This is a genomic window from Rhodopseudomonas sp. G2_2311 (assembly GCF_047501505.1).
Lineage (GTDB): Bacteria > Pseudomonadota > Alphaproteobacteria > Rhizobiales > Xanthobacteraceae > Rhodopseudomonas > Rhodopseudomonas palustris_H.
In genome coordinates this window covers 221,980-447,463 of the sequence record NZ_JAZDRK010000004.1, presented here as the reverse complement: position 1 = coordinate 447,463, position 225,484 = coordinate 221,980, and the positions used below count along the sequence as shown (strand labels likewise).

212 protein-coding genes, 2 tRNA genes and 4 pseudogenes (2 of these 218 running past the window's edge) are annotated in these 225,484 nt (G+C 64.4%); 110 read left to right on the top strand and 108 right to left on the bottom strand.

Going from position 1 to position 225,484, the window contains the following annotated elements:
* From serA to VRZ08_RS09805, 4 genes are all read left to right on the top strand, one after another.
* Positions 1 to 19, top strand: partial view of a phosphoglycerate dehydrogenase gene (gene serA, locus VRZ08_RS09820; protein ID WP_107345891.1) — the end only. 1,571 nt of this gene lie to the left of the window's left edge; the window shows 19 of its 1,590 coding nt (coding positions 1,572–1,590); its start codon lies beyond the left edge, outside the window; its stop codon occupies positions 17 to 19.
* Between the two features lie 244 nt (positions 20 to 263).
* Positions 264 to 1,949: a methyl-accepting chemotaxis protein gene (locus tag VRZ08_RS09815; protein WP_264053363.1), complete on the top strand. Its 1,686-nt coding sequence runs from the start codon at positions 264 to 266 to the stop codon at positions 1,947 to 1,949.
* A gap of 204 nt (positions 1,950 to 2,153) precedes the next feature.
* Complete coding sequence (locus tag VRZ08_RS09810) at positions 2,154 to 3,839, top strand: methyl-accepting chemotaxis protein (protein WP_414532419.1); 1,686 nt, start codon at positions 2,154 to 2,156, stop codon at positions 3,837 to 3,839.
* Between the two features lie 13 nt (positions 3,840 to 3,852).
* Positions 3,853 to 4,260: a hypothetical protein gene (locus tag VRZ08_RS09805; protein WP_408019404.1), complete on the top strand. Its 408-nt coding sequence runs from the start codon at positions 3,853 to 3,855 to the stop codon at positions 4,258 to 4,260.
* A gap of 195 nt (positions 4,261 to 4,455) precedes the next feature.
* Here the strand turns inward: VRZ08_RS09805 and VRZ08_RS09800 are convergent, their stop codons facing one another.
* On the bottom strand, positions 4,456 to 5,811 hold the full coding sequence (locus tag VRZ08_RS09800; RefSeq protein WP_264053361.1) for an esterase-like activity of phytase family protein: 1,356 nt from the start codon (positions 5,809 to 5,811) through the stop codon (positions 4,456 to 4,458).
* A gap of 180 nt (positions 5,812 to 5,991) precedes the next feature.
* Here VRZ08_RS09800 and mbfA point away from each other — a divergent pair, with 180 nt between their 5' ends.
* The 3 genes from mbfA to VRZ08_RS09785 all read left to right on the top strand — a co-directional run bounded on the left by mbfA (position 5,992) and on the right by VRZ08_RS09785 (position 11,701).
* On the top strand, positions 5,992 to 6,963 hold the full coding sequence (mbfA, locus tag VRZ08_RS09795) for an iron exporter MbfA (protein ID WP_119019054.1): 972 nt from the start codon (positions 5,992 to 5,994) through the stop codon (positions 6,961 to 6,963).
* A 131-nt stretch (positions 6,964 to 7,094) separates the two neighbouring features.
* Positions 7,095 to 9,287, top strand: coding sequence for a methyl-accepting chemotaxis protein (locus VRZ08_RS09790; protein WP_263989606.1), 2,193 nt, complete (start codon positions 7,095 to 7,097; stop codon positions 9,285 to 9,287).
* Positions 9,288 to 9,604: 317 nt separating this feature from the next.
* Entirely contained in the window at positions 9,605 to 11,701 is a 2,097-nt protein-coding gene (locus VRZ08_RS09785) for a methyl-accepting chemotaxis protein (protein ID WP_414532418.1), read from the top strand.
* A 15-nt stretch (positions 11,702 to 11,716) separates the two neighbouring features.
* Here the strand turns inward: VRZ08_RS09785 and VRZ08_RS09780 are convergent, their stop codons facing one another.
* On the bottom strand, positions 11,717 to 12,622 hold the full coding sequence (locus VRZ08_RS09780) for a DMT family transporter (RefSeq protein WP_414532417.1): 906 nt from the start codon (positions 12,620 to 12,622) through the stop codon (positions 11,717 to 11,719).
* Between the two features lie 228 nt (positions 12,623 to 12,850).
* Here VRZ08_RS09780 and VRZ08_RS09775 point away from each other — a divergent pair, with 228 nt between their 5' ends.
* Positions 12,851 to 13,264, top strand: coding sequence for a DUF1330 domain-containing protein (locus VRZ08_RS09775; RefSeq protein WP_119018990.1), 414 nt, complete (start codon positions 12,851 to 12,853; stop codon positions 13,262 to 13,264).
* A gap of 12 nt (positions 13,265 to 13,276) precedes the next feature.
* Here the strand turns inward: VRZ08_RS09775 and VRZ08_RS09770 are convergent, their stop codons facing one another.
* The 3 genes from VRZ08_RS09770 to VRZ08_RS09760 all read right to left on the bottom strand — a co-directional run bounded on the left by VRZ08_RS09770 (position 13,277) and on the right by VRZ08_RS09760 (position 16,114).
* Complete coding sequence (locus VRZ08_RS09770) at positions 13,277 to 14,206, bottom strand: DMT family transporter (protein WP_107345883.1); 930 nt, start codon at positions 14,204 to 14,206, stop codon at positions 13,277 to 13,279.
* Between the two features lie 160 nt (positions 14,207 to 14,366).
* Complete coding sequence (gene ybaK / locus VRZ08_RS09765) at positions 14,367 to 14,843, bottom strand: Cys-tRNA(Pro) deacylase (protein WP_107345882.1); 477 nt, start codon at positions 14,841 to 14,843, stop codon at positions 14,367 to 14,369.
* Between the two features lie 446 nt (positions 14,844 to 15,289).
* Positions 15,290 to 16,114 carry an aldo/keto reductase gene (locus VRZ08_RS09760; protein WP_414532416.1) on the bottom strand — a complete coding sequence of 275 codons (825 nt, stop codon included), beginning with the start codon at positions 16,112 to 16,114 and terminating at the stop codon, positions 15,290 to 15,292.
* Positions 16,115 to 16,505: 391 nt separating this feature from the next.
* On the opposite strand from VRZ08_RS09760, the gene VRZ08_RS09755 reads away from it, so the two are divergent.
* From VRZ08_RS09755 to VRZ08_RS09745, 3 genes are all read left to right on the top strand, one after another.
* Positions 16,506 to 16,817: a PilZ domain-containing protein gene (locus tag VRZ08_RS09755; RefSeq protein ID WP_107345880.1), complete on the top strand. Its 312-nt coding sequence runs from the start codon at positions 16,506 to 16,508 to the stop codon at positions 16,815 to 16,817.
* A 295-nt stretch (positions 16,818 to 17,112) separates the two neighbouring features.
* The gene (locus VRZ08_RS09750; RefSeq protein WP_107345879.1) at positions 17,113 to 18,405 is read left to right on the top strand and encodes an adenylosuccinate synthase; all 1,293 of its coding nucleotides are present in this window, start codon (positions 17,113 to 17,115) and stop codon (positions 18,403 to 18,405) included.
* Between the two features lie 37 nt (positions 18,406 to 18,442).
* Positions 18,443 to 20,050, top strand: coding sequence for a hypothetical protein (locus tag VRZ08_RS09745; protein WP_263989601.1), 1,608 nt, complete (start codon positions 18,443 to 18,445; stop codon positions 20,048 to 20,050).
* A gap of 338 nt (positions 20,051 to 20,388) precedes the next feature.
* Here VRZ08_RS09745 and VRZ08_RS09740 read toward each other — a convergent pair whose 3' ends face one another.
* The 6 genes from VRZ08_RS09740 to VRZ08_RS09715 all read right to left on the bottom strand — a co-directional run bounded on the left by VRZ08_RS09740 (position 20,389) and on the right by VRZ08_RS09715 (position 23,707).
* On the bottom strand, positions 20,389 to 20,607 hold the full coding sequence (locus tag VRZ08_RS09740) for a hypothetical protein (protein ID WP_107345877.1): 219 nt from the start codon (positions 20,605 to 20,607) through the stop codon (positions 20,389 to 20,391).
* A gap of 474 nt (positions 20,608 to 21,081) precedes the next feature.
* The gene (locus VRZ08_RS09735; protein ID WP_414532414.1) at positions 21,082 to 21,282 is read right to left on the bottom strand and encodes a light-harvesting protein; all 201 of its coding nucleotides are present in this window, start codon (positions 21,280 to 21,282) and stop codon (positions 21,082 to 21,084) included.
* 12 nt (positions 21,283 to 21,294) lie between these two features.
* A complete protein-coding gene (pufB, locus tag VRZ08_RS09730) occupies positions 21,295 to 21,450 on the bottom strand; it encodes a light-harvesting antenna LH1, beta subunit (RefSeq protein ID WP_011157052.1) in 156 nt (51 codons plus the stop codon).
* 323 nt (positions 21,451 to 21,773) lie between these two features.
* Positions 21,774 to 22,247: a phosphate-starvation-inducible protein PsiE gene (locus VRZ08_RS09725; protein ID WP_414532413.1), complete on the bottom strand. Its 474-nt coding sequence runs from the start codon at positions 22,245 to 22,247 to the stop codon at positions 21,774 to 21,776.
* A gap of 129 nt (positions 22,248 to 22,376) precedes the next feature.
* Positions 22,377 to 22,934, bottom strand: coding sequence for a cyclin-dependent kinase inhibitor 3 family protein (locus VRZ08_RS09720; RefSeq protein WP_263989597.1), 558 nt, complete (start codon positions 22,932 to 22,934; stop codon positions 22,377 to 22,379).
* Complete coding sequence (locus tag VRZ08_RS09715; RefSeq protein ID WP_414532412.1) at positions 22,934 to 23,707, bottom strand: type III effector HopAG1; 774 nt, start codon at positions 23,705 to 23,707, stop codon at positions 22,934 to 22,936. The genes VRZ08_RS09720 and VRZ08_RS09715 overlap by 1 nt, the downstream gene beginning before the upstream one ends.
* Before the next feature lie 136 nt (positions 23,708 to 23,843).
* On the opposite strand from VRZ08_RS09715, the gene VRZ08_RS09710 reads away from it, so the two are divergent.
* A complete protein-coding gene (locus VRZ08_RS09710) occupies positions 23,844 to 24,479 on the top strand; it encodes a class I SAM-dependent methyltransferase (RefSeq protein WP_414532411.1) in 636 nt (211 codons plus the stop codon).
* Positions 24,480 to 24,865: 386 nt separating this feature from the next.
* On the opposite strand, the gene VRZ08_RS09705 is transcribed toward VRZ08_RS09710, so the two are convergent.
* From VRZ08_RS09705 to VRZ08_RS09695, 3 genes are all read right to left on the bottom strand, one after another.
* Positions 24,866 to 25,669, bottom strand: a complete 804-nt coding sequence (locus tag VRZ08_RS09705; protein WP_414532410.1) for a DODA-type extradiol aromatic ring-opening family dioxygenase — start codon at positions 25,667 to 25,669, stop codon at positions 24,866 to 24,868.
* 42 nt (positions 25,670 to 25,711) lie between these two features.
* Positions 25,712 to 26,302, bottom strand: a complete 591-nt coding sequence (locus VRZ08_RS09700; protein ID WP_107356845.1) for a malonic semialdehyde reductase — start codon at positions 26,300 to 26,302, stop codon at positions 25,712 to 25,714.
* 73 nt (positions 26,303 to 26,375) lie between these two features.
* Positions 26,376 to 27,017 carry a YceI family protein gene (locus VRZ08_RS09695; RefSeq protein WP_414532409.1) on the bottom strand — a complete coding sequence of 214 codons (642 nt, stop codon included), beginning with the start codon at positions 27,015 to 27,017 and terminating at the stop codon, positions 26,376 to 26,378.
* A gap of 96 nt (positions 27,018 to 27,113) precedes the next feature.
* Between VRZ08_RS09695 and VRZ08_RS09690 the strand changes: the two genes are divergently transcribed.
* Positions 27,114 to 28,016 carry a LysR family transcriptional regulator gene (locus VRZ08_RS09690; protein ID WP_414532408.1) on the top strand — a complete coding sequence of 301 codons (903 nt, stop codon included), beginning with the start codon at positions 27,114 to 27,116 and terminating at the stop codon, positions 28,014 to 28,016.
* Between the two features lie 12 nt (positions 28,017 to 28,028).
* Here VRZ08_RS09690 and VRZ08_RS09685 read toward each other — a convergent pair whose 3' ends face one another.
* The 3 genes from VRZ08_RS09685 to VRZ08_RS09675 form a co-directional block, all read right to left on the bottom strand.
* Entirely contained in the window at positions 28,029 to 28,502 is a 474-nt protein-coding gene (locus VRZ08_RS09685) for a BLUF domain-containing protein (RefSeq protein ID WP_414532407.1), read from the bottom strand.
* 396 nt (positions 28,503 to 28,898) lie between these two features.
* Positions 28,899 to 29,159 (bottom strand): hypothetical protein, encoded by a 261-nt coding sequence (locus VRZ08_RS09680; RefSeq protein WP_414532406.1) that lies wholly within the window; start codon positions 29,157 to 29,159, stop codon positions 28,899 to 28,901.
* Between the two features lie 572 nt (positions 29,160 to 29,731).
* The gene (locus VRZ08_RS09675) at positions 29,732 to 30,361 is read right to left on the bottom strand and encodes a DNA alkylation repair protein (protein ID WP_414532405.1); all 630 of its coding nucleotides are present in this window, start codon (positions 30,359 to 30,361) and stop codon (positions 29,732 to 29,734) included.
* A gap of 503 nt (positions 30,362 to 30,864) precedes the next feature.
* On the opposite strand from VRZ08_RS09675, the gene VRZ08_RS09670 reads away from it, so the two are divergent.
* On the top strand, positions 30,865 to 31,431 hold the full coding sequence (locus VRZ08_RS09670; RefSeq protein ID WP_414532404.1) for a VOC family protein: 567 nt from the start codon (positions 30,865 to 30,867) through the stop codon (positions 31,429 to 31,431).
* A 906-nt stretch (positions 31,432 to 32,337) separates the two neighbouring features.
* Here VRZ08_RS09670 and VRZ08_RS09665 read toward each other — a convergent pair.
* The gene (locus VRZ08_RS09665) at positions 32,338 to 34,035 is read right to left on the bottom strand and encodes an AIPR family protein (RefSeq protein WP_414532403.1); all 1,698 of its coding nucleotides are present in this window, start codon (positions 34,033 to 34,035) and stop codon (positions 32,338 to 32,340) included.
* Positions 34,036 to 34,682: 647 nt separating this feature from the next.
* Between VRZ08_RS09665 and VRZ08_RS09660 the strand changes: the two genes are divergently transcribed.
* A complete protein-coding gene (locus VRZ08_RS09660) occupies positions 34,683 to 35,072 on the top strand; it encodes a hypothetical protein (protein ID WP_414532402.1) in 390 nt (129 codons plus the stop codon).
* Between the two features lie 73 nt (positions 35,073 to 35,145).
* Here VRZ08_RS09660 and VRZ08_RS09655 read toward each other — a convergent pair whose 3' ends face one another.
* Both VRZ08_RS09655 and VRZ08_RS09650 read right to left on the bottom strand, forming a co-directional pair.
* The gene (locus tag VRZ08_RS09655) at positions 35,146 to 35,610 is read right to left on the bottom strand and encodes a hypothetical protein (RefSeq protein ID WP_414532401.1); all 465 of its coding nucleotides are present in this window, start codon (positions 35,608 to 35,610) and stop codon (positions 35,146 to 35,148) included.
* Positions 35,607 to 36,401, bottom strand: a complete 795-nt coding sequence (locus VRZ08_RS09650) for a hypothetical protein (RefSeq protein ID WP_414532400.1) — start codon at positions 36,399 to 36,401, stop codon at positions 35,607 to 35,609. Before VRZ08_RS09650 ends, VRZ08_RS09655 begins: the two co-directional genes overlap by 4 nt.
* 724 nt (positions 36,402 to 37,125) lie before the next feature.
* Between VRZ08_RS09650 and VRZ08_RS09645 the strand changes: the two genes are divergently transcribed.
* On the top strand, positions 37,126 to 37,503 hold the full coding sequence (locus VRZ08_RS09645) for a hypothetical protein (RefSeq protein ID WP_414532399.1): 378 nt from the start codon (positions 37,126 to 37,128) through the stop codon (positions 37,501 to 37,503).
* Positions 37,504 to 37,697: 194 nt separating this feature from the next.
* On the opposite strand, the gene VRZ08_RS09640 is transcribed toward VRZ08_RS09645, so the two are convergent.
* Positions 37,698 to 38,414: a DUF1013 domain-containing protein gene (locus tag VRZ08_RS09640; RefSeq protein ID WP_107345862.1), complete on the bottom strand. Its 717-nt coding sequence runs from the start codon at positions 38,412 to 38,414 to the stop codon at positions 37,698 to 37,700.
* A 259-nt stretch (positions 38,415 to 38,673) separates the two neighbouring features.
* Between VRZ08_RS09640 and ispH the strand changes: the two genes are divergently transcribed.
* From ispH to rnhA, 3 genes are all read left to right on the top strand, one after another.
* Complete coding sequence (gene ispH, locus VRZ08_RS09635) at positions 38,674 to 39,636, top strand: 4-hydroxy-3-methylbut-2-enyl diphosphate reductase (RefSeq protein WP_263989582.1); 963 nt, start codon at positions 38,674 to 38,676, stop codon at positions 39,634 to 39,636.
* Between the two features lie 99 nt (positions 39,637 to 39,735).
* A complete protein-coding gene (locus VRZ08_RS09630) occupies positions 39,736 to 40,719 on the top strand; it encodes a homoserine kinase (protein ID WP_414532398.1) in 984 nt (327 codons plus the stop codon).
* Positions 40,716 to 41,183: a ribonuclease HI gene (gene rnhA / locus VRZ08_RS09625; RefSeq protein ID WP_011159804.1), complete on the top strand. Its 468-nt coding sequence runs from the start codon at positions 40,716 to 40,718 to the stop codon at positions 41,181 to 41,183. The genes VRZ08_RS09630 and rnhA overlap by 4 nt, the downstream gene beginning before the upstream one ends.
* A gap of 150 nt (positions 41,184 to 41,333) precedes the next feature.
* Here the strand turns inward: rnhA and VRZ08_RS09620 are convergent, their stop codons facing one another.
* The 4 genes from VRZ08_RS09620 to VRZ08_RS09605 all read right to left on the bottom strand — a co-directional run bounded on the left by VRZ08_RS09620 (position 41,334) and on the right by VRZ08_RS09605 (position 47,449).
* Positions 41,334 to 41,819 (bottom strand): peroxiredoxin, encoded by a 486-nt coding sequence (locus VRZ08_RS09620; protein WP_107345858.1) that lies wholly within the window; start codon positions 41,817 to 41,819, stop codon positions 41,334 to 41,336.
* Between the two features lie 246 nt (positions 41,820 to 42,065).
* Complete coding sequence (locus tag VRZ08_RS09615) at positions 42,066 to 43,757, bottom strand: long-chain fatty acid--CoA ligase (protein ID WP_414532397.1); 1,692 nt, start codon at positions 43,755 to 43,757, stop codon at positions 42,066 to 42,068.
* A gap of 274 nt (positions 43,758 to 44,031) precedes the next feature.
* Positions 44,032 to 45,480: a D-alanyl-D-alanine carboxypeptidase family protein gene (locus VRZ08_RS09610; RefSeq protein ID WP_107356832.1), complete on the bottom strand. Its 1,449-nt coding sequence runs from the start codon at positions 45,478 to 45,480 to the stop codon at positions 44,032 to 44,034.
* 169 nt (positions 45,481 to 45,649) lie between these two features.
* Positions 45,650 to 47,449 carry a glucan ABC transporter ATP-binding protein/ permease gene (locus VRZ08_RS09605; RefSeq protein WP_414532396.1) on the bottom strand — a complete coding sequence of 600 codons (1,800 nt, stop codon included), beginning with the start codon at positions 47,447 to 47,449 and terminating at the stop codon, positions 45,650 to 45,652.
* A 454-nt stretch (positions 47,450 to 47,903) separates the two neighbouring features.
* On the opposite strand from VRZ08_RS09605, the gene VRZ08_RS09600 reads away from it, so the two are divergent.
* The 13 genes from VRZ08_RS09600 to VRZ08_RS09540 are packed head-to-tail and all read left to right on the top strand — an operon-like array spanning position 47,904 to position 62,218.
* On the top strand, positions 47,904 to 48,293 hold the full coding sequence (locus VRZ08_RS09600) for an NADH-quinone oxidoreductase subunit A (protein WP_011159799.1): 390 nt from the start codon (positions 47,904 to 47,906) through the stop codon (positions 48,291 to 48,293).
* Positions 48,290 to 48,916, top strand: a complete 627-nt coding sequence (locus VRZ08_RS09595) for a NuoB/complex I 20 kDa subunit family protein (RefSeq protein WP_013504135.1) — start codon at positions 48,290 to 48,292, stop codon at positions 48,914 to 48,916. The genes VRZ08_RS09600 and VRZ08_RS09595 overlap by 4 nt, the downstream gene beginning before the upstream one ends.
* Positions 48,913 to 50,658, top strand: a complete 1,746-nt coding sequence (gene nuoC / locus VRZ08_RS09590; RefSeq protein ID WP_414532395.1) for an NADH-quinone oxidoreductase subunit C/D — start codon at positions 48,913 to 48,915, stop codon at positions 50,656 to 50,658. The genes VRZ08_RS09595 and nuoC overlap by 4 nt, the downstream gene beginning before the upstream one ends.
* Entirely contained in the window at positions 50,655 to 51,143 is a 489-nt protein-coding gene (gene nuoE, locus VRZ08_RS09585; protein ID WP_107345853.1) for an NADH-quinone oxidoreductase subunit NuoE, read from the top strand. The genes nuoC and nuoE overlap by 4 nt, the downstream gene beginning before the upstream one ends.
* Positions 51,140 to 52,426, top strand: coding sequence for a complex I 51 kDa subunit family protein (locus tag VRZ08_RS09580; RefSeq protein ID WP_414532394.1), 1,287 nt, complete (start codon positions 51,140 to 51,142; stop codon positions 52,424 to 52,426). The genes nuoE and VRZ08_RS09580 overlap by 4 nt, the downstream gene beginning before the upstream one ends.
* Positions 52,423 to 55,056 carry an NADH-quinone oxidoreductase subunit NuoG gene (nuoG, locus tag VRZ08_RS09575; RefSeq protein WP_414532393.1) on the top strand — a complete coding sequence of 878 codons (2,634 nt, stop codon included), beginning with the start codon at positions 52,423 to 52,425 and terminating at the stop codon, positions 55,054 to 55,056. Before VRZ08_RS09580 ends, nuoG begins: the two co-directional genes overlap by 4 nt.
* The gene (nuoH, locus tag VRZ08_RS09570; RefSeq protein WP_414532392.1) at positions 55,053 to 56,012 is read left to right on the top strand and encodes an NADH-quinone oxidoreductase subunit NuoH; all 960 of its coding nucleotides are present in this window, start codon (positions 55,053 to 55,055) and stop codon (positions 56,010 to 56,012) included. The genes nuoG and nuoH overlap by 4 nt, the downstream gene beginning before the upstream one ends.
* Complete coding sequence (gene nuoI / locus VRZ08_RS09565; protein WP_107356825.1) at positions 56,009 to 56,530, top strand: NADH-quinone oxidoreductase subunit NuoI; 522 nt, start codon at positions 56,009 to 56,011, stop codon at positions 56,528 to 56,530. Before nuoH ends, nuoI begins: the two co-directional genes overlap by 4 nt.
* Entirely contained in the window at positions 56,527 to 57,033 is a 507-nt protein-coding gene (locus VRZ08_RS09560; protein WP_414532391.1) for an NADH-quinone oxidoreductase subunit J, read from the top strand. Before nuoI ends, VRZ08_RS09560 begins: the two co-directional genes overlap by 4 nt.
* Complete coding sequence (gene nuoK, locus VRZ08_RS09555; protein ID WP_107356823.1) at positions 57,030 to 57,338, top strand: NADH-quinone oxidoreductase subunit NuoK; 309 nt, start codon at positions 57,030 to 57,032, stop codon at positions 57,336 to 57,338. Before VRZ08_RS09560 ends, nuoK begins: the two co-directional genes overlap by 4 nt.
* Before the next feature lie 2 nt (positions 57,339 to 57,340).
* Positions 57,341 to 59,410, top strand: a complete 2,070-nt coding sequence (locus VRZ08_RS09550; protein ID WP_414532390.1) for an NADH-quinone oxidoreductase subunit L — start codon at positions 57,341 to 57,343, stop codon at positions 59,408 to 59,410.
* Entirely contained in the window at positions 59,401 to 60,843 is a 1,443-nt protein-coding gene (locus tag VRZ08_RS09545) for a complex I subunit 4 family protein (protein ID WP_264074531.1), read from the top strand. The genes VRZ08_RS09550 and VRZ08_RS09545 overlap by 10 nt, the downstream gene beginning before the upstream one ends.
* Positions 60,844 to 60,853: 10 nt before the next feature.
* On the top strand, positions 60,854 to 62,218 hold the full coding sequence (locus VRZ08_RS09540; protein ID WP_414532389.1) for an NADH-quinone oxidoreductase subunit N: 1,365 nt from the start codon (positions 60,854 to 60,856) through the stop codon (positions 62,216 to 62,218).
* Positions 62,219 to 62,318: 100 nt separating this feature from the next.
* Here VRZ08_RS09540 and VRZ08_RS09535 read toward each other — a convergent pair whose 3' ends face one another.
* From VRZ08_RS09535 to VRZ08_RS09505, 7 genes are all read right to left on the bottom strand, one after another.
* Positions 62,319 to 63,626 carry an O-acetylhomoserine aminocarboxypropyltransferase/cysteine synthase family protein gene (locus VRZ08_RS09535; protein WP_264074529.1) on the bottom strand — a complete coding sequence of 436 codons (1,308 nt, stop codon included), beginning with the start codon at positions 63,624 to 63,626 and terminating at the stop codon, positions 62,319 to 62,321.
* A 328-nt stretch (positions 63,627 to 63,954) separates the two neighbouring features.
* Complete coding sequence (locus VRZ08_RS09530) at positions 63,955 to 64,647, bottom strand: helix-turn-helix domain-containing protein (protein WP_107356818.1); 693 nt, start codon at positions 64,645 to 64,647, stop codon at positions 63,955 to 63,957.
* Positions 64,648 to 64,845: 198 nt separating this feature from the next.
* Positions 64,846 to 65,238, bottom strand: coding sequence for a response regulator (locus tag VRZ08_RS09525; protein WP_414532388.1), 393 nt, complete (start codon positions 65,236 to 65,238; stop codon positions 64,846 to 64,848).
* An 85-nt stretch (positions 65,239 to 65,323) separates the two neighbouring features.
* The gene (gene fixJ, locus VRZ08_RS09520) at positions 65,324 to 65,935 is read right to left on the bottom strand and encodes a response regulator FixJ (RefSeq protein ID WP_107345841.1); all 612 of its coding nucleotides are present in this window, start codon (positions 65,933 to 65,935) and stop codon (positions 65,324 to 65,326) included.
* Entirely contained in the window at positions 65,928 to 67,454 is a 1,527-nt protein-coding gene (fixL, locus tag VRZ08_RS09515; RefSeq protein ID WP_164638858.1) for a sensor protein FixL, read from the bottom strand. Before fixL ends, fixJ begins: the two co-directional genes overlap by 8 nt.
* 145 nt (positions 67,455 to 67,599) lie before the next feature.
* The gene (locus VRZ08_RS09510) at positions 67,600 to 68,331 is read right to left on the bottom strand and encodes a CBS domain-containing protein (RefSeq protein WP_107345839.1); all 732 of its coding nucleotides are present in this window, start codon (positions 68,329 to 68,331) and stop codon (positions 67,600 to 67,602) included.
* Positions 68,332 to 68,417: 86 nt separating this feature from the next.
* Entirely contained in the window at positions 68,418 to 69,251 is an 834-nt protein-coding gene (locus VRZ08_RS09505; RefSeq protein WP_107345838.1) for a universal stress protein, read from the bottom strand.
* A 189-nt stretch (positions 69,252 to 69,440) separates the two neighbouring features.
* On the opposite strand from VRZ08_RS09505, the gene VRZ08_RS09500 reads away from it, so the two are divergent.
* Complete coding sequence (locus tag VRZ08_RS09500; RefSeq protein WP_107345837.1) at positions 69,441 to 70,277, top strand: universal stress protein; 837 nt, start codon at positions 69,441 to 69,443, stop codon at positions 70,275 to 70,277.
* A gap of 56 nt (positions 70,278 to 70,333) precedes the next feature.
* On the opposite strand, the gene mgtA is transcribed toward VRZ08_RS09500, so the two are convergent.
* Positions 70,334 to 72,898, bottom strand: a complete 2,565-nt coding sequence (gene mgtA, locus VRZ08_RS09495) for a magnesium-translocating P-type ATPase (protein WP_414532387.1) — start codon at positions 72,896 to 72,898, stop codon at positions 70,334 to 70,336.
* Between the two features lie 231 nt (positions 72,899 to 73,129).
* Between mgtA and VRZ08_RS09490 the strand changes: the two genes are divergently transcribed.
* Positions 73,130 to 74,896, top strand: a complete 1,767-nt coding sequence (locus tag VRZ08_RS09490; RefSeq protein ID WP_414532451.1) for a PHA/PHB synthase family protein — start codon at positions 73,130 to 73,132, stop codon at positions 74,894 to 74,896.
* On the opposite strand, the gene VRZ08_RS09485 is transcribed toward VRZ08_RS09490, so the two are convergent.
* Positions 74,878 to 76,437: an AAA family ATPase gene (locus VRZ08_RS09485; RefSeq protein WP_414532386.1), complete on the bottom strand. Its 1,560-nt coding sequence runs from the start codon at positions 76,435 to 76,437 to the stop codon at positions 74,878 to 74,880. The two genes, VRZ08_RS09490 and VRZ08_RS09485, sit on opposite strands and share 19 nt — an antisense overlap.
* A gap of 254 nt (positions 76,438 to 76,691) precedes the next feature.
* On the opposite strand from VRZ08_RS09485, the gene VRZ08_RS09480 reads away from it, so the two are divergent.
* Together VRZ08_RS09480 and VRZ08_RS09475 are read left to right on the top strand one after the other, a co-directional pair.
* Positions 76,692 to 77,120 (top strand): HPP family protein, encoded by a 429-nt coding sequence (locus tag VRZ08_RS09480; RefSeq protein WP_199851765.1) that lies wholly within the window; start codon positions 76,692 to 76,694, stop codon positions 77,118 to 77,120.
* 139 nt (positions 77,121 to 77,259) lie between these two features.
* On the top strand, positions 77,260 to 79,983 hold the full coding sequence (locus VRZ08_RS09475; RefSeq protein ID WP_414532385.1) for a bifunctional acetate--CoA ligase family protein/GNAT family N-acetyltransferase: 2,724 nt from the start codon (positions 77,260 to 77,262) through the stop codon (positions 79,981 to 79,983).
* Positions 79,984 to 80,034: 51 nt separating this feature from the next.
* On the opposite strand, the gene VRZ08_RS09470 is transcribed toward VRZ08_RS09475, so the two are convergent.
* Complete coding sequence (locus VRZ08_RS09470; protein WP_414532384.1) at positions 80,035 to 80,445, bottom strand: hypothetical protein; 411 nt, start codon at positions 80,443 to 80,445, stop codon at positions 80,035 to 80,037.
* A gap of 150 nt (positions 80,446 to 80,595) precedes the next feature.
* On the opposite strand from VRZ08_RS09470, the gene VRZ08_RS09465 reads away from it, so the two are divergent.
* The 3 genes from VRZ08_RS09465 to VRZ08_RS09455 are packed head-to-tail and all read left to right on the top strand — an operon-like array spanning position 80,596 to position 83,737.
* On the top strand, positions 80,596 to 81,744 hold the full coding sequence (locus VRZ08_RS09465; protein ID WP_414532383.1) for an MlaE family lipid ABC transporter permease subunit: 1,149 nt from the start codon (positions 80,596 to 80,598) through the stop codon (positions 81,742 to 81,744).
* A 2-nt stretch (positions 81,745 to 81,746) separates the two neighbouring features.
* On the top strand, positions 81,747 to 82,526 hold the full coding sequence (locus VRZ08_RS09460; protein WP_107345830.1) for an ABC transporter ATP-binding protein: 780 nt from the start codon (positions 81,747 to 81,749) through the stop codon (positions 82,524 to 82,526).
* A gap of 11 nt (positions 82,527 to 82,537) precedes the next feature.
* Positions 82,538 to 83,737, top strand: coding sequence for an ABC-type transport auxiliary lipoprotein family protein (locus tag VRZ08_RS09455; RefSeq protein ID WP_414532382.1), 1,200 nt, complete (start codon positions 82,538 to 82,540; stop codon positions 83,735 to 83,737).
* On the opposite strand, the gene VRZ08_RS09450 is transcribed toward VRZ08_RS09455, so the two are convergent.
* Entirely contained in the window at positions 83,697 to 84,017 is a 321-nt protein-coding gene (locus tag VRZ08_RS09450) for a c-type cytochrome (protein ID WP_107346722.1), read from the bottom strand. The genes VRZ08_RS09455 and VRZ08_RS09450 overlap by 41 nt on opposite strands.
* A 195-nt stretch (positions 84,018 to 84,212) precedes the next feature.
* Here VRZ08_RS09450 and aadR point away from each other — a divergent pair, with 195 nt between their 5' ends.
* Both aadR and VRZ08_RS09440 read left to right on the top strand, forming a co-directional pair.
* Positions 84,213 to 84,932, top strand: coding sequence for a transcriptional activatory protein AadR (gene aadR / locus VRZ08_RS09445; protein ID WP_011159769.1), 720 nt, complete (start codon positions 84,213 to 84,215; stop codon positions 84,930 to 84,932).
* A 52-nt stretch (positions 84,933 to 84,984) separates the two neighbouring features.
* Positions 84,985 to 86,223, top strand: a complete 1,239-nt coding sequence (locus VRZ08_RS09440) for a cyclic nucleotide-gated ion channel (protein WP_107356810.1) — start codon at positions 84,985 to 84,987, stop codon at positions 86,221 to 86,223.
* A gap of 14 nt (positions 86,224 to 86,237) precedes the next feature.
* On the opposite strand, the gene VRZ08_RS09435 is transcribed toward VRZ08_RS09440, so the two are convergent.
* Positions 86,238 to 86,564: a hypothetical protein gene (locus tag VRZ08_RS09435; protein ID WP_263989556.1), complete on the bottom strand. Its 327-nt coding sequence runs from the start codon at positions 86,562 to 86,564 to the stop codon at positions 86,238 to 86,240.
* A gap of 131 nt (positions 86,565 to 86,695) precedes the next feature.
* On the opposite strand from VRZ08_RS09435, the gene VRZ08_RS09430 reads away from it, so the two are divergent.
* Complete coding sequence (locus VRZ08_RS09430) at positions 86,696 to 88,807, top strand: molybdopterin-containing oxidoreductase family protein (RefSeq protein ID WP_414532381.1); 2,112 nt, start codon at positions 86,696 to 86,698, stop codon at positions 88,805 to 88,807.
* A gap of 68 nt (positions 88,808 to 88,875) precedes the next feature.
* Here VRZ08_RS09430 and VRZ08_RS09425 read toward each other — a convergent pair whose 3' ends face one another.
* Positions 88,876 to 89,160, bottom strand: coding sequence for a hypothetical protein (locus VRZ08_RS09425; protein WP_011159765.1), 285 nt, complete (start codon positions 89,158 to 89,160; stop codon positions 88,876 to 88,878).
* A gap of 474 nt (positions 89,161 to 89,634) precedes the next feature.
* Entirely contained in the window at positions 89,635 to 89,976 is a 342-nt protein-coding gene (locus VRZ08_RS09420; RefSeq protein ID WP_414532380.1) for a hypothetical protein, read from the bottom strand.
* 570 nt (positions 89,977 to 90,546) lie between these two features.
* Here VRZ08_RS09420 and ureG point away from each other — a divergent pair.
* Both ureG and VRZ08_RS09410 read left to right on the top strand, forming a co-directional pair.
* A complete protein-coding gene (gene ureG / locus VRZ08_RS09415) occupies positions 90,547 to 91,176 on the top strand; it encodes an urease accessory protein UreG (RefSeq protein WP_107345824.1) in 630 nt (209 codons plus the stop codon).
* 237 nt (positions 91,177 to 91,413) lie between these two features.
* Positions 91,414 to 93,087: an HWE histidine kinase domain-containing protein gene (locus tag VRZ08_RS09410; RefSeq protein WP_414532379.1), complete on the top strand. Its 1,674-nt coding sequence runs from the start codon at positions 91,414 to 91,416 to the stop codon at positions 93,085 to 93,087.
* A gap of 163 nt (positions 93,088 to 93,250) precedes the next feature.
* On the opposite strand, the gene VRZ08_RS09405 is transcribed toward VRZ08_RS09410, so the two are convergent.
* Together VRZ08_RS09405 and VRZ08_RS09400 are read right to left on the bottom strand one after the other, a co-directional pair.
* Positions 93,251 to 93,796, bottom strand: a complete 546-nt coding sequence (locus tag VRZ08_RS09405) for a sigma-70 family RNA polymerase sigma factor (RefSeq protein WP_011159760.1) — start codon at positions 93,794 to 93,796, stop codon at positions 93,251 to 93,253.
* Positions 93,796 to 94,029, bottom strand: coding sequence for a NepR family anti-sigma factor (locus VRZ08_RS09400; RefSeq protein ID WP_199851764.1), 234 nt, complete (start codon positions 94,027 to 94,029; stop codon positions 93,796 to 93,798). The genes VRZ08_RS09405 and VRZ08_RS09400 overlap by 1 nt, the downstream gene beginning before the upstream one ends.
* A 201-nt stretch (positions 94,030 to 94,230) precedes the next feature.
* Here VRZ08_RS09400 and VRZ08_RS09395 point away from each other — a divergent pair, with 201 nt between their 5' ends.
* A complete protein-coding gene (locus VRZ08_RS09395) occupies positions 94,231 to 95,037 on the top strand; it encodes a response regulator (protein WP_107345822.1) in 807 nt (268 codons plus the stop codon).
* A gap of 363 nt (positions 95,038 to 95,400) precedes the next feature.
* Positions 95,401 to 95,799: a hypothetical protein gene (locus tag VRZ08_RS09390; RefSeq protein WP_414532378.1), complete on the top strand. Its 399-nt coding sequence runs from the start codon at positions 95,401 to 95,403 to the stop codon at positions 95,797 to 95,799.
* Positions 95,800 to 95,899: 100 nt separating this feature from the next.
* Here the strand turns inward: VRZ08_RS09390 and VRZ08_RS09385 are convergent, their stop codons facing one another.
* The gene (locus VRZ08_RS09385; RefSeq protein ID WP_234822268.1) at positions 95,900 to 96,994 is read right to left on the bottom strand and encodes an AI-2E family transporter; all 1,095 of its coding nucleotides are present in this window, start codon (positions 96,992 to 96,994) and stop codon (positions 95,900 to 95,902) included.
* Positions 96,995 to 97,233: 239 nt separating this feature from the next.
* Between VRZ08_RS09385 and VRZ08_RS09380 the strand changes: the two genes are divergently transcribed.
* From VRZ08_RS09380 to VRZ08_RS09370, 3 genes are all read left to right on the top strand, one after another.
* A complete protein-coding gene (locus tag VRZ08_RS09380; protein ID WP_414532377.1) occupies positions 97,234 to 98,010 on the top strand; it encodes a L,D-transpeptidase in 777 nt (258 codons plus the stop codon).
* A 21-nt stretch (positions 98,011 to 98,031) separates the two neighbouring features.
* On the top strand, positions 98,032 to 98,697 hold the full coding sequence (locus VRZ08_RS09375) for a DUF2865 domain-containing protein (RefSeq protein WP_414532376.1): 666 nt from the start codon (positions 98,032 to 98,034) through the stop codon (positions 98,695 to 98,697).
* A gap of 143 nt (positions 98,698 to 98,840) precedes the next feature.
* Positions 98,841 to 99,002: a Thivi_2564 family membrane protein gene (locus VRZ08_RS09370; protein WP_199851763.1), complete on the top strand. Its 162-nt coding sequence runs from the start codon at positions 98,841 to 98,843 to the stop codon at positions 99,000 to 99,002.
* Between the two features lie 137 nt (positions 99,003 to 99,139).
* Here VRZ08_RS09370 and VRZ08_RS09365 read toward each other — a convergent pair whose 3' ends face one another.
* Together VRZ08_RS09365 and VRZ08_RS09360 are read right to left on the bottom strand one after the other, a co-directional pair.
* A complete protein-coding gene (locus tag VRZ08_RS09365; RefSeq protein WP_107345818.1) occupies positions 99,140 to 99,340 on the bottom strand; it encodes a CsbD family protein in 201 nt (66 codons plus the stop codon).
* Between the two features lie 193 nt (positions 99,341 to 99,533).
* Positions 99,534 to 101,708 (bottom strand): malate synthase G, encoded by a 2,175-nt coding sequence (locus VRZ08_RS09360; protein WP_414532375.1) that lies wholly within the window; start codon positions 101,706 to 101,708, stop codon positions 99,534 to 99,536.
* A 400-nt stretch (positions 101,709 to 102,108) separates the two neighbouring features.
* Between VRZ08_RS09360 and cysG the strand changes: the two genes are divergently transcribed.
* The 5 genes from cysG (at position 102,109) to VRZ08_RS09335 (ending at position 107,099) form a co-directional block, all read left to right on the top strand.
* Entirely contained in the window at positions 102,109 to 103,545 is a 1,437-nt protein-coding gene (gene cysG / locus VRZ08_RS09355) for a siroheme synthase CysG (RefSeq protein ID WP_414532374.1), read from the top strand.
* Positions 103,542 to 103,856 carry a DUF2849 domain-containing protein gene (locus VRZ08_RS09350; protein WP_164604552.1) on the top strand — a complete coding sequence of 105 codons (315 nt, stop codon included), beginning with the start codon at positions 103,542 to 103,544 and terminating at the stop codon, positions 103,854 to 103,856. Before cysG ends, VRZ08_RS09350 begins: the two co-directional genes overlap by 4 nt.
* 10 nt (positions 103,857 to 103,866) lie before the next feature.
* Positions 103,867 to 105,522, top strand: coding sequence for a nitrite/sulfite reductase (locus VRZ08_RS09345; RefSeq protein WP_414532373.1), 1,656 nt, complete (start codon positions 103,867 to 103,869; stop codon positions 105,520 to 105,522).
* The gene (locus VRZ08_RS09340) at positions 105,509 to 106,018 is read left to right on the top strand and encodes a DUF934 domain-containing protein (RefSeq protein WP_414532372.1); all 510 of its coding nucleotides are present in this window, start codon (positions 105,509 to 105,511) and stop codon (positions 106,016 to 106,018) included. The genes VRZ08_RS09345 and VRZ08_RS09340 overlap by 14 nt, the downstream gene beginning before the upstream one ends.
* 145 nt (positions 106,019 to 106,163) lie before the next feature.
* On the top strand, positions 106,164 to 107,099 hold the full coding sequence (locus VRZ08_RS09335) for a glutaminase (protein ID WP_414532371.1): 936 nt from the start codon (positions 106,164 to 106,166) through the stop codon (positions 107,097 to 107,099).
* Between the two features lie 105 nt (positions 107,100 to 107,204).
* On the opposite strand, the gene VRZ08_RS09330 is transcribed toward VRZ08_RS09335, so the two are convergent.
* Together VRZ08_RS09330 and VRZ08_RS09325 are read right to left on the bottom strand one after the other, a co-directional pair.
* Positions 107,205 to 107,387 carry a DUF2735 domain-containing protein gene (locus tag VRZ08_RS09330; protein WP_012497457.1) on the bottom strand — a complete coding sequence of 61 codons (183 nt, stop codon included), beginning with the start codon at positions 107,385 to 107,387 and terminating at the stop codon, positions 107,205 to 107,207.
* Positions 107,384 to 107,599, bottom strand: coding sequence for a hypothetical protein (locus tag VRZ08_RS09325; protein ID WP_164571509.1), 216 nt, complete (start codon positions 107,597 to 107,599; stop codon positions 107,384 to 107,386). The genes VRZ08_RS09330 and VRZ08_RS09325 overlap by 4 nt, the downstream gene beginning before the upstream one ends.
* 283 nt (positions 107,600 to 107,882) lie before the next feature.
* On the opposite strand from VRZ08_RS09325, the gene VRZ08_RS09320 reads away from it, so the two are divergent.
* The 4 genes from VRZ08_RS09320 (at position 107,883) to VRZ08_RS09305 (ending at position 111,754) form a co-directional block, all read left to right on the top strand.
* Positions 107,883 to 108,920 carry a glutamine synthetase beta-grasp domain-containing protein gene (locus tag VRZ08_RS09320; protein WP_107345811.1) on the top strand — a complete coding sequence of 346 codons (1,038 nt, stop codon included), beginning with the start codon at positions 107,883 to 107,885 and terminating at the stop codon, positions 108,918 to 108,920.
* 246 nt (positions 108,921 to 109,166) lie between these two features.
* A complete protein-coding gene (locus VRZ08_RS09315) occupies positions 109,167 to 109,682 on the top strand; it encodes a CAP domain-containing protein (RefSeq protein WP_012497455.1) in 516 nt (171 codons plus the stop codon).
* A gap of 95 nt (positions 109,683 to 109,777) precedes the next feature.
* Positions 109,778 to 110,917, top strand: a complete 1,140-nt coding sequence (locus VRZ08_RS09310) for a DUF3734 domain-containing protein (RefSeq protein ID WP_414532370.1) — start codon at positions 109,778 to 109,780, stop codon at positions 110,915 to 110,917.
* A 48-nt stretch (positions 110,918 to 110,965) separates the two neighbouring features.
* A complete protein-coding gene (locus VRZ08_RS09305) occupies positions 110,966 to 111,754 on the top strand; it encodes a 3-hydroxybutyrate dehydrogenase (RefSeq protein WP_107346717.1) in 789 nt (262 codons plus the stop codon).
* Positions 111,755 to 111,917: 163 nt separating this feature from the next.
* On the opposite strand, the gene VRZ08_RS09300 is transcribed toward VRZ08_RS09305, so the two are convergent.
* From VRZ08_RS09300 to VRZ08_RS09280, 5 genes are all read right to left on the bottom strand, one after another.
* On the bottom strand, positions 111,918 to 112,211 hold the full coding sequence (locus tag VRZ08_RS09300; protein WP_414532369.1) for a type II toxin-antitoxin system RelE/ParE family toxin: 294 nt from the start codon (positions 112,209 to 112,211) through the stop codon (positions 111,918 to 111,920).
* Complete coding sequence (locus VRZ08_RS09295) at positions 112,208 to 112,441, bottom strand: hypothetical protein (RefSeq protein WP_346295555.1); 234 nt, start codon at positions 112,439 to 112,441, stop codon at positions 112,208 to 112,210. The genes VRZ08_RS09300 and VRZ08_RS09295 overlap by 4 nt, the downstream gene beginning before the upstream one ends.
* Before the next feature lie 158 nt (positions 112,442 to 112,599).
* Positions 112,600 to 112,860, bottom strand: coding sequence for a BrnA antitoxin family protein (locus VRZ08_RS09290; RefSeq protein WP_107345809.1), 261 nt, complete (start codon positions 112,858 to 112,860; stop codon positions 112,600 to 112,602).
* Entirely contained in the window at positions 112,829 to 113,134 is a 306-nt protein-coding gene (locus tag VRZ08_RS09285; RefSeq protein WP_107345808.1) for a BrnT family toxin, read from the bottom strand. Before VRZ08_RS09285 ends, VRZ08_RS09290 begins: the two co-directional genes overlap by 32 nt.
* Positions 113,135 to 113,223: 89 nt before the next feature.
* Positions 113,224 to 114,585, bottom strand: coding sequence for a lipopolysaccharide biosynthesis protein (locus VRZ08_RS09280; protein ID WP_414532368.1), 1,362 nt, complete (start codon positions 114,583 to 114,585; stop codon positions 113,224 to 113,226).
* 552 nt (positions 114,586 to 115,137) lie between these two features.
* Between VRZ08_RS09280 and VRZ08_RS09275 the strand changes: the two genes are divergently transcribed.
* The 3 genes from VRZ08_RS09275 (at position 115,138) to VRZ08_RS09265 (ending at position 117,423) form a co-directional block, all read left to right on the top strand.
* Entirely contained in the window at positions 115,138 to 115,659 is a 522-nt protein-coding gene (locus VRZ08_RS09275; RefSeq protein WP_107356792.1) for a PAS domain-containing protein, read from the top strand.
* On the top strand, positions 115,634 to 116,959 hold the full coding sequence (locus VRZ08_RS09270) for a methyl-accepting chemotaxis protein (protein WP_414532367.1): 1,326 nt from the start codon (positions 115,634 to 115,636) through the stop codon (positions 116,957 to 116,959). The genes VRZ08_RS09275 and VRZ08_RS09270 overlap by 26 nt, the downstream gene beginning before the upstream one ends.
* A gap of 173 nt (positions 116,960 to 117,132) precedes the next feature.
* Positions 117,133 to 117,423 carry a hypothetical protein gene (locus VRZ08_RS09265; RefSeq protein WP_107356790.1) on the top strand — a complete coding sequence of 97 codons (291 nt, stop codon included), beginning with the start codon at positions 117,133 to 117,135 and terminating at the stop codon, positions 117,421 to 117,423.
* Between the two features lie 72 nt (positions 117,424 to 117,495).
* Here the strand turns inward: VRZ08_RS09265 and VRZ08_RS09260 are convergent, their stop codons facing one another.
* The 3 genes from VRZ08_RS09260 to VRZ08_RS09250 all read right to left on the bottom strand — a co-directional run bounded on the left by VRZ08_RS09260 (position 117,496) and on the right by VRZ08_RS09250 (position 119,806).
* A complete protein-coding gene (locus VRZ08_RS09260; RefSeq protein WP_264074501.1) occupies positions 117,496 to 117,978 on the bottom strand; it encodes a YbaK/EbsC family protein in 483 nt (160 codons plus the stop codon).
* Between the two features lie 75 nt (positions 117,979 to 118,053).
* Positions 118,054 to 118,794: a haloacid dehalogenase type II gene (locus VRZ08_RS09255; protein ID WP_414532366.1), complete on the bottom strand. Its 741-nt coding sequence runs from the start codon at positions 118,792 to 118,794 to the stop codon at positions 118,054 to 118,056.
* Between the two features lie 142 nt (positions 118,795 to 118,936).
* The gene (locus VRZ08_RS09250; RefSeq protein ID WP_414532365.1) at positions 118,937 to 119,806 is read right to left on the bottom strand and encodes an amidohydrolase family protein; all 870 of its coding nucleotides are present in this window, start codon (positions 119,804 to 119,806) and stop codon (positions 118,937 to 118,939) included.
* Positions 119,807 to 120,116: 310 nt separating this feature from the next.
* On the opposite strand from VRZ08_RS09250, the gene ykgO reads away from it, so the two are divergent.
* The 3 genes from ykgO to VRZ08_RS09235 all read left to right on the top strand — a co-directional run bounded on the left by ykgO (position 120,117) and on the right by VRZ08_RS09235 (position 121,553).
* On the top strand, positions 120,117 to 120,242 hold the full coding sequence (gene ykgO, locus VRZ08_RS09245) for a type B 50S ribosomal protein L36 (RefSeq protein ID WP_011159732.1): 126 nt from the start codon (positions 120,117 to 120,119) through the stop codon (positions 120,240 to 120,242).
* Positions 120,243 to 120,337: 95 nt separating this feature from the next.
* A complete protein-coding gene (locus tag VRZ08_RS09240) occupies positions 120,338 to 121,000 on the top strand; it encodes a tetratricopeptide repeat protein (protein ID WP_414532364.1) in 663 nt (220 codons plus the stop codon).
* Between the two features lie 124 nt (positions 121,001 to 121,124).
* Entirely contained in the window at positions 121,125 to 121,553 is a 429-nt protein-coding gene (locus tag VRZ08_RS09235) for an OsmC family protein (protein ID WP_164574186.1), read from the top strand.
* Between the two features lie 155 nt (positions 121,554 to 121,708).
* Here the strand turns inward: VRZ08_RS09235 and pyk are convergent, their stop codons facing one another.
* On the bottom strand, positions 121,709 to 123,142 hold the full coding sequence (gene pyk / locus VRZ08_RS09230) for a pyruvate kinase (protein WP_164634118.1): 1,434 nt from the start codon (positions 123,140 to 123,142) through the stop codon (positions 121,709 to 121,711).
* The gene (locus VRZ08_RS09225; RefSeq protein WP_107356783.1) at positions 123,139 to 123,723 is read right to left on the bottom strand and encodes a DUF1036 domain-containing protein; all 585 of its coding nucleotides are present in this window, start codon (positions 123,721 to 123,723) and stop codon (positions 123,139 to 123,141) included. Before VRZ08_RS09225 ends, pyk begins: the two co-directional genes overlap by 4 nt.
* Positions 123,724 to 123,914: 191 nt before the next feature.
* On the opposite strand from VRZ08_RS09225, the gene VRZ08_RS09220 reads away from it, so the two are divergent.
* Both VRZ08_RS09220 and VRZ08_RS09215 read left to right on the top strand, forming a co-directional pair.
* Entirely contained in the window at positions 123,915 to 124,214 is a 300-nt protein-coding gene (locus tag VRZ08_RS09220; RefSeq protein WP_107356782.1) for a DUF1244 domain-containing protein, read from the top strand.
* 186 nt (positions 124,215 to 124,400) lie between these two features.
* Positions 124,401 to 124,673, top strand: a complete 273-nt coding sequence (locus tag VRZ08_RS09215) for a DUF2312 domain-containing protein (RefSeq protein ID WP_012497443.1) — start codon at positions 124,401 to 124,403, stop codon at positions 124,671 to 124,673.
* Positions 124,674 to 124,799: 126 nt separating this feature from the next.
* On the opposite strand, the gene VRZ08_RS09210 is transcribed toward VRZ08_RS09215, so the two are convergent.
* From VRZ08_RS09210 to VRZ08_RS09195, 4 genes are all read right to left on the bottom strand, one after another.
* Positions 124,800 to 126,452: a DUF882 domain-containing protein gene (locus VRZ08_RS09210; RefSeq protein ID WP_414532363.1), complete on the bottom strand. Its 1,653-nt coding sequence runs from the start codon at positions 126,450 to 126,452 to the stop codon at positions 124,800 to 124,802.
* Between the two features lie 319 nt (positions 126,453 to 126,771).
* Positions 126,772 to 128,967 (bottom strand): L,D-transpeptidase family protein, encoded by a 2,196-nt coding sequence (locus VRZ08_RS09205; protein ID WP_414532362.1) that lies wholly within the window; start codon positions 128,965 to 128,967, stop codon positions 126,772 to 126,774.
* A 347-nt stretch (positions 128,968 to 129,314) separates the two neighbouring features.
* Positions 129,315 to 130,802, bottom strand: coding sequence for a sigma-54-dependent transcriptional regulator (locus VRZ08_RS09200; RefSeq protein ID WP_414532361.1), 1,488 nt, complete (start codon positions 130,800 to 130,802; stop codon positions 129,315 to 129,317).
* Between the two features lie 95 nt (positions 130,803 to 130,897).
* Positions 130,898 to 131,533 carry a TerC family protein gene (locus VRZ08_RS09195; protein WP_107346716.1) on the bottom strand — a complete coding sequence of 212 codons (636 nt, stop codon included), beginning with the start codon at positions 131,531 to 131,533 and terminating at the stop codon, positions 130,898 to 130,900.
* 366 nt (positions 131,534 to 131,899) lie between these two features.
* Here VRZ08_RS09195 and VRZ08_RS09190 point away from each other — a divergent pair, with 366 nt between their 5' ends.
* The 7 genes from VRZ08_RS09190 (at position 131,900) to VRZ08_RS09160 (ending at position 138,071) form a co-directional block, all read left to right on the top strand.
* Positions 131,900 to 133,816, top strand: a complete 1,917-nt coding sequence (locus VRZ08_RS09190) for a M3 family oligoendopeptidase (protein ID WP_414532360.1) — start codon at positions 131,900 to 131,902, stop codon at positions 133,814 to 133,816.
* Positions 133,817 to 133,894: 78 nt separating this feature from the next.
* Positions 133,895 to 134,164: an AbrB family transcriptional regulator gene (locus tag VRZ08_RS09185; RefSeq protein WP_414532359.1), complete on the top strand. Its 270-nt coding sequence runs from the start codon at positions 133,895 to 133,897 to the stop codon at positions 134,162 to 134,164.
* Positions 134,161 to 134,544 (top strand): type II toxin-antitoxin system death-on-curing family toxin, encoded by a 384-nt coding sequence (locus tag VRZ08_RS09180; protein ID WP_408018137.1) that lies wholly within the window; start codon positions 134,161 to 134,163, stop codon positions 134,542 to 134,544. Before VRZ08_RS09185 ends, VRZ08_RS09180 begins: the two co-directional genes overlap by 4 nt.
* A gap of 285 nt (positions 134,545 to 134,829) precedes the next feature.
* Positions 134,830 to 134,982, top strand: a complete 153-nt coding sequence (locus VRZ08_RS09175; protein ID WP_011159718.1) for an aa3-type cytochrome c oxidase subunit IV — start codon at positions 134,830 to 134,832, stop codon at positions 134,980 to 134,982.
* 195 nt (positions 134,983 to 135,177) lie between these two features.
* Positions 135,178 to 136,305 carry a Re/Si-specific NAD(P)(+) transhydrogenase subunit alpha gene (locus VRZ08_RS09170; protein ID WP_107356777.1) on the top strand — a complete coding sequence of 376 codons (1,128 nt, stop codon included), beginning with the start codon at positions 135,178 to 135,180 and terminating at the stop codon, positions 136,303 to 136,305.
* A 25-nt stretch (positions 136,306 to 136,330) separates the two neighbouring features.
* Positions 136,331 to 136,654 (top strand): proton-translocating transhydrogenase family protein, encoded by a 324-nt coding sequence (locus tag VRZ08_RS09165; protein ID WP_022722381.1) that lies wholly within the window; start codon positions 136,331 to 136,333, stop codon positions 136,652 to 136,654.
* Between the two features lie 13 nt (positions 136,655 to 136,667).
* Positions 136,668 to 138,071, top strand: a complete 1,404-nt coding sequence (locus tag VRZ08_RS09160) for an NAD(P)(+) transhydrogenase (Re/Si-specific) subunit beta (RefSeq protein ID WP_107356776.1) — start codon at positions 136,668 to 136,670, stop codon at positions 138,069 to 138,071.
* Positions 138,072 to 138,256: 185 nt separating this feature from the next.
* Here the strand turns inward: VRZ08_RS09160 and VRZ08_RS09155 are convergent, their stop codons facing one another.
* On the bottom strand, positions 138,257 to 138,631 hold the full coding sequence (locus VRZ08_RS09155; protein WP_107356775.1) for a VOC family protein: 375 nt from the start codon (positions 138,629 to 138,631) through the stop codon (positions 138,257 to 138,259).
* Between the two features lie 203 nt (positions 138,632 to 138,834).
* Between VRZ08_RS09155 and VRZ08_RS09150 the strand changes: the two genes are divergently transcribed.
* The gene (locus VRZ08_RS09150; RefSeq protein WP_011159713.1) at positions 138,835 to 139,122 is read left to right on the top strand and encodes a cupin domain-containing protein; all 288 of its coding nucleotides are present in this window, start codon (positions 138,835 to 138,837) and stop codon (positions 139,120 to 139,122) included.
* Between the two features lie 149 nt (positions 139,123 to 139,271).
* Complete coding sequence (locus VRZ08_RS09145) at positions 139,272 to 140,150, top strand: hypothetical protein (protein WP_414532358.1); 879 nt, start codon at positions 139,272 to 139,274, stop codon at positions 140,148 to 140,150.
* A 174-nt stretch (positions 140,151 to 140,324) separates the two neighbouring features.
* On the opposite strand, the gene rpsU is transcribed toward VRZ08_RS09145, so the two are convergent.
* The 3 genes from rpsU to purE all read right to left on the bottom strand — a co-directional run bounded on the left by rpsU (position 140,325) and on the right by purE (position 142,330).
* Complete coding sequence (gene rpsU, locus VRZ08_RS09140) at positions 140,325 to 140,588, bottom strand: 30S ribosomal protein S21 (protein ID WP_013504042.1); 264 nt, start codon at positions 140,586 to 140,588, stop codon at positions 140,325 to 140,327.
* Between the two features lie 156 nt (positions 140,589 to 140,744).
* The gene (locus VRZ08_RS09135; protein ID WP_414532357.1) at positions 140,745 to 141,845 is read right to left on the bottom strand and encodes a 5-(carboxyamino)imidazole ribonucleotide synthase; all 1,101 of its coding nucleotides are present in this window, start codon (positions 141,843 to 141,845) and stop codon (positions 140,745 to 140,747) included.
* Complete coding sequence (purE, locus tag VRZ08_RS09130; RefSeq protein WP_107345785.1) at positions 141,842 to 142,330, bottom strand: 5-(carboxyamino)imidazole ribonucleotide mutase; 489 nt, start codon at positions 142,328 to 142,330, stop codon at positions 141,842 to 141,844. The genes VRZ08_RS09135 and purE overlap by 4 nt, the downstream gene beginning before the upstream one ends.
* A 152-nt stretch (positions 142,331 to 142,482) precedes the next feature.
* On the opposite strand from purE, the gene VRZ08_RS09125 reads away from it, so the two are divergent.
* Positions 142,483 to 143,211: a GGDEF domain-containing protein gene (locus VRZ08_RS09125; RefSeq protein ID WP_414532356.1), complete on the top strand. Its 729-nt coding sequence runs from the start codon at positions 142,483 to 142,485 to the stop codon at positions 143,209 to 143,211.
* Here the strand turns inward: VRZ08_RS09125 and VRZ08_RS09120 are convergent.
* A complete protein-coding gene (locus tag VRZ08_RS09120) occupies positions 143,201 to 143,407 on the bottom strand; it encodes a YdcH family protein (RefSeq protein ID WP_012497433.1) in 207 nt (68 codons plus the stop codon). The two genes, VRZ08_RS09125 and VRZ08_RS09120, sit on opposite strands and share 11 nt — an antisense overlap.
* Positions 143,408 to 143,764: 357 nt before the next feature.
* Between VRZ08_RS09120 and VRZ08_RS09115 the strand changes: the two genes are divergently transcribed.
* Positions 143,765 to 143,947: a YdcH family protein gene (locus VRZ08_RS09115; RefSeq protein ID WP_414532355.1), complete on the top strand. Its 183-nt coding sequence runs from the start codon at positions 143,765 to 143,767 to the stop codon at positions 143,945 to 143,947.
* A 424-nt stretch (positions 143,948 to 144,371) separates the two neighbouring features.
* Here VRZ08_RS09115 and VRZ08_RS09110 read toward each other — a convergent pair whose 3' ends face one another.
* The 3 genes from VRZ08_RS09110 to VRZ08_RS09100 all read right to left on the bottom strand — a co-directional run bounded on the left by VRZ08_RS09110 (position 144,372) and on the right by VRZ08_RS09100 (position 147,772).
* Positions 144,372 to 145,574: an ABC transporter substrate-binding protein gene (locus VRZ08_RS09110; protein WP_414532354.1), complete on the bottom strand. Its 1,203-nt coding sequence runs from the start codon at positions 145,572 to 145,574 to the stop codon at positions 144,372 to 144,374.
* 276 nt (positions 145,575 to 145,850) lie between these two features.
* Complete coding sequence (locus VRZ08_RS09105) at positions 145,851 to 146,582, bottom strand: GntR family transcriptional regulator (protein WP_414532353.1); 732 nt, start codon at positions 146,580 to 146,582, stop codon at positions 145,851 to 145,853.
* A gap of 89 nt (positions 146,583 to 146,671) precedes the next feature.
* Positions 146,672 to 147,772, bottom strand: coding sequence for an NAD(P)/FAD-dependent oxidoreductase (locus tag VRZ08_RS09100; RefSeq protein WP_414532352.1), 1,101 nt, complete (start codon positions 147,770 to 147,772; stop codon positions 146,672 to 146,674).
* 169 nt (positions 147,773 to 147,941) lie between these two features.
* Between VRZ08_RS09100 and VRZ08_RS09095 the strand changes: the two genes are divergently transcribed.
* Positions 147,942 to 150,620 carry an EAL domain-containing protein gene (locus VRZ08_RS09095; protein ID WP_414532351.1) on the top strand — a complete coding sequence of 893 codons (2,679 nt, stop codon included), beginning with the start codon at positions 147,942 to 147,944 and terminating at the stop codon, positions 150,618 to 150,620.
* A gap of 39 nt (positions 150,621 to 150,659) precedes the next feature.
* Here the strand turns inward: VRZ08_RS09095 and VRZ08_RS09090 are convergent, their stop codons facing one another.
* From VRZ08_RS09090 to VRZ08_RS09070, 5 genes are all read right to left on the bottom strand, one after another.
* A complete protein-coding gene (locus VRZ08_RS09090; protein ID WP_263989516.1) occupies positions 150,660 to 151,607 on the bottom strand; it encodes a carbon-nitrogen hydrolase family protein in 948 nt (315 codons plus the stop codon).
* 11 nt (positions 151,608 to 151,618) lie between these two features.
* Positions 151,619 to 152,242 carry a flavin reductase family protein gene (locus tag VRZ08_RS09085; RefSeq protein ID WP_414532450.1) on the bottom strand — a complete coding sequence of 208 codons (624 nt, stop codon included), beginning with the start codon at positions 152,240 to 152,242 and terminating at the stop codon, positions 151,619 to 151,621.
* Between the two features lie 221 nt (positions 152,243 to 152,463).
* Positions 152,464 to 153,519, bottom strand: coding sequence for an ABC transporter substrate-binding protein (locus VRZ08_RS09080; protein ID WP_414532350.1), 1,056 nt, complete (start codon positions 153,517 to 153,519; stop codon positions 152,464 to 152,466).
* A 3-nt stretch (positions 153,520 to 153,522) separates the two neighbouring features.
* Complete coding sequence (locus VRZ08_RS09075) at positions 153,523 to 154,368, bottom strand: ABC transporter ATP-binding protein (RefSeq protein WP_414532349.1); 846 nt, start codon at positions 154,366 to 154,368, stop codon at positions 153,523 to 153,525.
* An 11-nt stretch (positions 154,369 to 154,379) separates the two neighbouring features.
* Positions 154,380 to 155,213, bottom strand: a complete 834-nt coding sequence (locus tag VRZ08_RS09070; RefSeq protein WP_107345777.1) for an ABC transporter permease — start codon at positions 155,211 to 155,213, stop codon at positions 154,380 to 154,382.
* 258 nt (positions 155,214 to 155,471) lie between these two features.
* Between VRZ08_RS09070 and VRZ08_RS09065 the strand changes: the two genes are divergently transcribed.
* From VRZ08_RS09065 to VRZ08_RS09050, 4 genes are all read left to right on the top strand, one after another.
* On the top strand, positions 155,472 to 156,251 hold the full coding sequence (locus tag VRZ08_RS09065) for a TrmB family transcriptional regulator (protein WP_264074483.1): 780 nt from the start codon (positions 155,472 to 155,474) through the stop codon (positions 156,249 to 156,251).
* Between the two features lie 100 nt (positions 156,252 to 156,351).
* Positions 156,352 to 157,497, top strand: coding sequence for an ABC transporter ATP-binding protein (locus tag VRZ08_RS09060; RefSeq protein WP_414532348.1), 1,146 nt, complete (start codon positions 156,352 to 156,354; stop codon positions 157,495 to 157,497).
* Positions 157,494 to 158,408 (top strand): ABC transporter permease, encoded by a 915-nt coding sequence (locus VRZ08_RS09055; RefSeq protein WP_107356763.1) that lies wholly within the window; start codon positions 157,494 to 157,496, stop codon positions 158,406 to 158,408. Before VRZ08_RS09060 ends, VRZ08_RS09055 begins: the two co-directional genes overlap by 4 nt.
* Positions 158,409 to 158,511: 103 nt before the next feature.
* On the top strand, positions 158,512 to 159,312 hold the full coding sequence (locus tag VRZ08_RS09050) for an ABC transporter permease (protein ID WP_414532347.1): 801 nt from the start codon (positions 158,512 to 158,514) through the stop codon (positions 159,310 to 159,312).
* 150 nt (positions 159,313 to 159,462) lie between these two features.
* Here the strand turns inward: VRZ08_RS09050 and VRZ08_RS09045 are convergent, their stop codons facing one another.
* A complete protein-coding gene (locus VRZ08_RS09045; RefSeq protein WP_414532346.1) occupies positions 159,463 to 161,409 on the bottom strand; it encodes an AsmA family protein in 1,947 nt (648 codons plus the stop codon).
* A gap of 206 nt (positions 161,410 to 161,615) precedes the next feature.
* Between VRZ08_RS09045 and VRZ08_RS09040 the strand changes: the two genes are divergently transcribed.
* The 3 genes from VRZ08_RS09040 (at position 161,616) to ftsH (ending at position 165,193) form a co-directional block, all read left to right on the top strand.
* Positions 161,616 to 162,332 (top strand): CoA transferase subunit A, encoded by a 717-nt coding sequence (locus tag VRZ08_RS09040; RefSeq protein WP_011159691.1) that lies wholly within the window; start codon positions 161,616 to 161,618, stop codon positions 162,330 to 162,332.
* A gap of 11 nt (positions 162,333 to 162,343) precedes the next feature.
* On the top strand, positions 162,344 to 162,994 hold the full coding sequence (locus tag VRZ08_RS09035) for a 3-oxoacid CoA-transferase subunit B (RefSeq protein WP_011159690.1): 651 nt from the start codon (positions 162,344 to 162,346) through the stop codon (positions 162,992 to 162,994).
* 348 nt (positions 162,995 to 163,342) lie between these two features.
* The gene (ftsH, locus tag VRZ08_RS09030; RefSeq protein ID WP_414532345.1) at positions 163,343 to 165,193 is read left to right on the top strand and encodes an ATP-dependent zinc metalloprotease FtsH; all 1,851 of its coding nucleotides are present in this window, start codon (positions 163,343 to 163,345) and stop codon (positions 165,191 to 165,193) included.
* A 21-nt stretch (positions 165,194 to 165,214) separates the two neighbouring features.
* On the opposite strand, the gene VRZ08_RS09025 is transcribed toward ftsH, so the two are convergent.
* The 4 genes from VRZ08_RS09025 to VRZ08_RS09010 form a co-directional block, all read right to left on the bottom strand.
* Positions 165,215 to 165,853, bottom strand: coding sequence for a hypothetical protein (locus tag VRZ08_RS09025; RefSeq protein ID WP_414532344.1), 639 nt, complete (start codon positions 165,851 to 165,853; stop codon positions 165,215 to 165,217).
* A gap of 115 nt (positions 165,854 to 165,968) precedes the next feature.
* A complete protein-coding gene (locus tag VRZ08_RS09020; protein WP_414532343.1) occupies positions 165,969 to 167,615 on the bottom strand; it encodes an ABC transporter permease in 1,647 nt (548 codons plus the stop codon).
* A 143-nt stretch (positions 167,616 to 167,758) separates the two neighbouring features.
* Positions 167,759 to 168,769 carry a Fe(3+) ABC transporter substrate-binding protein gene (locus VRZ08_RS09015; protein ID WP_414532342.1) on the bottom strand — a complete coding sequence of 337 codons (1,011 nt, stop codon included), beginning with the start codon at positions 168,767 to 168,769 and terminating at the stop codon, positions 167,759 to 167,761.
* A gap of 118 nt (positions 168,770 to 168,887) precedes the next feature.
* Positions 168,888 to 169,757, bottom strand: a complete 870-nt coding sequence (locus VRZ08_RS09010; RefSeq protein WP_414532341.1) for a LysR family transcriptional regulator — start codon at positions 169,755 to 169,757, stop codon at positions 168,888 to 168,890.
* Positions 169,758 to 169,823: 66 nt separating this feature from the next.
* Here VRZ08_RS09010 and VRZ08_RS09005 point away from each other — a divergent pair, with 66 nt between their 5' ends.
* Positions 169,824 to 170,261 carry a tautomerase family protein gene (locus VRZ08_RS09005; RefSeq protein WP_414532340.1) on the top strand — a complete coding sequence of 146 codons (438 nt, stop codon included), beginning with the start codon at positions 169,824 to 169,826 and terminating at the stop codon, positions 170,259 to 170,261.
* 23 nt (positions 170,262 to 170,284) lie between these two features.
* Here VRZ08_RS09005 and VRZ08_RS09000 read toward each other — a convergent pair whose 3' ends face one another.
* The 6 genes from VRZ08_RS09000 to nirK all read right to left on the bottom strand — a co-directional run bounded on the left by VRZ08_RS09000 (position 170,285) and on the right by nirK (position 177,048).
* Positions 170,285 to 170,500 carry a hypothetical protein gene (locus VRZ08_RS09000; RefSeq protein ID WP_107345766.1) on the bottom strand — a complete coding sequence of 72 codons (216 nt, stop codon included), beginning with the start codon at positions 170,498 to 170,500 and terminating at the stop codon, positions 170,285 to 170,287.
* A 173-nt stretch (positions 170,501 to 170,673) separates the two neighbouring features.
* A complete protein-coding gene (locus VRZ08_RS08995; RefSeq protein ID WP_414532339.1) occupies positions 170,674 to 172,302 on the bottom strand; it encodes an MBL fold metallo-hydrolase in 1,629 nt (542 codons plus the stop codon).
* Positions 172,299 to 173,210, bottom strand: a complete 912-nt coding sequence (locus tag VRZ08_RS08990) for a ribose-phosphate pyrophosphokinase (protein WP_414532338.1) — start codon at positions 173,208 to 173,210, stop codon at positions 172,299 to 172,301. The genes VRZ08_RS08995 and VRZ08_RS08990 overlap by 4 nt, the downstream gene beginning before the upstream one ends.
* Positions 173,207 to 174,751, bottom strand: coding sequence for a thymidine phosphorylase family protein (locus VRZ08_RS08985; protein WP_414532337.1), 1,545 nt, complete (start codon positions 174,749 to 174,751; stop codon positions 173,207 to 173,209). Before VRZ08_RS08985 ends, VRZ08_RS08990 begins: the two co-directional genes overlap by 4 nt.
* Before the next feature lie 149 nt (positions 174,752 to 174,900).
* Positions 174,901 to 175,782 carry an SUMF1/EgtB/PvdO family nonheme iron enzyme gene (locus VRZ08_RS08980; RefSeq protein ID WP_414532336.1) on the bottom strand — a complete coding sequence of 294 codons (882 nt, stop codon included), beginning with the start codon at positions 175,780 to 175,782 and terminating at the stop codon, positions 174,901 to 174,903.
* A gap of 153 nt (positions 175,783 to 175,935) precedes the next feature.
* Positions 175,936 to 177,048 (bottom strand): copper-containing nitrite reductase, encoded by a 1,113-nt coding sequence (gene nirK / locus VRZ08_RS08975; RefSeq protein WP_107345761.1) that lies wholly within the window; start codon positions 177,046 to 177,048, stop codon positions 175,936 to 175,938.
* A gap of 237 nt (positions 177,049 to 177,285) precedes the next feature.
* Here nirK and VRZ08_RS08970 point away from each other — a divergent pair, with 237 nt between their 5' ends.
* Positions 177,286 to 177,510: a DUF1858 domain-containing protein gene (locus VRZ08_RS08970; RefSeq protein WP_164573251.1), complete on the top strand. Its 225-nt coding sequence runs from the start codon at positions 177,286 to 177,288 to the stop codon at positions 177,508 to 177,510.
* Here the strand turns inward: VRZ08_RS08970 and VRZ08_RS08965 are convergent.
* The 4 genes from VRZ08_RS08965 to VRZ08_RS08950 all read right to left on the bottom strand — a co-directional run bounded on the left by VRZ08_RS08965 (position 177,483) and on the right by VRZ08_RS08950 (position 182,553).
* Positions 177,483 to 178,193 carry a Crp/Fnr family transcriptional regulator gene (locus VRZ08_RS08965; protein ID WP_107356749.1) on the bottom strand — a complete coding sequence of 237 codons (711 nt, stop codon included), beginning with the start codon at positions 178,191 to 178,193 and terminating at the stop codon, positions 177,483 to 177,485. The genes VRZ08_RS08970 and VRZ08_RS08965 overlap by 28 nt on opposite strands.
* A 115-nt stretch (positions 178,194 to 178,308) precedes the next feature.
* The gene (locus VRZ08_RS08960; protein WP_414532335.1) at positions 178,309 to 178,590 is read right to left on the bottom strand and encodes a type II toxin-antitoxin system RelE/ParE family toxin; all 282 of its coding nucleotides are present in this window, start codon (positions 178,588 to 178,590) and stop codon (positions 178,309 to 178,311) included.
* Positions 178,587 to 178,814, bottom strand: a complete 228-nt coding sequence (locus VRZ08_RS08955) for a hypothetical protein (RefSeq protein WP_107356747.1) — start codon at positions 178,812 to 178,814, stop codon at positions 178,587 to 178,589. The genes VRZ08_RS08960 and VRZ08_RS08955 overlap by 4 nt, the downstream gene beginning before the upstream one ends.
* Before the next feature lie 157 nt (positions 178,815 to 178,971).
* On the bottom strand, positions 178,972 to 182,553 hold the full coding sequence (locus tag VRZ08_RS08950) for a PAS domain-containing protein (protein WP_414532334.1): 3,582 nt from the start codon (positions 182,551 to 182,553) through the stop codon (positions 178,972 to 178,974).
* A gap of 324 nt (positions 182,554 to 182,877) precedes the next feature.
* Between VRZ08_RS08950 and VRZ08_RS08945 the strand changes: the two genes are divergently transcribed.
* From VRZ08_RS08945 to VRZ08_RS08910, 8 genes are all read left to right on the top strand, one after another.
* Positions 182,878 to 183,261 (top strand): phasin, encoded by a 384-nt coding sequence (locus VRZ08_RS08945; protein WP_107345756.1) that lies wholly within the window; start codon positions 182,878 to 182,880, stop codon positions 183,259 to 183,261.
* Between the two features lie 224 nt (positions 183,262 to 183,485).
* The gene (locus tag VRZ08_RS08940) at positions 183,486 to 183,917 is read left to right on the top strand and encodes a phasin (RefSeq protein WP_011159672.1); all 432 of its coding nucleotides are present in this window, start codon (positions 183,486 to 183,488) and stop codon (positions 183,915 to 183,917) included.
* Positions 183,918 to 184,092: 175 nt separating this feature from the next.
* Positions 184,093 to 184,169: transfer RNA gene (locus VRZ08_RS08935), tRNA-His, on the top strand.
* Positions 184,170 to 184,395: 226 nt separating this feature from the next.
* Positions 184,396 to 185,208: a Flp pilus assembly protein CpaB gene (gene cpaB, locus VRZ08_RS08930; protein WP_346295521.1), complete on the top strand. Its 813-nt coding sequence runs from the start codon at positions 184,396 to 184,398 to the stop codon at positions 185,206 to 185,208.
* 222 nt (positions 185,209 to 185,430) lie between these two features.
* Positions 185,431 to 185,661, top strand: coding sequence for a hypothetical protein (locus VRZ08_RS08925; protein ID WP_107356741.1), 231 nt, complete (start codon positions 185,431 to 185,433; stop codon positions 185,659 to 185,661).
* Between the two features lie 139 nt (positions 185,662 to 185,800).
* Positions 185,801 to 186,136 (top strand): hypothetical protein, encoded by a 336-nt coding sequence (locus tag VRZ08_RS08920; RefSeq protein ID WP_414532333.1) that lies wholly within the window; start codon positions 185,801 to 185,803, stop codon positions 186,134 to 186,136.
* 93 nt (positions 186,137 to 186,229) lie between these two features.
* A complete protein-coding gene (locus VRZ08_RS08915; protein ID WP_414532332.1) occupies positions 186,230 to 186,607 on the top strand; it encodes a hypothetical protein in 378 nt (125 codons plus the stop codon).
* 210 nt (positions 186,608 to 186,817) lie between these two features.
* Positions 186,818 to 187,492, top strand: a complete 675-nt coding sequence (locus tag VRZ08_RS08910) for a ParA family protein (RefSeq protein ID WP_107356738.1) — start codon at positions 186,818 to 186,820, stop codon at positions 187,490 to 187,492.
* 316 nt (positions 187,493 to 187,808) lie between these two features.
* On the opposite strand, the gene VRZ08_RS08905 is transcribed toward VRZ08_RS08910, so the two are convergent.
* A complete protein-coding gene (locus VRZ08_RS08905) occupies positions 187,809 to 188,732 on the bottom strand; it encodes a LysR family transcriptional regulator (protein WP_012497402.1) in 924 nt (307 codons plus the stop codon).
* Between the two features lie 8 nt (positions 188,733 to 188,740).
* Entirely contained in the window at positions 188,741 to 189,706 is a 966-nt protein-coding gene (gene trxB / locus VRZ08_RS08900) for a thioredoxin-disulfide reductase (protein ID WP_263989492.1), read from the bottom strand.
* 256 nt (positions 189,707 to 189,962) lie between these two features.
* Here trxB and VRZ08_RS08895 point away from each other — a divergent pair, with 256 nt between their 5' ends.
* A complete protein-coding gene (locus tag VRZ08_RS08895; protein ID WP_263989491.1) occupies positions 189,963 to 190,445 on the top strand; it encodes an Lrp/AsnC family transcriptional regulator in 483 nt (160 codons plus the stop codon).
* A 36-nt stretch (positions 190,446 to 190,481) separates the two neighbouring features.
* On the opposite strand, the gene VRZ08_RS08890 is transcribed toward VRZ08_RS08895, so the two are convergent.
* Positions 190,482 to 190,892, bottom strand: coding sequence for a DoxX family protein (locus tag VRZ08_RS08890; protein ID WP_107345748.1), 411 nt, complete (start codon positions 190,890 to 190,892; stop codon positions 190,482 to 190,484).
* Between VRZ08_RS08890 and VRZ08_RS08885 the strand changes: the two genes are divergently transcribed.
* The gene (locus tag VRZ08_RS08885) at positions 190,891 to 191,103 is read left to right on the top strand and encodes a hypothetical protein (protein ID WP_414532331.1); all 213 of its coding nucleotides are present in this window, start codon (positions 190,891 to 190,893) and stop codon (positions 191,101 to 191,103) included. The two genes, VRZ08_RS08890 and VRZ08_RS08885, sit on opposite strands and share 2 nt — an antisense overlap.
* Here VRZ08_RS08885 and greA read toward each other — a convergent pair.
* The 3 genes from greA to VRZ08_RS08870 form a co-directional block, all read right to left on the bottom strand.
* A complete protein-coding gene (gene greA, locus VRZ08_RS08880) occupies positions 191,073 to 191,549 on the bottom strand; it encodes a transcription elongation factor GreA (protein ID WP_011159607.1) in 477 nt (158 codons plus the stop codon). The two genes, VRZ08_RS08885 and greA, sit on opposite strands and share 31 nt — an antisense overlap.
* Before the next feature lie 223 nt (positions 191,550 to 191,772).
* Positions 191,773 to 195,102: a carbamoyl-phosphate synthase large subunit gene (gene carB, locus VRZ08_RS08875; RefSeq protein ID WP_346295517.1), complete on the bottom strand. Its 3,330-nt coding sequence runs from the start codon at positions 195,100 to 195,102 to the stop codon at positions 191,773 to 191,775.
* A gap of 175 nt (positions 195,103 to 195,277) precedes the next feature.
* Positions 195,278 to 195,352, bottom strand: a tRNA-OTHER gene (locus tag VRZ08_RS08870).
* A 306-nt stretch (positions 195,353 to 195,658) separates the two neighbouring features.
* Here VRZ08_RS08870 and msrA point away from each other — a divergent pair.
* The 3 genes and pseudogenes from msrA to VRZ08_RS08855 all read left to right on the top strand — a co-directional run bounded on the left by msrA (position 195,659) and on the right by VRZ08_RS08855 (position 197,293).
* Positions 195,659 to 196,369 carry a peptide-methionine (S)-S-oxide reductase MsrA gene (gene msrA / locus VRZ08_RS08865; RefSeq protein WP_414532330.1) on the top strand — a complete coding sequence of 237 codons (711 nt, stop codon included), beginning with the start codon at positions 195,659 to 195,661 and terminating at the stop codon, positions 196,367 to 196,369.
* Positions 196,370 to 196,398: 29 nt separating this feature from the next.
* Positions 196,399 to 196,815 (top strand): annotated as a pseudogene (gene msrB / locus VRZ08_RS08860) (peptide-methionine (R)-S-oxide reductase MsrB).
* 232 nt (positions 196,816 to 197,047) lie between these two features.
* Complete coding sequence (locus VRZ08_RS08855) at positions 197,048 to 197,293, top strand: hypothetical protein (protein WP_408018168.1); 246 nt, start codon at positions 197,048 to 197,050, stop codon at positions 197,291 to 197,293.
* Between the two features lie 33 nt (positions 197,294 to 197,326).
* Here the strand turns inward: VRZ08_RS08855 and VRZ08_RS08850 are convergent, their stop codons facing one another.
* Positions 197,327 to 197,665, bottom strand: coding sequence for a hypothetical protein (locus VRZ08_RS08850; protein ID WP_414532329.1), 339 nt, complete (start codon positions 197,663 to 197,665; stop codon positions 197,327 to 197,329).
* 390 nt (positions 197,666 to 198,055) lie between these two features.
* Positions 198,056 to 198,797 (bottom strand): annotated as a pseudogene (locus VRZ08_RS08845) (leucine zipper domain-containing protein); the annotation flags it as partial.
* A gap of 281 nt (positions 198,798 to 199,078) precedes the next feature.
* Here VRZ08_RS08845 and VRZ08_RS08840 point away from each other — a divergent pair.
* The 10 genes from VRZ08_RS08840 (at position 199,079) to VRZ08_RS08795 (ending at position 210,765) form a co-directional block, all read left to right on the top strand.
* Positions 199,079 to 200,290, top strand: coding sequence for a glycosyltransferase family 4 protein (locus VRZ08_RS08840; RefSeq protein WP_414532328.1), 1,212 nt, complete (start codon positions 199,079 to 199,081; stop codon positions 200,288 to 200,290).
* A 28-nt stretch (positions 200,291 to 200,318) separates the two neighbouring features.
* Complete coding sequence (locus VRZ08_RS08835) at positions 200,319 to 201,182, top strand: dTDP-4-dehydrorhamnose reductase family protein (RefSeq protein ID WP_414532327.1); 864 nt, start codon at positions 200,319 to 200,321, stop codon at positions 201,180 to 201,182.
* 13 nt (positions 201,183 to 201,195) lie between these two features.
* The gene (locus VRZ08_RS08830; protein WP_414532326.1) at positions 201,196 to 202,200 is read left to right on the top strand and encodes a polysaccharide biosynthesis protein; all 1,005 of its coding nucleotides are present in this window, start codon (positions 201,196 to 201,198) and stop codon (positions 202,198 to 202,200) included.
* Positions 202,190 to 203,329 (top strand): non-hydrolyzing UDP-N-acetylglucosamine 2-epimerase, encoded by a 1,140-nt coding sequence (wecB, locus tag VRZ08_RS08825; RefSeq protein ID WP_414532325.1) that lies wholly within the window; start codon positions 202,190 to 202,192, stop codon positions 203,327 to 203,329. The genes VRZ08_RS08830 and wecB overlap by 11 nt, the downstream gene beginning before the upstream one ends.
* Positions 203,326 to 204,300 carry a UDP-glucose 4-epimerase family protein gene (locus VRZ08_RS08820; RefSeq protein WP_414532324.1) on the top strand — a complete coding sequence of 325 codons (975 nt, stop codon included), beginning with the start codon at positions 203,326 to 203,328 and terminating at the stop codon, positions 204,298 to 204,300. Before wecB ends, VRZ08_RS08820 begins: the two co-directional genes overlap by 4 nt.
* A 485-nt stretch (positions 204,301 to 204,785) precedes the next feature.
* Complete coding sequence (locus VRZ08_RS08815; protein WP_414532323.1) at positions 204,786 to 206,192, top strand: oligosaccharide flippase family protein; 1,407 nt, start codon at positions 204,786 to 204,788, stop codon at positions 206,190 to 206,192.
* A gap of 305 nt (positions 206,193 to 206,497) precedes the next feature.
* Positions 206,498 to 207,142, top strand: coding sequence for a class I SAM-dependent methyltransferase (locus VRZ08_RS08810; RefSeq protein ID WP_414532322.1), 645 nt, complete (start codon positions 206,498 to 206,500; stop codon positions 207,140 to 207,142).
* Positions 207,143 to 207,146: 4 nt separating this feature from the next.
* Positions 207,147 to 208,364: a glycosyltransferase family 2 protein gene (locus VRZ08_RS08805; RefSeq protein WP_414532321.1), complete on the top strand. Its 1,218-nt coding sequence runs from the start codon at positions 207,147 to 207,149 to the stop codon at positions 208,362 to 208,364.
* A 98-nt stretch (positions 208,365 to 208,462) separates the two neighbouring features.
* Entirely contained in the window at positions 208,463 to 209,722 is a 1,260-nt protein-coding gene (locus tag VRZ08_RS08800; protein ID WP_414532320.1) for a hypothetical protein, read from the top strand.
* Between the two features lie 17 nt (positions 209,723 to 209,739).
* Entirely contained in the window at positions 209,740 to 210,765 is a 1,026-nt protein-coding gene (locus tag VRZ08_RS08795) for a glycosyltransferase (RefSeq protein WP_414532319.1), read from the top strand.
* Between the two features lie 275 nt (positions 210,766 to 211,040).
* On the opposite strand, the pseudogene VRZ08_RS08790 reads toward VRZ08_RS08795, so the two are convergent.
* The 12 genes and pseudogenes from VRZ08_RS08790 to VRZ08_RS08735 form a co-directional block, all read right to left on the bottom strand.
* A pseudogene (locus VRZ08_RS08790) lies at positions 211,041 to 211,996 on the bottom strand (IS481 family transposase).
* 93 nt (positions 211,997 to 212,089) lie between these two features.
* Positions 212,090 to 213,028: pseudogene (locus VRZ08_RS08785) on the bottom strand (IS630 family transposase).
* A 434-nt stretch (positions 213,029 to 213,462) separates the two neighbouring features.
* Positions 213,463 to 214,305, bottom strand: a complete 843-nt coding sequence (locus tag VRZ08_RS08780; RefSeq protein WP_414532318.1) for an ABC transporter ATP-binding protein — start codon at positions 214,303 to 214,305, stop codon at positions 213,463 to 213,465.
* Between the two features lie 261 nt (positions 214,306 to 214,566).
* Positions 214,567 to 215,847 carry an ABC transporter substrate-binding protein gene (locus VRZ08_RS08775; RefSeq protein ID WP_414532317.1) on the bottom strand — a complete coding sequence of 427 codons (1,281 nt, stop codon included), beginning with the start codon at positions 215,845 to 215,847 and terminating at the stop codon, positions 214,567 to 214,569.
* Between the two features lie 57 nt (positions 215,848 to 215,904).
* The gene (locus VRZ08_RS08770; protein WP_414532316.1) at positions 215,905 to 216,978 is read right to left on the bottom strand and encodes a branched-chain amino acid ABC transporter permease; all 1,074 of its coding nucleotides are present in this window, start codon (positions 216,976 to 216,978) and stop codon (positions 215,905 to 215,907) included.
* A gap of 163 nt (positions 216,979 to 217,141) precedes the next feature.
* A complete protein-coding gene (locus VRZ08_RS08765; RefSeq protein WP_107346705.1) occupies positions 217,142 to 218,035 on the bottom strand; it encodes a branched-chain amino acid ABC transporter permease in 894 nt (297 codons plus the stop codon).
* A 244-nt stretch (positions 218,036 to 218,279) separates the two neighbouring features.
* Positions 218,280 to 220,211 (bottom strand): long-chain fatty acid--CoA ligase, encoded by a 1,932-nt coding sequence (locus tag VRZ08_RS08760; RefSeq protein WP_414532315.1) that lies wholly within the window; start codon positions 220,209 to 220,211, stop codon positions 218,280 to 218,282.
* Positions 220,208 to 221,035, bottom strand: a complete 828-nt coding sequence (locus VRZ08_RS08755) for an ABC transporter ATP-binding protein (RefSeq protein WP_414532314.1) — start codon at positions 221,033 to 221,035, stop codon at positions 220,208 to 220,210. The genes VRZ08_RS08760 and VRZ08_RS08755 overlap by 4 nt, the downstream gene beginning before the upstream one ends.
* Before the next feature lie 279 nt (positions 221,036 to 221,314).
* Complete coding sequence (locus VRZ08_RS08750) at positions 221,315 to 223,267, bottom strand: glycosyltransferase family 39 protein (protein ID WP_414532313.1); 1,953 nt, start codon at positions 223,265 to 223,267, stop codon at positions 221,315 to 221,317.
* Positions 223,268 to 223,387: 120 nt separating this feature from the next.
* A complete protein-coding gene (locus VRZ08_RS08745) occupies positions 223,388 to 223,966 on the bottom strand; it encodes a hypothetical protein (RefSeq protein ID WP_414532312.1) in 579 nt (192 codons plus the stop codon).
* Between the two features lie 172 nt (positions 223,967 to 224,138).
* Entirely contained in the window at positions 224,139 to 224,834 is a 696-nt protein-coding gene (locus VRZ08_RS08740) for an ABC transporter ATP-binding protein (protein ID WP_107345718.1), read from the bottom strand.
* Positions 224,834 to 225,484: the 3' portion of an ABC transporter ATP-binding protein gene (locus VRZ08_RS08735; protein WP_107345717.1), read on the bottom strand. It continues 99 nt past the right edge of the window; 651 of the gene's 750 nt are visible here — the last part of the coding sequence; the start codon falls outside the window, past its right edge — the gene reads right to left on this strand; its stop codon occupies positions 224,834 to 224,836. The genes VRZ08_RS08740 and VRZ08_RS08735 overlap by 1 nt, the downstream gene beginning before the upstream one ends.

The window sequence follows — 225,484 nt, the reverse complement described above, 5'->3', positions numbered from 1 at the left end:
CAAGGCCCTGACGTTCTGATCGAAAGGCCGGATCGCACCGCTGCGGAGCAGCTCAGCCCCGTAGCTTGATCCCCAGCACGACGACATCAAGCCCTCTCCCCGGTACCGGGGGGAGGGCTTTCGTTTGCACGCTCCGCGCGAAATGGACGGAAGGTTCGCAAAATGGACGATTGAGTGCGCTGCAGTAACTGTCCGGGAAGATTTCCCGCGTAGTTGTACGAGGCGCAAAATTCTCGCGCCGCGTTGCACCTCGGGAGAAGTCCGTGAAGTTCAGTAATCTTCGAATTACTCCGAAGCTGGGCCTGCTGGTCGCAGGTACCCTGATCGGCTTGTGCGTGGCCGGCATTCTCGCCGGTGTAATGATGCAGCGTGAGATGCTCAACGCGCGGTTTGAACAGGCCAAGGCCATCACCGAGATGGGGCGCAATCTCGCGATCGGCCTGCAGAAGAAGGTCGAGGCTGGAGAGCTCACCAAGGAGCAGGCGATCGCGCAATTTGCCCGCGATGCGGCGCTGCTGACCTACGACAACGGCCAGGGCTATCTGTTCGCCTACACCATGGACGGCGTCACCATCGCCACCCCCGACAAGAAGGCGGTCGGCACCAACCGGATGAACACGCCGACCGGCGATCGCTATCTGGTGCGCGAGCTGCGTGACGGCGTCGCCGCCAAGGGCGACGTCACCCTGTATTATGATTTCCGCCGGCCCGGGACCGAGGAGAACATCCGCAAGATGTCCTACGGTCTGGCGATTCCCGGCTGGGACATGTTCGTCGGCACCGGCGCTTATCTCGACGATCTCGACGCCAAGCTGAAGCCGATCTTCTGGACGCTGGGCGGCGCCATCTTCGCAATTGCAATCGCTGCCGGCCTGTTCGCGGTGCTGATCGCCCGCGGCATCACCCGGCCGCTCGCCAAGCTCGGTGCCCGGATGGATTCGCTGGCGCATGGCGAGCTGGAGCAGCCGATCCCCGGCATCGAGCGCGGCGACGAAGTCGGCGAGATGGCCAAGACCGTGCAGGTGTTCAAGGACAATGCGCTTCGCATCCGCGATCTGGAGCGTGCCGAAGAAGCCGCCAAGGAGCACGCCGAAGCCGAGCGCCGTGCCGCCATGGAGCGGCTTGCCGACGAGTTCGAGCACAGCGTCAACGGCGTGGTGCAGTCGGTCGCCACCGCGACCTCCGGCATGCAGCAGACCGCGCAGTCGATGACCGCGACCGCGACCGACGCCAGCGCCCGCGCCGCGACGGTGTCGTCGGCCTCGGCCAGCGCCTCCAACAACGTCAGCACGGTGGCGTCGGCCGCCGAGGAGCTGTCGGCCTCGGTCACCGAGATCTCGCGCCAGGTCGAGCAGTCGCGGGAGATCGCCGGTAAGGCGGTCGACGATGCCGCGCTGACCAACCAGACCGTCAAGCTGCTGGCGACCGGCGCCGAGAAGATCGGCGAGGTGGTTCAGCTGATCCACTCGATCGCCTCGCAGACCAATCTGCTCGCGCTCAACGCCACCATCGAGGCCGCCCGCGCCGGCGAATCCGGCCGCGGCTTTGCGGTGGTCGCCAGCGAAGTGAAGGCGCTCGCCAGCCAGACCGCCAAGGCGACCGAGGAAATCTCTGCGCAGGTCGCGGCGATGCAGTCCTCGACCAACGACGCGGTGCAGTCGATCGGCGGCATCACCGCGACGATCGCGCAGATGAGCGAGATCACCATGGCGATCTCGACTGCGGTCGAACAGCAGGGTGCGGCGACCCGCGAGATCGCACGCAACATTCAGTCGGTTGCGGCGGGATCGACCGAGATCAGCATGCATATCGGCGGCGTTACCGAAGCGGCCAGCGCCACCGGCTCGGCCGCCGGCCAGGTGCTCGCCAATGCCCGCGAGCTCGACGCCCAGTCCGGCGAACTCCGCCGCGCGGTCGACGACTTCCTCGGCAAGGTCCGCGCCGCCTGACTTCCGGGAGCTTCGGCTCCCGCGATCACTCTTTCAGCCCCTGGCAGATCCGACGGTCTGCCAGGGGCTTCGTCTTTTCAGGGTGTTAGCAAGGTCCGGGGCGCAACCCTCGGGTTCCTACGAGGGAACTATTAAACCGATTGGACACCCTGAGCTCGTAACGCTCCTCGCAGCTAGTCTCGAAATGCGTAGGAGCTGATCGCTGTGAAGTTCACCAATCTGCGGATCTCGCCGAAGCTGGGCATCCTGGTCGCTGTGGCGATGCTCGGCCTGGTGGTGTCCGGCCTATTTGCGGCGTCGATGCTGCAACGGGAGATGAGCAACGAGCGATTCGAGCAGACCAAGGCGCTGGTCGAAAGCGCGCTGAACATGGCGGTGGGGCTGCAAAAGCAGGTCGCGGCCGGCAAGCTCACCAAGGAGCAGGCGATCGCCGAATTCCAGCAGCGCGCCCAGAGCATGACCTACGACGGCACTAACGGTTACTTCTTCGCCTATAAAATGGACGGGTCGGTGGTCGTAATGTCCGATCCGAAAATGATCGGCACCAACCGGCTCGACGTCGAGACCGGCGGCCGCAAGATTGTGCGCGAGCTGCGCGACGGCGTCGCTGCCAAGGGCGATGTGACCCTGTTCTACGAATTCATGAAGCCCGGCAGTACCGAGCTGCTACGTAAAGTGTCCTATGCCGCGGCGATTCCCGGCTGGGATATGTTCGTCGGCACCGGCGTGTACTTGCAGGACATCAACGCCAAGCTGAAGCCGCTTCTGACCTGGCTCGGCGTGGTCATCGTCGGCATCGGCGTGGTGTGTGCCCTGGTCGCGTGGCTGATCAGCCGCAGCATCACCCAGCCGCTCGGCGCGCTCGGCACGCGCATGACTGCGCTGGCCGAAGGTCAGCTCGACGCGCCAATCCCCGGCGTCGACCGCGGCGACGAAATCGGCGCGATGGCCAAGACCGTGCAGGTGTTCAAGGACAACGCGATCCGGATCCGCGGGCTCGAGCAGCAGGAGCAGGAGGCACAGCGCCGCGCCGCGGCCGAGCGCAGCGCGCTGATGCAGAGCATCGCCGACGATTTCGAACGCAGCGTCAATGGCGTGGTGCGGAGCGTGGCCGATGCCACGCGCTACATGCAGAGCACCGCGCAGTCGATGACCTCCACCGCGGCCGACGCGTCCTCGCGCGCCGCAGCAGTCGGTGCGGCCTCGGATTCGGCATCCGGCATGGTCGGCACCGTGGCGTCGGCCTCCGAGCAGCTCTCGAGTTCGGTGCAGGAAATCTCGCGACAGGTCGACCAGTCGCGCTCGGTGGCGAGCAAGGCGGTGAGCGACGCCGAGCAGACCAACGGGACGGTGATGCAACTCTCGGTCAGCGCCGAGAAGATCGGCGAGGTCGTGCAGCTGATTCACTCGATCGCATCGCAAACCAATTTGCTGGCGCTCAACGCCACGATCGAAGCGGCGCGCGCCGGCGAGTCGGGGCGCGGCTTTGCGGTGGTGGCGAGTGAAGTGAAGGCACTGGCGAGCCAGACCGCGAAGGCGACCGAAGAAATCTCCGCGCAGGTCGCGGCGATGCAGTCCTCGACCGCCAGTGCGGTGCAGTCGATCGGCGGCATCACCGCGACAATCGGCGAGATCAACAAGATCACCGTGGCGATTGCGACGGCTGTCGAACAACAGGGGGCTGCGACGCAGGAAATCGCCCGCAACATTCAGTCGGTTGCGGCCGGTTCCAGCGAGATCAGCGATCACATCGGCGGCGTGAGTTCCGCCGCCCAAGCTACCGGCGACGCGGCTTCGCAGGTGCTGTCGCATGCGCAGGCGCTCGACAGCCAATCTGGTGCACTGCAATCGGCGGTCGACGACTTCCTCCGCAAGATTCGCGCCGCTTGATCGTGCGCTAGGCTTGAACCTTTTGGCCTCCAGTGGTGACAATTCTCTGCTGGGGGGATGCGTGAAGGACGAGAGACAACGCATGCCCATGATGTTGCAAGGCACCGTCGCTTTCGAACCTGAATTCGTCGGCAATCTGGCGTGGCTCACCCGCGCGTTGATTGCCCGCGACATCGATCCGGATGGTGTGACCATCGCCAAGGATCTGGCCGGCGTCGGTGCGCCGCCGCGCGCGGCCGGCTTACGCTACGTCTACACGGTCTCGACCGGCGATTCGGATTTCGTCGTGATCGAAACCAGCGACGCGCGGTTTCTCGAACAGTTTCTAGGCCGCCTCGAATCCGCCGACGACACGCCGTCGGCTCTGCCGCCCAAAGGCATGTTCGCGCGCCTGACCCGCTGGATGTCACCGCCGGCGTGATCGGCGACGGGCGACACCCAGGCGTACTGCAGCGGTGCTCGCTTTCACGACGTCATTCCGGGGCGCGCCGACAGGCGCGAACCCGGAATCTCGAGATGTTGAAGTAACGCCGCAGGACCGCACCGCGAGGTTCCGGGTTCACGCGCTGATGCGCGTGCCCCGGAACGACGGCAGTGCTTACGTCGGCTGTGGCGCTTACTTCGCCTTCAGGAAGTCAGCGACTTCGAGCAGCACGAATTCGTTGTCGTCGGCCTTGTTGGGATCGCGGCTCGACGAGAACGGCAGGTTGTTGTCGTTGCCGACGATGATGTGGCGGTCGTCGACCTTGTCGACGTTCTCGATGGTGAAGAACGGGAACGCCAGCACGCCGTCGGTCAGCGGCTTCTTCGCCTTCTTGTCCGGATCGCGGATCTTCATCAGGTCGATGAAGCCGATCTTGTTCACCGGCTTGCCGGCGTTCGCATCGGTCAGCTCGATCTTGTAGACGCGCTTGAACTTGGCGAGATCGTTGAAGCAATCGGTGCCGGTCTTGCCTTCGGGGCAGGCCTTGTCCTTGGTGCCTTCGCCGTTGTCACGCTCGATCACCAGGCCGTGGGTGGCGTCGATCATGTTGAAGTCGCCGATCGCGTTGCCGTTCTGCTCGAACACGTAATGCCAGGAACGGCCGGTGAACTTCTTCTGCGCGACGTCGAATTCGAGGATGCGCGAGGCTTCCTTGCCGTCGACCTTTTCCCAGTCCTTCTTGTCGGCGTCCCACAGCGGGCCTTCGAGCAGGCCGTACAGGAACTTGCCGTCCTTGGAGGCGGCGAAGCCTTCGTAGCCCTTGGAGCGCTTCAGGTTGACGCCGGTGTAGGTCGCGCCCGGCGCGCCAGGCGACTGAACCGACCAATGATCCGGCGACTTGATCGGCTTGCCGTCGGCCATGCTCTCATAGACGCCGATGATCTTGCCGGTCAGGTCGGCTTCGATGATGTAGGGGCCGAACTCGTCGCCGATCCAGAACCGGTCGCCGATGATCTGGAAGCCTTCGGTGTCGAAGTCGGCGCCGGTCAGATAGCGCTTGTCGGTGTCTTCGTGGACGATGCGGAACGGCACCTTCTTGTCCGGATCGTGCAGGAACACGGTCTGCTTGCGATCGACCGTGCCGGTCGCCCAGTCGATCTTGTAGTTGTCCAGATACAGCATCGAGTCGGCCGAGTTGTAGCGCGAGCCGAAGCCGTTGTCGGTCAGCACCCAGAAGGTGCCGTCCGGCATCGCCTTGATGCCGGAATGGCCCTGCAGCGGCTGGCCCTTGAACGGCACCGACACGCCGGTCGGACGGCCGTTGGACTTGCCCATCACGCTGCCCTGCGCTTCGACGCGCTGGCCGGTGGTGTACTTGCCCGAGGTCTTCAGATCGGCCGGTGCATCGGCCGGCGCGTCGACGAACGAGGCCGCCGGCAGCACCGCATGGCCGGCGAGAGTGGCGGGAAATTCGCCTTCGGTTTGCGCCAGCGCGGCGGACGTCGCCAGCGCAAAGACCGCGACCGAACCGAGCAGTAGTTTTCGCATGAACAGCCTCCTGGAATGGAAAGCCGGTCTTGTGGCGGCGCTCGGTCACAGAGGCCTGACGGATCGATGAAGCGACGATGACGGCCCCTGCGACCAATTGGCCACCCGCCGCCGAGCTCGGCTTTGACTCCCCTGGCCGGCGACCCTATTTAGAAGCGTTCTAAACTTGCGGGTGCTGAAATGAAGGCGTTTTCCGACCTCACCGAGCGTGAAATCCTGGCCGTCGCCATCTCGGGCGAGGAGGAAGACAGCCGGATCTATCTGGCGTTCGCCGAGGATCTGGCCGAGCGTTACCCCGATTCCGCGCGCGTGTTCACCGAGATGGCGCAGCAGGAAAAGGGCCATCGCCACATGCTGCTGCGGATGTACGAGCAGCGATTCGGGCCCGACTTGCCGCCGATCCGCCGCGAGGACGTCAAAGGCTTCATCCGCCGCCGCCCGATCTGGCTGACCCGCAATCTGCCGCTCGACCGCATCCGCAAAGAAGCCGAGACGATGGAGTTCGAGGCGCAGCGCTTCTACGAGCGTGCCGCCGAACGCGCCACCGACGTCCACATCCGCAAGCTGCTGTCCGACCTCGCCGAGTTCGAGAAGCGTCACGAGCAGCGCGCCACCCAGCTCACCGACAAGATCCTCACCCCCGATGCGCGCAGCGCCGAGGATCACGCCGCGCGGCGGATGTTCGTGCTGCAATACGTCCAGCCGGGACTCGCCGGCCTGATGGACGGCTCGGTGTCGACGCTGGCGCCGCTGTTCGCTGCCGCCTTCGCGACCCATCAGAACTGGCAGACCTTCCTGGTCGGTCTCGCCGCCTCGATCGGCGCCGGCATTTCGATGGGCTTTGCCGAAGCGCTGTCCGACGACGGCTCGATGACCGGGCGCGGCTCGCCGTGGCTGCGCGGCGGCATCTGCGGACTGATGACCACGCTCGGAGGCCTCGGTCACACGCTGCCGTATCTCGTGCCTGATAGTTGGGCCAACGCGTTCTGGATCGCGACCGGGATCGCCGCGCTGGTGGTGTTCGTCGAACTGTGGGTGATCGCTTACGTCCGCGCCAGATACATGGACACGCCGTTCCTGCACGCGGTGTTCCAGATCGTGCTGGGCGGCGTCATCGTGCTCGGCGTCGGCATCCTGATCGGCGGCGCTTAGTCCCGCTGTTACATGCGGGATTCAACCTAAGTCGTAGTCTGAACCCGGCTTTCCTCGTAGACGCACGAGGCGTTTGCTTAAGCAATTCCAAACAGCCGGCGATCAGCATGGGGCTCTCCTAGGAGTGCCCCATGTCGTTCTCGTTCAAATCCATCCGCAAAATTCAGGTCAAGATCGCGCTGGTCGCCGGCCTCTGCCTGACCGGCGCCAGCCTGATCCTGATCGGCTACAGCGTCCTGTCGGCGCAGAGCACGCATCACTACGTCACCTCCGAGGTGATGAAGCTGGTCGATCAGCAGACCAAGGAAAGCCTGCTCAACCGCGCCACCTCCGAAGCCTCGGTGATCAAGGCCGAGCTTGACCTCGGGCTCGACTCCGCGCGCAACATGGCGCACGCCTTCGAGGTCCTGGCCGATCCGAACAACGCGGGCACCACCGACGGCAACCGCCGCCTGCAGCTCAATGCGGTGCTCAAGAACACGCTGGAGCAGAACCCGGCCTTCAACGGCACCTACTCGGCCTGGGAGCCGAACGCGCTCGACGGCAACGACGTTGCGTTCAAGGGCCGCCAGACGATGGGGTCGGACAACACCGGCCGTTTCCTGCCGTATTGGACTCGCAGCGCCAGCGGTTCGATCGCGGTGCAGCCGCTGGTCGAATACGATAGCCAGGAGCGGCATCCAAACGGCCTGGTGAAGGGCGCGTGGTTCATCAATCCGAAGGCGACCGGCAAGGAGAACATCCTCGGGCCGCTGCCCTACATCGTGCAGGGCAAGGCAGTATTCCTCGCCACCATGTCGGTGCCGATCAAGATCGACGGCAAGTTCGTCGGCGTCGCCGGTGCGGACTACAATCTCGACTTTGTGCAGAAGCTCGCCACCCAGGCCAACCGCTCGCTGTTCGGCGGCAAGGGCAAGGTCGCGATCCTCAACGACACCGGCCTGATCGTCGCCAACAGCGCCAATCCGGAATCGATCGGCAAGGCGGCGTCGAGCGCCGATCCGCGCTGGTCGGAGAGCCTGGCGATCGTCAAGGAAGGCAAGGGCACGGTGCTCGACGATCCGAAGTGGGATAACGTCGAGGTCTACTCGCCGATCTCGGTGGGGCGGACCGGCACGCCGTGGTCGGTGCTGATCTCGGTGCCGCGCAAAGTGGTGCTGGCCTCGGCCCATGAGCTCGACACCGCGCTGAACGAGCGCGCCAATTCGGCGATGTTCTGGCAGCTCGGCGCCGGCATCCTGGTTGTGGTGCTCGCCATCACGGTGATCGCGTTCGCAGCCCGCAGCATCGCCCGTCCGATCGGCGATTGCGCCACCTTTGCGGACGGCATCGCCAAGGGCGAGCTCGACCAGAAGCTGGCGATCGAACAGGCGGACGAAGTCGGCGTGCTCGCCGCCTCGCTGCGCACCATGCAGGGCGAGCTCAAACGCAGCATCGCGCAGCGTGCGGAGGATCAGGCCAGCGCCGATCTGGCGCGCCGTCGCGACATGAACGACATGGCCGACAAGTTCGAATCCGCGGTCGGCAAGATCGTCGAAACGGTGTCGTCGGCCTCGACCGAACTCGAAGTCTCGGCCGGCCGGCTGACCACGACGGCGGAGCGTTCGCAGCAACTGACCTCGATGGTCGCCTCGGCGTCCGAAGAAGCCTCGTCGAACGTGCAGTCGGTTGCCACGGCGACCGAGGAGATGTCGGCCTCGGTCGACGAGATCAGCCGGCAGGTGCAGGAGTCCTCGCGGATCGCCAACGAGGCGGTCAACCAGGCTCAGAAGACCAACGACCGCGTCGGCGAGCTCGCCAAGGCCGCGACTCGCATCGGCGACGTCGTCGAGCTGATCAACACCATCGCCGGCCAGACCAACCTCTTGGCGCTCAACGCCACCATCGAGGCGGCGCGCGCCGGCGAGGCCGGCCGCGGCTTCGCCGTGGTGGCCGCTGAGGTCAAGCAGCTCGCCGAGCAGACCGCCAAGGCGACCGGCGAGATCAGCGCGCAGATCAGCGGCATCCAGTCGGCCACCGGCGAGTCGGTGACGGCCATCAAGGAGATCACCGACACCATCGGCCACATCTCCGAGATCGCCGGGTCGATCGCGTCCGCAGTCGAGCAGCAGGGCGCCGCGACCCGCGAGATTTCGCGCAACATCCAACAGGCGTCGCGCGGCACCAGCCAGGTGACCGGCAATATCAGCGACGTGCAACGCGGTGCCAGCGAGACCGGCAGTGCGTCGTCGCAGGTGCTGGCGGCGGCACAGTCGCTCGCCGGCGATAGCAATCTGCTCCGGCGTGAAGTCGCGCGCTTCCTCGACACCATCCGCGCCGCCTGACCTGGCTGTCGTCAGTTGCGGTTACGCGCTCGGCGCCGCCGTCTCGCACGGCGGCGCCGCAGTATTTTCAGAGTGTAAGTAACAAGTGACAGGTGTCTTCGTCTTTCGTCGCTCAGGACTCATACGTAGCCCGCGATTAACGAAGATTGATACGCGCGTAGGTAGTGTCGATCTGCCGCGATTGGCGTGATGCCCGGCGTTCAACGGCGAACCCCACCATCGAAATCGGACCCTTAGATTTCCTGCGGCCTGTTCCATGTTCGGAACGGGCGCGCGTCGCCGTCGCTCGTTTGAAATACGCCAATCAGGAGCCGGCGATGTCTCTCAAGATCCGTGTATTGCTGCCGTTGATCGTTCTCGCGCTCGCGGCCACCGCCATGACGCTCGCCGGGTTCGAGGCGCGCGACGCGGTGATCCGCCGCCGCCAGTCCGAAGCCTTCGTCGAGGTCAATCGCATCTCGCAGCTGCTATTGAAGAGCGCCGGCCGGTGGGCGCTGGAGCGCGGCCTGAGCAACGCGGCGCTGAATGCCCCGGAGCCGACCGATCCCGAGCGCCGCGCCGACATCCTCAAGGCGCGCAATTCCGGCGACACCGCATTCGCCGAGGCGCTGCGGCTGATCGACGATGTGCCGCAGATGAAGGCAGGCGCCGCCGCGATCACCGAGGCGCAGCGCGCCCAGCAGGACCATCGCACTCTGCGTCCGCGCGTGGACGAAGCGATCGCCAAGCCGGCGTCCGCACGCGATCCGGAGGTGGTGCGCGGCACCTTCGGCATCATCACCCGCAGCATCGATGTCGCCGGCAATTCGCTGCGCAGCACGCTGGAGACGCTGACCGATCCGCCGTCGGTGGCGCTGGCGCAGATGATCCGGCTCCGGCATCTGGCGGCGGTGATGGCCGAAAATGCGGGGCGGGAGCGCGCTTATCTCGGCGCCAAGGTCAGCGCGCGGTCGAAGTTCACGGCCGCGGAGATCGGTGAGATCTCGGCGTTCCGCGGCCAGATCGATCTGGCGTGGCCGATGATCGCCGCATTGAAGCAGCGCACCGATACGCCGGCCGCGGTGATCGACGCGATCCGCAGCGTCGAAACTGATTACTTCGGAACCTATGTGCAGGTTCGCGGCAGCGTGCTCGCCGCCAGCGACACCGGCGCCTATCCGCTCGGCGGCAGCGACTACATCGCCCGCGCCACCGATGGCGTCGAGACCATCCTCAAGCTTGCCGGCGCGATCGGCCAGGCGGCCGACGCCGAAGCGGCCGCGGATTCCGCCCGCAGCAGTTCGCGCCTGATCCAGGCGCTGGCCGCGCTCGGCGCCGCGGGCGCGCTGGTGATGATCAGCCTGTGGATCACTTTCCGCCGCGTGCTGCGTCCGCTCGCCGAGCTCGGCGGCGCGCTGCACAAGCTGGCGCAGGGACAGCTCGACCTGACGCTGCCGGGGCTCGATCGCAAGGACGAGATCGGCGACATGGCGAACGCGATCGAGGACCTCAAGGTGCATGCCGCCGCCAAGGCGCGCGAAGAGGCCGAAGCCCGGATCCGCCAGGATGCGATCGCCGCCGCGCAGCGCCGCGCCGACATGCACAAGCTTGCCGACGATTTCGAAAGCGCGATCGGCGAGATCATCGAGACGGTGTCGTCGGCCGCGACCGAACTGGAAGCCTCCGCCGGCACCCTGAACGTCAATGCCGAGCGCGCCCAGCATCTCACCGTCACGGTCGCCGGCGCCTCGGAAGAAGCCTCCACCAACGTGCAGTCGGTGGCGTCGGCGTCCGAGGAGATGACCGCGTCGGTCGAGGAGATCAGCCGCCAGGTGCAGGCCTCGGCCAAGATCGCGTCGGATGCAGTGGAGCAGGCGGCCCACACCAATCACCGCGTCGAGGAGCTGTCGCAGGCTGCGGCGCGGATCGGCGACGTCGTCGAACTGATCAACACCATCGCGCAGCAGACCAACCTGCTAGCGCTCAATGCCACCATCGAGGCGGCGCGTGCCGGCGAGGCCGGCCGCGGCTTCGCGGTGGTGGCCGCCGAAGTAAAGGCGCTGGCCGAGCAGACCTCGAAGGCGACCGGCGAGATCGGTCAGCAGATCGCCAGCATCCAGTCGGCGACGCACGAGTCGGTCGATGCCATCAAGGGCATCGGCGGCACCATCGAGAAGATGTCGGAGATCGCCTCGACCATCGCCTCGGCGGTGGAGGAGCAGGGCGCCGCGACGCGGGAGATCTCGCGCAACATCCAGCAGGCGGCCGAAGGCACCCGCGCGGTGTCGTCGAACATCGTCGAGGTCGAGCACGGCGCCAGCGGCACGGGGGCCGCGGCCGGCGAAGTGTTGCACGCCGCGCAGTCGCTCGCCGGCGAGAGTAACCGGCTCAAGCTGGAAGTCGGCAAGTTCATGCACACGGTGCGCGCGGCCTGACGGCTGCGCGTTCCGTCACCGCCGGGCGGCGATGAACACACCGGCGACCACCATGGCGTAGCCGGCGAGGTGAAACAGCTCGGGCTTTTCGCCGAGCAGTACGATCGCCATCACCGAGCCGAACACCGGCATCAGATGCAGGAACGGCGCCGAGCGGTTCGGCCCGATCAGCGCCACCCCGCGGTTGAAGCAGAGATACGCCAGCATCGACGGGAAGATCACCACATAGGCGAGCGTCGCGACGCTGAGCCAGTCGGCGCTCGGCCGCACGCCGCTGGCGTATTCCCAGGCGCTGAACGGCAGCAACAGCAGCGCGCCGCAGCCGGTCGTCACCACGATCAGCGACAGCGGATGCGTCGCGGGCCGCTTCGGCATCAAGGCCGAATACAGCCCGAATGCGCACAGCGCGCCGGCCACCATCAGGTCGCCGCGGTTGAGTTCGATCCCTGCCAGCGCCGCGAAGTCGCCGCGCAGGATGATGGTGAGCACGCCGAGCAGCGACAGAGCGATGCCGGCCGCCTGCATCCAGGTCAGCCGCACGCCGAACAGCAGCAGCGACCACAGCGCCACGAACAGCGGTCCCGACGATTGCATCAGCAGCGCGTTGAGCGCCTGGGTGTATTGCAGCCCCCAATACGACAGCGCGTTGTTGATCGTGAAGCCGGTCGCCGACAGCACGATCATCAGCTTCCAGTGGTGCAGCAGCTTGCGCCAGTCGTGGCGCAGATGCGGCCAGGCGAACGGCAACAGCAGCAGCATCGCGCCGACCCAGCGCGCGCAGCTCAGCGTCACCGGCGGCACATGGCCGGCCACCGCGCGGCCGAGCACGATGTTGCCGGCCCAGAACAGCGAGGTCAGGCTGAGCAGCAGATAAGGCTGGTGGGCGAGCCAGCCGAAAGCGGAGCGGGACCAGGCGATCAAATCGAGGGCCGGGGCAAGGGAACCATTTTGGCCTTCGTGCCTGAATTCACGTCGGCGCAAAAGAGGTGCGCGGCGGATTGCTGGCATGCGTCGCGAGTCTTTGCGCGGTGAGTTCCATGCGCGGCACGGGTGGAAGCGTTGCTGCGGCGCGGTTGGCCGCGGCAAAGAATCGGCTACCACGTCGCCGGCGATCTGCGCATGCTGGCGCACGGATCGAGTGGGGCGAAGATGAGTATCGACGAGTTGAACATCGAAGGGCTGACGGCGCTCGACCGGGACGATCCGGGCCCGGTGGTGATGGTGAACCTGCTGCGGTTCAACGAGCAGTCCGGAGACGGCGACGGCACCGGCTGGGATGCTTACTTGCGCTACAGCGCGCAGAAGGTGGCGCTGATCAAGGAGCATGGCGGCATGCTGCTGTGGAACGGCAACGCCAAGGGCATCGCGCTCGGGCGTTCCGACCCCGCCCCCTGGGACTATGTCTCGTTGGTGTATTACCCGACGGTGGCGGCGTTCATGGCGATGATGCGGTCGCCGGCATATCTCAGCCAGTGCGAGCCGCATCGGCGCAACGCCTGCGCCGATCACCTGATCATCTGCACCCGCGAGGCGTTCAGCAAGTTTCACATCCCGGTGAAGTGAGCGCCGGGGCGCTCACGCGGTCTTCGGCTTGCGCGCCGCAATCACCACGCCGGTCAGCACCAGCGCGTAGCCGACGGCGTGGTAGAGGTGCGGCTGCTCGCCGAGAAACAGGATCGCCATCGCCGAGCCGAACACCGGCACCAGATGGAAGAACGGCGCGGAGCGGTTGGCGCCGATCAGCCGGACGCCGCGGTTGTAGCAGAGATAGGCCAGGATCGACGGGAACACCGCCACATAGGCGAGCGCGCCGAGATTGCGCCAGTCGACTGCCGGCAGCGGCTTGGTGCTCAGCTCCCAGATTTCGAGCGGGATCAGGAACAGCGCGCCGCAGCCGAAGGTGAAGCCGAGAAACGACAGCGCGTGCATCGGCGGCCGCTTCTGGGTCAGCGTGGTGTACAGCCCGAAGCTCGCCAGCGCGCAGACGAACAGCACGTCGCCGCGGTTGAGATCGATCGCGGCGAGTTCGGCGATGTTGCCGTGCAGGATGATCACCACCACGCCGATCATCGACGAGCCGATGCCGATCGCCTGGGTCAGCGTCAGCCGCATCCGCAGCACGATCAGCGCCCACAGCGCCACGAACAGCGGCGCGGTGGATTGCAGCAGCAGCACGTTGAGCGCCGAAGTGTACTGCAGCGCGGTGTATTGCAGCGTGTTGAAGGTCGAGATGCCGATCACCGACACCGACACCATCAGCGGCAGATGCCGGCGGATCACCTTCCAGTCCGCGATCAGGTGACGCCAGGCGAACGGCGCGACGATCAGGAACGCGCAGGTCCAACGCAGGAACGACAGCGTCACCGGCGGGAAGTGGCCGGCGATGGCGCGGCCGACAATGGCGTTGCCGGCCCAGAACAGCGACGTCAGGCTGAGCAGCAGATAGGCTTGGTCGGAGATCCAGCCGAAGCGAGGCGCTTCAGCGGGCGGCGTCGTGGTGGTCATAGCAGGCCCGGTGCTCGGAAGCGGCGCGCACGCCCGGCCATGCCCGCATCAGCAGAACGCCGCCTCCCTTGGTGATTTGGCCCCAGCAATACGGGTTTTTGCACAGATCACAAGCAGCCTGCACGCATCGCGAGCATGCGTGGCGGCGAACGGGGGCGTGTCAGTCGGCTGCGATTGGGCGCGCCACGGCGCCGAGGGCGGTGACGGCGGCGTTGGGATCGAGCTCGATCTGCAGGCCGCGCTGGCCGCCGTTGAGATACACGGTGGTTTCGGCGAGCGCGGCGTCGTCGATCGCCACCGGCACGCGTTTCTTCTGTCCGAACGGCGAGATGCCGCCGACGTGGTAGCCGGTCAGCCGCTCGGCATCGGCCGGCTTCATCATCTTGGCGCTCTTGCCGCCGAGCGCGGCCGCCAGCTTCTTCATGCTGACTTCCTTATCGGACGCGATCACCGCGCACACCGGCTTGCCGTCGAGCTCGGCCATCAGCGTCTTCAGCATCCGCTTCGGCTCCACTCCTACAGCCGCTGCCGCCGCAAGCCCGATCGCCTCGGCGTTCGGATCGTACTCATAGCTGTGCAGCTTGAAGGCGACGCCGAGCTTCTCCAGCATCTGGGTGGCGCGGGTGGATTTCGACATGGTGGGGACTCGAGGCAGGTCGCAGGACGGCGCACCAATATGCGCCGGTGCGCACATTGTCACTGCGCGTAAGCCGACACAATGCAACGCCATCATGTCCCCCGCACCGTCATTCCGGGGCGCTCGCGCCAGCGAGCGAACCCGGACTCTCGCGGCCATGGGGCACGGCGGGTCGGCCAGCACCTCGGGATTCCGGGTTCGCGCTTGCGCGCGCCCCGGAATGACGAGGGTGGAGCGACGACACCCGCGGCGGTGTTACTTCATGCCCGGTCGCACCGTCATTCCGGGGCACGCGCGTCAGCGCGTGAGCCCGGAATCTGGAGGTGTGGGGCAGGGCTGAGGGACTTGCATTTCGGGATTCCGGGTTCGCTCGCTGGCGCGAGCGCCCCGGAATGACGAGGGTGGGGCTAAATATGTGCCGGCCCCTCGTAGCGATCAGCCTGCTGCTACTCGGCATCCCACTTCGGCGAGAACGCCGGGATGACGAAGCGCTGGTTCTTCGGCAGCTTGGCGATCACGGCGAGGTCGTCGAAGTCGAGCTTGATGGTCAGCGCGCCGAGATTGCTGCGCTGGCTGGCTTCGCTGCGGGCTTTCGGAATCGCCATCACGCCGTCCTGCTCCAGCAGCCAGGCCAGCGCGACTTGCGCCGCGGTGGCGCCGTGCTTGTCGGCAATCGCCTGCAGCTCCGGATAGGAGGCGAGCCGGCCCTGAGCCAGCGGCGCGTAGGCGGTGAGCGGAATGCCCTTGCTCTGCAGATAGGGCAGCAGCTTGGCCTGTCCGAGCAGCACGTGGTACTCGACCTGATTGCAGGCGATCGGCGCGCCGATCTCCTCCACCGCCTGCTTCATCAGCGCCTCCGGGAAGTTGCAGACGCCGATCGCGCGGGCGCCGCCGTCGTCCTTGATCTTCAGCAGCGTCTCCAGCGCCGCGCCGAGATTCATGTCCGGCGCCGGCCAGTGGATCAGATAGAAGTCGACATAGCCGGTCTTCAGCTTGCGCAGGCTCTGGTCGAACGCCTTGCGGATCGCGTCGGGCGCCAGATTGGTCCACCACACTTTGGTGGTGAGATGGATCTGATCCCGCGGCACGTCGGTGTCTTCCAGCGCGTCGCCGACGAAGTCCTCGTTGGCGTACATCTCGGCGGTGTCGATGTGGCGATAGCCGAGGCCGAGCGCGGTCAGCACCGCCTCGTGGCAGTCCTTGCCCTGCAGCTTGAAAGTGCCGAGCCCGAGCTTGGGCACGCGAAGTCCCTGGGTCTTGATGCTGTCCATGCGGTCTCCTGGTGCGTCTTGGCGCGAACTGGACACCAGCCCGCTTCGACAAACGCGTCAAACCCAAATCAGGCTCATCGGATCTCATTTGATCAGGGCGGCGCGCGCAGGGCGTCGCTGCGCTTTAGGAAAGCTTGCCACGCCGCGGAAATGGTCAACGCATTGTGAATGCGAATGCCTGACATCTGCATTGGATTTTACGAATCGGAAGTGGTTGTGGATTACGATTCGCCACAACTGACGGGGGTAATAGTTCCAAGGGATTGGCTTCGCGCGCGGAGCCCAAGGCCCGCGGGCGGCTGCCGTCGGCGCGTCGATCCGAGAATTTCAAGAACAAGTCGATTGGCCGCGACAACGTCGTTGCGGCGCCAAGAATTGCACGGAGCCGAGCGTGACCTATGGCGACCGCAAAGATCCGCGGGTCCGGTTCGAAACCGCGATGGATTCGGTGATGATTGCCGTCGACGGCACCTGGCGGCGCGATTGCGCGATCGCCGACATCTCGCAGACCGGCGCCAAGCTGATCCTGAAAACCTCGATGGCCGGGCTGAACCTGCGGGAGTTCTTCCTGGTGCTGACGCCGAACGGCACCGCCTATCGGCGCTGCGAGCTGGTGCGGGTCGAGGGCGACACCATCGGGGTGCGCTTCGTCGTCGTCCGCAAGGGAGCCAAGCGGCTGCCGAACCAGCGGGCCAGTGTCTGACACCAAAACGGTATTGCGTCCGGGGTGATCGCCGGTCACCGCGGGGCGGCGCGTCGGCATCGCCGGAATGCCTCCAAACAGTGACGGATTTCAGAGGGGATACAATGCGTTGCAGCGCCGTGGGACGGGCGTTTCGCTTGCGTCGCAAGCCTGCATCCGTTATCCGGTGCCGTGCCTCGTATGCGAGCGGCCACGGCCGCGTTTGCCTGGGCGCGCGAGCCCGATCCGTCATCGTCGCCACCGGCGCGCCGCGATCGTGCTTCATCCGATAAAGTGGCAGGGGAACCTTCTCGAAATGGCCAATGTCGTCGTGGTCGGCGCCCAGTGGGGCGACGAAGGCAAGGGAAAGATCGTCGATTGGCTCTCCGAGCAGGCCGACATCGTGGTGCGATTCCAGGGCGGTCACAATGCCGGCCACACCCTGGTGATCAACGGCGCGACCTACAAGCTGGCGCTGCTGCCCTCGGGCGTGCTGCGGCCGTCGAAGCTGGCGGTGATCGGCAATGGCGTGGTGTTCGATCCGCAGGCCTTCCTCGATGAAGTGAAGAAGCTGCAGGGTCAGGGCGTCGCGATCTCGCCGGACAATCTGCGCATCGCCGAGAACGTCACGCTGATTCTGCCGCTGCACCGCGAGCTCGACGCCACCCGCGAGAACGCCGCCAAGGCCGGCGCGATCGGCACCACCCAGCGCGGTATCGGCCCGGCCTATGAAGACAAGGTCGGCCGCCGCGCCATCCGGCTGATGGACCTCGCCGACCTCGACACTCTGCCGACCAAGATCGAACGGCTGCTTGCGCATCACAATGCGCTGCGCCGCGGCCTCGGTCAGCCGGAGATCGACGCCGGCCAGATCCTGGCGGAGCTGTCGGCGATGGCGCCGCAGTTGCTGCCTTATGCCGAGTCGGTGTGGCGCCTGCTCGACATCAAGCGCCGCGAAGGCAAGCGCATCCTGTTCGAAGGCGCGCAGGGCGCGCTGCTCGACGTCGACCACGGCACCTACCCGTATGTCACCTCATCCAATACCGTCGCGGCGCAAGCGGCGACCGGCACCGGCATGGGCCCGGGCGCGGTCGGCTATGTGCTCGGCATCTGCAAGGCCTACACCACGCGCGTCGGCGCCGGTCCGTTCCCGACCGAGCTGACCAACGAGATCGGCGAAGAGATCGGTCGTCGCGGCAAGGAGTTCGGCGTCAACACCGGGCGCAAGCGGCGCTGCGGCTGGTTCGATGCGGTGCTGGTGCGGCAGACGGTGCGGACCTGCGGCATCGCCGGTCTGGCGCTCACCAAGCTCGACATTCTCGACGGCTTCGACAGCGTCGAAGTCTGCGTCGGCTACAAGCTCGACGGCAAGGAGATCGACTACCTGCCGGCCGGCGAAGGCGCCCAGGCGCGGGTCGAACCGATCTACGAGACCATCGAAGGCTGGAAGGAGCCGACCGCGAATGCCCGCTCGTGGGCGGAGCTGCCGGCGCAGGCGATCAAATATGTTCGCCGCATCGAGGAACTGGTCGGCTGTCCGGTGGCATTGTTGTCCACCAGCCCGGAGCGCGAGGATACAATCCTGGTGCAGAACCCGTTCGAGGCTTAATAAGATGTTACCGAAAGACATCGTAAATTGAGTCGAGATGGCTGATTACTATCCGCTGATCGCACGCGCTATTGCGAGCCTGGATCCGAGTGCTCCGGGCGAGCAACGTCGCGCGATCTATGAGCGGGCGCGCGCGGCTCTGATCGCGCAGCTGCGCGGCGTGCAGCCGCCGCTGACCGAATCCGAAATCACCCGCGAGCGCCTGGCGCTCGAAGAGGCCGTGCGCAAGGTCGAGTCCGAGGCCGCGCAGCGCGCCCGCGATGCCTCGCGCGCCGAGCTGAAGGGCCGCAGCCGTCCGGGCGACCCGCCGCGTCCTGGCGATGCGCTGCGTGCATCGAGCCGTCCGCTCGGTCGTCCCGGCGATCCGCCGCCGCAGGTCAATCGCGGTGCGCCGCCGAGTTCGATGCCGGAGCCGGAGCTGCCGTCGTCGGTGCGTCCGCGCAATCCCGACGATCCGGTTGCTGCCGAAGACACCGGCGAGCCGAGGCCGTCGCGCACGCTGCGGGTCGATCCGCCGCCGATTCCGCCGGAGCCGCCGCTGCCCGGTCGCGGTCCTGCCGCGCCCCCGCCGCGTCGTGGCCCGCTGCCGAACCAGCCGCCGCCGCCCGCCAATTCGCCGGGGCTGCGCGGCTTCCGCGATGTCACCGCCGATCTCGACGATCTCGGCCGCGCCGCCGCGCAGGCCAATCGCTCGGCGCGCAAGACCTACGCCAATGTCGCGCCGTCGCCGGAATTCGACCGGCTCGAGCCGACCATGGAGAACCGCTCCGATCCGGACGCGCCGTACTCCTATGACGAATCGCCCGACGAGGCGGCGCGCTACACGCCGCCGCCGGCCGCTTCACGTGTCCCGGCCGAGCCGAAGCTGAAGGGCAGCCGCAAGCCGTCGAAATTCCCGCTGCGCACTGCGCTGGTGATCGGCGTGGCGGCGATGCTGATCGGCGCCGGCCTGGTGTGGGGACCGGGCGTGGTGTCGAGCCTGATGTCGATGATGCGCTCGCCCTCGACCCAGACCGCCGCGCCCGCGACTCCGGCGCCGTCGACCGAGCGGCCGAAGATCACCGACCGGGTCGGCCAGCCGTCGACCGAGCAGGCTGCGCCGGTGGCGCAACGCGTCGTGCTGTATGACGAGGATCCGAACGATCCGAAGGGCAAGCAGTACGTCGGCACGGTGGTGTGGAAGACCGAGCAGGTGAAGGGCGCCAGCGCCAAGGGTGGCGCCGACATCGCGGTGCGTGCCGACATCGAGGTGCCCGAGCGGGCGTTCAAGATGACGATGTCGTTCCGCCGCAACACCGACACCTCGCTGCCGGCGAGCCACACCGCGGAATTGACCTTCATCCTGCCGGCGGATTTCCCCGGCGGCGGCGTTTCCAACGTGCCGGGCATCCTGATGAAGTCGAACGAGCAGTCGCGCGGCACGCCGCTCGCAGGGCTCGCCGTCAAGGTCACCGACGGCTTCTTCCTGGTCGGCCTCAGCAACGTCGAAGCCGACCGCGCCCGCAACCTGCAGCTCCTCAAGGAGCGCTCCTGGTTCGACGTGCCGATCGTCTACAGCAACGGCCGCCGCGCCATCATCGCCATCGAAAAAGGCGGCCCCGGCGAACGCGCCTTCAACGACGCCTTCAAGGCCTGGGGCGAGTAGTTAGGACGTTAGGGCACCCGCGCCTTTGTGGCGCGGGGCCTGCGCGCTTCGGTCCTTTCGAGCAGCCATTCCCGACTTACTGAAGTCATTCCGGGGCGCTCGCGTCAGCGAGCGAACCCGGAATCTCGACGTCGCATTGCGCGGCGCTGGCCGCGCCCCCGCTGCATCTTGCTTCGCTACAATCTCCAGATTCCGGGTCTGCGTGCTTTCGCACGCATCCCGGAATGACCGTGGGTGGTGAGGCGCGTGCGCGGTGTTTTTCGCGCCGTCACTATCCCCCGAATCAAAACGCGCCGCGGAGGCCGCGGCGCGTGGGTGGGTGAGGTGTGACGATTGGATTATGGCGCGCCGATCGAGCCGGCGCGGACAGCGTCATCGACCAGTTCGTGGGCGTCGGTGATGCCGCGGGCGGCGTTCTGCACGATGATTTGCGCCATCATCGCTTTAGTGGCCGGAGTGCGGTGCTCCGCTGCGATCTGCTCGACCGCGATATCGAGCACTTCGCGCAGCGTCGCGACGTATTCGGGATCGAACTTCGGCGGTTCGTTGGCAGTCATCGTCGTCTCCTTCAGTTACGGCGCGCACCTTGTCGGCCCAATGCGGCCCAAGTGCGGAGCGGCGATGAAGTTGCAGTGACGGAGACGATTTTTCCGCGACCTTACGGAGCCGTCATGAATCGAAAAACCGTTGCGGCACAATCACAAACGCGATTCCGCCACAGCCTCGACACGTTCCAATTTCGAGCAAATCCAGACCGGCACGGAGGCCTTGTCGCGGGGTGTTGACGCGGCCGCGATCTGCGGTGCCGTTCGCGTGTGAATTCAACCGTCGCGAGTCACTGACTACCCGTTATCCGCGCAAATGGCGGAGGGGACTCGGGGACGATCAGGTCACATGGTGACATGCGGTGGTCATCACTGTGTCGTCGCGGCATGCCGCGGTCTTCAGGCCGTCCAAAACAAAACACCCGCCGGGACCTCCGCACGAGGGGCCACGACGGGTGTCTTGTCAGCTTCGAAGAAGTAAGAAGCTTACTTCTTGGCGGCCGGAGCAGCCGGCGCCGGCGCAGCGGCCGGGGCGGCGACGGTGGCGCCGTTCCAGTACTTCGGGAACCAGGTGGTGTTGCCGAGAACAGCGAAGTGCACCAGGATCGCGATGACGGTGACGCTGCCGAGCAGCAGCGGCAGGCCGACGCCCGGGTTCACGACGGTCCAAATACGACCTTGATTCATTGCATCTACTCCTTAGTGCAGCCAGGGCGAATAAACATACGCCAGGAAGTGAGCGACGATGGCGATCGCGCCGAAAATGCGCGTGCCGTCGATCACATGCTTGTGGAGCTCTTCCGATTCCGCGATCGTCAGACCGGTCGGCCAGACCTTGTTCGGATCGTCTGCCATTGTAAAACCTCCTGAGAGACTTCGATCAATTGCGTGCTGTTCGCACGCGTAAAGTGCCGCTAGCAGCGACCGGGTCGTCTGGTCCGTCTGACCAATCCGCGAGGCCCCCCTCAGGACTGTCGCGTATCATCCGGACCATTCGCTTCCGGTTGAGACCTCCGCTTTCGGTGCCGCTCCGATCCCGGAGGGGCGTTGCCGATCACGGCGTTCTCTCGCGCAGTCACATTATCGTGACAGCACCCCTTGTCAACTTGACATGACACTGACCTGTGTCCGGTTCATGCCGGACAGTGCCTCTCGTACGGAACGGACAAATCCACCGATCATTTTGGCTGCGGGGCGGGCTGGTCCGAGCCTTGATGCCGGGGGCTCGGCTGAGCGTGGCCATGGCCGTGCTCGTGGTGGCTGTGTCGCGGCGGGCGGTAAGAAATCACCGCGCAGGCCAGCGCCAGGATCAGGATCGCGCCGCTCTCGTACAACAGGTTCTCAGCCGGCTGGTCCTTGCCCTGCAGGATCAACAGCCGCGAGATCGCCGTGATGGCGATGAACATCGGCAGCGTGATCGGGATCTTCTTGCTCTCATAGTACACCGCGACCATCGCGATCACTTCGACGTAGATGAACATCAGCAGCAGCTCTTTCAGCGTGACGCGGACGTTCAGCACGGTCTCGTAGACTTCCTGCGTCATCGCCACCACGGCGAAGGTGCCGATCAGCAGCAGGAAGGCGTTCTCGATCAGTTGGAAGCCTTTGCGGATCAGCGGCATCGGCGGGTTGGGCGGCGGCAGGTCGTTCATTGAAAGAATCCGGTTGCGGCGCGGCGTGCGCCTTGAAGCGGCGCATCTAGCGGATCGGGCGTGAAGCGTCTTTGACACCGTCACGCGCTGCGGAAAAACGCCGCTGCGGCGGATGCGCGCCGTCCGCGATCAAGCGATCGGCAGCGCCCGTTCGACCACGGCCTGCTGCGCGCTGGTCTCGATCGCGCCGCGACCGCGCGCGGCGCGCACCTGCGCGATTGCGGTGGTCGGCGGCACGCCGAGTTCGACCAGCAGCCGCGCCGCGATCATGCCGGCGCGACCGAGCCCGCCTTTACAATGCACCAGGACGTCGTCGCCGGCGCGCAGCCGCTGCCGGATCAGGCGGCCCTCGGTTTCCCAGCGCCGCTCGAATTCCGCGGTCGGCGGGTGATAGTCCGGGATCGGCAGATGCAGCCACTGCATCGCACGGCGCTCCACCTCGGCGCCGAGCTCCGGCACCTTCAGCAGCTCCAGTTCGCGCCGCTCGACCAGCGTGAGCACCAGCTGCGCGCCCCATGCCTGGATCGCGTCGAGATCGGCGGCGAGATCGCGGGCCCAGCCGCCGGTCAGCGCCGAATGATCGTGCTTGCCGGGGCAGAAGGTGATGCCGATGCGGCCGTGGTTCGGCCCGGCTCGCACTTCGGCGATCTGCAGCGGATGGGTCTGGCTGGTGCGCAGCGGCGCCATCATTCCTCCAGGGTGTCGAACGCGCCGACGCGATTGATCGCGGGCGCCGCGCTGCTGGCGGCGACGCGGCGGATCAGATCGTCGCGCCGGCCGAGCAGCAACGCAGTCAGGGCGCCCGCGTCGTCGGTGTCGCCGAGCACATCACGCACTACCGCAGAGATCGCCGGCTCGGTCAGCCGCGCCACCTTGGCGACGGACGCCGCGAGCGCGTGCCGGGTCATCGCGCCGAACACGCTGGCGGCCACCGCATTGGCGCGGGCATCGCGCAGGGTGTCGAACTCGATCACCTCGGCGCCGAAGTCGGTCTTGCGCGCGCCGCGGGCCCGATAGGCCAGCGCGCCGCCCTGGTCGATCCGCACCACGCCGCCGTCGCGCGTCACCAGCACGTTGTCGAGGTCGACACCGAGCACGTCGCGATTGGCGAGCCAGGCATCGACCGCAAAATCGCGGCACACTTCGGCGGCGACGCCGTTCTCCGGATAGGCCAGCGCTTCGCCGAGCGAGGCGCCGCGCAGCATCGCGCTCGCGACGGCGAGGCTGTCGCCGCGTATCACCAGCTCGACCTCGGCGACGCCGGTGCCGGCGAGCCGATACAGCCGATTGGCCAGCACCTCGTTGCGGGCGTGATCGTCGCTCGGCGGGGTTTTGACGTACCAGGCGCGGCCATCGGTGTCGGCGTAAAGGCCGCCGGCGTTGGAGCCGGCCTGGCCGCCGATCGCGGTCCAGCCGTTGGCGTCGCGCAAGGTCCGCGCGCTGTCGCTTGGCTCCGGCATAGACTCCCCGAGGTTGATCGCGCGCGTCCCGCGATTTGCGCGAAATCAAGCGACATCCCGCCGCCCGCCGATTAGCGTAGCGCCGCCGCTGGCCTACGCAACATCGACCAAACGCTGACGAGCCGGGAGCGAGGCGATGTCATTCTCGAGATTCTGGGAGGTGCTCACCGGGCGTGACACGGCGCGCGCGGGCCGGATCGATTGGGACGCCAAATACGGCACCGACACCCGTTCCATGGTCGAACTGCACGGACTGACCATCGGCCACGACAGCCGCCGGTTCGGCGAGCGCTATCAGGCCAGCGATCCGTCGGTGCTCGGCGACGCGGTGGCGTTCGTCGGGCTCGATCCGCGCGCCTATCGCTTCGTTGATCTCGGCTGCGGCAAGGGCCGGATGCTGATCGTCGCCGCCGAGCTCGGCTTCAAATCCTGCGTTGGCGTCGAATTCGCCGCCGAGCTGGCGCAGACCGCGAAGGCCAATGTCGCAGCAGCCGGATTCACGACGATCTCGATCGTGCACGGCGACGCCGGCGCCTACGCGTTCCCCGACGATCCGTTCGTGCTGTATCTGTTCAACCCGTTCTCGCACCAGATCATGGCGCGGGTCCGCGACAATCTCGCGACGCTGCGCCGCGCCGAGTACTACGTGATCTACAAGAATCCGCGCGAGCGCCGGATCTTCGACGAGATGCCGACGCTGCGCTATCTCGGCACCCCGCCCGCGCACAAGGGCGTGTGGGGCGTGCATGTCTGGGCGCCGCGGCGCGCGTAAAGAAAGCGCTCGTAGGATGGGTTGAGCCGCAGGCGAAACCCATCGCTCCGTTTGCATCGTGACGATGGGTTTCGCTGCGCTCAACCCATCCTACCACCTCTTTGGGGCTCGAGATTCCGGGTTCACGCGCTGGCGCGCGCGCCCCGGAATGACGTGGTGAGCCATGTGCGCGCCTCTCCACCCGCCGTCATTCCGGGATGCGTGCGACAGCACGCAGACCCGGAATCTCGCAGTTGTTACGAAGGAAGATGCCGCGAAGCGCGCGGCGGTCGCGTGCACGAGCCCGTCGAGTAGCCCGTAGCATGGGTTGAGCGCAGCGAAACCCATCGCTCCGTTTGTGTCGTGATGATGGGTTTCGCTGCGCTCAACCCATCCTACGGTGTCAATCACCCGAACGCGTAGCCCGAGATGCGCTTGTTGCCGATGGCGTCGTGGAACACGCGGCGGCCTTGGTCGGGGCCGGCGGCGCCGGCGGTGACCATCAGCGGGATCAGATGTTCTTCGCGCGGATGGCAGGCGCGGGCGCCGGGGGCGCTGGCCCACTGCGCCAGAAGGTCGTTGCGGACCGCGGCGTCGGGCGCGGTCGCAGCTTCCGTGAGCCAGCGATCGAACGCCGCCGACTCGGCCTCCTGGCCGTCGAAGAAGGTCGAGAGGTTGTGGAAGCTGTTGCCGCTGCCGATGATCAGCACGTTGTCGTCGCGCAGCGGCGCCAGCGCGGCGCCGATCGCCAGATGCTGCACCGGATCGAGGTCCTGCTGCAGCGACAGCATCACCACCGGGATCTGCGCCTCCGGATCGACGATCAGCATCGGCACGAACACGCCGTGGTCGAAGCCGCGCGCTGCATCGGTGGCGGTGGCGATGCCGGCATTGCCGAGCAGCGCCTGCACCTGTTTGGCCAGCGCCGGATCGCCCGGCGCCGGATAGCTCAGCCGGTAGGTGTGTTCGGGAAAGCCGTAGTAATCGAACAGCATCGATGGGGCGGCCGAGGTGCTGACGGTCGGCAGCGCCGCTTCCCAATGGCCGGACACCATCAGGATCGCGCGCGGCCGCGCCGGCAGCGAGGCCAGCACGCCGGACAGATAGGCGCGCAGGCCGTCATAGGCGTGCGGCCCGAACCGCCGCGGCGGCTCCATCCAGAAGCAGGGGCCGCCGCCGTGCGACAGGAAGATGGTGGGTTGACGGGGCATCGTCGCAATCTCCCTGATTGGAAGGCGTGTTGAGCGGCCGCGTTACAGCACGCGGCAGGCGTCCTCGAAGGCGAGCCGCGGGTTGCGCGGAAACAGCTTCTCGGCGTCGCCGTAGCCGATGTTGCACAGGAAGTTCGACTTCCAGCGGCCGTCGGGGAAGAACTCGGCGTCGAGCGCGGCGTGATCGAAGCCGGACATCGGCCCGGCATCGAGCCCGAGCGCGCGGGCGGCGAGGATCATGTAGGCGCCCTGCAGCGCCGAGTTGCGCTTGGCTGTCTCGGTGATCAGCTCCGGCTTGCCGACGAAGCCGCTGCGCATGTCGCGCGCGGGAAACAGCTGCGGCAGCAGGTCGTGGAATTCGGTGTCGTAAGCCACGATCACGCAACACGGCGCCGCCTTGACCTTGTCGACATTGCCCGGCGCGACGCTGTTGAGCAGCCGCGCCTTGGCCTCGGCGCTGCGCACGAACACGAAGCGGCCTGGATTGCTGTTGGCGGCGGTCGGCGCCCATTTCAGAAGATCGTACAGCGCGTGGATGGTGTCGTCGGTCACCGGCTTGTTGGTCCAGGCATTGTGGGTGCGGGCCTGAACGAACAACTGGTCGAGGTGAGGGGCGTGCAGCGTCGAGCTCATGGGGCGTTTCTTCTGTCGGACGAAGGGAGGTGCGCCCGCCGCCGGATGCGACGGGCGCGGAACGTCGAAGCGATCAGTTCTGCTTTTCGAACGCGGCGCTGATTTCGAGGCCGACCTCGTCGCTGATCAGCGGCACATACTTCCTCACGCCGAACTCGCTGCGCTTGATCGTGCCGGTGAGATCGAAGCCGACCGTCACCTTCTTGTTCAGCGGGTTGACGCCGGCGCCGTGCAGCCGGGCATCGAGCGTCACGGTCTTGGTGACGCCGTGCAGCGTCAGTTCGCCGGTCACCTTGGCCTGGCGCGGACCGGTGACGGCGACCTTCTGCGATTTGAACAGGATCTCCGGATGCGCCTTGGCGTCGAGCCAGTCGGCGGCCGTCAGCTCCGTGGTCAGCTTGTCGACCGGGGTGTTCACCGAGGCGGTCGGCAGCTTGATGTCGAAGCTGCTCTTGGCCGGGTTGGCGCCGTCGAGCTGCAGCGTGCCGGAGACGTCGCCGAACCGGCCGCGGAAGTCCGAGAAGCCCATATGCGACACCACGAAGCCGACCTGGGTGTGGTCGGGGTCGATCGCGTAGGCGCCGCTCTCGACCTTCACCGGCTCGGTCTTCACCGCCTGGGCCTTGGCGGCCTTCGGCGCGGTCTCGGCGAACACGGCGGGCGCGGCCACCAGGGCGGCGGCCAGGATCGGAAACAGCAGGCGTCGTTGGATCATGGGTATCCTCCAGTTTGGCTGTCCCCCTGACTTAAGAGCGGCTGCCGGCCGAAGAAAGAGATGAAGTTTTGTGGCTCTTCATCTAAAATTTAGATGATGAATGACGGCCTCACCCTCGACCACATCCAGCTTCTGCTCACCGTGGCGGACGAAGGCAGCTTCTCCGGCGCCGCCCGCAAGCTGCGGCGGGCGCAGTCGGCCGTCACCTACGGGGTGCAGAAGCTGGAGCAGCAGATCGGCGTCGCGCTGTTCGACCGCTCCGGCTACCGGCCGGTGCTGACCGAGGCGGGGCGCGCGCTGCTGGCGCGGGCGCGGCGGATCGCCGAGGAGGCGGCGGCGTTTCGCGATCAGGCGCGCAGCCTCGCCGGGGGCCTGGAGCCCGAATTGACCCTGGTGCTGGACTCGATGTTTCCGATGCCGCGGATGGTCGATGCGCTGCGCGCCTTCACCGACGCCTTCCCCACCGTGCCGCCGCGGATCTTCGTGCAGTCGCTCGGCGCCTCGGCCGAGCTGGTGCTGAACGGCACCTGCGTGATCGGCCTGGTGCCGGAGCCGTTCAGCGATCAGCCCGAGCTGAAGCGCTATCCGCTGTCCACCGTGCAGCTGTTGCCGGTGGTGGCGCAGGATCATCCGCTCGCCGCGATCGAGAGTGCGATCCCGACCGACGTGCTGCGCCGCTACGTGCAGCTCGTGCTCACCGACCGCTCGGCGCTGACCGAAGGTCGCGACTACGGCGTGCTGTCGACGCAGACCTGGCGGCTGGCCGATCTCGGCACCAAGCACGCGATGCTGCTGGCCGGGCTCGGCTGGGGCAGCATGCCGACCCATCTGGTGGCGGACGATGTCGAGGACGGCCGGCTGAAGCTGATCCAGCCGCTCGAATTCGAAGACCACACCGCGCGGCTGGTGATGACCGCCGCGCATCTCGCCGGCCGCCCGCTCGGCCCCGCCGCGCAGTGGATGCTGAACTACCTCCGCGCCCAGAGCCCGCGCGAGTGAGGCGCCGCGCCCTCAGCTCTTGCCCGGCGCCGCGAACGTCCGGTCCGGCGATAGCTCGGCGTCGTAGGCCATTTCCATCACGATTTGGAACAGCCGGTCGCAGCGCTCGTCGGGGGCGAAGTGGGTGTCGTCCCTGATCCAGCCGAGCGCCTTCTCCCAGCTCGGCGAACGGCCGATATAGGCCATCGTCCAGTTCGGGAATTCGCGGTCCTCGACCTCGGCGGCCGACATCACCTGGATCTTGCTGTGGCGGGGATCGTGCCGGATCACCTCGAAGATCCGCTCCACGGTCTCGCGCGGGCCTTCCAGCACCTGGGCGAAGAAGCCGCAGTTGAAGATCAGCGCGCCGGTCAGGCCGAGCGCGTTGTTGTTACGGCGGGAGGTGGCGAGGATGCCCTCGATCTCACGGGCGACATGCGCGACATCGCCCTCGATCCGATTCTCGCTGACATACAGCAATCGATACAAATGCGCGGATTCAGTCATCACCGCGCTGGTTTAGACGGAGTAAAGCCATCAGCCAATCCTCCCCAACGCCATTGAGGAGTGCTGCGCCTTCGGCTTCCTTGCGCGGCGTCAAATCACCTCGCGCTTCTTCTCCCCCTCTGTCATGCCGCAGCGCTCGCGACGCGAGCGAGTCCTGAATTCCCGCAGCCGTGAATCGAAAGCGCGGCCGCGAACGGGCGCGGTGATGACTCGCTAAAATTGTCGGGATGCTCCGTATCGCGCCAATGCACGTCCGAGTCATTCCGGGGCGCTCGCGAAAGCGAGCGAACCCGGAATCTCGATCCCGGATCAACGGACGGCCTGGCATGATTCCGCGAGCGGAGAACGCTGGATGGATCGAGCGCGTCGAACTCCATCAGCGGCAGTGAAAGCCGCTCAGCTCAGCATCGGCCACAGCCGATACGCCACCGCGACGGCGAGCACGATCGCGGCCCAGACCAAAGCGTGGTTCAGCCATTGGCTGGTGGTGGTCCCGCGCAGCATGCCGCGGCCGACGAACAGCGTCAGCGCCGACAGCATCGCGACGCCGACCACCGTCGAGGAGTCGAACAGTTCGCCGCTATAGGCGGTGTCGTTGACGATCGCCGCCACCCCGCCGGTGACCACGATCGCGATCAGAAGCCAGAAGTAAGCCATGGCCGAAGTCTCCGCCGCACCGCGCAGCCCTGTCAATGCGGGGCAGCGCCGCGGGGGCGCTCCTTAAGTATGGAGTCCGGGCTCGCGCTCCGCGAGCCCCGGAATGACGTGGAGAGAGGATGACTTGTCAGAAAGCAGGTCATTCCGGGTCGATCGCGCAAGCGAGCGAACCCGGAATCTCGACGTTGTGACAGGAATCGCCGCGACGTGATCAGAGCGTAGGCGAGTTAACCGAAGGCATCAGCCGCCAATGCGCGCTGTATGCGTCTCCTCATATCGCAGCGCGCTCCCTCTCCCGCTTGCGGGAGAGGGCTAGGGTGAGGGCGACGCGAGCAGTGAGTTGCGGCGAGCAGGAGTATGTAGAGCGGGTTCGCCGACGTCGTATCCCGCCATGTGCTGTGTCAATGAAGGTGTCGGATAGCGCTTCGCTCATCCGCCCGACGGTTGATCCAGCCGTCGGCGCAAGGCGCGCTTCAAGTCTGTAGCCCGCATGAGCGTAGCGACATGTGGGAGCGCCAAACCTGGATGTCGCTTCGCTCATCCAGGCTACGCTTGCTAGTCGTCTCCGCGCCTCAGGCGGCGGAGGATGTCAGCAGGCGCGCGGCCAGCTTGTGGACTTGCCGGACGCCCTGGTGATCGAGATCCCAGGTCGCGACTTCGCTGCGGATCAGATCGGGGTGCTTCTTGCTGATGTCGCGCAGGGCGTTGCCGACCGATTTGCGCAGGTACTCGCTGTCGTCGTTCCGCAGCGGCGACAGCAGCGCGACGGCGGCTTCGGGATGGGCGCGAAAGTAAGGCCGCGCCGTCCATATCCGCAGGCCCTCGGTGACGGCGCGCCTTGTGTTGGCGGATGCCGCCGACAACCACTCCCGGATGGTCGGCAGCGCGGCCTCATAGCCAGTGTCCGCGCAGAACCGGTCGAACGCTTTGGCCAGAATCTCCTGCACGCGCCAATCGTCGTCCAGGCTGACGCGCTGCTTGAGCATCACGAGCGCATCGCCATCGTCCGCGGCGAGACGCCCGAGAATGAACGTCGCCACACAGCGGGCTTGATGGACCTCGGATCGCAACAGCTCCAGCGCGATCTCTTTCGCCCCCGCCGCATCACCTGACGCGATAACCTCGCTCGCCGCCAGTTCGAGATCCTTGAACCCGTTCGCGGTGCGCCTGGCCCGTTCGATAATCGCCGTTGTGATCCGCATCGTGGTCTCGGTTTGAGCTTTGGAGGACAATAGCGTGACCGTGGCCGCGTTTCCATGTGCCGAGCTTGGAATCGGTTGGCGACGATGTCGCGCGCAGCGCGTAGGGCGGGTTAGCCGAAGGCGTAACCCGCCGATGTGCGACGTCAATGAAGGCGGCGGATGACGCTGCGTTCATCCGTTCTCCGGACTATCAATCCAGAGCACCGACGGGGTTACGGGCGGTTCGCGTTCCAGAGCATCGCAAAACGACGTCCTCACCCCGCGTCATTCCGGGATGCGCGCCACCGGCGCGCAGGCCCGGAATCCATAACCACCGTCGTTTGCCTTCCGGAGTAGCGATGCAACGCCGCGCCCTCACAGCATCCACAGTGAGTATGGATTCCGGGCTCGCGCTCCGCGCGCCCCGGAATGACGTGGAGAGAGGATTGTACAATCAGGATTCGAAGGGTTGAATGTGGTAGGGCGGTTTCGCCGAAGGCGTAACCCGCCGATGCGCGGCGTCAATGAAGGCGGCGGATGACGCTGCGCTGATCCGCCCGACGAGCTGCCACTGCCTTTTGGTGCTGATCACAGCTTTGGAGAGAATTGTGGCTGAGAATTCGGATTTCGCCGTGCGTCGCGCCGACCATGTCGGCTTCTCCGTTGCCTCACTGGATTCGGCGCTTCGTTTCTGGGTTGAAGGATTGGGTGGGCAGCTGGTTCGGGTTGGCGATATGGGTGGGGAATTCCTTGGAGAGGTGACCGGGGCTCACGGGGCGTCCGTCCGCATGGCCATCGTGTCCCTGGCAGGGCAGATGATTGAACTACTGGAATATTCTGGTGTCGACTTACAACATCGCGCATCAAGGCCATTCGATCCGGGATTTGCTCATCTGGCTCTTATTGTGGACGACATAGACAGTCTTCTGGCGCGGATTGCAGTCTACGAATGGAGGCCACAGGGAAAGCCGCAGATGATCTCTGGCGGTACCCGAGCGGGAACGAGAGTGATCTACGTCGTCGGCCCCGATGGCGCGACCATCGAGTTGATGCAACTGCCAAAGGCTACCAAAAACCAAAATGCAGATTGAGTCTGGATTGTAGGAGTGTCGGCTTGGCGAGCCCATCCGAAGCAACCGTCAGAAAGCTCTGGTAATCTCTGCGCTTTCCCGGGATGCGTCATGCCGATTGTGGAAGAATCAGGAACAGCGCGTAGGGCCGGTTAGCCGAAGGCGTAACCCGCCGTGCGCGGCGCCAGTGAAGACGGCAGATGACGCTGTGCTCATCCGTCCTACGGACCGTCAATGCGTGGCAGCGATGGCGGGCGGTTCGCATGTCCAGGGCACCGCGAAACGACGTCCTCACCCCGCGTCATTCCGGGATGCGCGCCACCGGCGCGCAGGCCCGGAATCCATAACCACCGTCGTTTGCGTTTTGCCGCAGCGATGCAGCGCCGCGCCCTTACAGCATTCACAGTGAGTATGGATTCCGGGCTCGCGCTCCGCGCGCCCCGGAATGACGTGGAGAGAGGATTGTACAGTTAGGCTAAGCAGGTCGTTCGGTCATTCCGGGGCGCTCGCGAAGCGAGCGAACCCGGAATCTCGACGTTGTGACAAGGATCGTCGCGAGGCGATCAGAGCGTAGGGCGAGTTAGCCGAAGGCATCAGCCGCCAATGCGCGCTGTATGCGTCTCCTTACATCGCAGCGCACTCCCTCTCCCGCTTGCGGGAGAGGGCTGGGGTGAGGGCGCCGCGGGCAGTGAGTTGCGGCGAGCAGGAGTAAGTAGAGCGGGCTAGCCGAAGGCGTATCCCGCCATGTGCCGTGTCAATGAAGACGGCGGATGACGCTGCGCTCATCCGCCCGACGGTTGATCCAATCGTCGGCGCCCAAGGCGCGCTTCAACTCAGGTGCCCGCATGAGCGCAGCGACATGCGGGAGCGGCAAACCTGGATGTCGCTTCGCTCATCCAGGCTACGCTTGCTAATCCGCCCTAAGGGCTATCGATTTGTCCGAATCGCATCCTCAAAGACGACTTTGCTGTGCGATGGGTTCTTGAACAGAACAGCAAGGAACTTGTCCGGGAATTCTTTCTCGATCGAGGCCGTCATCCGCGCGTAAACATCATTGCAGAGACGATAGATTGGCGCTGGATCATTGATCTCGTTCCTGAAATCGCTGATTGGCTTCGATAGCCGGTTCAAGCCGTATAATCGGAAGACGGCGGCTGAGAGAATACGGTTTCCGTGAACAAGAACGCCCCAAGCTGCGCCATTCTTCTTTGATGAACTTTTCTTTTTTCGCTCGATCCATCCATCGATGTGACGGTTCATGGCCGTTGCATTGAAGGCACGAGCTCCGCTTGTCGAGGGATTGTAGATCGTCCGATACGGAGCTTTCTGAAGATCGTTAAAGAATTTCCCGATTCCGCTCTTTACCTGTACCGCGAGACCTGGATCTCCGGACGAGCATGCAAGAGCGACAGTGACTTCGATCAGCTCACAACTGCTAGCCGAGGGGCTGACCTCCTCGCTGCGCAAGAATTGATAGTCGACGCCTTCGACCGCCATCTCTTCTTTGAGGCGCTTCTGTTCGGGGTCCTGTGCAACGAAGTCTCGTGATTCTATTCGGTTCTGAAGGTTGTTGGTTCGTGTAACCTCTTTTCCGAAGCCTGCGGGCGCCGACTCTAGGAGGATGACTCGGATTGGTACTCGAACTAGTCCGAGGTTCGTATCGTTCTCGATGCGCCCGAGAGAGCTGACGGTTTGGGCGCCATTAACGATCGACGCCCCTCGAAAACGAAACTGTCCGGCGGATTGGGTTGCGGCCTTGGCTGGAGCAACGACGGCCTCCTCGGCGATCAAGGTGATTCCGTTGTTGAAATACCAGAATTTCTCGGGCGAATTGAGTGCGGTCTGTCTGATTTCGTTGTTTACGTCGGTTCCGCCGAGGGAGTGACGAATATTGGAGACTACTAAGCTCTTCCCGTGTCGTTTCCACCATGTCTTCAACTGATAACCATCAACGATACCGAAATACGCGGCATAAGGAGCATTGACGCGAGACCAATCGAGTATTTGCGCCTCTAACGTGACGCGCCCGCCTTCTGGGTCGCTTGCGAGGCGAGTGTAGACTTCGTTCAAACCCAGGAGTTCCCACGAGACCAGCTCGTGCGGGTCGTTGCCGTTGAGTCCTGATAGCAGTCGTTCAAAATGCAAAGTGCTCGGCTTCGCAAGTTGACTCACTCCGGTGGTGACGACTGCTAGGTGGACAGAGGTGCCGGGCGTATTGATTTGAGCGAAGATGTCTTGAAGACTGGCGTGCAGTCGGCTGTGGAATGCATCGACGTTCTGTTCGATCGCATCGCGAACGCCGGTGACAAAGGTCCCGATGTCTTTCGCCTCCGGCTCGCCTGTCCCGGCGTTGATCCATTTCGATTGGACAAAGACCACGGATTGGTCCGATGGATCATAGTAGGCTGCATCGATTCCGTTGTCGCCGCTCCCGTCCCATACCGACTCTGCGGCTTGTTTCGGTGTGCAACCGGCGACCGTGGAGACGGCGAAGGCCGCTAAGCATCTCGTTAATACCTTCTGATCCCTTTCCGCGTCTCGCGGCGAAATGTCAGAAACATTCAGGTGCGGTTCAAACAGTTCACGTAGTCGGACTTTGATTTGATTGACTTTTAGGGAAGACATTGCGCCTTGCTCGATTTCTGAGTCTCGAACCGAACGCTAGCGGTGCATATATCGATCTTCAATTGTTAGTTGTGATAAGAGGTGTCGCTGAGGACGGTATTTTCGGAAACGCTGTAGGGGCGTGTTCTGGTGATGGAGGGTAGATGGCGCTGCGCTTGCTACGGCCCCTTCATTTATCCAGTTGAGGTCAGCTCGTGGGGCGGAGCCGTCGTTGAGCGACGTCAATGAAGACGGCGGATAACGCCGCGCTCGTCCGTCCTACGTGTCAATGTGTGGCAGCGATGGGGGCCGGTTCGCGTTCCAGAGCATCGCAAAACGACGTACTCACCCCGCGTCATTCCGGGATGCGCGCCACCGGCGCGCAGGCCCGGAATCCATAACCACCGTCGTTTGCGTTCCGGAGTAGCGATGCAACGCTGCGCCCTCACAGCATCCACAGTGAGTATGGATTCCGGGCTCGCGCTCCGCGCGCCCCGGAATGACGTGAAGAGAGGATTGTTTAATCAGGATTTGTCGGATGGGTTGAGCTTGCCGAGGCCCTCGTCGAGGCTACGCTTCCTACATTAAATCTCTTGGTCCTAGAGGGGCGGTCGCACCAATTCCGAAAGTCATCAATCCAAAGCAGTAACAAGACTGAGGGCAAAGACATGGCGCCATCGATAGGTCCGCACGAGATGCGGGAGCTGGAGTTGATGAAGAGCGGTGAAAAACCTCTCAGCATGTTTACGGAGCCGATCCCGTTGGACGCTAAGACGTTCCCCGAGGACGAGTTTGACGAGATGGTGAACGAGGGCAAGCTCATCAAGCGCGTATGTATTGAGACACTGGAGGTCGGCTCGAACCAGATCAGAACACGGCGAGTTCTTTATGCATTACCTGGCGAGGAGTGGAGAATTCCAGCTGCTGTTTTAGTCCACAAGGTGTACCGCTCGCTTGGCGGGTGGAGGCCAGATCTTGATAGAGTTATTGGTGAGTTGCTGGGCTATGATGCAGTCGATATCGATGAGTTCGTGGAAAGAAGCAAAACTAGCGTGTAGCGTGTAAGGCGGGTTAGCCGAAGGCGTAACCCGCCGATTTGTGGCGCCAATGAAGGCGGCGGATTACGCTGCGCTAATCCGCCCTACGGGCTGCTCCGCCTAACAACTGCCGAAGGCGCAGCCCGATCTCAAGATAGCCTTGCCCGCCGAAATATAATACGTCGTCCGTTTCAATATGGGTCACTCGATATACAACAAGCTTTGCGGTTGCTGCGAGGATTGCGTGACCGCTATATACCAACCGAATGTTAGTCCAGGTCTGCTTGTTCAAAGTGTCGCATAGAGCGTTGATGCGTCTTTCAAGGTAACCTGTGATTGTGGCTGAGTTCGTCGTATCGAAATTTCCACTCGAAAAGACGAACACTTCTCCCTGTAAGATTTCAGGCGGAATTCTATGAATTGTATCATCGCACACAATGGTTAGAACTTGGGAGGGGGGCTTGGACGAGACTCTGGATGAAATAAGTTCTTCGAGGTCACGCTCGCTGAATTCTTCGATAAATTCCTTTACAAGGTTATGGAGCTTGGGGCTGATCACGAGGTTTTCTCTTTTAGGCTCTCGATATCGTTCTTAAAAAAATCCCATAGTGGCGTGTTAGATCTTACGCGCATCGCGGGGACAGGTTGGCGTCTGGGAGAGCATGTGTTCCATATCACGTATATTGAGTTGTCGAACTTCACTGCAGAGTATCGTAGCAAATTGTCAACATAACAAATTTGAAGGCGTTCGTTGTATTTATCTCTCAGTTCAGCGTGGAATTGATCGATTTTTGTGTAGTTTGAATTTAGTGATGGTTCGTCCCATCCAAGGTTCTTCATCAGTGAAATTGTTGGAGAGTCTCTCCTCAGAAAAATGAACCTCGCGGTGCCTCCATTGTTCAGAAGGGTTTCAATTTGCGGACGGTAGTCCACGAGGAATCGTGAGTTACAAGAAAATAGAGTTACAAGATCTTTCGTTTCTTCAATTTGTTTTCTAAATCTGACCTCTTTTGAGTCGGTGAAATATTCCGAGACGCCGGAATCGGCGACTGTTCTCGATGCTATGACGGTCTCAATTAGCTCGTTGTGCAATGCCTTCTTTGCGGTGAAGTCGTAGATCCATTGAAATGCTCCTACTAATGCGAGTGCCGATCCGGCATTTGTGAGCATCGATGGATAGTCGAGTTTCCCTTGTAGTATAAGTCCGACAACCAATAGGAAAAGACCCAGGCAAACGATTAGTAGGGCAATGATGTGAGCAGAATAGTCGGACGTCTTTGTCAATTCGGCCTCGCTGAATGGATTGGGCTTCGCTGTCGGACCGTAGGCGAGCTGGGGCTTAAAGCGCAATTGATAAATTTAGTCGGAAGTCTGCATGAGGAGGCGATATGCGGGAGCGCCAGACCTGGATGTAGCTTCGCTTATCCGGGCTACGCTTGCTAAAGAGGAGCGGGGCAAAAGCCGTGCGTCTCGAAAGATGAAAAGGGTGGGGCGGTTTTGCCAAGGGCGTAACCGCACCGATGCGCGGCGTCCGTGAATACGGCGGATGACGTCGCGCTAATCCGCCCTACGCTTTTCTTATTTGTCGTTTGACAAGATTCGAACTTGGATTATATTCCCATGCATCCCGCCCCATCGAGGGGCGCGTTGCCGGGACGCTGGTCGTCGCGGGGCGGGGTGTGGCGCCTGCGGGTGTGGGGTGGACGTCGCCCTGGACCTCCGGGAGGCTGAGGGTCGCCGTCCGCCGCTACTACGAGCGGCCGCCGCGACAGAGGCTGGACGGGTACGGTGGAGGCCGGGGAAAGCCCGCAAGCTCGCCGTGTCCCGGAAGAACGGTCCTTCAGCCAAAAGTCGCCACGGTGGAGCGTCGAAAGACGTTTCCGCGGCGCTCGCGCTTCGGCGATCCGAAGCCTGAGGGCCGCGGGTACTACCAAAGGCGCGTCTTTCGGCGCTCCACCTCCCTCGGCCCGATGGCCGACCGGAGGCCCCCTGAACCCACCACTCACGCAAGGCTTTTGCGGGCAACGCCGCCGCATGCGCGCGCGCCCGCTGGTATCAGCATCAGGAGGGAGCGATGCCGACTTGGCCGACCGAACACCTCAGCTGGGATCACGCGCGGCTGGATGCGCTCGAGCAGCAGGCCAGCGCCGAGCGGGCGCAGCTTTGGCTCGACATCGACATGCTGGCGGCACGCCGCGCGCTGCAGCGCGCGCTGGCAGATGAAGCGCAGGCGCACAAGCGCTGCCCAGTGAAGGACTGCCGCCGGGCGCGCGGCTGCCGCACGCCGATGCTCTGCGCCGTCGTGCCGATGGACCCGCCGACCGAGTCACAGTGGAAGATGATCGACACGCTGTACATCAACCTGCAGCGCCGCCGCCGCGATCAGGCGCTGGCGCGGCGGCAGCACGGCGAGCGGATGCGCGATGCGCGCAAGCCGGGGAGCGGGCGATGACGATGTTGGTGGAGAGGGTGTTTTGCGCTGATGCCGGCTGCGGAGCGGCAACGCGCCGGGTCCGTCATCCTCCGCGCAAGCGGAGGATCGAGTCTTCCAGAGAGCTTGCGGTCAGCAACGCGCGCTCTGGAATCCTGGGTCGCCCGGCTGCGCGGGCGATGACCGTGAGGGTGGGCGGCTCAGAAGCCGCCGGCTCAGAAGCCGCCTTCTTCGTCCTCGTCGTCGTGCTTCTTGCCGCCGATGGTTTTGAGCTTGGCGAACACCGCGTCGACGTCGAGATCTTCCTGGCTCTTGCCGGAGGTCGCGGCTTCGAACTCGGCTTCCTTGCGGGTGGTCTCGGAGGCCGGCAGCAGGGTGGCGCCGCCATACTGCTGGTCGGTCGGCTTCTCCTTGGCGGCGCGCTGCACCTCGAAGTCGAGGTCGAGCTGCGAGCACAGGCCGAGCGTCACCGGGTCCATCGGGGTTAGGGTCGCGGCGTTCCAGTGGGTGCGGTCGCGCACGGATGCGATCGTGGTCTTGGTGGTGCCGACCAGGCGCATGATCTGCGCGTCCTTCAGCTCCGGATGATTGCGCACCAGCCACAGGATCGCGCTCGGGCGCTCATGGCGGCGCGACACCGGGGTGTAGCGCGGGCCCTTCTTCTTGGCGGCCTGCGGCAGCACCACCTTGCTCTCGGCGAGCTTCAGGCGATAGTCCGGGTCCTTCTCGCCCTTCTCGATCTCGTCGCGGGTGAGCTGGCCGGTCGAAATCGGGTCCATGCCCTTGATGCCCTGGGCAGCGTCGCCGTCGGCGATCGCCTTGACCTCCAAGACGTGCATCTTGGTGAAGTCGGCGACCTGATCGAACGTCAACGCCGTGTTGTCGAGCAGCCAGACGGCAGTGGCCTTCGGCATCAGCGGTGCGTTGCTCATGGCAAATCTCCTTTGTCCCTTGCCCCTCCGGATTCGTCCTGAGGCAAGGCGGGTCGTCGAGGATGACGGGAATTGCCGCTTATATATGCTGTCCGGGGCTCGCCGCGCAAGGAGCCTTGCTAAAGTGCAGTTGATCCGGCCTTGACAGTGCCGCAAACCCGGCCCAATTCCTACCCCGTTCGACCGCTGCGCAACGCCGTTGGCGTGCGCCCGTTTTCCGCCGGTTCTGCTCGGCGCCCAGGCCCCCGGATCGTTGCCCATGCTCGCCAAATCGCCGCTGAAAATCGTGTTGTGCTCGCCGCGCGGGTTCTGCGCCGGCGTGGTGCGGGCGATCGATACCGTCGAGCGGGCGCTCGCGATGTACGGCGCCCCGGTCTATGTCCGGCACGAAATCGTCCATAACAAATACGTGGTCGACAGCCTGCGCGCCAAGGGCGCGATCTTCGTCGAGGAACTGGAAGAGATCCCGGACACCAAGGCGCCGGTGGTGTTCTCCGCCCACGGCGTGCCGAAGTCGGTGCCGGAAGACGCGCTGTCGCGGAATTTCTTCTCGATCGACGCCACCTGTCCGCTGGTCACCAAAGTGCACCGCGAGGCGGCGATCCATTTCAAGCGCGGCCGCGAGATCCTGCTGATCGGCCATTCGCACCACCCCGAAGTGGTCGGCACCCTCGGCCAGCTCCCGGCCGGCGCGGTGACGCTGATCGAGACCGCGGCCGATGCCGAGGCGTATCAGCCGAAGGACCCCAACAACCTCGCCTTCGTCACCCAGACCACGCTGTCGATCGACGACACCGCCGGCATCGTCACGGTGCTGCGCGAGCGCTTCCCGAACATCTCCGGGCCGCACAAGGAAGACATCTGCTACGCCACCACCAACCGCCAGGCGGCGGTGAAGAAGGTGGCGCCGGTGGTCGACGCCATGATCGTGGTCGGCGCGCCGAATTCGTCGAACTCGCAGCGGCTGCGCGAAGTCGCCGAGCGCGAGGGCTGCAAGGTCGCGGTGCTGGTGCAGCGCGCTTCCGATCTCGACTGGAGCCAGTTCGAGGGCATCAAGGTGCTCGGCCTCACCGCCGGGGCCTCCGCCCCCGAGGTGATCGTCGAGGAGATCATGGGCGCCTTCGCCGAGCGGTTCGACCTGTCGGTCGAGACGGTGTCGGCGGCGGAAGAAAACGAGTTCTTCCCGGTGCCGCGGGTGCTGCGCCCCGACGCCGCGGAATAACCGGCCGGACCCGGGGCCTCCCCCCGGGGGCGCCCTTTCATCGCGCCCCGTCTTGGTCTAGGAAGCCGCCAGCTTTTTTCCTTCTGATCGGATCACGCCATGGCGGTCTATACCGACGTCGCCGCCGACGAGCTTGCGGATTTCCTGAGCCGCTACGACATCGGCGACTTGTTGTCCTACAAAGGCATCGCCGAAGGCGTCGAGAACTCCAACTTCCTGCTGCACACCTCGCGCGGCTATTTCATCCTGACGCTGTACGAAAAGCGCGTCGCCCGCGACGATCTGCCGTTCTTCCTGTCGCTGATGACACATCTGGCCGGCAATGGCATCAGCTGCCCGCAGCCGGTCGCCGATCGCGAAGGCCAGACGCTGGCGACGCTCGCCGGTCGTCCGGCGGCGATCATCAGCTTCCTGGATGGAGTATGGCCGCGCAAGCCGAGCGTGGTGCATTGCGCCGGCGTCGGCCAGGCGCTCGCCAAGATGCATCTGGCGGGGCGCGACTTTGCGATGAAGCGCGCGAATGCGCTGTCGGTCGCCGGCTGGCGGCCGCTGTTCGCCGCCGCCGAGGCGCGCGCCGACGAGGTGCAGCCGGGCCTGCGCGATTTTCTGGCCGCCGAGCTGAGCTATCTGGAAAGCGGAGTGTGGCCGTCCGATCTGCCGCAGGGGCTGATCCACGCCGACCTGTTTCCGGACAACGTGTTCTTCATCGGCGACGACGTCTCCGGCATCATCGACTTCACCTTCGCCTGCAACGACCTGCTCGCCTACGACGTCGCGATCTGCCTGAACGCCTGGTGCTTCGAGGCCGACCACGCCTTCAACGTCACCAAGGCGCGGGCGCTGCTCAGCGCCTATACCCGTGAGCGTCCGCTCGATGCCGCCGAGCAGGCAGCGCTGCCGCTGCTCGCCCGCGGCGCCGCGCTGCGCTTCCTGCTGACCCGGCTGGTCGACTGGCTCAACGTGCCGGAAGGCGCGCTGGTGAAGCCGAAGGACCCGATGGAATACGTCCGCAAGCTGCGCTTCCAGCAGAATGTCGCCGGAATCCGCGACTATGGTGTCGAGATCGCAGGGGCGGTGGCGTGAGCGAGGCCGACCAGAAGCCGGTGATCATCCACACCGACGGCGCCTGCTCCGGCAACCCCGGCCCCGGCGGCTGGGGCGCCATCCTCAAATTCGGCGACGTCGAGAAAGAGCTGAAGGGCGGGGAGCCCCACACCACCAACAACCGGATGGAGTTATTGGCGGCGATCTCGGCGCTCGAAGCGCTGACGCGGCCGTGCTCGGTGGATCTCTATACCGACAGCCAATACGTGAAGAACGGCATTGGCAGCTGGATTCACAATTGGAAGCGCAACGGCTGGAAGACTGCCGACAAGAAGCCGGTGAAGAACGTCGATTTGTGGCAGCGCCTCGACGCCGCGCTGAAGACTCACAGCATCCGTTGGCACTGGGTGAAAGGCCACGCCGGCCATGCCGAAAACGAACGCGCCGATCAGCTCGCGCGCGACGGCCTCACTGAAAACCGGATGAAGTCGCGGGTGAAGTAATCGCTTCACCGTCGTCGTCACCCGCGCATGCGGGTGATCCAGTATCCCAGAGAGCTTGTTAGTTCAGCACGAACGCCCTGGAATACGAGATCGCCCGGACACGCCGGGCGATGACGTTGGTGTTAGGGGCGAAGTGTGCCGATTATCAACTCACAGCTGCCCGAGCAGCGTGTCGCCGCCGGAGACTTCGACCTTGCCGGGGTTCGGCTCGAGGTTGAGAGTCTTCACGACGCCGTCTTCGACCAGCATCGAATAGCGCAGCGAACGGGTGCCGAGGCCAAAGCCCGAGCCGTCCATTTCCATGCCGATCGCCTTGGTGAAGTCGGCATTGCCGTCGCCGAGGAAGATCGCTTCATTGCGCTGGTCGGTGTCGCGCTTCCAGGCGTTCATCACGAAGGCGTCGTTGACCGAGACGATCGCGATGGTGTCGACGCCCTTGTCCTTGATCGCATAGGCGTTGAGGAAGATGCTCGGCAGATGCATCTTGTGGCAGGTGCCGGTGTAAGCGCCGGGCACGGCGAACAGCGCCACCTTCTTGCCCTTGAAGATGTCGTCGGTGGTCTTCACCTGCACACCGTCTTCGGTCATCACCCGAAACTGCGCGTCGGGCAGGCGGTCGCCAACCTTGATGGTCATCGGTATCTCTCCCTGTTGTGCGGATGATTTCTAGCCCGCGGGTATGACAGTGACAATATTGCGGGATCGGTCAGGTGTTTGTGTTGGCGGGTGGCCGCGCGCGCTCCAAGCGTAACGCCGTCATTCCGGGGCGCTCGCGCCAGCGAGCGAACCTGGAATCTGAAACGGGCACGATGACTGCGGGATTCCGGGTTCGCGGCCGTTTGGCCGCGCCCCGGAATGACGTGCATGGACAACAGGAGAGCGTTACGCCGCTGCCTGATTGCTCTTCTTCTCGTCGCGCAGTTCGCGGCGCAGGATCTTGCCGACGTTGGTCTTCGGCAGCGTGGTGCGGAATTCGATCTGCCGCGGCACTTTGTAGTTGGTCAGTTCGTTGTGGCAGAACTTGATGATGTCCTCGGCGGTGACATCCGGGTCCTTCTTCACCACGAACGCCTTGACGGCTTCGCCGGTGCGCGAGTCCGGCACGCCGATCACCGCGCATTCCAGCACGCCGGGATGGCTCGCGACCACTTCCTCGACTTCGTTCGGATAGACGTTGAAGCCGGAGACCAGGATCATATCCTTCTTGCGGTCGACGATCTTGGTGAAGCCGTCAGGCGACATCACGCCGATATCGCCGGTGCGGAAGAAGCCGTCGGCGGTCATCACCAGCGCCGTCTCGTCGGGACGATTCCAGTAGCCGGACATCACCTGCGGACCCCTTGCGCAAATCTCGCCGGGGGTGCCGAACGGCACTTCCTTGCCCTCTTCGTCGCGGATCGAGAGCTCGGTCGACGGCATCGGAAGCCCAATGGTGCCGTTGAACTCGGTCACGGTCGCGGGGTTGCAGGTCAGCACCGGCGCGGTCTCGGACAGACCGTAGCCTTCGGCGATCGGGCAGCCGGTCATCTTCAGCCAGGCTTCGGCGACCGGACGTTGCACCGCCATGCCGCCGCCGTTGGAGATCTTCAGCTTGGAGAAGTCGACCTTGTCGAAGCCCGGCGCGTGGAGCAGGCCGTTATACAGCGTGTTGACGGCCGGGAAGCTGTTGACCTGATACTTCATCAGTTCCTTGATGAAGCCCGGAATGTCGCGCGGGTTCGGGATCAACAAGTTGACGCCGCCGGCGCGCATCCCGAGCAGGTAGCACGCGGTCAGCGCGAAGATGTGATACAGCGGCAGCGCGCAGACGATGAACAGCTGGTCGACATGCGGCGGCTTGGCCAGCGCCGGCTGCAGCCAGGCGTCGTTCTGCAGCACGTTCGCCACCACGTTGCGGTGGAGCAGCGTCGCGCCCTTGGAGACGCCGGTGGTGCCGCCGGTATATTGCAGGAAGGCGACGCTCTCGGGACCGATCGCCGGCTTGGTGAACTTCTGGCCGCGACCTGCCGAGACCGCATCGTTGAACGAGACCGCGCCCGGCAGCGAATAGGCCGGCACCATCTTCTTCACTTTGCGGACCACCAGATTGACGATCACGCCCTTGAAGCCGAGCATGTCGCCCATCGTGCCGACGATGATGTGCTTGACGGGCGTGCGGGCGACCACCTGCTCGACCGTGTGGGCGAAGTTCTCCAGCACGATGATGGCTTCGGCGCCGGAATCCTTGAGCTGATGCTCCAGCTCGCGCGGGGTGTAGAGCGGGTTGACGTTGACCACCGCGAAGCCGGCGCGCAGCACTGCAGCGATCGCCACCGGATACTGCAGCACGTTCGGCATCATCAGCGCGACGCGCGCGCCCTTCTGCAGACCCTTGCCCTGCAGATAGGCGCCCAGCGCGACCGACACCTCGTCGAGCTCGCGATAGGTGATCGCCTTGTCCATGCAGATGAAGGCTTTGCGATCGCTGTACTTACGGAAGCTTTCCTCGAACAGATCGACCAGCGAGGGATACTGCGTCACGTCGATGTCGGCCGGGACGCCCGGCGGGTATTGCTTGAGCCAGATCCGCTCCATGGTGTGTTCCTCGTGTCGCCTGCCCGAAGCATTCCGCTTCGTGCGTTATGATTGTTGCATATCGATTGGGGGCGGCGAATTGGCCGAAAGACGCCGCAGGTCGTTTGCTGCGCTGCGAAATAAGTACTCGAAAACCGCGTTCGACCTCCCGTTCGGCGGAGTATTGAGCGAAGCCAACACCGAACGCAAGCGGCCGCACGCCGCAGTGCGACGGCGGTCTGTGAACCATCAAGCGGCAGCAACGAGAGGTTGATTCAAGCTGCCGTAACGGTCGTCAGGATTTCGGCTTGGCGTCGCTCGCTGCGCTGCTCGGCGCAGGTTTGGCGGCAGCCTTCGGCTTCGGCTTGGCCGGAGCGGCAGGCTTGTCCGCGGCGGCTTCAGGTTTTGCCGTCGCATGCTTCGGGCCCGCATGCTTGGTGCCGGCTGGCTTGGCACCGGCAGCAGGCTTGGCCGGCTTGTTGGTATCGACGACGACCGCGGTACGCGGCTTGCTGCCCTTCGGCGCGGCCTGATCGACGCTGGCTTCCTGACCTTCCGAAGCGGCGTCGTTCTTCTTGGCGACCCGCGCTTTCTTCTTCTTGGCCGGCTTGACGGCCTGCCGCTCGGCATCGCTGGCCTCGGCGGCGATCAGCGCCGGACCGCTGCGGGTCGGACCGGTATAGACCAGCACCGGCTGGGTCGGTTCGGGTTCGGCGGCGATCATGTCGACCGGCCGCAGCGCCGGCGTCTGGAACATCGACATCACCGGATTGCCCGACAGCGCGTTGGCGACGGTCTCGTCTTCGTCGCTGGCCGGGCGCTTGCGCTTCGGTCCGCACATCTCGTCGCGCAGATCCGGCGGCGCTGCGGCGATCGGCGCCAGATTGTCGACGGTGCCGAGCGACGGCGTCAGCCAGGCGAGGGTGTTGGTGGAGAAGCCGCGCTCCAACAATTGCGCCGCCTTCACGGCGCGGTCCTGGCCGGAGCTGGCACCGAGCACCACGGCGATCAGCCGGCGGCCGTTGCGCGTGGCGCTGGCGACGAGGTTGTAGCCCGAGGCGCAGATGAAGCCGGTCTTGAAGCCGTCGGCGCCGGGATAGCGGCCGATCAGCTTGTTGAAGTTCCGCGTCACCCGCTTGCCGAAGCGGATCGCCGGAATGTGGACGTAGTATTCGTATTCGGGTAGGTCGCGGATGATGGCGCGGGCGAGGATCGCGAGGTCGCGCGCCGAGGTCACCTGCTCGTCGGCGGGCAGGCCGTTGGGATTGACGTAGTGGGTCTGCGTCATTCCGAGCCGCGCCGCGGTATCGTTCATCATCGCCGAGAAGCCGTCGATCGAGCCGCCGACGCCTTCGGCCAGCACCACGGCCATGTCGTTGGCCGACTTCACCATCATCATCTTCAGCGCGTTGTCGACGGTGAGCTGGGTGCCGGCGCGGAAGCCCATCTTCGAGGGGGATTGCGCCGAGGCGATCGGCGACACTGTCAGCAGCGTGTCCGGCGTGATGCGGCCCTGCTTCACCGCCTGCAGCGTCACATACAGCGTCATCAGCTTGGTGACGGAGGCCGGATGCCACGGGTAGGTGGCGTTGTCGGCCTGCAGCACCTTGCCGGTATCGGCCTCGATCAGCAGCAGCGCTTCGGCATTCGCGACGCGCGGGAGCACGGTCAGCGACAACAACGCCGCAACGACGATGGTCAAAAACGAGGATGAACGGCGAGGCTGTGCAGTGATGAAAGGCACGTTCCGATTCCGGTCCTGTGAGTTCCGTCGCGCCGACGAGATCGCGGCACGGTGACGTTCGGGTTTTCAGGCGGTGGCCCCAGCAAACCCGACCCTATACCGGCTCGCGCCCGCAGAACAGGGCTTGGCCCCGGGTAATCGGGGACGAAAAGGGCTGAAATTCGACCGATCAGAGTTGTGGGTTGGCTGCCGGGCTCATTGCGGAGCGCGCGCTCTCCTGCACCATGAACTGCGCCCGTGCCAATTGCGCAAATGCACCGCCGCGCGCCACCAGTTCATCGAACGTTCCGCTTTCGATCACTTTGCCGTTGTCGAACACCAGAATACGGGTGGCGTCACGGATGGTGGACAGGCGGTGCGCGATCACGAAGGTGGTGCGGCCTTTCATCACCTCGTCGAGCGCGAGGTTGAGCTTGGCCTCGGTCACCGCGTCGAGTGCCGAGGTGGCTTCGTCGAGGATCAGGATCGGCGGATCCTTCAGCAATGCGCGCGCGATCGACAACCGTTGCCGCTCGCCGCCGGACAGCATCCGGCCGCGCTCGCCGGCATTGGTCTCGAACTTGTGGTCGCTGCGCTCGATGAACTCCAGCGCTTGGGCGCGTTCGGCGGCGAGGCGCAACTCTTCCGGCGTGGCGTCCGGCTTGCCGACCCGCAGATTGTCGGCGATCGAGCGGTCGAACAGCAGCGCTTCCTGAAACACCACGCCGATGTTCCGCCGTAGCGACGCCAGTGTAATACCGCGGACGTCCATGCCGTCGACCTTGATCACGCCGGACTGCGGATCGAAGGCGCGATGCAGCAGCGCGATCGCGGTCGACTTGCCGGCGCCGGTGGCGCCGACCAGCGCGATGGTGTCGCCGGGCAGGGCGGTGAAGCTGAGGTCCTCGACCGCCGGCCGCTTGCCGTCATAAGAGAACGATACGTTCTGGAATTCGACCAGGCCGGACAGCCGGCCGCAGTCGATCGCATCGGCGCGGTCTCGCACGGCGGGCACGGTATCGAGCACCGCGATGAATTCGCGCAAGCGCGGCGCTTCCATCAGCACGTTGTTGATGAAGTTCACCACCTGCTCGAGCCGCTGGATCAGCAGCGTGGCGAACGAGACGAACATCACGATCTCGCCGACGCTGGTGAGCCCCTGCTGGTTGAGGTAGATGCCCAGCGCGAAGATCGACAGCACCGTGATGGTGGTGGATGCGCGGGTGATCACCGTCACCAGCGCCCACCACGACAGCACCGGCATCTGTGCCGCGAGCAGCCGCCCCGAGACATTGCGCAGCCCCTGCACCTCGGCGTCGATGCGCACGAAGCTCTGCACCAGCGCGACATTGCCGAGCGCGTCCGAAGCGCGGGCGGAGAGATCGCTGTACTGGGCTTCGACTTCGCCCTGCATGCCGTAGGTCTTGTGCACCACCAGCGTGGTCAGCACCGTGAACACGATGCACAGCACGAACAGCAGGATCGCCAGCCGCCAGTTGATGTAAAGCGACAGCGGCAGCAGCACGACAAGCGACAGGATCGCGGCGAAGTGCTCGCGGAAGAAGCCGAGCCACATCCGCCACAGCGCGTCGGTGCCTTGCAGCATCACCTTCATCAGCCGGCCCGAATGGGTGCCGGTGTGGAAGCTGATCGGCAGCTGCAGGATGTGTTCGAAGTAGCCGGTGAGCACGGCCTGGCGTTGCCGGTGCGCCAGCCGGTCGGCCTGCAGCGCAACCAGCGCCGAGCACATGATGGTGAACAGGCCGAAGCCGACCCAGGCGCCGAGGAGCGGCCAGGGTGAGCGCGTCTCCGGCACGAGTGCGCCGGTGGCGAGATTGCCGCTCATCACGTCGACGATCCGGCCGAACAAGATCGGCTCGGCGAATTGCGCGGTGGCGAGCAGCAGATTGGCGACGGCAAGAATCCAGCCGAGCCGCGCCTCCTTGCCGAGCAGTTGCAGCACGCGGGTGTAGAGATGGAGTAGCGACATCAGCCGGCCCAGGACGAAACAGTTATCGTTAGATCATTTCAGCGTCCGGCGAAATGTGCTCGCGCATCTGTCCGAGGGCATGTTGAGACGGACCGATGCGTACGCGGCCGACCTCGGACAGTCACCGGGCACGCAATCTCACGGCCATCGCGGCTCAACGTGGCAACGTGCCGCAGATTGTGGGCGACGCCGATTCGGCCGTCGGAAGAACCTCGGCTGGAGCACGCAAAGCCCTGCCATGCGGGGCTTTCCGACACCCTGTACCGGGTTCCAAGTACAGGAAATCACAGCGGGATTCTCACGTTGTCGTGGCCGCGGAGTTGATCCGCGTCAACCAGCCTTGACGGGTCGGATGGCATGGTGACGATGCGTTAACAACCCGACTTCTACACCCCACGTCGGATCGTTCGTGATCCGCTCTTCCGCTCTTCCGCTGTTTGTTGGAGCCTTGCCGGTGGGTGATCTGACCCTTCCGATCAATTCGGGCGCCGCACTCGCTATCCACGTCGCCCTGTCGGCCGGGATCGTTGCGGCGATCATCGTGGTCGCGGCCTGGCTGCGCGAGAAGCGCTCCGGTGCGCGGCCCGACGTGCCCTACGAAGGCGGCGTGCTGCCGGCGCAGCCGCAGCAGGGGCCGCTGAACGCGCCGTACTTCCTGATCGCCGCGCTGTTCGTGATCTTCGACATGGAAGCAGCGATCCTGTTCGCCTGGGCGGTCGCCGCGCGCGACGCCGGCTGGCTCGGCCTGATCGAAGCCGCCGTATTCATCGGCGTGCTGCTGCTGGCGCTGGTGTATCTGTGGCTCGACGGAGCGCTCGACTGGGTCAAGGGCAAGCGCCGATGACGATGACGCCGCAACATCCGGGCATGCCGGGCGAACAGCGCTCGGTCGAAGAACATATGGCGCTGTCGAGCCTGTTCACCACGCTCGAAGACCTCACCGCCTGGTCGCGCAAGCACAGCCTGTGGCCGTTCAATTTCGGGCTGTCGTGCTGCTACGTCGAACAGGTCACGGTGCTGACGCCGGTCTACGACCAGGCACGGTTCGGCGCCGAAGTGATACGCGCTTCGCCGCGTCAGGCCGATCTTCTCGTCGTGTCCGGCACCGTGTTTCACAAGATGGCCGCGCCGCTGCTGCGCCTGTACGAACAGATGCGCGCGCCGCGTTGGGTGATTGCGATGGGCGCCTGCGCCTGCTCGGGCGGCATGTACGACATCTATTCGGTGGTGCAGGGCGTCGACCGCTTCATTCCGGTCGACGTCTACATCCCCGGATGTCCGCCGCGGCCGGAAGCTGTGCTCGACGCGCTGATCATGCTGCAGCAGCAGGTCGGCAGCGAACGCCGTCCGCTCGGCGTCACCGTCGGCAACACCGCCGGCCTCGGCTTCGACGCGCCGCGCCGGCGCGACCAGCGCCATGACGAACGCATGGCGCAGACCCTGCTCGATCCGCCGGAGTCATTGTGAGCGCATCCGAACTCGTCACCGAGCTCAGCGCGCGCTTCAAGGATGCGGTGCTGGGCCAGCAAGTTACTGCCGATCGGTTTCCGACCGTCTGGATTCGGCCGGACGCGACGATCGACGTGCATCGCTTCCTGAAGCAGGAGATTGACCGGCCGTTCAGGATGCTGGTCGACCTGTGGGCGATCGACGAGACCGCGCGCAAGCATCGCGAAGGCCTGCCGCCGTCCGGCATCACCATCGCCAGCCATCTGATGTCGCACGAGCGCAATGCCGACATAAGGATCAAGATCGCGCTCGATGCCGAATATCCGCGCGCCAAGTCGATCGGCACGGTGTATCCCAACGCGCCGTGGTACGAGCGCGAAGCCTACGACATGTTCGGCGTCGAGTTCGAAGCTCAGCCGCATTCGCTGCGCATCCTGCTGCCGCCGGGCTGGGAAGGCCACCCGATGCGTAAGACCCAGCCGGGTCGCGCCACCGAACGGCCGCTGTTCAACATGACGGCGTCGCTGTTCGACGCCAAAGAGCACGCGCTCGCCGCCGATCCGGAGAAGTTCGGCCTGCCGACGCATCGCGACGGCGTCGAGCTGATGATCCTGAACTACGGGCCGCATTCGATGGCGACCCACGGCGTTTTCCGAATCGTGCTGGCGCTCGACGGCGAAGAGATCGTCGCGGCGCGGCCCGATATCGGCTTCCATCATCGCGGCGCCGAGAAGATGGCCGAGCGCCAGACTTGGCACAACTTCCTGCCCTACACCGACCGCGTCGATTATCTCGGCGGCGTGATGGGCGAAATGCCCTACCTGCAGGCGGTCGAAAAGGCCTGCGGCATCAAGGTGCCGGACCGTGCGCTGACGGTGCGGATCATGCTGTCGGAAATGTTCCGCATCATGAACCACCTGTTGTTCTACGGCACGATGGCGCAGGACACCGGTGCGATGTCGCCGGTGTTCTACATGTTCACCGACCGTGAGCGTGGCTACCGGGTGATCGAGTCGATCACCGGCGCCCGGATGCATCCCGGCTTCTTCCGCATCGGCGGCCTGTCGATGGATCTGCCGGAGGGTTGGGACCGGCTGGTGCGCGAATTCCTCGACTGGATGCCGTCGCGGCTCGACGACTACGAGGGCATGGTGCTGCGCAACGAGATTTTCCGCGCGCGCACCAAGGGAATTGCGGCCTACGACACCGCGATGGCGCTGGATTGGGGCGTCACCGGTCCGGGCCTGCGGGCGACCGGCTATGCCTGGGACGTGCGCAAGGCGCGGCCCTATGCGGGCTTCGAGAATTTCGACTTCGAAATTCCGGTCGGCCACACCGGCGATTGCTACGACCGCACGGTGGTGCGGGTCGAGGAGATCCGGCAGTCGCTGAAGATCATCCGGCAGTGCGTCGACAACATGCCGTCGGGCCCGATCAAGGCGGATCATCCGCTGACGACGCCGCCGCCGCGCGAGCGGATGCTGCACGACATCGAGACCATGATCCATCACTTCGTCAGCACGAGCTGGGGTCCGGTGCTGCCGCCGGGCGAATACACCGGCCAGGTCGAGACCGTGCGTGGCCTGACGCAGTTCGCGCTGATTTCGGACGGCGAGCCGTCGAGCTATCGCACCCGGATCCGTACGCCGTCGTTCGCGCATCTCCAGATGATTTCCGCGGTGGCGCCCGGCATGATGGTGGCCGATCTCGTCGCCTATCTCGGCAGCATTGACTACGTGATGTCGGACGTCGACCGATGAGCCTCAGTCCCGCCCTCAAGACCGCGATTCAGCACGCTGCCGCCACCCATGGCGGCGCGAAGGCTGCGATGGTGGAAGCGCTGAAGCTGGTGCAGGAAGCCGAAGGCTGGGTGTCCGACGCGCACCTGAAGGAAGCCGCCGACGTGCTCGGCGTCACGCCTGCCGAGATCGACGCGCTGGCGACGTTCTACAGTCAGATCTTCCGCTCGCCGGTCGGCGACACCGTGATCCTGCTCTGTGACGGGCTGAGCTGCTATCTGTGCGGCGGCGATGCGGTGCGCGATGCGGTGATGAGCAAGCTCGGCATCGGCTTCGGCGAAACCACGCCGGACGGCAAGTTCACGCTGATCAACATCTGCTGCGTCGGCGGCTGCGACCGTGCGCCGGTGGCGCTGGTCGGCCCGGAACGTAAGCTGATCGGTCCTCTGACGCCGGACGATCTCGACGCGCTGATCGGCGGCGCTGCGGTGGGAGGCCAGCCATGAGCGACAGGCCGCTCACCGGCCGCGCCCGCGCCGACCGCCAGCCGCATAGCCTTGCCGCGTGGCGGGGGCTTGGCGGCTATGCGGCACTGTCGCTGGCGCTCAAGCGGCACAGCCCGGAAGCGATCATCGCGATGGTCGAGGCCGCGGGCTTGCGCGGCCGCGGCGGCGCCGGCTTTCCGACCGCCAACAAATGGCGCTTCATGCGCACCGGCAGCGACAAGGCCGGTCCAGGCGCTCGCTATCTCTGCGTCAACGGCGACGAGACCGAGCCCGGCTCGTTCAAGGACCGGCTGTTGATGGAGGCGCTGCCGCATCAACTGATCGAGGGCGCGACCATCGCTGCCTATGCGATCGGCGCCACCGAAGTGATCATCCTGGTCCGCGACGAATATCGTGCCGCTGCCACCGCGCTGAGCCGCGCGATCGCCGAGGCCGAAGCCGCCGGGTTGCTCGGCCGCGACATTCTCGGCTCCGGCTTCGACCTGACGATGCGGGTGCACTCTTCCGCGGGCCGCTACATTGTCGGCGAAGAGACCGCACTGATCGCGGCGATCGAGGGCGAGCGTCCGGTGCCGCGGCATCGGCCGCCTTATCCGGCGGTCAGCGGCCTGTGGGGCCGGCCGACCACGGTCAACAACGTCGAGACACTGTCGTCGGTGCCGTCGATCATCGAGAACGGCGCCGACTGGTATCGGTCGCTGTCGTTCACCGACGAAGGCGGCACCAAGCTGTACGGCGTCTCCGGCTGCGTCGAGCGTCCGCAACTGATCGAAGCGCCGATGGGCTCGACCGCGCGTGAGCTGCTGCACCGCGCCGGCGGCATTCGCGGCGGCCGCGCGTTGCTGGCATTCCAGCCCGGCGGCGGCGCCACCGCGTTCTTCGAGAAGGCTGAACTCGACGTGCCGCTCGATTTCACCAGTACCAAAAAGGCCGGCAGTTCGCTCGGCACCGGCGCGCTGATTGTGCTCGACGACCGCGCCTGTCCGGTGGCGGCGATCGGGCGCCATATGCGGTTCTACGCGCGCGAGAGCTGCGGGCTGTGCACGCCGTGCCGCGACGGTCTGCCGTGGGTATCGAAGCTGCTCGATACGCTCGAAGCCGGCAAGGGCACACGCGCCGACATCGACCTGCTGCACCAGCACGTCGCGCTGTCGGGCCCGTCAGGCCGCAGCTACTGTGACCTCAACACCGGCGCGCTGACGCCGCTCCGCAGCGGTCTCGAGCGCTTCGGCGACATCTTCACGGCCCACCTCCAGGGCTTCTGTCCGGTGGGCCGCGCATGACCAAGAAGAAGATCGAGATCGACGGCCGCGTCATCGAAGCCAAGGACGGCGAGGATTTGCTGTCGGCGTGCCTGACGCACGGCATCGACGTGCCGTATTTCTGCTGGCACGGCGCGCTCGGCTCGGTCGGCGCCTGCCGGCAATGCGCCGTGAAGGTCTATGACGGCCCGGACGACAAGGAAGGCCGCATCGTCATGAGTTGCATGACGCCGGTTGCCGATGTCGAGCGGGTCTCGGTGTCCGATCCGGAAGCGGTGGCGTTCCGCGCCCAGGTGATCGAATGGCTGATGGTCAACCATCCGCACGATTGCCCGGTGTGCGAGGAGGCCGGCTCCTGCCATCTGCAGGACATGACGATCGCCGCCGGCCACATCGATCGCCGCTACAAATTCACCAAGCGCACCCATCGCAATCAGGATCTCGGGCCGCTGGTGACGCACGAGATGAACCGCTGCATCGCCTGCTATCGCTGCACCCGGTTCTATCGCGACTATGCGGGCGGCCGCGATCTCGACGCGTTCGGCGCCCACGATAACGTGTATTTCGGACGGGCCGAGGACGGCCCGCTGGAAAGCCCGTTCGCCGGCAACCTCGCCGAAGTGTGTCCGACCGGCGTGTTCAACGACAAGGGCTGGTCGCGCGATTATTCGCGCAAATGGGACATGCGGGCGACGCCGTCGATCTGCCCGCATTGCTCGCTCGGTTGCAACATCCTGGTCGACCAGCGCGACGGCCGGGTGAAGCGGGTGCAGAACCGCTACCATGGCGCGCTGAATGGTTATTTCATCTGCGATCGCGGTCGCTACGGTCCGCTGCACGTCGTCTCCGAGCATCGGCTGCGGCAGCCGCTGATGGGCGGCGCGCCTGCCAGCGAGCACGACGCGGCCTCGGCAGCCCATGCCATTGTGGCCGAAGGCGCGATCGGGATCGGCTCGCCGCGCGCTTCGCTGGAAGCCAACTACGCGCTCCAGCGTTTGGTCGGGCCGGAGCGGTTCTTCGCCGGCGTGTCCGATGTCGAAGCCGGCCTGGTGCGGCGTATCGTCGAGATTTTGCGGGCTGGGCCTGCCAAGATCGCGTCGCTGCACGAGGTCGAGCACGCCGATGCCGTGCTGGTACTCGGCGAAAACCTCACCGGCACCGCGCCGCGGCTGGCCTTGGCGTTGCGGCAGACAGCACGGGGCGCTGAGCGCGATCTTGCCGCGCAGAAGGGCGTGCACGCCTTCCTCGATCCGGCGGTGCGCACCGCCGGTGAAGGGCGCCGCTCGCCGATCGTGCTGGCGACGCCGCTGCCCGATGCGCTCAACGATCTCGCCGTGCTGTCGCTGCGGCTCGATCCGCAAGGCGTCGCCGCATTCGGCGGCAGCGTTGCGTCTGCGCTCGGCGCAGGTGGCGTCGAGGAGGTCGAGGAGCATTCCGAAGCGGCGCGGGTTGCCGAAATTCTGGCGAACGCCGAACGGCCGCTGATCGTCGCCGGCTGTGCGTTGATGTCGCCCGAGATCATCGAAGCCGCGGCGCGCATTGTCGCGGCGCTCGGCGCCAAGGCGCGGATCGTGCTGCTGGCGCCGGAAGCCAACAGCATCGGGCTCGCGCTGCTCGGCGGCGACGGGCTCGACAGCGCTGCCGCTTTGCTCCAACGCGGCGGTGCCAAGACCGCGATCGTGCTCGAGAACGATCTGTTCGACCGTGCCCCCCGCGCCAGTGTCGAGCGGCTGTTTGCCGCCGCCAAGGGGGTGGTCGCGCTGGACTCGATGGCCAATGAGACCACGGCACGTGCCGCGGTCGCCCTGCCGGTGGCGCCGTTCACCGAGGCGACTGGCACCTTCGTCAATTATGAAGGCCGCGCACAACGCTTCTTCGCCGCGGTCGCGCCGCAGGAGTCCGCACCGGCAAGCTGGCGCCGGCTCGATGCGTTCGGTGCCGGCGACTGGCACGGGCTCGACGCGCTGATCGGCGACCTGATCGTCGAACGTCCCGACCTTGTGGCGGTAGCCGACGCTGCGCCGGGCGAAGACTTCGGGATGCCCGACGGCAAGGTCACCCGCGCGCCGCGGCCTTACACCGGCCGGACGGCCGACGATCGCGCCGGGCAGTTTGCCGATGCGGTGATCCCGGTCGATCAGGATGGGCCGCTGACGTTCGGCATCAAGGGCGCGCGTGGCACCGCGGTGCCGACGCCGCTGATCACCAGCTACAAGACCTCCGGCCTGCATTCGGCCAACAACGTCACGCGCTTTTTGGAAGAAGTCGGCGGTCCGCTGCGCGGCGGCGATCCCGGCACCTTGCTGATCAAGCCGGGCGAAGCGTCGCTGCCGGATGCCGTGCTGCAGCCGATCGAGGCCGGCGAAGGGCTGTGGCTGATCCCGCTGCACGACGCCTTCACCGGCGGCGAGTTGAGCCGTGCCAGCGCGCTACTTGCTGCGCGCCGGCCGGCGCCACGATTGCTGCTGCATCCTGATGATGCGGCGCTGCACGGTTTCCGTGACGGCACAGCGGTGCAGGTCGACGGCAATCCCTGCGCGCCGGTGGTGACGCTGGATGAGTCGGTACCGCGCGGCACCGTGGTGATCAGCGCCGGCTCGTGCCAGCCGCGTGGCCCGCTGCGCCGGGTCAAGGTGGAGGCGGCGCCATGATCGGGATGATCATCACCGCCACGATTTCGGTCGCGCTGATCATGGTGCTGCTGGTGCTCGCCGGTACCTTCACCTGGGTGGAGCGGCGGCTGCTCGGCTTCGTGCAGGAGCGCTACGGGCCGAACCGCGTCGGCCCGTTCGGGGCCCTGCAATGGGTCGCCGACACGGTGAAGATCCTCACCAAGGAAGATCGGCCGCCGCCGGGCGCCGACAAGCTGCTCTACATCCTGGCGCCGGCCGTCGCCGCGACGCCGGTGCTCGCCGGCTTCGGCGTGGTGGCGATCGGTGACGGCTGGGCGCTGTCCTCGGTCGATGTCGGACTGCTGTTTCTGCTCGGCATGCTGGGGCTTACGGCTTATGCCGCCGTGCTCGGCGCCTGGGCGTCGAACAACCGGTTCTCGCTGCTCGGCGGCATGCGTGCAGCGGCGCAGATGCTGGCCTATGAGGTGTTCCTCGGCCTTTCGCTGATGGGCGTGGTGATGATCGCCGGTTCGTTCTCGATGGCCGAGATCGTCGAGGCGCAGCGCAGCGTCTGGTTCGTGGTGGTGCAGCCACTCGGGGCGGTGCTGTTCACCATCGCCGGCGTTGCGGCTGCGCACCGGCTGCCGTTCGACCTGCCGGAATCCGAGAACGATCTGATCGCCGGGTTCATCACCGAATATACCGGCATGTCGTTCGGCCTGTTCTTCCTCGGCGAATATCTCGCGGTGCTGCTGGTGTCGGCGCTGGCGGTGACGCTGTTCTTCGGCGGCTGGCTCGGGCCGTGGCTGCCCGGCCCGGTCTGGTTCGGGCTCAAGACCGCGGTGATCGCGGTCGCGTTCGTCTGGATCCGCGCCACGCTGCCGCGGCCGCGCTACGACCAGCTCCTGAGCTTCGCCTGGAAGGTGGCGCTGCCGCTGTCGCTGCTCAATCTGATGCTGACTGGCATCGTCGTCGTGGCGAGGAGCGCGTCATGATCGGATTCGGATGGCTGGAAGCGCTGCTGCGGGTCGGCCGCAAGCTGTTCGTCAAACCGGAGACGCAGCTCTATCCGGAACAGAAGCCGAAGCTGTATCCGCGCGCCCGCGGCCGCATCGTGCTGACCCGCGATCCGGACGGCCAGGAGCGCTGCGTCGCCTGCAATCTGTGCGCGACGGTCTGCCCGGTCGGCTGCATCGATCTTTCCAAGGCGGTGGCCGACGACGGCCGCTGGTATCCGGAACACTTCCGCGTCAACTTCGCGCGCTGCATCTTCTGCGGCTTCTGCGAGGACGCTTGTCCGACCGCGGCGATCCAGCTGACGCCGGACTATGAATTGTCGGAATGGCGCCGCGACGCGCTGGTGTACGAGAAGCACGATCTTCTGATTTCCGGCGAAGGCAAGGTACGCGGCTATCGCTACTGGTCGGTCGCTGGCAAGGCGATCCCTGGTAAGGACAAGGGCGAGGCCGAACACGAGGCGCCGCCGGTGAACCTGAAGGGGCTGCTGCCATGAGTTCGCTGCTTGCGATCTATGCGGGCGCCTTCGCGCTGATCTCGGCGGCGCTGTCGGTGACGCGACCGAACGCGGTACACTCGCTGCTGTATTTAGTAGTGACGCTGCTGGCGCTGGCGGTGTGCTTCTTCGCGCTCGGCGCCGCATTCGCGGCCGTGCTGCTGATCATGATCTATGCCGGCGCCATCGTGGTGCTGTTCGTATTTGTGGTGATGACGCTGCCGATCTCGCCGGAGGCGATCACCCGCGAACGCGCGCTGTTGCGCCGCGCCTGGCCATTGCCGGTGTTGATGTCGGTGCTGATCGTCGCGCCCTTCGTGTTCGGCGAGTTCGGCCTGAAGGCCACCGGCCAGCCGGCGCCGGTGTCGGCCCAGGAGGTCGGCAAGCTGCTGTTCGGGCCGTGGGCGCTGGCGGTCGAACTCGCGTCACTGTTGTTGCTCGCCGGTCTGATCGGCGTCCGCCACATCGGTCGCAGCGACCGCAGCCCGAGGAGCGGATCATGACCGGCTCCGACCTGATCGGCATCATGATCCTGGCCGCCGGTCTGTTCGCGATCGGCGTGTTTGGCGTGCTGGCGCGCCGCGGCATGCTGTTTCAGCTCGTCGCGCTGGAAGTTGCGCTCAGCGGCCCGGCGCTCGGCTTCATCGCCGCCGGCGCCTATCACGCCGATCCGGAAGGGCAGGGGATGTTCATCCTGGTGCTGACGCTCGCCGCCGCCGAAGTCGCGGTCGGGCTGGCGCTGTTCCTGCGTCTGCGCCGGCTCACCGGCACCGACGACAGCGATGCCATCAGCGGACTGAAGGGCTGAGCATGGCGCATCTGCTTCCCTTCGTCCCGGTCCCGGCGCTGCTCGGCTTCGTGATTTTGTCGCTGATCCCGGTGCCGCTGTCGCGCGCCGCGGTGATCACGCTCGGCGTCGGCGCCGCGGTGCTGCCGGCGATCCTGTTCTTCCCGGTCGGGCTGTCCTGCATCGAAGGCGTCTGCGTCGCCGGCGCGGTGGTGCCGATCCTGTCGATCGACACCGGCGTATTCGTCGCGCAGATCGCGATGTCGATGGATCCGCTCAGCATGGTCACTGGCGGCACCGTCGTGCTGGTCGGCGCATTGGTGCTGATCTATTCGGGCGCCTACATGGCGTCCGAGCCGCTGCCGGATTTGCGCCGGTTCTTCGCGGTGATGAACCTGTTCCTCGCCGGGATGCTGGCGGTGGTGTTCGCCGCCGACGTCATCCTGCTGTTCCTGGGCTGGGAAACCATCGGCCTGTGCAGTTTCATGCTGATCGCGTTCTACGACAAGCTGCCGAAGGCGGTGGCGTCGGGTCGCAAGGCGCTGATCACCACCCGCGTCGCCGACAGCTTCCTGCTCGCCGGCCTGATGATGCTTTTCTTGAATGCCGGCACCACGCGGCTCGACGGCATGCTGGCCGCGGTGCCGGGAATTGATCCATGGCGGCTGGCTCCGATCGCCGGGCTGATCGCGCTCGGCGCGCTCGGCAAGTCGGCGCAGTTTCCGTTCCACACCTGGCTGCCGAGCGCGATGGCGGGCCCGACGCCGGTGTCGGCGCTGCTGCACTCCGCCACCATGGTGGCGGCCGGCGTGATCCTGCTGGCGCGGCTGGCGCCGCTGTTCGCCGCCGCGCCGGAAATCTCCGCCATGGTGGCGATGCTCGGCATCCTCACCGCGGCGCTCGGCGCGCTGGTCGCGCTGATTCAGACCGACGTCAAGAAGCTGCTGGCGTTCTCGACCATGAGCCAGATCGGCTTCATGGTGCTGGCGCTCGGGCTCGGTGCGCCCGCGGTCGCGCTGTCGCACTTCGCTATCCACGCGGTGTTCAAGTCGCTGCTGTTCCTCAGCGCCGGCGTGATGAGCCACGCCGCCGGCGGTTCGACCGCGATCGAGGCGCTGCGCGGCTCGCGCTATCGCCAGCCGCTGGCGTTCTGGAGCTTCGCGGTCGGCGCCGCCTCGCTCGCCGGCCTGCCGGTGATCACCGCCGGCTGGTACTCGAAGGAAGCCGTGCTCGCCGCGGTGTGGAGCAGCGGACCGTGGGGCGTCCCATTGTGGCTGCTGGCCGCGACCGCTGCGGTTCTGACCGGCGCTTACGCATTCCGCGTGGTGTTCGTCGCCGTCAGCCAGACCGCCGATCTCGCAGCTCCCGCTTGGGGCGGTCTCGCCGTGGTGGTGCCGCTGACGGTGCTGACGCTGGTGGCGGTGATCGGTGGCCTGTCGGTCGGCGCGCTGATTCAGTTCACCGGCGGCACGCCGGTACATACGCCGTTGCTGCCGACCCTGCTCGGCGCCGCCGCGCCGATCCTCGGCGTGCTGCTGGCGCGGCAATTGGTCAAGCACCCGCAGGAGCTCGAGGCGCTGGCGAAGCGGATGCGCCACGTCCGCATCTTCCGGTTCGAGGTGCTGTACTACTATTACTTCGTCCGGCGCTTCCGCCGCGTCGCAACCGTGCTCGGCAATGCCGAAGGCACCGAGGCGGTGGCCGACGCCGTCGCGCTGCGCCGTGAGGGCGTTGACGTGCCCGGACTCGTCACCGACGATCCGCTCGGCCGCGGCGCCAGCCAGGTTCGCGGTATCCGCACCGACCTGATTACGCGCGCCACCGATGGTCAGACCCCGGTGGTGCGGATGGTGGCCGGCGATCCGGTCGGCCGATTGCTGATCGTCGTGGCCCGGCTGTTCGTCGGGTTCTTCGTGGCGCGCTTCAATCCGGACCGGATCGATCGCGCCTGGATGGGCCTGGCCGGCGGTGCCGGCCACGCCTGGGCGCTGGTGCGGCGGACGCAAACCGGCCGCGTCCGTGATCACTCGCTGTGGATCGCGCTCGGTTGCGCGGGACTTCTATTGTTTGCCTGGGGGACGTCATGGCGTTGATTGCGCTCATCCTGCTGCCTGCGATCGGCGGCCTCGTCGCATTCTTCGTCGCCGGCAAGGGCGAGCGCGAGCGTTGGGTCACGATCGCGACCTTCGCGCTGATGCTGGTGCTGTTGGTCGGTGTCGTTGCCACCGGAGCCGATGGGCGCTGGTACGACAAGGTGTCGTATCCGTGGGTGCCGTCGTTCGGCATCTCGCTGGAATTCGCGATCGACGGTCTGTCGGCGACGATGATCGCGCTCGCCGCTGGGCTCGGCATCATCTCGGTGATGGCGTCTTGGAGCGAGATCCGCACCCAATCCGGGCTGTTTCACGCCAGCCTGTGCTGGACCGTGGCGGCGACCGTCGGCGTGTTCCTGTCGTTCGACCTGCTGATCTTCGCGTTCTTCTGGGAAGCGATGCTGGTGCCGGCGTTCACGCTGATCGCGGTGTGGGGCCATGGCGACAAGGAAGGCGCCGCGCTGAAATTCCTGATCTTCAACGCGGCTGCCGGTTTCGGTCTGCTGGCGGCATCGTTCGCGCTGGCGGCGATGGCCGATCACATGACGTTCAGCGCCTTCGAACTCGCCGAGATGAAGCTCTCGACGCCGGTTCAGGTGTGGATGCTGCTCGGCTTCTCGCTGGCCTTCATGGTCAAGCTGTCGGTGCCGCCGTTCCACGCCTGGCTGCCGGAGGCGCACACGCTGGCGCCGACCGCGGGCTCGATCCTGCTCGCCGGCCTGTTGCTGAAGACCGGCGCCTACGGGCTGTTCCGGTTCGCCCCGATGCTGTTTCCGGACGGTCTCGCCGCGGTGGCGCCTTACGGCATCGCGCTCGGCGCAGCCGGTGCGCTGTATGGCGGCCTCGTCGCCTGCGGCCAGAACGATGCCAAGCGGCTGGTCGCCTATACGTCGATCGCCCACATGTCGATCGTGCTGATGGGCATCGCGGCCGGCGTGCACTACGCGCTCGCCGGCGCCGCGGTCGAGATGATCGCGCACTCGTTCTCGGCCTCAGCGCTGTTCCTGCTGATCGGCGCGCTGTACGAGCGCACCCATACGCGCGACTTGCGCCAGCTCGGCGGCCTGCAGCAGACCGCGCCGAAATTCGCCGCGGCGTTCGCGCTGTTCTGTTCGGCGCTGCTGGCGCTGCCCGGCACCGCCAACTTCGTCGGCGAGGCGCTGGTGATCGTCGGCATCTTCCAGGTCAATTGGGTGTTCGCGCTGCTGGCGCTGTCCACCCTGATCGTCTCGGTGATCTACGCGACGCGGCTGCTGAAGGGGCTGGTGTTCGGCCTGCCGCAGCCCAAGCCGCCGCTCGCCGACATGACCTGGCGGGAGTATTGGCCGATCCTGGTGATGGGCATCGGCACCCTGATCGTCGGCCTTTATCCGCAGAGCCTGCTGGCGCTGCTCGAGCCGGCCATCAAGGCCGCGCTGATCCACACGCCGTGATCGCCGCGCCATGACCGCAGCCCAATTCGCCGCGCTCTCGCCACTCGTGGTGCTGGCCATCGCCGCCGTCGCGGCGATGATGCTGGTGCCGCTGGCGCGGCTGCAAATCGTGCAGGCCTCCGCTGCGGTCGGGCTGGCCCTGGCCGCCGCGCTGGTGCTGCTGCGGATCGGCGCACCCGCTGCGCCGATGGGGGCGCTGTTCACCGACGACGGGCCGGCGCGGTTCGGCATCGTGTTTGCGTGCCTGGTGTCGCTCGGCGCGCTGGTGTTCTTGCGCACCGGCCACCCTGCCAAGGAGGCGCCGTCGCTCTTGGTGCTGGTGGCGATCGGCGCCGCGACATTGGCCGGCGCCGGCCACGCTGCGACGCTGTTTCTCGGCATCGAAATCCTCAGCCTGTCGCTGATCGCCTTGTTCGCGTTTCGGCTGACCCGGCAGGGGCTGGAGGCCGCCTACAAGTTTCTGGTGATGAGCGGGCTGGCGTCTTCGGCGCTGCTGCTCGGCATCGCGCTGATCTTCGCCGAAACCGGTGCGATCGATTTCGCCGGCTGGGGCGGCCGCGGCGCGCTCACCGCGTTCGGCACCGCGCTGCTGCTCGCCGGCCTCGCCTTCAAGTTCTCGTTAGTGCCGTTCCACATGTGGACGCCGGATGCGTTCGAAGCTGCCCCCGCCAGCGCCGCGACGCTGGCCGGTGTGGTGTCGAAATCGGCCGTCGCGATCGTGATCCTGCGACTCGCGCTCACCGCGCATCTGCCGGAGCCGGTGTGGAGCCAAGGGCTCGCCGCGCTTGGCGGCGCCTCGGTGCTGATCGGCAATCTGCTGGCGCTGCGGCAGCCGCAGCTGCCGCGGATGCTCGGCTATTCGACGATCGCGCATTCCGGCTACATCGCGCTGATCATCGCCTCCGGCACACCGCATGCCGGCGAGGCGGTGCTGTTCTATCTGGCGATCTACGCGCCGGCGATGCTCGGCGCGCTGTGCGTCTCCGCCGCGCTCGGCCGTGCGCCGACGCTGCCCGATCTGCACGGGCTGATGAAGCGGCGCCCGTTGGAAGCGGTCGCGTTGTCGCTGTCGCTGTTGTCGCTTGCCGGCCTACCGGCAGCCGGTGGCTTCATCGCCAAGTTGTTCCTGCTGCGGGTCCTGATCGACGGCAGCCTGTGGGTGCTGGTCGGGATCGTGGTCGCCGGCTCGTCGCTCGGCTTTTTCTACTATGCGAAGTTTTTCACCGCGCCGTTCGTCGGCCACACCCACGACGAGTCCGAGCCGCTGCCGCAGCTCGATCGCGGCCTGTTGATCGTCTGCATCGCGCTGATCATCATCTTCGGCGTCGCCCCGGCCGGGCTGATGAACGTCGTCATCGCGACGATGGCGCCGTAGGGTGGGTTAGCGCGGAGCGCGTAACCCACCGATCTACGTTTCGTCGAAAGCTGGTGGGTCACGGCGCGAGTGCGCCTAACCCACCCTACAGCTTTGTGCGTTACGCCGCGTTCGCCAGGCGTCCCGCGGCGAGGCCGCGGTCGAGGTCGGCGAGGATGTCGTCGATGTGCTCGAGGCCGATCGACAGCCGCACATAGCCGTCCGACACGCCGGTCGCGAGCTGCTCTTCGGTCGAGAGCTGCGAGTGAGTGGTCGAGGCCGGATGGATCGCAAGGCTGCGGGCGTCGCCGATATTGGCGACGTGATAGAGCAGTTCGAGCGCGTCGATGAACTTGCGTCCGGCCTCGCGCCCGCCGGCGAGTTCGAAGCCGACCAGACCGCCGAACTTGCCCTGGAGATACTTCTCGGCGCGCTCGCGGGCGACGCCGCTCTGCTTCGACGGATGGATCACCTTCACGACTTCGGGGCGCTTCTCCAGATAATCGGCGACCTTCTGGGCGTTCTGGACGTGACGCTCGATCCGCAGCGGCAGCGTTTCCAGACCCTGAATGATCTGGAAGGCGTTGAACGGCGACAGCGCCGAGCCGAGGTCACGCAGCAGCGTGGTGCGGGCCTTGATGATGTAGGCGACGGGACCGATCGGCTTCACTGCCTCGACCCAGACCGCGCCGTGGTAGCTCGGGTCCGGTGTGTTCAGCGCTGGCTGGCGTTGCGGGAATTGTTCCCACGGGAAGTTGCCGCCGTCGACGATCAGGCCGCCGATCGAGGTGCCGTGGCCGCCGAGATATTTGGTCGCCGAATACACCACGATCGCGGCGCCGTGCTCGAGCGGCTTCACCAGCAGCGGCGCTGCGGTGTTGTCGACGATCAGCGGGATGCCGTGCTTGCGGCCGATCGCGGCCACTTCCTCGATCGGAAACACCGCCAGCTTCGGGTTCGGCAGCGTCTCGGCATAGTAGGCGCGGGTGCGCTCGTCGGTGGCGCGCTCGAATGCCTGCGGGTCGGACGGATCGACGAAGCGGACTTCGATGCCCTGGTCCTTCAGGGTGTTGGCGAACAGGTTCCAGGTGCCGCCATACAGGTCGGTCGACGACACCACGTTGTCGCCGACGCGGGCGAGGTTCTGTAGCGCAAAGGCCGACGCGGCCTGGCCGGACGCCACCGCGAGCGCGGCGACCCCGCCTTCAAGAGCCGCGACGCGCTGCTCCAGCACATCGGTCGTCGGATTGCCGATCCGGGTGTAGATGTTGCCGAGCTCCTTCAGCGCGAACAGGTTCGCCGCATGCTCGGTGTTGTGAAACTGGTACGAGGTGGTCTGGAACAGCGGCACAGCGACCGAGCCGGTTGCTGGATCGGCGCGCCAGCCAGCATGCAGGGCGAGGGTTTCGGGGTGGAGCTTCTGGGTCATGGCGACATCCTTCCGGCAATGAAATTCGGGCTGTAAACCGCGCGCTCATGACGGCAACGCAGGTCCGCGGGCCGTCATCAGGACGCCCTAGGGGGCCCAAGTCAATCAATGGGCAGAAATAAAAATCTCCGTCTCGGCAGTATGGCCATGGCGGTGCGTTCATTCCTCGCCGATTGCGGGAAGAAAGAGAAAAATTTTCCCAATCCTGCAATTCGGAAGCCCCGCGCGGGAACGGCCCGGCGCAAACAGAAAAGGCCACCATTGCTGGTGGCCTGTCTGTCCGATCCGATGAAAGAGATGTTCCGGCGGGGATACCGCCGAGGTGGGCTTAGGCGTCGAGATTGCGAAGCTGGGCGCGGTTGCGCAGTTCGATCTGGCGGGCGCCGGAGAAGCCCAGGATACCCTTGCTCTGCAGCTGCGACAGCGCGCGGGAGACGGTTTCAAGGGTGAGGCCGAGATAGTCGCCGATGTCGCGGCGGCACATCGGCAGTGCCATCATGCCGGCGACGGCGAGGCGGCGGTCCATTTCCAGCAGGAAGTTGGCGACCCGCTCCATCGCATTCTTGCGGCCGAGCAGCAGCATGTGGTCTTCGGCGTGGCGCAGCTCACCGGCGGTCATCGACCACAGGCCGCGGGCAATGTTGATGTCGGTGGCGGCGGCCTGTTCGAGGCTGCGGCGCTTGATCAGGCGAACGGTGGTGTCGACGATCGCTTCGGCGGTGAGGCGGTGGGTCGGTCCCGACTCCAGCCCGAACACGTCGCCCGGAAGATAGAAGGCGCCGATCTGGCGGCGGCCGTCGGACAGCAGCTTGTAGCTGCGCACGGCACCGGATACCACCTGATAGACATATTCGGACGGCTCGTCCTCGCCGTAGATTTCCTCTTCCTTCTTATAGGTGAATTCGGAGGCGATCAGACCGGCGTGACCGGTGGTCGCGAAGAACTGCTCTGCCGGAGAACACGAAGAGGGATCGATGGGCGCGTGGGCGGTGGCGGGCGTCCTGAGCGACTGGTTCAGCATCTGGCCATCTCCTTTGATCGGATGGCCAGGGTTGTACGGAAGAATCCGAGGACGAGGTATTTCGCTCCATATCTTAAGTGGGTTCCCCTAAGTAGGTTTACGGAGGCTGGGGGCGTGCGCCCCCGTTCGCTTCCGTGGGGAAAACTGAAGTCTTAACAGGATCTTAAGATAAAGAGCGAAGGAACCGGCGCGGCCCGCTTAGGCTGCGGCGCCGCTCTCTTCGAGAGCGGCCCGGATATGCCAAACCAGGCTCTCTTCGAGGTGGGGTTTCACCACCACGTGCTGCACGCCGACGACGCTTGCGCGGCTGGAAATCGTCTCGTCCGGATAGCCGGTGATCATCACGATCGGGGCGCGCACCTTGCGCTCGCGCAGCCCGCGGGCGAGGTCGATGCCGTTCATGCCGGGCATCTTGTAGTCGATCACGATGCAGTCGACCGGGCCTTGGTCGATGGCGTCGAGTAGCGCCGGCCCGCTCCGGAACGTGCGCACCGCGAAGCCATCAGTTTCCAGCAGGAAACGCAGCGATCCGAGCACGCCCTGATCGTCGTCCACAACGTAAACGATGGTTTTTGCGGATGCGTTCGGCATTACCAAACCTCACGCACCAATGAGCGCTGCGAAAACTGTCATACTGGTAGCATACGGGCTACCAACGAAGCCGGATTGATCTGTCTCAATCCTTGATAACGCCACCGCGCATCGCCATCCGCACGAGTTCCGACAGGCTCGAGGCTTGCATCTTGGTCATCACGTTGGCGCGATAAACCTCGATAGTACGCGGACTGATGTCGAATTCGCGCGCAATCACCTTGTTGGACATGCCGGCAATCAGGCCGTCCATCACCTGGCGTTCACGCGGGCTGAGCGACTGGATCCGTGCCGCAATATCCTGCGCCACAGCTTCGCTCTTGGCGCCTTCCTGGGCCTGTTTCAGCGCCGTTTCGATCAGTCCGATCAGGCGGTCGTCGTCGAACGGTTTTTCAATGAAGTCGGAGGCGCCGAGCTTCATTGCCTCGACCGCCAGCGGCACGTCGCCGTGGCCGGTCATGATCAGCACCGGCAGCTTGCTGCCAGCCGCTTTCTGGCGCTTCAACAGGTCGAGACCATCGATCCCCGGCATCCGGACGTCGGACAGGATGCAGCCGAATTCCACGTCCGGCAGGTCGAGAAATGCCTGCGCGGATTCGTACAGTCGGACCTCGTAGCCGGCCGAGCTCAGCAGGAAGTCGATCGATTCCCGCATCGCCAGGTCGTCGTCGATCACATGCACGGTTCCCTTAGGCATCAGTCAAATCCCCGACGGGCGCCAGCGGCAGCGTGAAGCGGAACGTCGCGCCGCCGGCGCTGTTCGTTTCCGCCCACATCCGGCCGCCATGAGCCTCGATGATCGAACGGCTGATCGAAAGTCCGACCCCCATTCCGGTTTCCTTGGTGGTGAAGAACGTCTGAAACAGCTTGGCTTTGACCTGCTCCGGCAGACCGCTGCCGGTGTCCGAGACGGTGACCTCGACCATGTCGTCCGCCACGCGCGCATTGCCGGCGGACAACTCCTTCTTATCGGAATTGGCCATCGCTTCCAGCGCATTGCGGAACAGATTGACCAGAACCTGCTGGATCTGCACCCGATCAACCAGCACTAGGTCATGGGCCGGGTCGAGATTGAAGCGCAGCACGACCCCTTGTTCCCGGGCGCCGGTGAGTCCGAGCGCGCCTGCCTCCTCGATCAGCTTGGCGAGGCTCTCGACCCGTTTTTCGGATTCGCCGCGCGCGACGAAATCCCGCAGCCGGCGGATGATCTGGCCGGCGCGCAGCGCCTGCTCGGCGGCGCGTTCCATCGCGCTTTCGATCTTGACCGTGTTCGGATCGGTGCTGCCGGCGAGCAGCCGGCGCGAGCCCTTCATGTAGTTGCTGATCGCCGACAGCGGTTGGTTCAGTTCGTGCGCCAGCGCCGAGGCCATTTCGCCCATCGCGGTCAGCCGCGAGACGTGCACCAGTTCGGCCTGCAATTCGTGCAGCCGCGCCTGGGTCTGCTGATACTCGGTGAGGTCGCGGATGAAGCCGGTGAAGTAGCGCTCGCCGCCGGATTCCATCTCGCCGATCGACAGATGGATCGGGAAGGTGCTGCCGTCCTTGCGGCGGCCGGTGACGATGCGGCCGATACCGATGATGTGGCGTTCGCCGGTGTTGTTATAGCGGTCGATGTAGTTGTCGTGACGGGTGGCGTCGGGGCGCGGCATCAGCACGCTGATGTTCTGGCCGATCGCTTCGCGCTCGGACATGCCGAACATCCGCTCCGCCGCGCGGGAGAAGAACCGCATGATGCCGCGGCCGTCGATCAGGATCATCGCGTCCGGCACGGTGTCGAGGATCGAGCGAAGCTGGCCTTGCTGCAGCCGCAGCTCCTGCTCGAGCACCTTCTGCTGATCGATGTCGAGCACTATGCCGCAAAGATAAGAGGCGCCGTCCTCGTGCACGACGCCGCCGCGGGCGCGCAGCCAATGGCCGGGGCGGTCTTTCTCCGCCACCCGGTACATCACGTCGATCTTGTCGCCGTGCTCGATCGATTGCTGCAGTGCGAGGGCGATTTGCTCCCGATCGTCCGGATCGACCAGGGAGATGAAGGTGTCGTAGGTGAGGGGAGCGTCGGCCGGCACGCCCAACAGCTTCCGCGCGGTGGCCGAACACGCCAATTCCTGGGTGGCGAGATTGAGCTCCCAGGTGCCGACGCCGTACCCGTCGATGCCCTGCTGCAAACGGCGATCGCGCGCAAGGAGTTCGGTCGACGGTGGGGCTGGTTCGGTCACGCGACGCCTGAAATGCTCTCTTTGCCGCTCTTAACACAACGGCATTCCGATCCGCAACACGGCGCGCGGACGCGACTTCACAACCAGCGGAAGGCGGGGCGCCCGCCGCTGTCAGGGTCACTTAAACGGCGGCGGCGCGCGGATTTCAACTCGCTTTTTTGGCCGCCCGATCGTCTTCCGGCGAGTTCAGGTAGAACCCGGACATGGTATCGACCCAGCACAGATGATCGTGCACTTCCCGCACCCCGCAGACGTTCTCGGCGACCACCACCGCGGCCTGCCGCGACCGCTCTTCGGTAATCACGCCGTTGAGATGCACCACGCCGTCCCGCACCAGCACGCTCAGGCCGAATGGGCGCCAGTCGTTGCGTTCGATTTCGGCAATGATCTTGTCGCGGATCTTGTCGTCGGCCGCGTTCGGCTCGGGGGCTTGGCGCGCCAGGTCGGCGACCGCGCGCAGCAGGTTCTTGCGGGTGACGATCCCCACCAGCAGATCGCCGCGCATCACCGGGAAGCGCTTGACGTGATGCTTCTCCATCAGCTTCACGATGGTCTCGATCGAGGTGTCTTCGCTGACCGTATGGGGATGGTGCGTCATCACCTCGCCGACCTTGCGGCCGTGCTCGTGGACGAAGTCGCCGGCGCAGGTGCCGGGGCCGAGCAGCATCCGCAGCCAGCGCCCGCGCTTGCGCTGGGTTCCGATTTCGGCTCGGCGGATGAAGTCGCCTTCGGAGATGATACCGATCAGCTTGCCGTCGTCGTCGACCACCGGCAGGCCGCTGACGTGATTGTCGATCATCGCATTCGCGGCATCGACGATCGACGCATCCGGGCCGATCGTGACAAGTTGCCGGGTCATGATTTGGTGAGCACGCATATCCAGTCTCCCCTAAGCCGCGGCGGCAATCCGAGCGCCACGCCGGTCGCACCGTGGCTTGTTGTGTCGCTGGCCCCCGCGCCGCGTCAATGCGAGATCAACGCGGGCAAGGTCAGCGATTTGAAGATGCCTCTCGTCACACCGCCGAGGATGAACTCGCGCAGCCGCGAATGGCCGTAGCCGCCCATCACCAGCAAGTTGGCGCCGCTGTCAGCGGCGAACGACAGAATGGTGTTGTGGATGCTGCCGGGCGGCGAGGTGAGCTGGTGTCCGGTCGCCGCCAGATCGTGGCGCATCAGGTGCGCCAGCAGTGCGGTCGACGACGCCTGTCCGACCACGTCCTCATCTTCGTTGACGGAGACGACGTCGATCATCTTCGCCCGGGTGAGGAACGGCATCGCGTCATGCACTGCGCGCGCCGCGGGACGTCCGCCGTCCCAGCAGATCAGGATGCGGTCGAAGGCGAGCGGACCTGAATGGATATAGGGCACCATCAGCATCGGCTTGCCGGAATTGAACAGCACCGCTTCCGGCAGCGGGTCCTGGTGACCCGGCTTGGCGCGGTCCGGCTGCACCAGGACGGTGAGGTCGTAGAGCCGCGAGATTTCCGACAGGGCCTGATTGGCCAGCACCGGCGTATCGCACACCGAGCGGGCGCCATGCGTGACCCCGGCGGCGCGGGCCGCGATCTCGAACTGATCGAGCCGCGCGGCGGCCTCATCGGCATCGGTGTTCTGCTGGGTGGCGGCGGCATAGTATGCGGCTGATGCGCCCACCATGATGGCCGGATTGATCGGCTGATAGGTGCAGACGATGCCGTCCAGATGCGCATCGAATGCCTTCGCGACCGAGACGGCGCAGGCGACCACCCCGTCGGCCGGTCGATCGGCCGGGATGTGGGCGACGATGTCACTCAGCATTGCAGGACTCCCGCTTCCTAGCGTGTCGGATCGGGAGCGGAATATATGGCGCTGCTTGCGGGTTACTTTGATCTAGCTCATCGTATCTGAAAGCTCTGTTGCGGGATCATGGCTCCGTTGCAGTGGCCGGAAGCGGCGAGCGGTGGCTGCAGGATTGTGGTTGCCGCGGTGGTTCCCGGGAGGTGCCCGATGACGTACTCGACGGTGATGGTCGCGCTCGCGTTCGACCAGCCCAACGCGTGTCGTCTCAGCATCGCGGCGGAATTGGCAGAGCGCTTCGAGTCGCGCCTGATCGGGATTGCGGCCTCCGAACTGAGCCCGCCGGTGTACTACATGTCCGGGAGCCAAGCCGAGCGCCTGATGGTGGAGGGGCTCGCGACCATCAAGCAGCGTCTGTCGGATCTGGAAGCCGAATTCCGGCAGGCGATGAGCGGTCACACCCGCGAACTGCAATGGCGCAGCGCCATCGAACAGCCGTCGCGCTACATCGTGCAGCAGGCGCGCGCCGCGGACATCGTGGTGTGCGGCGCCGGCGTGTCGAGCCTGCTGTCCGATCCGTTCGCGTCGGCGGCTCCGGCCGACCTCGTGATGGAGATCGGCCGCCCGCTGCTTGTGGTGCCGCCGAACGTCTGCCGGATCGATCTGTCGAGCGTGCTGGTGGCGTGGAAGGACAATCCCGAGGCGCGGCGCGCGATCGTCGACGCGCTGCCGCTGCTGCGCCAGGCTAGCCACGTCACCGTGGTTGAGATCGTTGAGAGCGAAGAAGACCATGGCCGCGCCGCCGCGCTTGCCGGCGTACATGACGTCGTCGATTGGCTGTCGCGTCATCACATCCATGCCATCGGTGAGGTGCCCGAACACACCGGCGATGTCTCCCGGCAGATCACCGACATCGCCCGCCAGGTCGGCGCCGGCATCGTGGTGGCAGGCGCCTACGGGCGTTCGCGCTTCCGCGAATGGATTCTTGGTGGCGTCACCCAGCATCTCTTGGAGCAGACCTCGCGCTGCGCCTTCCTTGCGCGCTAACGATCTTCGAACACAACTGGCTTTTGCTCCGGCGCCATAAACCGGCGCCGACGTGTCTAACGCCGGGGATGCACGGCGTGCCGCCGCCGGCCGCGGTGACTGCTCAGATTTGCCAGCGCCAGCCGTTTGGCGAGCTCGGCGCAGATCAGATAGCAGACCACGATCACGGCCAGCATCAAGCCGAGCTGTGCCCCGATCGGAGCGAAGCCGAACACCGATCGAAATGGGCTCACCACCAACGCGATGGCGAAGCCGAGCGCGCCGAGCGATGTCGCGGCCAGGATCCAGTGCGGACGGCTGGTCCAGAACGGGCCGCTCGAACGGATCAGGAAGATCACCAGGATCTGGGTCGCGATCGATTCCACAAACCACGCGGTCTGGAACGTCGCTTCCTGGGCGTCGAAGACGTTGAGCAGCACGGCGAAGGTGGCGATATCGAACACCGACGATACTGCGCCCATGATCATGGTGAAGCGCAAGATGCCCTTCATGTCCCAGCTGTGGGGTCGTTCGACATCGCCTGAATCGACGCTGTCGAACGGAATGCCGATCTCGGACAGGTCGTAGAGCAGGTTGTTGAGCAGGATCTGCATCGGCAGTAGCGGCAGGAACGGCAAGACGATCGAGGCCAGCGCCATCGACAGCATGTTTCCGAAATTCGAGCTGGTGCCCATCCGCACGTATTTGAGGATGTTCGCGAAGGTCCGCCGTCCTTCGCGGACGCCGTCCGCCAGCACGGCGAGATCGGAATCCAGCATGATCATGTCGGCGGCCGCGCGGGCGACATCGGTGGCGCCTTCGACCGAGAGGCCGACATGCGCGGCCCGGATCGCCGGCGCGTCGTTGATGCCGTCACCCATGAAGCCGACCACGTGGCCGCGGCGCTGCAGTGCCTGGATGATTCTGGTCTTCTGGTCCGGATCGACCCGTGCGAACAGATCGACGTGCTCGATCCGCGCGGCGAGCGCGGTCTCGCTGAGCTCGGCGATCTCGGCTCCCGTCAGCATTTGCGCGTTCGGCAGACCGACCGCATTGGCGACATGCTGCACCACTGCGCCGTGATCGCCCGAGATCACCTTCAACCTGACGCCGAGGGATTGCAGCGTCGCGATCGCGGCGGCGGCATCCGGCTTCGGCGGATCCGAGAACACGCAGAAGCCCATCAAGACGAGGTGGCGTTCGTCGGCGAGGCTGATCGCGGTGGTGCCGGCAGGCATCCGCTTGGCCGCAACCGCCAACAGCCGGTAGCCCAGCGTCACCTGAGCCTGTTGCAACTGCTCCAGCCCGGCTCGCGCAGTGTCGTCGAGCGGCCGGACTGCGCCATCGCCGCCATCAAGGCCGGTGGCTCGCGACAGGATCGCCTCCGGGGCGCCTTTGCTGATCAGCCATGGCCCATCGCCGTCGGCGGCGAGCACCGAGACGCAGCGGCGTTCGAAATCGAACGGTACTTCGCCGAGCCGCTGCCAGGAGCCGGTTTCCGGCAGGTTGGGATGGGACAGAACGGCTTGGTCGAGCGGGCTCCGGACCCCTGTCTCGAACCGGCTGTTGATCGTGGCGAAGGTCAGCAGCCGATCACTGGTGGCGCCGTCAGGGCCAAGGTGATCGACAAGTGTCACTGTGGCCTGCGTCAGCGTGCCGGTCTTGTCGGTACACAGCACGTCCATCGCGCCGAGGTCGTGGATCGCCGACAGCCGCTTGACGATGACCTTCTTGGCGGCCATCCGCAGCGCTCCCCGCGCCAGCGTCACCGTCATCACCATCGGCAGCAGCTCCGGCGTCAGACCGACGGCGAGCGCCACCGCAAACAGGAACGACTCGATCGGCGGCCGGCCGGCGACCAGATGGGCCAGCAGCACGAACAGCGTCAGAAACACAGTGAGGCGGAGGATCAGCAGCCCAAGGCTGTGCACGCCCTTTTCCAGTGCGGTCTCAGGCTCGTTCGCTGCCAGCGCGGTAACGATGCCGCCGAACCGGGTGTCTTGCCCGGTCGCCACGACCAGCATCACGGCGTTGCCTCCGACCATGCTGGTCCCTGCGAACAGCGCGTTGGCCGCGTCCGCCGGGGTCGGACTGTGGCACGGCCCGTTGTTCTTTGCCGATGGAAACGCCTCGCCGGTCATCAGGGATTCGTTGACCTGCGCGTTATGGGCCTCGATCACGAGGCCATCGGCCGGGACCAAATCGCCGGCGCGTAGTTCGACCACGTCGCCGGGCACGATGTCCTCGACCGGCAGTGGGGTGAGCTTGCCGTCGCGATAGACGTCGGCCCTGACTGCCACCGAGCGGCGGAGGTTCTCGGCCGCCGCTTCGGCGTGATGCTCCTGGACGATGTCCAAGGTGATCGAAAAGGTGATCACCGTCAGGATGATGACGAAGCTACCGAGATCGCCGCTGATGCTCGAGATTGCGGCGGCGACGAGCAGGATCGCCACCAGCGGATTGAGCATCCGCTTGCCGATCTTGGCGAGCAGCGATTGACCGGCCGGTGGATGGAACGCGTTGCGGCCGTAGCGTGCGAGCCGGTGTACGGCCTCTTCGGAGCTCAACCCTTCGCGCCGACTCTCGAACTGGGCGAGCAGCGTCTCGATCGGTTGGAGCCAGAACAGGGGGCGATCTTGCACGTGAAAACCGATGTGTTGATCGGCATCAAGGGACGGAATATCGCCAGATGCGATCCTATCGCAAAAGTTCGACGCTACGCCCGCTTAACCATCGGGCAAGCCTCGATGGATTCCACGGACGCGTGACTAAGCGATGACATCTTCGTCGTCCTATATGTCGGTGGCAATACCCGCTGCGAATCCGGTCAAATGACCGCATATTCGAGTGCGTCGAAGTATCAGTACGAGGCCATGATGCTGCAGACACCGGTCCCCCCCTTTGTTGCCGAACCGCCCGCCCCCAAGCCGCCGGCCCGGCACCTCGGCCCGAGCGACAGTGACCGCACCCTGCATGCGACGCTGGCGCCGTTGACCGGCGGGCTGTCGCCGACCGCGCTGACGCTCGCCTATGCCGACTGGCTGTCGCATCTGTTCTGGGCGCCGACACAGCGGATGGATCTTGTCAACGATGCGCTGCGCCGTGGGACGCAACTCGCCGAAGCCTCGGTCGCCCAGACCGAGCCGTGGTCGCTGATTGCTCCGCAGCCGCAGGACCGCCGCTTCAGTGCGCCGGAATGGCGCGAGCCGCCGTTCAACCTGATGGCGCAGGGCTTTCTGCTGGCCGAGCGGTGGTGGCACGACGCCACCACCAACATTCGCGGCGTCTCGGAGCAGAATGAGAAGATCGTCGAGTTCGCGACCCGGCAGATGCTCGACGTCTTGGCGCCGTCGAACTTCGCCCTCACCAACCCGGAAGTGCTTCGCCGCACCGTGTCGACCGAAGGGCGCAATCTCGCCGACGGCTTTCGCAACTGGTGGGAAGACCTGCTCGAACTGATGGCGCACGAGCCGAAGCACGATTTCGTCGTCGGCAAGGACGTCGCGGTCACGCCCGGCAAGGTGGTGTACAGCAACAAGCTGATCGAGCTGATCCAATACGCGCCAGCCACGGAGACGGTGCGGCCGGAGCCGATCCTGATCGTGCCGGCCTGGATCATGAAGTACTACATTCTCGATCTGTCGCCGCACAATTCGTTGGTGAAGTATCTCACCGATCAGGGCTATACCGTCTTCATGATCTCGTGGCGCAATCCGACCGCCGCGGATCGCGATGTCTCGCTCGAAGACTATCGCCGCCTCGGCGTGATGGCCGCGCTCGACACGATCGGCGCGATCCTGCCGGAACGGCCGGTGCATGCGGTCGGCTATTGCCTCGGCGGCACGCTGCTGTCGATCGCGGCAGCCGCGATGGGACGCGACGGCGACAGCCGGCTCAAATCGATCACGCTGTTCGCGGCCCAGACCGACTTCACCGAAGCCGGCGAGCTGACGCTGTTCATCAACGAAAGCCAGGTCGCCTTCCTCGAAGACATGATGTGGAATCGCGGCGTGCTCGACACCACTCAGATGTCCGGCGCGTTCCAGATCCTGCGCTCCAACGATCTGATCTGGTCGCGGCTGGTGCATGAATATCTGATGGGCGTGCGCTCGGAGCCGAACGACCTGATGGCCTGGAACGCCGATGCCACCCGGATGCCGTATCGGATGCACTCCGAATATCTGCGTAAGCTGTTCCTCGACAACGATCTGGCCGAAGGCCGTTACACCGTCGATGGCCGGCCGATCGCGCTGTCCGACATCCACACGCCGATCTTCGTGGTCGGAACGCAGCGCGATCACGTCGCGCCGTGGCGGTCGACGTTCAAGATCCATTTGCTGGCCGACGCCGATGTCACCTTCTGTCTGACCGGCGGCGGCCACAACGCCGGCATCGTCTCGCCACCGTCGCCGAAGGCACATGGTTATCAAGTGATGACCAAGGAAGCCGATGGTCCGTATGTTGGGCCCGACGATTGGCTGAAGCAGGCGCCCCACGCCGAAGGCTCGTGGTGGACCGAATGGGTGCATTGGCTCGGCACCCGTTCCGGCGAGCCGGTCGCGCCGCCGCGCATCGGATTGCCGGACGTCGATCCGGGCGCCCTGCCGGACGCGCCCGGCAGCTACGTGCTGCAGACCTGACCGGTCTGCGGCAACGCCGCCCGCGCCCGCGCCAGCGTCTCGGCCGGGGTGCCGCCGGCGTCGATCGTGGTCCATCCGACTACGCCCTGCGCGTAGCTTTGCTGCTGCCGGACGATCTCCGGCGTCGCATCGGACGCATCGCCGATGCGACCGGCGACCCGTGCGATCCGCGTGGCGAGATCGGCAGTGAGAAACAGGCCGTGGCACGGGATGCCGAGCCCGGCCGCAACGCTTTCGATCGCGAGGCGCTCCTCGGGCTTGGAGAACACCGCATCGACGATCACCGAATGTCCCTGTTTCAAGATATGCGCGGCGCGCTCGGCGAGGCTTCGATAAACTTTGTCGGTCACTTCAGCGGTGTAGGCTGTTGCCGGGAGCCGCTCGGTGTCGGTGACGCCGTGCAGCCGTTTGCGGGCCACATCCGAGCGCAGCACCACGGCGCCGGGCAGGGGCGGGATGTGGCCTGAGAGAGCGCGAGCCAGCACCGATTTGCCGGTGCCGGATAGCCCGCCGACTGCGATCAGCCGGGGCGGTGGCGGCGCGATCAGCCGCAGCGCCAGATCAAAATAGGATTCCGCAATCGCCCGATTGGCTTGCCTGATCGTCTCATTGGCGGCGGGCCGTGCCAGCATCACCTTGGCGCGGATCGCGGCGCGCATCGACAGAAGCAGCGGCAGTGCCGACAGCGCATCGAGATTGTCCGCGCTCGTCACCGCGAGATAGCGATTCAAAAGTTGTGCGGAGTCGCTGCCGTGGCCGTAGTGCAGCAAGTCCATCAGCGGGAAGGCGAGATCGTACAGCACGTCGACCGAGGCGATGGCCGGGTCGAACTCGATGGCGTCGAACAGCGTCGGCTTGCCGTCGATCACCACGATATTGGCAAGGTGCAGATCGCCGTGGCACCAGCGGACGAAGCCAGCGGCCCCGCGCTGCTCCAGCAACGGATGCAGCCGGCCGAGCGCATCGCGACTGCTTGTGTCGAGCATCGCAACGTCGGCCGCGGCAAAACCGCCTGCAGCAAGCTCGTTGGTGTCGTCAGCCAGGATCGGTTCGATCGATGCGACCCAAGGCGCAGTCGCCGCCAAAGGCGCGGCCTGATGCGAGGCGGCGATCGCATCGGCGACGGCGTCGATCAGCTCGGGGCCGAGCGAACCGGCGCGGGCGAGATGATCCAGCGTGGCGCTGTCGTCGAAACGCATCATCTCGACGGCCCATTCCACCGCGGGCCCGTCGCCGCCGATCTGTAACGCACCCTTGTCAGTGCGTGTGATTGGCACGACACGGCGATAGATCGCGGGGGCGAATCGGCGGCCGACGGCGAGCTCCTGCTCGCAGGCGATCTTTCGTTTGGCGAGGGTCGAATAGTCCAGAAATGGGAATTTGACGGCGCGCTTGATCTTCAGCGCCCGGTTCCCCTCGAGAAAAACCGCTGCGCCATGGGTGTCGATCTGCACCACGGGCGCGTCGCCGCTGCCACGGCCCAGGAAGTCGAAGACGTCTCGTTGCTGGGGGCCGGTGGAGGTGGCGTCTGGGGCGGGCATCGGGACTACTACTTAGGCGGCTGCGGAACTGTCCGAGGATGGATCACGTTGCATCCCGATTGCGCAATCCGGGCGGGCAGATCATGAGCATTGTTGTAGGAAAAACAAGCGGCGCCCCGAATTGCCGGTGGTTTGACCTTGATCAATTCAATTCGCCAAAGCTGCGGTCAATTTGCACACCAACGACGATTAGCAGGGCCGCCATTGGGTCGCCACAAATCGTTGGCGAAAATTCCGAGTGATTGGGTCCGGTCTTGTATAAGTTTCTAGAGGCAACCGTTGCCGACCATATGACGCGAGCGGTGAAATCCGTGTCGCGCGAATTGACCATGCGCGAGCTGGAGGACAAATTCGAACACGACGACTTCAACGCCTATCCGGTGGTGGAGGACCAGCGTGTCATCGGCATGGTGACAAAGTACGATTTCTTGAGTTGTTTCGCGTTCCACCCAACCCAGATGCTGCCGCATTACGACGACCTGATGAATCGGACCGTCGGCGACATCATGTCGGGGGACTTCCTCTACGTGCATTCCGATACCAAGCTCACCCGGGTGTTGCAGTTGATGGTCGAACATCAGACCCGCAGCATCCCGGTGTTGGACGCCGATCGCAAGCTGGATGGTATCATCTCGCGCGAGGACGTCATCAAGGCGCTGGCGACCTTCACCAAGGTACGCTAACTGCGCGAGCAGTACGCGTCCCTCCGTCGCGCCAAGCCGACATTGGCTTGTTGCAGCAACTGTCGTACACCTTTCCCGCGCAGATTCCGGATCGTGCGACGGCTGCCGTTCGCGGCCGGCCGTCCGGTGTCGAGGTGAGATGTCGACCTATCGATTGAGCACCCTGCTGTCGCCCGGAGCCGTGGCGGTCGTCGGCGCCAGTCCGCGGCCGGCCTCTCTCGGCCGCGCGGTTCTGACCAATTTGCGCGAGGCGGGATTTAAGGGGCAGATCGGAGTCGTCAATCCGCGCTACCCGGAAATCGGCGGCATCAAGACCGTCGGCTCGCTCGCGGAACTCTCTTTCGTCCCGGATCTGATTGTCATTACGGCGCCGCCGCGCTCGGTCGCCAAGGTCGTCGCCGAAGCCGGCGAACTCGGCGTGGCCGGTGCGATCATCATCAGTTCGGAGATGGGGCGCGGCAAAGGCTCCTATGCGGAAGCCGCGAATCGCGCCGCGCGCAAGTCGGGCATCCGGCTGATCGGGCCGAACTGTCTTGGCATCATGATTCCGGGCGTCAATCTCAACGCCAGCTTTGCCGCTCACATGCCGCGGCGGGGCAATTTGGCGCTGATCTCACAGTCGGGCGCCATTGCGGCCGGCATGGTGGATTGGGCGGCCGTCAAAGAGATTGGCTTCTCCGGCATCGTCTCGATCGGCGATCAACTCGACGTCGATATCGCCGACATGCTCGACTTCTACGCGGCCGATCTCGAGACCCGCGCGATCCTGCTTTACATCGAAGCCGTCACCGACGCCCGCAAGTTCATGTCGGCGGCGCGCGCCGCGGCACGGGTCAAGCCAGTGGTGGTGGTGAAGTCGGGCCGCATGGCGCACGGCGCAAAAGCTGCTGCGACCCACACCGGCGCGTTCGCCGGCGCCGATGCGGTGTACGAGGCCGCGTTCCGCCGCGCCGGCATGCTGCGGGTGTACGATCTGCGCGAGCTGTTCGACTGTGCCGAGACGCTCGGCCGCGTCAGCGCGCCGCGCGGCAAGCGGGTCGCGATTCTCACCAATGGCGGCGGCATCGGCATTCTGGCGGTCGACCGCCTGGCCGAACTCGGCGGCGAGCCGGCGACGCTGTCGGCCGACCTGCACAAGAAGCTCGACGCGATCCTGCCGACCTCGTGGTCCGGCTTCAATCCGATCGACATCACCGGTGACGCCGACGCCGAGCGCTATGCAGCGACGCTGTCGATGCTGCTCTCCGATCCGGACAATGACGCGATCCTGGTGATGAACGTGCAGACCGCGGTGGCGTCGCCGCGGGACATCGCCCGCGAAGTGATCCGTGTGGTCGGTGAAGAGCGGGTTCGCCGCACGCTGTTCAAGCCGGTGTTTGCGGTCTGGGTCGGCGCCGAGGAGGCGGTCACCCATGCCTTCGACGCCGCCTCGATCCCGAACTATCCGACCGAGGACGACGCAGTTCGCAGCATCATGAACATGGTGCGCTATCGCGAGGCGGTGCAGCTTCTCACCGAAGTGCCGCCATCGCTGCCGAAGGATTTCGACCCCGACACCGAGACGGCCCGCGCGATCGTCGAGAAGGCGCTGCGGGAAGGCCGCACTTGGCTCGATCCGCTGGAGATCAGCGGTCTGTTTGCGGCGTATCAGATCCCGATGATTCCGACGCTGGCGGCCACCAATGCCGAGGAAGCGGTGTCGTGGGCGTCGTCGTTCCTGTCGCAGGGCGTCACCGTGGTGGTGAAAGTGTTGTCGCGCGACATCCCGCACAAGTCCGACATCGGCGGCGTGGTGCTCAATCTCACCAGCGTCGAAGCGGTCCGCGTTGCGGTGAACGAAATCATGGCGCGCGCCGCCAAGCTGCGCCCTAACGCGCGTCTCGAAGGCGTGATGGTGCAGCCGATGATCCTGCGCCCGAAGGCGCGCGAGCTGACCATCGGCATTGCCGACGATCCGACCTTCGGTCCGGTGATCGCGTTCGGTCAGGGCGGCACCGGCGTCGAACTGATCGACGACCGGTCGCTGGCTTTGCCGCCGCTCGATCTGCCGCTCGCCGAGTCGCTGATTGCGCGTACCCGTGTCTCCAAGCTGCTCTGCGCCTATCGCGACGTGCCCGAGGTGAAGCGGAGTGCGGTGGCACTGACGCTGGTGAAACTGTCGCAGATGGCGGCCGACCTGCCGGAGATCCGCGAGCTCGATGTCAACCCGTTGCTCGCCGATGGAAGCGGCGTGGTGGCGATCGATGCCCGCGTCGTGGTGCGCCCGCCGGAGCGCAAATTCGCCGGCCTCGGCAATTCGCACTTCGCCGTGAAGCCGTATCCGACCGAATGGGAGCGGCATCTGACAGTGAAGGACGGCTGGCGCGTGCTGGCGCGGCCGATCCGTCCGGACGACGAGCCGGCGATCCACGAATTCCTCAAGCACGTCACGCCGGAGGATCTGCGGCTGCGGTTCTTTGCGGCGATGAAGGAGTTCAGCCACGCCTTCATCGCCCGGCTGTCGCAGATCGACTACGCCCGCGCGATGGCGTTCGTGGCGTTCGACGAAATCACCGGCGAAATGCTCGGCGTGGTCCGCATCCACTCGGACTCGATCTATGAGAGCGGCGAATACGCGATCCTGCTGCGCTCCGATCTGAAGGGCAAAGGCCTCGGCTGGGCGTTGATGAAACTGATCATCGAATACGCCCGTTCCGAAGGCCTGCACTATGTCTGCGGCCAGGTGCTGCGCGAGAACACCGCGATGCTGCGGATGTGCCGCGATCTCGGCTTCGAAGCCAAAACCGATGCGTCCGAGCCGGACATCCTTAACGTTCGGTTACCGCTGACCGAAGAAGCCGCGCGCGCCGCCAGATCGGCGTGACAACAGCGTCGCCCGAGAGGGCCTCCTCATGATCAAGCTGTGCCGTGCTAGCTACAGCCGGTTCACCGCGACCACACGGAAGGTGTGCATGGCACCTTCCTCGCGCAGCGACACGTACTCACCCTGGACGAAACGTTCGTCGGCGAAGTGATAGCCGGCTTCGTCGGGCAGTTTCGCAGCAGTGTCATATTGGAATGCCCATGATCCACCCGGACGGTGCACCAGGTGACCCAGGCTGTCCGGCTGATGCGGCCGCTGCCGTGCCACACGGCAGGCTTCGCGGTGCTTCTTCCAGATTTCGGCGTCGATCCGGTCATTGCCGTCGAGCGGAGCGATGATCACATAGGCGATGTTCGCTTCGCCTTCAGGATGTCCAGGTTCTCGTGCGAGTTCGAGCCTGATCTGGCGGAAGCACGCCGGCAACGAGGTGTTGAGGATTGCGGAGGGCGTAGCTTTGGTCATTGTTTCGCTCCTGGCATCGCGCAGGATGCTGACGCAGAGCAGAAGCGGCATAATTGATTTGCATCAATCGCGGTACACGACGCAAACTGTGCGCTGCAACGCGTCGGGGCGAATCGAAACGGAGCAGCGCATGCTGGCCTTCGAGACCGGATGGGACCAGCCGTGAGCCTCGCGCCTGTGCTGAATGCCAAGACCGATGGCGATACGCTGGAGCTCAAGCCGAAAGGGGCTTGGACTGCGACAAACAGCAAATTCATGGAGCAGCTGTCTGAGGAAGTTGCTCCTCAGATCGCGGCGACGAAGTCGCTCACCATCGATATGGCGGAGATCGGCGAGATCGACACGATCGGCGCCTGGGTGCTCGAAAAGCTGTCGCGCAGCGCCGCACAGGCTGGCCGCACCGCGCAGTTCAAAGGCATTTCCGCGAGCTACGCGGAGCTGATCGATGAGGTGCGGCAGCTCAATCGTCGTGGGCCGACCCCGCATCCGAAGCCTAATCCGATCATCGCGAAGCTCGACCAAATCGGTCGGTCGGCCTGGAGCGCAACTACCGATATCGCGGTGTTTCTGGAAATGCTCGGTGCCCTCGGTGCCGCGCTGCTGGGTGTGCTGCGGCGGCCGCGCTCGCTGCGACTGACCTCGTTGACTTACCAGGTCTACAGGGTCGGCTGGCAGGCGATCCCGATCATGGTGCTGATTACCTTCCTGATCGGCGCGATCATCGCGCAGCAGGGCATCTTCCACTTCCGCAAGTTCGGTGCCGATTCCTATGTCGTCGACATGGTCGGCATCCTGGTGCTGCGCGAGATTGGCGTGCTGATCGTCGCCATCATGGTCGCCGGCCGGTCGGGCAGTGCCTATACGGCCGAACTCGGCTCGATGAAAATGCGGGAAGAGATCGACGCGCTCTCGACCATGGGACTCGATCCAGTTGAGGTGCTGATCCTGCCGCGGATCATCGCGCTGGTGATCGCGCTGCCGATCCTGGCCTTCATCGGCTCGATGGCGGCGCTGTATGGCGGCCTGCTGACGGCGTGGTTCTACGGCGGGATGCAGCCCTCGGTGTTCATCGCCCGGCTGCACGAGGCCGTGTCGCTGAACTCCTTCCAGGTCGGGATGTGGAAGGCGCCGTTCATGGCGCTGGTGATCGGCATCGTCGCCTGCAGCGAGGGCCTGCGGGTCAAGGGCAGTGCCGAGTCGCTCGGACTGCAGACCACCACGTCGGTCGTGAAGTCAATCTTTCTGGTGATCGTGCTCGACGGCTTGTTCGCCGTGTTCTTCGCGTCGATCGGGATGTAGCGATGGACGCGCTCGCTCAACTCTACGCCATTCGCGTCGCCGACCTCGTGGTCGGGTTCGGCCGGCAGACCGTGCTCAATCATCTGTCGCTCGATGTCCGCCGTGGTGAAATCCTCGGACTGGTCGGCGCGTCGGGTGGTGGCAAGTCGGTGCTGATGCGCACCATCATCGGGCTGATCCCCAAGCAAAGCGGGCACATCGAAGTGATGGGCCACGATACCGAGCGCGGCTTCGGCCGGGCGCGTGGGGCGGTGGCGGCGACCTGGGGCATCTTGTTTCAGCAGGGCGCGCTGTTCTCCTCGCTCACCGCGCGGCAGAACGTGCAGTTCCCGCTGCGCGAGATGCTCGACATGTCGGAGAAGCTGCAGGACGAGATCGCCACCGCCAAACTGGAGATGGTCGGCATCGCACCAGACGATTGGGACAAGTACCCGTCGCAGCTGTCCGGCGGCATGACCAAGCGTGTGGCGCTGGCCCGTGCGCTGGCGCTCGATCCCTCGATCGTGTTTCTCGACGAACCCACCAGCGGCCTCGACCCGATCGCGGCCGGTGACTTTGATCAACTGATCAAGACCCTGCAAACCACGCTCGGGCTCACCGTGTTCATGGTGACCCACGATCTCGCCAGCCTCAACGTCGTCTGTGATCGCGTCGCGGCGCTGGCCGACGGCAAGATCGTGGCGGTGGGGCCGATGCGCGAATTGCTGCAATCCGAACATCCCTGGGTGCGGGCCTATTTCCACGGCAAGCGCTCGGCGATGCTCCAGCCCAGACAGGACTAGGACGCCACGCCATGGAAACTCGTGCTCCTTTCGTGATCGTCGGTGCGTTCGTACTCGCGGCGATCTTTGCGGTGTTCGGCTTCGTGTTCTGGCTGCACAACACTTCGGGCGTCGGTGCGCGCACCAGCTACCACGTCCAATTCCGTGACCCGGTGCCGGGGCTGCTGGTCGGTGCTGCCGTGCTGTTCAACGGCATCCGCGTCGGCGAGGTCACGGCGCTGTCGCTCGCCTCCGATGATCCGCGGCGGGTCGATGCGACCATCGCGGTGGCGCCGTCGACGCCGGTCCGTCCGGACACCAAGGTCGGCTTGGACTTCCAGGGCCTGACCGGCGTGCCGGTGGTGGCGCTCGAAGGCGGCAAGCAGCTCAGCGGCTCGGCGATCGCCACCACGCTGGTAGCCGAGCCGGGAGCCGGCATGAGTATGACCCAGGCTGCCCGCGAGGCGCTGCGCAAGGTCGATACCGTGCTCGGCGAAAACTCCGGTCCGCTGAAAGACACCATCGCCAACTTCAAGACGTTCTCGGAATGGCTGGCGGGGAAGACCGAGAAGCTGGACGGCATCCTCGGCGGCGTCGAGCGGATGACCGGCGCAAACGAACCGGTGGTGAAGAAGGTGGTGTACGACCTATCGGCCGCGACCGGCTTCCCGCCGCCATCGCCGCCTCTCAAGGCGCAGCTTACCATTCCGGAATCCAATACGGTGGTGCTGTTCGACAGCCAGAAGATGCTGCTGGCGCCCGGACTGGAAGTGCCGGCCTTTGCCGGCGCGCAGTGGAGCGACAGCCTCCCGAAGATGCTGCAGGAGAAGCTGATCCAGAGCTTCGAGAATTACGACATCGCGCACGCGCCGATGCGCCCGAACGACGCCGTGCAGCCGGACTATCAACTGCTGACCGACATCAGGAGTTTTCAGGTGATCGGTGAAGCGGATGCTCTTCGCGCCGAGATCGCGTTCAGCGCCAAGATCATCGACAAGGAAGGCAAGCTGGTTGCGGCCAAGCTGTTTCAGCAGGCGACGCCGCTCGACAAGCCTGAGCCGGCTGCGGCCGTCACCGCGTTCGATAAGTCATTCGATACCATTGCCAAGGAGCTGGTGCCGTGGGTTGCGCAGGCGCTCGCAACCGGTCATGCAGACGCCGAGCCGGCCTCGACGCCTCCCGGCAGGCCGACTACCGCTCCAAGGTCTTCAGGTACGACAAAAGGTCGTTGATCTGGTCTGGATCGAGTTCGAACGCCGGCATCCGCGGATGGCCGGTATAAATACCTTCGGCAAACGCCTCTGCCAGCGTCTCGACTGGATAGCGCGTGTGAAGCGTGCGGAACGGCGGAGCCTGTTCGAGCCGACTTTTACCGCTGCGGCCGATGGCGTGGCAGCGCGCGCAGTGTGATTTGGCGAAGCCGAGCCCGCGGCGCTCCGACGGAGTCGCGGCGGCCGCCGCTTGGCTGGCCACAATTAGCAGGATCGCCGTGCAGGCAAGTAGTCGTCCCATGAGCCGCCCGGTCGGTAAAAACAGGTCGCCAAACAACGACTTGCACGATGCATGACGGTCGTGTCATGACCTTGATCTGTGTCAAGCTGCCTTGACGAATTGCCGACATATTAACTCTTCTGGCGCAGAATGGGCGGTCAGTTGACGGCGATGCGCGCCAGGAGAGTTCAGTCTGGCGACCGCATGGAGTGATGGATGCCGCATCTCGCTTATCCGACGACGACTTGCGAGGGATTTCGCTGTGAGACGCACTGCGCGGTGCGTGGGCTGGCGATCTGTGGCGAACTCGGCCCTGCCGACCACGAAGAGTTCGAACGTCTCGCCCAGCATGTTCGTTACGGGCCGAAGGAAGCGCTGTTCTCCGAGGACGAAGTCGCTGATTCGGTTTACAGCCTGATCGAAGGGATCGCCCGCCTGTACAAGCTGCTGCCCGATGGCCGTCGCCAGATCATCGGCTTTGCGCTTCCCGGCGACTTCCTCGGAATGGCACCAGGTAACCGCTACTCCTTCTCGGCCGACTCGATCGGCGGCGTGACCGTCTGCAAGTTCTTCCGCGGTCCGTTCCTGCGCTTCATCGAAAATCGCCCGCAGATGCTGCTCCGCATGAACGACTTCGCCACCCGCGAACTCAGCCTCGCCCAGGATCAGATGCTGCTGCTCGGCCGCCGCTCCGCCGAGGAGAAGGTCGCTGCATTCCTGGTCGGTTGGCGCGATCGTCTGGCCCGGCTGGAAGGCGTCACCAAAACCGTCAGCCTGCCGATGGGCCGTCAGGACATCGCCGACTTTCTTGGCCTGACGATCGAAACCGTGAGCCGCACCTTCACCAAGTTGGAGCGGGAAAAACTGATCGTGATCGTGCCGGACGGGGTACGCGTGCTGGACCCGAAACGCTTCGACGCGCTCGCCGCGGCCTGAAACGCTTCACTTTCGGCCGCGCATCCGCCCGGAATCCCATCCGAGGCTACCGATGCGCGACGAAACGCCGGCCTATCTTCGAGCCCGGCATTACTTCTACGAAATTCTTGAATCCCAGGCGCAGACCTCGCGCATGGGCGTCGTCGTCAATCGCTTCATCGTCTTCTTCATCGTGCTCAGCGTCGGGATCACGGTGATGGAGTCGGTGCCGGCGATGCGCGACGACTACAGCCGGCTGTTCCAGGCGCTGGAGCTGCTGTGCCTAGTGGTGTTCTCGATCGAATATTACATCCGGATCTGGATCGCGCCGGAGCATCTGCCGTACCACCACATGAGCCCGCTGCGCGCTGCGTGGGCCTACATGATCAGCCCGCAGGGCATCGTCGATTGCATCTCGGTGATGCCACTCTGGATCGCGCTGTTCGGCCCGGACGACCTCAGGGTCTTGATCATCCTGCGAATGCTGCGGCTGCTGAAATTCGCCCGTTATTCGTCGGGCATGCGGTCGCTGCTGGAGGTGTTGGAGAGCGAGCGCCGGGCGTTGATGGCCTGCCTCGTGATCCTGGCCTGCGCCACTCTGGTCTCGGCGACCGCGATGCACATTGCCGAGGGCCATGTGCAGCCCGAGAAATTCGGCACCATTCCAGACGCGATGTGGTGGGCGATCGTGACGCTCAGTACGATCGGCTACGGCGACGTCGTGCCGGCGACCGGAGTCGGCCGGATGATCGCCGCCGCCACCATCATCTGCGGCCTGATCATGATCGCGTTGCCGGTCGGCATCGTCGCCAATGCGTTCTCCGAGGTGATCCACCGGCGGGATTTCATCGTGAATTGGAGCATGGTGGCGCGGGTGCCGCTGTTCTCCCATCTCACGGCGGGCGATATCGCGCACATCATGCAGCTACTGCAGGCGCGGCAGATCGAGCGGGGCGAAGTGGTGTTTCGCCGCGGTGAGCCCGCGACAGCGATGTACTTCATTGCCGAAGGTGACGTGGAGATCGAGCTGGGTCCCGAGGACAAGGGCCGCCGCATCCGGCTCGGCACCGGACACTTCTTCGGCGAAATAGCGGTGCTGAAGCGGGTCGAGCGCTCGGCGACCGTGAAGGCGGTGTCGCGAACGCGGCTGCTGGTCCTGGATGGCGCCGATCTACGTGCGTTGATTACCCGCGAGCCGAGCATTGCACGCAAGATCAACCAGATCGTCGAAGGTCGCACCGGCCGTAACCTCAACCTCGAGATCGCCGATCTCGAGGGACAGGCCGACGTGTCGGTGGAAGAGAACGTGTAAAGCGCTAAAGGCGCTTATTCCGCCGCCATCGCGTACAAGCCCGCGATCTTGATCGGGCGATGCTTGCTGCGGCGCTTCGGAAACTCGCTGGGGCGCGTCAGCGAGCGCTGGGCAGCCAGAAACGCCATCACTTTATTTCCGGCGTCAGCAAACGAGGCGCCGACCGGCAGGCCGAACTTGCGGCAATCTTCCGGCGATAGCGGCTGTTTGGCGTGGCGAAGCGCCATCGCCGGTCCCCACCACCAGCCCGGAGCCGGAGATCGGTCGTCCGCCGGAACGGCGCGCCAAGCCGCCATTTCCTGAGCCAACCGGTTGAATTCGATGTGCTGTGCCGGATGCATGTCGTACGTCCCTGTTGTGCCGGCATAACGGCCGAAAGCTCAAAAGGTTGCAGGTCGCCGGCGTCCGCCGCCGCACGCGCAATGGTCCGTTACCGTTCTCAGCCGGAAAAACTCGTGCTAACGATTCGCACATGAACCAGCGTGCTGCGATCGACATCCGCCATTCCACCTGTCCGCACGACTGCCCCTCGGCCTGCGCACTCGACGTCGAAGTGATCGACGGCTCGGCCATCGGCCGGCTCCGCGGCTCGAAGCGGCAGACCTACACGGCCGGCGTCGTCTGCGCCAAAGTCGCGCGCTACGCCGAGCGCATCCATCATCCCGACCGGCTGACCTATCCGATGCGCCGTAGCGGACCGAAGGGCTCCGGACAATTTGCGCGCATCTCCTGGGACGAGGCGCTGGACGAGATCGCAGCGCGGTTCAATGCCGCCGAGGCGGAGTTCGGCGCGGAGTCGGTGTGGCCCTATTACTATGCGGGCACCATGGGGCTGGTGATGCGGGACGGCATCAACCGGCTCGCCAACGTCAAAAAGTACTCGCGGTTTTACTCGACGATCTGCGCGAATGTCGCCTGGGCGGGCTTTGCGGCCGGTGTCGGCAAGGTCGCCGGCGTCGATCCGCGGGAAATGGCGAAGTCGGATCTGATCGTGATCTGGGGGACTAATCCAGTCTCGACCCAGGTCAACGTGATGACCCACGCTGCCCGAGCCCGCAAAGAGCGCGGCGCCAAGATCGCGGCCATCGATATCTACGATAACGAGACGATGCAGCAGGCCGATCTCCGGATCATTCTGCGTCCGGGGACCGACGGGGCCTTCGCCTGCGGCGTGATGCACGTGCTGTTTCGCGATGGTCTTGCGGATCGCGGCTATCTGGCCCGCTACACCGACTGTCCGGACGACCTCGAAGCGCATCTTAAGACGCGGACGCCAGCATGGGCCTCTGCGATCTGCGGCGTGCCGGAGGCGGAGATCGAAGCGTTTGCGCATGCGGTGGGCCACACCAAGCGCAGCTTCTTCCGGCTCGGCTATGGGTTTACCCGCAGCCGCAACGGCGCCGCGCAGATGCACGCTGCGCTGTGTATTCCGGCGGTGACGGGGGCGTGGCAGCACGAAGGCGGCGGCGCTTTCTTCAACAATGGCGCGATCTTCGGCTTCGACAAGACTCTGATCGAGGGGCTGGATCAGCTCGATCCGGCGACGCGGGTACTCGATCAGTCCAAGATCGGTCGCATCCTCACCGGTGATGCCGAGGCGCTGGATGGCGGCGCGCCGGTCAAGGCGATGCTGATCCAGAACACCAATCCGATGACCGTCGCGCCGGAGCAGGAGTTGGTCCGCGCCGGCTTCGCCCGCGAAGATCTGTTCGTTGCGGTGCATGAGCAGTTCATGACCGAGACCGCGCTGGTGGCCGATATCGTGTTGCCGGCGACGATGTTCTTGGAGCACGACGACCTGTATTACGGCGGCGGCCATCAGCACATCTCGGTCGGCGCCCGGCTGGTCGAACCTCCCGGCGAATGCCGCTCCAATCACGAGGTGCTTCAGGGGCTGGCGCAGCGGCTCGGCGTCGATCATCCGGCGTTCGCGATGACGCCGCGGGAGGTCATCGATACGACGCTGAAAGCCAGCGGCCATGGCGGCATCGAGCAGCTCGAGGCCGATCTTTGGCGCGATCTGCAGCCGGATTTCCGCGCCTCTCACTTCCTTGACGGTTTCGGGCATCCGGACGGCAAGTTTCACTTCCGGGTCGACTGGGGTAACGTCAACCTCGCGCGCAAACTGCGGCTGGGACCGTGGCAGGAGATGCCAAGCCTGCCGGATCACTGGGCGGTGACCGAACAGGCCGATGCGCAGCATCCGTTCCGGCTTGCTACGAGCCCGGCCCGGAGCTTCCTCAACACCACCTTCAACGAGACGCCATCGTCGCAGGCACGCGAAGGCGAGCCCAACGTGATGATGCACCCGGCCGATGCTGCCGAGTTCGGCGTCGGTGAGGGCGACCTGGTGATGCTGGGGAATGCCCGGGGAGAAACGATGCTGACGGTCAGGCTCAGCAGCGGACTGCGCCGCGGCGTCTTGATCGCCGAATCAGTGTTTCCGAACCGGGCTCATCGCGGCGGACGTGGAATTAACGTCCTGACCAGCGCAGAATCAATCGCGCCGCACGGCGGTGCGGCGTTTCACGATAATAAAGTCTGGATAAAGAAGGCTGATGCGCCACTCGCGAAGCGCGACTGAGGCCCGATTAATCCGGTCGTAACCGGAGGTCGGCAGTCGTTATCGCTTCGCGAGTTGCGCGTTCAGGCTCAGCGCTGGTGGCCGAGGCCGATACCGAGCTTCAGCGCCTTCTGGCGCAGCGAGCCGACGGTCCGATTGGTCAGACGGGCGATTTCCGCCACCGGAGTGCGCGCCTTCGAATGCGCCTTCAACTCCTTGATGTCTTCCTTGGTGTACTCGCGGCGAGTGATCTTGCCCTTCTTGGCGGCCTTGGCCTTGGTAGCGGTCTTCGCCGCGGCCTTGGTCACGACCTTCTTGGCCTTCTTCGACTTCGCTGCGGTCTTCGCAGTCTTTGCTTTCGCTTTCTTTGCCACGCGTAGGCTCCTTTAGTGAAGCGCCCTTCTACTACACCCATTCCGTGCCGACAATTCGGAAATTGAGAATTTCGAACTGATCGAGGCGGCTTCGGTTAGCATTAGTTTAAGTGTGTGTAGTTGGCAATTTGGCGAAATTAGGTACTCGCGCGTAGTGACTATCGCCGTTTTGTCGATGTCTTGGCTCGTTGACACCGGTCAAACTGCTGCAAATCACTACACCGGCCCGGTTCGTGCCGGGTTTTCTCGCAAAGTGGAAACTTGCCACGGAAGAGTGCAAATCGGTGCCCGTCAGCCGTGTATTTCCGAGGGGTGGTGCTGCTGATGGAGACGATTTGTCGCGAATAACGCGCTGGGACGCGGGCGCGCTTAGTGTGCGCGGGCTACGCAATCCATCCAACCAAAGGCGTATCGGGGGGGCGCCGGCGAGATATCAGCGCGACGAGAACAGTGGAATGCGATTGATCAGCGCGGCTATTTCGCGTTTGGCGCGAGTGCGGCGCGAGTGCGGGCGAGCGTGCGCTCGTAATAGTCCTCGCGCTCCTGCTTCAGGCTGATCTGCAGATTTCGGAAGGCTGCAATGCGTTTCGCGATCTCTTCGCGTTCTCGCGATGCAATCGTTTCAGGACGAGACACTTCAGCCTCGGAGTGTTGGGTTGCCGGAGGTATTTGCGCCCGTGAGTCGGTCTGGAACTCGGTATTTCCGTGATCACCGGTCGGAATGCCCGCTGCAGCCGCGTCCTCAGAGCCATTATCCCGGCTGCTGCTGTCGCTGAAATCAGCGGACTCGGAGTTTGGCAGTTGCGACGACGTCATTGCTCTTCCTAAAAGTCATCATTGGGAGCGCTGATCAGGGGCGTCAATCGAAATCGCCGCCAACGGGCTGCGGTGGTGGATAAATCGTACGGTTGGTTGCGCTGAAAGCGGTACTCGGTAGCCCAGCGCGAAAGTTGGAGAGGGCGCCCATAGCCGAGATCACTCTCGAGTCCCTGAGCATCGAAGAGCTGGCCGCCTTGCGGGACGAAGCGACCGATAAGCTCGCGAGAAGGTCGCCGCGCGCCAAGCCGAGCTCGCGATGCTGTCGCGCTACGGCCAGATCACCAAGAAGGGGCCGGCTGCCGAAGCCAAGCCCAAGAAGGAAGCCAAAGACGCGTGGCATTCGTCGAAAGATCAGTCGATGGCGGCGTAGGCAGTCCACTGTTGCGGCTTATTGGGCGCCGACGAAGGATGTAGGCGCTTGCTTCAGTTCAAACCGATGACAGCAGCGGCGCTGCTCACGGCTTGCAATCTCTTGCAGCATCGTTCTTATTTCCGGCTCGCGGCGTGGACGGATCGGTCTTTGCGCCGCGTGGCTGCTTTCCTCAGATCTCCTACCGGAAATCCAATATGTCGGATCATCACGGCCCTCTCCGCGTCGGCATCGGTGGCCCCGTGGGCTCGGGCAAGACGGCGCTGATGGACCTGCTCTGCAAGTCGATGCGCGAGCGCTATGACATCGCGGCGATCACCAACGACATTTACACCAAGTGGGACGCCGAATTCCTGGTGCGCTCCGGTTCGCTGACGCCGGACCGCATTGCCGGGGTGGAGACTGGTGGCTGCCCGCATACCGCGATCCGCGAGGACGCGTCGATGAATCTCGCCGCCGTGGCCGAGATGCGCAGCAAGTTTCCGGGGCTCGATCTGGTGCTGATCGAGTCCGGCGGCGACAACCTGGCCGCGACATTCTCGCCCGAACTCGCCGACATCACCATTTATGTGATCGACGTCGCCGCAGGAGACAAAATCCCCTCCAAAGGCGGCCCAGGTATCACCCGGTCCGACCTCCTGGTGATCAATAAGATCGATCTGGCGCCCTATGTCGGCGCGTCGCTGGAGAAGATGGATACCGATGCCAAGCGAATGCGCGGCGCGCGGCCGTTCGTCATGACCAATCTGAAGAAGAGCGACGGACTCGATCGCATTATCGGCTTTATTGAAGAGAAGGGCGGCCTGACGCCGCGGCAGTCGGCCTGAGCCCCAGCGCAGCCACCTGCGGTATTTCCGCGTGCGCTGCAGTACCAACTTCGTGATCGTTGGGACGGGAACGAAATCAGGCCGGGTGTGGTTGAACCGCTCTTGGAATTCGTGCCCCACCGACCGTCCTCCAGGATCGTTCAGTTGCGCTCAGGTCGACGCTTCTTCATGGTGGGGCCGGTTTCGATACGTTGAATAGGTGAGGCGGACGCTCCGCCTCGGACAACGAGTAAGAGCGTGGTTCGGCTTGGCTTCATCATCGGCTTGATCGCTATCATCGGGGTGGTGCTGTCAGGCTTTTCCGCATCCCGCGTCTATGAGCAGGAAGCGGCGATCCAGCGCATCGCGCTCGGACGGGCCATCGATGTTCATGCCAGTCAGGTTCAGGACCGCCTCACCGAGCGCGAACTGCTCGGCCGGGTCGCTTCAGGGCTGTTTCGCAAACCCTCGGTGATCAAGGCCGACATGCTGCAGCCGCTGCGGTCGTCGATCTACACCTTCAAGACCGATTTCGTGCTGGCGACCTGGGTGGCACGGCTGAAGCCCGAGGAAGTGCCGGCCGCCGAGGCTGAGCTGACCAAAGCGGGCTTTCCCGATCCGGCCGTGCGCGACTATGACGGCAAGCCGCTCGATCTGAGCAGCCCGGTGCCGCTCGACGTGGTGATGGATGTCGAGCCGCGAAACGCCGAGACCATGGCGCTGACCGGCCGGATGCTGGATCATGACCCGGTGCTCGGCCGCACCTTTGCGCAGGCGCTGGCCGAGGGCCAGCCGCACGTCTCCGACCCGGTGCCGCTGACGGGCAGCGGTCCGGTCGGTGTCGTTCTGGCGGCGCCGGTGATGAACACCGACAGTTCGGACATCGTCGGCTTCGTCACCTTCTCCTATAAGCTCGCCACGCTGATGCTCACCAACGACGATCTGTCGTTGTTCTCGGTGGTGCTGAAGGATCCGAGCCGCGAGGGTTATGAACTGCTCGCCGACGAAAGCGGCGAGATCACCTCGCGGGCGGCGCATCCGGAAGGGGCCAATCCGATCATCGTTCGCACCGTGACCTTCGGTAATCGGGACTGGTCGCTGGCCTATTACCCGAAGATCGATCCCTATGACCGCGCTCAGAAGATGGCGCTGATCATCGGGCTCGCTGGTCTGGCGCTGACGCTGATCGTCTGCGGGCTGTTCGGTTACGTCAGCTACAGCAACATCCGGCTGCGGCGCGAAATCCAGATGCGGATTGGTTTTGAGCGCCGGTTGACTGCGGTGATCGACGAGCTCAACCACCGGGTGAAGAACATCCTGGCGGTGATCCAGTCGATCGTGACCAGGACGCTGCGCCACGGCTCCGATCTCGACGTCGCGCGCGAGCTGCTGATCGGGCGGATTCATGCAATGTCCAACGTCGTGTCGCTGCTCAGCGACAGCCAGTGGCAGGGCGTGATGCTCAAGGGCCTGTTCGAAGGACGGGCAATCCCGCATGCCGACCGTATCGAGGTCGACGGTCCCGATATCGCGGTCAGCGCGCGGGCGGCACAGAGCCTGTCCCTGCTGTTCTTCGAGCTGGCGTCGCATTCCGATGAGGGCTTGGCCGTGGTCGGCAAGCACCCGCGGGTGGTTGCGAGCTGGACCGTCACCGGAGAAGCCAAGGACGCAACATTTCATTTCCGCTGGGAAGAGTTCAACACCAGCGCGGCGACCCGGCGCCCGGACAGCGAGTTCGGCATTATCCTGCTCGACCGCGTGGCGCCCGAAGCGCTCGGCGGCACGTCGAAGCGCTACTTCACCGACGTCAGCTACGTCTATGAGCTGACCGCGCCGCTCGATACAGTCGTGGACGTCAACGAGCGTGATCGCACCGGGCAGATCACCGCGCCGGTGCGCCCGATCCGTAAATCCCCGAAACAGCCGCGCTAGTTCGCACGCAAACAGCCGGATCTGGCCGATGCATGCTCGGCCAGATCTCGGTCTGTTCGCGAGGGGGAGCCCCGCTTGGATCGTGTCTTGGGGAGTGATACCGACGCCAGAGATCGCTCGATGCGTCGTTGGATCGAGCGATCCCCGCCGGGTCGGCGGTGGATCAGCCGTTGCCGCCAATCACGGCACGGACGGTGTCGTCGGGTCCGAAGTCTTCAGCACCGTCGACATAGAGCAGCGCACTGAGCTTGGATCTGGCCCGGTTGACGCGGCTCTTGATAGTGCCGACTGCACAACCGCAGATCGCCGCGGCGTCTTCGTAGGAAAACCCGGAGGCTCCAACCAGGATGAGCGCTTCACGCTGGTCCTGCGGCAGCTTGTCTAGCGCAGCGCGGAATTCCTCAAATTCCAAGTGTGCGGTCTGCCCCGGCTGCGACTTCAGGGTCTTGGCGTAGCTGCCATCGGCGTCTTCGACCTCCCGGCGCCGCTTGCGATAGTCGGAGCGGAACAGGTTGCGGAGGATCGTGAACAACCACGCGGGCAGGTTCGAGCCCGGCTGAAACGAGTCGATATTGGCGAGCGCTCGCAGCAGGGTTTCCTGGACCAAGTCGTCAGCACGATCGGCGTTGCCGCTCAGCGAGATCGCGAACGCACGCAGGCTCGGCACGGCGGCGAGAATGTCGTCACGAAGGGAATCGGTGAGAGGCATTAGTCCCTCCCTTCGGTCGCGGTCGAGTCCGAGGCATTGGCGGCTTCGGCCGCCTGCTGCGGATCGTCGAGCTTCTTGATCAGCTCCGCGAACCGATCAGGAACGCCTTGCCGGACCACGTCGTCGTACATCGCGCGCAATTGATGTCCGATCCGGGCCTGGATTTCGGCGTTGAGACCTCCCTTAGTGCCTGGAGCCGACTTCTTCATGGTTTGAGCCTTGAATTCTTGCATGACTGATCCAATGTTTTCCCCATGGTCAAGTCCCCTGAACTTCGAGGGTTTTCTTGATCTGTCGCCGTTCACGGGACCCTAATGCGATCCCGGCATGAAAGTTCCACACGGGAATGGAACTTTTGCCCCGCTCGGGCGTAGTTGCCCTCGCAGAGGTGCCGGCCCGCCGCTGGCGATGGCCGAATGACTGATGGAGTGGGGATGTCGAGATCACAGGTTGTTGCAGAGCATTTGCCCTTGCTGCGCCGCTATGCGCGCGCGCTGACCGGTAGCCAGACCTCCGGCGACGCTTACGTAGGCGCCATGCTGGAGGCGCTGCTCCAGGATCCGGCCCTGCTCGACGAGCGGCACGGTCCTCGTGCCGGTCTTTTCCGTTTGTTTACCCAAATTTGGAACTCGGTCGCCCTGAACGACGAATCCGACGTTCGGACACTGCCGATGCCGTCGGAGCGCCGCCTGTCGGCGATCACTCCGCTCCCCCGCCAAGCCTTTCTGCTGCTGTCGCTCGAGGGCTTCTCGGAAGAGGAAGTCGCCTTCGTACTGCAGGCCGAGGTCACCGAAGTCCGTCAGTTGGTCGAGACCGCCGGCAAGGAGATGGCCGAGGAGATCGCCACCGACGTCCTCATCATCGAGGACGAGACCTTCATCGCGATGGATCTCGAGAGCTTGGTCAAGGGCTTAGGCCATAACGTGATCGGTGTCGCCCGCACCCACGCCGACGCGATCGCGCTGGCACGGACCAAGAAGCCGGGCCTGATCCTGGCCGACATCCAGCTCGCCGACGGCAGCTCCGGCCTCGACGCGGTTAACGAACTGCTAAGGACCTTCGAAGTGCCGGTGGTGTTCATCACCGCCTATCCGGAGCGCTTCCTGACCGGCGAACGTCCGGAGCCGGCCTTCCTGATCTCCAAGCCGTTTCAGCCTGCGATGGTCTCGGCGGTCGCCAGCCAGGCGCTGTTCTTTCAGCGCAATTCGCGCAACCGTAAGCCCAACGCGGTCGCTTCCTGATCATTCCCTCATCGGCCGAATACGACGAACGCCGTCCGGCTCTGCCGGGCGGCGTTTTGCTTTGCTGCGAGTGACGTGCTGGAAGCTTGGGAATCAAACAGGGCGCGGCTGGCATCACACAGCCGCGCCCTGTATCGCCGGCTTCGGGGCAGGGGGACTTAACCGGCGCCGGGTGAACGCCGGTAGGTAAAAACCGTTCCGCGTCAACTGCTAAAAACGTTAACACGCTCTGTTGATCGATGGTTATCGAACCGCTTGGCCGCTCCCGCGATTAATCATTGTGTGCATCGCGAACGCGTAGTTGGCGGTGCCGCAACAGGGAAAAGCGGCATAACGCCAGCTACAACAAAGCGGCAAGATACCATGTCACAGATTGTGCGGGGAATTTTGGGCGCCATTGCTATCACCGGAACGCTTGGCGCGGCCCAACTGGCTGTCGGCGAAGACCTCGGTCACGCCGGACTGATGCAGCAGGCGTCAGTCGCCGCACCGGCACCCCAAGACGTCAACCGTTCGGGCAAAGCCGATCGTGCTGGTATCAGCGGCGATATGCAGCCCGGCCAGACTTTTGCCGTGACACTGATCGGCCAATCGGTTCTCGTCCGAATCCCCAAGGAGCAGGCCGATGGAGCAGCGGGTAGCGCGCCCGCAGCCACCACCAAGCCGGCGATCGCGCCGAAGCGGATCGTGGCCTGCGAGCCGGTGGTAAGTGTCCTCACCGAGGTTGCCAAGCAGCTCCAGCCCGGACGTTGCGTCGCGTAACGCTTTCATCAGACAACAGAACATACGACATCCGCCCCTGGGGCGGATGTTTTTGTTTAAGGCCTTCGCGGTGAGCGGGCGTTAGGCCGGCGCGCCGGCGTCAGTCGCCGCCGGGAAGCTGCGGGGCGTCCTCGGGCATCAGGTGCTCCTTGAGCACCAGCCCGACGATCAGCAGCGGGGAGGCCAGGAAGCTTCCCATCGGCCCCCACAGCCAGGTCCAGAACGCCAGGGTGATGAATACCGCCAGCGCGTTCAGCGACAGTCGCCGCCCGATGATCGTGGGCGTGATGAAGTGGCCTTCAAAGAAAGTGAGGAGGGTGAAGCCCAACGGGGCCAGCAGCCCGGCTCCCAGGGTCGGCATGCTGATGATGCCGACGACCGTGAGCACGACAAACATCACGAACGGCCCGATGATCGGGATGAAATTCAGCACCGCCGCCAGCGCCCCAAGGCCGGCCGGGTTCGGCATGCCGGCGGCGGCGCAGATCAGGCCAGTGGCGGCGCCGTAGCACAGGTTGATGACGGTGACGGTCAGCAGATAGGCGCCGAGGCTGCCTTCGATCTCGTTGAGGATCCGCAGCGTCCGCAGCCGGGCATCTCGGCCGGCGAAAACCATTACCAGCGATCGCCTGAGATCCTTCCAGCTCGCCACGAACAGCACCAGCATCACCAGAAACAGCAGGAGCTCGGTGAGGGTGGGCGAGAGGAATTCGAACACCCAGTCGATCTTCGGCATCTGCACCGAGCTCTGCGGCAGGCTTTCGGAGCCGCTCAGTGAGCTTTGGATCTGCCGCCACATCTGCAGCGGCCGATCGAGCACGTGCAGCTTTTCGCGCAGCAGGGAGCCGACCTCGGGAATCCGGCTGCTCCACTCGATCAGCGGTGCCGAGATCAGCCCGATCATGAAGGTGACTGTGCCGAGCCCCAGCGCCACGATCAGCACCGCGCTGACCGCGCGGGGAATCCGGAAGCGCTCCAGGAAGCTCGCCGCCGGCGACACCATGGTGCCGACCACGAAGGCGGTGACCATCGGCAAAAAGAACGGCTTTCCGACGTACAGCAAGCCGACCAGCAGGATCACCAGCAGGGCGACCAAAGCGAGCGCAACGACTTCGGTGCGCCGGATCAACGGCGGCCGCTCGTCCTTGCTGTCGGGAAGCGGCGTGCCGGCAGGCTCGGCGGGAAGTACGCGCAATGGACCACCCAGCGTCTGAGTAATGTGTGGAGACGTGGAAGTCGACGGCGAGCGGGCCGGATGACGGCGCAACCATCGAAGACTGCCGCTGCGTGCAACGACGATCGACCAAGAAGGTTCCGGGCTCGCTGCTGACGACTTCACGCATCGCTTGAATCAGATGCGGGAACGGACTGGAGCGCGACGGCGTTCTTTCGCCGACGCCGCACGGACGTCGCAACTAACAGCGGGGACTTTCCATGATCACCACGATGCTGTCTGCATGCGTCCCGCAGCGGCGACGCGCGTTCAATTCGGTGGCGGCGACCGGTGCCGTGCTTTTGCTCGCGCTGGCGCTGCCGGCGACTCCGGCTGCCGCCCAGGCGCTTGGCTATGCGGCGCAGCCGCCGCAGTTCGCCCCGTTCGAATCCGACGAGGCGATGGTCGTGCCGTCCGATCCGGCCGATAACGATGTTGCGGTCGACGCGAACGAGGACGCGCAGCTCCCTGACCGGCTGCGCCGGACGGTGGTGAGCTATCCGAGCAAGGAGCCGGCCGGCACCATCGTGATCGATACCTCGAACACCTATCTGTATTACGTGCTCGGCGGCGGTCGGGCGATCCGCTACGGCGTCGGCGTCGGCCGCGAAGGCTTCACTTGGGCCGGCGTCCAGACCATCACCCGCAAGGCCGAGTGGCCGGACTGGCGGCCGCCGGCGGAGATGATTGCGCGTCAGCCCTATCTGCCGCGCTTTATGGCCGGCGGCCCGGGCAACCCGCTCGGCGCGCGGGCGATGTATCTCGGCTCCACCGCGTACCGCATCCACGGAACCAATGATCCGTCGACGATTGGCAAGTTCGTCTCCTCGGGCTGCATCCGGCTGACCAATGAGGACGTCGAGGACCTGTTCAGCCGGACCGGGATCGGGACCCGCGTCGTGGTGCTGCCGAAGTCGGGATCGCATCCGATCGAAGCGCGCTCGACCCTGCGGCCCGGCCGGCAGGCCATGAACATCTCAGCCTCGTCGATCGACTAACGCCAGACAGCCGGAGACCTCATGCGCAAGCTCACCTCACGCCAGATCGGAATCGGTGCCGCGGCACTTGCGGCTGTGACCGTGGTGACGCCTCCGGCGCATGCGCAGGATTTCTTTCAGGCGCTGTTCGGCGGCTTCCAGGCGCCGCGCTACCAGCCGCGGATGCCGGCGCTGCCTTTTGCCGATGACGGCTATGGCCGGGACACGCGGGAGCGAATGTCGCGTTCGAGCGCACGCACCTATTCGACCGGAGGGCAGGCGTATTGCGTCCGAACCTGCGACGGCCGCTACTTCCCGATCTCGTCCAGCGGCGGCGACACCAAGGCCGAGACCTGCAACAGCTTCTGCCCGTCGAGCGACACCAAGGTCGTGTATGGCTCATCGATCGAGAACGCCCGCACGTCCAGCGGCAAGCCGTACTCCGAATTGCCGAACGCGTTTAAATTCCGCACCGAGATCGTCGCCGGCTGCACTTGCAACGGCAAAGACCAGTTCGGCCTCGCTAAGATCCCGATCGAGGACGATCCGACGGTGCGCAAGGGCGACATCATCGCCGGCAAGGACGGCCTGATGGTCGCGGCCCGTAATGCCTCCGGCAACGACGGCAAGGTGGCACTCGCTCCGGCCTCCGGCGCCGATCACGTCCGCGCCGGCTATTCCAAGGTCCCGGTGCTGGCTCAGGACTAATCCATCGGCTGCCAACAGTTTGGAAGCCGCGCGTCTGCCGCGCGGCATTTCTCATGGGAAGTTACGATAGTTCCGAACTTGGAACTGATCAGCGTCTTGGCGATTGATCCGGTGCGGCGCGGCCGCGGGTTGGAGCTAGGAAGATGAGCATTCTGATCGGAATTCTGATTACATTTCTCGTCGTCATATTGGTGCTGTATCTGATCAACATGCTGCCGATGGACGGCCGCGCCAAACAGATCGCACGGATCATCGTTATCATCATCGGCGTCGTATCGCTGTTGAAATATCTGGCGGTGTTCTAAGTCAGCAATCCGGCCGGGCAATCGCCCGGCCTTTTCGTTGGTCGCCGCAAAGCAGAGCCGCGTAAGTCATTCGATGTTGCCTACAGCAAAAAGCCCCGGCTCTCGCCGGGGCTTCGCATGTCGAGCTGTGATGTCGATCACTTCAGGGTCGAGAACCAGTCGTCGACGTCTTTGCGGACCTGGTCCTTGGCATAGCCGTAGCGCTCCTGCAGCTTGCCTTCGAGCTGGTCGCGGCGGCCCTCGATCACGTTGAGATCGTCGTCGGTGAGCTTGCCCCACTTCTCTTTGACGTTGCCCTTGAACTGCTTCCAGTTACCTTCAACGCGGTTCCAATCCATCCTGTCCTCCAGTGTTTGAATGCCGGTCAACGGGCGGTGCTGAGGATGGTTCCGGCTTCCGCTGCGGCAAGCCGTCACCCGAGGCTTGCGGGCTGCGGTCTTGAAATCAGCAGCAAGTAACGAGCTACCAAAGCAAAAGACCTCCCCCGGGCGGGGGAGGTCTCGTGACTGTGGAAGTAACAGGTCCGCTGTTTTAGCGTGCCGAGTCGAGGTGCGCCGCCTTCGCTTCGCGGCGGCGCTCATGCAGGATGAACTCGGTGTAGCCGTTCGGCTGAGCGCGGCCCTTGAAGATCAGGTCGCACGCGGCTTCGAACGCGACGCCATCGAAGTCCGGCGCCATCGGCCGGTACAGCGCATCGCCTTCGTTCTGCTTGTCGACCACCACGGCCATCCGTTTCAGCGAATCCATCACCTGCTCCTTGGTGACGACACCATGGTGTAGCCAGTTGGCGAGATGCTGGCTGGAGATGCGCAGCGTGGCGCGGTCTTCCATCAGGCCGACGTCGTGGATGTCCGGCACCTTCGAGCAGCCGACGCCCTGGTCGATCCAGCGCACCACGTAGCCGAGGATGCCCTGGCAGTTGTTGTCGATCTCCTGCCGGACATCGTCCGGCGCCCAGTTCGAATTCGACACCGGAATGGTGAGGATGTCCTCGAGCTTGGCGCGCGGGCCGCCCTTGGCCAGCTCCTGCTGGCGCGCGATCACGTCGACTTGGTGATAGTGCAGCGCGTGCAGCGTTGCTGCGGTCGGCGACGGCACCCAGGCGGTGGTGGCGCCAGCCTGCGGGTGGCCGATCTTCTGCGCGATCATGTCGGCCATCTTGTCGGGCGCTGCCCACATGCCCTTGCCGATCTGGGCATGGCCGGGCAGGCCGTCGACCAAGCCGGTGTCGACGTTCCAGTCCTCGTAGGCCTTGATCCAGGGCTGCGCCTTCATCTCGTTCTTGCGGATCATCGGACCCGCTTCCATCGAGGTGTGGATCTCGTCGCCGGTGCGGTCGAGGAAGCCGGTGTTGATGAAGCAGATCCGCTTGCTCGCATTCTGAATGCAGGCCTTGAGGTTCACCGTGGTGCGGCGCTCCTCATCCATGATGCCGACCTTCAGCGTGTTCTCGGTCAGGCCGAGCATCTTCTCGATGCGGCCGAACAGCTCGACCGTGAGGGCGACTTCATCCGGGCCGTGCATCTTCGGCTTGACGATGTAGACCGAGCCGGTGCGGCTGTTGCGGGTCTTGCCGAGGTGCTTCAGATCGTGGATCGCGATCAGGCCTGACACCGCGGCGTCGAGGAAGCCTTCCGGGATCTCCTGACCTTCGCTGTCGAGCACCGCATCGGTCCACATGTGGTGACCGACGTTGCGCATCAGCAGCAGGCTGCGGCCGTGCAGCGAGATTTCCTTGCCGTCCGGCGCGGTGTAGGTGCGGTCGCCGTTGAGCGCGCGGGTAACGGTCTTGCCGCCCTTCTCGAAGCTCTCCGACAGCGTGCCGTCCATCAGGCCGAGGGTGTTGCGATAGATCAGCACCTTGTCGTCGGCGTCGACGGCGGCGACCGAGTCTTCCATGTCGAGAATGGTCGAGACTGCCGACTCGATGATCAGGTCGGCGACGCCGGCCGGATCGTCCTTGCCGATGGCGCTGGCGCGGTCGATCTTGATCTCGATGTGCAGGCCGTTGTTGACCACCAGCACCGCGCTCGGACTGGCGGCATCACCGAGGAAGCCGGCGAACTGCGCCGGCTTCTTCAGACCGGTGGCATTCCCGCTCTTCAGCTTGGCCGACAGCTGGCCGGCGATGACGCTGTAGCCGGTGACGTCGCTGTGGCTGCCGGTAGCAAGCGGCGCGGCCTGGTCGAGGAACGCCTTGGCCTTGGCGATCACCTTGTCGCCGCGGGCCTTGTCGTAGCCCTTGGCCTGGGTGGCTTCCTGCGGGATCGCGTCGGTGCCGTAGAACGCGTCGTACAGCGAGCCCCAGCGCGCGTTCGCGGCGTTCAGCGCGTAGCGCGCGTTCGACAGCGGCACCACCAGCTGCGGGCCGCAAAGCTTGCCGATTTCTTCGTCGACATTGGCGGTCTCGACCGGCGCGGTCGCCGGCTCGGGCTGCAGGTAGCCGATCTCCTTCAGGAACGCGGTGTAGGCCGCCATGTCCTGCTTCTTGCCCTTGTTGGCGAGATGCCACGCATCGATCTTGGCCTGCAGATCGTCGCGGGTCTTCAGCAGCGCGCGGGTCTTCGGCGCCAGATCACGAACGATCGCAGCGAGTCCGGCCCAGAATACGTCGGGAGCGATGCCGGTTTTCGGCGCGGCCTCCTTGGCGATGAAGTCGAACAGCACAGGCGCGATTTTCAGTCCGTGGGCGTCAATACGATTCATTTTTGGATGTCTCGCGAGAAAACGGCGCGCTGGCGCCTTTTCAGGGGTCAAATGACCGGTCGCCGCGTAGCGGCGCCGGGTGCTCCTTTTAGCGTCAAAGGTCGCCAAAAGAGAAGGCCCGCACTGTCTGGCTGCAGTCAGGCGCCGCCGGGAACCCTTCCGTTCCCGGCCCAAACGCCGCTCTGCCGGGAGTCGCGGCAGGAAGGAGGCCGGCACGGCCCTTGCTCAGCTCAGACTCCAGATGCGGCCGAGAAAGACTGTCTCTGGCAAGTGGCGACGAGGGGCGAAATTTCTCTACGGATCAGCAGAGTTGGAATGGAATGATTTTCTTCCGGCCCGGCTTGTGTCGCGGAGGCGGAGAAAATAATTCTAAACAGCCCCAGGTGGCGATGGAGCGGACATGCGATTTCTTCCAGTGTTTCTGGATCTGGCGACGGGACCCGTGGTGCTGGTGGGGGCCGGTGAGATGGCGCGCGCCAAGCTGCGGCTGTTGCTCGGCGCTGGTGCTTCGGTCCGCTGGTACGTCACCGATGGCGACCGCGATCTGGCCGGCCTGACCGAGGCCGAGCGGGCGCGGGTGAGTTTCCCGGACGGCGATCCGGCCGCCGCCGACCTCACCGGGACGATCGCGCTGCTGTGTGCGGGCGCTGGCGAGATCGCCGCCCAGCTGGCCGCGAAGGCGCGGGCACTCGGCGTGCCGGTCAATGTCATGGACGAGCTGTCGCACTCGACCTTCATCTTTCCGGCGATCGTCGATCGCGGCGACGTCGTGGTGGCGATCGGCACCGGCGGGTCTTCGCCGGTGGTGGCGCGCCGCCTCCGCGAACTGATCGAGACCGTGGTGCCGGCGCGGATCGGCGAATTGGCCGCGCTGATCGGGCGTTGGCGCACGCCGATCAAGACTCGGATTCCTGAATTCCCGCTGCGCCGCCGGTTCTGGGAGCGCGTCGTGGACGGCCCGATCGGCCGCGCTGTGCTCGAAGGGCGTTTGACCGATGCCGAGACCGAACTGAAGAAGATCGACGATGCCACCGACTACGCACGGCATTCGCTCGGCCGCCGCGCCGATGGCCATGTCACCTTGGTGGGCGCCGGACCGGGGGATCCCGATCTGCTGACGCTGAAGGCGCTGCGGGCGCTGTCGGACGCCGATGTGGTGTTCTACGACGAGCTGGTTTCTCCGGAGGTTCTCGATCGCATCCGCCGCGACGCCAAGCGTGTCCCGGTCGGCCGCCGCGTCGGGCAGCCGGGCATCGGTCAGGAGGCGATCAATGCGCTGCTGATCGAAGCCGCGCGCGCCGGACAGCGCGCAGTGCGGCTCAAGGGCGGCGATGCATTCGTGTTCGGCCGCGGCGGCGAAGAAGTCGAAGCGCTGCGCGAAGCCGGCGTGTCCTATGCGGTTGTGCCGGGCATCAGCGCGGCGTTCGGCGCAGCGTCGCAGTTCGAAGTGCCGCTGACCTATCGCCACGAAGCCCTGCGCATCACCTTCCTCACCGCGCACAAGGCCAAGGACGCCGAGACGGTCGACTGGTCGGCGCTGACCGACCAGAAGATGACCGTGGTGGTCTACATGGGCATGAGCGCCGCGCCGACGATTCGTCAGGCCTTGCTCGCGGCGGGCCGCGCCGCCGATACCCCGGTCGGCGTGTTCGCGCGCGTGACGCGGCCGGACGCCGTGGCGGCGGTGGGCGTGCTCGACGATCTGCCGGCACTGGTCGAGCAGGTCGAGGGCGGCCCGGCGCTGCTGGTGATCGGCGATGTCGTCACCCACTCGGCGCCGTGGCGCCAGCAACAACTCCTGCAACTCGTTTCGACCTATCAGATGGCCGCCGAATGACGTCCCCGCTGCAACAGAAGATCAAGATCACCGGCCCCTCTGTGGTGACTGCAAACCGCACCACCGACGGCGTGGTGATCTACCGGACCGCAACGAACGGCTGGTCGACCGATCTGGCCGACGCCGCGATCGTGCGCGAGGCCGAGCCGGCGCGCGCGCTGCTCGCCGCTGCGACCGCCGACGATGTCGGCGCGGTCGGTGCCTACATCGCGCCGGTCGAGATCGGAGCTGACGGTGCCGTCGCTCCCGGAAATCTGCGCGAAAAAATCCGCCGCGACGGCGTCACCATCGCGCTGCCCGTTCGGGCTTGAGGGCTGTTCCATGTATGCTTACGACGAGATCGATCGCGCCATTGTCCACGAGCGCGTCGACGAATTCCGCGATCAGGTGCGCCGCCGTCTCAACGGCGAGCTGACCGAAGACGAGTTCAAGCCGCTGCGGCTGATGAACGGCGTGTATCTGCAACTCCACGCCTACATGTTCCGCGTCGCCATTCCTTACGGGACGCTGTCCTCCGAGCAGCTTCGCAAGCTGGCTCATGTCGCGCGGACCTACGACCGCGGCTACGGTCATTTCACGACGCGCCAGAACATCCAGTTCAATTGGATCGCGCTCGCCGATCTGCCGGATGCGCTCGCTGAGCTCGCCGAGGTCGGCATTCACGCGATGCAGACCTCCGGCAATTGCACCCGCAACGTCACCGCCGATCAGTGGGCCGGCGTCGCGCCGGGCGAGATCGAGGATCCGCGGGTCTGGGCCGAAATCCTGCGCCAGCACACCGCGCTGCATCCGGAATTCTCGTTCCTGCCGCGCAAGTTCAAGTTCGCCATCACGGCGTCCGATCACGACCGCGCCGCGATCAAGATCCACGACATCGGGCTGAAGCTGGTCAGGAACGACGCCGGCGAAACCGGCTTCGAAGTGCTGGTCGGCGGCGGGCTCGGCCGCAGTCCATTCATTGGCAGGACCATCAAGTCCTTCGTGAAGGGGCACGACATCCTCAGCTACATCGAGGCGATCCTGCGCGTCTACAATCAGTACGGACGCCGCGACAACATCTACAAGGCGCGCATCAAGATCCTGGTGCACGAGCTCGGGATCGAGAAGTTCGCCGCCGAGGTCGAGCAGGCATGGTCCGAGATTGCCGACGGACCGCTGACGCTCGACGACGAGATGATCGAGGACATCCGCTCGCGCTTCATCTATCCGGCCTATGAGAAGCTACCGGCCGAACCCGACGAGCTGCGCGCCGCGGCCGGCGATGCGCGGTTCGAAGCGTGGCGCAACAACTCGGTCGCGCCGCACCGGCATGATGGCTATGCCATCGTGACGTTGTCGCTGAAGCCGGCAGGCGGCCCGCCCGGTGATGCCACCGCCGAGCAGATGGATGCGGTCGCCGACCTTGCCGACAAATACTCGTTCGGCGAGATCCGCGTCGGCCATGAGCAGAATCTGGTGTTGCCGCACGTTGCCAAGCGCGACCTGCCGGCGCTGTGGGCCGCGCTCGACAAGCTCGCCCTCGCCACGCCGAACGTCGGTCTGGTCAGTGACATCATTGCTTGCCCGGGCCTCGATTACTGCTCGCTGGCGAATGCGCGGTCGATCCCGATCGCTCAGGAACTCTCGCGCCGGTTCGCCAGCCCCGAGACCGCCGCGCTGATCGGGCGGCTGCACATCAACATTTCCGGCTGCATCAATGCCTGCGGCCATCACCACGTTGGCCACATCGGCATTCTCGGCGTCGAGAAGAACGGCGAGGAGTTCTATCAGATCACCATCGGCGGTCGTGCCGACGAGGGCGCTGAGCTCGGGGTGCTGATCGGCCCCGCGGTGCCGTACGGCGAAGTCGCCGACGTGATCGAAGATATCGTCGAGGCCTATCTCAGCCTGCGGCAGCGGCCGGACGAATTGTTCGTCGACGCCGTCAAGCGCCTCGGCGTCGAGCCCTTCAAGGAGCGGGTCTATGCCACTCGTTAAGAACGGACAGATTGCGACCGATGAGTTCGTACTCGTCGCCGACGACGCAGAGTTGCCGGCCGCTGGTTCGGTGCTGATCTCGGCTACGCGCTTCCTGGCCGATCCCGAGCGGCTGGTGGCGCGCAACAGCCCGCTCGGCGTGATCTGGCCGAACAACCGCGATGTCGCCGAGCTGAAGCCTTGGCTCGACCGGCTGGCGCTGATTGCGCTGGTGTTTCCGACCTACAAGGATGGCCGGGCCCACAGCCAAGCGCGGCGGCTGCGCGAGGTCTATGGTTATCGCGGCGAACTGCGCGCCACCGGGCAGGTGCTGCGCGACCAGTTCACCTTCCTGGTCCGCAATGGCTTCGACGCGCTCGACGTCAAGAAGGAAGCCGACGCGCACGCCTTCGGCGAAGCGACGCATCGCTACACCGAATTCTATCAGCCGACCGGCGACGGTCACCGCAGCGCGCTGCAGCTCCGCCGCCAGCGGCATCTGACGTCGGCGACGTAGCCCGAACGCATTCGTCATTGCGAGCGCAGCGAAGCAATCCAGCGCCCCGCGTGCGGCATGGATTGCTTCGTCGCTGCGCTCCTCGCAATGACGGCGCTGTCTTTGTCGATTGACCTGGTGCGCGCTTTGCATCAAATGCGCCGCCATGAGCAATCAGCTTCTCGACCGTATCGTTGCCGAAATCGCCGATGAGATGGCGCAGCGGACGGACCGCGGCGAGGTGGCGAGCTACATTCCGGAACTGGCGCGGGTCGATCCGAAAGCCTTCGGCCTCGCGGTGATCGGTGCCGACGGCCATGTCGCCGCCGCCGGTGATGCCGACGTGCCGTTCTCGATCCAGAGCATCTCGAAGGTGTTCACGCTGACGCTGGCGCTCGGCAAGGCCGGCGATCGGCTGTGGCGGCGGGTCGGCCGTGAGCCGTCGGGCTCCGCCTTCAACTCGATCGTACAGCTCGAGCACGAGCGCGGCATTCCGCGCAATCCGTTCATCAATGCCGGCGCGATCGCCGTCACCGATCTGATCCTGTCCGGGCATCAGCCGCGCGAAGCGCTCGGCGAGATCCTGCGCTTCATGCAGTTTCTGGCCGGCGATCCCACCGTCGCGATCGATGAAGCGGTGGCGAAGTCCGAGCAGCGCACCGGATTCCGCAACGCGGCGCTCGCCAATTACATGAAATCGTTCGGGGTGCTGGACAATCCGGTCGAGTACACGCTCGGCGTCTATTTCCATCACTGCGCGATCGCGATGAGCTGCCGACAGCTGGCGATGGCCGGCCGCTTCCTGGCGCATAACGGCCAGAACCCGTCGACCGGACTCAACGTGGTGTCGAGCGAACGCGCCCGCCGCATCAACGCGCTGATGCTGACCTGCGGCCACTATGACGGTTCGGGCGAATTCGCCTATCGGGTCGGCCTGCCGGGCAAGAGCGGCGTCGGCGGCGGCATCCTCGCGGTGGCGCCGGGCAAAGCCTCGATCGCGGTGTGGGCGCCGGGGCTCGATGCCGCGGGCAACTCCCATCTCGGTCGTGTCGCGCTCGAAGCGCTGACCAAGCGCATGGGCTGGTCGATCTTCGGCGTCTGACGATCAGGCGGCCGACCCGGCGCAACAAAAAGGGCCGAACGCGTGCGCCGGCCCTTCGTCAGTCGCTCTGATGATCGCGGCGGCGGCGCCGCGCAAGCTGCGGTGTCATGGCCGCTTGGTGGACTGCTCTTCAAGCATCGCGATCTCGTGATACCAGCTCGAGCAGGTCAGGATATTGGCCGGATTCGACGCCGCTTCGCTGCTCGGAAGCGCGGTGCGGTTGGCTCCATCCCGGCCGCCGACCGGGAACTGGTAGATCTTGGCGGAGGTCTGATTCAGGCTACTCACGCGATCTCTCCTTTCTCTCCTTCGGGTCGATGAAGCTGGCTCGACGAGCGGTCCGGCCGCGCGTCGCAACGGATGATAACGCGATTGCTTCGCGTGCAGGCAGAATGATCAACAAAGAACCAGCCGCTGGCGATTCTTTGCGCATTCGCCCGTTTGCTGACGAACTCGGCATTGGATTGATGCAACGCGGCCGGGATGGCTTGGTTGCGCACTCCCCCTTCCGACAAAATCGTGCGCCCGAGGGGGTTAATTTTGTTCACCGCCGTGGGTGCGGGGAAATACGGAGGAATCTGGCGTTCCGCGCTCCGCGACGGGGCAGGGCCGATACTGTCTCGCGCATAGAAGTTGCCGCGCGACCGCTGCGGATCTGCCTGCGGCGATTTGGCTCATTTTGGCATATTAAATGCTTCATGTTCGCAGGACCGAAGGCCGCCGGGTGCGGTTCCGTGTCCGTCATCGGCCGAATGCCGGTGGCATCTCCAACGAGAGGACCGCATGACCAAGTACAAGCTCGAGTACATTTGGCTCGACGGCTACAAGCCGACGCCCAACCTGCGCGGCAAGACCACCATCAAGGAATTCGAGATCTATCCGACGCTCGAGCAGCTTCCCCTGTGGGGGTTCGACGGCTCGTCCACGATGCAGGCCGAAGGCCATAGCTCGGACTGCGTGCTGAAGCCGGTCGCGATGTACCCGGACGCTGCGCGGAACAACGGCATTCTGGTTCTGTGCGAAGTGATGATGCCGGACGGCGTCACCCCGCATCCGACCAACACCCGCGCCACCATTCTGGACGACGAAGGCGCCTGGTTCGGCTTCGAACAGGAATACTTCTTCTACAAGAACGGCCGCCCGCTCGGCTTCCCCGAGGCCGGCTATCCGGCGCCGCAGGGCCCGTATTACACCGGCGTCGGCTACAAGCACGTCGGTGACATCGCCCGCCAAATCGTCGAAGAGCATCTCGACCTCTGCCTCGCAGCCGGCATCAACCACGAAGGCATCAATGCCGAAGTGGCGAAGGGCCAGTGGGAATTCCAGGTGTTCGGCAAGGGTTCGAAGACCGCCGCCGACCAGATGTGGATGGCGCGCTACCTGATGCTGCGTCTCACCGAGAAGTACGGCATCGATATCGAGTTCCACTGCAAGCCGCTCGGCGACACCGACTGGAACGGCTCGGGCATGCACTGCAATTTCTCGACCAGCTACATGCGGGAAGTCGGCGGCAAGGAGTATTTCGAATCCCTGATGAAGGCGTTCGAAGACAACCTCGACGACCATATCGCGGTGTACGGTCCGGACAACCACATGCGGCTCACCGGCAAGCACGAGACCGCACCGTGGAACAAGTTCTCCTACGGCATCGCCGATCGCGGCGCCTCGATCCGTGTGCCGCACTCCTTCGTCAACAACGGCTACAAGGGCTATCTGGAAGATCGCCGCCCGAACTCGCAGGGCGACCCCTACCAGATCGCGTCCCAGGTTCTGAAGACGATTTCGTCGGTCCCCACCTCGAAGTCGGCGGCCGCCGCCTGAACCTCCACGGCGACTGCTCGCGGCCCGGACGCAAGTCCGGGCCGTTGCCGTTTTGATGCCCGCAACCCGATTGGTCTCGTTTGTTTGGCGCGTTTTTTCGCGCGAATTGCTGGTGCTCTCGGTCGCAAGCGCTCGGGCGCCCATCTTCACCTTTCAGCCACTGTTGACGTGCAACAACTGCCCGGCGCGTCGTGAGCCGGTGACGGGCCGGCAGTGCCGATCGCGCGCGAATGGGGAATCTGGACAATGTTTCGCGGGGTGATGGCCGTTCTCGGCCTGTTGGTGCTGGCCGGTTGTGCCGGCGGCGATGTCGCACCGTCGGTCGATACGCCGTCGATGTATCAGAGCATGGCGCGCGAGGGTGCCAAGGTCGATGTCGCCGCAGCGGCCGTCATGATCTCACAATATCGCCAGAACAACGGGCTCGGTCCGGTGACGGTCGATCCGGCTCTGACCAAGCTGGCCGAGGACCAGTCCTCGACCATGGCAAGGCGCAACAAGCTCGACCATGACGTCAAGGCGCCGCTGGCGCAGCGGCTGAACGCCTCGGGGTATCCGGCAGCGGTTGCGGTCGAGAACGTCTCGGCGGGCTATCACACACTGGCGGAAGCTTTTTCGGGCTGGCGGGATTCGCCGCCGCATCGGGCCAACATGCTGAAGAATGGCGTCGACCGGATCGGCATCGCCGCCAGCTATGCGCCGGGCACCAAATACAAGGTGTTCTGGACCATGATCCTCGCTTCCACCGACACGCCGCGATAAACCGGGCGTGATCGGCTCCCGCCCTTGGCGCAATTGACGCTGGCGCCGCGCATCGCCAAGTTGCCGGCGTTCTTGCTTAAGGTGCGACCGACCAGATGGACTCGACACCGCAAAGGAAGGCCGCAAGGCCCTGCGACGCGCGCCGCGTGCTGGTGCTGCAAGGCGGCGGGGCGCTCGGCGCGTATCAGGCCGGCGCCTATCAGGCGCTGTGCCATCACGATTTCGAGCCGCAATGGCTCGCCGGCATTTCGATCGGCGCCATCAATGCCGCGATCATCGCCGGCAATCCGCGCGAGCAGCGCGTCGAGAAGCTGAAGCAGTTCTGGGAGATGGCGTCGTCGCCGGTGCCGTGGCAGCCGCTGCTGCACGACGACCATGTGCATTCGCTGTTCAACGAGACCTCGGCGGCGATGATCGCCACCTTCGGGGTGCCGGGCTTCTTCACCCCGCGGTTTCCGCCGACGCATCTGCTGCCGTCTGGAAAGCCCTCCCACCTCAGCTATTACGACACCGCGCCGCTGCGTTCGACGCTGGAGCGGCTGGTCGATTTCGACCGCCTCAACCACAACGGCATCCGCCTGAGTGTCGGAGCGGTCAATATCGTCACCGGCAACTTCGTATATTTCGATACCACCAAGCAGACCATCGGCCCTGAGCACATCATGGCTTCGGCCGCGCTGCCGCCCGGCTTTCCGGCGATCGAGATCGACGGCGAGTATTATTGGGACGGCGGCGTCGCCTCCAACACGCCGCTCGACTACGTGCTGGACTGCGAGCAGCGTGACGATCTCTTGATCTTTCAGGTCGATCTGTTCAGCTCCCGCGGCCGCCTGCCGGAAACACTGCTGGAGGCCGCCGAGCGCGAGAAGGACATCCGCTATTCCAGCCGCACGCGGCTGAATACCGACAAGAACAAGATGATCCACAACACCCGCAAGGCGCTGCGCGATCTGATCGATCGGCTGCCGGCGGAATTGCGTGACGATCCGGCCTACGCCATCCTGCATGAGGCGGCCAAAGAGAACACCGTCACCGTCGTGCATCTGATCTATCGTAAGCGGGACTATGAGGCGTCGTCGAAGGACTACGATTTCTCCCGGCTGAACATGATCGAGCATTGGAAGGCCGGCGAGCAGGACGTCTACGTCTCGATGCGCGACCAGAGCTGGCAACAGGCGCCGCAGGACGGCGAGACCATGGTGACCTGGGACCTCACCCGGGATGCATTCGAATAAGCGGCCCGATCTGCGCCGCTTTCTCAACCTCGCGAACAGGAGCGGATGATGACGAATCTGACAGGCAAGACGGCGGTCGTGACCGGCTCGACCTCGGGCATCGGGCTCAGCTATGCGCGCGCCTTCGCCAAGGCCGGCGCCAACGTCGTGATCAACGGCATGGGCGACGCGGACGCGATCGAGAAGGAGCGCAAGGCGATCGAGACCGACTTCGCCGTCAAGGCAGTATATTCGCCGGCCGACATGCTGAAGCCCGCCGAGATCGCCGAGATGATCAAGCTCGGCGAAACCACCTTCGGTTCGGTCGATATCCTCGTCAACAACGCGGGCATCCAGTTCGTGTCGCCGGTCGAGGACTTCCCGGTCGAGAAGTGGGACGCGATCATTGGCATCAACCTCTCGTCAGCGTTCCACGGCATCCGCGCCGCGGTGCCGGGTATGAAGAAGCGCGGCTGGGGCCGCATCATCAACACCGCCTCGGCACACTCGCTGGTTGCCTCGCCGTTCAAGTCGGCCTATGTGGCCGCCAAGCACGGCATCGCCGGCCTGACCAAGACGGTGGCGCTGGAGCTCGCCACCCACAAGATCACCTGCAACTGCATCTCGCCCGGCTACGTCTGGACGCCGCTGGTTGAAAAGCAGATCCCCGACACCATGAAGGCGCGTGGCCTCACCAAGGAGCAGGTGATCAACGACGTCCTGCTCGCCGCTCAGCCGACCAAGCAGTTCGTCACGCCGGAGCAGGTCGCGGCACTTGCGGTCTACCTCTGCGGCGACGACGCCAGCCAGATCACCGGCGCCAACCTGTCGATGGACGGCGGCTGGACTGCGGCTTAAGGCGGGTTGAGGCCGCCCACATTCGGTCGGGCTCCGCCTTCGCCTCACGAACGAACGTCATCCTCCGCGCAAGCGGAGGATCCAGTATTCCAGAGCGTCATGGCCGTGGAACACTGGATCGCCCGTAAAGCCGGGCGACAACGTTGGTCGATGAGTAGGGCGCCTAATCGCTCTGCTGCATCGGCGCTCGCGCCGTATGACGGATGTGCAGAATCTCGATCTTGGATTCTTGCACGCGATAGAAGACCCGAAATGGATAGCGCACCACGGCTGCCGATCGAATGTCGGGACGTTGTGTGACCTTGGGCGCCGAAGCGGGAGCCGATGCGATCCGAGCAATCACATTTTCGATCCGCGCGCCGATCGATCGGGCAACTCTCGGGCTTGCGTGCTCGCCGTAATAGGCGGAGATCTGGTCGATGTCGGCGAGAGCCTGCCGGGAGTAAACGACCTTCATCGACCGAATTTGGCGAACGCAGTTCGGATTTCGTCGTCGGTTGCCTGTTCGCCTGCGTCGAGCGCAGCAACCGCAGCATCGATGATCCGCAGTTCTTCGGCGCTGGCGTGATACCGGTCGGCCTGAAGCTCGCTTTCGATCTCGCGAGCGACAGCGGCCAGTTCCTCCCGCGCCGCCACCGGCCAGGATTCCGCCCGCTTGATCAGATCCTCGAGGTTGTCCGCGCTCATTCTGAAACTATAGCACGAGACGGTGAGACGGTCAGTAGCGTCCAGACCGCTTGATCTAGCCTTTGCTGCCGAACGCCAGCACATGCAGGCCGAGGCGTTTGCGGACGATCCAGAACAGCATCACGGTTTCGAAGGTCAGCGCCGCTTGATGCTTGCGGCTATCTTTTCGCCCGCTTTTGCACTGCTTGCTCCAGAGCCATCCGGATGTAGCGTTGATAGGGGACACCTGCAGCCTTCGCCTGCTGGCGGACGGCAGACAGCAGTTGCTCCGGCAGTCGCAGGTTGACCGATTTGTCTTTCGGCTTCATTTCGAACTGCATGGTGACCATGCCCGACAGGTCGTAATCGGAGAGGTCCGCGTCGGCGACGAAGGCTTCCGCCTCGGCGTCACTTTCCAGCTTTGGCAGCTTCTTCTTCATAGGCGGCGATCTCCTTGCGGTGCATGTAGCGGGCGCTAATAGGCCGGATGAGCGTTCGCTCGCGCAGCGTTCTGAGGGTGAAGACCACGAACACCATTCGTCCCGCTTCGGTGCGGCCAATTGCCTTGAAGCGCTCCTCGGTCGTGGAGTGAGCCGGATCAGGAAACACGCTTACCGGGCCGCGAAACAGGCCTTCGATTTCGGCGACCGTCACGCCATGTTTGGCGCATTTGGCTCGGTTTCCGAGATCCCAATCAAAGCCGGCAACTTTCATCGGCCGCCTCTAGCCAAATAGGCATTTGTATAGACAAATGTCAATGCGCAGCCATATCCGAACTGCCTCGAACAGAGCCTTAAGTCGTCTCAGTGCGCCTTCGCGCCGAACGCCAACACGTGCAGGCCGAGGCGTTTGCGGACGATCCAGAACAGCATCACGGTTTCGAAGGTGAGGGCTGCGGAGGTGGCGGCGGCGGCGCCGTAGCCGCCGAAGCGGGGCACCAGGATCAGGCACAGCGCGAGATTGACTGCGAACGCCAGCGCGTAAGCGAGCGCGCAGACATGCTGGTGGCCGAGCATGTTGAGCAGCCGTTCCACCGGGCCGATCGCGGCGCGGACCATCAGGCCGATCGCGGCGACGAACATGATGCCGTAGCCGGACGTGAATTGCGGCCCGAACAGCCACAGCAGCGGTTCGCCGAGCGCCAGCAGCGCCAGCGTTGCGACCAGCGACGGCCAGAACGTCCACACGATCGCGTGGCGGACATACGCCGCCAATCGGACTTTGTCGCCGGCGGCGTTGTATTCGGTGAAGCGATGCGCGGTGGTGGCCGACATCGCGTAGTGAATGAACGACACCAGCGCCAGCGTCTTCACCACCGCATAGTAGATACCGACTTCCTCCGGCGTGCTGAACTGCTGCAGCACCAGCACGTCGGTGTAGGACAACAGCAGATAGAAGCTCTCGACCAGCAGGATCGGCAGTGAGGTGGCGAGCCAGCCGCGGATGTCGTAGGCACGCGGGCCGGGCGGGACGTGGCCGGCGAGCCGGCGGTTGAGCGCGATCATCTGTCCGAGCATCGCGATCCACACTGCCGCACAGCTCGCCGCCATCGCGGCCACGGCGCCGAGCTCGAAGCCGAGCACGAACAGCCCGGCGGTGAAGCCGATGATCAGCGCCTGCCGGATGATGAATTGCGGCATCAGCCCGAGCCGCATCCAGTCGTGCGAGCGGGCGATGCCGTCCTGGGTGTTGGCCACGACGAAGGCCGGCAGCGTCAGGCAACCGAGATACAGCGGCACGACGGTGGCGTCGCCGATCCGCGGCGCCAGTGCCCAGACCAGGAGCGCGAGCAGCAGCGACACCACGCTCGAGGCCGCCAGCGTGCCCCAACGGCTGCCGGACAGAAAGCCGCGCAGCCGGTCGAGCTCGCCGCGCGCGCGATATTCCGGAATGATCTTCTGGGCCGAGGCGGAGATGCCGAAATCCAGCATCGATCCGAGCAGCAGCACCCAGGTCCAGACATAGACGTAGATGCCGTAATCCGAGCCGCCCATCCAGCGCGCCAGCAGGATCTGCGCCCCATAGGCGAGGCCTGCACTGACGACACGGATCAGGAAGATGGTGCCCGCGAGCCGGTTGGTGAGCGAAGCTTCGTTGGAACCGCCGAACAGAGCGGTGAGGCGCGCTTTCAGCGCCGCCAGGGGCGTTGCTGGTGGAGAATCCATGACAGCCAAAAGCGTTTCCCCGAACCGACCGCATCGGGCGCGACGCGGCGTCGATCTCGTCTAGCAACCAGATGTTAAGATTCGGTTCGGTGTGGCAGGGACGCCGTCACCCCGCGCCGTCATACGCAACGTGTGCCGTCAACTGCGGGCCTTGCGCTAGTGCGCGCATGAGGTTGTGAGCCTGTCTCGGCATCTCAAATGATCTGAGTGTGTGCTCACCTGGATGTGCGATGACGGCGAGTTGTTCATACGTGTTGGAAAGCTTCTAATCGTTGCTGATCACTTTGCTGGCAGGCAGCGAGTTGAGTGAGGCAGGCTGAGATTGCGAGCTCAGGAGCCGCGTCAGGAAAATCACTACAACGCAAGTTGTCACAGCCCAATTCGTGAGCATCTAAGTAACAACACAGTGACGTCGAATGCCGATTTATAGCGATGTAGTCAGTGGTTGAGCGAACTAACTATTAAGACCTGACTCGTAGCTTTGCGTGGCCGGACCGGGGCCGTCATGAGTGTCCGTGCAAGTCGTTCTCAGCTGCTGAACCGGAATTTGCCGTGACCTCTTCCGTCAAGCCCACGGGCGTTGAAGTATTCTTCGACGCCGACGACATCATCGTGTCCAAAACCGACCTGAAGGGTCGGATCACCTACGCCAACCGCGTGTTCACCGACATCTGCGGCTACAGCGAAGCCGAATTGCTGGGCCAGCCGCATTCGATTGTGCGGCATCCCGACATGCCACGCTGTGTGTTCAAGTTGCTGTGGGACACGCTCGCCGAAGGCCGCGAGATCTTCGCTTACGTCAAGAACATGACGAAGCACGGCGATCATTATTGGGTATTCGCCCACGTCACGCCGTCCTTCGACTCCAAGGGTACGGTGATCGGCTATCACTCTAATCGCCGCGTGCCGGAGCGCCGGGTCGTTGCCGCGCTGGAGCCCGTCTATGCCGAGCTGCTGGCGCAGGAAGCCCGGCACCGCAACGGCAAGGATGCGCTGGCGGCCGGTTATCAGCACATGATCGATTTCGTCAGATCGAAGAACATTTCCTATGACCAACTTGTCTTCTCTCTCTAAGGCCGGTCTCTGTCTCGCCATCACCGTGGTCGGCTCGCTTGCTGCCGCGGCGGGTGTGGTGTTCGGTTTGCCCCTGCTGTCGCAGGTCGGGCTCGGCGCATCGCTCCTCGGCGCCGCCGGCGTTGCCGCGATGCTGCTGCGGCTGGGCCGGATGCTGACTCAGATCGACGAGGTCTGCGGCCGGATCGCCGACGGCGATTTCGAGGCCCGGCTGATCGGCTATCGCGACGGCGGCCGACTGCTTCAGATGCAGAGCAGGTTCAACGACATGATCGACCGCTGCGATGCGTTCGTGCGCGAGTCCAGCGCCGCGATGGCGGCGATCCGCGACGACAAATACTATCGGCACATCCTGCCGCAGGGCCTGCGCGGCTCGCTGCTGATCGCCAGCCGCACCATCAATGAAGCGATGCAGGCGATCGAGACACGGGTTGCGGCGTTCAACGCCAACACCGCCGAGTTCGAGACTGCGATCGGCACGGTGATCGACGCGGTCGGTGCCGCCTCCAGCAACATGGGCGAGACCGCGACCAGCCTCAACCGCGGCGTGATCGCGACCCGCGATCGCACCCTGGCGGTGTCGGCCGCTAGCGAGCAGGCCTCGACCAACATGGAAACGGTGGCGGCGGCGACTGCCGAATTGACCGCCTCGGCCAACGAGATTCTCAGCAGCGTCAACCGTTCGGCCTCGATCGCGCAGGCCGCGGTGGCGGCCTCCGATCACGCCCGCGACACCGTCGGCAGCCTGTCGACCGCCACCGAACGGATCGGCGCGATCGTGCAGTTGATCGAAGAGATCGCATCCCAGACCAATCTGTTGGCGCTCAATGCCACGATCGAGGCAGCACGCGCCGGTGACGCCGGCCGCGGCTTCTCGGTGGTGGCGCAGGAGGTGAAGTCGCTCGCCGAGCAGACCGCCAATGCCACGCGCGACATCTCGCGCAGCATCGCCGAAGTGCAGGAGACCACCCGCGCCGCCGTCGATGCGATCTCCGGCATCGGCCGTTCGATCGGCGAGGTCGACGACATTACGCACCAAGTCGCGCTCGCGGTCGAGGCGCAGACCGCCGCGACCGGCGAGGTCGCGCGCAACATCGAAGAGGCGTTCGCCGGCATCCGCGACATCTCGGGCAATATCCAGGGCGTCGGTAGCAACATCACAGAGACCGAGCAGCATGCCGAAGTGACGCTGTCGGCGTCGGGCACGCTGGCGCAGCAGGCCCACTCGCTCGGCGACGCGGTGCGTGATTTCCTGCGGACGCTTCATCGCGATGGTGCGGAGCCGCGCAAGGCGGCGTGAGCGAAGGTGCCGCGAGAGGACGAGACGCTAATCGCGTGCTGCGCCTGAACCAATTGTGCCGCACAGGTTAACACGAGTTCATCTAGATGAACTCGCTCGTCAGCGCCCGTTCAGCTGCAACTTCCTAAGCTCGAGACAGTTCTGATGGTTCTCGATCGTAAGGAGGTTGTCCGATGAATCTGAAACTCGCCGTTGCTGCCGCAGCCGCTCTGAGCGCGGTCGCGCTCGCGCCGGGCATCGCGTCTGCGGCGATGCCGAACGGTCTCCCCGGCGCCGCACAGGCTGCCGGCAGTCCATCCGCCCAGGTCGATCAGGTGCGTTACGTCTGTAACGCCTGGGGCCGCTGCTGGTGGCGCCCGAACTACTACGGCGCTTACGGCTACTACGGTCCGCGGTTCTATGGCCCGCGCTATTATGGCCCGCCGCGTCCGTACTGGCGCCACTACGGCTGGCGCCGTTGGTGATCGCCGCGCTCAGGCGCTGAGTCTCATGACTGATGCAAGCAATGACGGGGCCCGCGGGCCCCGTTGTCGTGTTCACGGCTGCGCCGGCTCGCTGCGGTCCTCGCAGACATCGACCCATTCGGCGCCGACCAGCTCGGCCATTCGCTGCGGGGCGATCCGCACCGCGCTGTGAGTCGATCCCGCCGCCGGCACGACCACATCGAACGCCTTCAGCGAGACGTCGCAATAGACCGGCAGCGGCGCCTTGAGGCCGAACGGACAGACGCCGCCGACCTCGTGGCCGGTGAGATCGGCGACCTCGTGAACGCCGAGCATCTTCGGCTTGCCGCCGAGCAGCGCCTTCGCCTTCTTGTTGTCGAGCCGCATCGTCCCGCTGGTGACGATCAGCACTACACGCTCGCCGACGCGCAACGACAGGGTCTTGGCGATCTGCGCCGGTGGCACGCCATAGGCTTCGGCCGCGAGCGGCACGGTGGCCGAGCTCATCGTCGATTCTTCCACGGCGATATCGGGGGCGTGTTGGGCGAACCAGGCGCGGACGGATTCCAGACTCATGCGGCTCCTCGAGGCCGGCGCTTCGTGCCGGCAACTGAGCAGCCGATATGCCGCAAAGCCTGCGACGGCGCAAACTCAGCGGCCGGCCACGATCTCCGCCAGCGCCGTCAGCGATCCAATGCGGTGGTCGGGCTCGAAGCCGAGCACGTCCATCTGGGTGCGCAGCGCCTTGAACAGCGTCTGCGGCGAGAGCGGCCCAGGCCGCCGCAGTTCGCGCGCCATCGCCTCGCGGCTGACGCGCTCGATCCAGGCGACGTTGAAGCCGAATGCCTTCGCCCCCGCCACGTCCCAGGGATTGGAAGACACGAACAACATCTCACGCGGCGTCACGCCGAGCCGCGCTTCGGCCAGCGCATAGGCGCGCGGATGCGGCTTGAATGTCTTGGCTGCGTCGACGCTGATCACGTCGTCGAGCACGCGGTGGAGGCCGGTGTTGCGGGTGAGGGCGCCAAGCATATCCGGGCTGCCGTTGGACAGAATCGCCCGCTTGCAGGGTGCAAGCGCCTCCAGCGCCGAAAGGGCTTCGGGATAGAGCGCGAGATCGAGATATTTTGCGAAGATCCGCTCGAATGCGCCGCCGCCGGCCTCGATGCCGAGACAGTCGAGCGTGTAGGCTAGCGAATCGCGGGTGACGACGGCGAAGTCCTCGTAGGTCCCCATCTGCGAGCGCAGCCAGGTGTATTCGAGCTGCTTGGTCCGCCAGATCTGCGTGATCACCTCACCATAGCCGGGAAACTCCCGCTCGGTGACGGCCGCTACCGACTGGATGTCATGCAGCGTGCCATAGGCATCGAACACGACGGCGGCAATCGGCATGGGGTGGCAGCTCTCGGTTTGTTTCCGTGAAGAAGCCTTTCTTCGTCATTGCGAGGCGCGAAGCGACGAAGCAATCCAGCGGCTCAGTGCACGGCGCTCCTGGATTGCTTCGCTTCGCTCGCAATGACGAAGGTGGATAGTTCTAGATCCCCAGCAGCTTGCGGGCGTTCTGCTTCAGCACCTTCGGGCGGATCTCGTCGCGGATCTCGAGCTTGGCGAAGTCCGACAGCCAGCGGTCCGGGGTGATCACCGGCCAGTCGGAGCCGAACAGCATCTTGTCCTGCAGAATCGAGTTGATGTAGCGCACCAGGATCGGCGGGAAGTACTTCGGCGACCATCCCGACAGGTCGATGTAGACGTTCGGCTTGTGGGTCGCGACCGACAGTGCCTCCTCCTGCCAGGGGAAGGAGGGATGCGCCAGGATGATCTTCATGTCGGGGAAGTCGGCGGCGACGTCGTCCATATACATCGGGTTGGAGTACTTCAGCCGCATACCCATGCCGCCCGGCATGCCGGAGCCGACGCCGGTCTGGCCGGTGTGGAACAGCGCGATGGCGCCGCCTTCCTGGATCGCTTCGTACAGCGGATAGGCCAGCCGGTCGTTCGGATAGAAGCCCTGCATGGTCGGATGGAATTTGAAGCCCTTGATGCCGTAGTCGGCAATCAGCCGCCGCGCCTCGCGCACGCCGAGCTTGCCCTTGTGCGGATCGATCGAGGCGAACGGAATCAGCACGTCCGAATTCTGCCGCGCGATCTCGATCATCTCGTCGTTGTTGTAGCGGCGGAAGCCGGTCTCACGTTCGGCGTCGACCGGAAAGATCACCGCGGCGATCTTCTTGGTGCGATAATACGCGGCGGTTTCCTGGACGGTCGGCGGATGCTTGTGCGGCGAGCCGAAATACTCCGCCATACGCGCCTGGAAATCGTCGTAGCCGTCGTCGGGGTGCGAGCCGCACGGTTCTTCGGCGTGGGTATGGATGTCGATAGCGACAAGATCGTCGGGATTCAGCATCAGGCGTTTCCTTCGGGCATTTCTCGCCGTCTTGGCGGCGAAGAATTGATTATGGTGTATAATTATTTTGAGGAGCTGTGAAGCGGCCCAAACCGTCGGCGTCCGGCGAATTTTGCACCCTACCTTGGTGTGGCCGCCGGCTCAGCGCTGGTTTTCCGCAACGGCCTGCCGGTTCCGGCGGCGGATCGATTGACAGGCCGGGAGTCGCTGGATAGATACAGCACCGACCCGGGCGGGCTTCCGCCGGCGGGCTGTTATCGTTTTGTATTCGGCCAATTGTCACGGCCTTTCAAACAGTCAGGATAGACCCATGAAGGTCCGTAACTCGCTGAAGTCGCTGCTCACCCGCCACCGCGAAAACCGCCTGGTGCGCCGTAAGGGCCGGCTCTACGTCATCAACAAGACCCAGCGTCGGTTCAAGGCCCGCCAGGGCTGATTGCGCTGGGCCGCTCGCGGCCCGCGCCTCGATCTCACGCCGCTGTGACGCGCGCGCTGCTTTGCAGCGCGCTTTGTCGTGTCTAGACTGTCGCAATGGCGTTCGCTCCTCGACATTTTCGGTTCGGCCTCTGCGCCTTGGCCTTTGCAACTTTGGCGCTGGGCGTGCCTGAGAGCGCGCGAGCCCAGGCCCCGGACGGACCGAAGCATCCGCTGGAGAGGCCGCTCGCGCATCCGCCGGCACCGCCGGAGAAACTGCCGCGGGTGCCGACCGACCGCACCAAGGGCCTCGATTTCCTGTTCGCTGCCCTGAAGGCTGCGCCGGATGAGGCCAGCGCCAAACATGTCGAAGGGCGGATCTGGGCGCTGTGGAGCCAGACCACCAGCGACACCACTGCGCTGCTGATGGCGCGCTCAAAGGTGGCGATGGATGCCAAGCAGTTCGACGTCGCATTGAAGCTGCTCGACGCCGTGGTCAAGCTGAGGCCGGATTACGTCGAAGGCTGGAACCGGCGCGCGACGATTTACTATTTGCAGAACGACTACATGCACTCGCTCGAAGACATCGAGCAGGTGCTGGCACGCGAGCCGCGGCATTTCGGTGCGCTCGCCGGCCTCGGGATGATCATGCAGGAACTCGGCGACGACAAACGGGCGCTCAATGCGTTCCGCAGGGCGCTCGCGCTCAATCCGCATCTCGACAAGGTGCCCGACCTCGTCAAGACGCTGTCGGAGAAGGTCGAGGGCCGCGACATCTGACGCGCTTCGAGCGTCGTCGTGCTTTGAATCCGGCCGAACCACCCCACATCCAAGGTCCACCTCAACCGTCGCCGCACGGACGATGTGCCGCGCGGTCGATTCGACATCAGCACGGGAGATCCCAATGAGCACGACATCCGGTTCGGCGAAGTGGCAGGGCGGCATCAAGGACGGCAAGGGCGCGATCTCAACCAAGAGCGGCGCGCTGTCCGACTATCCCTACGGCTTCGCCAGCCGGTTCGAAGGCAAGCCCGGCTCCAACCCTGAGGAACTGATCGGCGCCGCCCACGCCGCCTGCTTCACCATGGCGCTGTCGCTGATCCTCGGCGAAGCCAAGCTCACTGCCGAGCAGATGGAAACCAAGGCGGACGTCACGTTGGAGAAGCAGGGCGACGGCTTTGCCATCACCGCGATCCATCTGACGCTCACCGCCAAAATCCCCGGCGCCGACGACGCCACGTTCCAGGACTGCGCCGCCAAGGCCAAAGCCGGGTGTCCGGTCTCGAAGCTGCTCAACACCAAGATCACGCTGGATGCAAAGCTGGTGAGCTGAGCTCTTCTTCAGTCATTCCGGGGCGCAGGCGAAGCCTGCGAACACGGAATCCAGAGGTTGTTAGGCTTGAGGGCAGGACATCTCGGGATTCCGGGTTCGCCGCTGCGCGGCGCCCCGGAATGACGATCGGCTCGCTTCTCATCGTATAGCCTCAGTCACATCTCCGCGTCGCTCGGTCCGACATAGGCAATGCGGACCATGTTGGTGGCGCCCGGAGTGCCGAGCGGGACGCCGGCGACGATGATGACGCGCTGGCCGGACTTGGCGAAGCCGTCGCGGAACGCGATGCGGCCGGCGCGCTCGACCATGTCGTCCTGATCCTTGGCGTCTTCGGCGACGACGCAATGCACGCCCCACACCGCCGACAGCTTGCGCCCGGTGCTGATGCTCGGGGTGATCGCCACCACCGGCACCTTCGGCCGCTCGCGTGCGACCCGCAGTGCCGTCGAGCCCGACGAGGTCCAGCAGATGATCGCCGATAGATCGAGCGTTTCGGCGATCTGCCGCGCTGCGCCGGCGATGGCGTCGCCGGCGGTCGCTTCCGGATCGGGGCGCTGCGCCGTCACCACGGTGCGATAGGTGACGTCGCGCTCAACTTCTTCGCCGATGCGGTTCATCGTCGACACCGCTTCGACCGGATATTTGCCGGCGGCGGATTCGGCCGACAGCATGATCGCGTCGGCGCCTTCATACACCGCGGTGGCGACGTCGGAGACTTCGGCGCGGGTCGGCACCGGGCTGGAGATCATCGATTCCAGCATCTGGGTCGCGACCACCACCGGCTTGCCGGCGCGCCGTGCCATGCGGGTCATTTGCTTTTGGAGCGACGGCACCCGCTCGAGCGGCATCTCGACGCCGAGGTCGCCGCGCGCCACCATCAGCGCGTCGGACACATCGAGAATGTCCTGCAGCCGGTCGATCGCCTGCGGCTTCTCGATCTTGGCCATCACGGCGGCGCGGCCGCGGATCATCCGTTTGGCTTCGACGACGTCCTCGGCGCGCTGCACGAAGCTCAGCGCCACCCAGTCGATGCCGGTCTCGCACGCCGCTTCGAGGTCGGCGCGGTCCTTGTTGGTCATCGCCGACATCGGCAGATCGGTGTCGGGCAGGCTGACGCCCTTGCGGTCGCTCATCTTGCCGCCGATCACCACGCGGGTCACCGCGCGATCGCCCACGGTCTCTTCGCAGATCAAACGCACCTTGCCATCGTCGAGCAGCAGTGCGTCACCGACCTTGAGGGCGGCCAGGATCTCCGGATGCGGCAGATACACCCGCGTCTCGTCGCCCGGCTCTTTGATCGAGTCGAGGACGAAGTTCGAGCCGTTGTTGAGCTGGATCGGTCCGTTGGCGAACGAGCCGAGCCGCAGCTTCGGCCCCTGCAGATCGACCAGGATGCCGATCGGGCGGCCGTAGCTGCTCTCGACGTTACGGATGGTCTTCACCAGCTCCCGCATCTTGTCGTGCGGGGTGTGGCTCATGTTGATCCGGAACACGTCGGCGCCGGCCTCGAACAGCTTGCGGATCATCGCGCTGTCGGAAGAGGCGGGGCCGAGCGTGGCGAGGATCTTGATCCGGCGCAGGCGTCTCATGGCTTGGTCCCGGCCTCGCCTGGATTGCCAGGCGTGGCGGGGGCGGTGCGGCCCGGCGACGGAGGAATGCCCGGCAAGCCGGTCCCCGGCGCCCCGGGCATTCCCGGCAGCTTCTGCATGTTCTGTTCGTTACTTTCAGTCAATTGCACGGTCCAGGCCCGCTGCTCGCCGGTGTCGACCTCGAAGAAGCCGGTGCGGTCGAAGCCGCGCGCCAGGCAGTTCTCGGTCCCCTTGATGGTGAATTCCTTGTCGCGCGAGCACATGAAGGCCTGGCCCGACCACTCGCCGCCGCGGTCGTAATCGAGCGCGTAGATGTAGTAGTAGCGCGCCACCAAAGCGCCGCGCAGCAGCGTCTCGCAGCTTCGCGACGACACGTTCCACCAGCCCTCGGTGGTCCAGCCGTCGACGTCCTTGTAGCCCAGCGCGATTCCCACCCGGCTCGAGGTGTTGTTGCACAGCCGGAAGTCGGCGGCGGCCGGAGCGCTACCGCACAGCAGCACGCCGAAGGCCAGCGCCGCCGTCGCGGCGGCCGCGGGCCGGGCCCAGATATGCCGGAAGGGGAGGGAATCTGTGATGATCATGCAGCCAAGCTATACCAATTTGCTGATGATTTCGCGTGACAGGGGCGGCCTGTCAACGGCGGCGCCGCCGCGGGCGGTCTGCCCGGCAGCGGGCTCGCCGCGCGGCGGAGTCGGCTGTACCCCCCAGATGTGGCAAAATCTCAGCCCGTCCCCATCTGGGGAAGACCGCAAGACCGAGCAAAGGTGACCGCATGGACGACAGCACCCGGACCGAACTGGAAGCGGCGGCGTTTCGCCGTCTGGTGGCGCATCTGCGCGAACGCACCGACGTCCAGAACATCGACCTGATGAATCTCGCCGGGTTCTGTCGCAACTGTCTGTCGAACTGGCTGAAGGACGCAGCCGATGCGCAAGGCGTGGCACTGAGCCGGGACGAGAGCCGCGAGGCAGTGTACGGCATGCCGTACGAAACCTGGAAGGCGAAGTACCAGAGCGCTGCCACGCCGGACCAGGTCGAAGCGTTCAAGAAATCTCACCCGCACAGTCACTGACGCGGCGCCGTCACGCCGCGCATCAAGGCGCAATTTCGGCACCGGCGATTTCCGCTGTGGGTCGCTGTGGATGGGCGTGATGCCCCTTGACGGGAGGCGCCGCGGCGAAGAGTGTCCGGCGCAGATGCGGCGCGCGAGGCGACCGCCCCGCCGCTTTTTCCAATCATTATCTGCCAGGAGTGCACGATGGCCACCTCCGCTGCCGCCGTCCAAGAGGATCCCGCGACCAATTTCGCCAAGGACCAGCTTCGGGCGATCATCGAGCGGATCGAACGTCTCGAGGAAGAGAAGAAGACGATCTCCGACGACATCCGTGACGTCTATGCGGAGGCCAAGGGCAACGGCTTCGACGTCAAGGCGCTGCGCACCATCGTCCGCATGCGCAAGCAGGACGCCAATGAGCGCGCCGAGCAGGAGACGATCCTGGAAACCTACATGCAGGCGCTCGGAATGCTCTGAGACCGGGTTTGGTCTGTTGCCGCTGCCGGATCGGCCCGCAATGCTGCCGATCCGGTGAGGCTCCAAAAACAAAAATGCCCGGGACCAGCCCGGGCATTTTTTTCAAATCAGATCCTGCGGCAGAGGTCAGCGCGACGCGTCGCCCGGGAATGCCGTGGTGGTCAGCGTCGCTACCGCCGAGCCGCTGAAGGCGTCGGCATAGAGGCCCGGCTGCGGATCGTCAGCGAAGCTGGTGGCCAGTGTCGCCTCGGGCTTGGCCAGATAGCCGCTCAGCAGCGTCATGTCGGGATCGCCGATCACGGTGGCGGCGGTGTGCATCGCCCGCGGCATCAGGATCATGGCGCGGATCCAGACGTCGTTGTCGCGGCTGCCGGCGGCGGCGAGACGCGCCGAGGTTGCGATCACCGTCTTGCCCTGACCGGACGACTTGCCGATCACACTGTCGACCTTGCCCGACACCGCGGCGTGCCGCTGCAGCGAGGCGCGCGTCGGCGGCAGCGGGGCGCTGGCGGTGACGACATGCGGATGGCGGGTCTGGGCGTGCTGGGAGGAATTGTCCTGCGCCATCGGCGCGTAGGCCAGCGCGTTCATCGCTGCGGCCTGTTCGGATTTGTCGGCGGCGGCCAGTGCCTGGCGGGCGCTGATGGCGGCGACCTGGGCCGGGCTCGCCTGCTTCGGCGCCACCGGAATGTCGTCCCAGAACCCGCGTGCGTTGATGATGTCGGCCGGGCTCTGCGGCTTGGCGTCGGCGGTCTTCGACTCCGCCGTCTTCGACTCCGCCGTCTTCGGCTCTGCAGTCTTGGCCTCGGCCTTAGCGGCCTCTGCCTTGGCAGCTTGGGCCGGGCGCGGCGCCGGCAGTACGACGTCGCCGGCGGAGGCGAGCTGGATGGCGCCGACGGGCTTGGCGCGCGGCATCGGCACCGGATCGCTGGAGCCGACGTCGGCCGGTTTGACGCCCGCAGCAGCCGCAACTGCATCAGCAGCCGCGACCTTGATATCGGCCATCGGCTTGGCACCGGACGGTGCCGCCGTCGCGGCGGCTTCGTCCTCGTCGTCACGCGACTTGCCGCCGAACAGCGCGGCCAGGAAGTTGGTCTTGGCCGGGGCCACGGTGCTGCCGTCGCGGCGCTTCTCGATGTCCGCCAGCGCCAGCTCGTAGCCACGCAGCGGCTTGCCGTTGGACGGGATGTGGACGGTGCGGCCGTCCGGGAACACGCGGGCGAGCTGGTCGGGGGTCATCCGCGGCCAGTGCCGGATACCGCCGGTATCGAGATGGACGAAGGGCGACCCGGAGGTCGGATAGAACCCGACGCCGCCGCGCTGCAGCCGCAGGCCGGCGAACCGGATCTGCTCCAGCGCCACGCCCGGGATGAAGAAGTCCATCGCGTGGCCCTGCATGTGCTGGCTGTGGCGCGCCACACCCGACGAGCGGCGGCGCAGCATGGCGTTGGTGGCAGGGGAGCGGTAGGCGGAGATGATCTGGATGGGCTGTTTGGCGTCGACGTCCCGGTACACTTCCCACAGGATGTCGAACAGTTGGCGGTCCATCACAGTCTGTTCCTGGGACCGCCAGTCGCGCAGGAAATGATTGAGCTGCTTCAGCGCGTCTTCGTCGTAACGGCCGCTGCGCTTGAAGGTGACGGTGAGGCTTTCGCCCGAATGGGTGTGATGGAACGACAGGGTCCGGCTGTCGCCGACCGCGGATGCGTCGTGGACCGAGCCGGCGCCCGCCAGCAGCAATGCCGTCGTCAGTACGGCGCCGTAACCGGCCCTGGGCATCGACAGTGATTTGAGACGGCGCGAAAGTGCAGCCAGCACGAAAACAGCCCCACCAATGGTCGACCAACAAACCCTGCCCGCGAACCCCAAGTCAGCGTGGCAGGGTGACGTGCCGTTACCGAAGTTAGCGATCCGGAAACGGCGTCCGTGACCCCAAGTCGATCGTCAACCTTAACCCTCTGACTATGGCGAAATCGAGCCCGGTGCCGCAATCTAGATGGAGGATGGTTAATGTGAGTTAACAAACAAGGGCGCGCCTCGCGGCGAGCCCTTGATAACATTCAACTACTTTTCGCGCCGAAGGGGGCGCGGTTACTGATCAGCGGGCGTAAACCCGGCGCTGATTGCGCTGAGCCGGCTGCTGCTGACGCGGCTGCGGGCCGCCGAACAGGTTTTCCAGGAATGAGAACGGGCTCGAGGAAGCTCCCGACGAACCGGTGTAGTCGCCGGCAACGCTGACACCGTCGGGCAGCTTGGTCGGGCGGCTGTAGTTCGGCTGGGCGTGGGCCACCACCGCTTCCAGGTTCTTGCCCTTATCGTTCTTCAGCAGGGCCAGCATCGTCGCGTCGCGGCCGTAGACGTCCTTGCGGAGCTGCAGCTTGCCGGCGTCGTCAACGAATGCGGTCTGATAGGTGATGTTGACCGGGATCGGGGTCGGGAATTTCAAATCGACCTCGCTGCGGCCGTACATCGCCCGGACCTTGGCCGGGGTGTAGTCCTTCTCCGGCATCGCGATGTTCAGCAGCGTCGACGCGTACACGTCCGGGTTCTGCACCCGCATGCAGCCGTGGCTGAACGCGCGCTCTTCGCGGGCGAACAGGTTCTTGTCCGGGGTGTCGTGCTGATACACCAGGAACTTGTTCGGGAAGTTGAAGCGGATGCGGCCGAGGGCGTTGGCTTCGCCCGGCGGCTGCGAGATATGGATCGAGCCGTCGCGATTACGCTCCAGCTTCAGACCCATGCGGTCGAGCACTGTCGGATCCTGCTGCAACGCCGGCAGATACTCGTTGTAGATGATCGACGGCGGCACGTTCCAGGTCGGGTTGACGGTGATGTACTTCATCGTCTCCGTCAGCAGCGGGGTGGCGTGCTTGCCCGGCTTGCCGGTGACGACGCGGGTCGTCCACACTTCGGCGCCGTGCTGCATCACTTTCAGCGTGTAGTCCGGAATGTTGAGGATCACATAGGCATCGCCGAGCGACGGCGCGCCGAGATCGCGCGGCAGCCAGCGCCAGCGCTCCATGTTGACGATGATGGTGTCGATGGTGCGGTCACGCTTCGGGGTGTTCAGCGCCCTTACGGTGCGCTCGTCGAGCACCCCGGTTGCCTTGAGGTCGGCGTGATCCTGGAATTTCCGCACCGCCGCGGCGACCGTCGCGTCGTAGGTGGTGCTCTCCGGATTTTCGCTGACGCCGAGGCGGGCGCGCAGCTGCGGCACGCGCGGATCGTCCATCTTCACTTCGGCGCGCTTCTTGCGGGCCGGCTGATAGCGCAGCGTCTCGCCGTCGGCGATCTTGATCACCGGCTTGTCGCCTTCGCCGCGCAGTTCGGCGAGCTTCTTCTTCAGCTCGCGATACAGCTTGTGCGGCGGGTTGTAGCTGTCGAGCGCCGCGGACGCATCGGCCGCGGTGGTGACCTTCGCCAGCACCTGGGCCGGATCGATCGGATGCTCCGGATACTGGATGTCGGCCGACACCTGCGACCAGTGCATCCGGCCGCTTTGCGCCTGGCGCGCATAGTCCATCATGCTCTCGGTGAGCCGCAGCTCGGCTTCGGCGAGCGCCTCGGGCGAGGTCGCGGCGCTGAAGCTCGGCACCGGATAGTCCTCCGGATCAAGGCCGTCGGCGGCGGCGTCCTTCAGCCGCGCGATCACACCCTTGGCCTGTGCGGTCAGCGCGCCAGCCTTGGTCCACACCGGCGCGTAGTCGCGGGTCTCGTAGAACTTCTCGACCGCGCTGCGCTCGGCCTTGCGGTCGAAGTAGCGCGACGCGCTCTTGGCGAGCAGGTCGCGAAGCTGGTCCGCCACCGGCTGATCGGCCGCCGCAACCGTGCTGGCGGGCTTCTGTGGTTCAGCCGGTTTGGTGGTCGTCGCCTGGTCGGCCGCCGGCGCGGCGGGGACGGCGGCAGGAGCGGTCGCGGTTGCCGCCGGAGCTTCCGTCTTGGGCTCGGCAGCGCGCGCAGTCGCCGCGGTGTCTTTGCTCGGCTCGGGCACAGCCGGCGCCGGGGTGGCGGCAATGTCCTTGGCGGGCTCGGCCGGTGCCGGGGCGGCAGCAATGTCGGGCTTGGCGGGGGCGTCGGGTTTGGCGGCGGGGGTCTCGGGCTTGAAATCACCGACCGAGGGCGGCGGCAGATCGACCGGGCTCGGCACCGGCACGGCGGCATCGATCGCGAGATCCGCGGGCGACCGCGTCGGCGACTGCGCCAGGACGGAGGTCGCCGACACGGTGAGGAAGGTCGCCGCGACGGCCATCAGCACGCCTTCGAAACCGCGGCGTCCAGTCGAGTGATCTCGCATTCGTCTACCCCTTGGGAAAGCTGCCCGGCCGGCAGTTCGTGACTTGCAGTTCGGTTCTTGAGTGTCAGGGCACCCGCCAGTGTGTCGGCACGCTGCCGATCTCACGTCTCAGTCGGAGGATACACAGGCCCGGTTCGAGCGGCCAGCATCGGCCGGGCAGACTCACGACAAACTGACCCCAGTTGCTATTGGCTAAGGCGGTCAGTGGCTTGTGCCACGGGCCGCCCTGGTTGTCTGTCACTATCGCGCCACGGTTCAAAAGGTTCCGCGAAACAGCGGTTCCGCCGCCATTTCGGAGCCACAATCAGTGGGGCGCCCCGCAAGCCTGCCGGGTGCCGCGTAGCTCGTTATCGCGCCTCGGCCTGAGCGGCGCGCTCGGCTTCGATCTCGTCGAGTTTGCGATACAGGGTCGAGCGGCCGATCTTCAGCCGCCGCGCCACTTCGGACATCTGGCCGCGATAATGCGAGATCGCGAACCGGATGATCTCCCGTTCCATTTCGTCGAGCGGACGCACTTCGTCGTCCGCCGTCAGCATCGACAGATTGCCGACGCTGGGCAGCGGCGCGATCGGCACTTCGCTTGCGGCGACGAATTGCGGCTCGCTGCGTTCGATCACCAGCGGCTCGCCGGTTGTATCTTCTGCCGGCACGACCGACGGCGCGATCGCCAGCGGGAAGTCGGCGAGGCCGAGCTGATCGCCGTCGCTCATCACCACCGCGCGATACACCGCGTTTTCGAGCTGCCGGATATTGCCGGGCCAGTCGAGCTGGGCGAGCCGCGCCATCGCTTCGCCGGTGATGCCGCCGATGCTGCGCTTCTCTTCGGCGCAGAAACGCATCAGGAAGTGCCGCAGTAGCGGCGGAATATCTTCGCGGCGGGTGCGCAGCGGCGGGATCGTCAGCGGCAGCACGTGCAGCCGATAGAACAGATCCTCGCGGAACTGGCCCGCCTTCACCCGGTCGAGCAACCGGCGGTTGGTGGCCGAGATGATGCGGACATCGACCTTGACCGGCCGGCGCCCGCCGACCGCTTCGACCGCGCCTTCCTGCAGCGCGCGCAGCAGCTTGACCTGCGCCGTCAGCGGCAGCTCGCTGACCTCGTCGAGAAACAGCGTGCCGCCGGAGGCTTCGACGAACTTGCCGTCGTGGCGCTCGGTCGCGCCGGTGAACGCGCCTTTCTCGTGGCCAAACAAAATCGACTCGACGAGATTGTCGGGGATCGCGCCGCAGTTCACGGCGACGAACGGCTTGGCGCGGCGGTCGCTGGAGCCGTGGATGGCGCGCGCGAACAGCTCCTTGCCGACGCCGGATTCGCCTTCGATCAGCACCGGGATCGCAGAGCCTGCAGCCTTTTCGGCGGCGCGCAGCACCGGCGCCATCGCCTCGCTGCGCGTGATGATATCTGAGAACGTCAGCCGGCCTTCGCGGGCATGGCGGATGCGCTGCAGCTCACCCTTCATCGCGCTGGCATTCAGCGCATTGCGCAGCGACACCTGCAGACGCTCGATGCCGACCGGCTTGACGACGAAGTCGTGCGCGCCGGCACGCATCGCCGACACCACATTGTCGATGCCGCCATGTGCGGTCTGCACGATCACCGGCACGTCGAGTCCGTTGGCGCGAATCTTCGACAGCACGCCGAGTCCATCGAGTCCGGGCATCACCAGATCGAGCACCACGGCGTCGATTGCCGGTGCATCGGGCGCGGTCAGGGCTTCTACCGCAGCGTCGCCGCTATCGACCGAAATCGCCTCATAGCCGCACTTCTGCACCATGTTCTCGACCAGCCGACGCTGTACTGCATCGTCATCGGCGATCAGAATACGCTCAACCATTACTCGCTACTGCCTCAACCCGAACTGTCCCGAATTGGTGCAGGATTGCGACGAATGCGTTAACGCTTGGTGAAAATGTAGATGGTTATCCGCTGTTATCCGAAGGCGTGCGGCCAGATCTCAAGCGCGCCGCGATAGATCATGTCGCCTGCCACATAGAGAATGATGGCGAGGCCGATATAGGCGATCCAGCGGTGCTTATGCAGCAGCCGTGCGATGAAGCTGGCGGCGAGACCCATCAGCGCGATCGACAGGGCGAGCCCGAACACCAGAATCACCGGATGCTCGCGTGCCGCGCCGGCCACCGCCAGGACGTTGTCGAGCGACATCGACACGTCGGCCAGCGTGATCTGCCACACCGCCTGCGCCATGGTCTTGGTCGGAGCGCCGGTTGCCGCACCGCCGTCGCCTTCGAGCGCATCGACGTCTTCGGGCGGGTTGCGCAGCTCGCGCCACATCTTCCAACACACCCACAGCAGCAGCACGCCGCCGGCGAGCAGCAGTCCGATGATCTGCAGAAGCTGCACGGTGACACTGGCGAAGGCGATGCGGAGCGCGGTGGCGACCACGATGCCGATCAGGATCGCCTTACCGCGCTGCTCTTTCGGCAGCCCGGCAGCGGCCAGGCCGATGACGACGGCGTTGTCGCCGGCGAGCACCAAGTCGATCATCACGACCTGGGCGAACGCGGTGAGGCCTTCGGGAGTAAAGATGGCGAGAAAGTCGGTCATTGGGCGCTCCGTGAGCGTCCAGTCCGACATCACAGTTCAGACGAACTGCCAGAGGGGCCCGGTCCAGGACGTGGTGGTATGTGGCGCCGTCGAAGACCGCGCCGGATCGCTTGCGTCAGCGCCGATACCATCACCGGACCGCACGATGGTCAATCGCCGCACGGTCAGAGCCGAACTGTTCGGGAACGAACGCTTTGCAGCGGTGTCGTAATCCTGCCGCCAAGCTCGATCAAGGCGGCGAGGGGCTGTTCGAGCCGCGCTGCCTTGTCGCAGGGCGGCTTCCCTTGAAGGAAACTGTGACTTGCGAAGCCGGTGACGGAGCTAGTAGCGTTTCGCAAGGCAAATCGCACGCGATCTGAAAGCACCATGGCGAAATCTGCGACCTCCCGTACCGCAAAGTCCTCTTCCCGCAAGTCCACCCCCGCCAAGCCAGCACCGCGCAAGGCCGCGCCCAGCAAGGCGAAAGCGGCCAAGACCGCGGCCGCGGGACGGAAGACCGCAAGCAAGCCGGCGAAACTGCCCGAGTGGAATCTGACGGATCTGTATCCGGCGATCGACTCGCCGGAGGTCGCCGCCGATCTCGATCGGCTCGATGCCGATTGCGCTTCGTTCGAAGCCGACTTCAAGGGCCGGCTGGCCGAAGAGACCGCGAAGGACGGCGGCGCGCTGTGGCTCGCCGGCGCGGTCAAGCGTTATGAAGCGATCGAGGATTTGGCCGGCCGGCTCGGTTCCTATGCGGGCCTGGTCCACGCCGGCGACAGCGTCGATCCGGTGAAGTCGAAATTCTATGGCGACGTCTCCGAGCGCCTGACTGCCGCCTCGGTGCATCTGCTGTTCTTCACCCTCGAACTCAACCGCGTCGACGACGCGGTGCTCGAGACTGCGATGCAGACTCCCGAACTCGGCCACTACCGGCCGTGGATCGAGGATCTGCGCAAGGACAAGCCGTATCAGCTCGAAGACCGCATCGAGCAGCTGTTCCATGAGAAGTCACAGACCGGCTACGGCGCGTTCAACCGGCTGTTCGACCAGACCATCTCGTCGCTGCGCTTCAAGGTCGGCGGCAAGGAACTGGCGATCGAGCCGACGCTGAACCTGATGCAGGATCGTGCGCCCGAAAAGCGCAAGGCGGCCGCCGAGGCCTTGGCCAAGACCTTCAAGGCGAATGAGCGAACCTTCGCGCTGATCACCAACACGCTCGCCAAGGACAAGGAAATCTCCGACCGCTGGCGCGGCTTCGAAGACGTGGCCGACAGCCGCCACCTCGCCAACCGGGTCGAACGCGAAGTGGTCGATGCGCTGGTCGCCTCGGTGCGCGCGGCGTATCCGAAGCTGTCGCACCGCTACTACAAGCTCAAGGCCGGTTGGTTCAAAAAGAAGAAGCTGCCCTATTGGGACCGCAACGCGCCGCTGCCGTTCGCCGCGACCGGCACGATCGCCTGGCCGGAAGCCCGCAACATGGTGCTGACCGCCTACAAGGCGTTCTCGCCGGAAATGGCGCAGATCGCCGAGCGGTTCTTCACCGATCGCTGGATCGATGCGCCGGTTCGGCCGGGCAAGGCGCCGGGCGCATTTTCGCATCCGACCACGCCGTCGGCGCACCCCTATGTGCTGATGAACTATCAGGGCAAGCCGCGGGACGTGATGACGCTCGCCCATGAACTCGGCCACGGCGTGCACCAGGTGCTGGCCGCCAAGAACGGCGCGCTGATGGCGCCGACGCCGCTGACACTGGCCGAGACCGCCAGCGTGTTCGGCGAAATGCTGACCTTCCGCCGTCTGCTGACTCAGACCAAGGACCGCAAGCAGCGTCAGGCGCTGCTCGCCGGCAAGGTTGAGGACATGATCAACACGGTGGTCCGGCAGATCGCCTTCTATTCGTTCGAGCGGGCGGTCCACACCGAGCGCCGCAGCGGCGAGCTGACCGCGCAGCGGATCGGGGAGATCTGGCTGTCGGTGCAGGGCGAGAGCCTCGGCCCGGCGATCGAGATCAAGCCGGGCTACGAGAGCTTCTGGATGTACATCCCCCACTTCATCCATTCGCCGTTCTACGTTTACGCCTACGCGTTCGGCGACTGCCTGGTGAACTCGCTGTATGCGGTCTACGAGCACGCCCAGGAAGGCTTCGCCGAGCGCTATCTGGCGATGCTGGCGGCGGGCGGAACCAAGCATTATTCGGAGCTGCTGGCCCCGTTCGGACTCGACGCCAAGAACCCCAGCTTCTGGGACGGCGGCCTTTCGGTGATCGCCGGCATGATCGACGAGCTGGAGGCGATGGGCTAGGGCGGTCCAGCGGCGTAAAACGTTCGTTGAACGGAGCGTCGTCTTCCGTTATACGTTCCGTATAACGGAAGCTTGCCCATGGACGGCCGAACCAGATCCGACAACGCGACTGGCCGCGTTCTGGCGACGGTCGAGATCAAAAAGATCGGCAATTCTTCGGGACTCATCTTCTCGAAGGAGCTGATGTCTCGGCTCAACCTGAATGTCGGCGACCAGCTTTACGCGACCCTGACGCCGGATGGCGGCATTCGATTCACGCCCTCCAATCCGGACTTCGAAAAGGCGATGGAAGTCGCCCGCCGCGGCATGAAGCGCTACCACAATGCGCTGGCCAAGCTTGCCAAATGAGCGAGCCGTTCTGGCTCACCCGCCAGATGATCGTCGCCATTCACGACGAGCAATTGGCGATTCATGGCGGGGCCGGCGGCTTGCGGGACGAGGGCATGTTGGATTCGGCGCTCGATCGCCCGCGCAACAAATGGAGCTATGAACAGGCCGAGCTGCCCGAGCTCGCAGCCGGTTACACGTTCGACATTGCTCGAAACCGCCCGTTCGTCGATGGCAACAAGCGAGCCTCGTTGCTCGCGCTTCATACGTTTCTTGCCGTGAACGGCATCGACTTCATCGTCGCTGAGGCCGATGCGGCGGCCATGATTCTCTCCCTCGCAGCCGGCGAAGTCAGCGAGGCCAGCCTGACGCGCTGGATCAGGGACAACTGGCCGGCCTGACGTGCGGTCGATGGGCGCGTCGTCACTTCGAGCGTGCGATCACCTCGTCACCAGCCACGATTGGTTCGCTGCGCGGAATAATCAGTCGCCGCTTGTTGCAATCGCTTCGTAACAGCTTGTTCTAATCGTTTGTTGCGATCACACTGCACAAGCGATCGGTGACGGCGGCCTAGACTTTGGAATGAACCCAAACTGGCTAGGCTAACAATTGCTGCAGTGCCGTTGCCCTCGCAATAAGATTGCGCTAATTGCATCCCCCACTTCTCGAAGATGTCGGAGAGACGAATGGCAGAGCACCACGAGTTTGCCTACACGACTGCCGATGGCAACGACTACGCCGCGCATGAGCAGACCTATGAAGGGTTTATCAAGCTGGTGAAGTACGGCACCGCCGCCGTCATCGTGATCGTCGCCCTCATGGGCATTTTCCTGACTTGATCTGTGCTGGAGTGCGCCGTTACACGCGGCGCTCTCTCGGAGAACGCCCCGGCAAAGTGGAGTCCGGTTTGTCGTCCGGACGTTCTCCAAACAAATAAGTAAGCGCGCATCCCGGTCCCAAAACCGGTCCCACTTTTGCGGGGTGCGCGCATATCTCGCTCGCTCACGCGCGTGCTTCGCGCCGCCGGAGGCTCCATGAAGATTGCTGTTGCCAAAGAACAAGATCCCGCCGAGCCGCGCGTCGCGGCGACGCCCGACACGGTCAAGAAGCTGAAAGCTCTCGGCGCCGAAGTCGCGGTCGAGCCGGGCGCGGGCCTCAAGTCCGGCCTGCCGGATTCCGATTTCACTGCCGCCGGGGCCACCGTATCCGCCGACGCTCTGAAGGACGCCGATGTCGTCTTCAAGGTGAAGCGTCCGGAGGCGTCCGAACTCGCCAGCTATAAGCGCGGTGCGCTGGTGCTGGCGATCATGGACCCGTACGGCAATGACGCTGCGCTGAAGAGCATGGCGGATGCCGGCATTGCCGCCTTCGCGATGGAGCTGATGCCCCGCATCACCCGCGCCCAGGTCATGGACGTGCTGTCGAGCCAGGCCAACCTCGCCGGCTATCGCGCCGTGATCGACGGTGCCGAAACGTTCGGCCGGGCCATGCCGATGATGATGACCGCGGCCGGCACCGTTCCGGCGGCGAAGGTGTTCATCATGGGCGTCGGCGTTGCCGGTCTGCAGGCGATTGCCACCGCGCGCCGTCTCGGCGCCATCGTCACCGCGACCGACGTGCGTCCCGCCACCAAGGAGCAGGTCGAATCGCTGGGCGCCAAGTTCCTCGCCGTTGAAGACGAGGAGTTCAAGAACGCCCAGACCGCCGGCGGCTACGCCAAGGAAATGTCGAAAGAGTATCAGGCCAAGCAGGCCGCTCTGACTGCCGAACACATCAAGAAGCAGGACATCGTCATCACCACTGCGCTGATTCCGGGCCGGCCCGCGCCGCGTCTGGTCACCGCCGAGATGGTGAAGTCGATGAAGCCCGGCTCGGTGCTGGTCGACCTCGCGGTCGAACGCGGCGGCAACGTCGAGGGCGCGGTCCCCGGCCAGATCGTCGAGACCAACGGCGTCAAGATCGTCGGCTACACCAACGTCGCCGGCCGCGTCGCGGCGTCGGCTTCGGCCCTTTATGCGCGCAATCTGCTGAGCTTCTTCGAGACCATGGTCAACAAGGAGAAGGCGCTGGCGGTGAATTGGGACGACGAACTGGTGAAGGCCACCGCGCTGACGCGCGACGGCGCCGTCGTTCATCCGAACTTCCAGCCCAAGTCGGCGTGAGCGCGACCGCTTAAGGAGAGTTGCTATGGAGCATATGGTTCAAGCGGTCGATCCGTTCGTGTTTCGGCTGTCGATTTTCGTCCTTGCCGTGTTCGTCGGCTACTTCGTGGTGTGGTCGGTGACCCCCGCGCTGCACACGCCGCTGATGTCGGTGACCAACGCGATCTCGTCGGTGATCGTGGTCGGTGCGCTGCTCGCGGTCGGCGTGTCGCTGGTCGGCAGCGACAACGGTCCGCTGTGGGCGCGCGGCTTCGGCTTCGTCGCGCTGATCTTCGCATGTATCAACATCTTCGGCGGCTTCCTTGTCACCCAGCGCATGCTGGCGATGTACAAGAAGAAGCAGAAGTGAGTAGGGGCCGTCGATGAGCGCCAATCTTTCCGCATTTCTGTATCTGATCGCAGGCGTCCTATTCATTCTGGCGCTGCGCGGTCTGTCGTCTCCGGCCACCAGCCGTCAGGGCAACCTGATGGGCATGAGCGGCATGGCGATCGCCATTGCAACCACGCTCGCCGGCCATCCGCCGGCCGATCTGCTCGGCTGGGTGCTGGTGATCGCCGGCATCGCGATCGGCGGCGCCATTGGCGCAGTCATCGCCAAGAAGGTGCCGATGACCTCGATGCCCGAGCTGGTCGCCGCCTTCCACTCGCTGGTAGGTATGGCCGCGGTGCTGGTCGCCGCCGGTGCGTTCTATGCGCCCGGTGCGTTCGACATCGGCGAGCCGGGCAACATCCACGCTCAGAGCCTCGTTGAAATGTCGCTCGGCGTTGCCATCGGCGCGCTGACCTTCACCGGCTCGGTGATCGCGTTCCTCAAGCTGTCGGGCCGCATGAGCGGCGCGCCGATCCTGCTGCCGGCACGGCACGTGGTGAACATCGCGCTCGGCGTCATCATGTTCGCGGCGATCATCTACATGGTGATCACGCAGAGCGAGGTCGCCTTCTGGGTGATCACCGGCGTCGCGCTGCTGCTCGGCATCCTGATCATCGTCCCGATCGGCGGCGCCGACATGCCGGTGGTGATCTCGATGCTCAACTCCTACTCGGGGTGGGCCGCGGCCGGCATCGGCTTCACGCTCGGCAACTCGGCGCTGATCATCACCGGCGCGCTGGTCGGCTCCTCGGGTGCGATTCTGTCCTACATCATGTGTAAGGGCATGAACCGCTCGTTTATCTCGGTCATCCTCGGCGGCTTCGGCGGTGAAACCGCGGCGGCCGGCGGTGGCGGTGGTGAACAGCGCCCGGCCAAGCTCGGCTCGGCCGACGACGCGGCCTTCATCATGAAGAACGCCTCGAAGGTCATCATCGTGCCGGGTTACGGCATGGCGGTGGCTCAGGCTCAGCACGCGCTGCGTGAAATGGCCGACTCGCTGAAGAAGGAAGGCGTCGAGGTGAAGTACGCGATTCACCCGGTCGCCGGCCGTATGCCGGGCCACATGAACGTGCTGCTCGCCGAAGCCAACGTGCCGTACGACGAAGTGTTCGAACTCGAGGACATCAACTCGGAGTTCGCGCAGGCCGACGTCGCGTTCGTGATCGGCGCCAACGACGTCACCAACCCGGCGGCCGAAGAGGATCCGTCCTCGCCGATCTACGGCATGCCGGTGCTGCAAGTGTGGAAGGCCGGCACCGTGATGTTCATCAAGCGGTCGCTCGCCTCCGGTTACGCCGGCATCGACAACCCGCTGTTCTATCGCGACAACACCATGATGCTGCTCGGCGACGCCAAGAAGATGACCGAGAACATCGTCAAGGCGATGGCGCACTAACCGCCGACGCCCTGCCCAAAACGAAACGCCCGGCCGCAAGGCCGGGCGTTTTTGTTTGGGGCCAGACCCACTATTCCACGTCATGGCCGGGCTCGTCCCGGCCATCCACGTCTTGCTGCGCGTCGAACGCCGAAAGACGTGGATGCCCGGCACAGGGCCGGGCATGACGGAGGTTGGTGTAAGCCTCACATCCGGTGCATGACGCAGAGCTTGTTGCCGTCCGGGTCGCGCAAATAGGCGAGGTACATCTTCATGTCGCCCATCGCGCGGATACCGGGCGGATCCTCGCACGTAGTGCCGCCATTGGCGACGCCGGTCGCGTGCCAAGCGTCGGCTTCCTCCTGGGACTTTGCCACGAAGCCGATCGTGCCGCCATTGGCCGCGGTCGCCGGTTCGCCATTGATCGGCTTGCTGACCGCGAAGGTGCCGGTCTTGGTGCGGTAGAAGATGCGATGACGATCGACCATCGCCGGCGGCACGCCGAGGGTGCCGAGCAGTTTGTCGTAGAAGTCCTTCGCCGCTTCGAGATTGTTGGTGCCGATCATGACGTGTGAAAACATGGCGTTTCCCGTGTGCTCCTTGGTGTTTTCACCCTGAGGGTGCCCGCCAACTATACCGATCCGATGCCACCTGGCGATACCGCCCGAGCATCAGGTGCGCCGATTGTACGCATGGCGCTGGGCCTGGATCGCCGGATGTCGGGCAGGGTGATTGGTGGTATCCGTGTCTTAGTTGGCAGCGTTCTGCCCGGAGAAGGGACGTCATGACGGTTGCGGCAAAATCCGAGATTCAGATCGACAACGACGAGGTGCGGGTTACCGAGTGGCGGCTGCCGCCGGGCTCGGCGACCGGTCACCACACCCACGGCATGGACTACGTCGTGGTGCCGATGGCCGACGGCGAGATGACCATCGTGGCGCCGGACGGGACGCGCTCGCTGGCCCAGCTCAAGACCGGCCGCTCCTACGCCCGCAAGGCCGGTGTCCAACACGATGTCCGCAACGAATCCACAGCCGAAATCGTGTTTCTCGAGATTGAATTGAAAGCTTAACCTCTCGTTAAGCGGCAGGGCCCAGCTTCGCCTCGCGGTCCGTTCGGTGGCGCTCCGAACACCTCGTTCCGATGCCACCGATCGGTCGCAGTTGATCCCTCAATCAGCCTCAAACTTCCAGCATCACACGTGCGGGGAAGAGGCCGGCCATGCTGAAATTCATCACCGAAAAACTGCTCGGGCAGATTCTGCCGTCGGTGGTCGCGACCGTGATCGCCGCCTACGTCGTGAATCAGTACATCGTCGCCAGGCCCGACGCGCCGCCCCCGGCCGCCCCCGCGACACAGCAACTCGATACCACGAAGGCCGTTAAGCCGGCCGAGTCGGTTGCGGTCGCGCTGCCGGCGGAGGCCGCGCGGTCCGAGCCGACCAGGAGCGAGCCGCTCAAGGTCAAGCTCGGCGCCGACAAGATCTCCACCGAGAAGGCCGCGGTCGACAAGCCTGCCGACCGCCCAGTGGGTCGGCACCAGATCACCGTGCATGACAACAAGGCGGCCGCCCCGTCCAAGCCGGTCAGCACCGCGTCCGCTACGCCGGAGCCGGTCAAGGTGCCGGAGGAGCGCAGCGAGCCCGCGCGCGATCCCAACGAGCTCGTCAGGGCCGCTGTCGAGCGCCTCCGCGCGTCCGCGCCCGCAGAGGCGCCTCGGGCCACCGAAACGCTGGGGCGTGCGCCTGAGCCGCTGAAGGTGCCTGAGCCGCCGCGCGCCCAGGAGCCGCCGCGTCAGCAGGAAGCCGCGCGCGTCATCGCTCCGGCATTGCCGCCGGCCGTCAACGTTGCGCCGACCAATGTGTCGATTGCGCCCTACGCCAATCCGCCGGCAACCACCGCCTCCGTGCCGGCCAGCAGCCGCCCAGCCGATTCGATCGACCTGCGCGACAGCGATCAGCACCCGCCGACCCCTCCGGCCGATATTCCGGGCGCACGCGCGGACGCGTCCGGCGACGGCAATGCCGCCCGCAAGCCGTCGGTCGCGGAGGATGTGTTGTTCACCGCCAAGTCGGTGATCCACTCGGTCCTGCCGCGGTAGTAACGACCGCGATATCCACAGCCATCAATGCCCGGGCGTCGCCCCGGGCATTTTGTTATGTGGGGCAGGTCACCGACCGAGCGCCAAGCAGCACCGAAATAAGCAACAACGAAAAACGCGGGCCCGGGGCCCGCGTTCTTCAAACTCAGTTCGCTTCGTCGCCGAAAAGCGCGATTAGCGCGCCGCCGCGGCCGGACGGCGATCCGCGCCGAAAGCCGGCTTCGGCTTGCTCGGCAGCAGGCCTTCGCGCTGCAGCTTCTTGCGGGCGAGCTTGCGGGCGCGGCGTACGGCTTCCGCCTTCTCGCGCGCCTTCTTCTCGGACGGCTTCTCGTAATGTCCGCGCAGCTTCATCTCGCGGAAAATCCCCTCGCGCTGCATCTTCTTCTTCAGCGCCTTGAGGGCTTGATCGACGTTGTTATCGCGAACGAGAACCTGCACGCGGCATCCTCTTCAGAGTGATCGGATCGGAATTTATTGGATTAGGCGGGGCCGACAACGGCCAGGCCCTCCACCTAGAGGGCGCCCATGTACCAGATCGGGCCGGCAATGTCCACCTGACGCGACAATTAAGTTTTGCGACGTTGGTCGGTTCCGTCAGCGTTTTTCCGGCTCGACCACGGTGACATGGCCCATCTTGCGGCCGGGTAGGGCATGGCGCTTGCCGTAGAGGTGCACGGTCGCCCCGGGAACGGTCAGCCAGCGGGTATAGTCGTGAACGTCGGCGCCGATCAGGTTGGTCATGGTCACTGCGCCGTGCCGCACCGGCTCGGCGAGCGGCCAGCCGGCGATCGCGCGGATGTGCTGCTCGAACTGCGAGACCGAAGCGCCATCCAGCGTCCAGTGCCCGGAATTATGCACCCGGGGGGCGATCTCGTTGACCAGCACCTTCGGTCCGTCCGCACCGGGCACCACAAACATCTCGACGCCGAGAACGCCGACATAGCCGAGCGCATCGGCGATCGTCTTGGCGATCCGGCGAGCCTCGCTCGCCACCGCGTCGGGGATCGCCGCCGGAGCCTTGGAGACTTTGAGAATGTGGTCGCGGTGCTCGTTTTCGGTGACGTCGTAGCTCACCACCTGACCATCGGCGCCGCGCGCGGCGATCACTGAGATCTCGCGCTCGAACGGCACGAAGGCCTCCAGAATCGCGGCCCGTGTCTCCAGGCTGGCCCAGGCCGCTTCCGGATCGTCGCCCGGACGCAGCATCACCTGTCCCTTGCCGTCGTAACCGAACCGCCGGGTCTTCAGTACCGCGGGCAGGCCGAGCTGGGTGACCGCGTCGCGCAGCGTCTGCGGCGAGGTGACGTCCGCATAGCCGGCGGTGCCGATGCCGAGCTTGGACACGAAGTCCTTCTCGGCCAAGCGGTCCTGGGTGGTCTCTAGGATGGTTTGGTTCGGCAGTACCGGTTTGCGCGCCGCCAGGACCAGCGCGGCGGAAGCCGGCACGTTCTCGAACTCGTAGGTGATGACGTCGACGTCCGAGGCAAACGATTCCAGCGCTTCGACATCGGCGTATTCGGCGCAAGTGCCGTTCTGCACCACGTCGAACGCCGGCGAATCCGGGTCGGGCGAGAATATCTGGCACTTCAGCCCGAGCCGGGCCGCGGCGAGCGCCAGCATCCGGCCGAGCTGGCCGCCGCCAAGAATGCCGATGGTATCACCGGGCTTCAGCGGTTCACGGCGGGATGCGCTCACGCTGCGCCCTCCGGCCGGGCCGCGACCGAATCGGTCTGCGCCTTGCGCCATGCCGCCAGCCGCGTCGCCAGATCGGAATCGGTCAGCGCCAGCACGCTCGCGGCGAGCAGCGCCGCGTTGATCGCGCCCGCCTTGCCGATCGCCAGCGTGCCGACCGGGATGCCGGCCGGCATCTGCACGATCGAATACAGCGAATCCAGGCCCGACATCGTCTTGGATTCCACCGGCACGCCGAACACCGGCAGCTCCGTCAACGCCGCGGTCATCCCCGGCAGATGCGCAGCCCCGCCGGCGCCGGCAATGACAATGCGGTAACCCGCTGCCTTTGCGCCTTTGGCGAAGGTATAGAGACGGTCGGGGGTGCGATGCGCGGAAACGATCTGGGCGTCATGGGCGACGCCAAGGGCGGTCAGGGTGTCGGCGGCATGCCGCATCGTCTCCCAGTCCGACTGGCTACCCATGATGATCGCGACGGGAGCTGTCATTCAAACGATTCTTTCGAGCGATTCTGTCGTGAATCCAGAAACATAGGTGGGGATTATAGGAACGCCAGCCGCTCCGGCCAAGGCGTCCGGAATGCACTATCCTTTCTTGGTCAAGAGCGGCAAGTGTTGTGGCTGTTCTCCGGCTGATTCTGATGAAAAAGAAGCCCATCCGCCCCTTATCCGCCCGCCGGTCTGTCGACCGCGGAACCCCGAAGCCTGCCGCCAAGAAGCGAAAACTGCCGCCTGCCGGGCCGCGCCCGGCCCCGGCAACGCCGCGGGCGCGGGTTGCTGGGGGGCGGCTGCCGGCCGATCCGCAGCTCAAGATCCGCCGACTCAAGGCCCAACTGGCCGCCGCTCTGGCCGAGATCGACGTGCTGCGCGCGTCCGCCGAAACCGACTTTCTGCTCGGCATTGCCAACCGCCGCGGCTTCGAGCGCGAGCTCGGCCGGGCGCTGGCCTACATCAAGCGCTACGGCGCCGGCGGTGCGCTGATCATGCTGGATGTCGACCGGCTCAAACCGGTCAATGACACGCTCGGCCATGCCGCCGGCGACGTCGTGCTGAAGGCAGTGACCGAGGCGCTGCTGCGCCACGTCCGGGCGTCCGATCTGATCGGCCGGCTCGGCGGCGACGAGTTCGCCTTGCTGTTGTGGAATCTCGACGAAACCGATGCGCGCGCCAAAGCGTTCGGCTTGGAGACGGCGGTCGACGAGCTTGCGATCCGCTACGGCGATCAAACGATCGAGGTCGGAATCTCCGCTGGCGTTGCGATGCTGACGCCGCAGATGGACGCGGCCGAAGCGTTCGCCGTTGCCGATCAGGCGATGTATGTCCGCAAGGGCGAGCGCCGCGCGGCGTCGGGTGCGCCTATCAAGCGATGATGTCGGGCGTGATCTGATCTTCGATGAAGGCGATGCGATCGCGCAGCGCCAGCTTGCGCTTCTTCAGCCGCTGCAGACGCAACAGATCGGGCGCAGGCGAATGGTGCAGCGCATCGATCGCGGCGTCGAGATCGCGGTGCTCTTGTTGCAGCTTGGCCAGCTCGGCACCGAGGTCGCCCTCGTCTTCGTCGGTCATGATCAGTGTCGGCTTGAACCGGTTCGCGAAGCGCGGCCCGGTTGCGGAGGAATGTCGATCAGTTCGCCGTCATTATCGCCTTTGCGGCGTTGCGAGCAAGCGGTGCGTCTGCGCATCGTGCGGCGTACGACCTTCGTCAGGTGAATAATTCGAGAACCCGCATTCCGGCATTCGATGGTCTCGAGGAAAGCCCGCATCCTCGGGCGTTTGCGGGGATGAACTGATCGTGCTCTCGAATCGTTTCGTGGGGCGCGAAATTATGACGCGGATATTTCAAGACCTATCGACAGACGCCACCAGAGATGTACACTTCCTCGTCCGGATGGAAATCAGTCTCACCAAAAGAGGAGGTTTCGTATGGCAATTCAGGCGCATCTGGTCGAACTGGAACGCAAGCACAAAGTTCTGGAGACCGAATTGCACGACGCTCTCGCCCATCCTTCTACGGACGACACGCGTATTGCCGAGCTGAAACGTCGCAAGCTCATGGTCCGGGATCAAATCGCGAAACTCAAGCAAACCAAGACCAGCGTACACTGACCTCCCTCACCGCACTGCAGCAAAGCTGCCCCTCGCAGACGTCCGCATCGATGATGTCGACGACGTGATGGCGACAGCTCCGGGACATCATTCACCTCTGACGCCGAAGAGCCTTCCGGGCGGCGCCAGAGGGGATTTGAAGTTCCAATCTCCAGGTGATTGACGCCGGTCACAGCGCCGCAAGGCGGCGAGGTGATCGGCAATCGCCATAAACGCCGCAGATCCTGGCAACCCATCCCAACCACTTTGATCAATCGGCGCGATGTTCGCGTGAGTGTTCATTGCTCGACGCGAATCCGTGTGTCGCGGACAGTGCCGATTCCCGATCCAATGATTGAGCACGCTGGCACGCCGCGCACGGCAGCCGACGCGATGCTTGCACCAGCCTTGACGCAAGAACCGCGACGCCGCCGCGTAGAGCGCGTTACTTGGTTGAGCGCACCTCTCCGAACCGTTCCCATTGCTTGCCGGTGAAGCGCATGAACTGGACCTGTTCGATCGGAAGGTGGTCGTCGGCCGCAGTCTGGACCTTGATCCCCGGCAGCAGCATCGGCAGCTCCAGCTGTTTGATCGAGAGCGCCTGCTTCATGATGTTGTCGCGGCTGAGATCGTTGCCGGCAGCCTTCAGCACGTGTTCGAGCACCATGCCGTTGTTGTAGCCGTTGACGTAGTTGGAATCGCGCAAGTCGCCGTCCGGGATGTACTTCTGCATGTAGGCCCGCCAATCCTTCACACCGGGATCGTCGGTCCATGCAGGATCGAGCGGATCCTTGACGTAAGCGGTCGAGATGATGCCGACACCGGCGTCGACGCCGGCCGGCTCCATCACCGATGACATCCACACCGAGACGTTGGACAGGAAGCGCATCGGCTTCCAGCCGATCTCGAATGTCTTGCGGATCGCCTGGGCGGCGAATTTCGGTGTTGCTGCGATGATCAGCGCGTCGGCGCCGCTGGCTTTCAGGCTGACGATCTGCGAGTCGATGGTCGGGTCGGTGACTTCGTACATGCTCGCGGTCACCGCCTTCTCGTAACGCTCGCCGAGCACATCGCGCAGTCCGGCAAGATAGTCGCGCCCGAAATCGTCGTTCTGTGCGATCACCGCGAAGGTGGCGTCCGGCTTCTTCTCCAAGGCATAGCGGGCGTACATTCTCGCTTCGTTGCGGAACGGCGCCATGATGCCCATGATGGCGAGTGGATACTGCGAGATGTCGCCGAATTTGGAGGCGCCGGAAGCGACGAATAGCTGCGGCACCTTCTTGCTTTGCAGATATTTGGCGATTGCTGTGTTGTGCGCGGTGCCCATGGTGGAGAAGATGAACGAGACTTCGTCGCTTTCGACCAGCCGCCTGGTCTGCTCCACCGTTTTCGGTGGCACGTAGCCGTCGTCGAGTGAGATCAGGTTGATCTTGCGGCCGTTGATGCCTCCGCGATCGTTGACCATCTTGAAGTAAGCGAGCTCGCCCTTGCCGAGAATCCCGAATGCCGAAACCGGCCCGCTATAGGGCATGGTCTGCCCGATGCGGATTTCGGTCTGGGTGATCCCCGGCTGGTCCTCGGCTGACGCGGCGGTGCCGATCAGGCCGAGGGATGCGGCGAGCAATGCCCGCGCGGTCGTGATGCGCATGCTGGTTTCCTCCGTTTGGTTTTTTGTCTGGTGCCGGTCGTTGAATCTGCCGGTCGTCGGTTCGGTCGAATGGTCGCTGCAGGATCGGAGATTGGCGATCGGCCGCAGGCGACCGGAGTTCTCATTGGCTTTGGGCTGTTCTCTTCGCGCGAACCGCTTTCGATCGCGCAAAGCCGCTGTTGCGGTGCTCGGGGCGGCCCTCGGGCGCCCTCGGCCATCGTTTCGATCACTTAAGCGACGCTGGCCGCGCCGCGAATATCGGCGAGACCCGATCAGTCACACCGCCCGATCAGCCTCGAGAAATCCACCGGAGGAGATCGCGACGCTGTCCTTGGTTGCGGTGAAATGCTTGGTCAAAGCCGCGACCGCCGCCCCGGCGTCACGCCTGATCACCGCATCGACGATGGCCGCATGCTCGATGTCGACATCGGCCGGATCGCGCCCGGAGTCGCGCCGGATCGACAGCCGTCGGTAGCGTTCGCTTTGTTCATGCAGAAGTTTGCGGAAGCGCATGAGCCACGGCGAGTCACAGCCGCTCACCAGCGCGAGGTGAAAGGCGTTATGGTGCTTGGCCCATTCGTCATAGTGCAGCGGATCGTCGCCCGGAAAACGGTGCGGAAACGCCTTCAGAGTCCCCCAGGTGGCTTCGACCGCATTGAACCAAGCCTGGTCGCCGAGTTCGATCGATCGCCGCAGCATCAATCCTTCGATCTCGATGCGCGATCGGGTGACGTCGGCGAGATCCTCCAGAGACACCGGGCTGACGCGGAAGCCACGTTGGTCGGCGGCCTGCACCAGCCCATCGGCGACGAGGCGGGACAACGCCTCGCGGACGGCCGCGAGGCTGACCGAGAACTGCTTGGCGAGGCCGGCGATGTGCAGCTTTTGTCCCGGCAGCAGGCGGGTCGCCAAAATATCGGCGCGTATCCGCTCCTGGACCGCGGAGGTCAGGCTCCGCGGGCCGTCGCCATCCAACGCATAGTGAAGGATCGGACTTGCGTTGCTCATGCTGCGAGCAAATCGCAGGAGGGCGCGCGCGTCAACAGAAAATCGATTTTCGATATTTCCGGGATAGGCGGGTTTCTGTCCGCGTTCGATCAGCCGGTGAGGGTGGCGACGTGGTCGGCAATGGCCAGCGAAGCCGTCAACCCGGGGGACTCGATCCCGAACAGGTTGATCAGCCCCGGCACGCCATGCTCACGCGGACTCTGCACCACGAAATCCTGCACAGCGACCGACGGTGGCACGATCTTGGGCCGGATGCCGGAGTAACCGGGTGACAGCGCGCCGTCGGGCAGGCCCGGCCAGTACTTGCGGATCGCCGGATAGAACCGCGCCGCGCGCGCCGGGTCGACCACGTAGTCGAGCTCGTCGATCCATTCGACGTCGGGACCGAACTTGGCCTGGCCGCCGAGATCCAGCGTCAGATGCACACCGAGTCCTCCAGGCTCCGGCACCGGATAGATCAGGTGGGAGAACGGCGCGCGCGCGCTGCAGGTGAAGTAATTGCCCTTGGCGAGATAGGGCGTCGGCACCAGCTCCGGCGGCATCGCCGCGATCGAACGCGCCACCGCAGTCGCACCGAGGCCGGCGGCATTGATCAGCAAGCGGCAGCCGAGCGTCATCGGCATCTCGCCGCCGATCTCGAGCGCGAGCAGCTCGCCTTCACGGCGTGCCGACAGCAGCGGCGCGTGAAACGCAAACGCCGCGCCGGCGGCTTCGGCATCACCGCGCAGCGCCAGCATGTAAGAGTGGCTGTCGACGATGCCGGTCGACGGCGACACCAGTGCGGCGACGCAGGACAGCGCCGGCTCCATCCGCTGCGCTTCGGCGCCGTCGATCGCGCGCAGATCATCGACGCCGTTGGCGGCAGCGTGAGCCCGGATCGACTCCAGCTTGTCGGCTTCCGCCGCGGTGGTAGCGACGATCAGCTTGCCGCATTTCCGATGCGGAATGCCGTGATCGGCGCAATACGCATACAGCGCCTGCCGGCCCGCGACGCAGAGCTGCGCCATCAGGCTGCCGGCCCGATAATAGATGCCGGCATGGATCACTTCGCTGTTGCGCGACGAGGTGCCGGTTCCGATCGCTTCGGCCTGCTCGACCACGATCACTTCACGGCCCTGCTGCGCCAGCTTCCGCGCGATCGCCAGCCCGACCACGCCCGCGCCGACTACGACGCACTCAACTTCATCCATCGATCCGCGCTCTTGTTGCGATTGACTCGTCCCGCGGCGTTTATGATCGGGTTAACCATCTCGGGTCAATTGATGAAAATTCGCGCAATCACTGCCTGCCGGGCCAGCGGTGTTTACATGTTCCAAACATCTCTTGCACCAGACTCGGATTGCAATCTCTGGGTGTTTTATGACGGCGCGGATGAGGAAAGCGGGCAGGGGGGCGGCATGTGCTGCATTGAGCGCCTGTCTGTTTTCGACGGCCGCTGACGCCGCGTCCGGCTTCGTGCCTGCCAGCTACATCGGCAATGTCGAGCCCGAAATTCTCTGGGAATTGCTGATCGGCGGCTTCGTCGTTGCGGCTTTCATGTGCGCGACCGCACTGTGGGCGACCTCGATGCTGCGCAAGCAGCGCCGCGCCCATCGCCGCAAGAACATGCTGGTCGACTCCGTGCTGAACAAGCTGCAGCAGGGCGTCGTGATCGCCGATGCTTCGGGCCGGATCGTATTCTGCAACGATCGCTATCTCGCGATGTACGACCTGACCCGCGCCGAGGTCACGCCGGGAATGCCCGGGCGCGATCTGTTGGCGCTGCGGCGCGCCCGCGGCATGCTCGATCTCACCAATGACGAGTTCTACCGCAATGCCGGTCTGCCGCAGGGCTACGTTTCCGAATTGCCGGACGGCCGCTGCATCCAGGTCAAGTTCTCGCGGCTCGCCAACGGCGGCACCATCGCGACCCATGACGATTGCAGCGAACTGCGCCGGGTGTCGAAGGAACTGTCGACCACCAAGCAGTTCCTGGAATCGGTGATCGACAACATCCCGGTCTGCGTCGCTGCCAAGAGCATCGAAGATGGCCGCTACATCCTGGCCAACCGGGCGTTCGAGACGCTGTCCGGGCTGAGCCGCGACAAGATCATCGGCGCCACCGCCGACCAATTGTATCCGGCGCGCTCCGCGGCGAGCATCCGTGAGGCGGACCAGAGCGCGCTGCAATCGACCACCGGCGCCTATCAATCCGAGCTGACTGTCGAGATGGGCCGGAGCGATCGCATTCTTGCCAGCAACCGCGTGGTCGCTCGCAACGAACACGGTGAGCCGGAATTCCTGATCGCGCTGTTCGAGGACATCACCAATCGCCGCGCATTGTCGGCCGAATTGGAAAAGACCAAGCGCTTCCTCGAACTGGTGATCGACAACATTCCGGTGGCGCTGACGGTGCAGAACACCGCGGACGGCCGCTACGTGCTCGCCAACCGCGGCGCCGAGATCATTCTCAACCGCCGCCGCGAGGATGCCACCGGGCTGACCACCGGCGAGATTTTCAACGCCAAGGAAGCCCGGCTGATCGCCGAGCGCGACGAACTGGCGATCCGCAAGGGCGGCCTCGTCGTCGAGGAGCATCCGATCTCGACCGCCGGCGGCTTGCGGCTGTTCGTGACCCGGCGGATGACCGTCACAGATCAGGCCGACCAGGCGAACTATCTGATCAAGACCCATGTGGACGTCACCGACCGCCGCCAGACGGAGGCGCGGATGGCTCACATGGCGTATCACGACGGCCTGACCGACCTGCCGAACCGTGACGCGTTCCTGAAGTCGCTGACCCAGATGATCGAAGCGTGCGACAACGCTGTCGATGAGTTCGCCGTGCTCTCCGTCGACCTCGATGGTCTGAAGGAGATCAACGACGTGTTCGGCCACGCGATCGGCGACAAGCTGCTGATCGAGGTGGCGCGTCGGATCGAATGGGCGTCGCGCGGCGGCGTGGTGGCACGGCTGTCCGGCGACGAATTCGGCCTGATCATCGATGGCCCGCAGCCGGCTGCGGCGCGCGACCTCGCCAGCATGGTGGCGAAAGCGCTCGCGCCGGGCTTCGTCATCGACGACAAGACGGTGCGGATCGGCGTCACCACCGGCGTCGCGCTGTTCCCCGCCAACGGCACCGATGCCGCTTCGCTGCTCGCCAACGCCGGCGCCGCCTTGTTCCGTGCCAAGGCCAAGGCGCGTGGCTCGGTCACGGTGTTCGAGCCCGAAATGGACATGCAGATCCGCGACCGGCGGGTGCTGCATCAGGATCTGTCGAACGCGATCCGCAACGGCGAGATGTCGCTGTACTACCAGCCGCAGGCGTCGAGCACCAAGCGGGTCGGCAACAACGACATCGTCGGCTTCGAAGCGCTGACGCGCTGGCGTCATCCGACCCGCGGCTTCGTGCCGCCGAGCGAGTTCATTCCGCTCGCCGAAGAGAGCGGGCTGATCGTCGAGCTCGGCGAGTGGATCTTGCGCGAAGCCTGCCGTCAGGCCGCCTCATGGGCGCGGCCGCTGCAGGTCGCCGTCAACCTGTCGCCGGCGCAATTCCTCAACACCGATCTGGTCGCCTTCGTGCACGAGGTGCTGCTGCAGACCGGGCTCGAACCAGGCCGGCTGGAATTGGAAATCACCGAGGGCGTGCTGATCGAAGATTTCGATCGCGGCCTGTCGCTGCTGCGCCGGCTGAAGGCGCTCGGCGTCCGGGTGTCGATGGATGATTTCGGCAGCGGCTATTCTTCGCTGACCTATCTGCAGGCTTTCCCGTTCGACAAGATCAAGATCGACCGCGCCTTCATCATGAATCTCGGTCGCAATCCGCAATCGGCGGCGATCGTTCGCGCCGTGATCGGCCTCGGCCACGGCCTCAGCGTGACGCTGGTGGCTGAAGGTGTCGAGACCCAGGATCAGCTCGACTTCCTGGTCGACGAGTCCTGCGATGCGGTGCAGGGCTATCTGATCGGCAAGCCGGCGCCGATCGATCAGTATCGCTGGCTGGTCGGGCTCGATGCGCTCGACGACAGCACCCCGCTCCGTGCTCGCGAAGCAGGCTGATCGCCCGCTTCGCCCAGCGCGCAGAAGTTCGTCAAGAGCTTAGGCGCCGGTGTTGTCCGGCTTGCCGCCGAACGCCACCGGGGTTTGCGGCCGCTCATCGACATGCAGCGTGAACAGGTCCGGCCGCGAATAGTGGCCGACCGCGTCGAAGTCGAGCTTCGAGCCGAGGATGTCGTCGGTGTCGATGTCGGCGGTCAGGATACCTTCTTCGTCGAGCAGCGGGCCGGCGAGGATTTCGCCGAGCGGGCCGACGATCACCGAGCGGCCATGCATCATCCACTCGTCCGGGCCGGCCTCGATCCGGCTGGCATAGTCCGCCGGGAAGTCCGAGCGCCGCATCACCTGGCAGGCGCCGATCACAAAGCAGCGGCCTTCCAGCGCGATGTGGCGCATCGTGGCGATCCAGGTCTCGCGGTCGTCGGCGGTTGGTGCCGCCCAGATCTGCACGCCCTTGGCGTAGTAGGCGGCGCGCATCAGCGGCATGTAGTGCTCCCAGCAGATCGCGCCGCCCAGCTTGCCGTAGGGAGTGTCGACCACGGTGAGCGTCGAGCCGTCGCCGAAGCCCCACACCAGCCGCTCCGAGCCCGTCGGCATGAGCTTGCGATGGATACCGAGCAGGCCGGTCGGGGCCAGATACAGCGCCGTGCAATAGAGCGTGCCGCCGTCGCGCTCGATCACGCCGACCACGGCGTGGAGGTCGTGTTCGGCGCAGGCGGCGACGAGCTGATCCACTTCCGGCCCCGGAATAGTGATGGCACCGCGGACGTAGCGGGCGAAATCCTCGCGGCCTTCCGGCGTGCGCCGTCCGATCGCGCAGCCGAAGTCGAGACCCTTCGGATAGCCGCCGATGAAGGCTTCCGGAAACACCGCGACCTTTGCGCCCTTGGCGGCGGCTTCGCCGATCAAGGCGACGGTGCGCGCGGTCGCACCCGCGGCGTCGAACGGAATGGTCGTCGCCTGCACTGCTGCGACTTTCAATTTGGCCATCTGATGAGTCCTTATGATGCGGTGGTGAGGGTGACCTGCGCGTCCTGCCAGAGCGGACGGTCGAGATCGAACAAATCGCGGGTGCGGGTGTAGGCGGAGGCGCCGTGCATCCGGCCGACGAGATCGAGCGCGGCGTGGTCGACACGCGGGCGCTCCGGATCGCCAGTGAGGACGCGCTGCGAGTAGTGTGCGTGCAGTACCTCGCCGACCACCATCACCTGGCCGGGGCCGGTGTCGAGCCAGTGGGTGCGGCGGCATTCGAATGCGACCGGCGAGGCGGCGATGCGCGGCGGGGAGACGGCGACGCTCGGCAGCGTCTGAAGCCCAGCGAGATCGAGTTCGTCGACTTCCGGCGGGGCTTCGACGCAGGTGGCGTTCATCGCCTCGACTAGGCTGAACGGCACGAGGTTGACGACCAATTCGCCGGTCGCGCGGATGTTCGCGGCGGTGTCTTTCGGCGCGTCGGGCCGCGCCAGAATGCCGAGCGCAACCACGGGGCGATCGGAGCCGAACATGTTGAAGAACGAGTAGGGCGCGGCGTTGACACAGCCGTCGGGCGATCGCGTGACGACCCAGGCGATCGGCCGCGGCATGATGGTGGAGGCGAGCAGGCGATAGCGATCCGCGCCGGACATCTTGGCGAAATCGAAGTGGCGCTGCGGCTGTGATACCAAGTCGTGCAAGTCTCTCACTCGCGGCTTTCGTCATGGTCGGGCTCGTCCCGCCTGCGCGGCCGAAGCCGCTTCGGCGTGGCGGAGGCCCGCCATCTACGTTCTTACTTGGGGTAGTCACTGAGAGGCGTGGATGGCCGGCACAAGGCCGACCATGACGAGTTCATGTGTGCAGCTCGAGCCGTTTAGGCCCGGGTGATCTTCACGCTCTTCGGGTCGAAGCCCTTGGCCACGGCTTCCTTGTCGGCCGCGCGGGCGATCGTGGTGTCGACGAACTTGCTGACGTCGGGCACGCGCGGCAGCAGCTTGTTCTCGACGCCCCATTTGGCGAGCGTGTCCATCTTGGCGATCTGCGCAGGCGTCAGGGTCGCCTTGATGTCGCTGAACGACTTGGCGCTCCAAGCCGGATCGTAGCTCGACGCCTTCTCCAGCACCTCGACCGGAATGTTCTTGGCGGGCTCCAGCGTGCGGAACCAGCCGTTGACCAGATCGTGGTTCTGGCTGGCGAAGAACAGCGCTTCGGAATTCGCCATCAACATCCGCTTCAGCACGTCGGGGCGGTCCTTGAAGAAGCGGTTATTGGCGGCGAGCACGATCACCGGCGTAACGTTCTGCGATACCACCTGGGCGAAGCCGGCGTTCTCGAAGAACGATACGAACGGATCGTAGGTGAAGAACGCATCGATGCGCTGCGAACCGACTGCGTCGGCGAGTTCGGCAGGGCCGACATTGACGAAGGTGACGTCCTTGCCCGGCGTCAGTCCGGCCTTCGCCACGGCTTCCTGCGCGTTCTGGAACGCGGTGATGCCGAAGGTGCCGTAGATCTGCTTGCCCTTGAGGCCAGCCAAATCGGTGATGCCGGACTTCTTGGTCGTCAGCACGGCCGAGCGGAAGATCGCCTGCGACGACACGGTGGTGACCGGCGCGCCGATCGCCATCGTGGTGACGGCGGCAAAGTCGGACAGCGTGCCGATGTCGGCCGCGCCGGAGACCAGCGCCTCGGTGATCGCCGGCGACGCGGCGAGCTGGATCATCTCCATCTTCAGGCCGTGACGCTCCGCGATATCGGTGCGCATCAGCACATGGGCGATCTGGGCCGACACCGTGGTGGTGTTGAACCAGCCCATTTTGACGACGTCGGCTCCCTGCGCGCGCAGGATCGACGGCGCCGCGAGCGGCATGGTGGCGGCAAAGCCGGCGGCGAGCTGACCGAAGCGGCGGCGCGATACAGTGATTGTCACGGCTTATTCCCCTTTTTGCCATTCAGGCTTTAGCGTCTCCCAGAGGTCGTTGACCGTGGAGACGAACCATGGATCGGAACGCATTTCGGCGGTGCGCGGCCGCGGCAGCGGCACCAGCACTTCGTCGCGCACGCGGCCGGGCCGCGGACTCATCACCACGACGCGGTCGGCGAGGAACACCGCCTCTTCGATGCCGTGGGTGACGAAGATCACCGTCTTGCCGGCCTCCGAGGAGATGCGGGCGATTTCTTCCTGCAGCAGCACGCGGGTCTGGGCGTCGAGCGCGCCGAACGGCTCGTCCATCAGGAGGATGTCGGGATCAGGCGCCAGCGCGCGGGCGATCGCGGCGCGCTGCTTCATGCCGCCGGACATCTGATGCGGGTACTTGTCTTCGAAGCCGGTGAGGTGAACCGTCTTGATCAGCGCCCGCGCGATCTCGGCGCGTTCGGCCTTCGGCATGCCTTTGGCCTTCAGGCCGAACTCGACGTTCTGCTGCACCGTCATCCAGCCGAACAGCGCGTAGTCCTGAAACACCACGGTGCGCGAAGCGTCGGGCTTGGAGATTGGACGGCCGTCCTGCAGGATCTGGCCGCTCGAGGCCGACTGGAAGCCGGCGATGATGCTGAGCAGCGTCGACTTTCCGCAGCCCGACGGGCCGAGCAGCGAGATGAACTCGCCTTTCTTGATACGCAGCGACACGCCGTCGAGCGCGATCACCGCCTGGTGGGTGGTCTTGGAGTCATACACCTTGCCGACGTTGCGGATGTCGATCTGCGTCTCCGCAGTCGCCGCCTGGGGCACTGCGAGTTCGGCGGCGGCCAAGGTGGCGGGTGCGAATTGTGCGTTCATGGTGAGGGCCCTCAGCTGCGCTCGGAAGGAGCCCACGCGTTCACGCGCCGCTCGATACGTTCAAGGATGGCGGACATCGCGAAGCCGATCAGACCGATCGTCACCATGCCGGCGACGACGTTGTTGATCTGGAACAGCATGCGCGACTGCTGGATCAGGTAGCCGAGGCCGGTCTGGGCGGCGATCAGCTCGGCGGTGACGACGCACATCCAGCCGACGCCGAGCGCGATGCGCAGGCCGGGCAGGATGATCGGCAGCGAGGCGGGGATCAGCACGTCGGTGAACAGCTGCCAGGGCTTGGCGCCGAGGCAGAGTGCGGCGTTCATCTGGTTGCGGTCGAGGCCGCGGATCGCCGTGTAGGTGGCGATGAACACCGGGAAGACGGCGCCGAGGAACACCAGGAAGTAGGAGGCGGCGTCGCCGAGCCCGAACCACAGGATGGTGATCGGGATCCAGGCCAGCGGCGGGATCGGCCGCAACGCTTCGATCACCGGCCGGACGTAGTCCGACACCGTGCGCCACCAGCCGCAGAGCAAGCCGAGCGCCAGGCCGACCACGCAGGCGAGCAGGAAGCCGACCGCAACGCGCTGCAGGCTGGCGCCGAGGTGCACCCACAGCGAGCCGTCGAGCGCGAGTTGCCACAGCGCTTCGGCGATCGCGACCGGCGAGGGCAGCAGGAAGCCGTCGACCAGATTGAGTTGGGTGATCGCCTGCCAGATCGCGAAGAACGCGGTGAGACCGACCGCGGCCCGCATCGGCCGCCCCGCAAAGGCATTCTGAATCATCGCGAACCGCGGCCTCATGGTTTCGACCGGCAGGCGGCCCGCATCGGCTTCCGCTTCCATCTGCAATCCTCCTTTGGTCGCGCTGTGTCCTCGCGTGACGTTTCCAACTTTGGAATATGTCGGATAAATCCGTCAATCCGGAATCGAGGGGTTGGCGGAATATAAATCGAGCAAAACCGCAAAATATCCGCTTAACTCGACGCCATTTGCCGGCGCATTGTGCATTGCGGTCAATTTCGGTCGGAAATCGTCGGAAAAATCCGACAATAGACGTTAGAGCCGAGATCGGACATGGTCGGCGCGCTTCGGCGGTGGGGGATGACGTTGGATATCGAAGGAAAATTGGCCCGGATCGGGATCACCGGGTCGCTCTACAAGCTGTATCTGACCGCCGTCGGGCTCGGTGGCGCGTCGGTGACGGCGGTGGCGGCCAAGGCCGGCCTGCCGCGCACCACCGCGCATGATGCGCTCGCCAAGCTGGAGGCCGAGGGGCTGGTCCGGTTCGTCGACCATGGCAAGCGGCGCTTCGTCGTGGCGCAGGAGCCCGGCATCCTGCTGGAGCGGCTGGAAGCGCGCCGGCAGATGCTGGAAGACGTGATGCCGGTGCTGCGCTCGATGTATCACCACGAGAGTGGCCAGCCGAACGTACGCTTCCATCCCGGTCCCGAAGGTATCCGCACCACGCTGTGGGACACGCTGTCCGGCGGTGACAAGGTGCTGCGCGCCACGCTGTCGATGCGCGAACTGATGGCCGAGCCGGGGCTGGAGGAGATGGAGCGCTATCTGCAGGAGCGCGCCCGCCGCGGCATTTGGCTGCGGGTGATCCGCTCCGTCGAACGCGACATCGCGCCGATCTGGCCGTCCAGCCAGGAATTGCGCCGTGAGCTGCGCTACGCGCCGCACGAGCACACGCTATCGATGACCTGTTTCATCTACGGCAACAAAGTCTGCCTGATTTCGTCCGCGCGGGAGAGCTACGGGCTGATCATCGACAGTGCCGAATTCGCCGCGTTCCAGGCTTCGATGTTCGACGCGATGTGGAGTCTCAGTACGCCGGATACCGAGCCGGCGATCCTGACGCCCGACGGCGAGGGATGAGCGAAGTACCGGCGTTCGCAATGGTTGAGTAGCGTGCGATAGGCCGCTACAGCTTGCGGTTCTGATCGAACGGGCCTGGAGCTGTAGAGACGCTGAGGAAATGACGGAGCACGCTGGATATTCCGCGCCGGCCGAGGTTGCCGGTGAGCCGCTGTTGCGTATCGAAGCCGTGGAGAAACGGTTCGGCGGGTTCGTCGCCGTCGACCGGCTGTCGCTGGACATCAAGGCCGGCGAGTTCTTCGCATTGCTGGGCCCCAGCGGTTGCGGCAAGACGACGCTGCTGCGGATGCTGGCGGGCTTCGAGACGCCGGATGCCGGGCGCATCCTGCTGAACGGCGTGGATATCGCCGCGGTGCTGCCGCACGAGCGTCCGGTCAACATGATGTTCCAGAACTACGCGCTGTTTCCGCACCTCACCGTCGCGGCCAACATCGCGTTCGGGCTGAAGCGGGCGCGGCTGCCGCGCAAGGAGATCGAGGCGCGGGTCGCCGAGATGCTGGCGCTGGTCAGGCTCGAAGGGTTGGGCAAGCGTAAGCCGGATCAGCTTTCCGGCGGCCAGCAGCAGCGCGTCGCGCTGGCGCGGGCGCTGGCGCTGCGGCCGAAGCTGCTGCTGCTCGACGAGCCGATGGCGGCGCTGGACAAAAAGCTGCGCGAAAGCACGCAGCTCGAACTGATGGCGCTGCAGAAGCGGCTCGGCATGACCTTCGTGATCGTCACCCACGATCAGCAGGAGGCGATGACGGTGGCCGACCGGATCGGCGTGATGCGCGCCGGCAAACTCGATCAGGTCGCGGCGCCGCGGCAGCTCTACGAAGCGCCGGCTTCGCGCTGGGTCGCGGAGTTTGTCGGTGACGTCAACATGCTGGAAGGCAGCGTCGCCGGCCGCGACAACGGCCGCATTACGGTCGCGACCGGCGGGGCCGGCGAGGTCGTGGTGGCCGAGCCGCGCGCCGCGCTGGAGACCGAGGCGATCTGCGTCGCGATCCGGCCGGAGAAGATCAAGCTGTCGCTGCGCGGCCCTGCCGCCGACGCCGGTCATGCCGATGCGATCAACCGGCTCGACGGCACCATCACCGACATCGGCTATGCCGGCGGCATGACCAGCTACAAGGTGCGGCTCGATCACGGCGCTACCTTGCTGGCCGCGATGGCCAATACGACGCGGCTCGACGTCGACGCCTATCACGCCGGCCAGCATGTGGTGGCGTGGTTCTCGCCCGACGATTGCGTGGTGCTGACCCGATGAGCGGCCGCCGGATTTTCACCAAGCCGGCGCGGCTCGCGGCCGTCGCGCCTTATGTCTGGATGCTGCTGTTCTTCCTGGTGCCGTTCGGCTTCGTGGTGAAGATCAGCCTGTCGCACACCGCGATCGCGCAGCCGCCTTATACGCCGGTGTTCGATCTCGCCGCCGGCTGGACCGCGCTGCGCGCGGCGTTCGACGCGTTGTCGGTCGACAATTTCAAGCTGATCCTCGGCGACCACCTCTATGTCGTTTCCTATTTGCGCAGCCTGACCGTCGCGGCGGTGTCGACGGCGATCCTGCTCGGAATCGGCTATCCGATCGCCTATGCGATGGCGCGGCTGCCGCGGCGCTGGCAGCCGCTGGCGATGATGCTGGTGATCGTGCCGTTCTGGACCTCGTTCCTGATCCGGATCTACGCCTGGATCAACATCCTGCAGCACGACGGCCTGCTCAATCAGCTGCTGCTCGCGCTGCACATCGTCTCGAAACCGGTGGTGTGGTTGTCGACCGATACCGCGATGTATGTCGGCATCGTGTATTCGTATCTGCCGTTCATGGTGCTGCCGCTGTACGCGACGCTGGCGAAGCTGCCGCATTCGCTGTCGGAAGCCGCGGCCGATCTCGGCGCCTCGCCGCGGCAGGCTTTCTGGCTGGTGACGTTCCCGCTGTCGCTGCCCGGCATCGGCGCCGGCGTGCTGCTGTGCTTCATCCCGATCGTCGGCGAATTCGTGATCCCCGATCTGCTCGGCGGCTCGACCTCGCCGATGATCGGCCAGACGCTGTGGCTGGAGTTCTTCACCAACCGCGACTGGCCGGTCGCTTCGGCGCTCGCGGTGCTGCTGCTCGGCGTGCTGCTGCTGCCGCTCCTGATCTACGAGCGGGCACAGCGACGCCAGCTCGAGGGGAGGTCGTGATGGTGTTGGTGATAACCGACCTCACCGCGAGGCGAGCCTTCCGTTGTGGACCCCCACCCCCGACCCCTCCCCGCAAGGGGGAGGGGAGCAGAGGGCGCATGCCATGAAGCTGTCCCGTTTCAACCTCGTCTCGCTGACGCTGGGGCTGGCGTTTCTGTATCTGCCGATCGTGATCCTGGTGGTGTATTCGTTCAACGACTCCCGCCTGGTCACGGTGTGGGGCGGTTGGTCGCTGCGCTGGTATCGCGAGTTCTTCCAGGATCAACCGATGCTCGATGCCGCCTGGATGAGCCTGCGCGTGGCGCTGACCTCGGCCACCGCAGCGGCTGTGCTCGGCACTCTGGCGGCGGTGGCGCTATCGCGTGCCGGCCATTTCAAGGGCCGCACGCTGTTCTCCGGGATGCTGTATGCGCCGCTGGTGATGCCCGAAGTGATCACCGGCCTGTCGCTGCTGCTGTTGTTCGTCGCGATCAACGCCGAGCGCGGATTCTGGACGGTGGTGATCGCCCATACCACGCTGACGATGTGCTTCGTCGCGGTGGTGGTGCAGTCGCGGCTGCACGCGCTCGATCGCAGCATCGAGGAGGCGGCGATGGATCTCGGCTGCGCCCCGGTGGAAGCGTTCCTGCGCGCCACCGTGCCGCTGATCTGGCCGGCGATCGCGGCGGGCTGGATGCTGGCGTTTGCGCTGTCGCTCGACGATCTGGTGATCGCCAGCTTCACCACCGGCCCTGGGTCAACCACGCTGCCGATCCGGATCTATTCGGAAGTGCGGCTCGGGGTGAAGCCGGAGATCAACGCGATCTGCACCGTGATCATCGCGGCCGTGACGGTGCTGATCGTTATCGCCTCGCTGGCGTCGAAGCTGTCGAAGACCCAGGCCGACAACGCCGCGCCGATGTGACGCGTCATCAGTCCTCGTCATTGCGAGGAGCGAAGCGACGAAGCAATCCAGCAGCTTGATAGGCGAGCTGGATTGTTTCGCTGCGCTCGCAGTGACGGAGAGAGGCATGCCGGTGCGTAACCGGCGGCCGCGCAGATCGCGCCGAGCTGATCAGTTCGCCTTCGGCTCGGGCTGTGTGGCGGCAGGTGCGTCGGCCGGCGGCTCGGCGTCCTGTTTCTTGCCGGTGATGCGTTCGAGCACCGAGCGGACGGTGTCGCGGGTCTTGCGATCCTTCACGGCGTCGAGCAGCGGCGCGGAGGCGGGCGAGCGGCGGATCAGGCTTTCCGGGTCCGGGAAGATCAGCGGATCGTCCCACGGGCCCTGCACGATGAACGGCAGGTCGAAGCCGGGCTTGGCGGCTGAGCCGCCGGCAAGGCTGGCGACGCCCTTCAGGTCGTACTCGCGGGCCGGCACCGAGGCGGTGCCGCTCAGCGAAATCCGTGCGGTGGGACCGTCGATCCGCACCTCGTCTGCGGTGGCGATGCCATCGGCGAACCGAACCGAAACGGTGAGCTTGTCGAATGGGGTGTTGCCGCTGCGGAAGTTGCCGCCGCCGGACAACGGCCGCCGCTCCAGCCGCTTCAGCAGTTGTTCCACGTTGAAGCCGCTGATCGCGCCGTCATGGCCGGTGAGCAGCGCCGAGCCGTCGAGCGATTGCGCCAGGCCGAACGGGCTCGCACCCTCGGCTTCCAGCGACACGCTGAGGTTGCCGCGTCCCGACAGGTTGCGCACGCCTAACAGGTCGGCCGCGCAGGTCTGCAGCTCGACGTCGTTGAACTGGAATTGCGCCTTGATGCTGGCAGCCTTGTCGGAGCGCGAGACGCCAAACGTACCTTGCGCGATGCCGCCGTACACCTGAGCCTCGCCGACGCTGAGCGCCAGCGCGCCGCCACGCAGATTGGCGCTGATCGCGGTGCGGCCGAGCGTGGTGCTGCCGATCGAGACTTTCGCGGCCGACAGCCGCATGTCGAGATCGACCGGATCGGCCGACGACAGATCGAACAACTGCCGGTTCCAGTCGCGCGCGCCGCTGGCGAGCAGGCGGATCGTCGACAGATACGGCGTGACATCGATGCTGCCGGCGGCGAGCGTCGCCTGCAGGCCCTGATGGCCGCCGGCGATGCTGTAAGTCATCACGCCTTCGGCGACGTTCTTGTCGAGCTCGACGTTGACGTTGGTGAGCGCGATCGAAGAACCGACCAGATTGGCGCGGGCCTTCAGCGCGAAGCGGCCGAAGCCGCCGGTGCCGGGAGGCTCCTGGCCGGCCCAGCGCAGCGCGTTGCGCAGCGAGGCGCTGTCGGCGCTCACCGTGCCGATCAGAGACAGGCTGGTTTTGTTGGTGATGGTGCCGTCGAACGCGATCTTCATCGGCGCGCCGGCAAGGCGCAGCTTGATGCCTGACGTATCGCCGCGCAGTGCCGCAATGAAGTCGGCCACCGTGATCGAGCCGTCGAGGCGTTCGCCGCGGAAGTCGAACTGACCGGTCGCCGCGAAGGTGCGCGAGATCGACGGCCATGCCAGCGACAGGTCGATGTCGTCGATGTGCTCGTGAACGCCGGCGGTTTCGTCGCGATAGCTGAGTTCGCCGTCCTGCAGCCGGATCTCGGAGAACGACACTTGATCGTCGAGGCCGGGCTTCATCGTCCGGGTCAGGCTGTCGATAAACGGCGTCCAATTGCTGCGGCCGTCGGCGTCGCGCACCACGTGGATCGACGGCTGGTTGAGCATCACGTCGGCGATCTCGAACCGGCGCAGCAGTAGCGGTAGCAGCCGCAAATTGGTGATCAGCGTCTTGACGCTGAGTGCCGCGTCGGCGCCGCCGTCTTCGTCGCTCTTCAAGCGTACGTTGCTGAACGTCACGGTGCTGCGCGGGAAGATGGTTACGTCGATATTGCCGTCGACCACCAGCTTCAGGCCGGTGGCGGCGCGAAGCTGCTGCTCCACGGCCTGGCGCAGGGCGCCGCGATCGATCGTCAGCGACAGCGCGAACGCCCCTGTCACGGCGACGGCGATCAGCACCGCCACCGAGATCCCGAGGCGCTTAATTCCTTGGGCCATCGCCAACCAGTTTCCGGAACGTGAGCGTGAATGAGGTGTGTGAGAGGCGGCTCCCAACAGGGCCGGACCCGGGGCGCAACTTGCTCGGTTTTCTTGGCGCTTTCAAGGCTTTCCGGGTGTTGCGGGGCCTGGTGCAATTGACGGGTTGCGGGGTTTTTGCCTAATAGACCTAATCGCAGCAAAGCCCGCTCAAAGGTCCCTGCATCATGAACAAGGTCTACCCCGACGCCAAGGCGGCACTCGACGGCATCTTGCGGGACGGCATGATGATCATGTCCGGCGGCTTCGGCCTTTGCGGCATTCCCGAGACCCTGTCCGACGCGATCCGCGACGCGGGCGTCAAGGATCTCACCTTCGTTTCCAACAATGCAGGCGTCGACGGCATCGGCCTCAGCCGGCTGCTCGAGACCCGCCAGATCAAGAAGATGATCTCGTCCTATGTGGGCGAGAACAAGCTGTTCGCGCAGCAGTTTCTGGCCGGCGAGCTGGAATTGGAATTCGCCCCGCAGGGTACCCTGGCCGAGCGCATCCGTGCCGGCGGCGCCGGCATTCCGGCGTTCTTCACCAAGACCGGCGTCGGCACGCTGGTGGCGGAAGGCAAGGAAATCCGCGAGTTCGACGGCGAGAAATACGTGATGGAACGCGGCCTGTTCGGCGACATCGCGATCGTCCACGCCTGGAAGGGCGATACCGCCGGCAACCTCGTGTACCGAAAGACCGCGCGCAACTTCAATCCGATGATGGCGACCGCGGCGAAAATCACCATCGCCGAGGTCGAGCATCTGGTGCCGGCGGGCGAGATCGACCCGGATCATATCCACACCCCGGGCATCTTCGTGCAGCGCATCGTCCACGTGCCGAACGCGAAGAAACACATCGAGCAGCGTACCACCCGCAAGCGTGCCGAATCGGCGGCGAGCTGAGGAGATCCCTGATGGCTTGGACCCGCGAACAGATGGCGGCGCGCGCCGCCAAGGAATTGCGCGACGGCTTCTACGTCAACCTCGGCATCGGCATTCCGACGCTGGTCTCGAACTACATCCCGGACGGCGTCGACGTGGTGCTGCAGAGCGAGAACGGCATGCTCGGCATGGGGCCGTTCCCCTACGAGGGTGAGGAAGACCCGGACCTGATCAATGCCGGCAAGCAGACCGTCACCGAGCTGCCGTCCACTAGTTACTTTTCGTCGGCCGATTCCTTCGCGATGGTTCGCGGCGGCCACATCGATCTCTCCATTCTCGGCGCCATGCAGGTCGCTCAGAACGGCGACCTCGCCAACTGGATGATCCCCGGCAAGATGGTAAAGGGCATGGGCGGCGCGATGGATCTCGTCGCCGGCGTCAAGCGCGTCGTCGTGGTGATGGAGCATTCCGCCAAGGACGGCCCGAAGCTGTTGAAGACGTGCAACCTGCCGCTCACCGGCGAGCGCGTCGTCGACATGGTAGTCACCGATCTTGCGGTGTTTACCATCGACAAGCACGGCAATGACGGCATGGCGCTGATCGAGCTTGCCGATGGCGTGACCCTCGACGAGGTCAAGGCCAAGACCGAAGCCGAATTCCGCGTCGCGCTGAAGAACGCCTGATTTCGCGCCGCGCACCGCCGCCGCGAAGCTGCGGCGGCACGCCGCGCCGGGCCCGGTGATCTTGAAACCCGTTACTGTTCCCCTAGATCGAGCTGTACCGGCCCAGTGATGCGGGGCCGGCACGCCGCTTGAGTGTGTCGCCCGGCAGGTGCTCACTTGCCGTAAGCCTTTACACGCGGCCGCGCACTCTCAAGGCCTGATCTCATAGCGCCGCTCGCGATGCGGCTTGCCGCTCCTCGCGCGCTCTGCTGCGGGTTGGCTGCGGGAACTCGGCCGTGAGCTGCGGCGTCTTTGTCGGACGAAGGAGCAATGCTCCCGTCGAGGGAGCGCAGCGGGGGAGTGACCGTCGTGGAGCTCAACAAAAAGACCCAGTTCAACATCTGGTACTGGCTGGTCGCACTCTTCGTCTTGCTCGGCTTCCAATACCTGTTCACCACCGCGACGCTCGTCGCGCAGCTTCCTTACAGTCAGTTCGAGACCTATCTGGCCGAAGGCAAGATCGCCGAGGTCGCGGTGTCGGATCGCTTCATTCAGGGCCGCTTTAAGGAAGCGATCGACGGCAAGCCGATGTTTATTACCACCCGGGTGGAGCCTGATCTGGCGCGCCAGCTTCAGGACAAGGGCGTCGTCGTCACCGGGCGGATCGAGAGCACATTCTTCCGCGATCTGTTGTCCTGGGTGGTCCCGGTTCTGCTGTTCGTCGGCGTCTGGATGTTCATCATCCGCCGGATGGGCGGCGGGGTCGGCGGCGGTCTGATGCAGATCGGCAAGTCGAAGGCCAAGGTCTATGTCGAATCCAACACCGGCGTGTCGTTCGCCGATGTCGCCGGCGTCGACGAGGCCAAGGACGAACTGAAAGAGATCGTCGATTTCCTGAAAGATCCGGACGGTTACAGCCGGCTCGGCGGCCGGATGCCCAAGGGCATCCTGCTGGTCGGCCCTCCCGGCACCGGCAAGACGCTGCTGGCGAAAGCGGTGGCGGGCGAAGCCGGCGTGCCGTTCTTCTCGATCTCCGGCTCGGAGTTCGTCGAGATGTTCGTCGGCGTCGGTGCCGCACGGGTGCGCGATCTGTTCGAGCAGGCCCGCGCCAAGGCTCCGGCGATCATCTTCATCGACGAACTCGATGCGCTCGGCCGTGCCCGCGGCATCGGGCCTTACGCCGGCGGTCATGACGAGAAGGAGCAGACGCTGAATCAGCTCCTGGTCGAGCTCGACGGCTTCGATTCCTCGACCGGCCTGGTGCTGCTCGCCGCCACCAACCGCCCCGAAATCCTCGATCCGGCGCTGCTGCGCGCCGGCCGGTTCGATCGCCAGGTGCTGGTCGATCGTCCGGATAAGGCCGGCCGTATTCAGATCCTCGGCGTGCACATGACCAAGGCGAAGCTCGCCCCCGATGTGTCGCCCGAGCAGATCGCGGCGCTGACGCCCGGCTTCACCGGTGCCGATCTGGCGAACCTCGTCAACGAGGCGACGCTGCTGGCGACCCGCCGCAAGGCCGATTCGGTGACGATGCAGGACTTCAACAACGCGATCGAGCGCATCGTCGCGGGGCTCGAGAAGCGCAACCGCCTGCTCAATCCGAAGGAGCGTGAGATCGTCGCTTATCACGAGATGGGACACGCGCTGGTGGCGATGGCGCTGCCCGGCGTCGACCCGGTGCACAAGGTGTCGATCATTCCGCGCGGTGTCGGCGCGCTCGGCTACACCATCCAGCGTCCGACCGAGGATCGCTTCCTGATGACCCGCGAGGAGCTGGAGAACAAGATGGCGGTGCTGCTCGGGGGCCGCGCCGCGGAGAAGATCGTGTTCGGCCATCTGTCGACCGGTGCGGCCGACGACTTGATGAAGGTCACCGACATTGCCCGCGCCATGGTGACGCGCTACGGCATGAGCGAACGGCTCGGCCACGTCGCGCTGGAGAAGGATCGCCGCTCGTTCCTGGCGAGCGACCAGCCGTATTACGGGCCGCAGGAGCGGAGTTACTCCGATGAGACCGCGGCGGCCGTCGACGACGAGGTCAAACGCATCGTCGATGCCACCTTCGATCGCACCGTCAAGCTGCTCGGCGAGCGCCGCGACCAGCTCGAACGCTCGGCACGCCGACTGATGGAGAAGGAGACACTCGACGAGCAGGACCTGCGGGCGTTTGCTGGCCAAGGCGAGCGGACGCTGCAATCCCCGGCCGATGCATCGGCATGAGCCAGTGCTTACAGCGACAGACTACCGCCGGCCGCCCGAGAACATCGGCGACTCGCCGGGCAGCAGATTGGAGCGGATGTCGCTGTCGGTGGTGCCGTTGTACTGGGTGTAGCCGGCCGACAATGACAGGCTGACATTCGAGGTCGGCTTGATCTCGATGCCGGCGTTGACGGTGGTGGCCGCAGTGTTGCTGCTGGCGAAGCCCGGCGAGGTCAGCGAGGTGAAAACGTCGGGCTTGTACTTCAGGCTGTCGACGCCGCCGAACAGGGTCACCGGCATGTCGCCGACGCCCTTGAAGCGGTAGCCGTATTGCGAGCCTTCGGACGCGAGCGAGCCGAAATTGCCGAATGCGCCGGCGCCGCCCGGGCTGTTCCAGCCCAAGCCGCCGGACAGCGGTGTCACCGGGGCGCTATAGCTCCGTGCCACGAAGCCGCTGCGCAGCTCGCCATTCTCGTCGGTCTCAGCAGTGAAGCCGGGGACGTCGCTCCAGCTCAGCGCCTGCCAGCTCTCGGTCGCGCCGCCGCCGAAGCCGAACGGCCCGCCGGGCACCCAATAGCGGATCGGTGCCACCTGCGCCTGGGTGGACGCTCCGGCGAGGAGCATCGCGGCGAGGGCGAGGCCGCATCGGGCGGCGACAGGAGAGATCCGGATCTGCGTCATCGGGCGGATTATACGGTCGTTGACGGGTCGGGGCCAGCCGGTGCTGCGGATCGCCGCAGCGCCGGAGTTCCGAACCTATTAGCCACGGGATGAGGGCGGCAGCGTGGCGGCCGGCTCATTCCGGCAGGTCGGAGAACCGGGTCAGCCAGATCACCGGCGGAATGCTGGCGGCGACGATGATCAGGGCCGCCAGCGCGCCATCCTCGAAGCTGCCGCGGCTGGCGTATTGGTAGATCGAGGTCGACAGCGTCTCGACGTTCAGCGGCCGCAGCAGCAGCGTCGCCGGCAGCTCCTTCAGGCAATCGACGAACACCAGGATCGCGGCGCCGACCAGTGCCGGGCGCAGCAGCGGCAGGTCGATCTTCCAGAGCGTGACGAGGCGGCCGGCACCGGCGGCTCGGGCCGAATCGTCGTAGTCGCGCGGGATGCGGTCGAACCCGGCCTTGAGCAGCCCGGTCGGCACCGCCAGGAAGCGGATCACATAGGCGGCCACCACCGCCCCGCCGGTGCTCATCAGGATCAGGCCGGGCGACGGATAGCCGAAGGAGCGGAAGATGTTGGCGACCGTGCCGTCGATCACCAGCACCGGGGTCAGCAGCCCCAGCGCCAGCACCAGGCCGGGCAGCGTGTAACCGAGCTGGGCGACCGCCATGGCGGCACGGGTGGTGCGGATCTCGCGCCAGCGCGCGGCCAGCACCACGATCAGGCCGAGCCCGAGCGCGATCAGGGTGGCGAGCGCCGCGAGCGTCACGGTGTGCAGGGCGTCGCGCCACAGCGCCGGGTCGATCCCGATCGACAGGCTGCGGCGCAGGCTTTCGCCGAGCAGATAGGTGGCCGGCAGCGCGAAGCCGAACAGCGGCGGCAGCAGACAGGCCGTGGTGGCGACGCCGCCCTTGAGCCCGCGCAGCCGCGTCCGCGATCGCAGCCGCGGGCTTTCCGCCGACAGCTCGACGCTGGCGCCGCGGCGACCGATGCGCTCGATCGCGATCAGCAGCGCGGCGAAGCCGAGCAGCACCAGCGACAGCTGCGCTGCGCCGGCGAGGCTGCCGCGGTTCAGCCAGGTGTTGAACACCGAGACGGTGAGGGTGCGGACGCCGAGATATTCGGAGGCGCCGATGTCGTTCAGCGTCTCCAGCGCGGCGAGCGCGACGCCGACCGCCAGGGCAGGCCTTGCCATCGGCAGCACCACCCGGCGCAGGATGGTGAAGCGGCCGGCGCCGAGCGTCCGCGCGGCCTCGATCGCATCCGTCCCCTGCGCCTGAAACACCGCGCGGGCGGACAGATACACGTAAGGATACAGCACTGCGGCGAGCAGCAGCATCGCGCCGGGCAGCGACCGCATCGGCGGCAGCCATTGCACCGCCTGCGCGGCGGGCACCATCAGGCTGAGGGCGCGATGCACCAGCCCGAGCGGCTCGAACAGATCGACATAGACGTAGGCCGACAGATAGGTCGGGACCGACAGCGGCAGCGGTAGCAGCCAGATCAGCGCGGAGCGGCCGGGAAAGTCGTGCGACGACACCAGCCAGGCCGTAGCGGTGCCGATCAGCAGCGTCAGCGTGCCGACGCCGGCGATCAGCAGTGCGGTGTCACTCACCGCGCGCGGCAACACATAGGCGATCAGATGCGACCACACCTCCGGCGCCGGCTGCAGCGCGATCAGCATCAGGCTGATCACCGGCGCGGCGACGAGCAGGGCGGTGAGGAGGGCGAGGACGAGGACGACGAGTTCGGTGTCGGACGCACCAGGCGCCGTCCTCATGGTGAGGAGGCGCGCAGCGCCGTCTCGACCCATGAGGACGTGATCTTTGGCTTCATCCTTCGAGACGCCCGGCTTCGCCCTCAGGGCTTCGCCGGGCTCCTCAGGATGAGGGAAGTCTGCCTGCGGTGGAGGTGTGATGACGTTCAGTTGTCGAATCCGACCTTGTCGACCAGCGTCGAGGCGGCCTTGCGGTTGGCGGCGATCTTGGCGATCGGCAGCGGATCAGGCTTCAGCTTGCCGTAGCCGGCAATGATCGGGTTGAGCGGCACGCCGGCGCGGATCGGATATTCGTAGTTGGCGTCGGCGTAGATCTGCTGCGCCTTCTCGCCGGCGAGCCATTCGATCAGCTTCACCGCGTTGGCCTTGTTGGGCGCGTGCTTGGCGAGCACGACGCCCGACAGGTTGACGTGGGTGCCGCCGCCTTCGAACGTCGGCAGCACCACGCGGGTCGCGTCCGCCCAGGCCTTCTTGTCGGGATCGTTCAGCATCAGCGCCCAGTAGTAGGTGTTGCCGATGCCGAGATCGCATTTGCCGGCCGCGACGTCGCGCGCGGTCTCGCGGTCGCCGCCGGACGGCTTCTGCGCCAGATTGGCCTTCAGGCCGCGCAGCCATTCCTCGGCCTTGGCCTCGCCGTGCTTGGCGACGTAAGCGGCGAACAGCGCATTGTTGTAGATGTGCTGGCCGGAGCGGATGCAAATCTTGCCCTTCCACTTCGGGTCGGCCAGCTCCTCATAGGTGATCGTTTCCTGCTTGACGCGATCCTTCGAGGCGTAGATCACCCGCGCCCGCATCGAGATGCCGGCCCACTGGCCGTTCGGATCGCGGAACTGAGCCGGAACGGTTTCGTCGATCACGGTCGAATTAATCGGTTGGCTGATACCCGCCGCTACCGCGTCGTCGATCCGGCCGATATCGACCGTCAGCAGCACGTCGGCCGGGCTGTCGGCGCCCTCGGCCTTGATCCGCTGCTCCAGGCCGGAACTCGCCGAAATCACGTTGACGGCGATCCCGGTGTCCTTGGTGAAGGCATCGAACAGCGGCTGCACCAGCTTGGTCTCGCGGTAGGTGTAGACGTTGACCTGCTCGGCGGCCCCGGCGGCGAACGGCACGAAAACGGCGGCAAGTGCGAGGGCAGCGGCACGGAAACGGCTCATACGGCGGGCTCCTGACGAAAACCGAGAACGCTTGTCAGTAGCTCAGGCCATCAGGGCAGTGCAGCGGCGCAATGTCGCGATTAGAACTATTCCAGCCCAGGCACGCCGCCGTTGTCCGTCAGCCTAGCTGCTCCGCCAGCATGTCGCGCACCTTGCCGACCAGCGCCGGCTCGTCGCGGCGCGGCGGAACCAGGCTGAATTCGACTTCGGGCAGCGGCGGCAGCCGGTTGCCCGCGGCCAACACCACGGCGTCCGCCGGCACGGCCGAAGCGTTGAGGCAGGTCAGCCCGAGGCCGGCGGCCAGCGCCAGGTGCAGTCCGCCGACGCCGGAGGCCGAGTGCATCACCGTGTGCGGCAGCCGGTGCGCCGTCAGCGTGCGCGCGATGAAGCGCTGCAGCGAGCAGGTGTCGGGCAGCACGACGAGCGGCAGGACGCCGTCGTCAGGCATCACGAACGAGCGGTCGGCGACCCACAGCAGCGGCTCGCGCCGCAGCTTGATCCGCTTCGCCGCGTTTCGCCGCGACGGACGGTCGAGAATCGCCATCGACAGGCCGATGTCGAACTCGTCGGAATCGGCGGTCTCTTCGATCAGCGCGCTCTTGCGGATCGAGACGTGCAGCCGCAGATGTGGAAACTGGTCGCGCACGCGGCGCAGGATGCCGGGGAGCGCGCCCGGCCGAAAGTAATCGGTGATCGCCAGCCGCAGTTCGCCGGCGAGCTGGGCGGCGTGCATGTCGCGATAGGCTGCGTCGCTCAGCGCCAGCAGTTGGCGGGCATGTCCGATCAGGCGTTCGCCGGCGGGGGTGAGGCTGGCGCCGCTCTTGCCGCGCCGGAACAGCGGTTGCCCGCACATCTCCTCCAGCTTGCGGATCTGCTCGCTGACCGCCGATTGCGACCGGCATAAGCGCGGCGCTGCCGCCGACAGGCTGCCGGTCTCGGCCACCACCACCAGCGCATTGAGGAGATCGAGGTCGAACAGCCGGCTCATCATCCATCCGAAAACCAGATGGATGATATCGCATCTTCCCGTTTTTCAAGAAGAAAGAGCCGCGGCATGATCGGCACCGACACCCACCACCAGAAAGCACCGGACATGCCCGGCATTACCCTGACGGTCTCCCTTCCCCTCGACCCGGCGCTGACCGGACGGCTCGCCGCCGCGGTCGCCGAACTCACCTGCCGTGTGCTGCGCAAGGAGCTCGATCGCACGGCGGTGTTCATCCGTCATCATCCGGCCGATCAGTGGTTCATCGCAGGCCGTGTGCTCAGCGACTGGCGCAAGAACGCGTTCAAGCTCGAGGTCACGATCACAGACGAGACCAATACCAAGGCGGAAAAGGCTGCGTATCACCGCGAGGCGTTCGCGCTGCTGTCAGAGCTGATCGGGGACCTGCATCCGCACTCGAACATCCACATCATCGACTGCCGGGCGGCGGCCTATGGCTATGGCGGGGTGACGCAGGAGGCGTATGCGTATCGCGCGCCGGGCTGACAACGGCCGGCGCAACAACGGCTTCAAAGCAGCAGGTTGCCTGCACCGTTCTGGCAGGCCGGGCATTTGCACGCATGGAAATTGACTTCGGCGGCGACGTATTCGGCGCCACAATGAATGCAGGCGATCTTCAGATGCGGACGTCGATCAGCGCTGCAGCTGGCCGCCCGGGCGACCAGATACTGACCGAGTGCATTCTGGTCGCCTTCGGCGACATGATAGTTCGCACTCACGAGCATCCCCCGGATTGTGCATGTGCGAGATAGTCTAGCACACAGCCCTCGGGGGAATGCAATTCGAATAGCTGCAATCGAATCGCGCAATTCGGTGGCGCAGCGGTGTTGTAATGCCGAGAGTGAATCAAACCTTGCACGAATGGTATTCAGGCCATGAGGTCCGATCCAAAACGGGGCTAACGCCGTCCCGCCTGCGCGCCGTTGCCATTGCCGTTGTCGTCGAGCGCGCGGCGCAGGCGGCGAATAATCACGCTGCGCGCGCGCTCGTCAGCGGCGGCTTCGACGCTGGCGTTGATATCGAGCAGCAGCTTGGACATCTCGTTGTGCCAGTCGAGCTTGACCACTGATTCGGGCTCGAGCCGTCGGCGATGCTTGCCGTCCTGCGCGGTCGGAACCGCCGTGGTGAGTTCGTAGACGTCGTCGAGCACGGGCTGAAAGATTTTCGCGGCCGGCAGCACGCCGCCGCCGAGCCGCTCCGCAAATGCCGCGATCGCGGTTTCCTCGCCATGGGCGAGAAACAGCCCGCGATCGATCGGCCGCCTCTCGGTGATCCAGCGCGTCAGCTCGCCGGCATCGGCATGGCCGGAGTAATCGTCGATGCGGCGGATCTTGGCCTTGACGCGGACTTCTTCGCCCATGATCCGCACCGCCTTGGCGCCTTCTTCGAGGAAGCGGCCGAGCGTGCCGTTGGCCTGATAACCGACCAACAGCACGGTGCCGGTGGAACGGCACAGCCAGCGCTTGAGATGATGGCGGATGCGGCCGGCATCGCACATGCCGCTGGCGGCGATGATGATGTGGAAGCCGTTCAGCTTGGCGATCGCCTTGCTCTCTTCCACCGTCTCGGTGAAGCGCAGATGCGGCGAGGCCAGCAGCCGTTCGACGTCGACGTCTTCGTCGAGATCGGCGGCATGGCGGCGGAACACTTCGGTGGCGCGGATCGCCAGCGGCGAATCCAGGAAGATCGGCGCGCTCGGGATCGCGCCCTTTTCCATCAGGTCGATCAGATCGACGATCAGCTCCTGGGTGCGCTCGACCGCGAATGCCGGAATCACCAGGGCGCCGCGCGCTGCGGCCGCGGCGTTGACTTCGGCGGCGAGCCGCTCGTGGCGGAGCTTGGGCGAGGTCGGCTCGCGCACGCGGTCGCCATAGGTCGACTCGCAGATCACGTAGTCGAAATGCGCCGGTGCTTCCGGATCGGGCTGCAGCAGTTTGCCGTCGGGGCCGATATCGCCGGAGGCGAGCAGCCGCAGCGCCGACGACGAGCGGCCTTCGCCGTCGATCTCGATTTCGATCGAGGCCGAGCCGAGCAGGTGACCGGCGTTCCAGAACCGCGCGCGCACACCGGGGAGGACGTTGACCCAGCTCTGGTAATCGACCGGATAGAACGACGACAGCGTCGCGATCGCGTCGGCCTGGGTGTAGATCGGGCTGACTTCGGGCTTGCCGCGCGCGGCGTTGCGGCGGTTCAGCATCATCACTTCGGACTCCTGGATGCTGCCGGCGTCGGGCAGCATGTAGGAGCACAGATCGATGGTACCGCGGGTCGCCAGGATCCGTCCCTTGAAGCCCTCGCGCACCAGCTTCGGCAGCAGGCCGCTATGATCGATATGGGCGTGCGTCAGCAGCACCGTGTCGATCTCGGACGGGCGGAACGGAAACGCGCCGTAGTTCAGCTCCTTCAGCGTCTTGTGGCCCTGGAACAGGCCGCAATCGACCAGGAAGCGTTTGCCCTTGGTCTCGAACAGATAGCAGGAGCCGGTGACGGTGCGCGCAGCGCCGCAGAATCGAATGGTGACACTCATGCGCGGGTCTCCTGATTGGTCGTGCCGATCTCGGCTCGCAGCGCCTCGACAAACAGATCGTCGAGTGTGATCGCGTTGGTCGGGTGCGGCACGGTGTGGGTGGAGCGGATCGTGCGGATGCCGGCGGCGGCGAAGTCGCGCAGCATCGCCGGGGGAAACAACGCGTGGGTGATCACTGCGTCGACAGACGTTGCGCCGGCGCCGAGTAGCGCGCGCGTGCAGGCGATCAGCGTGCCGCCGGAGGAGACGATGTCATCGACCAGCAATGCAGGCCGACCCGCCACCGCGCTTGCATCAGCGAACGCGATCTCGACCGACCGGTCGCCATGGCGGATCTTCTGCGCCACTGCGGATCGCGTGCCGATCAGTTTGGCGAGCGCATCCACCCATTGCTGGGATTCGGAATCCGGTCCGACCACCACGGTGTCAGGATCGAGCGTGCCGCGCAGCGCCGCGGCGATCGCCGGCATCGCCGACAATTCGTCCGCTGCGATGCCGGGGAAGACGTCGCCGAGCCGCGGCGTGCGATGCAGATGCGGATCGACAGTGATGACGCGGTCGACCAGCCCTGCGAGCAGCCGACCCATCGCTTTCTGGCTGATCGCATCGCCGGGGTGAAATGCCACGTCCTGGCGCATGTAGCAGAGATACGGCGCCAGCAGCACCAGCCGGTTGCAGCCCTCGCGACGCAGCGCTTCGGCGGCGAACAAGATGGTCACCAGCTTATCGTTGGGCTGGTCGAGCGGCAGATACAGGATCGTGGTCGCGGCCGCCGGGCCGACATTGACGGCGATCTCGCCGTCCGGAAAGCGGTGCTGCGTGATCGGATGCGCCGGCACGCCGAGCCGTGCTGCGAGCCGAATGGCATCGTCCGCAGCCGAGTCCAGATAGCGCAGGGCGACGCTCACGACACCAGGTCCACGTCGGCCGGGGTGTGATGATTGATCGCGAAGCCGGACTCCGCCTGCGCGGCGGCCAGCGCCAGATCGAATTCGGCGCGGTCGGACGCATACACCCGATACAGCGGCTCACCTTTTTCGACGCGGTCGCCGATCTTCTTGAACAGATCGATGCCGGCGCCCTTGGCGACCGGCGCGCCGGCGCTGCGGGCGAGACGATTGATCCGCAGACAGTCGATGCCGTTGACCACGCCATCAGCGGCCGCTAGCACGTCGGCAGCATAGCTGCCGAGTTCGGCCGGACACGGCGACGGCCCCTGCGCGTCGATGATCTGCTGCATCTTCTTCAGCGCAGCGCCGCTGTCGAGAAGCTCCTTGGCGCGAGCGTAGCCGGTGCCGCCGCGCAGCTTCGGATCGTATTCCAAGAGATGCGCGGCGAGCCGCAGCGATTTCTCGCGCAAGTCCGCCGGCGCGCCGGGCTCGTTGCCGAGCACGGCCATCACGTCGCGGGCTTCCAGCACCGGGCCGATGCCGCGGCCGATCGGCTGACGGCCGTCGGTGGTGACCACCTCGACGCCGATGCCGAAATGATCGCCGACGAATTCGAACAGCTTGCGCAGCCGCATCGCCTCGTTGGCGCTGGCGACCTTGGCAGAGGGGCCGACCGGGAAGTCGATCAGCAGCCGGGTCGAGCCGGCGGCGAGCTTCTTCGACATGATCGAGGCGACCATCTGCTCCGGCGTGTCGAGGCTGAGCGGCCGTTCGACCGAGATCAGGATGTCGTCGGCCGGCGACAGGTTGACGTGGCCGCCCCACACCAGGCAGCCGCCGCAGGAATGCACCACCTGCTTCATCTGCTCGACGTCGAGATCGACCCTTGCCAGCAGCTCCATGGTGTCGGCGGTGCCGGCCGGCGAGGTGATGGCGCGCGACGAGGTCTTCGGAATCATCAGCCCGTGCGCGGCGACGATCGGCACCACGATCATGGTGGTGCGGTTGCCGGGAATGCCGCCGATGCAGTGCTTGTCGACGACGATTGGATTGTCCCATTTCAGCTTCGTGCCGACCGACGCCATCGCGCCGACCAGCGCCAGCAACTCGTCGGTCGAGGTGAAGCGCGCGGCGCTGATCAGGAACGCGGCGATCTCCATGTCGGAGTAGCGGAAGTGCGCGAGGTCATCAACGATCGCGGTGATCTCGGCGGCCGACAGCGTGTGGCCCTGGATCTTGGCGCGCACCGCATCGAGACTAGCGGGCGACCGTGCCGGCGTCACCGACACCGTACTGCCGACCGGCTCGTTGAAGCGGCGGAACGCCGGCTCCGACAGACCGAGTTCATCAGGCCCGATCATCGCGTCGTCGTCGGTGATCATCAGCGTCGCCAGCAGCACCTTGGAGTTGATGCGCAGCTCGACGCGGCTGAAGCCGCGAAACACTTCGGGGCGCAGGGCGCGCGAACGGCGGGAGATGACCGCAACGTTCTCGCGGCCGGTGTCGAGACTGATCCGCCGAATGGTCAGCGGCGGGCGGGTGAGATCGGGAGCATTCAAAATAGCGCAACTCCGCGCATCGGCCGGGCGGCCTTCAGGAGCGCGTGGCGAAGCGGCGGGTGCCGGGACACGCGATGGCTGAGGCTAGGAGCTCGGCCCGCGGGTCTATTTGATGCGTGTCAATGTCCTGCGCGGCCTTGGGTCGCGGTTCAAATCCCGGCCGATGCCATCGCGCGGCCCAGGTGCTCGCGCAGCCGCGCCAGCGGCACATCCTGTTCACGCACTAGGCGAAAACCGAGGTGGATCGGCGGCAGGCCGGCCGAGCAGCCGCCGGCCTTGGCGTCGCGGATGAAATCGGAGACGTAGGCGCGGTGCAGCCCTTCGGCGATCCGCACGCCGCAATTGGCGGTCTGCGCCTGCGGCCGGCCGGCAGCATCGATGGCGGTGCGGTCGAAGCAGGTGGTGGTCCATTCCCAGACGTTGCCGGACAGATCGAGCAGTCCGCGCTCGTTGGCGCCGAAGCCGCCAAAGCTGCGCAAGCTGGCCGACAGATCGTCACGATCGGATTCGCGCTCATAGCGCGCGATCCATCGCACCGACGGATCGTCGCTGTCCGAGGCCAGCCCGTCATCCTTGAATTTGCTGCCGGCCGCAAACGCCCATTCGGCGTCGGTCGGCAGCCGGTAGTGTGCGCCGGTCTTGCGCGACAGCCAGTCGGCGTAGGTGGTGGCGTCCTGCCAGGACACCTGTACGGCGGGCCTGTCGGCGCGAACCGCGGTGTTGGCCGGCATCGGATGGCAGGCGCCATCGTCGACGCAGAGTTGATAGTCCGCCGTGCTGACCTGATGCAGCATGATCGACAGCGGGCGGTCGAACTGCAGCTTGGTCCGCGGCGCCTCGATCTGCCGGCCATCGCGGGTGAATTCGCCGGGCAGCCGGTAGTCGATCGCGCCCGGCGCGATCTCGACCATCGCCTGCTGGCCGTCGAGCGCCGCGTCGCCGTGGCCGATCACCAGCGGCGTCACCGCCAAAGGCGTGGCAAAGCCGGCGAGGGCAGCGAGGGCGATCTTGGCTTTGAAGGCGAGCAGCATGGCGGCAACCAGGTCATCTGTCTGTCATTGCGAGGAGCGAAGCGACGAAGCAATCCAGCTCCGATCGCTGGACTGGATTGCTTCGGTTCGCTCGCAATGACGGGAGGGACGCGAGGGACCCGCGCGGACGCGGGTCCTGGGGGGCGGAGGTGATTAGTTCGTCGGGCCGCCGGGGATCGGGCCGGGTGCGCTGACCTGCTTCATCAGGTCGTCGTTCCACTTGCCGTCGACCTTGAAGTGGGCGGTAGCGCCGAGCTCGATCGCTTCGATCAGGTTGTGGTTGAGGTAGGCGTAAACGCCCGGCTGCTTGAAGGTGTACAGCGCAGCACCGGCCGAACCGCCGCGAATGAACCAGGTCTCGAGATTGGTCTCCGGAGGATTGGCGAACTTGCCGGTCTCCCAGACGTAGTCGCCGTGGCCGCCGATCAGGTGCGGGCGGGTGTCGCGGTTGGCCTGCGAATGCACGATCAGCACGGTCTCGCCGACCTTGGCGGGCATCGCGTTTTTGCCGGTCAGCGCGCCGACCTTGCCATTGAACACCACATGGGTCGGGATCAGCTTGCGCATCACCTCGGCGGTGTCGACGTAGGATTCGGCCGGCGACGCATAGGCCTTGTATTTGCCGTTCTGGTCCTTCGGAACGTACATGTCCTGCTCGCCGATGTAATAGACCCGGTCGTAGCGCAGCGGCTTGCCGTTCCGATCCTTCAGGCCATCACGCGGCAGCACCATGATGGCGCCATTCATGCCGGAAACGACGTGCCACGGGATCATGTTGCCGCCGGGGGCGCAATGATACACGAATACGCCGGAGCGATCGGCCTTGAAGCGTAGCACCACCTGTTCGCCGGGATTGATCAGCGTCAGCGCGCCGCCACCGAGTGCGCCGGTCGAGGCGTGGAAGTCGATGTTGTGCGGCATGGTGTTGCTGGCGGGATTGACCAGCGTCAGTTCGACATAGTCGCCCTCATGCACCACCATCAACGGTCCGGGCATCGAACCGTTGAAGGTCATCGCCTGGAATTTGGTGCCGTCTTCGTCGATCACCACTTCTTTTTCCTGCACCACCATCTTGAATTCGACGACCTTGGGTCCATCCTTGGTGGCCTGCTGATGCGCGTGCACGAAGGGCGGTGCGACCAGTTCGACCTTCTGGCGCGGCAGCTTGGAGACATCGTCTTCGGCGGCGGCTGCTGCCACGGTCGGCGCGCTGAGTAACAGTGCGGTGACGGCGGCGCTCAGCAGAGTATCTCGGCGGGTCATCATGGTAGAGGTCCTTGCGGCTGGATTGAAACTCGGCTGGCGCAACCATGCTCCTGCCGCGTCCCCGCTGTTTGTCCCAGCACAAGCTCGCAGATGAATACCTTTCAACTACGGGATCACCCGCATCCGTCATTCGTCGGATGGGACAACTACGAGGTGTAGGAACCCTCCGAAACGTTGTCGCGCGACAAAGAACGCTGCCGCCCCGGGCCTCAGCATGGCGGGTCAACGGAGACGACAATGTCGATTGACCGCACCCTCGTAGTCGAAGACGTGATGCGCCGATGGCCGGCGACGATCCGGGTGTTCCTGGATTTCAAGCTCGCCTGCGTTGGCTGTCCGATCGCGACGTTTCACACGATCGAGGATTCCTGCCACGAGCATGGCATCGCCGAGGCGCCGTTTCTCGCGGCGCTGCGCGAAGCGGTGGCTCAGTCTCAGGAGGTCTTGTCGTCGGGCGCCTGATCGGCCAGCACCACGAGCTGATGTGGCTCGCGCAGCACGATCTTCTGCCGGCCGCTTTCGATCAGGCCCTTCTGCTCCCAGCCCGACAACAGCCGGCTGACGGTGTGCAGCGTGGTGCCGGTCATCTGTGCGATGTCCTGCCGGCTGATCGGGAAATCGATCTGCACCCCGTTTTCGACCTTGCGGCCGCTCTGCTTGGCGAGCCGCAGCAGCGCATGGGCGACGCGCTGCTCGACCTGCTGGGTCGACATCTCCACCACCCGGGAATGCGTCTCCTGCAGCCGGCCGCCGACGGTGCGCAGCGTGTTGGTGGCGAGCGCCGGATACTGCTCGACCAGCCGCGGCCAGGCCGCGGTCGGCCAGGCCAGCACGATCGAATCGTCGACCGCGGTGGCGGTGGCCGGATAGCGGTTGAGCCCGATCGCCATCGCCACGCCCAGCGTTTCGCCGGGCGCGACATAGCGCACCACGATCTGCTCGCCGGCCGGCGTCACCTTGCTGGCGCGGACGTGGCCGTGCAGCAGCACGAAGAACGAATGGGCGTCTTCGCCCTGTTCGAACACATGGCCGTTCTTGGGAACCCGGATCGACCGCGCCTCCAGCAGCACGGCGTCGAGCTCCGCCGGGCTCAGCCCTGCAAACAGCGGCAGTTTCGCAACCACGGAAGTGTCGATCGTCGCCATCGAGGCTCTCGCGCCAGGGGTCGATCCGCGCAGCTAAACCGCGATTGCCAGCGGGGGGCAAGGGGCATTGACGATATCCCATGCGGCTGAGTTCAGCAGCAACTTGGAGGTGAGCTCAGGACGGTGCCGCCGGCTTCCGAGCGCTGTGACGCACGCCGTGAATGATGATCTCTGATGCGGTCGCGCGATAGAAAATCACGTAGGGATAAGGATAGGCAACCACGCGACGTAGCCCCCTCGCGGTTTCCCTCCCAGCCTCAGGATATTCGAGGAGCAACTCGATCACCGCGTGGATGCGCGCTTTAACGTGGCTTGCACCCAGTGGTGAGCGCTGATCGATGAAGTTGAGGACTTTGTCGAGTTCGACGGCAGCACGGATCGTATAGTGCAGCTTCACAGCCCGTGCTTGGCCCAGATAGCGCGAATTTGTTCCTCAGTGGCGAACTCGCCGCGTTCGGCCTGCGCTAATGATTCATCGAAAGAGGCCGCCTCTTCCGCAGACAGCTCAAGTGCCGGCTGGTCCACTGCTGCAAATTGCATAACCAGTCTGGCCAATGCGTCCTGCTGCTCGGCGGGAAGGCCGCGGACGGTCTCGATTGCCTGTTCGAAGAGCTTGGTCATTTGTAAACGTTAGCCGGCATTCGAGGTTTTAGAAAGCCCGAGCCGGCATCTTGGCAGGTCCTTCATCGCTCCGGCAGATTCGGTGTCCCGCCGTCCTAGTGCGCTAGTCTTTGGGCATCATGATACCATCGCGGATACGACGGCCCGCATCTCTTCCTCACACCGCCGCAGGCATGTGGGCGAACACCACTTCGATCAGCGTGCCGGATTGCGGCGCGCTCTTGATGTGGAAGGTGGCGCGGTTGGCTTCGACCAGCGCCTTGGTCAGCGACAGGCTGACGCCGGCTGCTTCGGTGCGGTCACTCGGCGTGCGGAACGGCTGCAATGCGGCGGCGAGTTCGTCGTCGTTGAGACGACTGCCGGTGTCGCGGACGCGCAGCACCACCTCGCCGGCATCGCTGAGCGCGGTCGAGACGATCACCTGTCCGCCGGCATTGGCCAGATGGATCGAGGTGCTGATCAGGTTCATGACGATCTGGCGCAGCGCCTGTGCGTCGGCCACCACGGTCGGCAGCGAATGCGCCAGCGAGGTCCGGATGATGATGCGCTCGCGATTGGCGCGCGGCTGCATCACCGCGACGCTCTGTTCGACCAGCTCATTGAGGTTGATGCTGGCGAAGGCGAGATCGAGCTTGCCGGTCTCGATCCGCGACAGATCGAGCAGATCGTCGACGATGCCGATGACGCGTTCGCCCGAAGTGCGGATGTCCTTCAAGTAATCGACGTAGCGTTCGTTGCCGAGCGGGCCGAACCGCTCCTCGATCATCACTTCGGCAAAGCCGATGATGGCGTTGAGCGGCGCGCGGATCTCGTGGCTGAGCCGCGCCAGCACGTCCGCCTTGGCGCCGGCGGCGCGTTCGGCGAGCCGCTTGGCCTGGTTCAGTTCGGTCTCGGTGCGCTGCACCTGCGACAGATCGCGGAACACGGCGAAGAAATTCGGCCCGTCGGCGCGGGTTCGGCCGATCGTCATGGTGAGCGGAAACAGCCCGCCTTCACGCACCTGGCCGAGCGCTTCGAGGCCGTGGTCGAGCACGCTCTGGGCGCGGCCGCTCTTGATGCTGTCCAAGTAATCGAGCACGGCGGCGCGGCTTTCCGGCGCGAACAGCTCGATCAGATTGTGCTGCGCCAGCGCGTCACCGCTGTAGCCGAACAGCGCTTCCGCGCTGCGGTTGGCGGCGCTGATCTGGCCGGCTTCGTCGAACATCAGCACGCCTTCGGCGGTGGTGTCGAGGATCGCGCCAAGCTCCTCGGCGTTCGCGGCGCCGACGACTAAGGGCGCATCCTCGAGCGCAGTCGCCGGCGCGAACGGCAGCTCGGGCACGGCGTTTGGTGCAGGGGCGGGCGAGCAGATCAGCGCCAGCGCCTGATCGCCGTCCCAGGCGATCGTGAACAGCCGGGCTTCGGTCGGCGCCGCGTCGCCGCCTTGCACGGCGGTGATGGTGATCGGCGTGCCGGTCTCCGAACTGCTGCTGGAATCGCCGACGCCGGAGTCGACATAGAGGGCATCGAGGCCTCCGGCCTCTTCGAGCGCGGCGACGCTCGCAAAGCCCATCCGCGCCAGGAATGCGGAGTTTGCATAGAGCAGCCGGTCGAGCCGATAGATCAGCACGCCGACCGGCATCAGATCGAGCAGCAGGCGGTCGCGCGCGCTGGCGCCGCTTGCCGGCGTGGGCGCCGGCGCGAGCCATTCGGCGCGCGGGGGCTCCGGCGTTTCAGCCGGTGCTGTTTCCTGCTCCGGCGCAACTTCGTCGTCCGCGATCGATGGAGCATCGGCGGCCGGCGGAGTCTCGCTTGCGAGCCGGGCTGCCAGTTGCTGCGCCAGTTCGTGGAAGGCGCTGTTCTCGCCCGGGGTCAGCGACGGCGCACGCGCGTCGTTGGCGGCGCGGAACGGCAGGACGTTTTTCGGGGTATCCACGGGCGTGTCCAAGGGGTTCAAGAGCGGGTCCAGAGCAGGGGCCTGGTCTGAAGCGGAGGAGTGCGGCGCGCGATCGGCCGACAGCGGCTGCGGCCGCGGCGGCGGTTCGCTCGAGCCGTGCCGGCGGAGCGCCGCGAGATAATCGAGCGCGGCGAGATCGCGGCAGACGCCGAAGCCGCGATAGCCGGCAAAGGCACCGTTCTGATCATGCACCGGCAGACCGGACATTTCGATCGGCAGCCGCAGCGCGGCGCCGTCAGCCGGCCATTGCAGGGTGATGCCGCTCCAGGTGTGGCGGGTGGCAAGTGCGGCCGCGACGAGACCTTGCGGATCGAGCCTGAGCCGGTCGGCGACTTCGCTCCATCGCTCGCCGAGATTGGCGGCGGTATGCGGGCCGATCAGGCGGAGGAACTCGTCGGAGGCGATCGCCAGTCGGTCGGCCAGATCGATCTGCCAGACGAAGCGCAGCGGATGCCGGCGCGGCGCAGGCAGTTCGGGCGGCGTGTCGATGACGGGTGCAGCGCCGGTTGCCGCCGGCTCTGCAGCGGCCGGCTCGGGGGTCGCGGATTGTTCGGTGGCGGACTGGTGTTCGGTCTCGACAACGTCCGGTGCTGCCGGCTCGTCGGCGACGGCCTCGATGTAAGGCGAGGGCTCATGCGTCGTGTCAAGCGCGACAGGCTGTTCGACCGGGACCACCTCGGCGGCGGGCTGTTCGACAGGAGCAGCCGGCGGCGAATGCGGCGCGTTGCTATCGACACTGTCCACCTGCGGCTCGGTCGACGCCGGCTGCGCCTCGACAGCGGGGGCGACGTCGTCGAGCAGCGTGAATTCGGCAGGCGCTTCGCTCAGGATTGCGAAGGTCTCGTAGTCGGGCTCAGCCGATGCCGCCGCGGTTTCGGCCGGCTGCTGATCGGATGCGGGTTCTGAATTGTTTTCCAGTCCGACGGGCGTCGGCGGTTCGCTGGATTCGTCGTTCGCTTCTGGCGCGACCGCGATCGGCTCTGCCGCGCCCTCAATTGCCTGCGGAGCTTCGACAGTCGGCTCGGCCTGTGTGGCCGGCTCGACAGGCGCCTCAACGGCCGTCGGATGCTGGGCTTCAAGCTGTGGATCTGAATCAGGCTGAGGCTGCGGTTCTGAAGACTGAGCTTTCGGCTGCGGAGCAGGCTCCGTGATGGTGCCCGGTGCCAGCAGCGCAATCAGGCCAACATCCGCGCCGCTGCCGACCCGCTGCAGCACCAGATGGCCAAATCCGATCGGCGTTTTGGCGCGGCCGAGCCGCAGTGCGTCGGCGCGCGCCTGGTCGAGACCAGCCTCACTCAGATTGCGGAAGCCGAGCAGCGTGCGCGCGGCGGCGCTGGAGCCGACGAACAGGCCGTCGCTGGCGAAAGCCGCGATCGGGGTGTCGACGCCTTCGACCAGGCCGCGCAACCGGTCGATCAACGGCATCGGGCGGCCGATCGATTCCGCGGCGGCGATCAGAACCCCGGCGCTGCCATCGGCGAAAAAGAGCCGGGTGCAGGCGCAGGTCACCAGCGCGCCGAGCGGGGCGCCGAAGCCGCGCAGCCGTTCCAGCCGCGTCGCGCCGTTCTGCGGCAGCTTGGCTGCGAGCTGGGCAACCTGACGGCGATGCGGATCGGCGGGACGGAAGCTGCGGCCGGCGAGCTCGGCGGCATTGGCCGCGCCGAACAGCCGGGCGGCGACTGGGTTCGCCCATAGCACGCGGCTGCCGTCGGTCGTCCACAGCCACGCCGGCAACGTCCGGGTCGCGTGCACCGCGAGCCGGGGATCGTCGACCCCTCGCAATTGAAAGTCCCAGTTCGTCATCGCTACTCGTACGCCCGGCTCGCCAGCGGTTGCGCCTGTGGCCGACAGAGCGCGGGGCCTGAGAACCTTAACAATTCATTATCGCCAGCGGCTCCCGTTAGGTCCACGTTTGCGATGAAGCTATCCCGTCTTAAGCGCCGATAACCTTAATTTGGCCACGCCTGAGGACCTGGAAAGCCCTGATCGCGTTGGAAGGTTGCAAAACCATGACGATCGGTCACGATGCGCTAGTCGACATCCGCCGGTCACACCGGCGATGCGATAGGTCGGTAAGGTCTTCGGCGCCGGGTCGAGCAGCGGCGTAACAGGCGGAAGGAGCTGACGATGGATCAGGAAGAGCGTGATCGGTTCGAGATTCCCAAGGAAATGCGCTCGATGGCCGAGGCCGGGTTCGATCAGGCCCGCAAGGCGTTTGAGCACATGCTGTCCAGCGCCCAGCAGACTGCCGCCACCATCGAAGATCGCGGCGCCGCCGCCCGTGCCAATGCCAAAGAGATTACCGGCCGCGCCGTCAGCTTCGCCGAGCGCAACGTTCATGCGGCGCTCGACTACGCCCAGCAGCTCGTCCACGCCAAGGACCTTGGCGACGTGATGCGGGTGCACACCGAATACGTTCAGTCGCAGATGAAAGCGCTTGCCGAGCAGGCCAGCGAGCTCGGCCAGGTCGTCACCAAGGCGGCTCAGGACGTGGCCAAGCCGAAGAGCTGAGCCTTTACGTCCAATCGGCCCGGCGGGGCACCGGCCCCGCCCCACCACGCCCATGGCGCGAAATGTGGCAGTGCAATGCAATTTTATGTTGCATTGCACAATTTCTGTGGTATTTTATGACGAATGGACGGCCTCGGTCGTCCCGGCTCGGCGTCCAGCCTGAAGATTGTGCAGGCCGCTCGCGCGGGTCACTTCGATTTGCCCCACCAGCGAAGGATGCCCCTATGGCCGACTCGAGCGATCCGTTTTCCACCGTGCTGCCGTTCCAGCTTCCGGAGCAGGTCCGCGCCTTCGCCGAAAAGGGCGTGTCGCAGGCCCGCGAAAGCTACGCCAAGCTGAAAGACGTCGCCGAGACCCAGAACGGCACCATCGAGGCGGTTTTCACCTCGGCCAGCAAGGGCGCGACCGATTATTCGACCAAGGTGTTCGACTTCGTGAAGACCAACACCAGCGCCAGCTTCGACTTCGCGCAGAGCCTGATCGGCGCCAAGACCCTGCCGGACGTGATGGAATTGTGGACCTCCCACGCCAAGAAGCAGATCGAGACCCTGACCGCGCAGACCAAAGAGCTCACCGAGCTGACCCAGAAGGTCGCCGCCGAGACGGTCGAGCCGATCAAGGCCAACGCTTCGAAGATCTTCAAGCCGGCCGCCTGATCCGGCCCGGTTTTCAACGTTTTCAGGGCCCGGGCCATGCGCCCGGGCTTTGTCGTCGGAAGGTTGTTGTCGACAGCACCCCCGACATTGGTTTTGAAGCCGAACACGGTCTTGCCAAAGCGCGGCGTTGCACCTAGTTTCCGCCCGTTCGCGGGCCGCCTCGGCCGCGCCGGATGCAGTTGTAGCTCAGTTGGTTAGAGCGCCTGTCTGTGGAACAGGAGGTCGGTGGTTCGAGCCCACCCAACTGTACCACTCCTAAAATCTCTCTTTTCAGATCGATCAGCCGCCGAAATCGAGCGGACCGACGCGCTTGGCCTGCCCCTACGCGCCCGACACCGCGTGCGCAAGCCCGCGGGTGTGCGGCACTCCCATAATACCGCTCCGGAGAGATTCTTCGTATTCACCTTAACTCTATCTTGATGCGCCTCGACCTAAGATTGCGACAAGTTGCGTTGAGTTTAGTAACCGGAGTTTGCGGATGCGCCTGAGTAAGCCGCGCATTGTCGTTTTGGGCATTGCTCTCGCCGCCGGCGCTGCTGCCGCGTTCCTGGCGAGCAGTTCGGACTCGGAGCGACCCCGCCAGGTCGCGGAGCCGACTCCGCAACTCCAGACCGTCGATGTTCTCGTCGCGAAATCGAATATCGCGCTTGGACAGCTCGTCACCCCTTCGGATGTCCGCTGGCAGAGCTGGCCTGCTGATAGCGCCAGCGAGCACTTTCTCCGCCGCGACAAGATGCCGAACACCGAAGCCTTCCTCGCCGGGACAATCGCTCGCTCGCCGTTCGTTGCCGGCGAGCCGATCCGCGAAGTCAAACTGGTGAAGCCCAACGGCTCCGGCTTCATGGCGGCGATCCTGCCGACCGGCATGCGCGCCGTCTCGACGGAGATTTCGCCGGAGACCAGCGCCGGCGGCTTTATTCTTCCCAACGACAAAGTCGACGTGATCCTGACCAAGCGTGACAAAAGCTCTGACATTCCCGGCGCCAAGGACACGGTGACGTCGACGACGATCCTGACGAATGTGCGCGTGCTCGCGATCGACCAGCTGCCCAAGGAGCGGGAAGGGCAGAACAACGTGATCGGCAAGACGGCGACCCTCGAGCTCACAGGCGATCAAGCCGAGGTGCTGACACGGGCCCGGCAGTCCGGCACGCTGTCGCTCGCGCTGCGCAGCATGGCGGATGCCCGGCTTGTGGCCGAGGCATCGGATCAAGGCGACAAGCAGATCACCGTGTACAAAGGCACGGACAAAGAGCTCTACAGCTGCGCGCCTCTCTGCGAACGCAGGTGAGCCTTCCAAGCACCCCCACGAGGCGGTGAGCCTACCAAGGTGGGCCACCACGCCTTGCCGGCGCTGCGCGGCGACTGAATTACCCCACACCACCCTGCCGAGATCGTCCCCCTGCCGGCCGCTTCCCGAGCGGGCGGCCGCCATCGCGTTGTGGCATTCCGTTCGGAACGGAATGGCGGACGGTCACGTTGCTTGAAGCGAAACAAAGCGCGGGGAGCCGGCATGACCGACCGGGAATTGAGCGATCAGGCGATCGCCGTGTTGGTGGATGTGGCCCGGACAGCCGGCCGCGACCTCAATGCGGGCCAGCGGCTCGAACTCGACCGGCTGGTTTCGGATGGCCTGGTGGCCGTCAGTCATTCCGGCGATCCGGCCGGGCAGCGTCATTATCGTCTCACCGTGGCGGGGCAAACCGCTTTGGACCAACGCGGCGTCGGCGCCAACGAAGCTTAGCGTCCAGGCTTGTCGCAAGGCTGCTCGCGCGCTGCTTGCGAATTCCTCGCGCCTCCCGCACACTCCCCCAATCATCCAAATAACAACAAGGCGGCCGAACGCCTGCGGGGAAACGTCAGCACAGCAGGGGTGGCCATCCATGATCTCGACCCATTCGATCTCGCCGCGCGTCGTTCGTCGTCATGGTCTTGTTCTGGCCGCCAGTTTTGGTCTGTCACTGATTGCAGGTGCGGCGCTGGCCTACACCGCCGAGCAGCAGCAGGCGTGTACGGGCGACGCGATGCGGTTGTGCGGTGCGTTCGTTCCGGACGTCGACCGGATCACCGTCTGCATGGTGCAGAACAAAGCGCAGCTCACACCGGCCTGCCGCGCACACTTCGGGCCGACGCCGGTGGCGATGCAGACAAACGAGGCCGTGCGCCGCAAACCGACCAGCCTCAAGCCCCGCAAACCTCACAAGCGCGAGCGGCAGTAACTGACAAAGCCTCCGCGGTTCCGGGATCTGCGCGACAGCTTGCCGCGTTGGTGCCGAAATCGACGCGCATATCTCGCGCCTGAGGAGAGCTTTGTGACAGAGATCGATCACCGCGCCGAACTCGACCGCCATCTGCAGTGGTTCGAGTCCAAGCTACCACCCCGGCCGGCGCATTTCGTCGGCTGGCTGCGGCGGCCGTCATCAAAGTACGTTCGGCTGCCCCTCGGCGTCGCCCTGGTTGGCGGCGGCATGCTGAGCTTTCTGCCGGTCTTGGGGCTATGGATGCTGCCGCTCGGCATGGTGCTGATCGCCCAGGACGTGCCGGTGCTGGAGAAGCCGACCGCACGGACGCTGAACTGGATCGAGCGCAAATGGCTGGAGCGGCAACGCGGCCGCGGTGCGGATACTAAGCCGTTCGATGCTGATCAGCAGCCGGCGGGCTCTGATACATCCGCCAAGAAAGCGGCCTGATCAGCAGCGTTGTCATCAAGCCGCTATTCAAAAACCGTCTTCGGGACTCAATGAGAGCCTGTGCGCTGCGTCAATCCCGGAACTGGTGTGACTCAAAAACCAGCCGATCGCTACAATCTGGCGAGGCGATGATCACTGCCTGCAATTTTATCTTTCACGAATCAACGAGCTGATTCACTTTGCCGCCAAGGTCAATCGGGAGGCCAGGGTATGAACGTCATCGTTTTTGCTTCGCGTAAAGGCGGCTCGGGAAAAAGTACCCTGGCTGCTCACTTGGCTGCACAGGTCCATAAAGCCTCGCGTCCGTGTCTGCTGATCGATGCCGATCCGCAGGGCTCGCTGACGCTGTGGCATAAGCTTCGCGGTACCAACGAGCCGCCGCTGCGGACCGCAACGCGCTCGATCACCGACATCGTGGCCGCCGCCAAGCGCGATGGCATCGAATGGATCTTCGTTGATACGCCGCCGAACCTGTCCGCCGTGGTCGACGATGCGATCCGCAACGCCACGATGGTGATCATTCCGGCGCGACCCGGCGTGTTCGACGTCAACGCGGTGCAGGATACGATCCAGACCTGCCGCTCGCACCGCAAGCCCTACGCGGTGGTGCTCAACGGCGCCCCGGCGCTGCGTGACGAGGTCGAAAGCCGGATCGTCACCATCGCGCGCGATGCGCTGGCCAAGTTCAAGGCTCCGGTCTGGGGCGGGCAGATCACCAATCGTGCCGATCTTCTGATGGCGCTCGGTGAAGGTCAGGGCGCCCGCGAATACGCCGCCGAAGGCCGCGCGGCCTACGAGATCAACCGGCTCTGGGCGGCGATCGAACGCTCGGTGAAGGCGATCCGCGGGGCCGGAAATTCCGGCATGCACAAGCAGGCGGCTTGATCGCAAACCAACACGACTGCAGCGCGCGGCCACCCGCGCGTTTTTTCATGCGTTGTTGCGACCGATCGCCGCGTGCGCGCGGACAGATGATTGCGCAGAAAAAAACCGGGCCCACGAAGAGCCCGGTCTAAGGTCTTTGGCCTGATAGGCCGACACAATCACCTTCCAAGAGGGATAGCTGAGCCGCCGCGCCACTGGAGGAGGGGGACTTGATGCAGCGCGACCCCTCAACGTGAGAACGATTTGATCCGCGATCCGGCGGCCCGGCAAGCGGGCCCCCCGCATGTCAGACATGCGGAGCCCCGGGAGCGACAAATCAGCCCGGCCAGCGTTGCGCCTTGTTGACCACGAAGTCGCGGAACACCTGCACCCGCGCCACCGTCTTCAATTCCTCCGGATAGACGAAGTACGTGTCGAGCTGGATTGAATCTTCCTCGCCGAACAACTGCACCAGACGGTTGGTGTCCTCGATCAGGTAATCCGGCAGCGCGGCGATGCCGAGGCCCTGCTGGCAGGCGCGCACCAGGCCGAGGATGTTGTTGACCTTGAAGTAGGGCTCGCGCGGACCCATGCCGTTGCGACCGGCTTCGATCAGCCAGCTGCGGTTTTGCAGATGCGGCGGCACCTGGCTGTCGCTCAGCATGATCAGCCGGTGATTGTCGAGATCCTCCAGCGTCCGCGGCGTGCCGAAGTTCTTGATGTACTCCGGCGAGCAATAGGCGTGGAAGCCGATCGAGAACAGCTTGCGCTGGATCAGGTCGGGTTGGGTCGGCTTGCGGGTGCGGATCGCGACGTCGGCTTCGCGCATCGACAGGTCGAGCTCTTCGTCGGTGACGATCAGCGAGATCCGGATCTCTGGATACAGCGCGGTGAATTCGCCGAGCCGCGGCACCAGCCAGTGGATGCCGAGCCCCGGCGTCGTGGTGACCTTGAGGTCGCCGCTCGGCCGCTCGCGGCTGTCGGTGAGCTTGGCGCGGGCCGCCTGCAACTGCATGAACACGTCATGCGCGGTGCGGAACAGCAGATCGCCCTGTTCGGTGAGGATCAGGCCGCGGGCGTGGCGGTGAAACAGCGACACCGAGAGCTCCTGCTCCAGTGCGCTGACCTGCCGCGACACCGCCGACTGCGACAGCCCGAGCTGCTCGCCGGCATGGGTGAAACTCCCCGCTTCGGCAGCGGCATGAAAGACCTTCAGCTTATCCCAGTCCATATCGGTGAACCCGTCGCGGTGTCGCGCCATCCAGAGAGTTATTCGGCCGCTTGGCGGTCGCCGGCGCGCAGCGCCAGGAAGCGTTCGGCTTCGAGAGCCGCCATACAGCCCATTCCGGCTGCGGTGACGGCTTGGCGGTAGGTCTCGTCGGCGACGTCGCCGGCGGCGAACACGCCAGGTACCGAGGTTGCGGTCGAATTCGCCGCGACCTCGACATAACCGGACGGTTTGAGCTTGATCTGGTCTTTGAACAGCTCCGTCGCCGGCGCATGACCGATCGCGATGAACACGCCGTCGGCCTTGACCTCGCTGGTCGTGCCGCTCTTGACGTTCTTCAGGCGCACATGGGTGACCTTGGTGGGGGTCTCGGCGCCGCAGATCTCATCGACCGCGACGTCCCAGATCACCTTGATCTTCGGATGCTTGAACAGCCGGTCCTGCAGGATGCGTTCGGCACGGAAGTGGTCGCGCCGGTGCACGATGGTGACGCTGGCGGCGAAGTTGGTCAGGAACAGCGCTTCCTCGACCGCGGTGTTGCCGCCGCCGATGACCACGACATCCTTGCCGCGATAGAAGAAGCCGTCGCAGGTGGCGCAGGCCGAGACGCCGAAGCCCTTGTAGGTCTGCTCCGACGGAATACCGAGCCAGCGCGCCTGAGCGCCGGTGGCGAGGATCAGCGTGTCGGCCAGATAGACGTCGCCGCTGTCGCAGGTCAGCCGGAAGGGCCGCTGGCTGAGGTCGAGATCGACCACGAGGTCGGTCTTGATCCGGGTGCCGACATGCAGCGCCTGCTTCTCCATCTGCTCCATCAGCCAGGGGCCTTGGATCACATCGGCGAAGCCGGGGTAGTTTTCGACGTCGGTGGTGATGGTGAGCTGACCGCCGGGCTGCATGCCCTGGATCAAGATTGGCTCCAGCATCGCGCGAGAGGCGTAGATCGCGGCGGTATAACCAGCGGGCCCGGATCCAATGATCACGACCTTGGCTTGAACCGGACTCGGCATGAATCAGTCCCCGAAACTGAGGGCGGCGCGACGCAGGGAAAGGCCTGGCTGGGGCATCGCCAATGGGCGGAAGATCAGACAGAAGTCTATGTTATTTGGCGAGCTATGCAAGATTTGCAATACCTCCGTGCAGGATTTCCCACCAAGATTGGAAAACGAGCTGTGAGCATCGCGAAATAAAATTACCCAAATTTCGCGGGGTGCGCTAAGAGAGGCTGTTTCTAAGCCGAATCCGCCTTGCGGGAATAGCACCAGCGTGACCAAGAGCCTCGACCAGATCGACCTCAAGATCCTGCAGGAAATTCAGGACGACGGCCGAATCACCAATGTCGAACTGGCCAAACGGGTCGGGATTTCGCCGCCGCCGTGTCTGCGGCGGGTGCGGACGCTGGAGGAAGAGGGCTACATCCTCGGCTATCGCGGGCTGCTCGATCCTGCGCATCTCGGCTTCGACGTCACCGTGTTCGCCTCGGTGCATTTGTCGAGCCAGGCCGAGGCTGACCTGCGCGGGTTTGAGGAATTCGTCCGCAACGAGCCGCTGGTACGCGAGTGCTGGATGCTGTCGGGCGAAGTCGACTTCATCCTGAAGTGTGTCGCGCCCGACATGGCGACGTTCCAGAGTTTTGTCGCCCATCTCACCGCCGCCCCGCACGTCCGCAACGTCCGCACCTCCCTGGTGCTCCGCAATTCGAAATACGCCGCCGCGGTGCCGCTGGAGCTAAAGGCGGCGACGACCTGAGGCCGCCGCCGCGATCGTTTCAGGGCTGCTGCAGTGTCAGCGATCGCGCCGCAGGATACGATCGAGGCTGATCGGTCCGCCGCCCGTCGTCACCAAGTACAAGCACGTGAAGCACATCGCGATCGCCAGGCTGCCGCCGTTCAGGAGAGGCAGCCAGACCGGCGTTGCGCCCTTGAAGACGTGGCCGAGGAAATACGCGAACGCCATCTCGCCGGACAGGATGAAGGCGACCGGGCGGGTGAACAGGCCGAGCATCAGCAGCGCGCCGAGGATCAGCTCCAGGCTGCCCGCCGCGCCATACAGCGAGAACAGCTCGACCTTGGCGAACATCGGCACAGCGGGAAATTTGAACAGCTTGGCCACGCCGTATTGAAACAGCAGCAAACCGGTGATGAAGCGGAGCAGGCTCAGGGCAAACGGCTGCCAGCGCGCGAACGACTGATTCATGGACGATCCTGATTTTCGAGGTGGGCAGTCGCGGCCGAGCAAGAATGCCGCCGACCGTACGGAACCTTGCCGCAACACCATGGCACCAGCGACTGAATTCACCGTGAGCCGTTTGAGTTCGGGCAACAAAAAAGCCGCGGCAAAGCGCGGCTTTTTCGTTTCGTTCGCGGTGTGCGCTGGTCAGCGCCACTCGACCTTGGCGATCTCGTAAGCCTTGGCGCCGCCGGGGGCGACCACTTCGACCGAGGAGCCCGCTTTCTTGCCGATCAGCGCCCTCGCCAGCGGCGAGGTGATCGAGATCTTTCCCTTCTTGGCGTCGGCTTCGGCCTCACCGACGATCTGCCACACCGCCTTCTTCTCGGTGTCCTCGTCGATCAGGGTGACGGTGGCGCCGAATTTGACGGTGTCGCCCGACAGCTTGCTGACGTCGATGATGTCCGCGCGCGCCAGCTTGTCCTCGAGTTCGTTGATCCGGCCCTCGTTATGGGACTGCTCTTCCTTGGCCGCGTGATATTCGGCATTTTCCGAGAGGTCGCCATGGGAGCGCGCTTCGGCGATATGCTCGATGATGCGCGGACGGTCCACCGACTGGCGATGCTTCAACTCGTCCGAAAGTGCGGCGTACCCGCTCGCAGTCATCGGTATCTTTTCGACCATCGTCTCTTCATCCTTCAAGAATACGTTGCGGATCGCCGAACCCTGCTCGCCCGCAACGTCGTCGGGTGTTTACGGCGGCGCCGCGCCTGTGCGGCGTCCGAAGTCGGTTCAAAACGGCACCAGAGCTGTCCGGCAAACGCCGGAGAGAACAATTCCAATGCGGGCGGGTTCCCCGGCCTGACGGCCTGTCAGTCGATAGCCGGCCGCTCGGGCCGGGCGACGATCAGCTTTCGGAAAAGTAGCTCTGCAGGGTCCGGACCTCAAGGTCCCCATCCAAATAGGCCCGGATGCCCTTTGCGGCGGCCACCGCGCCCGAAAGAGTGGTGTAATAGGGAACTTTATGCAAGAGGGCAGCGCGCCGCAGCGACCGGCTGTCGGCCAGCGCCTGCGGTCCCTCGGTGGTGTTGAACACCAGTTGCACTTCGCCGTTCATGATGGCGTCGACGATGTGCGGACGGCCTTCCAGCACCTTGTTGATCTTCTCCGCCGGCACACCGTGGTCCGCCAGATAGCGCTGGGTTCCGGAGGTGGCGATCACCCTGAAGCCGACCGAGTGCAGCAGCTTCACGGCGTCGAGGATCCGCGCCTTGTCGCTTTCGCGGACCGACACGAACACGGTGCCCTTGCGCGGCACGCGGGTGCCGCCGCCGAGCTGGCTCTTGGCGAAGGCGACCTCGAATGAACGATCGAGCCCCATCACTTCGCCGGTCGAGCGCATCTCCGGGCCGAGCACAGTGTCGACACCCGGGAAACGCGCAAACGGGAACACCGATTCCTTGACGCCGACATGGTCGAGCGTGCGCTTCTTCAGGCCGAGGTCGGCGATCTTCTCGCCGGCCATGATTCGCGCCGCGAGCTTGGCGACCGGCATGCCGATCACCTTGGCGACGAACGGCACGGTACGGGACGCGCGCGGATTGACCTCCAGCACGTAGATCTCGCCGTCCTTGATGGCGTACTGCACATTCATCAGGCCGACGACGTCGAGGCCGAGCGCCAATTCGCGGGTCTGGCGTTCCAGCTCGGCGATGGTCTCGGCGCTGAGCGAGTGCGGAGGCAGCGAGCAGGCCGAGTCGCCGGAGTGAATGCCGGCCTCTTCGATGTGCTCCATGATGCCGACGATGAAAGTGTCCTTGCCGTCCGACAGGCAGTCCACGTCGACTTCCGTCGCGTCCGACAGATAGCGGTCGAACAGCAGCGGGTTGGTGCCGAGCACGGTGTTGATCTGCCCGGTCTTGTCGTTTGGATAGCGTGCCTTGACGTCGCCTGGCACCAGCTCGGGCAAGGTGCCGAGCAGATAATCGCTGAGCTGATTGTCCTCGCGGATGATCTGCATGGCGCGGCCGCCGAGCACGTAAGACGGACGCACCACCAGCGGCAGGCCGAGTTCGGCCGCGACCAGGCGAGCCTGTTCGACCGAGTAGGCGATGCCGTTCTTCGGCTGCTTCAGCCGCAGCTTGTCGAGGATGCGCTTGAAGCGATCGCGGTCCTCGGCGAGGTCGATCGCGTCCGGCGAGGTGCCGAGGATCGGCACGTCGGCCGCTTCCAGCGCGCGCGCCAGCTTCAGCGGGGTCTGGCCGCCGAACTGTACGATCACGCCGCGCAGCGTGCCGTTGGAGCGCTCGGTGTCGATGATCTCGAGCACGTCTTCGGCGGTCAGCGGCTCGAAATAGAGTCGGTCCGCGGTGTCATAGTCGGTCGACACCGTTTCCGGGTTGCAGTTGACCATGATCGATTCGTAGCCGGCGTCATGCAGCGCGAAGCAGGCATGGCAGCAGCAGTAGTCGAACTCGATGCCCTGGCCGATCCGGTTCGGACCGCCGCCGAGGATGATCACCTTCTGCTTGTCCGATGGCCGGCTTTCGTCCGACGCTGGGCCGGCGAACGGCGCCTCGTAGGTCGAATACATGTAGGCGGTCGGCGAAGCGAACTCCGCCGCGCAGGTGTCGATGCGCTTGAACACCGGGCGGACGCCGAGCGCACGGCGCTTGTCCTTGACCTCGGCCTCGGTGGTGTTGGCCAGCACGGCGAGGCGGGCGTCGGAGAAGCCCATCGCCTTCAGGGTGCGCATGCCGAATGAGTGATCCGGCAGGCCCGCGTCGCGGACCCGGGCCTCCATGTCGACGATGCCGCGGAGCTGCGCCAGGAACCAGGGGTCGATCTTGCAGGAGTTGAAGATCTCTTCGTCCGACCAGCCGAGGCGCATCGCCTGCGCGACCTGCAGCAGCCGGCTCGGCGTCGGGGTGCCGAGCGCCGCGCGAATCGCATTCTTGTCGTCGCCGCGGCCGAGACCTTCGATCTCGATCTCGTCGAGACCGGTGAGGCCGCTCTCAAGGCCGCGGAGCGCCTTCTGCAGACTCTCCTGGAAGGTGCGGCCGATCGCCATTACCTCGCCGACCGATTTCATCGCGGTGGTCAGGTTGGCGGAGGCGCCGGGGAATTTCTCGAAGGCGAACCGCGGAATCTTGGTGACGACATAGTCGATCGTCGGCTCGAACGACGCCGGCGTTGCACCGCCGGTGATGTCGTTGGCGATTTCATCGAGCGAATAGCCGACCGCCAGCTTGGCGGCGACCTTGGCGATTGGGAAGCCGGTGGCTTTCGACGCCAGAGCCGACGAACGCGACACCCGCGGGTTCATTTCGATCACGACCAGCCGGCCGTCATCCGGGTTGACCGCGAACTGCACGTTGGAGCCGCCGGTCTCCACCCCGATCTCGCGCAGCACCGCCAGCGAGGCGTCGCGCATGATCTGGTATTCTTTGTCGGTCAGGGTCAGCGCCGGCGCCACGGTGATCGAATCGCCGGTGTGCACGCCCATCGGGTCGAGATTCTCGATCGAGCAGACGATGATGCAGTTGTCGTGCTTATCGCGCACGACCTCCATCTCGTATTCCTTCCAGCCGAGGATCGATTCTTCGATCAGCACCTCGTTGGTCGGGGAGGCGTCGATGCCGCGCTCGACGATCTCGATGAACTCGGCCTTGGTGTAGGCGATGCCGCCGCCGGTGCCGCCCATCGTGAACGACGGCCGGATCAGCGCCGGGAAGCCGATCTCGTCGAGCGCGCGCAGCGCGTCGGGCAGGCTCTTCACCTGGCGCGAGTTCGGGGTTTCGAGCCCGATCTTGGTCATCGCCTCGCGGAACCGTTCGCGGTCCTCGGCCTTGTCGATGGCGTCGGCGGTGGCGCCGATCATCTCGACGTCGAATTTCTCCAGCGTGCCGAGCTTGCGCAACGACAGCGCGCAGTTCAGCGCGGTCTGGCCGCCCATCGTCGGCAGCAGCGCGAAGCCGCCGGGGATGACGTAGCGCTCCTTTTCGATGATCTTGGCGACGATCTCAGGGGTGATCGGCTCGATATAGGTCGCGTCCGCCAGCTCCGGATCGGTCATGATCGTCGCCGGATTGGAGTTGACCAGGACGACCCGGTAGCCCTCCTGCTTCAGCGCCTTGACCGCCTGCGTGCCGGAATAGTCGAATTCGCAGGCCTGGCCGATCACGATGGGACCGGCCCCGATGATGAGGATGGTGGAGATGTCGGTTCGTTTGGGCATCAAATCTCGCTGACGCGGGCGGAAATCGCGGGCACAAAAAAAGGGCGCGCAGCCGCGCGTCCCTCAGGTCTTCAAGCGCCGGGCCGTCCCAGGCGCGCGGGAGGTGTCTTAGACCAGTTTCCCGGGCGGCGAAAGGGCTTCGAGCCGCCCGTCAACCGGCAATTTCGGCAAGATCTGGAGGCCCAGCCTGGACTTGAACCAGGAAAAAGAGCGTTGCACCGCCCCCGCGTTAATCTTCCGCCACCGGGCCGAGCGCATCTTGGCACTTCACGAAGGGGTGATCCAGCCCGACGAGCGGCTATCCTTAATGGAAAGCGCCCGCCGCGGTCGGCCGTTCAGGATTGGGAAGCGCGCCAATCGCGGTTCGGCGGCTAAGGCGGCCTGCGCGGTGCAAACGCACCGAATTGACCCGCCCGCGATGGCGCGGACTCTGTCCTGATGGGACGGCCGGTCACGAACTCGTGTCCGCGCCAGCGTAACAGCCCGGCGCGAGCCCCGTATCTTGAGCGCAACAGCCAGGCCGATGGCTTCGGCATCAACCTCGCGAGGACAGCTCATGCGCGCTTCATTTGGTCGTCTTGCTCTCTGCGCCGCCGCTGTGGGGGCGCTGGCGTGGTCCGCTCTCGGACCGTCTCGGGCGGCCGAGGAGCCAGTGGTGATTCCGCCGCCGCAGCTCGATGCCAAAGAGGCCGGCGGGATTCAGACCGCCGTATTCGCCGGCGGCTGCTTCTGGGGCGTGCAGGGCGTGTTCCAGCACACGGCGGGCGTGATCAATGCGTTGTCGGGCTATGCCGGCGGTAGCAAGGCGAGCGCGAGCTATCCGCTGGTCTCGACCGGTACGACGGGGCATGCGGAGGCGGTCGAGGTCAAATACGATCCGAAGCGGATCTCCTACGGCAAGCTGCTGCAGATCTATTTCTCGGTCGCGCATGATCCGACGCAGCTCGATCGCCAGGGCCCCGACACCGGGCCGCAATATCGCTCGGCGATCTTCACCACCAGCGACGAGCAGAAGCGGATCGCCGACGCCTATATCGCGCAGCTCGACGGCGCCAAGGTGTATGGCGCGCCGATCGTCACCAAGGTCGGGCCGCTGAAGGGATTTTATGCCGCGGAGGCCTACCACCAGGACTATCTGACGCTGCACCCCACTCAGCCCTATATTGCCTACAATGACCTGCCGAAGATTGAGGCCCTGAAGAAGCTGTTTCCGACGGAGTATCTCGACAAGCCGACGCTGGTGAGCAGCGTCAAGGCCACTAACTGACGGCGGGGCTCGACAGTTCAGGAGGAGCGATGTCTGACACCAAGACCACCACGCCCGGCAAGGTTCAGAAGAGCGAAGCCGAATGGCGCAAGGAGCTGACGTCGATGCAGTACGCCGTGCTGCGCGAGAAGGCGACCGAGCGGCCGTACACCGGAGAGTATGAATACGAGACGCGGCCCGGCACCTATGTGTGCGCCGGCTGCGGTCAGACGCTGTTCGAGTCCGATGCCAAGTTTGACTCCGGCTGCGGCTGGCCGAGCTTCACTGCGCCGGCGGCGACGGGGGCGATCGACGAGTAGCGCGACGTCAGCCACGGTATGATCCGCACCGAAGTGCTGTGCTCACGCTGCAGCGGCCACCTCGGCCACGTGTTTCCCGATGGCCCCGGGCCGACCGGGCTGCGCTACTGCATCAATTCGGCGGCACTGAAGCTGCAGCCGAAATAGCGGGGCGCAATTGGGTACGATCATCAGCGAAGCGGGCGTCCTTGGCGCCCGCTTTTTGTTTGTGCAGTTCACAAAAGCGAAGCGAATTCATTCGGATAGCGCAATCGTGGCGACCTTGAGTCGCAAATCCGCGCATCGTGCCTATATGAAGAGGATCGGAATTGAAGCCGCCGGTGCCGATCAAGATCGCTTCCGTGTGGCCCATCACCCTAGTCAGGAGGCCACTTCCACCATGGCGTTCAGCTACGATACAGCCGCCGAACTGTTTCCCGCAGCGATCCGCAAGAAACGCCGGACCGGCGTCGCTTATCGCCGCTTCAGCAGGGCGGCCGAAGCGGTGCGCTACGCGATCGAGGAATTGCCGGCGGATTGCCTGAACGGCGCCTATCTGCAGGTCGACGAAGCCCGCTTCGACCACAAGGGCATCCGCACCCTTTACGAGAGCGACGACTATCCGCTGCAGCGCCGGGCGTCGTGATCGCACCAGGTCCGCGACAGCACCGGACCTGGTCTAGAACGCCCTGAAGCTCTGCGTGTCGCAGCGATCGACGATCGCGGCAAACCGATAGGTCTCGAGTTTGCCGCTCTTGTAGAACAGCGCGTAGGTCTGCCGCGTCTGATCCGGTGCCTTGCTGCGCAGGCAGACGATCCACGGCGTGACGGTGACCGGATCGGCCTCAATCGGACCGGCGATCTCCCAAGGCTGCGGCAGCTTGGCTTCATCGCCGACCTTCTTCAGATCAACCGCCATCACCGCCGCCTTCGGCGCCTTGTCGCCGCCATCCGGCAACGCATCGAGAATCGACGAGCAGCCGGCGAGGGAGAAGCACGCCGTCAGGCCGACTGCCATCCACGCAATGTCGCCGAAACGTCGAATAGGGTGGTCTCCGTCCGCTGGGTCCCGGCTCACTTCCAAGCTGCACGGGCTGCAATGATCGCACCCATCTAGTCGATCTCGGTCGACAAATCAAAACGGGTGCCCGCGACCAGAGATAGAGCGTCGCAGTTTCAGATCGTCTGATTATACACGCCGACCTCGGGATGCTGGCGCAGCACGATCGTCGGCATCAGAATCACGCCGACCTTGTCGGCGAAGAGCTTTCTCACCGGTGTCGTCGACCACGCCGCAGCGATCGATCGGCCTTATGCTGCAGCACCGCGTCGCGGATGGCGTGCAGCATCTCCATGTCTTCGGGGTTGGGATTGTGTTCGGGGCAGGCCGTGGCGACCGCGTTCGAGTCGAAGTCGGATAGGCCAGCGCGTAGGCCCATTCCCTAAGAGCGCTCTGGATAAAGCGCTCGGCCTTGACGTTGGTTTTCGGCGTGTAGGGCCTGGTCCGGAGATGCTTGAGCGCCGAGGGCGTGGCAGGCGTTGCGGAAATCAGCCGATTTGTAGCAACTGCCGTTGTCGGTCATAATGCGGCTGATGGTGACGCCAAGCCTAGCGTAGTATGCGACTGCGGCCTTTAAGATGGTGATCGCGCTGACGGCCTTCTCGTCCGGGAAAATCTGCGAGAATGCGACACGTGAGGCGTCGTCGATGCAGACGTTGACGAACTCTCAGCCGACGCCGCGGCTGTTGCTTTGGCTGGTGCGATCGCTGGTGATGCGATGGCCGATCTTGTCGAAGCGGCCGAGCTACTTGATGTCGATGTGGATCATGTCGCCGGGATGGGCGGTGACGGTGGCCGGCGATAGGCCGAGATCGGCGGCGATCGGGTTGCCGGTCAGACGCTGACAGCGCAACCGTTCGACCTGTTCCACGGTCGCCACTGGCGTCGGCTGGTACAGCCGCCGCGGCCGCGAGGAGCGATCTGCAAGTCCTGCGCGCCCTTCGGCCTCGAACCGGGCGCCCACTTAAGGGCCGTTCGCGGGCCCACGCCTGCGGCTTGTGCGGCCTTCGGCGTCTGCCCGCTCAACACCCGCTTGCACCAACCGCTCTCGACCAATCGGCGTCAAACGGGCATTCTTGTGAATGTTCATCCGGTCCCTCATTGGACACTGAAGCTTCGCAACCAGCATCCTCGATCCGGACCGGATGGACCACCTATTGAAACCTCACAGCGAGGCGCCAGAGGTCATCGACCTGAGCGAGCAAGTTTGCTCAGTAAAACCTGGCTTCAACGGCGTAGACCGTCATGATTGAGGGGCCGCAAAATTCGAACTAGATTGAAAACCTTCGATGCCTGACGGAGGAGCCAAGTGGCGCCCATGTGGCTATCGTTAGAGTGAGGCACTAGTCCCCCCCCATGAGAGTCTTAGTTGTGAGTCAGCATTTCTGGCCGGAAACATTCCGAATCAACGAGGTCGTCGAATCGTTGATGGATGCCGGTTGCGAAGTTACGGTTCTGGCCGGCCAGCCAAACTATCCTGATGGCAAAATCTTTGCTGGTTATGGAGCTGCAAGGGCAGGACGTTCACGACATCCTGCTGGTTATACGATCTGTCGAGTTCCGATCATTCCGAGAGGGAAAAGTGGTGCACTGCGTTTGTTCGCGAACTATATGTCTTTCGTGGTCAGTGCGGCAGTCATTGGTCCGTTTTTGTTGCGCGGTCAGACATATGACGTCGTGTTCGTCTATGCGATCTCACCTATTCTTCAGGCCATTCCGGCGATCTTCATCCGATATCTCAAGAGCGCTAGCTTGGTGATCTGGGTACAGGATCTTTGGCCCAGGAGCCTCGAAGCAACTGGTTATGTCAAGAATTCTTGGATTTTGGCTTCGGTTGCTGCCGTCACGAAGTGGATCTATTCCCGTGCGGATCTGTTACTGGTGCCGTCAAGAGGCTTGGGAAGGCTCATCGCTCCAGCAGCCGCCTCAACGAGGATTGCCTTCCATCCCAATCCCGCGGAGACGGCTGTGAGCGCAGATCATAGCTCGCAGCCAATCAGCGTCGAGTTTCCTTTGGGTTTCAGTGTCGTATTTGCTGGCAATATCGGTACTGCACAAGCGCTTGACACGGTGATTGATGCGGCCGAACTCCTGATTAATGAAAAAGACATTCATTTTCAACTGATTGGCAGTGGCAGTAGATTGGCGTACTTGATGGACGAAGTTCGCCGTCGAAGGCTATCCAATGTAAGCTTCCCAGGACGCTATCCTCCCGAGGCGATGAGTCAGATTTATGCTCGGTCTTCAGCGCTGCTTGCAAGTCTCGTGCATGACGATGGTCTGGCCGAGGTAATTCCTAGTAAGGTGCAGACTTATCTCGCAGCTGGCCGTCCAATCATCGCCGCCCTCGAAGGCGAGGGAGCGGAGATCGTCCGTAGTTCGGGAGCCGGGCTGGTCGTTCCTCCCGAAGATTGCAGAGCTTTAGTCGATGCCATTCTTCGCCTGAAGCGGATGCCAAAGGCCGAACAGGATGCTATGGGGGACGCTGGACGGAAATTCTTCCGAGAGCATTTCGATCCAAAACGCCTAGCGGCGGCTTTGACGTCTCACTTCGAAGATGCCATTTCCAGTCGTCGCCGATAGCGGTTGTTTGCGGGGACGAGACCAGTACATGTCTAACACAAGAATCCTTGTTCTTGGCGCGGCCGGAATGCTTGGCAACGCCGTCTATCGTTTCATGTCGCAAATTGGACGATTTGATGTTCGGGGAACCGTTCGCTCGACGAACTCCGTGGCCCCGTTCTCTGCGGAGTTACGAGATCGACTGATGTCGAATGTCGATCTCGACAATTTCGACACGCTCTCCGACGTGCTTCGAAAATCCCGGCCTGACGTCGTGATCAATTGTGTGGGGTTAGTGAAACAGTTGAGTGCGGCAAACGATCCGCTCCTTGCAGTTCCCGTGAATACAATGCTGCCGCACCGTCTCGCGCGGCTGTGCGCACTGGGAGGAGCTCGGCTTGTGCATGTCAGCACCGATTGCGTCTTCGATGGCAAGAAAGGCTCGTATACGGAGAGCGACGTCCCCAACGCATATGATCTCTACGGCCGGAGCAAGCTGCTCGGGGAAGTTGACTATCCCAATGCGGTTACGTTGCGCACCTCGATTATCGGTCATGAATTGAGCGGAGCTCATGGCTTGATCGACTGGTTCCTCTCGCAGAAAGGGCCCGTACGGGGGTTTTCCAGAGCGATTTTTTCAGGTCTCCCGACGGTCGAATTGGCGCGTGTGATGGCTGAATACGTCATCCCTGCAAGAGATCTGACAGGCGTCTACCACGTTTCGGCCGAGCCGATCAGCAAGCTGGACTTGCTTCGACTCGTGGCTACTCGTTACGGACACACTTCGGAGATTGTGCACGATGACGAAGTGGTGATCGACCGCTCTCTCAATTCTGGGCGCTTCAGGCGTGCAACCGGGTACGAGCCGCCCTCTTGGCCGACCTTAGTGTCGGCTATGCATGATTTCGGTTAAGCGAGCAGGATAGATGTTCACAGAAAAGACGTTGCTGATCACAGGTGGCACCGGATCATTCGGGAATGCGGTGTTGACCCGGATGCTTGGCATGAACTTCGGTGAAATTAGGATTTTTAGCCGCGATGAGAAGAAGCAGGAGGATATGAGGAACCGGTTGCGGTCGGATCGCGTCAAATTCTATATTGGAGATGTACGAGACTACGACGCTGTACTTGATGCCGTTCGAGGGGCTAACTACGTCTTTCACGCGGCCGCGCTCAAACAGGTGCCATCATGTGAATTCTATCCAATGGAGGCGATTCGGACCAATGTTTTGGGTGCCGAGAACGTAATGCGCGCGTCGATTGCGCGCGGCGTCGAGCGCTGTGTGGTATTAAGCACCGACAAGGCGGTCTATCCCATCAACGCCATGGGGATGTCTAAGGCGATGATGGAAAAGGTCATGGCAGCAAAGGCACGACTGGCCACTCCTAGTGGAGCTGTCCTGTGTGCGACGCGTTATGGCAACGTCATGGCCTCGCGCGGCTCAGTCATTCCACTGTTTCTGGATCAGTTGAAGAACGGACTGCCGGTGACCATTACCGATCCAAACATGACGCGGTTTCTGATGTCGTTGGAGGAATCGGTGGATTTGGTCTTATACGCGTTTCAGTATGCCCAGCCTGGCGACATCTTTGTTCAGAAAGCTCCCGCATGTACGGTTGGCTTTCTTGCGAAAGCGATGCATGAGCTCTTCAAAGGTCAGTCACCGATCAAGGTAATCGGCACGCGTCATGGTGAAAAGTTGTACGAAACGTTAGTTTCGCGTGAGGAGATGGCCAAAGCGGAAGATCTTGGTAATTACTACCGCATTCCCTCCGACAAGCGTGATCTTAACTATGACAAATATTTCGTCGAAGGGGAAGCCAGAGTGTCGAGGGCAGACGACTACACGTCCCACAACACGCGTCGGCTCAATCTCGACGAGGTAAAGAAGGTATTGCTCGGGTTGGATTTGATCCGTGATGCCCTCTAAGCTCAAGATCGCGACTGTCGTCGGGACACGACCCGAGATCATTCGACTGGCGCGTATCATCCCGCAATTTGATCGCCATTTCGACCATAGACTGGTTCACACTGGCCAGAACTACGATTATGAGTTGAACGAGGTGTTCTTTACTGAGCTTGGTATTCGTCAACCCGACGTTTATCTAAACGCGGCTGGAGAGAATGCCGCGATCACAATCGGAAAGGTGATCATCGCCGTCGATAAGGTCTTTCAGGAATTTGCCCCCGATGCGGTGCTGATCCTCGGAGATACGAATAGCTCCCTCGCTGCGATCGCCGCGAAACGACGTAAAATTCCGATTTTTCATATGGAGGCAGGGAATCGCTGCTTTGATTTCCGGGTGCCGGAGGAAATCAATCGCCGCATCGTCGATCATCTGGCTGATATCAACCTCACCTACAGCGAAATTGCACGACAATACCTCCTTCAGGAGGGCCTGCCGCCAGATCAAGTGATCAAGACAGGTAGCCCTATGCGCGAGGTCATCCAACATTATCGTCCGTTGATCGAAGCGTCTAACGTGCTATCGCGACTCGGATTACAGGAATGGAAGTATCTTTTGGTGAGCGCTCATCGTGAGGAGAATGTCGATTCTCCGAGCAGGCTGACAGATCTCCAAAATGTGTTAAACGTCCTGGCCGAACGGTTCGAAGAGCCGGTGGTTGTTTCGACCCATCCGAGGACCCGGGCCCGGCTGAATTCAATGAAACTGTCTGGTAATGGAAGAATCATCTGGCATAAGCCGTTTGGTTTTCCAGATTATGTCAGACTGCAGCTCGGCGCGCGTGCCGTCTTATCGGACAGTGGAACCATCACGGAGGAGTCCTCGATCCTGAATTTCCCCGCGCTGAATCTGCGCGAGGTTCACGAACGGCCAGAGGGCTTCGAAGAGGCGTCGGTGATGTTTGTGGGGCTCGATATAAACAGGGTCTTGCAGGGGCTTGACATCTTGGCGATGCAGCCACGGGGAAAGCAACGCGCACTGAGGTTGGTTGCGGACTACACACCCGATAATGTCTCTGAGAAGGTGCTCAGGATCATCCTGAGCTACACGGAGTTCGTAAATCAGCGAGTGTGGCGGAAGGATTTACAATGAAAGGCTCCCCGCCGAGCGTGTTGGTTACTGGGGTAAATGGATTTGTAGGATCGGCGCTCTGTCGCGAACTCGCAGCAATAGACGTGCCTTTCGTTGCGGCGTCGCGTTTAGGCGGTTCCTCGCAGATGGCTGGGCTCATCGATTTCCGCATCGATCAACTCGATGCAGACACGGATTGGCGTGGCGCGCTTGTCGCGAACGGGGTGGTCGTGCATCTTGCCGCTCGGGTCCACGTCCTGAATGAAGATAGTTCAGAGGCCGAAAATCTCTATTACGAGACCAATGTCGCGGCGACGCTCAATCTCGCAAGACAGGCCGCCGCGGCGGGTGTCAAACGATTTATCTTTGTGAGTTCTGTAAAGGTGAACGGTGAGGGGCAGAACGCTCCCTTCACCGAGTCGGATCGGCCCTCTCCCGTTGATGGCTATGCTCGGTCCAAATGGGAGGCTGAGAAGGGGCTTTCCGAGATCGCCGCTTCCTCAAAAATGGAATTGGTGATCTTGAGGCTGCCCTTGGTGTACGGCCCAGGCGTCAAGGCCAACTTTCTCCGGCTAATTTCGCTCGTAGACCGCGGCGTTCCGTTGCCGTTCGATGGGGTTCAAAATCGGCGCAGTATGATTTTTTTGGGCAATGCTGTCGATGCAATCTTGACGAGTTTGACTGCTCCAGGAGCAAAAGACCACACCTTCTTCTTGTCCGATAGAGAGGACGTCTCGACACCAGATCTTATTCGCCGACTAGCTATCGAACTAGGTCGTCCTGCTCGTTTGTTCTATGTGCCGCAGGCTTTGATCGAGCTCGTCGGAAAGATCACCGGAAGGAGCGAGGAAATTGATCGATTATTGGGAACGCTGTGCGTCGATAGCAACCTTATTGCTCGAACACTAGGATGGAGGCCGCCCTATTCAATGCAGCACGGTATCGCAGCAACAGTCTCTTGGTACCTCAGTTTGCGAGGAAGGGGTAGCTAAAGTTCGGATGGTGGGACCTAAGCTCGCACTCGAGCTGATGAGCACTAGAAGATAGATTCCCAACATCCATAATCTAAAACAAGAGCCAAAATTTGCTTGTCACTGCTGGTACAGCTCACCAGCGGGCTTTCACATAACGCTATGAAGGGTCAATTTCTGCAAAACTGGGTTTAGGGTATGCACTCAATCGGACCTATCTGAAGGGCATGAAGTCCAGACGATTTAGCGGAGCGGATGAGTGTCAATCCCCTTGGGCGATCTCAAGCTGAGGAACTCCCTGGCCACTATCGGATCATTCGGAGATTGAAGAGTCCGCTGGCTGCGGAGCACCAGGCATATCGTTCCCACAAGGCCCTTCAAAAGATGTTCGGCATTGCCACTGTGCAACTGGCGATCCCGTACTGCTTGCCTGAAGGATAGGCATTGCAAGCTTATTGCGTCTATACCAACAGCTAGCAACGCGATTTCGCGCTTGAGGAATACCTGTGATAAAGAATTCACTCGTGAACGGCCTGGGACTGACCTTTCCTATTGTTGCCGCCATACTGTGCATCCCTCCCATCTTCGCAATCTTGGGCGAAGAGAATTCTGGTCTGCTGCTGCTGATCTGGGCCATTGTAAATTCGTCGGCCTTGCTTGATTTCGGCCTTGGTCGGGCTCTCACCCTCTACTTGGCGAAAGCTGATTCTAACGCCGATGTATCCAGCATCATAGGTGTCGCCTTCTGGTTATCGGCATTGATTGGCGCGGTATTCGGAATGGCGCTTTACTTCGGAAGCACCGCTCTTGCAGCGCATCTGGGCAAGGCATCGGCTGGGCCAGCGTTCCAGGCCATCGCTTGGTCGGCACCGTTCATAATTGTAACCTCCATTCTACGCGGTGTGCTCGAAGCCAATCGTCAGTTTGTTATAGTCAACGCTATACGCATTCCCACTGGCACCCTCAATTTCGTGGGGCCTCTATTAGTGGTCTGGTTCCTCCAGCCGGACAATGCGCTCGTTGCATGGTCTCTCACTCTTGGACGAGTGCTCACCTTTTTGCTATTTTTCCTGTTCGCGTGCCGAAATTCAACCGGCTCAGTTTGGAGAGTACGCAATCTGAATGGTAGCTTGAGTTTGATTAGCTCTGGGGGCTGGATGACGATAAGCAACATGGCAGGGCCAGTGCTAAACTTGGTCGAGCGTTTCGTTATCGGTTCACAGCTTTCATTTAGTGTTGTCACAGTTTACGCAACTCCACAGGAATTCGTCTCAAGACTAGCGATCATTCCAAATGCAATCAGCATCACCCTGTTTCCAGAACTGGCCAACAATCGACTGGATGAAGCATCTTTAAGTCGCATCTACATCAACTGTCTGGGTGTAATACTGGTCCTCATAGCGGCGCCAACATTGGCAATTGTGCTCTTTGCTCACGAGATTCTCTCGATATGGCTCGGCGTGCAATTCGCCCTCTCTTCCTCGGCCACCCTGCAGGTGTTTGCGATTGGAGGGCTGGCAGGCGCCTTGGCGCAGATTCCATTTGTTCTCATCCAGGCGCGTGGGGGCGCCAGGTTCACCGGCAGTCTCCATCTGATAGAAATGACTCTGTTCTCGCTCGCCCTGATCATCGCAGTCTCAAATTGGGGGCTGATTGGGGCCCTCGTGACTTGGTTGATCCGATGCATTTTGGACGCCATCATACTGTTTCTGTATGCAAGCAGATTTGCCAAATTACGATTGCATCGAGATTCTGTCGCTAGGTTGGCGTTATTGGCTGTGACTTTGGCCTGTCTTCCACTGATGTGGGTGGATTCATCGTGGCCTCGTTTGGCAGCGTTGGTATTCGTGACAGGCCTGTCAGCCCGCAGTGCCGCTGCAATTTTCCGATCTGGGATTGGAGGTCGGACGTGATCCTAATGCCTCCATGCCCGATCTGTGGGCAAGCAAGTGCACAACAGTATTCCGACCTCGCTGACAAGCTCTTTGGTGTTCCTGTGCTTGCTAGCTATTACCGTTGCTCGAATACGTCATGCTCACACCTATTTAATTGGCCATTACCCCCATCCGATGAGATTCCGGCCCTCTATTCTGAGTATTCGACGCACAAGCGCGCCACCCTCCAAGGCGATAGCGTTAAGGGCCGACTCGTCAGTGCGGTCGTCTCCGCGTTGGGGGCTGTCGACGGTCTCTCAGGCCAGATTGCACGGTGGAGATTGATGGACATGGAAGGCCGTAGGGGGGCTGTCCTCGAGATCGGTTGCGGCTCTGGTGCATTGCTAGAAGCCCTCAAATGCCGCGGACACGACGATTTATCTGGAGTAGACTTCGATCCCAAGGCTATCCAAGTGGCCAGAGACGCTGGTCTGAACGTTTCAGTCGGAGAGATTGGTGACATTCAGCGATGTGACTTCGATATTGTACTTCTGAACCACGTTATTGAGCATCTTCAATCACCCGAAGAAACGCTTAAAGAAATATGGTCCCGCTTAAAGCCGGGCGGCTCACTTATTATTCGCACGCCGAATTCAAGTAGCCTTCTCGCGACTCTTTTCGGCAGTGAGTGGCGAGGACTCGAACCGCCGCGGCACTTCAACATATTTACCATGGCATCATTGCGTCTACTGGCTAAGAAGGCCGATTATGTCACGGTCGAGATGGGCACCACAAACGCCATGCTGCAGGGCGTTTATCTGGAAAGCGCCGAGCTATATGCAGGAACTCTAAGGGGTTGGCGGAAGCTATTGATCCGCGCCGGGCTGCGTTTGATGTTCCCGCTGCTGGTGCTCTTAGCTTCCGTGCGGCATGCTTTCGATGAAAGTAGTGGGGAGGAAATCTACGCCGTGTTGCAAAAGGAAAGCTGACCACGTGCATAATCCGCTACTTAGCATCGTGATGCCCACGCATAACCGCTATCGCTATGCAAGCCACGCCCTACATTCGCTGCTATCACTCAAGCCAGGACCTGACATCCTGGAAATTGTGGTTCATGATACGAGTACAAGTTTCGACCTGAGAGATTGGGTCGCTAGCTCATGTGATGATGACCAGCGGTTGCACTACGTTCATAGTGCCGAGCTCTTGGATTTGACCCAGAACCACAACCGCGCCCTTGCCATGGCAAGCGGACGTTATCTCTGCCTTATTGGCGACGATGATACAGTACTTCCCGATCTATTAGAACTAGCTGATTATGCTGATAAGCATAACATCGATTGCATCGCTCCTCAAATTGTAGCCAACTATGCTTGGCCTGATTTTGTGTCACGCACGTTTGGTACCGGCCATGCCGGTCGACTCTACGTGAAGCGAAAATACGGTGCGTTCGAGCGGAAACTCACCGAACCCGCACTAAACGCCTCACTCGCGCGTGCCGCCCAGGGCACCGACGGCCTTCCGAAACTTTACCACGGCCTCGTAAAACGGCGGGTGATGGAAGTTATCCGATCGAAGACAGGCGATTATGTTCATGGAGCCAGTCCAGACGTATCGGCGGCTCTAGCTATAGCGGCAACCATAGAAAGCTTCGTCGAAATCGATTTTCCGGTCACTCTTCCCGGGGCGTCGGGTGGGAGCAACACCGGCGCTAGCGCAATGGGGCAGCACAAAGGCGATCTGGCCAACACCAGGCAGACGTCACGTTATGCGGCTAATTGGCCGGCTCTCGTGCCGCCATTCTATTCAGTAGAAACAGTCTGGGCGCACGCTGCATTCGAAACTCTACGCCTGCTAAACCATCCCGCACTCAAGCAGTTCAACTATCCCGAACTCTACATGCAATGTCTGATCCGGCATCGTCGCGAGGTAGATCATACCTTCCAAAGCATGAAGGCTTATCAACGTCTCCGCGGAACAAGCACCACCGAACTCAGCTTCATGTGCATATCGTCCGCAGCGTCAATAATCATGAGGGAGGCAATGCGATTGGCCATTCGGGCTACAAGACCCACGGCCGCAGGCAACCGACGTCATTTCGGCGCGCTGGCGACCATAGCCGAAGCACAAACAATGGCAGTTCGAATCATTGCGTCTGACGACGTCGGTCTTGCTACCCTCCTCGGAAACCAAGAGGGGCCACAATCGTGAGCATACTCCCGGTCCTCTCCGCTATCTGGGCTATCTCTGTGGCCACGGCGACTGCGACCGTAGTTTACCTCAACAGAGGACGGGGTGGAAATGCCACAGTGTGGGCGATATTCATTTTCGCATCTGTTTCTTTTTACCACACGTCGCTCTTCACATTCTCTAAGATTGACATGAGTTCGTGGGTAACATTGACGGGGGGCAACCCATTTCAAAAAATTGCCGTGGCGATGGTTTTGGTCGCCGCTTTTGGTTGCCTGCTCGTAGAGATGCCCCGTCTTCAACCCTCGACCAGATGGCCGGAATTGTCTCTACCTGCGATCGCATTGGTCTTTGGCGGGTTTGGTTACGCTGCGCATTTTTCTGCCGTCACCGGTCAGTGGCTTATCGATGCAGGCTCTCATCTTGCGTTCTTTGTGGTGGTCATTGGGCTGCTCATTCTCATACCCCGGGCTGAGCGCGTTGAAGTGCCAAGAATCGTGCATTTGATCCTCAGTTGTCTGATCTTGCTTTCGGCGATTGTCGGTTTTTATGAGATCTCAACCGGCCGCGCCTGGGCAACGTATACGCGAGCCGACGGATTGGTCGTGGTGCGCGCGAGTGGCCTTTTGTTCAATCCAAATTTGCTGGGCGGCTGGCTCGGGTTGGCATTTCTATTCCTCTTACGCGCACCGAACGCATCGTCGTCCCTTTATGTGTGGTGGCATCGTGCGGTGAAGACAATGATCGGCTTCGGTCTCTTCTTGTCAGGTTCGCGTGGAGCGACCATTTGCCTTGCGCTCTCAGCAATAGTTGCTGTGGCCGTAAATTGGCGAGACGCCTGGAAAGTCGTCCGCCAATACCTGTTTGTCGCCGTCGGCTTTTTAATCATTTTCGCCGGCAGCTTGTCGGTTCATAACAACGCCTTCCATACGCTTGCCTTGCGTTGGCTCGATGGACCGCTAGCGTTAAACACTGTTTTGCCCTCAACCCTCTCTCAGAAATTGACGAAACTCAACGGCGGGTTGGCGAACGTCGAGACCGAGAACCTTGAAATTGCTGTGACAGGCCGCTTTTCTGGCGATTTGCGGGACAATGGCTTTCTTGCAGCGCTTGATCGGGGAGGCCCACTGGCGGTAGCCAGTCTAGTCATCATTTGGCTTGCTGTTGTCGCCTTTGTTACACGCGCGTCAATGGAGTGTTCAGGTCCAACCAGAGCAAGCATGTGGGCTTTGCTAAGCTATCTTCTGGCTTGGTCGATACAAGCCAGGGCGTTTCAAGTTTACCCAATTTGGGTTTTCATGGGGATTGGCGTGGCGATATTGCTGCGCGATTGCACCTCGACCCTTCTTGGCGGGCATAAACGAGTAGCGACGTCGTAGAAATCCGGAGGAGCCTAGTGGCTAACGGTACCAACATCATTTACGCGCCCAATATCCGAGGCGGCGGGGGATTGGTCCTTTTGAGAGGTCTATTGCACGCTGCGAATGCAGCCACTGGCGGCCGCGCATTCTTGGACGAGAGATCTGCCCCACTCCTTCCTAGCTTCGAACGCATTAGCACATCATGGGTGAAGCCTGGATTGGCCGGGAGACTCCGGGCTGAACGAGACCTCGCAGTAGCCACGAGTGATGGCGACATTACGCTCTGCTTTTCTGGCGTGCCGCCGCTTCTCCGGCAGCGCGGCAAAGTCATCGTATATGCCCAAAATTCGCTGACCATCAGCAACTACTCCTTGGACGGATTTCCCCTCCGTACGGCGGCTAGGCTGCAGGTAGAGCGTGTTTTGCACCGGCTGCTGTCCGGTAATGTCGATGAATACGTGGTCCAAACATCGAACATGCAGCGTATGGTTCAAACAGCGTTGATAGGCATGCAGGTTCAGGTCGTGCCATTTATTGTTCCTTCTAACCCGGCCCAGACCGTCGAGCGAACCTCCGACTCTCCCCTCTTCATCTATCCAGCACATGATGATCCACACAAGAACCACAAAAACCTGATCGAGGCGTGGACCTTACTTGCAATTGAGGGACTCTTTCCAATCCTTGCGTTAACGCTCGAAGATGGCAACAATCGGCTAATCGATCCAATTGCGGGGTGTCGCGGAAGGGGTGGGAAAATAAGATGCCTGGGAGCCTTGAGCCATATGCAGATGATAGAGGAATATCGATCAGCCACCGCACTCGTATACCCATCACTGACCGAGTCCCTTGGCCTGCCCCTCGTGGAAGCTCAGCAGGTTGGCTTGCCTATTGTTGCGTCCGAATTGGACTTCGTTCGTGACATCTGCGATCCTGTAGAATCCTTTAATCCGTACTCTCCCATATCGATCGCAAGATCTATCAAACGTTTGCTTAGAATCACAACCCGACGCGCCGCTCCCTGCACTCCAGACGAGGCATGGGCGAAAATCATGCGTTCGTGAGGTTTCAATTGATGCCGCTCTGCCTGCTGATGGCGTAACGAGTCGCCTCGGCGAACGTGGACTTCTCAGATCGGCGCGGTTTCCCATTGTTCGAAGAGCTTCACTACGATCGCTGCGAACCGTATCCGTCCGGTGAAGAATGCCTCGCCGAAAGAGAGATGTTGCTCCGGATGCGCACTGCCACTGCCTGCCACTGAACTTTCATCCAGTCCAGTTGGTGCCTCGGCGGTTTTTACGCTGCTCGGCGTATGTCGAGCAACGGGCGATCGGCGAAGCTAGCTGTGAGCTTTCAATAGGTTGTCCTCGGACAGACCGAGGCGGCTGATAGGGATTTGTGATTTTATGTCGCCGTGAGGGCGGCGCCAATTGTATCGATGCAGCCAGATCGGCAGTTCCTCGGCCCTGCGTTTCGAAGTCGGATAGGCCAGCGCGTAGGCCCATTCCCTAAGAGCGCTCTGGATGAAGCGCTCGGCCTTGACGTTGGTTTTCGGCGTGTAGGGCCTGGTCCGGAGATGCTTGAGCGCCGAGGGCGTGGCAGGCGTTGCGGAAATCAGCCGATTTGTAGCAACTGCCGTTGTCGGTCATAATGCGGCTGATGGTGACGCCAAGCCTAGCGTAGTATGCGACTGCGGCCTTTAAGATGGTGATCGCGCTGACGGCCTTCTCGTCCGGGAAAATCTGCGAGAATGCGACACGTGAGGCGTCGTCGATGCAGACGTTGACGAACTCCCAGCCGACGCCGCGGCTGTTGCTTTGGCTGGTGCGATCGCTGGTGATGCGATGGCCGATCTTGTCGAAGCGGCCGAGCTACTTGATGTCGATGTGGATCATGTCGCCAGGATGGGCGTACTCGTAGCGGCGTGCTGGTTCGGCCGGCTCCAGGTCACGCATTCGGTTGAGCCCCTGGCGTCGCTGGATGCGGCTGACGGTGGCCGGCGACAGGCCGAAATCAGCGGCGATCTGCTTGCCGGTCAGACGCTGACGGCGCAATCGTTCGACCTGTTCCACGGTCGCCACTGGCGTCGGCTGGTACAGCAGCCGCGGCCGCGAGGAGCGATCTGCAAGTCCTGCGCGCCCTTCGGCCTTGAACCGGGCGACCCACTTAAGGGCCGTTCGCGGGCACACGCCTGCGGCTTGTGCGGCGGCCTTCGGCGTCTACCCGCTCAACACCGCTTGCACCAACCGCTCTCGATCAAATCGGCGTCAAACGGGCATTCTTGTGAATGTTCATCCGGTCCCTCCTTGGACACTGAAGCTTCGCAGCCTCAGCATCCTCGGTCCGCACCAGATGGACAACCTATTGAAAGCTCACAGCTAGAGCACTTCATGTTTCGATGGAAGCGTATCCTGCGTTTACGAAGTAGTTGGCGCACTCGTCTGGGATGATGGTCCCGGTGAGGCGCCCAATGTGATCGCAAGCTGCGTCGATGGTTCGCTTCTGGGCGATGCGCATCCAGTGCTTGATCTTGGCGAAGACCTGCTCGATTGGGTCGAGTACGGGGGCAGGTACCAGAGCCACGCACCGGCTTCTCGGATCATCCGCCGGACGGAGGGCGATTTGTGGCTTCCGAGATTGTCCATAACGACGATGTCGCCTGGCCGCAGCGCCCGAACGAGTTGCTGTTCGACAGAGGCGCGGAAGCTCTCGCCGTTGATCGGCCCATCGAACACGCAAGGCGCAGTGAGCCGGTCACAGCGTAGCGCGCCGAGGAAGGTCAGCGTACGCCAATGGCCATGTGGCGCAAAGCTGCGCAGCCGCTCGCCCTTCGGTCCCCAGCCACGGAGTGGGGCCATGTTGGTCTTGATCCTGGTCTCGTCGAGGAAAACCAGCCGACCGGGATCGAGGCGGTCCTGAAAGCTGCGCCAGCGCTGTCGCCGCCACGCGACGTCGGCACGGCCCTGCTCAAGGGCGAACAGAGTTTCTTTTGAAGCTGAGCCCCTCTCGCTTCATGAAGGTCCACACCGCGTTGTGCGACACCTTCACGCCTCGCGCGGCGAGTTCGTCCTTCAGCCCATGCAGCGTCAGATGTGGCATCTGCCCGATCCGCTCCACGATGAACGCGCGATGCGGCTCCAGTATAGGCTTGCGGTGTCCACCCATCTTGCCTGGCGCCACCGATCCCGTCTGGCGATAACGCTGGCACCACTTCACGACGGACGACACCGCGACAGCAAACCGGGTCGCTACAGCATGACAGCTCTCGCCGGCCTCAACTGCCGCCACGGCTCGTTCACGAAGATCATTGGAAAGAGGTCGGACCATCGATGCTGGCCTCCGATCCAGCCAGGATCTTGAATCACAAAACCCCGCCCGCCGGAATCCCTCTCGATTCAATCAAGCGATGAACCGCTCTAGTGATGAACCGCTCTAGGCGGACGGGGTTGTTAAGCCGCGACCGGGATAAGCCAGAAAGCACGCCAAGCGAGCCTCCGAAGGATCAAGATGCCATAAATAGTCAGGTCATACCGCTCATCATGTGCGCGGAGCTGTAGCGCGTCTGTGGTCGGCATCACGGAGGTTTGGCCGGAAGCAGTTCTTGCGCTGTTCGGGCCACGCTCGACTTTCCAGGCTACCATGGTCCGTGTCCGATTCGGAGGTGTTCGCGAGGCCGATCATCATCCGTATCGAGGACGACTACCGGCAGAGTTGAGCATCTCCTACGCTTATACACCTCTCGCTGTGCCGATGCGCGGACCTCACAGCCACCTCTTCCTCCTCTTAAAACTCTTCAAATTCTTGAAGCTCTTGCGCTGGTCGCCGGCGCCGCCGAGGTAGAACTCTTTCACGTCCTCGTTGTCGCGGAGTTCGTCGGCGGTGCCGTCGAGGACGACTTTGCCTTGTTCCATGATGTAGCCGTGGCTGGCGACGGAGAGGGCGGCGCGGGCGTTTTGTTCGACCAGGAGGATGGTGACGCCGAGGTCGCGGTTGATCTGCTGGATGATCGAGAACACCTCCTTCACCAGGAGCGGGGAGAGGCCCATCGAGGGCTCGTCCATCAGGATCATCTTCGGGCGGGCCATCAGGGCGCGGCCGATCGCCAGCATCTGCTGCTCGCCGCCCGACAGGTAGCCGGCGAGGCCGGTGCGCTCCTTCAGCCGCGGGAAATAATTGTAGACCATCTCGATGTCGCGGCCGACCCCGCGGTCGCTGCGGGTGAACGCGCCGAGCCTCAAGTTCTCCAGCGACGTCATGTCGGAGACGATGCGGCGGCCTTCCATCACCTGGAAGATGCCGCGGCGGACGATCTTGTCCGGATCGGTGCCGTCGATGCGCATCCCGTCGAACACGATCTCGCCGCGGGTGACCTCGCCGTCCTCGGTCTTCAGCAGGCCTGAGATTGCCTTCAGCGTCGTCGATTTGCCGGCGCCGTTGGCTCCGAGCAGCGCCACAATCGCGCCCTGTGGCACGTCGAGGCTCAGCCCCCGCAGCACCAGGATGACGTCGTCATAGACGACCTCGATGTTGCGGACGCTCAGCAGCGGGCCTGGCGCCGTGGAGGCTCCGGCCTGCGGAGGGTGAAGTTCGGCGGCTTCGGTCATGGTGGTCCTACGTTCTCGAACGCGCTGAACTTGGTCGTGGGGCCGTCCGCGACCCACCGCCGTCATCGCCCGCGAAGGCGGGCGAGCCAGTATTCCTGAGCGTGGGTAATTCAACGGCGACGCTGCGGCGTACTGGTTCCCCCGCATGCGCGGGGGATGACGGTTGTTTGTGGTGAGGCGCCGCGGCTCAAAGCAGACGCGGCGCACGCTTTTCAGAGTTGCACAGCTCTCAGCGCCGCTGCGCTGGGCTAGGCGCTCAGCTCACCACCCGGCCCATTCCGGCTTGCGCGGCAGGTCGACGGTCTTGACCTTTTCCAGTTTGATCGTGCCCTTGCCGATCAGGTCCTTGAGGTCGCCGTCGGTTGGGCCTGACACCTTGGCGCGGTAGAGGTCGATCTTCATGGTGCCGCGGTGGTCCTTGGCGGTCCAGGTCGACGGGTTGCAGACGCCTTCCATGCCGGCCGGCACCCAGTCGGCCTTCTGGTAGAAGCCCTTGGCGACGTTCTCGCCGGTCGCGCCGCCGTTCTTGGCCGCCCACTCGATCGCCTCCTTCATGTACAGCGCCGAGCAGACTGCTGCGACGTAATGCACCGGGCGATAGACGTTGCCCGACGGATCGGAGATCTTTGAGATTTCCTCCACCGTCTTCATGCCGGGCGCGCTGCCGCCCCAGGCGACCGCGGTGCGCAGCGGGAAGATCACGCCGTCGGCGGCATCGCCGGCCGTCTTGGCGGCGTTCTCGTCCATGCCCCACACGTTGCTCATGAACTGGACGTCGACGCCGGCCGCTTTGCAGGCCTTCATCACCGAGATGTTGGAGGCCGCGGTGTTGCCGAGATAAGCGTAGTTGGCGCCCGAGCTCTTGAGGCTGAGGCACTGCGCCGAGTAGTCGCCCGGCGCCAGCGCGAATACCAGCGGCGGCAGCACTTCGAAGCCGAGCTCCTTGGCCATCGCTTCGCCGGCGGCCTTCGGGGCGTTGGGGTAGGGATGGTTGGCGCCCATGTGGACGAATTTCGGCGCGCCGGACTTGCCCTTGGCCTTCCAGTCTTCCGCCGCCCACATCAGTTCGGCGCGCAGCGCGTCGGAATAGGACGGGCCGTAGAAGAGGTTGTAGGGAGCGGGCTTGGCCTTGCCGCTGGTGCCTTCGGGGTCGGTCAGCGCGGCCGCGTAGGAGCCGGACAGGTCGGGAATCTTGTCGTTGGCGAGGAAGCCGGTGAGCGCCTCGGTGTCGGCGGTGCCCCAGCCCATGATCGCCGCGACCTTGTCGCCGCCCGACCATTTCTTGTACAGCGCGATCGCGCGCGGCACCTGGTAACCGTAGTCGTTGGTGTCGACGTTCAGCTGCTTGCCGGCGACGCCGCCGTTCTTGTTGACCCAGGCGAAGGTGTCGGCGACGGCCTGGCCGTAGGGCGTGCCGACGTCCGAGGTGCCGCCCGAATAATCGGCGAGGTGGCCGATCGCGATCTGCGCCTGCGCGGTCGCGGAGGCGCCGGCGATCACCAGCGCCAGCGCGGCACTGCTGAGCAGGGATTTCATCGTCATGGTGTTCTCCTCCAGTGTCGTTTTTATTGCCGTCTCGTGGTCCGTCCGTTCACGCGCTCAATGCGAGAACGGGTAGAGTTTCCAGTACGCCTTGATCTGCCGCCAGCGGTGCGCCAGCCCATCGGGCTCGAACACCAGGAACAGGATGATGATCAGGCCGATTGCGATTTCGCGCAGGAAGGTCAGGTTGTTGTTCAGCCCCAGCGTCTGGTCGATCGCGCTGCCCTTCAGGCCGCTGCTGAGCCATTCCATCGTCTCCGGCAGCAGCACCACGAAGGCGGTGCCCATCAGCGTTCCCGAGATCGAGCCGATGCCGCCGATGATGATCATCGCCAGGAACAGGATCGAGCGCTCGATGCCGAAGCCCTCGTTGGAGACGACGAGCTGGTAGTGCGCGTAGAGCGCGCCGGCGATGCCGGCAAAGAACGCCGCGAGCGCGAACGACAGCGTGCGATATTTGGTGAGGTTGATGCCCATGATCTCGGCCGAGAGATAATGGTCGCGCACCGCCACCAGCGCGCGACCGTCGCGGGTGCGCATCAGATTGGTGACCAGGATATAGCTGACCAGCAGATACCCCAGCACGACGTAAAAATACTGCTTGTCGCCCTGCAGGACGTAGCCGAACAGCGAGAACGGATTGGCCATCGCCGGCACCGAGCCGCCGGAGAACCATTCGGCGCGCGAGAAGAAGTCGATCAGGATGTACTGCGCCGCCAGCGTGGCGATGACGAGATACAGCCCCTTCAGCCGCGCCGCCGGCACGCCGAACACCAGCCCGACCAGCGCGGTGACGAGACCGGCGAGCGGGATCGCGAAGAACACCGGGATCGGGAAGTGGTTGTTCAGATAGGCCGAGGTGTAGGCGCCGAGCAGGAAGAACGCGGCGTGGCCGATCGAGATCTGCCCGGTGAATCCGACCAGGATGTTCAGCCCGAGCGCCGCGATGCCGAAGATGCCGATCTGGATCAGGATGCTGAGCCAATAGCCCGACAGCACCAGCGGCGCGAAGCACACCAGCACGACGCCCAGGATCGCCATGTTGCGGCTGGTCCTGGTCGGGAAGATCGTGGTGTCGGCGGCGTAGGAGGTGCGGAAATCGCCGGCGGGGATCAGAGAAGCATTCGCCATCGTTAGAAGCCTCCAACCTTCCACATCATCCTTCGAGACGCCCGGTTTTGCCCTCCGGGCTGCACCGGGCTCCTCAGGATGAGGCTGCCCTCATGGTGAGGAGCGCGGCGGCACGCCGCACGTCTCGAACCCTGAGCTGTTCCGTCTCGGTCCGCGCCTAAGCTCATATGCGCTCGATGTCCTTGGTGCCGAACAGGCCGTAGGGCTTGATCATCAGGATGATGATCAGCACGTAGAACGGCGCGATTTCGTAGAGATTGCCCCAGTGCAGATATTCGCTGTCGACGTACTGGGCGATGTTTTCCAAGAGGCCGATAATGATGCCGCCGAGCACGGCGCCGCCGATCGAGTCGAGCCCGCCGAGGATTGCGGCCGGAAACACCTTGATGCCGTAGGCGGACAGGCCAGACGACACGCCGTTGACTACGGCAACCACCACGCCGGCGACCGCCGAAACGGTGGCCGAGATCGCCCAGGCCATCGCGAACACGCTCTTCACCGAAATGCCGAGCGACTGCGCCACCTGCTGGTTGAATGCGGTGGCGCGCATCGCGAGGCCGTATTTCGACACTTTGAAGAACCACGCCATGCCGATCATCATCGCGACCGAGACGACGAGGCTCATCACATAGACGGTCTGGATCTGCAGGCCGCCGATCGAGATCGATTGGGTGGTGAAGATCTGCGGGAACGGCTGCGGGTTGACGCCGTAGATCCACTTCAGTGCCGCCTGGAATACGGTCGACAGCGCGATCGTCACCATGATCACCGAAATGATCGGCTCTCCGATCATCGGCCGCAGCACGATGATCTGCACCGCGATGCCGAAGATAAACATGAACACCAGCGTGATCGGCATGCCGACCCAGAACGGCAGCTGATATTTCGCCAGCAGCGTCCAGCACACCCAAGCGCCGATCAGCAGCAGTTCGCCCTGCGCGAAATTGACGACCTGGGTAGCCTTGTAGATCAGCACGAAACTCATCGCGACCACGCCGTACAGCGTGCCGACCACGAGGCCGTTGACGAGCAGCTGGATCAGGAGGTGTGAGTTCATCTTCTTGCCTCCCACGTCATTGCCGGGCTTGACCCGCCTGCGCGGCCGTAGCCGCTCCGGCGCGGCGAAGGCCCGGCAATCCATCTTCTTTGAACGATGGATGCGCGGGGCAAGCCCGCGCATGACGCCGTTAGACGACGATGCTTTTCGACGTCATGGCCGGGCTCGTCCCGGCCATGCCGCGGTCGCTGTTCGTGGATGCCCGGGACAAGCCCCGGCATGACGGTGGTGGGGAGGGCGCGGGTCATTCCGCAGCCTCCGCATGGGCGTGGCCGCCGCCGAGGTCCACCACCTTCAGCGTGGTGCGGATCCGCTGGGTGGTGCCGTCCTGGAACTGGATGGTGGTGTCGACCGGGATGTCGCTCTTGCCGCCATAGATGCCGTCGATGATGTCGGCGTATTTGTCGCTGATCACGCTGCGGCGGACCTTGCGGGTGCGGGTCAGTTCGCCGTCGTCGGCATCCAGCTCCTTGTAGAGCAGCAGGAAGCGGGCGATCCGCTGCGCCGGCGGCAGCGTGGCGTTGACGGTTTCGACCTCGCGGCGCAGCAGCTCGTACACTTCGGGACGGGAGGCGAGGTCCGAATAGGTGGTGAAGGCGATCCGCTTCTTCTCCGCCCATTTCGAGATGATCGAGTAGCGGATGCAGATCATCGCCGCCAGCATGTCGCGGCCGGCTCCGAGGATCACCGCTTCGGCCACGTAGGGCGAGAACTTCAGCTTGTTCTCGATGTATTGCGGCGAGAACCGCTCGCCGTGTGACAGCTCGGCGAGATCCTTGATGCGGTCGATGATGACGAGCTGACCGGCGCCGTTGAAATAGCCGGCGTCGCCGGAATGCATCCAGCCGTCTTTGATGTCGGCGGTCGAGGCTTCCGGGTTCTTGTAGTAGCCGAGGAACATATTGGGGTGGCGTACCACCACTTCGCCGATGCCCTGGACATCCGGGTTCAGGACCTTGATCTCGATCTCGGCGCCCATCGGCACGCCGGTGGTGTCGGGATCGACCGCGTCTGGCTTGTGCAGCGTATAGGCGCCGAGCAGCTCGGTCTGGCCATACAGCGTGCGCAGCGGCACGCCCATGGCGCGGAAGAACCGGAAAGTGTCGGGGCCGAGCGCGGCGCCGCCGGTCGCGGCCGAGCGTAGCCGCGTGAAGCCGAGGCGGTCGCGCAGCGCGCGGAACAGCACCGCGTCGGCGAACGCCGAATGCTGGCCCTGGTCGAGCGCGGCCAGCCCGGCTTTCATGCCGGCGCCATATAGCCGCTGCTTCAGCGGCGAGGCGTCCATCACCCGGGCGCGGACGTCGGCGGCGATGCCTTCCCAGACGCGCGGCGCGAACAGCACGAAGGTCGGTGCGATCTCGCGGAAGTCGTTCATCATCGTGTCGGGCTCTTCGACGAAGTTGACCTTCATTCGGCACAGCAGCCCTTTGCCGAGCGCGTAGACCTGCTCCATGATCCAGGGCAGCGGCAGTACCGAGACGTATTCGTCGTCCGGCCCCTTCGGATCGAAGCTCAGATAAGTCGCGCAGTGTTTCAGCACGCGCCCGGACGCCAGCATCGCCAGCTTGGGATGCGCGGTGGTGCCCGAGGTGGTGCAGAGGATCGCGACGTCCTCGCCTTGCGTGGCATCGACCAGCCGGTCGTATAGGCCCGGCTCCCGGCCGGCGCGATCGCGACCCAGCTTTGCGAGCTGATCGGCCGGTAGCAGCCGCGGATCGTCGTATTTCCGCATCCCGCGCGGATCGGAATAGACGATGTGCTTCAGATGCGGCGCACGGTCGGCGAGGCCGAGCAGTTTGTCGACCTGCTCCTCATCCTCGGCGAACACCAGCTTGGCCTCGCCGTAATTGAGCAGATAGTCGGCTTCCTCATCGAGCACATCGCGATAGAGACCAAGGCTGAGGCCGCCGATCGCATGCGCGGCGATTTCGGCCGCGACCCAGTCGGGCCGGTTGTCGCCGATGATGCCGATCACGTCGCCGCGGCCGAGGCCGAGTTCGATCATGCCGAGCGCGAAGTCGTGCACGCGGGCCTGATAATCGGCCCAGGTGAACACCCGCCAAAGCCCGAGATCCTTTTCGCGCAATGCGATTTCGGTCCCGAATTCCTTTGCATTGAGCCGAAGCAGCTTCGGAAAGGTGTCGGCTGCCGCGACGCGGCCGGCATAGTCGATCATGCCACACGCTCCGCCGCCGTCGGATGGTTCGGCGCATCGTCAGGATCGACCAGCACCTCGTCCTCTTCGCCGAGATACGCGCGCTTGACGTGCGGATCGGCCAGCACCTCGGCCGGATCGCCCTCGGCGATCTTGCGGCCGAAATCCAGCACCACGACGCGGTTGGAGATGTCCATCACCACGCCCATGTCGTGTTCGATCATCACCACCGTCATGCCGAACTCTTCGTTGAGGTCGACGATGTAGCGGGCCATGTCCTCCTTCTCTTCGAAGTTCATGCCGGCCATCGGCTCGTCGAGCAGGATCAGCGTGGGCTCCAGCGCCATCGCACGGGCTAGCTCGACACGCTTGCGCAGGCCATAGGACAGGGTGCCGGCGGTCGCCTTGCGCACCGACTGGAGGTCGAGAAAATCGATGATCTCTTCGACCTTCTGGCGATGGGCGAGCTCCTCGCGGCGCGCGCCAAACCAGTACAGCGCACCGGTCAGGAAGTTATTTTTCAAAAGGTGGTGGCGTCCGACCATGATGTTGTCGAGCACGCTCATGTGGTGAAACAGCGCGAGATTCTGGAAGGTGCGGCCGATGCCGAGAGACGCGCGGGCGTTCGGCTTCAGCCCGGTGATGTCGCGGCCATGGTAAAATAGTTGGCCTTCGCTCGGCTGGTAGCGGCCGGAAATGCAATTGACGACGGAGGTCTTGCCGGCGCCGTTCGGTCCAATGATCGAAAACAGCTCACCGTGATTCACGGCAAAGCTCACCTCGCTCAGCGCGCGGACGCCGCCAAAGCGCAAGGAGACATTGCGCACTTCCAATGCATGTTCCAAGCCCGATTTCCTCCCGGACACCGGCCGGCGCGTTGCTCGCGCCTGATCCTCGTGCCGCAGCATTTTTTGAGCCGCCTTCTGGGAGGCGTTGCTGTCATTTTGCCGGAGCGTAGCTTAGCCGGCCACCCGACGATATTCGACTATTTGAGTTTGGGAAGAGAGACTTGACGCAAGCCGCTGCGTAATCCCGCCTATCGTTACCGGTGACTCGGGCATCTGCCCGGCAAGGCGACCCGATGCCGCAGCGGTCGTGTTTTATCGCAATGCAACAAACACGGTTTAGCGGCGGCGCCAGACCGTTGCAGTGGCATCGCCGATGGGCAGCGCGTAGCTGGTGCTGCGTACGTAGCGGGTCTGGTCGGCCATCGCATCGACGATGCCGACCATGTTGGCGTACACCCATCCGAAGGCGGGGCCTTCGTCGCGGCTGTGGGGCGCGTCGATGATCACCACGACATCGGCGGTCGATTGCGCGATGCGCTCGCTCATCAGCGCCCGGGCGTCCTCGCGCGAGGTTACGCCGGCGATAAACGGGTCATCGACGATGGTGTGGCAACGGCAGCGTTCGCGGATTACCCAGGCGAACAGCTTGCTCATGCCGAACGTGGTGAACATCGCCACCTCGTGCGCGCCGTCGAGTTCGGCCAGATACGGGCGGATCAGTTCGAGATCGCTCGGGCCCGAGGCATCCTGCAGTGCGTAAGTTGCAGCCGCCTTCGGCATCGGCGACGTCAGGTTCACCGCGAGCAGCGCGGCGGCCAGAGCGGTCGCGACCGACCCTCGCCACAGCGGTGACAGCCAGCGACGGGTCAGAGCCAGCAGCACGCCGGCGCCCACGCCGGAGCAGATCCACACCGAAAACACCCAGGTCGACATGAACCGGCCCTGGTGCTGCGGATGCGCGATCACGCCGACCCAGGCCAGCAGCGCGAACAGGAAGACGGCGCGGGCTCCAGGCGTCAGCTTCGGAATCGCGATCAGTCCGATCAGCGCCAGAGCGATGGCGATCGGCGCCAGCCACGACACCAGATGAAAACCGTCGGCGAACACGCGCCAATAGAACTGGAGGCCCAGGGAGAGGCTGTGGTTCGGATCGGGATTATTGGCGGGGCTGACGAACCAAAGGAATTTCGACAGCCGGTGTGGCAGCAGAAACGAGATCGCGATCGGCGTCAGGTGCCAATACAGGAGCGCCCGCCCGGCGGTGCCGAGGGTCCGGTCGATCGCGGCGCGGTGCCGCAACCAGGTGAACGTCCACCACAGGAAGACCAGCGCATAGGCGGCCGTGGTCAGGTTTTCCGGCGGATACAGCGACACCGAGCGGCCGAATAGCTCCAGGGCAGCCGGCCCGTGCGCATAGATTGCTGCGACCAGGCCCGCCACCAACGCTGCGAGGATTAAGAACGGTGAGCCGGCAGTAGCCTTCAGCACCGCTTTCACACGGGTCGCCGCCCAGATCTGCCGAAGCGTTCGGGCGATCGGTGCCCAATGCTCGGAGGCATAGGCGATCGCCAGCGGCGCGATCAGCAGTCCCCAATAGTTGCCCTTGTGGAAGAACAGCGCGGTCAGGATCAGCGCCAGCAGCCGCCAGCGTCCGGGGGCATCCGGCTTGGCTTCGGCGCGCAGATAGGCCCACAGTCCGGCAGCCGACAGGCCGGCGCCGAGGCCTTCCAGCATCACGTCGGCGCTGATCAGGCGGAAGGCCGGGCTGGCGGCGGTGAAGATCACCGCAACCGCCGCGGCGAACAGGCCGCTGCAACGGTCGACGAACAGCCGCCGTGCGATCAGCCAGACGAAAGCGACCGTCATCACCCAGCCGATCAGGCTGGGGACGATGCCGAGCCGATGGTCGATGCCGCCGAGCAGCAACACGGCGCTCAGCACCAGCCCGTGAAACGGCGGCCAGACCTTGGCCTTCTCGAGCTCGCCGAAAAACCAGGCGGGATCGAAGGTCCGGATCGCCAGTGCGAGATCGAGTCCAAAGCTGTAGTGCGAATTGCGGTCGTGGTGAAAACCGCGCCACAGTAGGTCAGGCGCGTGATAGTAGCCGGCGAGCATGATCCCGGCGATGCCGATCGCCGCGGCGAGCACGATCAGGAACGCCCCGATGTCGAGCCAATCGCGGGATTGGTCGCGTAGCTGGCCGACAGCCGGAGATGCCGCAGGGATTGGACGTGGCGCGATCACCTGCGTGCCTGTCGTCCGGTCGTCCTGCCGCCCAACATCCACCATCGAGATCCCCAGCGATCGCGACCACCGTGATGTCCGGCCGCTCCGATCATCCGATAGCATGCCTGCGGCGGCTGCGATAAGGCGGGGTGTTTCTCGATCTTTCTGCTGACGGCAGAAACGCTATGCGCCGGTCCGGTCAGCCGCGTACAGGCGCGAGAAGACCATGCCGATGAAGATCGAGATCATGGCGGCGCTGAAGGCGTTCATCGAGAACAGACCGGCATATTCGGCCGGCTGGTAGCTGTGCGGCGGTGGCGCGTAGCGATCGTGCAGGAAGAGGTAGGCCGCGACCGGCACGCCAGACAGCGGCAGCATCAGCAGGCGCTCGCTGGGACGAAACAGCACGCTGGCCAGCATCGCGCAGGGCAGTAGAAACAGTTCGACGCCGGAGGGCACGCCGAGCAGCCAGGTGCAGAATATTGTGTTGCCGGTCGCGATCAGGGACAGCGTCACCCGCCCGAGCCGTGATTGGAGACGGGCCAGCGCCGGCACCGCGAGGAAGCACGGAAACGACAGCAGCGTCAGCAACAGCCATGGCATCCCGCCTGTGCCCCCGACGAATGCGACATACAGCGGATAAAACGGCCCGTTGCCGGCCAGCACCAGGGCCACCAGGTTGCCGGTGGCGGCGAGGGGATCGGGATTATCGGCGTAAGCGCGCAACCAGTCGGTGGCGCGGAGCAGGGCAGGGGGCAGCATCGGTCTCACAAGGGATCGGCGATCGGGCCGGAAGGGTAGCCTGGAACCTGACCGCCGGGAAAGCGTCCGTGATGTGCGCTGCTCGGGTGCCAGGGTCTCACGCCGCGGGGACCTTCCCGTCCGGAGAGGCAAGCCCAAGCCTCCTCCTTGCCGAAACTGAGCCGCTCGCGGCTTACACCTCCAGCCATTCCTTGCGGATGGCGGCGTTGGCCTTGAGGTCGTCGGGGGTGCCTTCGAACACGATCTTGCCGTGGCCCATCACATAGACCCGGTGCGAGATCCGCATCGCGATCGACAACTTCTGCTCGACCAGCAGGATGGCGACGCCGCGGCGGGCGATTTCGGCGATCAGGTCGCCGACCTGCTGCACGATGATCGGGGCCAACCCTTCGGTCGGCTCGTCGATCATCACCAATTCGGGATCGCCCATCAGCGTGCGGCAGATCGTCAGCATCTGCTTCTCGCCGCCGGACAGCACGCCGGCCGGAGTGTCGGCACGGGCCTTGAGGTTGGAGAACATGTCGAGCATGTCCTCCAGCTTCCATTTGCCGGGGTTGCGCGGGTTCTTGATGCCGAGCATCAGGTTCTGCCGGACCGTCAGGCCCGGGAAGATGTCGCGATGCTCGGGGACGTAGCCGAGCCCGAGATGTGCGATCTTGTAGCTCGGCAGCCCGGCGATGTTCTTGCCCTTGAACAGGATGCTGCCGTGCGGCGGCACTTCGCCCATGATCGCCTTGACGGTGGTGGAGCGGCCGACACCGTTGCGGCCGAGCAGGCTGACCACCTCGCCGGCGTCGATATGCATGTCGACGCCCTGCAGGATGTGGCTCTTTCCGTAATAGGCGTGCAGGTCTTTGACCTCGAGCATCAGGCCGCTTCCTCGCCGAGATAGGCTTCCTTGACCTTCGGATTGCCGCGGATTTCGTCCGGCGTTCCCGAAGCGATGATCTGGCCATAGACCAGGACCGAGATGCGGTCGGCGAGGCCGAATACCACGCTCATGTCATGCTCGACGATCAGCAGCGTGCGGCCTTCGGTGAGGCGGCGGATCAGCGTCACCGCACGTTCGGTCTCCGCATGGCTCATGCCCGCGGTCGGCTCGTCGAGCAGGATCACATTGGCACCGCCGGCAATCGTGATGCCGATCTCGAGCGCGCGCTGCTCAGCATAGGTGAGCAGGCCCGCAGGGACGTCGCGACGCGAGGTGAGGTGGATGTCTTCCAGGATCTGCGCGGTGCGCTCGCGCACCTCGGGCAGATTGTCGACGTTCTTCCAGAACGCGTAACGATGCCCGGTCGCCCACAGCACCGCGCAGCGCAGGTTTTCCCACACCGTCATGTTGGCGAACACGTTGGTGACCTGGAACGAGCGCGACAGCCCGCGACGGTTGATCTGGAACGGCTTCATGCCGGCGATCTCTTCGCCGCGCAGCAGGATGCTGCCGGTGGTCGGCCGCATGTAGCCGCTGATCAGGTTGAAGGTGGTCGACTTGCCGGCGCCATTCGGGCCGATCAGCGC

Coding starts and splice junctions, on each gene's coding strand:
- VRZ08_RS09085 (WP_414532450.1), bottom strand. CDS start 152,242: ATGTCCGGCGCGGATCGCTATCGCCTGCTCGCCTCCACCATCATGCCG.
- cysG (WP_414532374.1), top strand. CDS start 102,109: ATGCGATTTCTTCCAGTGTTTCTGGATCTGGCGACGGGACCCGTGGTG.
- VRZ08_RS09250 (WP_414532365.1), bottom strand. CDS start 119,806: ATGCTGAATCCCGACGATCTTGTCGCTATCGACATCCATACCCACGCC.
- VRZ08_RS09225 (WP_107356783.1), bottom strand. CDS start 123,723: ATGATCATCACAGATTCCCTCCCCTTCCGGCATATCTGGGCCCGGCCC.
- mbfA (WP_119019054.1), top strand. CDS start 5,992: ATGAAGGCGTTTTCCGACCTCACCGAGCGTGAAATCCTGGCCGTCGCC.
- VRZ08_RS09160 (WP_107356776.1), top strand. CDS start 136,668: ATGAGCGCCAATCTTTCCGCATTTCTGTATCTGATCGCAGGCGTCCTA.
- VRZ08_RS09395 (WP_107345822.1), top strand. CDS start 94,231: ATGTCGAGATCACAGGTTGTTGCAGAGCATTTGCCCTTGCTGCGCCGC.
- VRZ08_RS09150 (WP_011159713.1), top strand. CDS start 138,835: ATGACGGTTGCGGCAAAATCCGAGATTCAGATCGACAACGACGAGGTG.
- VRZ08_RS08905 (WP_012497402.1), bottom strand. CDS start 188,732: ATGGCGCGACACCGCGACGGGTTCACCGATATGGACTGGGATAAGCTG.
- VRZ08_RS09300 (WP_414532369.1), bottom strand. CDS start 112,211: ATGAAGGTCGTTTACTCCCGGCAGGCTCTCGCCGACATCGACCAGATC.
- VRZ08_RS08750 (WP_414532313.1), bottom strand. CDS start 223,267: ATGGTGGATGTTGGGCGGCAGGACGACCGGACGACAGGCACGCAGGTG.
- VRZ08_RS09645 (WP_414532399.1), top strand. CDS start 37,126: ATGCCGACTTGGCCGACCGAACACCTCAGCTGGGATCACGCGCGGCTG.
- VRZ08_RS09260 (WP_264074501.1), bottom strand. CDS start 117,978: ATGAGTCTGGAATCCGTCCGCGCCTGGTTCGCCCAACACGCCCCCGAT.
- VRZ08_RS09035 (WP_011159690.1), top strand. CDS start 162,344: ATGGCTTGGACCCGCGAACAGATGGCGGCGCGCGCCGCCAAGGAATTG.
- VRZ08_RS09155 (WP_107356775.1), bottom strand. CDS start 138,631: ATGTTTTCACACGTCATGATCGGCACCAACAATCTCGAAGCGGCGAAG.
- VRZ08_RS09285 (WP_107345808.1), bottom strand. CDS start 113,134: ATGAAAGTTGCCGGCTTTGATTGGGATCTCGGAAACCGAGCCAAATGC.
- VRZ08_RS09620 (WP_107345858.1), bottom strand. CDS start 41,819: ATGACCATCAAGGTTGGCGACCGCCTGCCCGACGCGCAGTTTCGGGTG.
- VRZ08_RS09010 (WP_414532341.1), bottom strand. CDS start 169,757: ATGAGCCGGCTGTTCGACCTCGATCTCCTCAATGCGCTGGTGGTGGTG.
- VRZ08_RS09125 (WP_414532356.1), top strand. CDS start 142,483: ATGAAAAAGAAGCCCATCCGCCCCTTATCCGCCCGCCGGTCTGTCGAC.
- VRZ08_RS09435 (WP_263989556.1), bottom strand. CDS start 86,564: ATGCATCCGGCACAGCACATCGAATTCAACCGGTTGGCTCAGGAAATG.
- nuoK (WP_107356823.1), top strand. CDS start 57,030: ATGACCGGCTCCGACCTGATCGGCATCATGATCCTGGCCGCCGGTCTG.
- nuoI (WP_107356825.1), top strand. CDS start 56,009: ATGATCGGATTCGGATGGCTGGAAGCGCTGCTGCGGGTCGGCCGCAAG.
- VRZ08_RS09455 (WP_414532382.1), top strand. CDS start 82,538: ATGGAAACTCGTGCTCCTTTCGTGATCGTCGGTGCGTTCGTACTCGCG.
- VRZ08_RS09185 (WP_414532359.1), top strand. CDS start 133,895: ATGGACGGCCGAACCAGATCCGACAACGCGACTGGCCGCGTTCTGGCG.
- greA (WP_011159607.1), bottom strand. CDS start 191,549: ATGGTCGAAAAGATACCGATGACTGCGAGCGGGTACGCCGCACTTTCG.
- VRZ08_RS09205 (WP_414532362.1), bottom strand. CDS start 128,967: ATGCGAGATCACTCGACTGGACGCCGCGGTTTCGAAGGCGTGCTGATG.
- VRZ08_RS09630 (WP_414532398.1), top strand. CDS start 39,736: ATGGCGGTCTATACCGACGTCGCCGCCGACGAGCTTGCGGATTTCCTG.
- VRZ08_RS09105 (WP_414532353.1), bottom strand. CDS start 146,582: ATGAGCAACGCAAGTCCGATCCTTCACTATGCGTTGGATGGCGACGGC.
- VRZ08_RS09530 (WP_107356818.1), bottom strand. CDS start 64,647: ATGCTGAACCAGTCGCTCAGGACGCCCGCCACCGCCCACGCGCCCATC.
- VRZ08_RS09615 (WP_414532397.1), bottom strand. CDS start 43,757: ATGGAGCGGATCTGGCTCAAGCAATACCCGCCGGGCGTCCCGGCCGAC.
- VRZ08_RS09745 (WP_263989601.1), top strand. CDS start 18,443: ATGGCTGATTACTATCCGCTGATCGCACGCGCTATTGCGAGCCTGGAT.
- VRZ08_RS09280 (WP_414532368.1), bottom strand. CDS start 114,585: ATGGATTCTCCACCAGCAACGCCCCTGGCGGCGCTGAAAGCGCGCCTC.
- VRZ08_RS09475 (WP_414532385.1), top strand. CDS start 77,260: ATGTCGACCTATCGATTGAGCACCCTGCTGTCGCCCGGAGCCGTGGCG.
- VRZ08_RS09680 (WP_414532406.1), bottom strand. CDS start 29,159: ATGGCTTACTTCTGGCTTCTGATCGCGATCGTGGTCACCGGCGGGGTG.
- VRZ08_RS09710 (WP_414532411.1), top strand. CDS start 23,844: ATGTCATTCTCGAGATTCTGGGAGGTGCTCACCGGGCGTGACACGGCG.
- VRZ08_RS09660 (WP_414532402.1), top strand. CDS start 34,683: ATGGCGCCATCGATAGGTCCGCACGAGATGCGGGAGCTGGAGTTGATG.
- VRZ08_RS09640 (WP_107345862.1), bottom strand. CDS start 38,414: ATGAGCAACGCACCGCTGATGCCGAAGGCCACTGCCGTCTGGCTGCTC.
- VRZ08_RS08920 (WP_414532333.1), top strand. CDS start 185,801: ATGATCTCGACCCATTCGATCTCGCCGCGCGTCGTTCGTCGTCATGGT.
- VRZ08_RS09265 (WP_107356790.1), top strand. CDS start 117,133: ATGAATCTGAAACTCGCCGTTGCTGCCGCAGCCGCTCTGAGCGCGGTC.
- VRZ08_RS09340 (WP_414532372.1), top strand. CDS start 105,509: ATGCCACTCGTTAAGAACGGACAGATTGCGACCGATGAGTTCGTACTC.
- VRZ08_RS08770 (WP_414532316.1), bottom strand. CDS start 216,978: ATGGCGAATGCTTCTCTGATCCCCGCCGGCGATTTCCGCACCTCCTAC.
- VRZ08_RS08890 (WP_107345748.1), bottom strand. CDS start 190,892: ATGAATCAGTCGTTCGCGCGCTGGCAGCCGTTTGCCCTGAGCCTGCTC.
- VRZ08_RS09310 (WP_414532370.1), top strand. CDS start 109,778: ATGGACTCGACACCGCAAAGGAAGGCCGCAAGGCCCTGCGACGCGCGC.
- VRZ08_RS09290 (WP_107345809.1), bottom strand. CDS start 112,860: ATGAAGAAGAAGCTGCCAAAGCTGGAAAGTGACGCCGAGGCGGAAGCC.
- VRZ08_RS08940 (WP_011159672.1), top strand. CDS start 183,486: ATGGCCGACTCGAGCGATCCGTTTTCCACCGTGCTGCCGTTCCAGCTT.
- VRZ08_RS09195 (WP_107346716.1), bottom strand. CDS start 131,533: ATGACCGACTTTCTCGCCATCTTTACTCCCGAAGGCCTCACCGCGTTC.
- VRZ08_RS08910 (WP_107356738.1), top strand. CDS start 186,818: ATGAACGTCATCGTTTTTGCTTCGCGTAAAGGCGGCTCGGGAAAAAGT.
- VRZ08_RS09470 (WP_414532384.1), bottom strand. CDS start 80,445: ATGACCAAAGCTACGCCCTCCGCAATCCTCAACACCTCGTTGCCGGCG.
- VRZ08_RS09365 (WP_107345818.1), bottom strand. CDS start 99,340: ATGGATTGGAACCGCGTTGAAGGTAACTGGAAGCAGTTCAAGGGCAAC.
- VRZ08_RS09360 (WP_414532375.1), bottom strand. CDS start 101,708: ATGAATCGTATTGACGCCCACGGACTGAAAATCGCGCCTGTGCTGTTC.
- VRZ08_RS08855 (WP_408018168.1), top strand. CDS start 197,048: ATGGCGTTCAGCTACGATACAGCCGCCGAACTGTTTCCCGCAGCGATC.
- VRZ08_RS09375 (WP_414532376.1), top strand. CDS start 98,032: ATGCGCAAGCTCACCTCACGCCAGATCGGAATCGGTGCCGCGGCACTT.
- VRZ08_RS09305 (WP_107346717.1), top strand. CDS start 110,966: ATGACGAATCTGACAGGCAAGACGGCGGTCGTGACCGGCTCGACCTCG.
- VRZ08_RS09800 (WP_264053361.1), bottom strand. CDS start 5,811: ATGCGAAAACTACTGCTCGGTTCGGTCGCGGTCTTTGCGCTGGCGACG.
- VRZ08_RS09255 (WP_414532366.1), bottom strand. CDS start 118,794: ATGCCGATTGCCGCCGTCGTGTTCGATGCCTATGGCACGCTGCATGAC.
- VRZ08_RS09215 (WP_012497443.1), top strand. CDS start 124,401: ATGGCCACCTCCGCTGCCGCCGTCCAAGAGGATCCCGCGACCAATTTC.
- VRZ08_RS09295 (WP_346295555.1), bottom strand. CDS start 112,441: ATGAGCGCGGACAACCTCGAGGATCTGATCAAGCGGGCGGAATCCTGG.
- VRZ08_RS09420 (WP_414532380.1), bottom strand. CDS start 89,976: ATGACGTCGTCGCAACTGCCAAACTCCGAGTCCGCTGATTTCAGCGAC.
- VRZ08_RS09525 (WP_414532388.1), bottom strand. CDS start 65,238: ATGCCGAACGCATCCGCAAAAACCATCGTTTACGTTGTGGACGACGAT.
- VRZ08_RS09665 (WP_414532403.1), bottom strand. CDS start 34,035: ATGTCTTCCCTAAAAGTCAATCAAATCAAAGTCCGACTACGTGAACTG.
- VRZ08_RS09545 (WP_264074531.1), top strand. CDS start 59,401: ATGGCGTTGATTGCGCTCATCCTGCTGCCTGCGATCGGCGGCCTCGTC.
- nuoE (WP_107345853.1), top strand. CDS start 50,655: ATGAGCCTCAGTCCCGCCCTCAAGACCGCGATTCAGCACGCTGCCGCC.
- VRZ08_RS09090 (WP_263989516.1), bottom strand. CDS start 151,607: ATGGCCAAATTGAAAGTCGCAGCAGTGCAGGCGACGACCATTCCGTTC.
- VRZ08_RS09165 (WP_022722381.1), top strand. CDS start 136,331: ATGGAGCATATGGTTCAAGCGGTCGATCCGTTCGTGTTTCGGCTGTCG.
- VRZ08_RS09540 (WP_414532389.1), top strand. CDS start 60,854: ATGACCGCAGCCCAATTCGCCGCGCTCTCGCCACTCGTGGTGCTGGCC.
- VRZ08_RS09405 (WP_011159760.1), bottom strand. CDS start 93,796: ATGCCTCTCACCGATTCCCTTCGTGACGACATTCTCGCCGCCGTGCCG.
- VRZ08_RS08850 (WP_414532329.1), bottom strand. CDS start 197,665: ATGGCAGTCGGCCTGACGGCGTGCTTCTCCCTCGCCGGCTGCTCGTCG.
- VRZ08_RS09725 (WP_414532413.1), bottom strand. CDS start 22,247: ATGAACGACCTGCCGCCGCCCAACCCGCCGATGCCGCTGATCCGCAAA.
- VRZ08_RS09020 (WP_414532343.1), bottom strand. CDS start 167,615: ATGAGGACGGCGCCTGGTGCGTCCGACACCGAACTCGTCGTCCTCGTC.
- pyk (WP_164634118.1), bottom strand. CDS start 123,142: ATGAGACGCCTGCGCCGGATCAAGATCCTCGCCACGCTCGGCCCCGCC.
- VRZ08_RS09190 (WP_414532360.1), top strand. CDS start 131,900: ATGGCGAAATCTGCGACCTCCCGTACCGCAAAGTCCTCTTCCCGCAAG.
- VRZ08_RS08995 (WP_414532339.1), bottom strand. CDS start 172,302: ATGAGTGTCACCATTCGATTCTGCGGCGCTGCGCGCACCGTCACCGGC.
- VRZ08_RS08745 (WP_414532312.1), bottom strand. CDS start 223,966: ATGCTGCCCCCTGCCCTGCTCCGCGCCACCGACTGGTTGCGCGCTTAC.
- VRZ08_RS09740 (WP_107345877.1), bottom strand. CDS start 20,607: ATGACTGCCAACGAACCGCCGAAGTTCGATCCCGAATACGTCGCGACG.
- VRZ08_RS09335 (WP_414532371.1), top strand. CDS start 106,164: ATGAGCAATCAGCTTCTCGACCGTATCGTTGCCGAAATCGCCGATGAG.
- VRZ08_RS09075 (WP_414532349.1), bottom strand. CDS start 154,368: ATGAACGCACAATTCGCACCCGCCACCTTGGCCGCCGCCGAACTCGCA.
- VRZ08_RS09175 (WP_011159718.1), top strand. CDS start 134,830: ATGGCAGAGCACCACGAGTTTGCCTACACGACTGCCGATGGCAACGAC.
- VRZ08_RS09170 (WP_107356777.1), top strand. CDS start 135,178: ATGAAGATTGCTGTTGCCAAAGAACAAGATCCCGCCGAGCCGCGCGTC.
- VRZ08_RS08835 (WP_414532327.1), top strand. CDS start 200,319: ATGTCTAACACAAGAATCCTTGTTCTTGGCGCGGCCGGAATGCTTGGC.
- wecB (WP_414532325.1), top strand. CDS start 202,190: ATGCCCTCTAAGCTCAAGATCGCGACTGTCGTCGGGACACGACCCGAG.
- VRZ08_RS09760 (WP_414532416.1), bottom strand. CDS start 16,114: ATGGACAGCATCAAGACCCAGGGACTTCGCGTGCCCAAGCTCGGGCTC.
- VRZ08_RS09110 (WP_414532354.1), bottom strand. CDS start 145,574: ATGCGCATCACGACCGCGCGGGCATTGCTCGCCGCATCCCTCGGCCTG.
- VRZ08_RS09750 (WP_107345879.1), top strand. CDS start 17,113: ATGGCCAATGTCGTCGTGGTCGGCGCCCAGTGGGGCGACGAAGGCAAG.
- VRZ08_RS09235 (WP_164574186.1), top strand. CDS start 121,125: ATGAGCACGACATCCGGTTCGGCGAAGTGGCAGGGCGGCATCAAGGAC.
- purE (WP_107345785.1), bottom strand. CDS start 142,330: ATGACAGCTCCCGTCGCGATCATCATGGGTAGCCAGTCGGACTGGGAG.
- VRZ08_RS09715 (WP_414532412.1), bottom strand. CDS start 23,707: ATGCCGGAGCCAAGCGACAGCGCGCGGACCTTGCGCGACGCCAACGGC.
- VRZ08_RS08740 (WP_107345718.1), bottom strand. CDS start 224,834: ATGCTCGAGGTCAAAGACCTGCACGCCTATTACGGAAAGAGCCACATC.
- nirK (WP_107345761.1), bottom strand. CDS start 177,048: ATGATGACCCGCCGAGATACTCTGCTGAGCGCCGCCGTCACCGCACTG.
- VRZ08_RS09015 (WP_414532342.1), bottom strand. CDS start 168,769: ATGAGCCGTTTCCGTGCCGCTGCCCTCGCACTTGCCGCCGTTTTCGTG.
- VRZ08_RS09790 (WP_263989606.1), top strand. CDS start 7,095: ATGTCGTTCTCGTTCAAATCCATCCGCAAAATTCAGGTCAAGATCGCG.
- VRZ08_RS09055 (WP_107356763.1), top strand. CDS start 157,494: ATGAGCGGCCGCCGGATTTTCACCAAGCCGGCGCGGCTCGCGGCCGTC.
- VRZ08_RS08950 (WP_414532334.1), bottom strand. CDS start 182,553: ATGACGAACTGGGACTTTCAATTGCGAGGGGTCGACGATCCCCGGCTC.
- VRZ08_RS09535 (WP_264074529.1), bottom strand. CDS start 63,626: ATGACCCAGAAGCTCCACCCCGAAACCCTCGCCCTGCATGCTGGCTGG.
- VRZ08_RS09690 (WP_414532408.1), top strand. CDS start 27,114: ATGAATGACGGCCTCACCCTCGACCACATCCAGCTTCTGCTCACCGTG.
- VRZ08_RS09350 (WP_164604552.1), top strand. CDS start 103,542: ATGACGTCCCCGCTGCAACAGAAGATCAAGATCACCGGCCCCTCTGTG.
- VRZ08_RS09490 (WP_414532451.1), top strand. CDS start 73,130: ATGATGCTGCAGACACCGGTCCCCCCCTTTGTTGCCGAACCGCCCGCC.
- VRZ08_RS09735 (WP_414532414.1), bottom strand. CDS start 21,282: ATGAATCAAGGTCGTATTTGGACCGTCGTGAACCCGGGCGTCGGCCTG.
- VRZ08_RS09025 (WP_414532344.1), bottom strand. CDS start 165,853: ATGACGCAGATCCGGATCTCTCCTGTCGCCGCCCGATGCGGCCTCGCC.
- VRZ08_RS09200 (WP_414532361.1), bottom strand. CDS start 130,802: ATGGTTGAGCGTATTCTGATCGCCGATGACGATGCAGTACAGCGTCGG.
- VRZ08_RS09115 (WP_414532355.1), top strand. CDS start 143,765: ATGGCAATTCAGGCGCATCTGGTCGAACTGGAACGCAAGCACAAAGTT.
- VRZ08_RS08965 (WP_107356749.1), bottom strand. CDS start 178,193: ATGGCGACGATCGACACTTCCGTGGTTGCGAAACTGCCGCTGTTTGCA.
- VRZ08_RS09065 (WP_264074483.1), top strand. CDS start 155,472: ATGACGTTGGATATCGAAGGAAAATTGGCCCGGATCGGGATCACCGGG.
- VRZ08_RS09210 (WP_414532363.1), bottom strand. CDS start 126,452: ATGCCCAGGGCCGGTTACGGCGCCGTACTGACGACGGCATTGCTGCTG.
- aadR (WP_011159769.1), top strand. CDS start 84,213: ATGCCGCATCTCGCTTATCCGACGACGACTTGCGAGGGATTTCGCTGT.
- VRZ08_RS09580 (WP_414532394.1), top strand. CDS start 51,140: ATGAGCGACAGGCCGCTCACCGGCCGCGCCCGCGCCGACCGCCAGCCG.
- VRZ08_RS09605 (WP_414532396.1), bottom strand. CDS start 47,449: ATGTCGCTACTCCATCTCTACACCCGCGTGCTGCAACTGCTCGGCAAG.
- VRZ08_RS08810 (WP_414532322.1), top strand. CDS start 206,498: ATGGACATGGAAGGCCGTAGGGGGGCTGTCCTCGAGATCGGTTGCGGC.
- VRZ08_RS08945 (WP_107345756.1), top strand. CDS start 182,878: ATGGATCAGGAAGAGCGTGATCGGTTCGAGATTCCCAAGGAAATGCGC.
- VRZ08_RS08765 (WP_107346705.1), bottom strand. CDS start 218,035: ATGAACTCACACCTCCTGATCCAGCTGCTCGTCAACGGCCTCGTGGTC.
- VRZ08_RS08830 (WP_414532326.1), top strand. CDS start 201,196: ATGTTCACAGAAAAGACGTTGCTGATCACAGGTGGCACCGGATCATTC.
- VRZ08_RS09005 (WP_414532340.1), top strand. CDS start 169,824: ATGATCGGCACCGACACCCACCACCAGAAAGCACCGGACATGCCCGGC.
- pufB (WP_011157052.1), bottom strand. CDS start 21,450: ATGGCAGACGATCCGAACAAGGTCTGGCCGACCGGTCTGACGATCGCG.
- VRZ08_RS09315 (WP_012497455.1), top strand. CDS start 109,167: ATGTTTCGCGGGGTGATGGCCGTTCTCGGCCTGTTGGTGCTGGCCGGT.
- VRZ08_RS09700 (WP_107356845.1), bottom strand. CDS start 26,302: ATGAGCTCGACGCTGCACGCCCCTCACCTCGACCAGTTGTTCGTTCAG.
- VRZ08_RS09595 (WP_013504135.1), top strand. CDS start 48,290: ATGACGATGACGCCGCAACATCCGGGCATGCCGGGCGAACAGCGCTCG.
- VRZ08_RS09120 (WP_012497433.1), bottom strand. CDS start 143,407: ATGACCGACGAAGACGAGGGCGACCTCGGTGCCGAGCTGGCCAAGCTG.
- VRZ08_RS09485 (WP_414532386.1), bottom strand. CDS start 76,437: ATGCCCGCCCCAGACGCCACCTCCACCGGCCCCCAGCAACGAGACGTC.
- VRZ08_RS09220 (WP_107356782.1), top strand. CDS start 123,915: ATGGACGACAGCACCCGGACCGAACTGGAAGCGGCGGCGTTTCGCCGT.
- nuoG (WP_414532393.1), top strand. CDS start 52,423: ATGACCAAGAAGAAGATCGAGATCGACGGCCGCGTCATCGAAGCCAAG.
- VRZ08_RS09380 (WP_414532377.1), top strand. CDS start 97,234: ATGATCACCACGATGCTGTCTGCATGCGTCCCGCAGCGGCGACGCGCG.
- VRZ08_RS09320 (WP_107345811.1), top strand. CDS start 107,883: ATGACCAAGTACAAGCTCGAGTACATTTGGCTCGACGGCTACAAGCCG.
- VRZ08_RS09180 (WP_408018137.1), top strand. CDS start 134,161: ATGAGCGAGCCGTTCTGGCTCACCCGCCAGATGATCGTCGCCATTCAC.
- VRZ08_RS09465 (WP_414532383.1), top strand. CDS start 80,596: ATGGGACCAGCCGTGAGCCTCGCGCCTGTGCTGAATGCCAAGACCGAT.
- VRZ08_RS09670 (WP_414532404.1), top strand. CDS start 30,865: ATGAAGGCGGCGGATGACGCTGCGCTGATCCGCCCGACGAGCTGCCAC.
- VRZ08_RS09345 (WP_414532373.1), top strand. CDS start 103,867: ATGTATGCTTACGACGAGATCGATCGCGCCATTGTCCACGAGCGCGTC.
- ykgO (WP_011159732.1), top strand. CDS start 120,117: ATGAAGGTCCGTAACTCGCTGAAGTCGCTGCTCACCCGCCACCGCGAA.
- ureG (WP_107345824.1), top strand. CDS start 90,547: ATGTCGGATCATCACGGCCCTCTCCGCGTCGGCATCGGTGGCCCCGTG.
- ispH (WP_263989582.1), top strand. CDS start 38,674: ATGCTCGCCAAATCGCCGCTGAAAATCGTGTTGTGCTCGCCGCGCGGG.
- VRZ08_RS09390 (WP_414532378.1), top strand. CDS start 95,401: ATGTCACAGATTGTGCGGGGAATTTTGGGCGCCATTGCTATCACCGGA.
- VRZ08_RS08760 (WP_414532315.1), bottom strand. CDS start 220,211: ATGATCGACTATGCCGGCCGCGTCGCGGCAGCCGACACCTTTCCGAAG.
- VRZ08_RS09430 (WP_414532381.1), top strand. CDS start 86,696: ATGAACCAGCGTGCTGCGATCGACATCCGCCATTCCACCTGTCCGCAC.
- fixJ (WP_107345841.1), bottom strand. CDS start 65,935: ATGCCTAAGGGAACCGTGCATGTGATCGACGACGACCTGGCGATGCGG.
- VRZ08_RS09400 (WP_199851764.1), bottom strand. CDS start 94,029: ATGCAAGAATTCAAGGCTCAAACCATGAAGAAGTCGGCTCCAGGCACT.
- VRZ08_RS09095 (WP_414532351.1), top strand. CDS start 147,942: ATGACGGCGCGGATGAGGAAAGCGGGCAGGGGGGCGGCATGTGCTGCA.
- VRZ08_RS08885 (WP_414532331.1), top strand. CDS start 190,891: ATGGACGATCCTGATTTTCGAGGTGGGCAGTCGCGGCCGAGCAAGAAT.
- VRZ08_RS09705 (WP_414532410.1), bottom strand. CDS start 25,669: ATGCCCCGTCAACCCACCATCTTCCTGTCGCACGGCGGCGGCCCCTGC.
- VRZ08_RS08955 (WP_107356747.1), bottom strand. CDS start 178,814: ATGACCAAGCTCTTCGAACAGGCAATCGAGACCGTCCGCGGCCTTCCC.
- VRZ08_RS09510 (WP_107345839.1), bottom strand. CDS start 68,331: ATGCGTGCTCACCAAATCATGACCCGGCAACTTGTCACGATCGGCCCG.
- VRZ08_RS09000 (WP_107345766.1), bottom strand. CDS start 170,500: ATGCTCGTGAGTGCGAACTATCATGTCGCCGAAGGCGACCAGAATGCA.
- VRZ08_RS09505 (WP_107345838.1), bottom strand. CDS start 69,251: ATGCTGAGTGACATCGTCGCCCACATCCCGGCCGATCGACCGGCCGAC.
- VRZ08_RS09695 (WP_414532409.1), bottom strand. CDS start 27,017: ATGATCCAACGACGCCTGCTGTTTCCGATCCTGGCCGCCGCCCTGGTG.
- VRZ08_RS09785 (WP_414532418.1), top strand. CDS start 9,605: ATGTCTCTCAAGATCCGTGTATTGCTGCCGTTGATCGTTCTCGCGCTC.
- cpaB (WP_346295521.1), top strand. CDS start 184,396: ATGCGCCTGAGTAAGCCGCGCATTGTCGTTTTGGGCATTGCTCTCGCC.
- VRZ08_RS09775 (WP_119018990.1), top strand. CDS start 12,851: ATGAGTATCGACGAGTTGAACATCGAAGGGCTGACGGCGCTCGACCGG.
- VRZ08_RS08775 (WP_414532317.1), bottom strand. CDS start 215,847: ATGACGATGAAATCCCTGCTCAGCAGTGCCGCGCTGGCGCTGGTGATC.
- VRZ08_RS09720 (WP_263989597.1), bottom strand. CDS start 22,934: ATGGCGCCGCTGCGCACCAGCCAGACCCATCCGCTGCAGATCGCCGAA.
- nuoH (WP_414532392.1), top strand. CDS start 55,053: ATGATCGGGATGATCATCACCGCCACGATTTCGGTCGCGCTGATCATG.
- carB (WP_346295517.1), bottom strand. CDS start 195,102: ATGCCCAAACGAACCGACATCTCCACCATCCTCATCATCGGGGCCGGT.
- VRZ08_RS09060 (WP_414532348.1), top strand. CDS start 156,352: ATGACGGAGCACGCTGGATATTCCGCGCCGGCCGAGGTTGCCGGTGAG.
- VRZ08_RS09145 (WP_414532358.1), top strand. CDS start 139,272: ATGCTGAAATTCATCACCGAAAAACTGCTCGGGCAGATTCTGCCGTCG.
- ybaK (WP_107345882.1), bottom strand. CDS start 14,843: ATGTCGAAATCCACCCGCGCCACCCAGATGCTGGAGAAGCTCGGCGTC.
- VRZ08_RS09440 (WP_107356810.1), top strand. CDS start 84,985: ATGCGCGACGAAACGCCGGCCTATCTTCGAGCCCGGCATTACTTCTAC.
- VRZ08_RS09550 (WP_414532390.1), top strand. CDS start 57,341: ATGGCGCATCTGCTTCCCTTCGTCCCGGTCCCGGCGCTGCTCGGCTTC.
- VRZ08_RS08980 (WP_414532336.1), bottom strand. CDS start 175,782: ATGCTGCTCGCCTTCAAAGCCAAGATCGCCCTCGCTGCCCTCGCCGGC.
- VRZ08_RS09500 (WP_107345837.1), top strand. CDS start 69,441: ATGACGTACTCGACGGTGATGGTCGCGCTCGCGTTCGACCAGCCCAAC.
- VRZ08_RS09685 (WP_414532407.1), bottom strand. CDS start 28,502: ATGACTGAATCCGCGCATTTGTATCGATTGCTGTATGTCAGCGAGAAT.
- VRZ08_RS09560 (WP_414532391.1), top strand. CDS start 56,527: ATGAGTTCGCTGCTTGCGATCTATGCGGGCGCCTTCGCGCTGATCTCG.
- VRZ08_RS08925 (WP_107356741.1), top strand. CDS start 185,431: ATGACCGACCGGGAATTGAGCGATCAGGCGATCGCCGTGTTGGTGGAT.
- VRZ08_RS09675 (WP_414532405.1), bottom strand. CDS start 30,361: ATGCGGATCACAACGGCGATTATCGAACGGGCCAGGCGCACCGCGAAC.
- VRZ08_RS09045 (WP_414532346.1), bottom strand. CDS start 161,409: ATGGCCCAAGGAATTAAGCGCCTCGGGATCTCGGTGGCGGTGCTGATC.
- VRZ08_RS08970 (WP_164573251.1), top strand. CDS start 177,286: ATGTCGATTGACCGCACCCTCGTAGTCGAAGACGTGATGCGCCGATGG.
- VRZ08_RS09040 (WP_011159691.1), top strand. CDS start 161,616: ATGAACAAGGTCTACCCCGACGCCAAGGCGGCACTCGACGGCATCTTG.
- VRZ08_RS09050 (WP_414532347.1), top strand. CDS start 158,512: ATGAAGCTGTCCCGTTTCAACCTCGTCTCGCTGACGCTGGGGCTGGCG.
- VRZ08_RS09270 (WP_414532367.1), top strand. CDS start 115,634: ATGACCAACTTGTCTTCTCTCTCTAAGGCCGGTCTCTGTCTCGCCATC.
- VRZ08_RS09240 (WP_414532364.1), top strand. CDS start 120,338: ATGGCGTTCGCTCCTCGACATTTTCGGTTCGGCCTCTGCGCCTTGGCC.
- VRZ08_RS09370 (WP_199851763.1), top strand. CDS start 98,841: ATGAGCATTCTGATCGGAATTCTGATTACATTTCTCGTCGTCATATTG.
- VRZ08_RS09460 (WP_107345830.1), top strand. CDS start 81,747: ATGGACGCGCTCGCTCAACTCTACGCCATTCGCGTCGCCGACCTCGTG.
- VRZ08_RS09770 (WP_107345883.1), bottom strand. CDS start 14,206: ATGACCACCACGACGCCGCCCGCTGAAGCGCCTCGCTTCGGCTGGATC.
- VRZ08_RS08780 (WP_414532318.1), bottom strand. CDS start 214,305: ATGACCGAAGCCGCCGAACTTCACCCTCCGCAGGCCGGAGCCTCCACG.
- VRZ08_RS09070 (WP_107345777.1), bottom strand. CDS start 155,213: ATGGAAGCGGAAGCCGATGCGGGCCGCCTGCCGGTCGAAACCATGAGG.
- VRZ08_RS09100 (WP_414532352.1), bottom strand. CDS start 147,772: ATGGATGAAGTTGAGTGCGTCGTAGTCGGCGCGGGCGTGGTCGGGCTG.
- trxB (WP_263989492.1), bottom strand. CDS start 189,706: ATGCCGAGTCCGGTTCAAGCCAAGGTCGTGATCATTGGATCCGGGCCC.
- VRZ08_RS08820 (WP_414532324.1), top strand. CDS start 203,326: ATGAAAGGCTCCCCGCCGAGCGTGTTGGTTACTGGGGTAAATGGATTT.
- VRZ08_RS09450 (WP_107346722.1), bottom strand. CDS start 84,017: ATGGGACGACTACTTGCCTGCACGGCGATCCTGCTAATTGTGGCCAGC.
- msrA (WP_414532330.1), top strand. CDS start 195,659: ATGCGCGCTTCATTTGGTCGTCTTGCTCTCTGCGCCGCCGCTGTGGGG.